Origin of the sequence: Rhodanobacter glycinis, from assembly GCF_900114325.1 — a bacterium.
Classification (GTDB): domain Bacteria; phylum Pseudomonadota; class Gammaproteobacteria; order Xanthomonadales; family Rhodanobacteraceae; genus Rhodanobacter_A; species Rhodanobacter_A glycinis.
In genome coordinates this window covers 1-205,551 of sequence record NZ_FOSR01000007.1, presented here as the reverse complement: position 1 = coordinate 205,551, position 205,551 = coordinate 1, and the positions used below count along the sequence as shown (strand labels likewise).

Below are 205,551 nucleotides of genomic sequence, written 5' to 3'. Positions count from 1 at the left end.
AGGCGTTACGGATGGCGGCCATGGGTTTACGCCGCAGCCAGACCGCGCTCGGAGCGTATCACCGGCGCATGCTGGCGCGGGTGGAGAAAGCCAAAGCCATCACCGCGACGGCGCACAAGCTGGCGCGATTGATCTACACCCTGCTGACCAAGGGCGAGGCCTACGTCGATCAGGGGCAGACCTACTACGAGGAGCGGCATCAGCAGCGCGTGGTACATCAACTCCAAAAGCGCGCTGCCATGATGGGCTACAACCTCGTACCGATTCCGTCCGCCCCATGAAACAGACAAGCAAAACAAGGGGTTATTTTTCTGTTTCTGAAGAGGGGGCAGAGGAAATCCGAGCCCAACCGGCCGCTATGGGTCGGCTGCTGCCGGTCGATTGTGCCCAACCGGTGACCCCCAGCCAGGTGGTTAGCCAGTTGGCAACACTGGTCAAGTCTTGTGCCAGCCCTGGTCAACTGTGCTAGCTCGCTGGCAATACGGCAATACGCACAACCTCGATCATTCCACGCGGAATCCATTGGGGTATGCAGAGTGATGGATCGGCGTCTGTAGGAATGATTTCTACCGTGTCCACTCCAGCGGAATCAACGCTTGCGTCGCGGTGCGAGCAGTTCCGACCGTCCCACCGACACACGGAAAGGTTCCGGCGGCTCCGGATCCGAGAACCCCGCGGCCCTGATCGCCGCATCCAGTCCGCGATACCCGGCAACACGCTTCGGACCACGCAGTGTGTTCGTCCCTTCGTTCCAAGTATGCACCATCTGCTTGGCGATGCCTCGCCACAGCGGCTCATTCTTCGCAGCTTCGATGACCTCGCGGCCCACCTCCACCGCCGACTCGCACAGCTGTTCCACCATCTGCGCGTAATCCCGCGGCGCGATGCCCAGGCGCGTGTTGAAGAAGCGCTCCAGCGACTTGCCCGGCGCCCAGGTCTGACGCCCCTCAATGGACAGGCCCGGAGGGTTGGTGGCGTAGCGCGGATAGGCCTGCGTGGTCACCACGTCATAGACCGGCGTATAGGTCACATCGGCCAGGGCGGTGTAGTACAGGGCCACGTTCTTAGCATGGCAGTCCGCGTTGCGCACAACGTAGTTGGTCAGCAGCTGCCACCCTAGCTGCAGCAGCTGCGCCCGCGTCGTACCCGCGGGCAGATAGGCCCGGGTTGCGTTGAGCACCTTTTCGGTGGTCGTGGCGTACTTCTCGTGCGGGGGCAGGCCCAGCAAGCCGCACGCATCCTCCAGCCCGTAGCGCGGCCGTCCGTGCGCGTCGACATCGAAACGATCCACGACCAGCACCCGGCCGTCCTGGGACATCCGCGCCTTGACGACCGGCACGACGCCCAGGCGTTCCAGCACCCGCAGGCTGTAGAACTCGTTAAAGCCCAGATACGGTGTGCTGTCGTCCGAGCCCTTGATGATGTGACGGCTGGTCCGCAACGTCGGCTTGCCCAGCGGCATGGCCTCGTCACCGTCCGACTCCGGTGCGATGAACTTGGGCACGGCACCGGAGATGGCTGCCCGCGCATACCGGCGCACGAGCTCGGCAAAGTGCCCGGCCGTGTTGTCCCCCGCCAGCAGTTCCTCGACGTGCAAGGGCGCCAGGTCCGTGCCGGGCGGCACGCCTTCCGGCGTCACCGTCACGCGCCCGATGCCCATGCCACCCACCACGGCCAGCAAGGACAAGTCGGTGCCGTCGAGCAAGGGACCGAAGGCCTCGCGGATGACCCCGAGCAGATACCCTTCGGGGAGATTCTGCCGAAAGAACGGATGCAGGTCGCGCGGCCAGCGCCATGCCTGTTCGCGCACCGGCATGGTCAGGCTGACGAAATCCGTCGGCGCCACACCTGCGTCGTACTGCAGGACGTATTCGTCGCGCTCGCGATAGAGCTGCGCCACCTTGCGCCCCAGCACCTGGACATCGAGCCTCATGCACCGTCTCCCCGGCGCTGCTCGGCCAGGATGTCTTCGAGCGTCCTGGCATGCCCATGCTTGACCGCCTTCAGGTCGTAACCGGCCGCCTCCAGCAGCCGTACCAGGGCGGACACGCTCATGTCCCCCTTGGCCAGGGTTTCCATGCGCGCCACGGTGGTGCGAGCCACCCCGGCCCGGCTCGCCAGTTCTTCCTGGGAGAGCCCGGCTTCCCGGCGCACCTGCTTCAGCAATTCAGCCACGTTCGCGAGCATCGTCATTTGTAGCCTCTGGGCAGCATGGACGAGAGAACATGGGTAAACTGTAGCCCAAGGGACACAATACGTCAAGTCTCCTCGTAGCCCAAAGGCTACAGGAGCCGTGTCGAGCAGCCATCCTGTAGCCCACGAGATACAAAACATGGCAATCGGATGGAACCCCAGAGGAGTCAGTTCGATGGAATCCAGTCCCTCGAAATCCTGTCCATCCGTGCTCCCTGGCATCGCCCCTCACCCGTACTGATGAAGCCATGGCACACGCTCGATCCCCCTCCATCACCACCAGTAAGCCGGCTTCTCCGGCTCCGGAGCATCCAGAATGAGATCGAAGACGGGGATCATCGGATCCAGCCAGTCGGCCTTGGCCCTGGCCCAGCCGATCCAGTCCACCAGCTCATCGGTAAGCTCGCCTTTCAATGTCGCCGCGTGTTCGACGGCATCCACGTAGGCACGAAGGCGCGTTGCCCGCTCCCACTTCGTCGCCTCGGTTTCCAGAGCTTCAAACAGCCCGCGCTCCCGTTTGCGCTGTTCCATGATCCGGGCGTAACGCTCCTTCGCCAGGCGCCGTCGCTCCTCCTCCCTCGCCTGATGCTCCTCGCGTTCGCGGATTTCCGTGGCAAGGAGAATGAGGCCGGAAACAACCTCCGGGAATCGCCGTTCGAGTGGCGTGCGTTCCGTATCGTTCCAGCTTCGGGCCGGCCATCGCCCGGCCGTTATGGTGAGGATGCCGGTCGCGAGATAGTCGTATCTCGGCGTCCCCGGATACTCACCCCGGGCGTAATGGGACAGTTTCCAGTAGCGCTCCTTGGCTTTCGTTTCCTCCGGGGTGTCCACATGTTCCTTGCGCCTGACACGCTCGGTGAGGCTCAGCTCCACCCGGGTGCCCTTGATGGTCAGCACGGTGCGCTTCTTCTCCGGATCCACTTCCACCGCGGAACCACGCTTGGCGAACTCGAGGATCAATGCATTGAACAAATCGAGCGCACGGTCCAGTGAACCGCGTGACACCTCGACATGCAGGACTTCGGCCGGCGCCGAGACCACCCCCTTCTCCAACTTGACGTCACCCTTTGCCAGCCGCTTGCCTGCCGCCACCACCAACGGGTGCCGATCGATGGGGCCGGCGGGAACCTCGATCACCTGCCTGGTTTCCCGCACACGACGCCTGACCTCATCTTTTTCCTTGACTGCTTCCGGGTCGAGGCGCGTCAGGCTGGCGGCCTGCCGATAACGGCCATGCGTCGACAACGGCGTGCGCTGCGGCTTTGCCCCGGCCCGCACCTTCGCCCAGTACCCGCGCGCCGGCAGCGGAATGCCCATCGTCCTGCAGAGCTTGGCCAGCCCGACATCCGACAGTCCGTAGCGCTTGGCCACCTCCGTCACCGGATCCGCCCACACCTCGTCATAGAGAGTCTCACGACTGACCTTCTGGCTCATGGCATCCGCTCGCTAGGGCTCTGGCACTGTTGCCGGTACACAACAGTTTCAGGAATGTCGTCGATACGGATGCCGGCAAAGGCACCAACCCGGATCGCTCGGCGCCTCGCCATCTCCTCTCGGGCCGATCCTCTCACAGGAGTTCACTGATGATTATTTCAAAATCGGTCTCAATGAAAATCCAGCGGTGCGTATCCAGTGCGCCGGACAGAGGCGTGGGACCCTTCGGCCGATGCGCGACCAGGTGACTGACGCTACCCACGGCCCCACCTTCTTTCCACCACGGACGATCGTGATCGGCCGGCGATCTACCGCAAAGTGCGCATGATGCCGTGCTGTTCGATCAGTGACCTCACGTCTTCCACACGCCATGCCGTGATTCGTGGCCCCAGCACGTGGGTGGGTTGCGGGTAACGACCGGATTTGACACCTGCCCACCAGGTGGATCGCGACACCGGGATGATCGGTGGCGTTGCCGGCCGCCCCCTCGTCGCCGGCCTCCCGATGATCTGCGCCAGACGCAGATAGCCGGTGCCAGGCAGCATGTCTGCGGTGGCAGCTTTCTCTTCCATGGTCTTCTCCCGGCAACTCATGTGTTCCCGCCACGCGTCTTGATCGCGCACGCCCGTCTGTACCCCCGATCCCGTGCCATGAACGCTTCGAGCATGTGTGGGATGAGCGTCACGGCATCAACCGGCTCGCCATAGGTCTGCCCGTGCATCGTTGCGTAGCGTTCCAGTTCCACCTTGAGCGCCGCCGCGCAGGCAAAGGTGACTTTTACGACCTCCGTCCGAGGTAACGGGCCAAGCCGCAGTTTTTTCGGGGACGTGCTCATGGCATCGGCCCTCCCTGGACAAAAAGCGGCTGGTACGGCCGCAGCACCAGATCCTTGTTCACCATCACGTTGACCGGGAACCCAGGCCGCACGGTCAGCGTCGGCTGGACACTCAGGTTGCGCCGGGTGAACTCCTGGCCGACCTGGTTGGCAGTGTCCTGCGCGCTGTCGCGCAAGGCGATCACCGCGTTGCCGTTGACGTCGCCCTCGTTCGAGACGGCCAGCTCGGAACTGACGCCGAGCAGCGTGGACAGCGCCGCGCCACCCAGGATGCGACCCCAGTGCCAGTCCACCCCGTCCTCTAGGCCGGCATAGCCGGCCGGATCGATACCGGGCAGCTTGTCCAGGGCGATCGACGAGGTGTCGGGCAGCACCAGTCGCAGCCAGACCAGCAGCACGCGCCGCTGCCCGAACGCCACCTGGCTGTCGTAACGGCCGATCAGGCGCGAGCCCTGCGGGATCAGCAGGTAGCGACCCGTCGCGGTGTCGTACACCGGTTGGGTGACCTCGGCGATGATCTGCCCCGGCAGGTCGGAATTGATGCCCGTCACCAGCGCCGCCGGGATGATCGTCCCGGCCATCACCGTGTACGGTGAAGCCGGCGCCTGCAGGGTGCCGGCATTGCGGGTCGCGGCATCGCCGCCTTTGGCCAGGAACGCTTCCTTCTGGTCCTGCCGATTCTGGATCGTCGTCGGATCGTTGGGCTGTGCAGCCGTCGACGCCGACCCGTTCCCCACCGGATTGAACGCGCCGGCCGCGGTGTTGGCCCCCGACACGGCATTCGCCGGCATCCCAGCCGCCTCGGCATTGCCGGCTGTATGACTGGTGCGGAAGAACACCGACGAGCGCGCGATTTCCTCGGCCTGGCGCTGCCGGTCCACGCTCTCGGCCGATGGACCGGGATTCGTTGCGCTACTGGGCAGCGGTGGCGCAGCCGAAGCCGCACCCCAGTCGCCTGGCAGCGGCGGCCCGAGCTGCGGCACGCTGGCGGCCGGTACCGGCTTGGCCGGCAGTTTCGAGTAGTCAGCCGGCAACTGGTCCAGGTCATCGGCCCGGGCGACCCGATCGACGTTGACCAGGTTGGTCTGATCCTCCGAACCGCGCCGCCCCTTCGATTGCAGTGCCCACATCGACGCGCCGGCAATGACCGCCGCCAGCACCGTGGCGGATATCGCCAGCGTGCGACGGTTGAGCCGCGTCACCGGACGCGGCGCGGCACGCAGCGCGACACCCTCGGGCGCGACCTTCGGCGCAGACGAGGCAGCGCGATCAGTCGTGTCCATGACCGGCTCCTGCCGCGACGCCATCGGTGCGCTCGATGCGCACCACGGCGGCCTTGTCGCCGCCCAGACGCAGCTCGGCCGCACCGAACAGGCGATCCACGATGTCGTAAGGCGCGTGGAACCGGTAGTCCACCAGCTCGCCCTTGCCGTCCGCTCCGACGACGAACAGCGGCGGCAACTCGCCCTGCGCGATGCCAGCCGGGAACTGGATATAGACGTGCCGCCCGTCGTCGAACGCGCGTACCGGCTTCCACGGCGGGCTGTCGCCCGTGATCGCGTAGCGGAAGTGCAACTGGTCGAGCGACAGTCCTTCGGCGGCGGGCGCCTGCGCCTCGGCGGCTTGCGCCTGGACCTGCAAGGCCAGCATCTGGTCCTTCGGATACTCCCACGACACGGACGCCATCCACGCCTTCGCGGTGGACGTGAGCTCCAGCAGGTAGGTGCGCCGGCTCGTGGTGATGACGAGGTTCGTCGTGATGCCCGTGCGCACCGGCTTGACCATCACGGCGACGCGCCGGCTCGCACCGCTGCCGCTCGCGGTATCGCCCACGATCCATTGCACGGTATCGCCGGCGGCGACCGTCACCAGTGCCTCGCCCGGCTGCAAGCTGATGACCGTCACGCGGCCGGGGCTCGTATAGATCTGATACAACGCGCCGTCGGAGAACGGCCAGACCTGGATCGCGTTGATGTAGCCCTCGCGCGTGGGCGACACGCTGGCCTCGGCGTTGGCCTGCTCCACACGCGACTGCGGATCGGCAGGCACCGACGGCGGCTTGGCATCCGCGGCGTCCGGCAGGGGCTTCATCTGACCCGGCAACGGCAAGGGCTTGGGCACCGCCACGACCGCGACGGGCTTCGCCGGCTCGGGCAGCGGCTCGGCTTTCACGGACTCGTCCAGTGAAATGGACGGCGGCGGCCTGCCCTGCGTGGCGCAGCCCGCAAGCGCACTCGATAAACCGACGATCGCAAGGGCGGTGATGACGTGTTTCATGACTTCTTCGCTCCTTCGGGCGCGTCCAGGTCGCGGCTCCAGGACAGCCCATTGATGTAGATGCCGAGGGGATTGCGGCGCACCTGCAGTTCGGTGCGCGGGGTCTGCATGACGAGGGTGAGCATCGCGGTCCACTGCTCGATGCCGGTGGGCGTGCCCTCGTGGTAATGCTGCTCGGTCCAGCGCACCTGGAACGACGCATCGCTGACGCGCACCACGCTGGTCACGTCTACCGAGATGGAGTCCTGACCGACGTGGGCGAACGGATCGTGGGCGCGCGCGTAGTCGTTCAAAGTGGCTGCGCCTCGGTCGGTGGTGTAACCGTAGGCTTCGAGCCAGTGCTGCCGTACCACGACCGGATCGATCGACAGCGCGCGCACGTCGGTGATGAAGCGCGCCAGGTACCAGGCGATCTGCGCGTCGGTCGGCTTGTAGGGCGTCACCGCTGCGCCCACCGCGCGTACCTCACCCGCGTGATCGACCTCGACCACGTAGGGCGTGACGCGCGACTGGCCGGATTGCCAGACGAGGCCAGCGGCCATCAGCAGCGCGAGCCCCAGGCAGCCGAAGGCCATCAACCGCCAATTCTTCGCCTGCACGCGCGCGCTGCCGATGCGTTCGTCCCACACCTGCGCTGCGGCCTGATACGGCGTAGCGGGTACGGGAGATTCGCTGTAGCGCACACCGGGTCGTTTGAAGGGCATGATTCGCCCCCTTACTCGTTCGAGGAATCGTGAAGTTCCGGCGCGGCCCCGCCGCCGCCGTGATCAGCCGAGCGCACGACGTGCGCAGCCGTCGAGGCGCCATGCGCAACGCGCTGACGGCGTTGCAGGCGCCGCGCCCAGTCGGGTGCCTGGTGATCGGTGGAAGAGGCGGTACCGCCCGGTGAGGTATCAGAGGGTCCGCTGGCAGCGGATGCCGCCGCGGGAGTCGAACCCGCCGTCGCGGCCACGCGATCGCGCATGGCGCGAGCACCGGCAGCGACACGCTCGCCAGCCGCCCGGGCGCCGCTGCGTGCGACGTTGGCCATGCCGGCCCCGAACGCACGCGTGCCCGAAGCGCCGGATGCCGTCGCACCGGCGCGATAGGCGGATGCGGCGCCGCTGGCCGCGCGCGCCGTTCCCACCGCGCCCCGCGCGGCCAGGCGTGTGCCCGCCGCTACCGCGGCACCGCCGCTCGCCACGGCCGCACCGCCCGCGACTGCGAGGCCCGCCGCACCGAGGGCCGTGCCGACCGCCGCGCCGGCACCGAGTTGCGGTGCTCCGGACACCAGGCCCGTGGCGATGCCCGGCCCGAAGACACCTAAGCCCAGCATCGTGAGCGACGCCAGCATGACGGCGAGCGCGTGATTGAGCGACGGACCGGCGCCCGTCGAGGCCTGGAACTGCCCGAAGATCGTCGAGCCGATGCCGACGATCACGGCGAGCACCAGCACCTTGATGCCCGATGCCACCACGTTGCCCAACACCTTCTCGGCGAGGAAGGCTGTCTTGTTCCACAGCGCGAACGGCACCAGCACGAAACCGGCCAGCGTGGTCAGCTTGAACTCCACCAGCGTCACGAAAAGCTGCACGGCCAGGATGAAGAAGCTGATGACCACCACGACCCAGGCGAACAACAGCACCACGATCATGTCGAGGTTGCTGAAAACGGCGGTAATGCCGTGGGACATCGTGCCGACCTGTTGCAGGATCGGCTGGCCGGCCTGGACGCCGATCTGCGCCAGCCGCCCCGGTTGCAGGAAGTTGTCGATGCCGACCGTCGAGCCGGTCGCCAGCAGCCCGAGACCCGCGAACGAGCGGAACACGATGCCGGCGAGCGTATTGAAGTTGCCGATGATGTAGGCGAAGGCGCCAACGTAAAGCGTCTTGCGGATCAGCTTGGCCAGCACCTCCTCGCCGCCCATCGCCCAGAACAGGCCCGCGAGCGTCATGTCGATGACGATCAGCGTGGCCGAGAGATAGGCGACCTCACCATGCAGCAACCCGAAGCCGGAGTCGATGTACTGCGAGAAGACTTGCAGAAACTGGTCGATGACGGAGATGTCGTTCATCGCCGTACTCCGTCGTCGGGCTCGTCGAAGCTCACCGGAATCGGCGGCAGCGAGGCCAGGGTCTGGTATTCATCCGGGCCACCGAGGCCGAGGAAGAAACGCCGCGCATACGCCGCGCCCGCGATACGGCAGGTCGCTTCACCGACCTGCGCGCGAGCCACCGCACAACGGTGATGCAATGGCCTCAACCGCTGCGGATCGCGGGCCAATGCGTCTACCGTCAACGCCGGTGCGTGCCGGCCACAAGCGGCCAGCACCACGACGACGGACAGGACGCATGCGCGATTCATCGCATCAGTTCCCGTAGAAGTTCACCGGCTGCGGCGTGTACTGCGGGCCGTTGCCGATGAAACGCGAACGCACCTGCTCGGCCTGTGCCTCGTCGGCCGCCGCGCGTGCCTGATCCAGCGCGGTCGCGCGGTCCTGCGACACAGTGAGCTGTTGCGCCTGGATCGCCTGGCGCGCGATCAGCGCGAGCAACTGGTTGGTGGCCTGGCTTGCCTGCAACGCACCGACCGCGCCCTGGCTCTGCGTCACCAGATGGCTCAATACGCCCTGATCCGACAGCAGGTTTTGCGCAGCCTGCGACTGCATCTGCGTCGCGGTCTGCAACGCCTGCACCGAGGTCTGCCAGCGCGTTTGCGCGTCCTGCATCATCTGCACGGCGCTGGTGCTGGCGTCGTAGGACGCTGGATACAGCCGGTTGAAGGTCGCCTGCGACTGCGCGACGTTGAAGGTCAATCCCTGCGCCTGCGTGATCAACTGGTTCGTGCTCGCCAGCGTGGTGAGCAACTGCGAGAGCGAGTTGTAGTTGAGGCTGGTGAGGTTGCGGCCTTGATTGGTCAACATGGTTGCTTCGTTCTGCAACTGCTGGATCTGGTTGTCGATCTGTTGCAGTTCGCGCGCGGCGGTCATCAGGTTCTGCGAGAAGTTCGCGGCGTCGAACACCGCCCACTGTGCGAAGCTCGCCGATGAGCACGTGAACAACACGGCCGCGGCGGCGGCCAGCCAGGTGGTCTTCATGGCTATCTCTCCGGGTGCGAAGGGAACGAGGGGATGAGGTCGGCGGCCCAGTCGAGACCGGCGTGGCGCAGCCAGGCGCCAGCGAAACCGGGAGCGCCCGCATCGCGCAGCACGCGGTCGATGTCGCGCTGGTCTTGCGGTGTCGAGGCACCGGCAAAGGCCAGTGCCACGGACCCGAGATCGAGGTCGAACAGGCGATGGCCCAGACGCGACTGGTAGTAGTAGTCGTGCTTGGGCTGCGCGGTGGCGACGATCTCGATCTGCCGACTGTTGAGGCCGAAACCTTCGTAGATCGTGCGGATCTGCGGCTCGGTCGCCTGCGGGTTGGGCAGGAAGATGCGGCTCGCGCAGCTCTCGATGATCGCGGGCGCAATGCTTGATTCCTTGATGTCGGCGAGCGACTGTGTGGCAAAGATCACCGAGACGTTCTTCTTGCGTAGCGTCTTCAGCCACTGCCGGATACGCGCGGCGAACACCGGGTCATCGAGGAACAGCCACGACTCATCGAGGATCAGCAGCGTCGGTGCCCCGTCGAACCGCTCGTCGAAGCGCGCGAACAGGTAGCCCAGCACGGCCAGTACGGCGGCCTTGCTGTGCATCAGCTCCTCCATCTCGAAGCCCTGCACGTCGGCACTGCCGAGACGGTCATGGTCGGCATCGAGCAGGCGACCATGTGCGCCGCCGAGTACGTAAGGGGCGAGCGCCTGGCGCAATGCGTTGGACTGCAGCAGCACCGACAGGCCGGTCAGCGTGCGTTGCTCGATGGGCGCTCCAGCGAGACTGCCGAGCGCCGACCAGATGGCCGCCTTTTCGTCGGGGCCGACCGCGATGCCTTCGTGCGTCAGGCGTCCTTCGACCCATTCGCTCGCCCAGGTGCGATAGCCCTCCTGGTCGATGCGCGCAAGCGGCTGGAAGGCGATGGCGCCGTCGGCGCCGAGATCGTAATGCTCGCCACCCAGTCCCAGGATCGTGGCGCGCATCGAGCGGCCCATGTCGAAGGCAAAGATGCGCGAACCGCGGTAGCGCCGGAACTGCATCGCCAGCACCGCGAGCAGTACGGACTTGCCCATGCCCGTCGGGCCGACCACCAGGGCATGGCCGACGTCGCCGATGTGCGTCACCAGCCGGAACGGCGTGGCGCCGTCGGTGCGCGTGACGATCAGCGGCAGGCCATCCAGATGCGTGTTGCGCTCCTGGCCGGCCCAGACCGCCGACAGCGGCATCAGGTGCGCGAGATTCAGCGTGGAAATGCTCGGCTGACGCACGTTGGCGTAGGCATGGCCCGGCACCGACGACAGCCATGCCTCTACCGCGTTGAGGGTTTCGGGGATCGTGACGAACCCCCTGCCCTGAATGGCGCGCTCCACCTGGCGCCGCTTTTCATCCGCCGCCGTGGCGTCCGCATCCATCACCGTGACGGTCGTGGTCACGTAGCCGAAGGCCACCTGGTCGCTGCCGAGTTCCTGCAGGGCCGCGTCGGCATCGGTGGCCTTGTTGGCCGCGTCGCTATCGACCAGCGGCGATTCCTGCTGGAAGATCGTTTCCCGCAAGAGCGCCACCACGTTCTTGCGCTTGGCGAACCACTGCCGGCGCAGCCGCGTCAGCTCCTTCTCCGCTTCCGCCTTGTCCAGGCACAGGAAGCGCGTGGACCAGCGGTAGGCGAAACCCAGACGGTTGAGGTCATCGAGCAATCCCGGCCAGGTCGAGGTCGGAAAACCGCGCACCGTCACGACGCGCAGGTGCTGATCGCCCAGCATCGGCGCGAGACCACCGATCAGCGCCGCGTCGGCCAGCAGCGCGTCCAGATGGAACGGCACCTCGGGTACGCCGATGCGATAACGCCGCGTGGCAATGCAGCCGTGCAGGTAGGTCAGCGTGTCGCCGTCATCCAGCCACACGATCTCCGGCATCACGCCGTCGAGCAGGTCGTAGAGACGATCGGTCTCCGCGATGAAGGCGGTCAGCCGTTCACGCCAGTCCACGCCCGCCGTGGGCGTGTTCTCGTACAGCACTTTCGCGGCGCGCGCCCTGGCTTCCTCCGGCGGCAGGTAGACCAGCGTCAGGTGATAGCGACTCTCGTAGTGACTGCCCGCCGACTCGAACGCGGCGCGGCGTTCCTCGTCCACCAACCAGGACAGCGGTTCGGGAAAGGCCGAATGCGGGTAGTCGGCCGCCGCCCGGCGCTCCGCCTCGATGAACAGTGCCCAGCCCGAACCGAGCCGGCGCAACGCGTTGTTCAGGCGCGCGGTCGTGGCCACCAGCTCGCCCTGCGTCGCGCTGTCCAGGTCCGGCCCGCGAAAGCGGGCCGTGCGCTGGAAGGAACCGTCCTTGTTGAGCACCACACCGGGCGCGACCAGTCCCGCCCACGGCAACCAGTCGGCAAGCAACGCGGGACGCTGGCGGTATTCGGCGAGGTGCAACATGGCATCGGCCTCACACGTCCAGCAGCGGTCGGTGCTTCAGGTGCCGCGCGAACACCGGCATGAACTGCGGGTCGACTTTCGCGCCCCACACGGCCAGCGAATGGCCGATCAGCCAGAGCGCGATGCCAGGAATCCACAGTTGCAGACCCAGCCCCACGGCCGCGGCGAGCGTGCCGTTGGCAATCGCCACGGTGCGTGGCGCACCGCCCATCAGGATCGGCTCGGTCAGCGACCGGTGCAGCGGCACCTCGAATCCAGGTGCGAAGCCGGCGGGAGTGACGGACTCGCTCATGCCACCACCGCGCCGCCGGAGAAGCTGAAGAACGACAGGAAGAAGCTCGATGCGGCGAAAGCGATCGAGAGTCCGAACACGATCTGGATCAACCGCCGGAAGCCGCCACTGGTGTCGCCAAAGGCGAGCGTGAGGCCCGTTACGATGATGATGATGACGGCGATGATCTTGGCGACCGGTCCCTGGATGGATTCGAGAATCGATTGCAGCGGTGCTTCCCACGGCATGTTGGAGCCCGCCGCGTGCGCTACCGTCGCCGCAAGACACATCAGCAGCAGGAACAACCACAGCCAGGCGTTACGGAAAAACGGATCGTCGTAAAGACAGATTCGTGTCATGACGGTTCTCCAGGGGTGGCGGACGGGGAAGACGACGCACCGGCCACGGGATCGAGCCGGTAGCCGCGCGTGTCGAAACCGACGACACGGGCGATGTCCCGGATGCGCCGGGCGCGGCCACGTCCGGCGATGAAGACGACGACGTTGATCGCCTCGGCGATCAGCGCCCGAGGCGGGGTCACGGCAACCTCGAGGATCAGTTGTTCCACACGCAGCAACGCGCCGTGCGCCGAGCCGGCATGGACCGTGGCGATGCCGCCGGGATGGCCGGTGCCCCAGACCTTGACCAGATCGAGCGCTTCACCGCCACGCACCTCGCCGACGATCACGCGGTCGGGGCGCAGACGCATCGTGGCGCGCACCAGTTCGGTCATCGACACGACGCCAGGGAGCGTGCGCAGGGGCACGTGGTCGCGCGCGGCGCATTGCAGCTCCACCGTGTCTTCGAGCACAAGCACGCGATCACCCGTAGCGGCGATCTCCGCGAGCAAGGCATTGGCGAGTGTGGTCTTGCCGCTGCTGGTGCCGCCAGCGATCAGGATGTTCTGGCGCTCGCCTATGGCCTGGCGCAGGAACACGGCGTGTTCCGCGCCCAGGATGCCGTCCGCGATATAGCGATCCAGGCCGATGACCCCGACCGCGCGCTTGCGCAACGCGAAAGCCGGGCCAGGCACCGCCGGCGGCAACACGCCCTCGAAGCGTTCGCCGGTCTCGGGCAACTCCGCCGACAACAACGGCTTGCCCGCATGGACCTCAGCGCGTACGTGCGCGGCGACCAACCGGATGATACGCTCGCCGTCAGCGGCTGACAGCGAGGCGCCCGTCGGCGCGCGCCCCGTGGAGAGTCGGTCGATCCACAGTGTACCGTCCGGGTTCAGCAGCACTTCCACCACGTCCGGGTCGTCCAACGCAGCGGCGATCAGCGGCCCCATCGCCGTGCGCAGCATGCGCACGCGCCGATCGAGCGCACGCGCCGCCGGGCTCAGTTCGTGCGGCTGCACCGTCATGGCGTGCCCCCCTCCATAGACTCCGCTGGCGCGGCCTCGCGCCGCGCCGTATCGGGCTGGACCTGCTCCGCCACGTCGCGCAACAAGCCATGGCCACGCAGGAGATGCCGGCCGAGCTGTTCGACGAACTGCGTGAAGCGTGCCTTGCCCTGGGCTCGCGCAGCGTCCTGGTGCGCCTCCGGTACCGGCGTCGTGACCGTGAGGTAGTAGCGCACGTACAGCGCGACGGTCTCGATCAGGATGGCCTGGTCACGCTCCAGGCGCTCGTACTGGCGGGTGAGCCGGTCCAGTCGGCGTGCGATGGCGACCTCGCGCTGGTCGCCGGCGTCGGACGACAGCCAGGATGCGAGCGCCGCGGCGACGATGGAGGACTTGGACACGCCTTTCTTGGTGGCCAACTCACCGAGCCGCCGTGCGTGCTCGGTGGAAACGAACAGGTTGAGGCGGTATTGGCTCATAGCGCGATCCCGTCGTCAGGGTCGAGGGCCGCGAACCGTGCGCCACGCTGCGGCCGTCGATCGAGCTGCACAGGCGGCGGTAACGGCAAGTCGTCGTCATCGAGCAAGGCCAGGTCGCCGGCCTGCGAGTCAGACTCAGGGACACCGATCGCCACTTCGACCAGCTCGGGCTGGCGACGCAGACCACCCTCGTCGGCTGTCCCATGGCTGCCGACGGGCGCGAGCGCAGGCGCCAAAGGCACGGAGGGAATGGCCAGGCCGCTCCAATCGTCGGAGCGCAATGGCGGTACATCGGCATAGCGACCGCCCGACAAGACCGGCGGCGGCAGCACGCGCCGCCTGAAGTTGGCATCGGTGTAGTAACGCAACTTCCTTGCCTTGATCGGCGCCATGCCCGAGACCATCACCACTGCCTCGTCGGGCGGAAGCTGCATGACCTCGCCGGGGGTCAGCAGCGGACGCGCCGTTTCCTGGCGTGACACCATCAGGTGCCCGAGCCACGGTGCAAGGCGATGTCCGGCGTAGTTGCGCTGCGCGCGCAGTTCGGTCGCGGTGCCGAGCGTTTCGGAGACACGCTTGGCGGTGCGTTCGTCGTTGGTGGCGAACGTCACCCGCACATGGCAGTTGTCGAGGATCGAGTGGTTCGGCCCGTAGGCTTTGTCGATCTGGTTGAGCGACTGCGCGATCAGGAAACTGCGGATGCCGTAGCCCGCCATGAACGCCAGCGCCGACTCGAAGAAATCCAGCCGGCCCAGCGCCGGAAACTCGTCGAGCATCAGCAGCAACGTGTGTCGCCGCACGATGCCGTCGGAGCCGTCGAGCGATTCGATCAGGCGTCGTCCGATCTGATTGAGGATCAACCGGATCAGCGGCTTGGTGCGACTGATGTCGGAGGGCGGCACCACCAGATACAGCGAGACGGGATGCTCCGCGGAAATCAGGTCGGCAATGCGCCAGTCGCAACGCGACGTGACCTCGGCCACCGTGGGGTCGCGGTAGAGGCCAAGGAACGACATGGCGGTGGACAGCACGCCCGACCGCTCGTTGTCGCTCTTGTTGAGCACTTCGCGTGCTGCCGACGCGACGACGGCATGCGGCGCATTGCCCAGGTGCCTGGTCGTCATCATCCGGTGCAGCGTCAACTCGAACGGGCACGCCGGATCGGAAAGGAAGTTGGCGACGCCGCGCAGCGTCTTGTCCTCGCCCGCATAGAGCACGTGCAGGATCGCGCCGACCAGCAGCGCGTGCGACGTCTTCTCCCAGTGGTTGCGCCGCTCCAGCGCCCCTTCGGGATCGACCAGGATGTCGGCGATGTTCTGCACGTCGCGCACTTCGTATGCGCCGCGCCGGACTTCGAGCAGCGGGTTGTACGCGGCCGAGGTCGGATCGGTCGGGTTGAACAACAGGCAGTGCGAGAAGCGCGTGCGCCAGCCGGCCGTGATCCGCCAGTTCTCGCCCTTGATGTCGTGGACGACGGCCGAGGCCGGCCAGGTCAGCAGGGTCGGAACCACCAGGCCCGCACCCTTGCCCGAGCGGGTGGGCGCGAACGCGAGGACATGCTCCGGCCCATCGTGGCGCAGGTACTGGCGGTCGTAGCGGCCAAGGACGACGCCGACCGGCTTGTCGAGCCCCGCCTTGCGGATGTCACGAGCCGCCGCCCAGCGCGCCGAGCCGTAGGTGGTGACGAGCCGCGACTGTCGCGCACGCCAGACCGACATGCCGATGGCAACGAACGCGGCAGCCACGCCACCCCCGGCGGCGATGGCACCACCCTCGAGAAACAGGCGCGGGGCATAGGCGTCGTACCAGTACCACCACTGGAACAGTTGCCACGGGCGATAGACGGGAACACCAAGGCAGTCGAACCAGGGCGAGCCGAGGCGCAGCTGGTAGCCCAGGTGTGCGGCGGTCCATTGGGTGGCACCCCAAATTCCCGCGACCACGACGCCGAACACCATCAGCACCGGGCCGAACGCCACGCTGGTCCCGTTCATGCCGGCCTCCGATTCTCACTTGCCTCATACGGCGGGGACATGCCGCATGAGCAGGAAAATTGAAGCCGTCACCAGCCCCGGTCAAAGACCGTTTCAGCCGTAGAAATGGCCAGAAATGCCACAATTCAAGAAGCGTCCGAAACGCGGGTGACGCCGCCAGCCGGGGCGTGCTGCGGCGCAATTCGCTATCCGCTGTCAAAACGGGGCCGTCTTGCCAGGAATCAGAACTTCGGCGGCTCCTTCGGAGGCGTGTACTTCGGCCCGTTACCCATGAAAAGACGGCGCCGCGCTTCGGACGCCGCTTCGCATTCGGCAGCGCTCATCGTCGTGTCGTCGTTCGCACACTGCCGTTCCACTTGGTGCAGTCGGTCGGGATGCGCCATCAGCGAGTCCACCGTATCGGTGGGCGTGGCTTTACCACACGCTGCCAACATGCACGCTGCCAGCAAGAGACAGGACTTGTTCACGGGACACCTCCTGCAACAAGCATTCGACGACGTAGTGTTCCTCAAACCTTGCCGCCCTGCGAACCCACGAATCCGGGCATAACCCGCTCAATGAAATGCCGCAGCGGTTCGGATGGCTCACTGTCGGGCCGCAGCAGATACGTCGTCAACATCACCGCGCGACCGGCCAATGGCCGGGCCACGACTTCGGGGTGGCGGAAATCCTCGATGTGGGTCGCATTGGTCAAACCGATGCCATAGCCAGCAGCCACCAACGCCAGCAGCATGTCGTGCGTGGTCACCCGATCGGCCACGATCGGTTCCGCGTCCAACTTACGCAACACCCGCTCGATCTGCCGTGCGCAGCCCTCGCATGCCTCCGGGTGACACAACACCAGCGGATAGCGCAGCATTTCCTCCAACGGAATACGCTTGTAGGCGAGCAACGGGTGCCGTGCCGGCACCGCCGCCGCCAGAGGGTCGCGCCATACGGGTTCGGCCACAAGCCCCTCCCCTACCGCGTCGGATTGCGCAAACCCGACGTCGTACAGGTCGGTGCGCAGCCCTTTGAGTTGCCGTGCCAGAGGCGTCTGGAACAGGCGGATTTCCACCTCGGGATCTTCGGCCCGACACTGCGCCAGCAAGGCCGCCAGCCGCGACGGTACGATGCTGTCGGAGACAGCCACGCGTAGCACCCCTCGGTAACCATTGGCTGCCGCCTTGACGTTGACCTTGGCTTGGTCAAGCGCTGCGCGCACACGGCGCACATCTTCCAGAAAGACCTGACCCGCCCAAGTGAGCCGGGTACTGCGGGTAGTGCGCTCGAACAACTGCACACCCAGATCAGACTCCAGCTCCTTGATCGCCCGCGACAACGGCGATTGCTCGATATGCAACCGCTCCGCAGCCCGAGCGAAATGGAGCTCCTCAGCCACAGCCACAAACGCACGTAGATGGCGGAATTCCATGCCTCAACGTCCTTGGGCGCTGCACCGGCGCACCGTTAAACTCCGAACCCGTAGCTCCACAAGCACGTGTACAGGCTTCCACGTACAACCAGCTCGATGCGCGTGCAGATCATGAAACCCTCAGCTTGGCGGATGCCTGGTCCAGCCAGCGCTCGGCGTCCAGCGCGGCCATGCAGCCGAAGCCGGCCGAGGTGATCGCCTGGCGGTAGACGTGGTCGGCCACGTCGCCGGCGGCGAACACGCCGGGCACCGAGGTCATGGTGGCCATGCCGCTCTGGCCGCTGTGGATACGGATGTAGCCGTCGTGCATGTCCAGCTGGCCTTCGAAGATGCCGGTGTTCGGGGTGTGGCCGATCGCCACGAAGAAGCCGGTGGCGGCGATGTCGCGGGTGGCGCCGGAGTTGACGTCCTTCACGCGCACGCCGGTGACGCCGGAGTCGTCGCCCAGCACCCCGTCCACGGTGTGGTTCCACACCAGCTCGATCTTGCCGGCCGCGGCCTTCTCGAACAGCTTGTCCTGCATGATCTTCTCGGCGCGCAGCTTGTCGCGGCGATGCACCAGGTAGACCTTGCTGCAGATGTTGGCGAGGTACAGCGCCTCCTCCACCGCGGTGTTGCCGCCGCCGATCACCACCACCTCCTGCTCGCGGAAGAAGAAGCCGTCGCAGGTGGCGCAGGCGGAGACGCCCTTGCCCTTGTACTTCTCCTCGCTGGCGATGCCGAGGTACTTGGCGGTGGCGCCAGTGGCGACGATTAGCGCGTCGGCGGTGTATTCGCCGGAGTCGCCCTTGAGCCGGAACGGCCGCTGTTTCAGGTCCACCGAGTGGATGTGGTCGAACACCATCTCGGTGTGGAAGCGTTCGGCGTGCTCGGCCATGCGCTGCATCAGCGCCGGCCCCTGCAGCCCCTCGACGTCGCCCGGCCAGTTGTCCACGTCGGTGGTGGTCATCAGCTGGCCGCCCTGCTGCAGGCCGGTGATCATGGTCGGCTTGAGGTTGGCGCGCGCGGCGTACACCGCGGCGGTGTAGCCGGCCGGGCCGGAGCCGAGGATGACAAGACGTCGGTGCTTCCCTGTTTCCATGCTTTGACGACCTTATGCTGCTCTTTTAGGAGGTGAGAAGTTCAATGCCGGAGCTCACGACGCTTCCGAGGCATCGATGAGGAATTGCGAGAGCAGAGACACCGGTCGCCCCGTACCTCCTTTGTGGGGACCACTCTTCCATGCAGTACCCGCAATATCGAAATGCGCCCACTTGCCTTTGACGAACCGCGCAAGGAAGCAGGCCGCCGTAACGCTCCCTGCTGGTCGACCACCAATGTTGGCGACATCGGCAACAGACGACTTGAGTTGCTCCTGATAATCATCGTCCAGCGGCATTCTCCAAGCGGTATCGCATACCTTCGATCCAGCCGCGAGCAGGCTGCTGGCCAGAACATCATCGTTGGCATACAGGCCACTGTGGACCCTCCCGAGGGCGATCACGCAAGCCCCGGTCAATGTCGCGATGTCGATGGTCATCGCAGGGGAAAAGCGTTGTTGAACGTAGGTAAGCGCATCGCACAGGATCAGCCGACCCTCGGCATCCGTATTGAGCACTTCGATGGTCTTGCCCGAAAGGCTGCGAATCACGTCCCCCGGCTTGAGCGCAGCGCCGCTTGGCATGTTTTCGCAAGCGACGATGACGCCGACCACATTGATCGGAAGCTTCAACTCTGCACATGTGCGCATGACACCGAATACGCTGGCTGCGCCGCACATGTCGTACTTCATCTCGTCCATGGCTTCCGACGGTTTGATGGAGATACCCCCCGAGTCGAACGTCACCCCCTTCCCCACCAACGCTATGGGTGCGGACGCATCCCGGCCACCCCGATAGTTCATGACAATCAACCGAGGGGGCTCCGCGGAGCCTCGGGAAACCGCCAGAAAGGACTCCATGCCCAATGCCTTGATCTCGTCGTGACCAAGAACCTCGATTTCAAGCGCCAAGTCCCGCGCCAATGCTTCCGCTGCGTTGCCAAGGTACGCGGGCGTGCAAACATTGGCGGGCGCGTTGCCAAGGTCCCGCGCGAGATCCACCCCGTTGGCAATGGCGAGGGCCTGCATCACGCGACCCTGGGTCGATTCGTCATCGGCCGCCGAAAAAAGGCAGACGGTACGCTCCAAAGGTTCTTCTTCCGCTTGCCGGTAACTGTCGCATCGGTAATGGGCATCTCGCAGTGCCAGCACCGACAACGCCAGCAATTCAGACGGGTCGCCCAACGCCCATCCGATCGACCTCGCCCGACTGGTCTCGATGGCGGCAGCCGCTGCGCGGGTCGCCCTCAGGAGTTTGGCGGGGGTGCTTGATTCGCCATCCTGAAGACCCACCAGCAGGAGCCGCCGGGCGGAAAGACCACCCACAGCATGCAGAAGCAATGTCTGTCCCACCTTGCGGGGTAGTTCGCGCTCGTCACGAAGCCGTGTAAGCAACCCGCCGCCGACCCGGTCGATCAACGTAAGCACCGTCGCCCACCGGCTATCCGCCCCAACGCCGACTCCCACGACCAGGCAGTCGCACTGATGCTGGAGGAGGAGTTCATCCGACGGCATGCGTTGCAATTCGATCTTCAAGGAGTGGCTCATGGTGTATTTCACATGTAGTTGAAAAAAAAGCCGGGGCTACTGCCAACCGGCTCGGGGAAATTGGCTGAGGCCGCTAATGCATGCTGGTCCGCGCAAGGGAAACCATCTCAATCCAGCGTGCCTTCGGACAAGATCTCGTCCTTATGGGTTGTCTGAACGACCCGCAAGGCCAAGCGCATGGCCGACAGCTGGGTTTCCAGGGACATCGCCGGAGCCTTGAGATAGCGCGTGGCCTGCTCGGGCAAGTAGGGAAGATGGATGAACCCAGCGCGCTTCAAGCTCTCGCGGCGACCAGCCTCATGCATCAATCCGTAGAAAACGTGGTTGCAGACATAGGTGCCGGCGCTGTGTGAAACCGAAACTGGAATGTGTGCCTTGCGTAGGGCTGACGCCATCGCCTTGATCGGCAGACCGCTGAAGTAGCCCGTTGGTCCGCCATGGACGACAGGAACATCGACCGGCTGCCGACCCGCGTTGTCGACCATGCAGGCATCGTCCAGGTTGATGGCCACTCGTTCCAGCCGGACACAGGGACTACCACCCGCCTGGCCCAACGCCACCGCGGTCTGCGGCCGAAGCGAATCCAGCCGTTCCTCGAGTACGCGCAAGGCGCGCTCGAACACACACGGCAACTGCATCGCGATCACACGGCTACCATCCTCCGCCAGCGTGCCATGCAATCGTCGCGCCACTTCCCATGAGGCATTCAAGGTCTCGCCCGCAAAAGGTTCGAAGCCTGTAAGCAGGATCGTCTTCATCGTATTGGAGGCCTTCGTCTAAACACCCGCTATGTTTTCATCCCCGCCGCGCCATAGCGTGGCGACGGCGGGCATCCGCTCCAGTTACCCCTCCTCCGCCACATCGAGCACGCTGACATCGCCAAGGCGTAATGAACGCACCGGCGTCTCGATCTTCGACAGATCGCCCTCGATGAGCCACGTGAAAGCCTCGGGTGAAAACAGTTCCTCTGCGACTGCCGCCACCTGCGCCACGGTGAGCCCCTCCAAACGCTGCCTCAAAGCCAAGGCATAGTCGTCCGGTCGCCCGTATAGCTTGTTGGTGCACAAGGTCTGGAGCACCGCCGCGCTCGACTCGTAGCCCCCCGGAAGCATGCGCAGGCCCTGCACCTTGACCTTGTCGATCTCACCTTGGGTTGGCGGCCGATCGCCAGCGATCGCTTCCATCTCGCGCAGCATCTCGCGCATCGATTCTGCCGTCTTGTCCGTTTGTACCGGTGCGGAAACTGTCAGAAGACGCTGCCCGATGGCATCGCCCAGGTTGCTTCGTGCACCGTAGGACCAGCGCTTGTCTTCGCGCAGGTTCATGTTCAAGCGCGAAGTGAAAGTGCCTCCGAATGTCGTATTCGCCAGTCGCACCGCCGTGTACCCTGGCGACGAAGTCGGCGGTGCGACATTGACAGCGCTGATGTGCGACTGCAGGGCATCAGGTCGATGCACCAGAAGAACGCGTGGAGCAATGCGGTTTTGCACATAGGCAAGATTCTTGTCGGGCCTCGGCACTACCGGTGCAGTCCAGTCGCCGAAAACCGCGTCGAGCAGAGGTAGAAGCACATCCAGTCGGGTATCGCCAACTACCAGGATGGTCGCATTGTCCGGCCGGATCCATACGCGGTGAAAAGCATGCAGGTCATCGGTAGTTAGCGCATTGACCGAGGCACCCGTACCGATACCCGAGAAAGGTATCCCGTACGCGTGATCCTTGCCGTACAGCAGCGGCGGCAACACACGCCCGCCGAAACTGCCAGGCTGGCTACGCTCGCGCTGAATGGCTGCCAGTGCCAGCGCCCGCTGGCGTTCGAAGTCGGCTTCCCGAAACGCCGGGTGGCGAACCATATCGGCCAAAAGCTCCAGCGCACCAGCCAGGCTGGAGCTCAATGCATTGACGCCGACGTTGCTGGTGTCCAGTCCCATGGAAACGCCGAGCTGCGCGCCCAGGCGCTGCTGTTGTTTGGCGATTTGCACCGAATCCAGATTCAGGGTGCCCTGATCGAGCATGGACCCAGTCATCCTCGAGAGGCCGAGCTGGTGCCTACGGTCTGCGGCGAATCCAGCATCGAACTGCAATTGCACTTGGACCATCGGAATCGCATGGCGCTCAGCCAGCACCACCTCGATGCCGTTCTTCAAACGACCACGCTGAACGGCTGGAAAGGTCAGCTCCGGGAACGTCTCGACTGAAGGCACACCCGCACTACGGTCGACCTTGCTTTCAGCCCTCGCGAATTCACGCACCGGTACGATGACGGTAGCGGGTTTGTCGGGCACGGCCGGCAAACCTTGCTCCGCCGTCGAGTCGATCGTCGCCTGATCGGCAATGGCGGGCAGCACGGTCAACGTATAGTCGCCCTGCGCAATCCATTGTCTAGCTGCAGTGAGGACCGATACTGTCGTCGCCGCGTCACGACGCGCAAGATCGATCCGATAGGCAGCCGGATCGCCGCGGTAAAGCTCGCCCTGCGCGAGAATCGCGGCCTTGCCGCCGAAACCACCCACCTTTTCCATCTGGCTGACAAAGCCCAGGCGCAGCACTGCCTTGGCTCGAGCCAGTTCGTCCTCGGTCGGACCATCCTTGAGGAAAATCGACCACTCATCCGCGATGGCCGCCTCGACAAGCGCAGGATCGACACTCTGCCTGACACCCACTTCCAGCATGAACATGCTGACGAGGGCCAGCGACTGCACGCCAATGCTGACGCTGTCGGCCAACCCGTCGCGATACACAAGACGCTGATACATGCGTGAGGTTGTACCTCCGCCAAGCACCCACGCCGCCAGTTCCAGCAGCGAAACGTCCTTGTGACCCATCGGCGGTACGTTCCATTCCTTCACCATCCGTACCTGGGGAACATGGTCCGCCAACGTGCCACGGGTGGATACCTGTCGTGGCGCGATCCAAGACGCCGGGCGCATCACCGAAGGGCCGGACGAGATATGGCCAAAATACCGTTCGGCCTTTTCCCTGGCCATCGCTGGCGTGATATCGCCGGCCAGCACCAAAACCGTGTTCGCCGCACCGTAATAGTCACGGAACCACTGCTTCACATCGTCGAGCGAGGCTGCGTCGAGATCAGCCATGGAACCAATGGTGGTGTGTTGATAAGGGTGGTTGGCCGGAAACGCGTGGAGCTGGATGTTCTCCATGCTCCGACCATAAGGCTGGTTTTCATTCTGGCGCTTCTCGTTCTGTACAACCCCACGTTGCGTATCGAGCTCCTGCTGGCCGATCGCGTCGAGCAAATGGCCCATGCGGTCGGACTCCATCCATAGCGCCACGTCCAGGGCGGTACTCGGCACCGTCTCGAAGTAGTTGGTCCGGTCGAACCAGGTGGTACCGTTCTGGTCGGTGGCGCCAATAAGCTCGAATGGCCTGAAGTACGAGCTCCTGTGGTGTTCGGAGCCCGAGAACATCAGGTGTTCGAACAGATGCGCGAAACCGGTCTTCCCGGGCGGCTCATTCGCAGAACCGACGTGGTACCACATCGATACCGCCACTACTGGCGACTTGTGATCTTCATGCACGATTACGGTGAGGCCGTTATCTAGATGGAACTTCGAGAAATCGATCACGGGTATGTCCACGGTCATGCCTCCTGCTGCAGTGTCTTCGCAAGAGCCTGCATCAACCCTTGGTGCCAGTATTTGCCCAAGGTGTGCTGAAGCAGTTCCAACTGTGCGGTGTCGGTGGGTCGAGCGTCCTTCAACATTGCGAAGAACGCCTTCGTCTCCTCCCAGGCGAAGATCGCGTCCCTGCCCGCGTGGGGCTCGGACTCTTTCTTCTTCTGGTAAGTTGCCGCGATTGCCTCGCGCTCGGCCCAAGCTTCTGCGGAGTACCCATGCCGGACGGCCGTCTCGCGTAGCGAGGAAAAGAGCGCATTGAGACCTTCGCGCGCGACGAAAGGCAACTCGTCCGAGGGCCAGCTCGTCGCCTCGGCACACGTGGCCACTCCCCAGGAAACGGCGTCTTCCTGGTAACTGGGGCTCGCCTTGCCTGCCGTCTCGCGCGCTGCCTTCCATTCCGCGGCCGACGGCGCGTCCCCCTTGGCCATGCGCCCATGCAGCATGGCAACATCGCGTACAGGTGCCCTGATACTGTCCGAGCTCCTCGCGCCGAACGGCAATGGCGGAGAGCCCTCGGCCAGGTCAAGCAACAGCCCATGCAGAAAATGGGAGGTGATGTATCGAAGATCCGCGCCGGGAGGGATGGCTTCAAACCATTCCAGGGGATAGTCATGCATCGCCCCCTGCAGCGTATAGCTCAGGCTACCGAGCGCATCCGCCGACACCTGCATGGGGAAGGCGTGTATGAAATCCTCCAGAATGGCTGCGCTAGCGGGAATGCCGAGAGTCGCTTCATACTGCTCCATGCTGGTGCCGTGCAAGACCGCACCAATCAACGTGTATTGCCCTTTTTCCACCTCACAGATAGGCCCCGTCGGCGGGAATGGGCCGCGCACCTGGACCTGGCCGGCCTCAATGTGCTTACGCACCTGATCGATCACCTTCCGCTTGAGCCCACCGTCACCGTGAAATGCGCGCAGGGATTTCACCGGATCCGGTGAGTTCCCGCTTGTCTGCGCAGTGACATGTGGGTCGAGCAAGTCGACCAGTGCCGACCTGCTCTGCGCGCCAAGCGTCTGTGCGACGACTTCGCCGGCTTTCAGCAACAGCAACGCAGGCACGCTACGTACCCCGAAGCGCTCAGCGAGCGCCTTGTTCCCGTCGATGTCGATCTTGGCGAACTTGACGCGCCCCTGGTACATCTGCGCCAGTTCGTCGAACCGGGGTGCGAGCTGCTTGCAGGGGCCGCACCAAGGCGCCCAGAAATCGACGAGCACGGGCAATTCGGCTTGCTCGATTTCGTCAGCAAAGGTGGCTTCTGTAACATCAACAGCGTGCTCGCTCATTGGCTCTCTCTCGGTTCGTTTCGTACACGTACCAGCCTCGTCGCAGCTTCGATACGCACAAACTTTCGTTGCGTGGGATCAACTGGTACACATCGCATCCTCGACATGGCAATCGCTTCCTATTCACGTCTTCACGGCGACGACAGCCCTAATGCACTGATTAAAATCCGCGCATTTCATGGCATCACCCGTGCCGTTGCCCGGCTTCGGGCACCGACTCCAAGCCCGTTGTACTGCCCGATGCCGTCATCACCAGTTCCTTCGCAGACATCAAGCGATAGCGCCCTTCCGGATAAAGACACAACGCTCGGTCGTGGAAATGCAGCAGCGTTTCGCGATGCCCCACGCTGACGTAGGTTGTCCCGGCTTTCCTGAGCAGTGCGTACACCGCTGCCTCGGTAGCGATGTCCATGGCGCTGGTGGCTTCGTCGAGGAAGATGTACTTCGCTCCTGATATCAGCACCCTCGCAAAGGCGATACGCTGCTGCTCGCCAAGCGAAAGCACCTTGGCCCAATCGCGCACCGCATCCAGGCCACCATGCTTTTCCAGCAGATTCGGCAAAAAGACCTGTTCGAGGATGCCTTGCAACTCTGCGTCCGAAAGATCCTTGCCCTTGCGGACCCGCCGCGGGTAGAGCAACTGAGAGCGCAGATTGGAAAGGATCATGTACGGCCGCTGTGGCAGGAACATGCTGTCCTCGCACGGCGGCATGACCATCGAGCCCGTGCCGCGTTGCCATAGACCAGCCATCGCACGGAGCAAGGAGCTTTTCCCGACCCCGGTCTGGCCGACGATGATCAGGTTCTCACCCGGACACAGGGTGAAGTCGAGTCCGTGGGCGAGCAGCTGCTCGCCGCCTGGCGTTTCCAGGTCCACGTTGTCTATGACGAGAAAGGGGCCTTCCGTAACCGTGATTCGCGGCGCATTGCTGTTCGCGCGTTCCGCATCCATGGCATCGAAGCGTTCGAGGATCTGCGCCAGACGCACCGCGCCGGGTGCCATCTGGGTCAGCATGGGGATGAAGCTGCTCAGCGTCGTCAGAGCCGAGAGCATGGTGCCCGCGGCGGTCGTCGCCATGGCGATGGCACCAAACTCGATCTTGCCGGCAAAGAACAACGGAGCTATCAAGAAGAACGGAGCTATCTGCCAGATGACCTGCATGCCCTGGGTGGCTCCCGTGAGCTTCATGGTATAGATCAGCACGGCCATCCTGGTGCGGGTGACCGCCTTCAGGCGCTCCCAGATCTGCGTGTGTTCGCTGTCCTCACCGCGATAGAACGCAACCGTTTCAGCGTTTTCGCGTACATGCAGGATGCCGTGGCGCAAGTCCGCTTCGGCCACGGTATTGTCGAACTGCAACCGGATCATCGGCGTGTACATCACCAGCGTGACGACGGTTTGCAGCACGGCATAGCCGATCACGTACAACGTCATCGTCGAGCTGATCGACGAAATGATCACCCCTCCGCTGATCAGCATCAGTGTCTGGCTTAGAAGCTGGCGCGGAATCTGGATAACCGCCTCGACGAAGGGCAGGACCTGTTCCTGGATACGTTGGTCGGGGTTGTCCAGATCCTCACGCAAAGCGATGTCGTAATACGTCTTCTTGTCCAGATATCGCTTGACCATGTAGTCGGTCAGCCACTGGCGCCAGTCCACGCTGAGCCAGGTGGAAAGAAACAACATGGCCATCACGATGACCACCGACAGCGCCCCTACGCCAGTCGTGGACCAGAACAAGACGGCATAACCCGCGCGCTCCTTGGCGACGATTGCGTTGGTCATGTCCTTTGTGAGTATCGCTATCCAGACGGCGATGCCGCTCTGGACGGGAACCAGCACCAATAGGCCGATCATGCTCAAGCGTGCTAGCCGGTTCTCCTTGGCAACCCAGTACGGCCGGGCTAACCTCCAGAGGCGTGCGAACAGCTGGCGCGATACCTTGTAATCTGCCGGATCCGAATGAAGGGTACGTGCGTCCATCTAGACTCTGATAGGGTGAATGACATGAGACGCCCAACGTCTTATCTGAATCGATACCGACGGTCAGGAAGTCAGACATAAGGGTTGCGGTCGCCAAACGCCGAAACACATGCGATGCGTCAATGCGGCACTCATGTCATAGACGCCACAGCTGGAAAATCCGGACATTCGTTTTGACGAAAGTGCAACAAGGCGGCCAGCAAATTGCACAGGCTCGCACTGGGCCATCCTTGGAACAGCCCAGTACGGGTTGCCAAATCGCTTTCATTGCCCGAGTTGCGCTGGCGTGAAGTGGCGCACTTTAGTTCCGTAGCCACAAGACAGTGGCTACGAGACCGGATCACACCGATAGGTCACAGCTGTCCCTTGATCGTCAGCATGAAGCTGCGCGGCGTGCCATACCAGTTACCCCCGTAGATTTCTCCGGTCGTCTGGTAATAGGTCCGATCAAACAGGTTGTCGATATTCAATGCCATCGACCAGTGCCTATTGATCTGATAACCGGCACGCAAGGTAGCCACCGTGTAGAACCCTTGTCGGATGGCGTAAGGAGCGAAGGTCCCCAGACAGTTGCCTAACGCATCGTAGGTTGGACAGGCCTCACCGGTAGCGTAGCTTGAGGTCTGCGCACGCAACCCGCCACCGATACTCCAACGATTGTCCATGCCCGGCAGTCGATAGTCGGTCCAGACCTTGAACATATGCTTCGGCGTGATTGAGCTCAGTACACCTTGCGTAACCCCTGGAGTATTGGCCAGGTTGGCATTTTCCCTGTTGATATCGAAGGTATACCCAGCGCTTATCTGCCAATTTGGCGTCAAGCGACCACTAAGTTCGGCTTCAACGCCTTTGCTGGTATTGTCTCCATCGACAAAACAGCAATTCGGGTTATTGTAATTTCCACCCGGGTTGAAATACGTTGGATTGTTGCGCTGGTCGATCCTGAAAAGGGCGATTGAACCGTTGAGCAGACCTCCATACCAGGCACCCTTCGCACCCACTTCGAGATTGACACCACGAACGGGAGGAACCAGTCCACCAGAAGCCGTCAACTGACCACTGTTTGGCTTGTAAATATCAGCGTAACTGGCGTAGAGCGAATAATCTTTGCTGATATCGTAGGTCAGACCCGCATAAGGGGTAACCACACCGGTGGAGACATTCCTGATTGGAGCTCCCGAAAATCCGAAGCTGCCGAGCGGCGGACCGTAGTCCAGGTTTTCCGAGAATCGCGTTTCGTTTCGGTAGTAACTGTCACGCGCCCCAATGACAGCCGACCAGCCGTCCAGAAAGCGCAGGCGAAGCGCAGCATATCCGCCAATTTGCTTTGTATAGGCATAATTGTACTCATCAATTACTGGGGTAAGGAGTCCCGGCGGAGCTGCCGTATACGCCGAAGGATCGAAGGACCATGGATTCAGCGGAGGACCTGCAAGTTCACTATCCTGTTGAGGTACTGAGTAAGTCTGTCTCGTGTAGTCCATACCGACGATAACGTCCTGCCGATGGCCACCCACCTCAAAAGATCCTGTCAGGGTGGCGTCCCCCGTGACCGCCAGGTTTGATTCGGACGCGACACCTTGGCCCAGGACACCAGGAATGGTATTCGTAACCGGATTGATGCCAGAGGAAGAGGACGCCCCAATTCTGGAACGGCTGTCTTGATCGATCATGGTTGACTCGACCTTCAGCTTCCAGTCGTCGTTGAATCGCTGCTCCAGCTGCACGAAGGCTTCACTGTTGTGCGCGGTGCTCCGATTCCACGGGAACGCCAGCGCCGTGGAGCGTGGCAGATGCGGATCGGCGCCATCGATATAACGTGGCAGCCCGACGTCAAATGGCACAGCATTAACCTGCTCGAGGGAGCCACCGACAGTCAACATCGTCATGGACGTCAGGTCATACTGCAGAATGCCATAGAGCTTATGCTGCTTGCGGCTCGCTATATCGTAAAAATAATCCTGGTCCGTATTGGATGCCACGATGCGTCCGCGAAGCGCCCCGTCAAACCCCAGTGAGCCTGTGGCATCGAGCATTTCCCGGTAATAGTTGTACGAACCTATCGTAACGGTGGCACTGGCTTCGTCATTGGCCTGCGGTTGCTTGCGTTGCAGACTGATCGTGGCGCCGGGATTGCCTGCCCCGCCGAAAAGGGCATCCGAACCGCGCAATATCTCGATGTGGTCGTACTCGGAGAGATCGTCGAGTGGTGAGCCAGCTGCAGTTGTGGTGTTTGGGCTCAGAGTGATGGGGCCACCACCATCCACATGAACTTCGTCGACACCGAAGCCTCTTGCAGAAAAGGTCGTATTCGCGGAAGTGCCGTTCTGCTGAACGGTGATACCGGTCGCCCAATCAAGCGCGTCGGCCAATCCGTTGGCATTCTGCTGCTGCAGCGTTTCTTGTGATATCACCGAGACCGATTGCGGAATTTCCCTCAATGCGGTCGCTACGCGCGTCGCCGCCAGACCCTCGACCGTGGCTTGAACCAGGACGTCGGGCAGCTCCTGGATGCCTTCGCCGGCCGTTGCAGCACCGGGTAGAATGATCACCACGCCCGATGGCGCGATCACCGCATGCAGACCGGTACCCACGAGTGCCCGCTGCAACGCGTCGATCGCCGTAAAGCGGCCGATGACGACATCAGCTTTTTTTTTAGAAACCAGATCCGCGCCAAAATCGATCCGCTGCCCGGTGGTGCGTGCAATCGCACGCAACGTGTTTGCCAGGTTCTGCGGATGGATATTGAAATCAAAGTCCTTCCCCTGTGCCGCAGCCGAAGGCGCCTTGCCCGTCGCGTCTCCCATCTCCACTAGAAACGAGCCGCCTTGCGTTGTCCGCAAGACCAACCCGGAACCTGCTAGCAGGTGATCCAGCGCCTGCCGCACGGAATAGCTGCCCTTCAGCGCGGGGGCATTGCGACCTCGCACCGTAGCTGGCTCGAATGTGACATTGACGCCACCCTGGCTACCGACGGCGCGAAGCGCGTCGGCCAGCGGCTGCGCCGGCAGGTTGAAGTTGTAACTGGCCTGCGCGTACACAGCTGGCACCGCCCCCAGGGCCAGCAACACCGCGATCGCCACAACGTTACGACGTGCAAAAAACATAGCATCCCCTCCGATCACTATGTCCCGTCGACGACGGGCTCTTTAGCAGGAGACGATGGGTTGACACGATCCGGACATGTGGTCGTCACTTTTCTTGCGCGCTCCTCAGCGGGATCCTTGGGGGAGGCGCTACCGGGCGATCACGACACCCTGGCCGGAGCGTATGACATTCAAGTTGTGCAACCGGGCAATGGCTTTGGCAGCCTCGACCGGGTCACGGGTGACGAACACACCCGACACACGCAGCTGCGCCAAGGCCGGATTGCCCAGAGAGACATGGGTGTTGCCATAACGATTGAGTTCCGACACGACCTTTCCCAAGGTGGCGTCGTCGAATATCAACTCGCCTCGCTGCCACGCGGTTATTTCTTCAAGGTTGGGGCGGTCGATTGTCTGTTCACCACCAGGACGCAAGATCACTCGCTCACCAGGGGACAATACCGTTTCGCCGTGTTGCGCGTCAGCCTGCCCAGAGGCGGCTGGGCCCACCTTGACCTTCCCATCGATGAGCGTCACCTCGAAAACATGAGGATCGTTTCGCACGTCGAAGGTCGTACCCAGCGCGGATATCGCCCTGTCGCCGGCTTGCACGATGAACGGTCGCCGGGAATCCTGTGTGTCATCGAATATCGCTTCGCCGCGATCGAGCAGAATGCGGCGCTCGGTCTTACTGTAGGCCACCGTGAGCCGGGTATCCGTGTTGAGCGTAATACGCGTTCCGTCGTCCAGTGTCACGGTCTGCTGGCCGCCAACCGCGGTTTGGTACACCGGGCTGCGCAATGCATAGAACGTGATACCGCCCCCCACCACAGCCAACAGCAGGCATGCCGCTACAGCCGCCAGCATGCGCCGTCGCTGACGCGTCCTGGCCGCAGCTGGAATTGTGACTAATTGAGCAGCGCCGGGAATGATGTCCCAAGTCTCGGTGACCCGCGCAAAGGCACGAGCGTGCGTGACGTCCTCCGCCAGCCAAGCCCTGAAGGCGGCATCGGCCGCCGCGGTACGTGAAGGGCTCTGCAACCGAACCAGCCACGCCGATGCTTCGGCCAGAACCAAATCTTCGAAGATTTCATGATTCGTGCGCATCACTGCTCATCCATCCACTTCGTGAGGAACAACACCGCCCTGGCGACGCGCTTTTCGACCGCGGCTACCGACATGTTCTCGCGTTCCGCAATCTGGGGAAACGTCAGCCCGTCCAGCCTCTGCGCCAGAAGACAGCGCCGAGTCACCGGGTCGAGCTGCGCCATGCCTGTTCTGGTACGACGCAGGCGCTCCTGTAGAAGCAGTTGTTCTTCCGGCTGCGGCGCTGCGTCAACGATCGTATCGAGGTCGAACTCGGTGGCCTGGGCAGGTGTGCGTCCCCTGCGTCTGGCAGCGTCGCGACCGATATTCACCGCGGTCGTGACCAAGAAGGCTTCCTGCGAGCGCAGCTCCTGTCGGCGCGTATAGGACTCCAGACGCGCAAACGCCTCTTGCACGATATCGTCGGCATCCTGTGGTGCTACGCCCTGTCGCAAAATGACAGCACGGACCTTACGGAACATCTGTAGAACGTCGCCCATGCGACTACCTTGCTTCAGCCGGTTTCGTTCCCGTCATAGGAGCAGACGTTTCCGCCACTCCATCCAGACACCCGAATTGTGCGACGCATCACGCAAGCACCACGGTGTCGACTTTAAACCCCCTACAGGTCTACCGACATAGCAGCCCGCGTCCATTGGGCACGCCTCGATTCACGGATACATCGGATTTTCAGCCAATGGAGAGTCCACGCTGCCGCCCAACGATCCATGACACTGCACCGCCACGTACCGTCGCCGCAAGCTGCTGCCCCAGACGCTGTTCGATCACCGGTTTCCACGGCACCAAACTGAATCCCACGCCGTCGTCGAGCACGGCGTAACGTCCACTAGCAAGCATGATGCTGCGCCGGTAGATGCCAGTCGCGCGTTGCCCATCGGTCAACGGGCGATGCTCCAGCCCGGTTTCGGCGACAATGTTCTTCGCAGCCTGCGCCAACTCACGCCCGCGCAATGTCGCCAGCAAATTCCGCGGGAGAACGACGCGCTGTCCGCGCCGTTCGGCCAGCCCCTGTTCGGCCAGGAAGTCGGCACGCTGGCGTAGCGCCTCCTTCACTTCACCGCCAAAACCCAAGTCGCCCAGCCCCGTGCCGCCACCGATCAACTGCTGGTCGAGCCAGGTGGCACCGATCACGCGGGCCTGCCGTTCGATCGGCAGGTGCGATTTCAGCTCCACCGCCACGCCGCCGCCAAGACGCCGCGCATCGTACTGGCGGCCGCGCTCGGCCAGGTCGCTCGGCACACGCCAGACGCCTTCGGCCTCGTGCTCCACGATGCCGGCGCGGCGCAGGGCTTCGAGCCGGCGCACGTGCGCGGCAACTACCTCGCGCGGATCGCGGTCGGGATTGGCCCGACCTTGGGCGACGGCCAGGTGATGATCGGTGCGGTACACGCCATCGACAGCCAGCGCGGCAATGTTTCGATCAGCGGCACGCACGTCGGCCGCGCCTTTCACCTCCACCACGGCGCCGGCCGGGTATTGCTCCAGCTCTGACCGCGACGGCAGCGGGACATAGTGCGCCTTGCCGTCGGCGCCATCGACGATCAGATAGCCCTTGTCGTACAGCTCGTCGGCCAGCCCCTTGCCGGCCACCCGGCCGATAAGCGTGCGGCCATCGTCGCTCGGTTCGAATACGGCCAGCTCGCGCGGCTTGCCGCGCATGGCCCGCTGCAGGGCACGGAGGATGTCACCGCGCTCGCCCATGGCACGCAGGGTCGGCTCGGCGCTGGCGTGCATCATCCAGATGCCAGTCTGCGGTTCGGTGGCCAGTCCCATGCGCTGCAAGCACTGCAAACGGCCGATCAACACCTGCCGCTGGTGTTGCAGCCGTGGTTCGGCGAAGCGCTCGATGTGTACCCGACCATGCTCGTCAGCCTCGCGTTGCAAGGTACGATCCAGGATCGTCCACCGCTCCTGATCGACCTCGCGCTGCATGGCGTGCTGCATCTCCCGCTCCGTGCGTGGCCCCAGCCATTCGGTCGCCAGCTCCGATGCTCGCCGGCGCATCCCTGCGGCAATGTAGTCACGGGCGATGATGAGATCCTTGCCGGTGTCGTCCTTGCCGCGCAGGACAACGTGCGTGTGCGGGTTGTCGGTATTCCAGTGGTCCACCGCCACCCATTCCAGCCGCGTCCCCAAGTCGGCCTCCATACGAGCCATCAGGTGCCGGGTATAGGTGCGCAGGTCGTCGAGCTGTTCAGCATCCTCGGCCGAAACGATGAAGCGGAACTGATGCCGGTCGTCGACACTGCGTTCCTTGAACGCATCGAGGTCGGAATGGTCCGTCGTCGATCCGTAGGCATGCCCTGCTCCCCCCTGACGATCGACGCCTTCGCGCTCGATGTAGCGCAGGTGGGCGTCGGTCGAACGTCGTCCAGCCTGCTTCAGGTTGACCAGCCGCGCCTTGATCGTGACACGCCGAGCGTTCGGCCCCAGGCCCCGGCCCGCGAAGCGCGCGGCGACATGGCCGCGCCCGAGCCGGGCACCGGGACGCTGGCCGGCTTTGCGGATGGTCTTGCTGACTTTCGCGCCGGCCTTGCTGGTCTGGCGAAGTACCTGGTTGATGAAGGCTTCGCCACGCTGCTTCGGCATACCGGGCCGGACGCGAAAACGGTCATCATCGCGCTGACTCATACGACATCTCCCTCCAAGGCCGGTGCAGTCCGGCCAACAAAGCACGCGGCTTCGCCAACGCCGATGCGGCGTTGCGCCACGTCACGGCACCCTGCCGCATCCAGGCGCGTGCTGCGCCATCCCCACGTGCAGACAGGCTTCTCGCGCCACGGAGTGCCGCGACCTTTTATCTTGCCCTCCGCCGTTGCCCTGCGCTGTCGCTCCAGGCGTCGATGTCCCGGCCGTGCTGCGCCGCCTTCGGCCTGCGCGTCAGCGAACACGCTGACGACCGCAGGCGGGGCCCGTCCGAGACAGGACGCCTTCCCGTGGAAAGGCGGCGACGGAGATCGCGCGACGTGCGGCGCGAATGCGCCCGCACGCCACGTGCGACGACACGGCGACGGCCCATGGGACGACACGTCGGATCGCACGATGAAACGCAGCGCATCGAACGTCGTCATCGGCGTGCCTCCCGCCCGACCGGATGCGCGATGCCGAGCACGGCGAACGCGCGCACCGGGCCGAAATAGCGGCTGTCGAACGACGCCGGGTTGGTCGTACTAAGCAGGAACAGCTCGCCGGGACGAAGGCGCCGGCACTGCGACCAGGCCTGCAACGGCCGGCCCAATCCGTCGGTGCGCAGCGCGGCGGCCACCGGCACCCCGCCAATGCGCACGATGCCGTCGTGCACACACACCCGCTGCGGCGCGACGGCAGCGACCGGCTTGAGCAGCGGAATGCCCCGCGGCAGGTAACCGCGGCGGGCGGCCAGTGTCGCGGCGGCCGCAGGCAACGGCACCAACACAAGGCTACCGACATGCGGTGCGGCCGGGTTGCGTGTACGCGGATCGACGCGATACCAGCCGACCGCCACGCTGTCGGACGGGTTGTAGACGAAGCGTGGCAGGGGCGACACGAAGGACGCCCAAGCCAGCGCCGTCAGGCCAAGGGCGGCCAAGCTCGCCAGAACCATGCGAGTGCTCGCCTGAGTGGAAACGTTCATGACGCAGACTCCGGGAACTCGCGTTCCAGCAAGGCACGCAACAGCTCGGCCACCGTCACGCCCTGCGTGAACGCCGAGACCTTGATGCGCGCGCGCAGCGCGGGCGTGATGTCGAGGGTCAGGCGCGCGGTATAGAGGTCGCCTTTCTGAAGGCCGTCGCCGTCGCCCTGGCGAACCCACGCTTCGGCATGGGGATTCGCCGGCGGGCGGGCGCCGATGGCGATGCGCCGGGTGCGCACGTCGGTCATGCCGGCCACCGCAGCAGTTCGTCGGTGAGCGCCGTGATCTCGCGCGCGGCGGCGCTGTCGGGCGCCGTCTCGCGGGCGAGCCGGCCGGCCGCCACGCTGTCGGCGAACACGATGCGCTGACGCACTTCCGCGCGCAGGACCGGCAGCGGTTGGTCGGCCAGCGCGCCGCGTGCCTCGCGGCCGATGACCGTGGTGCTGACGCGCCGATTGATGACGAAGGCCGCGTGCAGCGCCGGCCGGAACACCTGCGCCTCGCGGATCAACGCCACCATCTCGGCGCAGGCCCAGACGTCGTAGGGGCTGGGCTGCACCGGGACCAGCACGCGCTCGGCCGCCAGCAGCGCCGAGCGCGCCAGCGCGGCGATGCGCGGCGGCCCGTCGATGACGACGTGATCGCTGCGTCGCGCCAGTTCCGGCGCCTCCTGGTGCAGCGTCTCGCGCGCAAGGCCCACGGTGCCGAACAGGCGCGGCAGGCCCTGCTGGCTTCTCCGCTGCGTCCAGTCCAGTGCCGAGCCTTGCGGGTCGACATCGAGCAGGATGACCTGCTGGCCGCGCAACGCCAGCTCGCCGGCGACGTGCGTGGCGAGCGTCGTCTTGCCCACGCCGCCTTTCTGGTGGAGGAAGGCGACGATCACGAAGACACCCTCTGCGTCGAGAGATCGGCCCCGAGTCGGACTGCGAAACGTCGTGCTGCGCGCAGTCGTTTTCGCGTTGATCGTTGTCGCGCAGCGGTTATCCACCGCGACCCTGCGGACCTACTACGAGTTAGTGCTTTTACGTTAGGAACGTTAGGGCACGTGCAAATCCGCGCCGCGCCTCGCTTTGCCGCGAATCCGTACTCCCGATAGCACGAGGACCGTACTCCCGATAGCACGTGTCCCGGCACGCCTGATGGCACGACGCCATGCACCGCCTGTCCCCGGGTTATCCCCGTGCCGTGGACGACACGGGCCGGAACGTGAGCCATTCCGTGCCATGGTTCGGCAGGCGTTCGATGTGCAACACGTAACCCGGCAGCGACTGCCGCGCCACCAGGACGCGCAGGTCGTAGGCAAAGTCCGAATAGCGCGCAGCGCTGCCGGACTTGCGGTACAGGTGCCGGAAATCGAACTGCCAACCGTTGGGCTGGCGTCCGCCGTGCTTGCGCACCAGGCGGTACAGCCAGCGTTCGAGGCCGCCGGTGAGGCGGAAGTACGCAGGGTCGATGGTCAGCACCAGCGCGGCATCGAGCACGCCCGCGTAGAACCAGTCCGGCAGGACCAGTTCGATGCCCCGTGGCGCGCCGCACCCGTCGGCGCGCTCCTTCCATTCGTTGATCCACGAGAAGCGGTGCAGACGCCGCCCGGTCGTCTCGCGGATCGACGTGGCTACGGTGGTCGACTGCAGGCGATCCAGCGCGGCCCTGAGGCGCTGGTAGTCGCGCAGCGACGTACCGCGTCCGATGAAACGCAGGATCTCGTAGGGTGTGGCCCGCATCAGTCGCGAGGTCGGAATGCCCGCATCGCGGGCTTCGACGATCTGGCTGGCGGCCCAGATCAGGATGTCCGCATCCCAGATGGTGGCGATGCCATGCTCGGCCGTCCCTTCCACGCGGATGCTCACGCCACCGGCCTGGAAGTCGATCGGCGCCATGCGCCGCGACTTCGCCAGCGAGAAGAACGGAAAGGCCATCAGGTCCTGGCTGTCGCGCGGCGCCATGTCGCCCGGCAGCGCGCGGAACAGCGCAAGCTGTTCGCCGGCGGGTCGGGACATGGCGATGGCCGCCCGCGCACGGCCGCTCAGCGCACACGGCTGTCCGCCGCGTGGCGCTCGGCGTACTCGGGATCGGACGTGGAGCCGAAGCCGCGCTGATCGGCCCAGACATCAAGGTCCGCGACGGCGTACATGACGCGACGGCCGAACTTGCGAAAGCGCGGGCCGCCGCCCAGCACGCGCTGCTTCTCCAACGTGCGTGGCGACAGCCGCAGGTAGTCGGCGGCTTCGTCGTTGGTCAGGTAGCGCGGCAGCGCGGAGGTTGCGGCGGGTGGCGGGGTAGCGGCGTGAACGGCAAGGGGCCGCACGGGGTCGGGGCGCATGAGGTCAGCCTCCATCGGTCAAGAGCGCCGGCAACGTCAGCGCCGCCGGAGGGAGGCAGTCTCGGGAAAGATCGGCGGCTTGCTCAGGGACGTTTGGTGGGGTCATGCAAACGTCCCTGCCCGACCGATGCGTGCTGGAGCAAACGGCGATAGCCGCCGCGCATCAGCATCGCGCCGCGCCGGGTGAGCCGACGCATGCGGGCACGCAGCGCACTGTCGGCATGCCAGTCGGCCGCGACAGCGGCGGTCCCGTGCAGTGCTTCGGCCACCTCGCGCAACGTCGCACCGGCCAACATGGCATCCAGCGCCTGCAAGGTGTGGGCTTCCAGCAGCACGGCGCGGCCTGGCCGCGGCCGGCTGCAGGCCCATGCAGCCTCGTCCGCCACGGGCGGCAACCCGGCGTCGCGGTCGTGGCCAACATGCACGCAGGGCACGCCGTACTCCAGCGCGGGGGCGAGCGCGAAGCGCCGCCAGCGTCCCGGCAACCAGGCCGTCAGCACCAGATGCCGCCCCTCATGGAACAGGTGCTTGTGACCGGCGATGTGCCACACGTCGAACCGCACGGCGTCGGCAGCCGGTGCCAGATCGGGATGGATCTGCACAAGGTGCGCCGGCTCGGAACACCAGGCCGGATGCGCCTCGCGCGCATCCAGGCCGGGATTCTCCAACCCGTGCAGTCCCCAGCGTTGGGCGACGGCGCCCATGTGGCCGCGACGGCGACGCCAGTCGCGGCGGTAGTCGGGATGGCGGCGCAGGTATTCCCAGGCGAGCGCCGGCCCATCGAGGTGCAATACGTAGAGGTAGGCGGCGCAGGGATGCCAGGCCTCCGGATGCGGATCGGTCATGGCGCAGACTCCAGCAGCTTGGCAGATCACCGCTCACGCGCCATCTGCGCCGGCGTCGCGTCGTCACCGGGCCATGCGATACAGAGCTCCTTCGGCATCGCCGCGGGGCGTGGCGCACCCGTTGGCGCGTGCAGCCTGTCTTCCGCCGTCATGCAACGTTGAGGCACGATGCATCAAGCTGGCCGTGGGATTGCGACGGTTTACGTCCGATGCGTACCGCGAAACACAGGAATCCGCATTGATGCCTGGATGATCTCCCGTCAGACCTCCATGGACACAATGCACCTGACCACGCCGGTGTTGGTCAGTCCAGGATCGCGCCGTCGCGCTGGGCCAGCCGGGTGTATTCCGACAACGTGCGCGCCGCCTGAAAATAGATGTCGCGCGTGACCGGTCGATTGCGCGGGCCGACGATGGATGCCAGGGCGGAGAGGCGCACCGTGCCCAGCGCGGGCATGCCGATGCCCGCGTCGCACAGGCCGTACGCGGTATCGCCGTCGTCGGGATCGAGCGCCGCCAGCAGCCAGATGGCATGCGCGTCGGGCGTGAACAAGCGGACCACGGGCCGGAAATCGAGGTCCGGCAACGCCGTGCGGGCACGGCCGTTGGCAAGCAGTTGCGCCCGCTCGTCGTCGGTGACGAGGGTGTTCATGGCACGTTCCCCCTGTAAGGATCGCTGCTGCCCCCAAGTATCGGCATTGCCGATCCGAATACCAGCGCGACACGCCACCCAGCCGCTGCAGCACCGATCCGCTTTGGCGCGGATGCGCCGATGCGCGAAACCGGTTTTGCGGATGGGCGGCCAAGCACGGAGGCGGATACGTGGGTTTTCGTGGAAGCGCACAAGCGCAAAGACTTCATGGCGGAAAACCGGAAAAGCACAGTCATCGCGATAGGTGCAAGGTTCAGACCCACAAAGTCACAAAGGCGCCGGAACCGGCTTGGCGCCTTTGCGGAAAGCCACAGGCAACGACCAGCCCAGGTAACTACCTTTGAGTTATCTTTAACGTGGTTTTAGTTGGACTGTCAATCGACGCTTCTGTCCATGCAGAAGCGTTCGATCCAGCGCGGGCGCCCCGCCGGCGCCACCACCTACGAGGCCGAGCCGGCCAAGGCGTTCGGTGCGGCGGTGCGCGCACTACGCATGGAACACAGTGTCGCGCAGGAAGACCTTGCCAACCTGGCCGGCATCGAGCGCTCGCACCTGGGCAAGATCGAGCGTGGCACGCACATGCCGACGCTCGCGCTCATCTTGAAGATCGCCCGCGCACTGGGATGCAGCGCGGCCGATCTGATGGTGGAGACGGAAAGCCGCCTCGCGGCGTCCGTCTCCTAGCCAGGGAGGCGCCCCTTCGTTCGGGCTGTCCGCGACGGTCGGCCGGCTTGCTGCGCAGCCAGATCAGTGTGGTGCGTGCTGTCGTCCTCGGTCACCTGCCTCTGCGCTTTCCACCCACAGGTGGAACCGGTGAGTCGTGCGTCGACCAGCGCACACCTTTACTAATGGCAAACCGAAGCCGGCCCCGAAGGGCCGGCCCGGTGCCGGCGGATCATTCCGCCGGCGGCTCCTTCGGCTCGTAGAGCCGCACCACGATCACGCCGTCGAGCGGCAGCGCGTTCAGCGCGAGGCGGAAGCCCTTGCCGTCGCCGTTCGGGAACGCCACGCCGATCTTCGTCCAGTCGTGGCGGGTTTCACCGGCCACCTGGTACTCGCGCACGGTGAAGGCGTCGTAGCGGTCGGCGGCTTTAGGGGCGGGCTTGCTGTTCTTGCTCATGAGGATGTCTCCGGTTGGGTTCTGCGCGGTTGCGCGAGCCCAGGGCCGCGCGCCGGATAGGCTCGGCAGCACCGGAGTGACGAACGCGAGTGAGGAACGCAGGGCGGAACATCGTGGAGCACCCCTTGCGGGTTGCGCGGAGACGAGGCGCGCTACCGTCGCTCGCCATCAGCAATCGCACCCGACCGGAGTCCATGAACAAGCATCACAGCCCGCCCCTGCCGATCACGGCAACACCCCGTACCCAGTGACAGGTGGCATCGATACGATGGGATCAGGCATGGCGCTCCCGATGGCAAGGACTTGCGCCCATCGACTGTCCATACCGCGATGTGATCGTGGTGCACACGAAACATGCTCCGGCCGGAAGGATGCCGCACCAGCGGCACTTCGGGACGATGTCGATGCGAATCCAGCAAGCCGCGCGCGCAGGCAACCCGAGGTTGCCGAAGGCGTCAGGAAGCCAGGCCGGAACGGGCGCAACGCCGTGCGCGTGCGCAGCACCCGGTATCCGACCCGAAGGGTGACGCACCGGCCCACTTCCCTTTCGCTGGTAATCTTCAGGGCGCCACCCATCCACACCGAGGAGCTTCCATGGCTGTCAAACTCGACGGACTGTCACCGAAGGAACTGCAGGTTCTGATCGCCCAGGCCCAATCGAAAATGGAGTCCGCACGCGCTGAACATATCCAGAGCGTCAAGGCCAAAATCGACGCACTGCTCAAGGCCGAGGGCCTGCAGCTCTCCGAGGTCTACGCGGGACGCGGCGGCAAGCGCGGCAAGCGTGCCGGTGCAGGCATTCCCAAATACCGCAATCCGGCCGACCCTTCCCAGACCTGGACCGGCCACGGCAAGAAACCAACGTGGTTCCAGCTGGCCCTGAAGAAGTCCGGCGTGACAGCAGACTCGCTGCTGATCACCCGGGCGGCCACGAAAAAGGCACCAACGAAGAAAGCCGCCAAGAAGCGGACCGCCAAGAAGGTGGTCAGGAAGGCGACCAAGTAAATCAATAACCCACCTGCTGGATTGCATCGCGTGAACAATCTTTGGGATGTTCCACTCTCCTCGGTGACCGCCCTGACTCCCGAGCATGCCGTAGTCGTCATGCGCGCAATCCTTCGGTCGGAGTGCAGCTACGCCAAAATCAATCCGACCGCATTGACGATTTCCGATCGTCTCACCGTGGCGGACGGTGGCATTGATGCGGAAATCAACTCACCACCGGGACATGTCGTTCCAACAGACGGCATTTTTCGGTCCGGACTCACGGGGTTCCAGATCAAATCGGGAACAGGGTTCAAACCCTGGACGACAGGTGCGATCCGCGGCGAGCTGCTGGACAGCAAGGGGAAGCTGTATTCCGAGGTGGATCGCCTTTTTCGTCGGCAAGGGCGCTATACGCTGCTCTGCACGGGCCATGACCTGACACCGAAACAGCGCAGCGATTCACGCGAACAGATTGCTGCAGTCCTCGTCGAAGCAGGATTTGGGATAGACGAAAAACAGGTCGAGGTTCTCGGCGCAAGTCAGATCGCAGAATTTGCCGAACGTTATCCGGGAGTGGCGTCCCTGTTGATGACCGACCCCATTCAGGAGGCCTGGGTTCTCGAGGACTGGCAACGCGACGCGCACATGGCCAACCCCTTCGAGGCATCCTCGGAGCAGTCCCGGATAATCGACCGGATTCGTGCGGGACTGGCAGGTGAGAGCAAGCATATCCGTATTCTCGGAGAGCCGGGTCTCGGGAAGACGCGCATTGTGCTGGAGTCCGTCAGAGATCCCAGTCTTGCACCTTCCGTACTTTACATACCGCACGGTTCGCAGTTCGGACAGTCGAAGCTTTTTCGCCAGCTGCTTAAATCCGGTCGCGACAAGCCGCTTGTGCTGGTCATCGACGAACTTCCGGAATCCGAGCTGGCCGATATCTGGCGCCACCTGAAGTCACGTTGCGGCAGCTTGAAGATCGTGTCGCTGGATCACGGCAGGGACGAAACCCATGACGAAGACATTGATCGACTTGCCGTTCCCCGCCTGCCCGACGAAACCATAAGAAAGATACTTGCCAGTCAAGTCGGCGAATCACACGAACTCGATCGATGGGTCGCGATCTGCGAAGGTTCTCCACGAGCAGCCCAGGCGGTCGCCGACAACCTGCGCGCGAACCCGGATGACATCCTGAAGCCATCCTCGACGGTACCCATCTGGGCGAGGTTCCTGCATGGCTATGGCCGCCGCGACGAAAGCTCGGCAAGACAGGTTGATTGCGTCACCCAACATCTGGCCTTGTTCAGCCGATTCGGCTACGAGTCCCCGGTGGGTGACGAGGCGGTGTATATCGCCGAACTGGTTCGAGAGGTGGATCCGACCATTGGATGGGCGCGATTCCAGGAGATCATCCAAGCTCTTCGTGCCCGGAGAGTATTGCAAGGAAGCCGGACACTCTTCTTCGTACCCAAGGCACTCCACATCTACTTGTGGAAACAGTTCTGGAAGAACTACGGACGCGGGTTCGACTTCGTACGAACCCTCAATGCCATGCCCGAATCCTTGCACGCCTGGTTCATGGGCATGTTCAAGTTTGCCGGAGATGCCGCAACCGCTCATGTCATCGACGACATCCTCAAGCCAGATGGCATATTTGCCGAACGGGCCACACTGACGTCGGACAAGGGTTCTCGATTTCTTTCAACCCTCGCCGAGGCCAATCCGGCCGCCGTGTTGAAGCTCCTCGAAGCCACGATCGGCCAATGGACAGATCAGGAATTGCTCGATTTCACAAAGAATCGGCAGAATCTTGTCTGGGCGCTGGAAAAGATCGCAGTCTGGCCGCCCCTGACGGTACGAGCCATCCATCTGCTCGCCCGACTCGCGGTCAACGAGAATGCCGATCACTCCAACAACTCGACGGGCACCTTGATGGGGCTGTTTCGCATCGGCCCCGAAGCCGCCGTGACGGAAGCTTCACCCGAAGCCCGGCTGCCGGCCATGCTGAAGCTTCTCCGTGCTCCCAGGGACGCGGAACGCCATCTCGCGCTCAAGGCCATGGACGCTGCGCTCGATAGCCGTGGTTTGGGCATGCGCATGGTTGGGCCGGAATACCAAGGGCTGCGGGAGCGAGCCAAGCTCTGGATGCCTGAAACCTACGGTGACTGGTGGCAGGCCCAGTTCGAGTATTTCCAAACGCTCGTCGATGAAACGCAGAACTGGCCGCCCGCCCTACGCACCGGAGTTTGCCAGACCTTGCTGAACGCCGTGGAGCAGCAGGTCTGTACGCCACCCTGTACCGAGTTGGCGTTCCAGGTGCTGAACGTGCTTGTCGACGACAAGGCCATGCTGCCGGAAAAGCTGAATAACTTCTTCTCGCATTGGCAGGCGTACGAGAACGACGGCAAGCATCCCGAGATTGCAAAACGCCTTCGGGATCTCGAACGCCACTACACGAAGCAAGATCTCGCAAGCAGATTCCGTCGCTACGTCATCGATGTGAGCTGGCAGGAATGGGATGAGGATTTCCGCCAAAGTGCCGATAAACCCAAGAACCGCGCCAAGGCGCTCGTCACGGCATTGGCTCATCGCATCGCGCGGCATCCGGAGACACTGAACCAGATTCGGCATCTCCTCGCTCCTACGTCAAATGCACCTGCCCTATGGCATTTCGGAGCGCAGCTGGCATCTGCCGATACGCCGCGAACACTGCTGCCAGCTCTCGTCCAGGTGACGCTGGAGACGAGGCACCCAACGTGCCTGCTCGGCTACTTGTCAGACGTCCTGATATGCAATCCAACGCTCTATCACTCCACGGTTCGTAGCCTTCTGGATACGGAGACCACGGCGTGGCTTGGGGTCACCATCGCACTTTATGCTGCCTATGACGATGAGCTGTTCGAGCGATGCCTGGATGCGCTGCAAAAGCGATGGGTCGACCCGCTGCTTTTCGGGATACTCCGGTACGGCAAGGCGATCGAATCGGTCGCTCCGGAAAGGATTCGACGCCTGCTTTGCCTATTGGCCGAATGCGACACTCAGGAGGCGCTGTTTCTACTGGTCGAACTGCTGGACTCCATTCCGTTCAACGGTTCCTCGCCCTTCACTTCGGACTTCGTATTCCGGATCGTGTCGGAGTCCGTCCCCGGCGAGAAAGGCCGGGACGTCATGCGTGGTTACCATTGGAAGAATGTCTGCTTGAAATTGATCAAGTGGGATGTGAGTCGTGCACTCCCCTTGCTGGATGCCCTGCTCACCCAGATGGGGAAAACGTACGAGCTGAGCTATGACACTTATGCAAAACCATTGGCGGATGAACTCGTCCGAGTCGATCCGAATGGTGCATGGACTCTTGTGGAGAGGCATTTGGAAGAAACGCTTCCCAAATGGCGAGGTGACATTCTGAGCTGGCTCAAGGGTGGTCTGCACACCTTCAACGAAGGTACCCCGAGAGGGGCGCTTGCGGATCTTCCGATTTCGGAAATTCTTGCATGGATCGAACAGGACCCCGAGCCCAGAGCTGTGCTGATGGCCCATGCCGCCCTTCGAACACTTGACGATGATCAAGGCGGTCAACTGACTCGGGAATTGTTGCAGAGATATGGACAATTCAAGGGAGTTCGAAATGGCATCAGCACCACTTTTCATTCCGGGGGATGGAGTGGCCCAACAAGTGTCTACCTGAAACGGAAACGGGACAAACTTCGTCAGTGGCTGGCGGCTGGTTTCGAGCTCCAAATCACACAGTGGATCGAAAGCGAGATCGAGTACCTGGATCGACACATCGAGCAAGAGGAAATCGACGAGGAACGCTCCCGATTCGATTGACCAAAAGCTCAGCAAGCCAGCCACAAGGGCTCATAGGAGCCCCCTTGCCGCCATGCTCACGCATTCGCCCGCGCTCACCACAATGTGATCCAGTATCCTCACACCGATGTGCTGGAGGCCGTCGCCCAGTTCCTTGGTGATCGCCCGATCGGCGGCGGACGGCTCAGCCACACCCGAGGGATGGTTGTGCGCGAAGATGCACGCGGCGGCATTGTGCTGCAGCGCCGAGCGGATCACCTCGCGCGGATGCACCGACGCACCATCGATCGTGCCGCGGAAGAGCTTCTCCACCGCGAGAATGCGGTGGCGATTGTCGAGCCAGACGACGTGGAACTCCTCGTGCTTCAGGGCGCCGAGCCGCATGCGCAGGAAATCGGCGCTGTTCCTGGGATTGCCAACGCTGCCCAGCCGTTCCAGCCGGCGGCGCAGGATGTCCTCGGCCGCTTCCAAAATGTCGCTCTCCGTCTGCGGCCCATCAACTATGTAGTGCCCCAGGACGTCGCGTGTGATGCCCATGTGCCTTCTCCCCGACGCGGGATTGCGCCGTGGGCACCGGGTGGTGAAGCGGGAAAAGACCGGCAGCACCGGGAAGTGTCGGCCATGCCGACGCTGAAAGGCGGGAACGTAGGTGGACGAGGGCTTGCCCCTTGCGCTGGCCTACCGCGCAACCAACCTTGCCCAAACCAGCGCAAACCCATCAGCGTCTGGGAAGCATGGGTGACGACGTCTTGGAGTACGTCTCGAAAGACAAGCATCCTGAACGCGATCGAGCTTGTAGTGCATCGGAAAAAGCTTGGATGGGCGTGTGCGACACAACGTTCCGACGATTCATGGCCCCGATCCAAAGTCACACGCTAACGCCGCCGACTTTCGTGGTGAAGCTGGCTCACAGGCCTTGGACTTGCATCCCCCAATCTCGCCTTTACCTGGGTCTATCCACAATTCTCTCTGCGCATCGGGCCATCGAGCGCTGAAGTCGGGCGATGACCTTGTCGCCTGCATGCATCTCATGTTCCCACACCCGAAGCACCGACCAGCCCTGACGCCGGAGAGCTCTGGCTACCCGACGATCACGCTTGGCATTGCCTTGAATCTTGTCTCTCCAGAACAATTCATTGGATGTCGGTTGAACACCGTGTCGAGGACAGCCATGCCAGAAACAGCCATCGATAAATACGGCCAACCTGAGAGCGGAAAAAACGAAATCCGGTCTGACGGATTGACGCCTCCCTCGTGTGTGCGGCCTCGGTGTGATTACAAGCGTGACTGGCTTGTGTCGTCGCCAACCCGTAATTTTCTGCTGCCGAAGCAAACGCATGAAGGCGATTTCGGTGCGCTGATTGCCACGCCCCTTGATGTGCGACATCACTTCAGATCGTTTCGCCGGGGTGAATATGTCAGCCATGGCCGCGAGATCAGGTTCCGAACAGGATTGCCGCTTCTGCGGGCTCCCGCGCAATCACAAGATGGTCAAATGTATCCAAGTTGATCACATAGTCCACTCCCTCAACTCCGGCCGGCACTCCGGAAATGAAGGTTCCGGGTGTGATCTTTGGAAAGTCAGCGCGGACATCAAACAGTAGCGCCTCGACCACTCTCCACCGGGTCTTTTCATACTCTTCCCGGTGGGCTTCCACATATCCCGCGGCAATCAGTGCAGTTTCCAGCATGCCCTCTGCATCGGCATGTTCCGCCGCAAGCCGCCGAGAGACTTGGACGAGCAATGGCAGCGTGTTGCTGGCTCCCGCCTCTTCCCTAAGACGAACACCGAAAAACATCAAACGACCTGATTCCGGCGGGTCGAGTTGCTGGATGCCGTTTACACGGAATGTCCGCCCCCGGGTGGAAGAAGTTCCCTTGATCTCGATTGACAGGCCGGGATGCTCAAAATCATGGCGAGCGCCATGAGTTCCCCGCCAGCGCCGCAAGGCTTCCAAGCCACCGACGGCGGGGATCAGCCAATAGGTCAGGAACCACAGCTCGGCGAACAGGCCTGCCTGCTCCTCACGCGTCAACAGCTGCATGGACTGCTGCGACCAGAAGCGCCTCCAGCGCGCGAGTACGGCAGAGACAGCATCGGCTGGAGCTGCATCGGCGCGCAGCCTTTCCGCGATTTCTCCTCCGATGAGGTCGAACATGACGTGGGCCGCCGCATCATGACATTTGAGCTTTATGTAACGCGCGTGTTCATATCCAGGGAGGACAAGCTCATCGGTTTCCACAGTCAGTCCGCGACTGCTCACATCTCGGAAGGCGCCCTCAATGGGATCAAGGGCCACCAGAAGATGGTGATGGCCGGATGCATCGATGGCCGCCAGCAGCCGGGGCGTGATGTCAGGCAGGGCCTGGCGGCCCACCAGTTCGTCTCCCTTGGGTCGGGACGGTTCGATCTGACGCCAGACCTCCGCAGGCACCGGGTTCATTCAGGTCTCCAGCCCGCAGTCCCAATCGCATAAGTGCCGCGCACACTCTGCGCGTTCATTGACCGCGGGAATGACAACGCAATGCCCAAGACGTCGCGAGCCAGCGGATCGTTCGGATCGCCGAAAAGCGACTGCCGCGCGCCTCCCGGGACGAGCTCCTGTCCGGACCGTCGACTGATCGGATAGATCAACAAAAGTCCTTCGGATGGGTCGCGAATTTCGCGGGCGGCAGGATTGATTCCGATCCCTCTTGCTTGGCGCAGTTGTGTCACCTGATCAAGCTGCTCCGGGGTAAACCCGACCGCTTCGTCACCAGGGCTGGTGATGACGCCCAGCGAATCCGGGTCGCCCCGCAGGCGTGATCGGCTGATCATGTTGACGATGCCACCAGGGATATCCCAAGGCAGCCGTCCCAACCGAGGGTCATGTGAGGTGCGGCCCATCATCGCGACTGTCCATCGTACAAGCTCACCCTGTTCTCTCTGCCTTTCGATATAGCTGTCCAACAGGGCCAGCGAAAGGCTGCGGACCTCATCATCCACCTGGTACGTCGCCAAGTACGCCAGCACCTCGTCTGCAGACACGTTGGACCACATCGGCCCAGAATCCAGCCATGTCGGCGTACCGAGGCGACCAAGCATGTCACGTGTCGCAAGGACGTTTTCCTCGAGCAGCGCCGCGAGATCGACGGGGCGCCGGAAGGGAAACTTCACCGTCTGGACGACCTGGCTACTGTAAGACTGTTCGACGATGATCGTGGTCGCAAAACGCGATTTGAGGCGGTTTGTCACAAGCATCGCCGGATGCTCAAGTATCCGGGTGCCGAGCTGCAACGGTGTCACCTGCTCGACTTCGTAACGTCGAATGTCCTCGCGCAACGAATATTCCACGTTTGCCAGGTCGCTAAACCATCCTGCCAGTTCCGCGGGCATCCATATCCTGGTCAGATCCTCATAGCCGCCGCGAAATCCAAACCAACGTCCCATCTGCATCAATGTGTCATACATCGCACTGGGACGCACAAAGTAACTGATCAACAGACCTTCAAGAGTCAGCCCACGGGCAAGCTTGTTTCCACCAACCGCGATCGCCTTCAACCCGGGCTCCCGTTCGTAATCAAGCATCTCACCCGTTGCGCTGTTTATCTGGCGCACGAGGACCGCCTCCACGAACGGACCAATGTGCTCCTCTATTTGGTCGAAGCTGCGTTCACGGCCCACGAAGCTGGCCCGTGTAACCGGAACGAATTCCGTCTGCCAGCGCTCGCGCATCCGCTCGCGGATGCCTTGCTCACGTTGATAGCGCCATTCGTCTTTCAGTTCGCCAAAGCGCGCATCCACCTGCCTCCAGATACGATCGTGTTCATCGGTTCTCTGACTTGTATGGATGAGCATGGTCGCGGGATGCACCCCGTCACCGCGTTCGGCACGGGCAGCACCGGCCAAAATAAAATCCAACAGCGCCCGATCCAAGGATGGTGGAACAATCCCGTTCTCCAAGGTGGCCAGATCGGCATCTGGAATGTGTCGTACCGCATCGATGCCCCCAATCAGCTCCCCTGTTTCAGGATCCTGGCGTCCGAAGAGCTCCTCGGCACCGAAATAGCCGGAAGGCTTGGGGAGATCAACGATAAAATCCTTCGGGTAAAGATCGTTTCCAACCGATGGATCCACGGTGTCATGCGGGATAAGGATGTTGGCAAAGGGCGTTGCGGTGTATGCAACATAGGCACAGCGTTGGAACTTCTGCAGGAGCTGTCGGATCAGCCCATTGATGACCGCCGGCGCCTCATAGTCCTCGTCATCGGCGCTGGTCGTGCCGGTTTGGTATGAACCGCGTGTATCAACACTGGCCTGGTCCGCCTCATCATCGATGACGAGCAGCGGAAGCGTCCGCCTGACCTCTTCCGGTGCCGCATCGATCCAGGCATGCAGACGACGCAGCACCGGCCCGTTCTTCTTCACGACCAGAAGAACCGGCTGGGTGCCCTGCAAGGCGCTGTGATTCGCGTTCCCGGCGCGGAAGTCTCCGTCAAAATCCTCGGTAGTGAACTGGTGCCACTGCCTGCCCATTGGCGGCAATGGAACCGCGCCCGGCCTGCTGTCCGCATAGCCCGCCAGCTCCTTGTTCACACGGATCTGGGTCTGCCGTCGCAGCCCATTGTCGAGCCCTGACAGCACGACGAGCAGCCGGAAGCCGACGTCAGCGGCCTTGGCCATCAATGCCGTGAAGTTCGCGGTTTTACCGCTTTGAACATATCCGAGGACGAGTCCCCGGATGTCGAACCGCTCGGAGGCTGGATCCGAAACCTCAGCGAGTATGCGGTCCGTGGACTCATCAAGGGAGCGCACCGCCGGAGCTCCCCATCCCTTTACGTTGAGGAGATAATCCCGAAGCGAGGGCCAGTAATACCACCCGGAACGATCCATCCTCCGCAACCAGTCACCGCGACCACTTTCGGCCGTAATGATGCTTGCGGGGCGCAGGACGATCATCTCTTCCCTTGAGAGCAGCTCCCTGACCTGAGAGCGCAGTTGCTCCGGTATCGCCGGGTTGCCCACCGCGTCATCGCGTGGAAGTCCGTTTGCGATGAGAACCCTGACTATGCGCAGGGCGGAATCAAGCGTCAGCGGGTCAGTCATGCCTCTTCCCCTTTTCCAGCCGGTCGAAAACCGATCTGACGACCGGCAGCTCCTTTTCAGTTGCGACGCGCTCTGCTGCCTGGCGGACTTCCTCCACCGTCCACAGGCGGCCATTCGCTGGGCCGGATGCCGGCTTGGCATCTTGGAAATTCGGCGGCGATGCGGCCGGATTCGTCTGGACTGATGAAAGCCCTTGCGCAGAGCGGGACCGAGCTGTGAGGCGGCGCGAACCACCGTTTTCCGCCGAGCGACGGTACGCATTCTGCGCGATCTTTATGACGGGACCCACGGCCTTGTCGAAGTGCTCCTTTAATAGCTGGGGGAGTTGTACCCGCATCTTCGCAACGTTGATGCGGAAGGCCTCATCAAGGTGCGGATCGAAGCTCACCGCAACTCTTGCAAGTTTGGTGTGCTCGTCAAGCGTCCGGAGGTTGCTCCAACCTCCGCTCTGAATCATGCGGTTTGCACGATAAATGTAGAAACCCTGCTGGCGGTTCCACCGCAGTGGTCCGGCCGCTGCCGAGTGGGCCTGGGTGGAGTCAAAGTCATCCTGGTGTGGCAGGACATAAGGCTCGATCAGGATGTCACCACGGATGCCCTCATGGTCGTAGTGGAGCGTGACCGTCTCCAAACGTTTGGTTTTCGGCTCATGACGGACAAACGGATCCCATGGCTGCACCGCATTGCCATTGATCTGGATCCGGATCTTCCGTCGGCCGGCCTCTCCGGCGAGATAGCGGTGGAACACCATGGCAAGGTGCTGCTCCAGCTCGCGGCACATGCCGGAAAGCCGCTTTTTGGCCGCTTCACCATATGGATGCTTGTAGCCCAGGATCCGATCAAGCCGCTGCCACAGGACGACCGTTCCGGTGTGCTTCTTGAGCGGGGCGTCCAAGTGCTCCGGCCGCTCCTTGCGCCCCACCTCAAGGATCTCCCATGCGTTCACCTTCACCACATGGGCCAGATCCCAGCAATAGGCATGCACCTCCGCTCGCTCGGTGCTTGATCTGCTGGCCACCGTCAGCCGCCGGCATTGGCTCATGGACGCGGTCTTGAGACCCAGCCCGAATTTCCCCAGCGCATCTTCGTCATAGTCACGCTCTGCGCCATAGCGAAGCGCCTCGCGTATCTGCGCCGGCTTCATTCCCGTGCCGTTGTCGGTGATGCGAACCCAAGACTCATCTCCGTCAAAATGCACGTCAACGTCGATCTTTGTCGCCCGCGCCTCTATGGAATTGTCCACGACATCTGCGACCGCAGCGGCGAAGTCGTACCCCATGTCCCGCAGGGAGGTGATCAGTCTCCTGGCAGACGGTATCAGCTCGTGCCCTTTTGCCCTTCCTGCCATGTCTCCCCCTGTTGTTTCTTCCACCATGTCCATCCCATGAGCTGGGCATGTGAACAGTAATACTCGTCAAAGCGCAGCTTGCCCTGCTGGAAGCGGCGGGTGGCCTCTCTTGCTATGGGTATCAGCCTGACGGGCCAGCCGCTGGAGGCATAGATCGGCGCGGCAATTTCCGGAACGAGATCGGCGAGCATCGCAGGCTGGTGGACATCCTCATCAACGCGGCCGCCGTTCTGGCTTGCACTGTCGGGATGCAGCCAGCTGTTCAGAAACCCGATCGAGAACCAAGCCTTCTTGAAGTCATCCAATGGCAGCGTCCGAAGCCGTTGTCCATTTCCCGTTCCTTCGACGATCGCGGTCAGCCATTCCGCCGCCTGTTTCGGGGTGGTGGGCAACGGCGACAACTCCCGATCAGACAGGGGGGTGCCCAGATATCGCTTCAAGCCCCGCCCTATTGCCTTGCCCAATAGCGGCGGGACCGCATTTCCGATCAGCCGATACGCAACGGTACGCGCTTTTGGAAAGGTGAACCAATCTGGAAAGCTCTGAATTCTGGCCGCTTCGCGCACGGTGAGCGATCGGCGCTGGGTGGGATGGATGAACATCAGCCCATCTTTGCTGAGGTGGGCAACGATCGTCGAACACAAACGATTGCGGTGCTGTTTCGTGTATCGATCCTTGAAATTCTCCCGGTCATAGGGAAACTCCATCTCCACTCCCCGTTCTATTGCCTGCAGACTGGTTTCACCCTCATGTAACCGGTCAAAATCCCTGAGATCACGGGCACTATGTGAACGTGCAACATGGCCGGTGAGTTCGACCGCGCGGTCGACCTGAGCGACATCCTCAAGATAATTCCGGCCATAACGCTGCACGTGAAGATGGCGACGCCTGAAGTCGTACGGCGAAGAATCCTCCCCCTCCCCGGCTCCGAGTATCGGTAGGTCACCTATGGCGTCCCAGAGCGTCACCAGCTTTTTGAGCCCTCTCGGCCGGCCCGGTCCCTTGCGTGCACCGTCCGAATCCGTCGAGTCGCCATGGGTCGCCGCCACATACTGCTCGGCCGAAAATATTGGCAAATCGCATGTCGTGCCGATGATCAGCTGACGCTCACGCTTCTGTGGAATGCCGTAATGCCATGCGCGAACCGGGGTCGCATGCACGCGGTAGCCGAGCTTTCGCGCCTCCGCCTGCACCGCGATGAAGAATTCACCGCCGGCCGCGGTCCGTATGCCCGGAACGTTCTCCATCACAAAGATCGACGGCCTGAAGAACTCCACGTAGTGAAGGTAATTTCTGAAGAGAAGACGGCGTGGATCCTCCACCAGACGGCTGCCGTGGTTCGAACCGTCGACCATCCTTGCCTTGCTGAATCCCTGGCACGGCGGTCCGCCCACGATGATGTCGACTTTCGCTTGCCCGATGATCTCGCGAAGCGCCTCCGGCGTGAACTTCGTCAGATCACGCTCAAGAACATGCCCAACTCCTGGGAAGTTGCTTTTGAAGGCACTGATCGCGTCGGGGTCAAAGTCGATTGCCGCAACACAGTTCAACCCGGCCGCCTCAAGACCGAGGCTGAATCCGCCGCATCCGCAGAAAAGGTCGAGATAATTGAACGGAATCGCCTGTTCCGTCCTGACAGATCGTCTTTTAGCCACCGGTGGACACCGAGACTTCGAGCCGGATCTGCTCCGCCTGCTGGAGTGTTGATATCACGTTGAACAGATTCGCCGACTTCGGATTGCCTTGCGGTCCAAACATCCTGTGCAGACTCTTGGAGGGCGTACCCACCCTCACAGAAAGTCCTTCAAATCCGATCGTCGCGTTGATGTAGTCACGCAACACCGACTTGCCGACGTCAAGCTCGCCCTCCAGCAGCGCACCAAGTGCGTTGCAGAGCAGCTGTCTGCGGAATGCGGCATCGCTGCTCGCGCGACTCCGCACGGCCTCATTGAAGTCTCTTGTCAGCGCCATATACCCCTCGTCACCAAGATCGCCGCATCTGCTTCCAAAAGCTCGACCGGCCAGCATTGGCGAAATGGTAACGCAAAGGTTACCAATGGACAACTGTGCAGCAGAGCTGCGACAGCCCCACCGTTATACGGTGAAACCATCGGTGATCCAACATGCGGAGTCGATTGCGCGGGCCGCGCACGGGCAGGCCGGCCAGCGGCGACGTTCCTATGGTGTGGCTGAAGACCGCCCACCACTACCTGGCTATCATCATGACTCCACACAGTCTGAGATTTTGCCATGTCCCAGCGGGTCACACTGGATGCCATGATTCCTCGTGAGGATTTCTCTGTCGCCCAAGAGGAGTTCGTCTTGGATCTGTTTCGGGACTTCCCCATCGCCAACCTGTCCGCAGACTCGGCAATCCTGAGGCTGCTCAGGAAACCTGATTTCCAGCGAGAGACGAATCAATGGACACCGGAGCAGGTTGTGACCTTCATTGCCAGCTTTCTCGACAATGAGGTCATTCCATCATTGATTCTGTGGAAGTCACCAACCTTCATTTTTGTGATAGATGGCTGCCATCGATTGAGTGCGCTACGCGCCTGGATTGAGGATGACTATGGGGATGGACCTCTCTCGCTGGCATTCTATAAGGGGGAGATTTCGGAAGAACAGAAAAGGATATCCAAGCGGACAAGAAAGCTGGTTGAACAGCGGATAGGCCGTTTTTCCAAGCTTCGCGCACTGATCGATACGAAGGTGTCCGACGATGCCCATGCACTGAAGAGGGCCAATCGCCTGTTTACTCGCGCACTGAACCTTCAGTGGATACAAGGCAATGCCGACGTGGCGGAGACGTCATTCTTCAAGATCAACTCTCAAGGCACTCCACTTGATGATACGGAAGAGATGTTGATCAGGAACAGGAGAAAACCTATTGCCATAGGGGCTCGCGTCATTCTTCGTGCAGGCAGCGGCCATCAGTATTGGTCATCGTTCAAGCCGGAGTACAAGGAGCGCATTGAGAGCCTGGCCGGCGAGTTCTATGAGCTTCTATTCGAGCCTGAATCCACCACGCCATTGAAAACGCTGGATGTTCCCTTCGGCGGCTCTGTCTCACCTGTGGATGCGCTGTCTCTGCTGATTGAGTTCCTCACCATCTCGAGCAATCGACAACCAGTCGCCCTGCCCATTGAAAAGTATGCCGATGATGACACCGGAGAAAAAACCATTGATGTGCTGACACGCTCATTGCAGATATTGAACCGGATTACCGGCAACTCACCTGGCAGTCTGGGCCTTCATCCCGCCGTCTATTTCTACAATGAACGCGGCAAGTACAACAGGTTTCTTTTCTTGGGGATGACGGCATTGATCACGGAAAAGATCAGGAACAACGACGGCTCTTTTTTCAAGAAGTTCACCTCAGCTCGAGGTATGGCGGAGAAGTTCTTGGTCGAAAACAAATCATTGATCGCGTTCGTCTTACAGAACATGAGCAAGGCGCAGCGCATTCCGCGGATGAAGGATCTTTTCGAATTCCTTTTCCTCAATGCAACAGGTGTCGCCGCTCCGACACCGGAAGCAGCTATCGCGAACATGGGGCTGCGTGGCCGGATCTTGGATGTAAATGCGATACAGACATCCCCGCAATTCAATGACGGAACGAAGTCGATGCTTTTCATGACCACGGCACTCGCCTCAGCCATCATGTGCCCCATCTGCGGAGGCTATCTTCACCCGAGCAAGTCCGTGTCGTATGACCACATCACGCCAAGGCGGGACAAGGGAACCGGCGAAGCCGCCAACGGCAGATTGGTCCATCCCTTCTGCAATACGGGTGTGAAAGCCTAGACGCCGCCGATGAGGCGACACAGGGGGAAAATACGCGCTGAGCCGCTTCGCTCAGACACATTGCCTGATGGAGCTCCGCTTCTCTTCCTGCGTGTCCGAGGGTATGGGCCCGGCCCTGATGTAACCGCTCACTTGCGGCATCGAATACTTCGATTGGATTCATACAGCATCTGGACCGTATTGAAGGTCTGGCGAAAGGAGGGGAATGGTGTACACGGAGGAGACGTTTCAGGCCCAACGTGACTGGTCTGAAAGGGCACTCATGCTGATGCGGGAGACCCTTCCCCTGATGGCCCCTGTCGCAAGGCATGGGGCATGGGAAGGCCATGAGCAGACCACCCTTGCGATGCTGCTTTCCGCGGCGGCGCGCTCCACGGAGAGCACACTTCTGCTGTGTGCGTACGGGCAGCTCTGGGATGCGGAAGTCACGCTTCGTTCCGTATGCGAAGCATCGCTCAAGTTTGCCTTCATCATGCAGACGAAGGAGCAATTCAAGACCCGGATTGGGGAATACGGCGGCGACCATTTCAACGCCACCCTCCTAAAGGATGATCAGAAGGTGCGCGACCTTCTTGATGCACTTGGCGATCCTGACGCGAAGGAATGGAAACCGCTGCGGGAGCGGCTGCTTACCGATGAGGAGCGCACGATCTTGGGCGAACGGCATGACAAGGCCGCGCGTCGTGCGCTGGAAACAAGATGGGGGTTCACTGGAATCATCGGCGCCCTTCGACGAAGCAACGATCAACTGTTCGCGGATTTCGGCGGACTGGCCCATGGGTATTCGATTGCAAGCCATGTCCACCATGCCGATTATCAGGGCGTGTCGATTCCTTTGGACCGTGATGCACGTCAACCCGATCGCCGAGATTCATTACACATGGCCCATCTGGCCCGCCTCATATCCGACTCATTCGACTACCTTCTGATCAGACTCGGGGTCGGCTATCGGTTCATTGAACACGATACGTCCAGCCTCAGGGAAGCCCGCTTGAAGGTACAGGGATTACGGGACTCCTTTGGCGGCGCCTACAACAAATGGATTGACATCGAATACCCCGAATGATGCCGGCCTGTCACCACTTTTTTTTGAATTGTTGATGCTTGAGCAACGCCAGCACGCACTCTTGCTGCCAATTGCATCGAAGCATCAACTGCCTAGGCGAAGTGTTTGAAGACATCACACACATGGCGTCCGTATGCCCATACGACGTACTTGGCTCCATAACGCTCAGATTCAAAGGCTGCGAGTCTGCCTGATGGGAATGACCCTGCCGCCCGCTCTCAGCTCGTCAAGATAATCCGCCCACGCCTGCATCATTCGGGTGCGCTCATCCAAGTACTGCGCGGCGTGCGTGTAGGCATCGCGGACCTTGTTCGATTCGGCATGCGCCAACTGGCGCTCGATGGCGTCGGCGTTCCAACCCATCTCGTTGAGCCGCGTCGCCGCCATGCTGCGGAAGCCGTGACCGGTCATTTCATCGCCGGAATAGCCCAGCCGTCGCAGCGCGGCGTTCACGGTATTCTCGGACATGGGCCGGGACGAGGTACGTAAGCCGGGGAATACGTAGCGGCCGTCACCGGTCAACGGATATAGCTCTCGCAGGACAGCCACGGCTTGCGTGGACAGCGGGACCAAGTGCGCGGCGCCCATCTTCATTTTCTCGCCGGGGATGCGCCAGATAGCACCATCTAGATCGAGTTCCCCCCATTCGGCGTGGCGCAGCTCGCCCGGGCGCACGAACACCAGCGGCGCCAACTTCAGCGCGGCCAGTGTGACGGGCTGGCCGGCGAAGCCGTTGATTGACCGGAGCAGCTCGCCCATACGGGTCGGGTCCGTCACCGCGGCATGATGGTTGCCTTTCGGCGCCTTGAGTGCGCCCCGCAGGCTGGCCGTGGGGTCGCTCTCAGCCTTGCCCTCCAGCACGGCATAGCGGAACACTTGTCCGGCCTTGATCTTGGCCCGCTTGGCGGTCTCCAGCTTGCCGCTTTCCTCGATCTTGCGCAGGGCCGTCAGCAGCTCGCGCGGCGTAACCTCAGCAATCGGCCGGCCGCCGATTTCCGGAAACAGGAAGGTCTCCAGGATCCACCGGGTCTTGTTGGCCGTCACCTCGGCCACCTCCTGCCGAGCCATCCATTCTCGGGCGACCGCTTCAAAGGTGTCCCTGGCCGCCGTGGCTACTTCGACTTTCTGCTGTTTTGCCGCCTTGCGGGCCGCACCGGGATCAATGCCCTGGGCCAATAGCCGGTGAGCCTCCTGGCCCCCTTGCCTGGCAGCGGACAGGGAAACCGTCGGATACACCCCCAGTGCCAACCGTTTCTCCCGGCCAGCGACCCGGTACTTGAGCCGCCAGTATTTCGCTCCGCCCGGCGTCACCTCGAGATACATGCCTCCGCCATCCGCCAGCTTGTACCGCTTGGCGCGCGGAGCGGCCTTGCGAACGGCGACATCGGTCAGTTTCATGCATCACCTCGGAATGCGATCGGTCGGTAGCGTACCCAACGCTCTAGTGGCGCTCTGTTCGACATCGAATGTTATGCGCACCAATCGAGATCTGGGGGCACAAATTCGCTCTGCCTGCTGTTGTTCAGCGATATGCCCCCAAATATGCCCCCAATTTTGGCCGGATTCAATCGGACGGCCTTGCACCGAATCGGACAATCAGGCATAAAAAAACCCGCCAAGTGGCGGGTTTTCCTAAGTTTTTCGGACTGTATCGGACGTCCTGAAACTATCAAATGGTGCCCAAGAGGGGACTCGAACCCCTACGACTCTCGTCGCTACCACCTCAAGGTAGTGCGTCTACCAATTCCGCCACCTGGGCAGGTGTCTTGCTGATCCGTCAATGCTTGGCAGGCGCACTCGGTACGTCAGGCTGCGTTTTCGCAGCCGGCGCGGCCGGCACGTCGCTGTTGGCAGCGGCCGGGGTCGGCGTTTCCGCCTTGACCGGTGCCGCCTGCTTCGCGGGCTGCGCATTCTGGGACTTCGCGGGCTGATTGCCAAGCCCCGCCATCACGCCCAGATCGCTGTTCGCAGCCTGCTGCGGTGCGCCGTTGACTTTCAGGTAAATGCCCATGCCGAGGCTGAGCAGGAAAAACAACGTGGCCAGCACGCCCGTGGCACGCGACATGAAGTTCGCCGAGCCACGCGCACCGAACACGGTTGCCGAGGCACCGCCGCCGAAACCCGAGCCCGCATCGGCGCCCGCGCCGCGCTGCATCAGGATCAGCACGATCATCGCCGCAGCGATCAGGATGTAGAACACGCTGAAGATTACAAACATGTAGGTGCAGGCCCTGGCACTAGTGCGCGGCGGCGCAGATGCCCAGGAAATCGGCGGCCACCAAGGCGGCTCCACCGATCAACCCTCCATCCACATCCGGCTGCGCGAACAATTCCGCGGCATTTGCCGCCTTCACGCTGCCGCCATAAAGCAGCCGCGTCAGACCGGCAATCATAACATCCTCTTTCGCCAGTTGGCTACGGATGAAGGCGTGCACTTGCTGCGCCTGTTCCGGGCTGGCGGTACGGCCCGTACCAATGGCCCACACCGGCTCGTACGCGATCACCGCAGTATCGAAACTGGCGATGCCGTTGAGTGCCAGCACGGCCTGCATCTGCGCCGCGATCACCGCCTCGGTCTGGTCTGCCTCGCGCTGCTCCAGTGTTTCGCCGACGCAAAGGATCGGGGTAAGCTCGGCCGCACGCGCGGCGGCAAACTTGCGTGCTACCAGCTCATTGCTCTCGGCGTGATAGTGGCGCCGCTCGGAATGGCCGACCAAAGTCCACTGGGCACCGACGTCGACCAGCATGGCAGCGGATACTTCACCGGTGTAGGCGCCCTGCCCCTCGTGCTCGCTGACATCCTGGGCACCGATGCCCAGGCCGCTGTCGGCGCACTGCCGGGCCAGACCGGACAGGTAAGGGAACGGCGGGAAGACCAGCACGTCGATATCCGCCGGCTTGGCGGCGGCGATCTCGCCGACCAGCGCTTGAGCCATCGAATGGCTGCCGTGCATCTTCCAGTTGCCTGCGACGAGTTTCTTGCGCATGCCGTTGCCTTATTCCATTGCGTTCAAAGCGCGAAGGGTACCGATCGAAGCAACTTGCGGCAACGCCATGCACGCGCATGCCATCATGCACGTTCAGCCTCATCGGAAACCAGCCATGTCATCTGCTCGCCCGCTCAGCCTGATCACCGGCGCTTCGGCCGGCATCGGCGCCGCCTTTGCCCGCGCGCTCGCGGCCCGGGGCCATGACCTGGTGTTGACCGCGCGACGTACCGAACGGCTCGAAGCATTGGCCGCCGACATGCGCCAGCAACACGGCAGCACGGTGACTGTGCTGACCGCGGACCTTGCCGATCCGGCGGCCACGGCGACCCTGTGCGACGAACTGGCCAGGCGCGGGCTGGCCGTGGACTGGCTGATCAACAACGCCGGCTATGGCGTACCGGGAACATTCGTGGCCAACGCGTGGCAGACCCACGCCGATTCCCTGCAGGTGCTGCTGACCGCCCCCACCGAACTGGCCTGGCGCCTACTGCCCGACATGCGCCAGCGCGGGTACGGCCGCATCATCAACGTGGCCTCGCTGGCCGGCCATGTGCCGGGTACCGCCGGCCACACCCTGTATGCCGCCACCAAGTCATACCTGATCAAGTTCTCGCAATCGCTGGCGCTGGAAAACCGTGACCGTGACGTCCATGTCTGCGCTCTCTGCCCCGGCTTCACCCGTTCGGAATTCCATGATGTCACCGGCACCCGCGCCCTGATGGACAAGCTGCCCGGCTTCATGTGGCAATCGGCGGAGGACGTGGTGCGGGAAGGCATCGACGCCGTGGAGCGTGGCGAGGCCGTACTCGTCACCGGCCGCGTGAACCGCTTCATCAAGGGCCTGTTCAAGCTGATGCCGGATCGCCTGGCACTGCGCCTGTCCGCCCGCCAGGCCCGGCGCTACCGGCAGCAGGAATGACCGCGCCTCGCGCCATCGCACCATCACCCGTCGAATCGACCATGGCGAGGACACCATGAGCCTGTTTCCCACCCGCATGCGACCGCTGCCCTACCGCAAACCCGTCGAAGGACGCGATTACTGGGTGCTGGACGATGTGCTGGACGATCCGCAGGCAGTACGCGACCGCTGCCTGGCCAAGACTGACTGGGAATACGGCTTTCCGCACACCGGCGAGGCGTGGCCCGGGATGCGCGCCAGTCCGGCGCTGCTGGAATCGGAGCTGGCCGGCATCGAAGCCCGCGTGCGCCAGGCGACTGGCGTGAAAAAGCTCGAAGTCGGCAGTGCACCGGGGGGATTGAAACTCAACCACAACTGCGTGCAGGTGGTCGGCGCCGTCGAGGGCGCGGTCAAACCGCATACCGATTCGCGTGATCTCTGCCGCTATGCCGCCGTGCTTTACCTCAACCCGCAGGTGTCCGAGCGCTGCGGCACCAGCTTCTTCCGCCAGCGCATGGCCGGCAACCAGTTGGGCGGCAACCTGGTGATGCCGCCGCATCACAACCTGGTCGACGCGCTGGGCAACCGTTTCGTGCAGCCCGATGCCTTCGTCGAAGACGTGCGCGTGGCACATCGCTTCAACCGCCTGCTGCTGTACAAGGCCAACATCATCCACAGCGCCAGTGCCTACGGAGGCCTCGAAGACGCCGCCAGCAAGCGCATGACGGCGGTGTTCTTCTGGATGGCCTGACCGGACTGCCCGACAGGGCCGGCTCGATCAGATCAGCTTGATCTCGCGCAACCGCTGCTGCAGGTACTCGTGCGAGGTGATCGGCGTGTCGTAGCGCTTCGGGTTGTCCGGCGTGATGCACTGGGGTACCGGATCGAGTACCACGTCCGGGTTCGGATGCAGGAAGAACGGCACCGAGTAGCGCGGCTTGCGTGCATTCTCGTTCGGCGGATTCACCACGCGATGGGTGGTCGACGGGTACACGTGGTTGGTCAGCCGCTGCAGCATGTCGCCGATATTCACCACGATGGCGTCGCCCTCGGTGGTGATCGGCAGCCACTCGCCCTCGCGCGTGAGTACTTCCAGCCCTTCCGCGCTGGCCCCGACCAGCAGGGTGATGAAGTTGATGTCCTCATGCGCACCGGCGCGCACGTTGGGAACGTTTTCTTCGGTGATCGGCGGATAGTGGATCGGGCGCAGGATGGAATTGCCCTGCTCGGTCTTGTCCTCGAAATAGTTCTCGGGCAGATCGACGTGCAGGGCCAGCGCACGCAACACGCGGGTGCCGAGCTGGTCCAGCGCCTGGTACAGGCCATAGCCGTACTGGCGGAACGCCAGCACTTCCGCCGGCCAGAGGTTCGGTGGCATCACGTCGGCGAAGGTCGAGTCGCGCGGGATCTCGCGACCGATATGCCAGAACTCCTTGAGGTCAGGAAAATGGCTGTCCTTGGCGGTCTCCACCTTGAATGGCGTGTAGCCGCGCGCGCCGCCACCGCCGCGCACGTGGTACTTCATCTTGGTGTCGGCAGGCAGCGCGAAAAAGCGCTGGAACACGTCGTAGGCGCCATCAACCAGTTCGCGGGAAATGCCATGGCCGCTGATGCAGCAAAAACCGAATTCACGATAGGCGGCACCGAGCTCGGCCACGAAGGCGGCACGGTCGGTGTCGTAACGGCGGATATCCAGAGTAGGAACGTTTTTCATGAGTCGAGTCCAGGTTGACATGCGGTCGAAGGTGTTCCGCCACCGCAGGGGCGGTGCACGTCGGGCCATTCCTTGGCGACCGGGTCCTGGCTGACTTGGGAGCCTGTCGGGCTTGGGTTGGCCGGGCTGCAAATCCGGCTGTGTGTCCATCTTTCCGCCACTTCTTGCCCCATAGAACCACTATGGGACGGCGAATCGACGAAAAGCTGTCCTCACACAGCCACATTTTCGCCTCGACCACCCAAGCCCGACAGGCTCCTAAGGCAGACGTCAATGCGTCTGCTGGTTCACGAGCGTTCTGCCGCGGATTTTACGACGTCTGCCAACCGTTCCGCCATCTGCCGCACCTCGGCCTCGTCGGCGGCTTCCACGGTGACGCGCACCAGCGGCTCGGTGCCCGAGGCTCGCAACACCACGCGGCCGCGGCCGTGCAGGATACGCTCCACCTCGGCCTGTGCCTCGCGCACCGCATCGCTGGACAACGCTTCGCGGGCACCTTCGGCACGCACGTTGAGCATGATCTGGGGCATTTTACGCAGGCCCTTGCGGACGTCGGCCAGATCTTCGCCGGACAGCGTCAACGCTTCGAGCACTGCGAGCGCAGCCACGATGCCATCGCCGGTGGAGGCGCGATCCAGGCACAGGATATGGCCGGAGGTCTCGCCGCCGAGGATGCCGTCGTGTTCCTTGAGTCGCTGCAGGACGTAGCGATCGCCCACGTTGGCGCGCAACAGCGTGGCACCGAAACCTTCCAGCGCCAGTTGCAGGCCATAGTTGCTCATCAAGGTGCCGACCACCGGCCCTTGCAACAGGCCGCGGGCGTGCCAGCTGCGGGCAAGCACGAAAAGGATGTCGTCGCCGTCGGCCACGGCGCCGTGGCGATCGACCAATTGCACGCGGTCGCCATCGCCGTCGAAGGCGATGCCAAGGTCGGCGCCATGCTCCAGCACGGCCTGCTGCAAGGCCCGCGGATGGGTGGAACCTACTTCGCGATTGATGTTGAAGCCATCCGGTTCGTCACCGATGGCAATGACCTCGGCGCCCAACTCGGCGAATACCTTGGGTGCCACCTGATAAGTCGCGCCATTGGCGCAATCCAGCACCAGCTTCATGCCGGCCAGACTGAAGTCCTCGGCCAAGGTGGCCTTGCAGAACTCGGCGTAACGGGTCACCGCATCGGCAATGCGCACCACCTTGCCCAGGCAGTCCGAGTCGACGGTGGCGAAGTCCGCATCCACCTCGCGCTCGATCGCGTCCTCCACTGCATCGGACAGCTTTTCACCGCTGGCGGAGAAGAACTTGATGCCGTTGTCGTGGTGCGGATTGTGCGAGGCGCTGATCACGATGCCGGCATCGGCGCGCAGGCTGCGCGTGAGGTAGGCCACGGCCGGCGTCGGCATCGGGCCGAGCAGGCGAACGTCCGCACCGGCAGCCACCAGGCCGGCTTCCAGCGCGGATTCGAACATGTAGCCGGACACGCGGGTGTCCTTGCCGATCAGCACCAGCGGGCGCTGGCTGGTCTTTTTCTGCTGCGCTTTCTGCTGCGCGGCGAGCACCGCGCCCAACGCACGCCCCAGTTTCAGCATGAAATCGGCACTGATCGGCCACTGCCCCACCCGACCGCGAATGCCATCGGTACCGAAATACTTGCGTTGACTCATCGTGATGCCTTTCCGAAAGATTCCCTGCCCTGACGGCGAGCTCCATGCAACGCCGCCCTGCCCTGCCTGTTGTTCAATCGTCATCCGGCCAGCGCGGTGCCGCCGGCTTCGGATCGCGACGCGGCGCCTCGTCACCGGCATGCACACCATGCCAAACCGCGAGCGCATCCACCGTCGCCATCACGTCATGCACGCGCACCATGCGCGCGCCGCGCTGAACCGCGATCAACGCGGCCGCCACCGACCCGGCCGCACGTTCCGCGGGAATGTCGCGCGCGGTGAGCGTGCCAATCATCGCCTTGCGCGACAGCCCCGTATACACGCCACTGCCGAGGTCGACGAAGCGCTCCAACGCCCGCAGCAAGGCCAGATTGTGCTCCAGGTTCTTGCCGAAGCCGAAACCCGGGTCGACCATCACCTTGCGTCGATCCATCCCGGCCAGCTCGCAGGCGAACAGGCGGTCGGTAAGGAAGCGATGCACCTCGCCGACCACGTCGTCGTAGTGGGGTTCGTCCTGCATGCTGCGCGGTTCGCCCTGCATGTGCATCAGGCACACCGGCACGCCCAACTCGACCGCGGCATCCAGCGCGCCCTCGCGGCGCAAGGCGTAGACGTCATTGATCATGCCGGCGCCCGCCGCCACGGCCGCCCGCATCACTTCGGGCTTAGACGTATCGATGGCGATCGGCAACGTGGTGCGCGACACCAGTTGCTCGATCACCGGGATCACCCGGCGCAGTTCCTCGTCCGGCGACACATCGGCCGCACCGGGGCGAGTGGACTCGCCGCCGACATCGAGCATGTCGGCGCCCTGCTCCGCCATCGCCAGGCCATGCGCGACGGCCGCGTCGATGTCCGCATGGGCGCCGCCATCGGAAAACGAGTCCGGGGTGACATTGAGAATGCCCACCACGCGTGGCCGATCCAGCCGCAACGGCCGTCCGGCGCAATCGAGAACGGGCGCGAACAAGTCGCTGGACATGCTGTTTTCTCCGCTTGGTCCGGGCCCGGGTTCAGCCCAGGCCGCCGAGTTCGCCCATGTGCTGGCGGTAATGACGCAACTCCTCGATGGAATCGCGAATGTCCGACAGCGCGGTATGTGCAGACTCCTTGCTGAAGCCCTTGGCCACCGTCGGCGCCCAGCGCCGCGCCAGTTCCTTCAAGGTGGACACGTCGAGGTTGCGGTAGTGGAAATAACGCTCCAGCCGCGGCATCTGTCGATGCATGAAGCGACGGTCCTGGCAGATCGAGTTGCCGCACATCGGCGACTTGCCGCCCGGTACCCACTCGCGCAGGAAATCCACCGTGGCCTGCTCGGCCGTGGCGTGGTCCGTGGTCGATTGCAGCACCTGCTGCCACAGGCCGGACTTGCCGTGCTGGTTGCGGTTCCATGAATCCATCGCCTCCAGCCGATCCAGCTCGTGGCGGATGGCGAACACCGGCCCCTCGGCCAGCACGTTGAGGTGCTTGTCGGTGACGATGGTGGCAATTTCGAGAATCGAGTCGGCATCGGTGTCGAGGCCGGTCATTTCCAGATCGATCCAGATCAGGTTTTCGTCGTTGGCTTGGCTCATGCGCTCTCCTTGGGAGCCTGTCGGACGTGGGCGGTCAAGGCAAAAATTCGACCGCGCGAGAACAGGTTATCGCCGCGTCGCAGGCCCATGATGGTTCCATGGATCAAGAGGCGGCGGAAACATGGACCGCGCAGTCGGATTTGCAGCCCAACCGGCCAAGCCTGACTGGCCCGGCCCGGCAGGCTCGATTCGAGCAGTCTATCAGCACGCCATGCGATCATCGGGTATCTGCCCTCAGGGAACATCATGCAGACCTTCTTCTGGCACGACTACGAAACCTTCGGCGCCGACACCCGGCGCGATCGCCCGGTCCAGTTCGCCGGCATCCGCACCACCATGGAGCTGGAGATCATCGGCGAGCCGGTGATGTTCTTCGGCCAGCCGCCACGGGACAGCCTGCCTCACCCCGAAGCCTGCCTGATCACCGGCATCACGCCGCAGCAGGCCGAACGCGAGGGCGTAAGCGAAGCCGAGTTCGCGGCGCGCGTGCATGAACAACTGGCTGAACCAGGCACCTGCGGTGTGGGCTACAACTCGCTGCGCTTCGACGATGAAGTGACCCGGCAGCTGCTTTACCGCAACTTCTACGAACCTTATGGTCGCGAATGGGCCAACGGCAATTCGCGCTGGGACCTGATCGACCTGGTGCGCATGTGCGAGGCGCTGCGGCCCGAGGGCATCCACTGGCCGACGCGCGAAGACGGCTCGCCCAGCTTCAAGCTGGAGCACCTGGCCACCGCCAATCACCTGCTGCAGGAACGCGCCCACGATGCGCTGTCCGACGTGCACGCGCTGATCGACCTGGCACGGCTGATCCGCGTGCGCCAACCGCGGCTGTGGGACTGGCACTTCGCGCTGCGCCGCAAGCAGCGCGTATTCGAACTGCTCGACGTGGCGAACATGACGCCGCTGGTGCACATCTCATCGCGCTACCCGGCCAGCCGGCATTGCCTGGCCATCATCGCGCCACTGGCCTTGCACCCCAGCCGCCCGGGCGAAATCATCGTCTACGACTTGGCTACCGATCCGGCCGAACTGCTGGCGCTGGACGAAGACGAGATCGCCGATCGCGTGTTCACCTCGCGCGCCGACCTGCCCGAAGGCGTCGAGCGCATCCCGCTGCGCACCGTGCGCGCCAACCGCACGCCAGCGCTGGCGCCGCTGTCCACGCTCAAGGGCACGGACCTCGGCCGGTTGCAGCTCGACCTGGAGCGCAACCTGGCCCATCGCGATACCTTGCACGCCGCCACCGAACTGGCCGACAAGGTGCGCCGCATATTTGCCCGCGCCAGCGATCTGCCGCCACCGGAAGATCCGGAGCTGGCGCTGTACGCCGGCTTCCTGCCCGATGGCGACAAGCGCCTGCTGGCCGAAGTGCGCGCCACGCCGCCCGCGCAGCTCGGCACGCGCGCCTTTCCGTTTCGCGATCCGCGCTATCCGGAACTGCTGTTCCGCTATCGCGCCCGCAACTGGCCCGAGACACTGGATGCCGCCGAACGCGAGCGCTGGGAGCACTTCCGCCGCGAGCGCATCAGCCGCCCCACGCCACTGACCACGCTGACGCTGGACGACTACACCGCCAAACTGGCGCTGATGCGCGAAGATGCAGCGCTGGCCGATCGCCGCCCCCTGTTCGATCAGCTGCAGGCCTGGGGCGAACAACTTGCCGCCGAAACCGGCCTTTCCACCTGACCCATGCCCTGATCAACACCATGTCGAAAGCCTACTTCTCCCCTGCCAGCTTCCGCTTCCTGCGCGCGCTGGATCGCAACAACAGCCGCGACTGGTTCCAGGCGCACAAATCCGACTACGAGCGTCATGTGCGCGAACCGTTTCTTGAGCTGATCGCCGACATGCAGGCGCCACTGGCGAAAATCAGCCCGCATTACCGTGCCGATCCGCGCAAGAACGGCGGCTCGCTGTACCGCATCTACCGCGACACCCGTTATTCGAACAACAAGCTGCCGTACAAGCCCTGGCAGGGCTCGCGCTTCTTCCACGAACGACGCCGCGAAATTCCCGCGCCCAGCTTCTACCTGCACATTCAACCTGGCGACTGCTTTATCGGTGGCGGCATGTGGCATCCCGAGCCGGATGCACTCAAGCACATCCGCGCTTTCCTCGCCGACAACCCCGAAGCTTGGAAGCGCGCCACGCGCAGCAAGGCGTTCCGCGACCGCTTTACGCTATGGGGCGATTCGCTGGTCCGTCCGCCACGCGGCTACGATCCGGAGCACGAACTGATCGACGACCTCAAGCGCAAGGATTTCGCGGCCGGCGAAAGCATCGACGAAGCCCTGGCCTGCTCCGCCGAACTGCTGCCGCGAACGGTGGAAAGCTTCAAGCGCATCGCGCCGATGATCGATTACCTGTGCGCCGCGCAGGAGCTGGAGTTTTAGTGGCCGGTGTGTACCAGCTTTTTGTTCGTCATCCCAGCGGCTCTCAACGGCCGAAGGGCCGGTCAAGCTGGGATCCAGCGCCTCCAGGCTATTACGCACAAAGGCGCTGGATTCCTGCCTTCGCAGGAATGACGAGCAAAAGCTGCCATCGCCCTCTCTGATATGCGGGAGAGAGGTTCATTCAGGTGCTTTCGGACGAAGTTGCCCGAGCTCGTGCGAGCAACCAGAAACAGGTACCGACACTCACCAGGGCGGTGATCGCCACATAGTGCGCCGGCGCCATGCGGCCGGCGCGCGCGGCCAGCCAGCCGATCGCCGTGGCGGTGCCGGCGCCGAACACTGCATAGGCCACGTTGTACGCAAACGACAGCCCCGAGAAGCGTACCGCCGGCGGAAATGCGCGCACCATCACCGTAGGCACCACCCCGACCACGCCCACCAGCAGCCCATCCAGCGCATACAGCGACAGGAAATGCGCGCCGCCCGCGGCAAGATCGCCGAACAATGCATAGGTGCCCAGCACCAGGGCCAGCGAGCCCACCAGCAATACGCGCAACTCACCGAAGCGATCCGCCAGCCATCCGTAGAGCACGCAGCCCAGCGTAAGCCCCAGTGCCGCCAACGCATTGCCGAGAAAGGCCAGCCGCGGCGCGATGTGGAAACTCTTCGGCGCCAGTGACGGCAGCATCAGGATCACCACCACGACCGCCGCCGTAAGCATCCAGGTCACCAGCATCGACACCACCACACCACCGCGATGTTCGGACAACACCACGCGCAGCGGCATGCCCTGGCTGAGCTGGCGACGCTCGCGCATTTCCGTGAACACCGGCGTCTCGTCCAGCCAGCGGCGCAACCACACCGCCATGAAACCGAACACGCCACCCAGCAGGAACGGCACGCGCCAGCCCCAGCCCAGCAATTGCGCATGGTCGAGCCGGGCATTCAACGCAGCAGCCAGCAACGAGCCGATCAGGATACCCACCGTCAGCCCCGCGGTGAGGCTGCCACAGGCGAACCCGACCCGGCGCGCCGGTGCATGTTCGGCCACGAAGACCCACGCACCCGGCACCTCGCCGCCCACCGCGATGCCCTGCACCACGCGCAACAGCAAGAGCAGCAGCGGCGCCAGCACGCCGACCTGCGCATAGCCGGGCAACAGGCCAATCGCCAACGTGGGCAACGCCATCAGGAACACGCTGAGCGTGAACATGCGTTTGCGGCCGGAGCGATCGCCGAAGTGCGCCATCACGATGCCGCCCAGCGGTCGCGCCAGGTAGCCGGCGGCAAAGATGCCGTAGACCTGCACCTGCGCCAGCCACGGCGCGGTGTCCTTCGGAAAGAACAGCTCGCTCAACGGCAACGCCAGGAACACGAACACCACGAAGTCGTAGAACTCCAGCGCCCCGCCCAATGCGGACAACAGCAAGGTGCGCGCATCGCGTCGATCGAGCGGTCGTGTCTCGTGCGATCGGGCAGGCAACGGGGCGGCGCTGACAGCGGTCATCGGCAGACCTTTCCGGGGGCGGAACGAGGGAGCCGGCACCTTAGCGCAAATCGCCCGGATTGCGGATCATGCCTATGGACATCGCGCCGCCATCGCCGGATGCTGCGCCTGCCGGCGGGATTTCCGGCGGACGGCATGGCGCGGCGGGTTGGCCACGTGCATGCCTGGCGACGTTTCAAGGGGAACAACAGCGTCGCGCGATCTGGTTTTCAGCGTGTTTCGAAGCATGACGCCTGCAGTCACTTCCCGTGCTGCATTCGCCTCACCCACCTGCAACCGACAAGGAGTACCCCATGCACAATCTGGGCAAGCGTATGACGGCCGAGTTCTTCGGCACCTTCTGGCTGGTCCTGGGCGGCTGCGGCAGTGCCGTGCTGGCCGCCGGATTCCCGCAATACGGCATCGGCTTCGCCGGCGTGGCACTGGCCTTCGGCCTGACCCTGCTGACCATGTGCTATGCCATCGGCCACATTTCCGGCTGCCATATCAACCCGGCAGTAACCTGTGGCCTCGCCGCCGGCGGCCGCTTTCCGCTGAAGGACGTGGTGCCGTACATCATCGCGCAGGTGATCGGAGCCATCCTTGCCGCCGCAGTGCTCTACGTGATCGCCTCGGGCAAGCTCGGCTTCGATGCCACCGCCAGTGGCTTTGCCTCGAACGGTTATGGCGCCCATTCGCCGGGCGGCTATTCGATGGGTGCCGCCGCGGTATGCGAACTGGTGATGACCGGCTTCTTCATCTTCATCATCATGGGCGCAACGCACCAGAGCGCGCCGGTGGGCTTCGCCGGCATCGCGATCGGCCTGGCGCTGACCCTGATCCACCTGATCAGCATTCCGGTCACCAATACTTCGGTGAACCCGGCGCGCTCGACCGGCGTGGCCCTGTTCCAGGGTGGTTGGGCCGTGCACCAGTTGTGGTTCTTCTGGGTGATGCCGATCATCGGCGGCATCATCGGCGGGCTGATCTACCGCTTCCTGTGGAACGACCGGCCCACGCTGCCGGACATCAAGGGCGATCACGCCTGAACACCGCACGGCACGCGGCCCCCATCGGGCGCGTGCCGTGGCTTACGCGTCGGCGAACGGAAACGCCAGTACGTCGGCGATGGCATCGGTACCGGCCAGGCACATCAGCAGCCGCTCGACGCCAAGCGCCACGCCGGCGCAGTCCGGCATTGCGTCGAGCACGGCCAGCAGGCCTTCGTCGATCGGCACTTCGCGCAAGCCGCGCTCGCGACGCCGCGCATTGTCCCGCTCGAAGCGTGCGCGCTGTTCGGCCGCATCGTTGAGTTCGTGGTAGCCATTGGCCAGTTCGTGCGGGCCGAGGTACAGCTCGAAGCGCTCGGCCAACGGCGGATCGCCGGGGCGCACCTTCGCCAGCGCGCACTGGCTGGCCGGGTAGTCGTGGATCACCGTGATGCGATCACGCGGGAATGCCGACTGCAACTTGTGCGTAAGCAACAGGTCGAGCCAGTCGTCGCGGGTAAGTCCTGCCGGATCGATGCCGTATTCCGCCAACGGAGCGCGCAACGCGTCGATGGCTGCATGGGCCGGATCCAGCCCCAGCTCGTCGATGAACAGGGAGCGATAGCCTGTAATCATCACTTCGGCGCGACGCCCCGTCATCGCCAACGCCGACTCCACCAGCTCGATGGTCTCGCGCATCAGCCTGCGATGGTCCCAGCCGGTGCGATACCACTCCAGCATGGTGAACTCGGGATTGTGTCGGCCACCTGCCTCACCATTGCGAAACACCCGGCCCAGTTCGTAGCAATCGCCCACGCCCGCTGCGAGCAGGCGCTTCAGCGGAAACTCCGGCGAGGTTCGCAACCAGCGCTCGCGCGCACCGGCGTCGACGTGGCCGCTGAACATCGTGGTGAAGCTTTCGATGTTGGGGTCGGTATTGCCAGCCGCGGAAAGCATCGGCGTTTCCACTTCCAGCACATCGCGCGCGATGAAGAATCCGCGCACCAGTGCGTACACGTGAGCGCGCAGTTGCAAGGCCGCATGCATCGTCGCTGCACTCACGCGGATGTCCCATGGCGCTCGAACAGCGCGACAAGCTGCGCTTCGTCCCATACCTCCACGCCCAACTCACGCGCCTTGTCCAGCTTGGAGCCGGCCGCTTCGCCGGCCACCACCACACTGGTTTTCTTCGATACCGAACCGGCCACCTTGGCGCCCAGCGCCTCCAGCTTCTCCTTCGCTTCGTCGCGGCTGAGCGACGTCAGCGCGCCGGTGAGCACAAAGGTCTGCCCGGCCAGGGGCGCCTGCGTGGCAGAGGCGGATGCGGAAGCGGGGATGGCATCGAGCAGATGCTGCATGGCGGTTTCGGCTGTGCGCAGCTCGGCCAGTGATGCTGGATCGGCGAGGAACGCCTCCAGTCCGGCCACCGCCGCCTGCGGTACGCCTGCGGTGGACCAGTGTGCGGGCCCGCCTGCCAACAACGCGTCCAGCGTGGGGAAATGCTGCGCCAGCAAGGCGCTGCTCTTCGGGCCAAGCTTGGCGATGTTCGCCATGTCCAGCAGCACTGCCAGGCTCAGCCGTGCGCGCAATTGCGGCGAAGGAGCACTCTCGTCGCTGAAATGGATGCCGGCGGCGAGCAAGGCATCGACCACCTGCTGGTTGCCTTCCTGTGCGAAGAAAGCGGCGATGGAAGTGGCCACTTCGGCCCCGACATCGGGCAACACGCGCAGCACCGGTGCCGGCATGGCACGCACGATATCCAGCCGACCCAGCCAGGCCGCCAGGGTCTTTGCCGTGCTCTCGCCGACGTGCACGATGCCCAGCGCGAACAGGAAGCGGGCCAGCGTGCCGGACTTGCTCGCCTCGATGCCATCGACCAGGTTCTCGGCCCACTTGGTGGCGATCTTGCCCTGCTTCACGGTCTCCGGCGTGACGCCATCGCGCTCGTCAGCGCGACGTTTCATTTCCAGGAAATCCTCCAGCGTGAGCTGGTACAGATCGGCCGGCGTGTGCACGTAACCAAAGTCGACCAGCGCCTCGACGAAGCGCTCGCCGATGCCATCGATATCCATCGCACGGCGCGAGGCAAAGTGGATCAGCGCCTCCTTGCGTTGGGCCGCGCAGACCAACCCGCCGGAACAACGCCAGGCAGCGGCCCCGTCCTCGCGCACCAGCGCCGAACCACAGACCGGACACGCGACCGGCATCTGCCATGGCACGGCATGCAGCGGACGATGCTCGGGGATCACCCGCACCACTTCGGGAATCACGTCGCCGGCGCGGCGCACGATCACCGTATCGCCCACGCGCACGTCCAGCCGCGCGATCTGGTCGGCATTGTGCAGGGTGGCATTGGTGACGACGACACCGGCTACCTGCACCGGCGCCAGGCGCGCCACCGGCGTGGCGGCACCGGTGCGACCGATCTGGATCTCGATCGCCTCGACCGTGGTGCTCTGCTCCTGCGCCGGGAATTTGTGCGCAATGGCCCAGCGTGGTGCGCGCGCCACGAAACCCATCGTGCGCTGGCCGTCGTAATCGTCCAGCTTGTAGACCACGCCGTCGATGTCGTACGGCAAGCCGTCACGCCTGGCGCCGATGCGCTTGAAATAGGCGATCAGTCCGTCGAAGCCGCGTGCCGTGTCCACTTCGGGCGAAACCGGGAAGCCCCATTCGCGCAGCTGCTGCAACGTGGCCGAATGCGTCGGCGGCAACTCGCCGCCTTCCACGATACCCACCGCATAGGCGAAGAAGCTCAGCTTGCGCTTGGCGGTGATCGCCGGGTCCAACTGGCGCAGCGAACCGGCGGCGCCGTTGCGCGGATTGGCCAGGGTCTTCTCGTCATGCTCGCGGGCCCGCGCATTGAAGGCCTCGAAATCCCGGCGCAGCATGATGACTTCGCCGCGCACTTCCAGCACGCTCGGCCAGCCGCTGCCGCGCAGCTTCAGCGGGATCGCGCGGATGGTGCGCACGTTGGCGGTGACATCCTCGCCGGTTTCGCCATCGCCGCGCGTGGCGCCCTGGACGAACACACCGTCCTCGTAGCGCAGACTGATCGCCAGACCATCGAGCTTGGGCTCGGTGGAAAACAACGGATCACGGCGATCCAGCGTCTGTTCGATGCGCCGCACGAATTCCGCCACTTCACGGAAGCGGTTGCGATCACCGTCCGGCTCGCCGTCCGCCACCGGCTGTTCGAACGCATTGCCCAGCGACAGCATCGGCAGCGCATGGCGCACCTCGGCAAAACCGCCGGTGGCGCGCGCGCCAACCCGGCGGGTCGGTGAATCCGATGTAGCCAAGGCCGGGTGCGCGGCTTCCAGTGCTTCCAGCTCGCGCATCATGCGGTCGTAGTCGACGTCCGGAATCTCCGGATCGTCGAGGACGTGGTAGCGGTAATTGGCCTGCTCGATGCGCGTGCGCAACTCGCTTGCGCGCAGCCGGATATCCTGGGGTACGGGTTGTTCGCTCATGCGTGAAGTTTAGCGACAGCCGCACCGCCTGCGTGCCTGCAACCCTGCGTTCGGGAATCTCCAACAAGCCTGTTTTGCTCGTCATTCCTGCGAAGACAGGAATCCAGTGCCTCGGCTTTTCAAGGTATTGAAGGCACTGGCCCCCAGCCTTCGCCGGGGTGACGCAGATTTTTCGATGTTCCCCTCGGGTACGGTGCGTGCACCCACACTGGGCTCAGCGGTGATATTCCCCGGCCGACTCCGGCTGGTAATCGATGGTCAGCACGGTCAGCCGGCGCTTCTTGCCATCGGGAGTGGGCCAGTCGATGCGCTTGCCTTTCGACAGGCCCAGCAAGGCGCTGCCTACCGGCGCCAGGATCGACACCGTGCCGGGCTTGCCGGCTGCCTGCGGATACACCAGGGTCAAGGTCAGCTTCTCGTCGTTGGCGTCGTCCTTGAACGTGACCGTGGAATTCATGCTCACCACGTTCTTCGGCATGTCCTTGGGCTCCACCACCTCGGCGCGGTCCAGCTCATCGCGCAACGCCGCACAACCCGCGGCCTGCGCGGCAGGCAGACGCTCCAGCAAAGCCTCGATGCGATCGAGGTCGAGGCGGGAAACGGTGATGGCGGGCTTGCGGCTCATGGTCATTCCTGTGGTGGTCGCGCGAACACACACGCCGGGGCGAAACCGCACCGGCGCGATAGTGAGGGCTGGTTTGTTGCGGCCGGGGTGCGACCGCGTCAGATGAAACTATCCCGACTTTGCGCAGACACGGCGTGAAAAACAAGCTGTCACGGCAAGTATCAGACCGGCCGCGCCACGACATGCCGTCGGACAGTACCCGTGGCGAGCGCTGGGTTCGTGCATTCCACGCCGCGAAAAACCTCTCTGCGAACGGATGGCGCTGCCGTAGTTGCTGGCGGACTGTTACTCTTTTCCGGTGCGGTGTGCTGCACCGAAACATGTTCCAGAGGAGTTTTCATGCGAAGGCTGATCGCCCTGGCGGCGCTGTTTGGCTGCACGCCAGCGTGTGCGTCCGAAACCGGCGCCAACGTCAATTTCCACCTGACCTCGCACCCGGTCGGCTGGCTGGCGCTGGCGTTGTTCGTGCTCGCCTACGTCGCCGTGATACTGGAGGAACGCATTCATCTCGCCAAGTCCAAGCCGGTGGTGCTTGCCGCCGCGCTGATCTGGGGGCTGATCGCCTGGACGACCGGGGGTGCCGGCGGTACGCACGAAGCCCAGCAGGCTTTCGATGCGATGTTCCTCGAATACTCGGAAATCTTCTTCTTCCTGGTCGTGGCGATGACCTACGTCACCGCGATGGGCGAGCGCAACGTGTTCGAGGCCCTGCGCACGCAGTTGACCCGGCGCCGTTTCAGTTATCGCTCGTTGTTCTGGATTACCGGCTTGCTGGCATTCTCCCTGTCGCCGATGCTGGACAACCTGACCACCGCACTGGTGATGTCCGCCGTGATCCTCGCGGTCGGCGCCGGCAATGGACGCTTCACCACGCTGGCCCTGATCAACCTGGTGGTAGCCGCCAACGCTGGCGGCGCGTGGAGCGCCTTCGGCGACATCACCACGCTGATGGTGTGGCAGGCCAACAAGGCGCAGTTCTTCGATTTCTTCCATATCTTCGCGCCCGCCCTGGTCAACTGGCTGGTACCCGCACTGGCGATGAACTTTGCCCTGCCCAAGGGCAGCCCCGAGCCCGCCGAGGGCAGCAGCCCGATCAAGCACGGCGGCATCAGCATCTGCCTGACGTTCGCGCTGACCGTGGCCATCACCGTGATCGGCCGCCAATGGCTGGGCATGCCGGCCACCTACGGCATGCTGACCGGACTGGCGCTGTTGAACCTGCTGGCTACCCGCATCGATTACCGGCAGCGGCACTACGCGCTGGCCCAGGGCATGGAGCCGCAGACCTATTCGATCTTCCGCATCATCGCCAACGCCGAATGGGACACCTTGCTGTTTTTCTATGGCGTGTTCGCCTGCGTCGGCGGCCTGGCCGCGCTCGGCTACCTGGAACTGGCGTCGACGCACCTGTACGGCAACCTGGGTTTCACCGCGGCCAACTCGATCATGGGCCTGCTGTCGGCGATCGTGGACAACATCCCGATCATGTTCGCCGTGCTGAAAATGAACCCGCCGATGGACCAGGGCCAATGGTTGCTGATCACGCTGACCGCCGGCGTCGGTGGCAGCCTGTTGTCGGTCGGCTCGGCTGCCGGCGTGGCCCTGATGGGTGCCTCGCGCGGCCAGTACACGTTCATGCGACACCTGCGCTGGAGCTGGGCGATCGCACTCGGCTACGTTGCCAGCATCGCCCTGCACTTGTGGATGAACGCCCATCTGTTCGGCGGCCATTGACGCCGCCCTGCCCCGCACGGAAACCGGAGCCACCGTCCCATGCATCATGCCAGTGACATCCTGCTGACCATCTTCATCATCTTCATCGCCGCACAGATCGGCGCGGAGATCGCGCAACGGCTGAAGCTGCCTGGTGTGGTCGGGGAAATCGCCGCCGGTTGCGTCGTCGGCCCGTCGATCCTTGGCTGGCTGCAGCCCGCGCAAATCATCCCGGGGTCGCCGCTGGACGTGCTGGCCGAGCTTGGCGTGGTGCTGCTGCTGTTTTCGGTGGGCCTGGAAACCCGCCTCGACGACCTGAAGAAAGTCGGCAAGAGCGCGGTGCTGGTCGGCGTCCTCGGCGTATTGCTGCCCTTCGGCGCCGGCGCACTGTGGGCGCACGGCGAAGGCTTCGCCTGGGTGAAGTCGCTGTTTGTCGCGGCCGCCTTCGTGGCCACCTCGGCCGGCATCACGGCTCGCGTGCTGCAAGAGCTTGGCGTGCTTCAGCGCACCGAGAGCCGGGTCATCCTGGGGGCCGCCGTGATCGACGACATCCTCGCCATGCTGCTGCTCGGCGTGGTCTCCTCGCTGCAGGGCGGCGGCTCGCTGGACGTGTATTCGCTGTTGTTGACCCTGGGCGGCGCCATCGGCTTCGTCGCCGTCATCGGCTGGGGCGGAACCAAGGTGATGCGGCGCCAGTCGGGCTGGCTGGAAGCGCCGATCAGCCCGCATTCGGCGCTGACCCTGGTGCTGGCCCTCTGCCTGGGCCTGGCCTGGTTGTCGACCCGCTTCGGCCTGGCGGCGATCATCGGCGCTTTCCTCGCCGGCATGATCGCTTCGGAAACACGCCAGCGCGACGAGCTCGAACACAAGACGCTGCCGTTGCTGGCGTTCCTCACCCCGTTCTTCTTCGTCATCACCGGCGCCAAGATCAACCTGGCCGAACTGGCCAGCGGCCAAGCCTTGTTGATGCTGCTGGTGGTCACCCTTGTCGCGATCGCCTCCAAGCTGGCCGGCGGCTTCCTCGGCGCACTCTCGCTGGGCAAGCGCAGCGCCACCATCGTCGGCTTCGGCATGGTGCCGCGTGGCGAAGTGGGCGTGGTGATCGCCAGCCTCGGCCTGGCCGCCGGTGTCTTCAGCGACCGCATCTACGCGATCATCGTGGCGATGTCCCTGCTCACCGCGATGGTGACGCCGCCGATACTGGCGTGGCTGCTGCGCCACGCCGCGCCGGCCGATGCCTCTGCGGACTCCGCACGAGAATCCGGCCAGTAACCGAAAAGGGGGGGGAGCCTCGGCGCTCCGTTTGCGCAAGACAAAAAAACAGCCGGACAAGGCCGGCTGTTCGATGTGCAATGGAGGCCAGGGTCGGAATCGAACCGGCGTACGCGGATTTGCAGTCCGCTGCATGACCACTCTGCCACCTGGCCATTGCGTGCGAGCCATCATCAGGACGATGACAGTCGCCGATAAAACAAAACCCCGGGAAGCCGAGGTTTTGCGAAAAACTGGAGCGGGAAACGAGACTCGAACTCGCGACCCCGACCTTGGCAAGGTCGTGCTCTACCAACTGAGCTATTCCCGCATCGGAGCCCGTTATCTTAGCAGAAGAATGCCGGATGGGAAGCCCCCGCGGCGAGATCTTTCGCCACTGTCTTCCGGCTCGCATCGGCACTCCGGCACCCTCGCGAGAAGTCTCCCCAGCGGCTCGGCAAAAGCAAAAAGACACTCTCCACCATGCAAACTCGCGCACATCAAACGGCGAAGCCCCGACACAAGGCCGGGGCTTCAATCCGAAATCTGGAGCGGGAAACGAGACTCGAACTCGCGACCCCGACCTTGGCAAGGTCGTGCTCTACCAACTGAGCTATTCCCGCATCGGAGGCGCGCATTCTAATACGTGGAACCGGATCGTCAAGCCCACGCGTCGCGCATCATTCATTCGGAGGGATCGTTCGTCCCGCGATCCTGCAGGCTGGGCCACGCTGCACGCAGGTAGGTCAGGCCCGACCAGATCGTCAGCACGCCGGCGATCACCAGCAGCCATTCGCCGATGTTGTACAGGCTGAGCAGCTTGGCTTCCTTTTCGTGCTGCACGATCAGCACCACCAGCGCCACCATCTGCATCACCGTCTTCAGCTTGCCGATGAAGGCCACCTTGACCGTGGCACGCATGCCGATCTCGGCCATCCACTCGCGCAACGCCGATACGCTGATCTCGCGACCGACGATGATCGCCGCAGTCACTGCCATCAGGATGCTTGACCAACCGGGGCGATGCGCCTCCACCAGCAGGAACAGCGTCACCGCCACCATCAGCTTGTCGGCCACCGGGTCCAGGAAGGCACCGAAGGCTGAAGTGAGATTCATGCGGCGAGCCAGATAGCCGTCCAGCCAATCGGTGACGGCGGCCAGCACGAACACGATCGCCGCGGTGATGTTGTGCCCCCGGAACGGCAGGTAGAAAACGACCACCATCACCGGCAGCAGCGCCACGCGGAACAGGGTCAACCAGGTGGGTAAATTGATGCGCATGGCTCGCTTCCGGATTTCTGGGCCCAGTGTCGCATGGTTTGCAAGTGGGCTGCCCGCGCAATATGCCGCTCAGCCGTGCAACGCCGCGTAAATGCGTTCGGCCAGGCCGCGGTCGATGCCTTTCACCCGCATCAACTCTTCCACGCCTGCCGCCTCCACGCCAGCCAGGCCACCGAAGGTTCGCAGCAACGCGGAACGGCGGCGCGCGCCGACGCCGGGCACGTCTTCCAGCACGCTGCGTTCGCGCGCCTTCTCGCGTCGTTTGCGATGACCACTGATGGCGAAGCGGTGCGACTCGTCGCGCACGGCCGCCACCAGATGCAGCGCGGGCGACGCCGGCCCGGGATGGATCTCGCGGCCGGGGCTGCCCGGCGGCCGGTCGGCCAGGATCAGGGTCTCTTCGCCGGCGCGTCGGGCCGGCCCCTTGGCCACGCCGACCACATGGATCCTTTCGACACCCAGGCCCTTCAGCACGTCCAGCGCCTGCGCCACCTGCCCATCGCCGCCGTCGATCAGCAGCACGTCGGGGCGCGCGCCCTCGCCTTCAGCCACTTTGCGGAAGCGCCGCGTCAGCGCCTGGTGCATGGCGGCATAATCGTCGCCGGGCGTGATGCCGTCGATGTTGAATCGACGGTAATGGGATTTTTCCGGGCCTTCCGGACCGAACACCACGCACGAGGCCACAGTCAGTTCGCCACGCGTGTGGCTGATGTCGAAACATTCCAGCCGTCGCGGCGGCTCGGGCAACCCGAGCAGTTTCTGCAAATCCTCGAAACGCGTTCCCAGCGTCTGCCGGCTGGCCAGTCGCTGGGTCAGCGAGGCCTGCGCGTTGCGCTCGGCCATCTGCAGGAAACGCGCGCGTTCGCCACGCACGCGGGTCTTCAGCTCCACCGCGTGCCCGGCATGCTGCGCCAGCAGCTCGGCGAGAATCTCCTGATCGGCGAGGGCCTCGCCAAGAATCAGCTCGCGTGGCACCGGACGCTCCAGGTAGTACTGCGCGATGAACTGCGTCAGCACATCGCCCGGCTCGGCATCCAGCGGCAGGCGCGGGAAGAAATCGCGCGTGCCAAGACTGATGCCGTCGCGGAAGAACAGCACGCTGACGCAAGCCATGCCCGACTCGATGCGGCAGGCGATCACGTCCATGTCGGCACTGGCACCCTGCACGTGGTGCTGCGCCTGCAACTGGCGCAAGGCCGCCACCTGGTCGCGCAACGCGGCCGCGCGTTCGAACTGCAATGCCCGACTGGCCTGCTCCATCCCGGCAGCCAGCTCGTCGATCACCGCACTGCTGCGCCCTTCCAGAAACATCTCGGCATGGCGCACGTCGCGGCGGTAATCCTCCACCGAAATCAGCGCAACGCATGGCGCGGTACAGCGGCCGATCTGATGCTGCAGGCATGGCCGTGAGCGGTTGCGGAAATAGCTGTCCTCGCACTGGCGCACCTTGAACAGCTTCTGCATCAGGCTGAGGCTTTCACGCACCGCGAACGTGCTCGGGTAAGGCCCGAAATAGCGCCCGGGAAGATTCTTCGCGCCACGATGGAAGGCCAGCCGCGGATAGTCCTCGCCACCGGACAGGTAGATGTAGGGATAGCTCTTGTCGTCGCGCAGCAGGATGTTGTAACGCGGCTTGAGCGACTTGATCAGCTGCGATTCCAGCAGCAGCGCCTCGCCCTCGGTGCGCGTCACGGTGATCTCGGCGCGCGCGATCTGCGCCACCATCGCGGCAATGCGCGGCTCCATCCGTGGTTTCAGGAAGTAGCTGCCGACACGCTTCTTCAGGTTGCCGGCCTTGCCCACGTACAGCAGCTCGTCCTCCGCATCGAAGTAACGGTAGACGCCGGGCGAGGTAGTCAGGGTGTGGACGAAGGCCTTGCCATCGAAGGCCTGCGGCGATGTAGGCTGCATGCGTGGATTCTATCTGGTCCCGGCCTGCGATTCGTGCGTCCGGCACCGTTATCATGCCCTGCCTGACCACCGCCGGAGACCGCCGCATGGGTTGCCTGCCCATTCCCATCCTGTTCGTGCTCGGTGTCGTGATCGGCTCCGTGTTCTGGGGCGATCGCGGCGCACTCTGGGGCGCGGGCATCGGCCTGGCCATGGGGCTGGGGCTGGCCAGCGCCTTTATCGCGCTGCTGCGCCGGCGCCGCTGAGGCTCTCAGCCCGCGGACTGCAACCAGCGCTCGGCGCGTTCCAGATCGGATTCGGTATCGATACCTGGCGGAAACGGTTCCGGCGTCAACCGCACGGCGATCGCGTGTCCGTGTTCGAGCACGCGCAATTGCTCCAGCGATTCCGCCTGTTCCAGTGGCGTGCGCGGCAACTGCGCGTACTGGCCGAGGAAACCTGCGCGATAGGCATAGATGCCGATATGGCGCAGAAACGGCATACCGATCGGCAAGGCATCTCGGTCTGCGGCAAACGCATCGCGCGCCCACGGCAACGGTGCCCGGCTGAAATACAGCGCCCGACCATTGCCCCCGCGCACCAGCTTCACCACGTTCGGATCGAACAACTCGTGCGCATCGGTGATTGGCGTGGCCAGCGTGGCCATCGGCGCATCGTCCTCGGCCAGGGCCCGCGCCACCTCACGAATCCCGGCGGCCGGCGCAAACGGCTCATCGCCTTGCAGGTTCACCACGATAGCGTCGTCGGGCCAGCCACATTGAGCTGCGCATTCGGCCAGACGATCACTGCCTGAGGCATGGTCGGCCCGGGTCATGCACACCTGCACGCCCTGTCCGTCCAGTGCCTCGGCGATGCGCGCGTCGTCGACCGCCACCACCACCTGCATGGCACCGGCCTGCAAGGCACGCTGCGCCACGCGAACCACCATCGGCACACCACCGATCTCGCGCAACGGCTTGGCCGGCAGCCGGGTGGAACCGTAACGGGCGGGAATGGCGACGATGAACGGCGGAACGGTAGACATGATGGGCTCGGGCAGAAACTGGCTGCGACTTTAACCCAATTGCCACTGCCGGCCGCAGGAGCGCAAACCATCGCAAGCCCGAAGCCTCACCCATCTCCCGGCGGGAAAGAGGCTCAAGCGTCGCATGGTGCAACCCGCCGCATGCCAGCCGCACCGATTGTCAGTCCGCGACGCCCAGCGCAAATCCGCAGCCGTTGGCCAGATCCATGAAGCCGGGAAATGAAGTGGCCACATGGCGGCACTCATTGATTCGCACCGCCCCGCCAGCCACCAGCCCGGCCACCGCGAAGCTCATCGCGATACGGTGATCGGTGAGGCTTTCCACCGTGCCCCCGGTCAGCGCACCGCCTTCGATGATCGCGCCATCGGGTGTTTCCTCGATCTGCGCGCCCAAGGTTCGCAAACCCGTCGCCATGGTGGCGAGCCGATCGGATTCCTTCACGCGCAGCTCGGCGGCACCGCGGATCACGCTGCGGCCGTTGGCCACGGACGCGGCCACGAACAGTGCAGGGAATTCGTCGATCATGTCCGGCACCAGCGACTCGGGGAACTCGGCGCCATGCAATGCGGCATGACGCACCAGCAGATCGCCCACCGGCTCGCCGCCGCTTTCGCGCTCGTTCTCGACGCGGATGTCCGCCCCCATCAGGCGCAAGGCCTGCAGCAGGCCGGTGCGCCGCGGATTCAGGCCTACGGCGGAAAGTCGCAGTTCGGAGCCTGGCACGATGCTGGCCGCAACCAGGAAGAATGCCGCCGAGGAAAAATCCGCCGGCACGTCGACGTCGACGGCATGCAAGGCATGTCCGCCCGAAAGCTTTGCGCGACCCGGCTCGAAGACAATCGGCCAGCCAAAGGCGGCTAGCATGCGCTCGGTGTAGTCGCGCGTGGGATGCGGCTCGACCACTTCGGTTTCGCCTTCGGCATACAGGCCAGCCAGCAACAACGCCGACTTCACCTGCGCGCTGGCCACCGGCAATTCGTAACGGATGCCACGCAGGGAGTGGCCACCGCGCACGACCAGCGGCGGCAAACCCTCGCGGGTATCGATACGTGCACCCATGGCCGCCAACGGATCGGTTACGCGCCGCATCGGTCGCTTCGACAACGAGGCATCGCCCACCAGCGTGCTGTCGAACGCCTGCCCGGCGAGCAAGCCCGCGAGCAGGCGCATGCCGGTGCCGGCATTGCCGCAATCCAGCGCCTGCACACTCGCACGCAGGCCGTGCAAGCCCACGCCGTGTACCACGCGCTCACCATCGGCCGGCGTCTCGATGCGCACGCCCAACTGGGCCAGTACCGCAGCGGTGGCGCGGGTATCCTCGCCTTCCAGGAAACCGCGGATACGCGTGCGGCCGTCGGCCAGCGCCGAAAGCATCAGCGCACGATGCGACACGGATTTGTCGCCAGGTACGCGAACAGTTCCCCGCAGCGGCCCGGCGGGGCCACTGCGCCAGTCCAGCCGAGCGCTCACGGCAAGGCTACCGGGTAGGAGCCGAGCACGCGCAATTGCGCCACGGATTGCTCGATGTCCTTCACCGCACCCTGCAGTGCTTCATCGTTGATATGTCCCGAGACATCGATGAAGAACGCGTACTGCCACTTGCCCGAGTGCGCCGGGCGCGACTCGATGCGGTTGAGGCTGACGTCATGCCTGGCGAACGGGCTGAGCACGTCGTAGAGCGCGCCTGGCTTGTCGTTCACCGTGATCAGCAGCGAGGTGCGATCGTTGCCGGACGGCGGAAACAGCGAGCGACCGATCACCAGGAAGCGCGTGGTGTTGTCGGCACGATCCTCGATGCCGGTGGCCAGCGTCTTCAGCCCGTAAACCTTGCCAGCCGTTTCGCCGGCGATCGCACCGACGTCGTCGGCATGCCGGGCCAGCCGCGCCGCCTCGGCATTGCTGCTGACCGCCTCGCATTCCACGCCAGGCAGGTTCATGCGCAGCCACGTTTTGCACTGTTGCAACGACTGCGCGTGCGCGTAGACGCGCTTGATGTTTTCCAGCTTGCCGGCCATGGAATGCAGGCACTGGTGCACGCGCAGTTCCACTTCGCCGCAGATCCGCGCGTCGGAGGTGAGGAACATGTCCAGGGTCACCTGGATCATGCCCTGACCGGAATTCTCCACCGGCACCACGCCGAAATCGGCATGACCGGCGGCCACTTCCTGGAACACCTCTTCGATGCTGCCCAGCGGCAGGCCATAGGCGGCATGGCCGAAATGCTTGCGCACCGCCTGCTCGCTGAAGGTGCCCTCGGGGCCGAGGTAACCGATCTTCAGCGGATCCTCCTGCGCCAGGCACGAGGACATGATCTCGCGGAACAGGCGCACCATTTCGGCATCCGGCAATGGCCCCTTGTTGCGGTCCACCACCATGCGCAGCACGTGGGCTTCGCGTTCCGGACGGTAATAGTCGATGGCCGAGAGGCCTTCGCCCTTCACCTTCGCCACTTCCTGCGCCCAGTTCGCGCGTTCGGAGATCAATTCCTGGATCTGCCGGTCGATGCTGTCGATGCGCTCGCGCACCTCGGGCAGGGAGGTTTTCGTATCGGTCATTTCGGCAGTCTTGGCGTAAAGAAGTCCAAACGGTGAACGGGCATGATGCCTGAAAAGTTTCAGCCGTGCCGGCGCGCGAAGTCACCCATGAACGCCACCAGTGCATCCACCGCGGCCAGCGGCACTGCGTTGTACAGCGAGGCACGCATGCCACCGAGCGCCTTGTGGCCCTTCAATGCCATCAGGCCGGCCGCCTCGGATTCCTTCAGGAAATCGGCATCGAGCGCACTGTCGTGCAGGGTGAATGGCACATTCATGCGCGAGCGCGCGGCCGGATCGACCGGGTTGCGGTAATAGCCACCGGAGCCGTCGATCGCCGCATACAGCTTTTCGGCCTTGGCCCGGTTGCGCTCACCCATGGCCGCCACGCCGCCCTGCTCTTTCAGCCACTCGAAGGTGAGCCCGGCCAGATACCAGCCCCAGGTGTTGGGGGTGTTGAGCATGGATGCCGCGGCGGCGTGCTCGGCATAGCGGAAGATCCGCGCCATCGGCCGCGAGCTGCGTTCCAGCAGATCGCGACGCACGATCATCAACACCAGCCCGGAGGGCCCGATGTTCTTCTGCGCACCGGCATAGATCAGCCCGAAGCGCGACACGTCGAGCGGTTCGGACAGGATGTTCGAGGACATGTCCGCCACCAGCGGCACGTCGCCCACCACAGGTACGTCATGGTATTCCACGCCGTGGATGGTCTCGTTCGGCGTGTAGTGCACGTAGGCTGCGCGCGGATCGAGCTGCCAGCTTTCGCGTGGCGGCAGCCGCAGATAATTGTCGGCCTGGCTGCTGGCCGCCACGTTGACGCGAACATAAGGCGCGGCCTCACCGGCCGCCTTCGCGCCCCAATGGCCGTTGACGACGTAGTCGGCGCTGTCGCCCTCGCCCGCCAGGTTCATCGGAATCTGGGCGAAATGCTGGGTGGCACCGCCTTGCAGGAACAGCACGGCATAGTCGGCAGGAATGGCCAGCAGTTCGCGCAGATCGGCCTCGACCCGTTCGGCCATCGCGATGAAGCGCTTGCCGCGATGCGACTGCTCCATCACCGATGCGCCACTGCCGTTCCAGTCCAGCAACTCGCGCTGCGCGCGCTCGAGTACCGGAGGCGGCAGGGCCGCCGGGCCCGCACTGAAATTCCAGACCTGACTCACCGTTCGACTTCCCGTGGCTGCGTTCAGCGCATTATGCCGCGCCGCAGCAACCGGTCGTCAATGGCCATTCGGCACAAGCCCGATAGCGGCCCAGGAGCGTGGGCGGCAGAAATCTTCCGGGCTGCAAAAGCGCCTGCGTGGTCCATATTTCCATCGCTTCTTGGCCCATAGAACCACTATGGGCCGGCGAATCGTCGAAAATCTGTCCTCACGCAGCCACTTTTTCGCCTCGAAAGTTTCTACCGCCCACGCTCCTAGAAACGAACCAGCAACACCAGGGCAATGCCCAGGGCAATCACCGCGGCGGTGGCGATCAGCCACCACACCTCGCCACGCGGGCCAGCCTCGTCTTCGGGCAAACGCTTCGGCGCAGGCGGTTCCGGCATCACGATCTCGGGCTCCGGGCGCATGCCGGGGGCATCGATCACGAAGCGATGCATGGCCACGCCGATCTGGTCACCGGGCGACAACCGCGCCGTTTGCACGACCCTGCCATTGAGACGCAGCGGGTAACGCGTTGAAGCTTGCGCCCCACCTTCCAGCAACAAATGGCCATCGCGCCAGGAAATGTACAGCGCGGTGGATTCGTCCTGCGGCAACTCCAGCGGCAAGTGGCCTCCCGGCCCCAACTCCAGCCGGTCGCGCAACGGCAGCACGCGACCGGACAGCGGACCTGCGACCGCCCGCAGCGCCACCGTGCAGCGCTGCCGCTCGGATACGGGCGGAAGGTCGTGGACGACTTCGTCATCGGCGCTCAACAGCATGCGACACGTTCCCACGCTGAGCATGTCGCCCGCCCGCAGGATGGCTCGCTCACGTACCGGTCGCGCGTTCACATAGATGCGGCCAGCCGACGGCAACACCTGCAGCACCAGCCCCCGATGATCCTGCTGGATGTGCAGATGGTGCGGATTGGCCTGATCGGCAGCCAGCACCAGATCGTTGTCCGGTGCGCTGCCGATACGCAATTGTGGCTGCGTCCACGGGAACGATTCACGGGCGGAGTGGGGAAACTGGATGCGCATGGACGGGCCGATACCTGATCAGCGAACTTTAGCAGCCTGCCGGGCTTTGGTGGTCGAGGCGCGAGGCCGGACTGTCGACGATTCGCCGAGCCATCGTGGTTCCCTGGCGAGCAAAACGACGGAAACACGCACCGCACTACCGCCACGGCAAACCGGTCGGCCCAAACCCGACAGATAACGGCCAGAAAGCCGGCACCTCGCCATGCCGGCTCCCGTATCATGTCGACACTTTTCGCATCGAAGCCCCGCCATGCCCAGTATCGACATCCGCCGCCCCCATGCCCTGCCCCTGGCCGAAGCCCGCGCCATCGTCGACAAGGTGGGCAGCCGCATGCAGGAAAAATTCGGCATGACCAGCCAGTGGCAAGGCGATACGCTGAATTTTTCACGCTCCGGCGTGAAGGGCAGCATCGCGGTGGCCGCCAACGAGATTCGCGTCAACGCCGAGCTCGGCCTGATGCTGGCACCGCTCAAGGGCATGGTGGAACAGGAGATCCAGCGCAAGCTGGACGAGCATTTCGCCTGAAAGCCCGTCTTGCGCCCTGGAAACGGGTCTTCTGACGAATCTTTAACCAGACGCCGGAACGTGGCATAATCGACGGCTTACGCAGCCACGACGGCTGTGCGCGAACCCTTGGGAACACATGGCCAAAGACGACGTCATCGAAATGGAAGGCACGGTCCTTGAGACCCTGCCCAATACCATGTTCCGTGTGCAACTGGAAAACGGGCACGTGGTCATTGCCCATATTTCCGGCCGCATGCGCAAGCATTACATCCGCATCCTGACCGGCGACAAGGTCAAGATCGAGATGACTCCATACGACCTGACCAAGGGCCGCATCACCTACCGCATGAAGTAACGGCGGGTACGCATCGAAACAAAAGGGCCGCGCATCGCGCGGCCCTTTTGTGTTGCCCGGCGTTTGGGAGCGCCACCGCTCCCGCCGGCTATTCCACCACCGCCGGCAGTTTTTCCGCCGCCTCGGTGCGCACCTGCAGTTCGCCGTCCTTCACGCCAAGCATCACCTTGCCGCCTTCGGACAGCTTGCCGAACAGCAGCTCGTCGGCCAGTGCGCGTTTCACCTTTTCCTGGATCACCCGCGCCATCGGGCGCGCGCCCATCTGCGGGTCGAAGCCGTGCTCGGCGAGCCAGTGGCGGGCATCGGCGTCCACGTCCAGCGCGACGTGCTTGTCCGCCAGTTGTGCCTCCAGCTCGATCAGGAACTTGTCCACCACACGCAGGATGTGCTCGAAGTCCAGCGCGCCGAACTGGATGATCGCATCCAGCCGGTTGCGGAACTCCGGCGTGAAGGTGCGGCGGATCACTTCCATGGCGTCGGTGACGTGGCTCTGCTCCACGAAGCCGATACTGCGCCGCGAGGCCTGGACCGCACCGGCATTGGTGGTCATCACCACGATCACGTTCTTGAAATTCGCCTCGCGACCGTTGGTGTCGGTGAGCACGCCGCGATCCATGATCTGCAGCAGCACGTTGAAGACATCCGGATGCGCCTTCTCGATCTCGTCCAGCAGCAGCACCGCATGCGGATGCTTGGTGACGGCCTCGGTCAGCAGGCCGCCCTGGTCGAATCCGACGTAACCCGGAGGGGCGCCGACCAGCCGCGAGACCGAATGCGCCTCCATGTATTCGGACATGTCGAAGCGGATCATCTCGATGCCCAGCTGCATCGCCAGTTGCTTGGTGACTTCGGTCTTGCCCACGCCGGTGGGACCTGCGAGCAGGAAGCTGCCGATCGGCTTGGACGGATCGGCCAGGCCGGAGCGCGCCATCTTGATCGAGGCAGCCAGCGCCTCGATCGCCGGGTCCTGTCCGAACACCACCATTTTCAGGTTGCGCTCCAGGTTCTTCAGCACATCGCGATCCGAAGCCGACACCTGCTTGGCCGGAATGCGTGCCATCTTGGCGACGATGTACTCCACCTCGGGCACGTCGACCCGGCCAGTGCGCTCGTCTTCCGGCAGCAGCCGCTGGCGCGCACCTGCCTCGTCGATGACGTCGATGGCCTTGTCCGGCAGCAGGCGGTCGGGGATGTGCTTCACCGAAAGATCCACTGCCGCCCTCAACGCCTCGTTGGTATAGACCACGTTGTGGTGTTCCTCGAAGCGCGAACGCAGGCCCTTGAGGATCTCGATACTGTCCATCACGGTGGGTTCCACTACGTCGATCTTCTGGAAGCGCCGCGCCAGCGCGCGGTCCTTCTCGAAGATGCCGCGGAATTCCTGGAACGTGGTCGAACCGATGCAGCGCAGCTCGCCCGACGCCAGCATCGGCTTGATCAGGTTCGACGCATCCATGGTGCCGCCCGACGCGGAACCCGCGCCGATGATGGTATGAATCTCGTCGATGAACAGGATCGCGCCCGGCTGCTTCTTCAACTGGGCGATGACGGCCTTCAGCCGCTTCTCGAAGTCGCCGCGATACTTGGTGCCGGCCACCAGCGCGCCCAGGTCCAGCGACCAGATCGTGGCGCTTTCCAGCACCTCGGGCACCTCGCCGTCGACGATGCGCTTGGCCAGCCCTTCGGCCAGCGCGGTCTTGCCCACGCCGGCCTCGCCGACATACAGCGGATTGTTCTTGCGCCGGCGGCACAACACCTGGATGGTGCGTTCGATCTCGTCGGCACGGCCGATCAGCGGATCGATCTTGCCTTCCAGCGCCAACTCGTTGAGGTTGCTGGCGTATTCGACCAGGGGATTGCCCTTGGACTCGCCGCCTTCCTCGCCCTCGCGCTCGCCACCGGCGACACCGGCGGCCGGCTCGTCGCCGATCTTGGCGATGCCGTGCGAGATGTAATTGACCACGTCGAGCCGGGTGATCTCCTGCTGGTGCAGGAAATACACCGCATGCGAATCCTTTTCGCCGAAGATCGCCACCAGCACGTTCGCCCCGGTGACCTCCTTCCGCCCGGAGGATTGCACGTGATAGACCGCCCGCTGCAGCACGCGCTGGAAACCCAGCGTGGGCTGCGTATCGCGCTCGTCACCGTGCGGCAATACCGGCACGGTCTCGGCGATGATCTTCTCGAGCTCGGCCGACAGCCGCGGCAGGTCGGCGCCGCAGGCGCGCAATGCGCCAAGCGCGGATTGATTCTCGGTAAGCGCCAACAGCAGGTGCTCCACGGTCATGAATTCGTGGCGCTGTTCGCGTGCCTGCTTGTAGCACTGACCGATGGTGACTTCGAGATCCTTGCTGAACATTCGGACCTTCTCCGTTGCAAATGGCGAGGGCGTTGCCCGTTGTCCCCGAAATGGGGTCGATCAGAGCTTTTCCATAGTGCACAACAAAGGGTGCTGATGGGAGCGTGAATATTCGTTGACCTGGGTCACCTTGGTCTCGGCCACCTCGCGGGTAAACACGCCGCACACCCCCTTGCCGCGGGTATGCACGTGCAGCATCACCTGGACCGCCTGTTCCTGGTCCAGCGCGAAAAACCCGCGCAATACCTCGACCACGAAGTCCATCGGGGTGAAATCGTCATTGAGCAGCACCACCTGGAACAACGGCGGGCGCATGACCTCGGGGCGCGAGGTTTCGACAGCCAGGCCGCGCTCGTGGTCATGCTCGTGGTCGGGTTCGTGAGCCATGTTGCCTCTGGAAGATATTTCGATGTCGATTATACGCCGCGCCGGATTCGCTCCCGCGCCGGCAACGGCTTGAAGGTGATGGCACAATGACGTCTTTTCCAGCCCCCCTCCCCACCGTGTCCAGCCCACTTTCCCCTGCCAGCGAACGCTGGCGCCCGCATGTCACCGTCGCCTGCATCGTCGCGGACGGCGCACGCTACCTGATGGTCGAAGAGGAAGTGAACGGCCGCCTCGCCTACAACCAACCCGCAGGGCACCTGGACGATGGCGAAAGCCTGGCCCGGGCGGCCGTGCGTGAAACCCTGGAAGAGACCGGTTGGACGGTACAACTGCAGCACCTGGTCGGCGTGCACCAGTGGCGCAGTACCGAACACGGCGACGCGGTGCTGCGTTTCAGCTTCGCCGCCCGTGCGATCAGCCATGATCCGGCGCAACCGCTGGACACTGGCATTCGCCGCGCGCTCTGGCTGAGCCGCGATGAAATCGCCGCACTGGGCGATCGCCTGCGCAGTCCGCTGGTATTGCAGAGCATCGACGCCTGGCTGGCCGGTTCGCGCCTGCCGCTGGACACCCTGCACTGGCTGCCCGATCCGGCCTCGCCATGAAGGTGATGCTGGGCATTTCCGGCGGCGTCGACTCCTCCGTCGCGGCGCTGCTGCTGCAACAGGCCGGGCATGAGGTCGAAGGCCTGTTCATGCAGAACTGGGAGGAGGACGACCGCAACGGCCCCTGTACCACCGATGTCGACCGCAAGGATGCCGTGGCGGTATGCGGCCGGCTGGGCATTCCGTTCCATGCGCGCAACTTTGCCGCCGAGTACTGGGATGGTGTGTTCACCCATTTCCTCGACGAATACCGCGCCGGCCGCACGCCCAATCCCGACGTGCTGTGCAATCGCGAGATCAAGTTCAAGACCTTCCTCGACGAGGCACGCGCGCTGGGTGCGGAAAAGATCGCCACCGGCCATTACGCCCGCGTCGATTGCCGCCGTGGCGAATACCGCCTGCTGCGCGCAGTGGACGCATCCAAGGACCAGACTTATTTCCTGCACGCACTGGGCCAGCCGCAACTGGCGGCCACGCTGTTCCCGGTCGGCGAAATCGAGAAATCCCGGGTGCGCGAACTGGCTCGCGAAGCGGCGCTGCCCACCCATGCCAAGAAAGACTCCACCGGTATCTGCTTCATCGGCGAGCGCGACTTTCGCAGCTTCCTGGCGCAGTACATCCCCTCCCGGCCCGGCGACATGCGCACGCCAGACGGACTGCGGGTGGGCGAGCACCAGGGCGTGATGTATTACACCCTGGGCCAGCGCAACGGCCTGGGCATCGGCGGCCGCACGAACGCCGGTGGCGAACCCTGGTACGTGGTCGGCAAGGATGTCGCCGCCAATGTGCTGTACGTGGCCCAGGGTGGCGAGAACCACTGGCTGAATTCGCAGCGCCTGCGCTCCGAAGCGCCCAGCTGGGTGGCCGGCCACGCTCCGGCGGACCGCTTTCGCTGCACAGCGAAGACCCGCTATCGCCAGGCCGATCAGCCGTGCGAGGTGCAACTGTGCGATGGTGGCCTCGAGGTCCGCTTCGATACGCCGCAACGTGCCGTGACCCCGGGTCAATCGGTAGTCTTCTATGATGGCGAGGCCTGCCTGGGTGGCGCCGTGATTGCCGCCACCGATGCCGCCTACGGCGGCCTGTCCCCACACGAACGAGAGCAGCACAACGGTGTTTGAAGCCTTTGCCATGAATGAAGAGCGCGTGCTCGCGGTTGCCGGCCTGTTCCAGGCCACAGCGCTGGCGCAGCAACTGGCCAACGAAGGCCGCTGCGACGAGCAAGCGCTGGAAGCCAGCCTGAAGAGTGTGTTCCGCATCGACGCGCCGTCGGTCGTGGGCGTCTACGGCAACGTCTCCGGCGTGCGGCTGGGCCTGCGTACGCTGATTGCGCAACTCGACGAAAACGGCCGCGACATGGCGGTGACGCGCATGGCAGTCACGGTGATGCGACTTGAACGCAGCCTGTCATCCCGTCACGAACTGCTGGATCAACTGCAACAAGGCATCGTCGCCGCGCAAAGGCAGGTGGACCACTTCGGCCAAGACTCGCCCCAGGTGATCAGCCGGCTGGCCGCAGTGTATTCGTCGACTTTGTCCACGCTGAAACCGCGCGTGATGGTCACCGGCAACCCGCAGCTGCTGCAACAGGAGACCGTGGTGGAAAAAGTCCGCGCCAGCCTGCTGGCCGCGGTGCGGTCGGCAGTGTTGTGGCGCCAGGTCGGCGGTCGCCAGTGGCAGTTTCTGCTGAACCGTCGCCAGTGCAGCATGCTGGCTCGCGGCCTGCTCACCGGCACCACGCTGGACAACGGCTGAGCCTTTTCGATTCGGCACGATTCCCGCTCCTGCGGGCTCGGCCGGCGCGCCGTCAACGCCGCCAGTTGGTCTGGGCCAGCTCGACCACCTCGTCGCCACGCCCGTTCATGATCGCCTTGAGCATGTACAGGCTGAAGCCACGCGCCTGCTCCAACTGGATCTTCGGCGGCAGCACCAATTCCTGCTTCGCCGTCACCACGTCGACCAGCACCGGACCATCGTGATTGAAGGCACGGCGCAGTGCCGGCTCCAGGTCTTCCGAGGCCTCGACGCGGATGCCCAGCACGCCCATCGCGTTGGCCATCGCGGCAAAATCCGGATTCGCCAGATCGGTATTGGTATCCAGGTAACCGTTGGCTTTCATCTCCATTGCCACGAAGCCCAGCGAGCTGTTGTCGTAGACGATCACCTTCACCGGCAACTTCAGTTGAGCCAGCGTGATGAAGTCGCCCATCAACATGGCGAAACCGCCATCGCCTGACAGCGAAATCACCTGCCGCTGCGGGAAGGCCGCCTGCGCGCCGATCGCCTGCGGCATCGCGTTGGCCATCGAGCCGTGGTTGAACGACCCCAGCAAGCGACGCCGGCCATTCATCTGCAGGTAGCGCGCAGCCCATACCGTCGGCGTGCCTACATCGGCGGTGAAGATGGCATCCTCGGACGCCATCTCGTTGACCAGCCGGGTCAGGTATTGCGGATGGATGGCCCGCCCCGCCGGCGACGGCACGGCCAGATCGTCCAACCCTTTGCGCGCGGCGACGTAATGCTTGCGGGCGGTTTCGAGGAAGCGACGATCGGTCCGCTTCTGCAGCCGCGGCAGCAGGGCCCGCACGGTTTCGCCCACATCGGCGACCACGCCCAGATCCAGCCGCGCGCGACGCCCCAACGCCGAGGGATCGCAATCGACCTGCACCACCTTCGCCTTGCCCGGATAGAAATGCCGGTATGGAAAATCGGTGCCGAGCATCAGCAAGGTGTCGCAATTCAGCATCGCGTGATAGCCCGAGCTGAAACCGATGAAGCCGGTCATGCCCACGCTGAAGGGGTTGTCCCATTCAACGTATTCCTTGCCGCGCAGGGCGTGCACCACGGGCGCGCCAAGCGCATCGGCCAACGCCACCACTTCGTCATGTGCATCGGCACAGCCGCTGCCGCAAAGAATGGTGACCGCGCCGCCGTCGTTCAGCACGCCGGCCAGATGATCCAGATCGGCATCGTTCGGCAGCATCCTTGGCGGCGTCAGCGCGGGCCAGTTGCCCAGCGGCGCCACGGCTTCCTGCAAGGCCACGTCACCGGGAATCACCACCACGGCCACGCCGCGCTGCAGGATCGCCGCGCGCATGGCCCGGTGCAGCACCTGCGGCATCTGTGCCGGGTTGGTCACCAGCTCGACGTAGTGGCTGCATTCCTTGAACAGTTCCTGCGGATGGGTTTCCTGGAAATACTCCAGGCCGATCTCGGAGGACGGGATGTGCGCGGCGATCGCCAGCACCGGCACGTGGTTGCGGTGACAGTCGAACAGCCCGTTGATGAGATGCAGGTTGCCCGGACCGCAACTGCCGGCGCACACCGCCAGCTCGCCAGTCACGGCGGCTTCGGCACCGGCAGCGAAAGCCGCCACTTCTTCGTGCCGCACATGCATCCACTCGATGCTTTTCAGGCGGCGCAGGCTGTCGTTGAGGCCATTGAGGCTGTCGCCGGTGACGCCCCAGATGCGTTTGACGCCAGCCTGGGCGAGCGTGGCGGCCATCTGGTCGGCGAGCGTGATCTTGGGCATGACGGTTCTCCGCGGGGAATGGAAAAACTATGCGCCCGACCAGCCATCGTCGTCTAATATATGGAATTATCGAATTCGATATATTTTCGAGAATAACAAAGGCCAGACAACGTGGAATTGCGGCATCTGCGCTACTTCGTCGCCGTGGCGACCGAACGTCACTTCACCCGCGCCGCCGCCCGCCTGGGGATCGGCCAACCACCGCTGAGCATGCAGATCCGCCAGCTGGAACGGGAACTGGGCGTGCGCCTGTTCCGCCGGCTGTCGCGCGGGGTCGAGCTGACCGAGGCCGGCCAGTTGCTGCTGGAACGGGCCGAATCGATCATGGCGCAAGTCGAGCAGGCCAAGACCGACGTATTGCGACTGGCACGCGGCGAGTCGGGACGCTTGCGACTGGGTTTCGCCGGCGCCACCTATTTCCAGCCACGGGTGCCGGCGCTGATCCAGAGCTATCGCGAACAGCACCCCGATGTGCAACTGCTGCCCGAGCAGAGCAATACGCCGGCGCTGATCGAAGGCCTGCACGCCAACACCATCGACCTGGCCTTCATCCGCCCACCCATCGAAGCCGATGACGCACTGGTGGTCGAAACCCTGGTGGAAGAGGACATGCTGGTCGTGCTGCCACACCGGCATCCGCTCGCGGTCAAGGCCGAGGCGATTTCGCTGGAGGCACTGGCCGGGGAAACCTTCATCCTGTTTCCGCGCGAGATCGGGCACGGGCTTTATGACGCCGTGGTCGGCGCCTGCCATCGTGCGGGCTTCAGTCCGAAACTGGGACTGGCGGCGCCGCAGATATCCTCGATCATCCCGATGGTCGAGGCCGGCTTCGGCGTCTCCGTGGTACCGCGCTCGGTGAACCGGATCAACGGCCCCGAGGTGACCTACCTGCCGATTGTCGGCGACATGCCGCGTGCACCGATCGCCCTCGCCTACCGACGCGATGACCGTTCGGCGGCCGTGCAGCATTTCGTCACGCTGGCCCGGCTGGGGATGCGCGAAATATCCCGGTGAACGACAGACGGCAAGCTACTTGCCGACCGATTTCCTGGCTGCGGATTTCTTGCCGACGGTCTTCTTCTCGACGGCCTTCGCCGGTGCCAGCTTGCGCAGTACCGGCAGCTGACCCGCCAAGGTCAGCAGCAGATGGCCGAAGGCGGCAATGTCCTCGCGCCACGGCATGGCTTCGCGCCAGTACAGGTCGATCTCACGACCCTGCCCCGGCCCCTTGAGCTTGGCCAGGGTGATGTCGGGAATCGATGCCAGCCGCTCCCGTGCCAGCGCCGGCACCAGTGCATAACCACCACGCAACACCACCAGCGCGGCCAGGCTTTCCAGGCTGACATCCTGCACATGACCATGCTCGGTGCCATCGCCGGGCATGCCGTCGGCATGGTTTTCGGCCATCAGCGTGGCATCGCCGGCATCGAGCTGCTCCAGTGCCACGTGGCGGCGACCGGCCAGCGCGTGGTCGGCCCGCAACATCAGGTCCCACGGCTCGAAGAACAACGGCCGCACCGCGATGCCGCTGGCCGCTTGCATCGGTGGCGCCAGCACCGCATCCAGCTCGCCCTCGTGCAAACGCCGCAGCAGGCCACGCGGCTTGCCTTCGGAAAGGCTCAGGCGCGCGCCTGGAAAATGCTGCGGAAACGGGCCGATCAGATGCGGCAACAGATACGGCCCCAGCGACGCCGGCACGCCCAGCCGCAATTCCCCGCCAAACGCCACCGCACCACTGCGTGCGGTCTGCTGCAGGAGTTCGGCCGCGCCCAGCACGGCATCGATCTGCAGCAGCAGTCGCTTTCCGCCGGCCGTGGGCACGATCTTGCGCCCGCCGCGCTCGAACAACGGCGTGCCCAACGCCTGCTCCACCTTCTGCACCTGGTGCGACAAGCCGGAGGGACTGATGTGCATGGCGCGTGCCGCACTGTTGAAGCTGCCGTGACGATGCACGGCCTGCACCAACGCCAGGTCACGCAGCGAGACGGCCGCAAGGGTCAACGAAATCATCGAATGCTGCATGTCATGAAATGCGTTTGTGCGTGATGGCCCGGGGCGCCATGCTATGCGGTGTACCCACCGCATGCCCGCCGATGATGCAGTCTACCGGTCGGCATTGGTGTTGCCGCAAGGCCCGCGCATGAACCGACACCTCTCTACCGACTGACGGCGGCGCGGCGTTTGCGCGATAATTGCGGTCTTTTCCGGCTCGGACGGCGTTTGTCAGCCGCCGACCTTCCCCATCCCAGCCGCAGGATTCAGCCAGGAGCACGTCCCCATGAAAGACACCTTTTCCGTACGCGACACCCTCGAGGTCAACGGCAAGAAGTACGCCTTTGCCAGTCTGGCCAAGCTGGGCGAACGCTTCGACCTGAAGCGCCTGCCGTATTCGATGAAGATCCTGCTGGAAAACCTGCTGCGCCATGAAGACGGCAGCGAGGTCACCTCGAAGGAAATCGAGGCCGTGGCCCAGTGGGACGCGAAGAAGGAGCCGGATACCGAGATTTCCTTCATGCCCGCGCGCGTGCTGCTGCAGGACTTCACCGGCGTGCCGTGCGTGGTCGACCTGGCGGCGATGCGTGACGCGATGAAGTCGCTGGGCGGCGACCCGACCCTGATCAACCCGCTGTCGCCGGCCGAGCTGGTGATCGATCACTCCGTGCAGGTCGATGTGTTCGGCAGCGAAGACGCGCTGGAAAAGAACGTCGCCATCGAGTTCGATCGCAACCAGGCCCGCTACAGCTTCCTGCGCTGGGGCCAGAAAGCCCTGACCGATTTCAAGGTGGTGCCGCCGCGTACCGGCATCGTGCACCAGGTCAACCTGGAGCATCTTGGCCGTGTGGTCATGGCCAATGACGTCGACGGCCAGCAGTGGGCCTACCCGGATACCGTGTTCGGTACCGACTCGCACACCACCATGATCAACGGCCTGGGCGTGCTGGGCTGGGGCGTGGGCGGCATCGAGGCCGAAGCCGCCATGCTGGGCCAGCCGTCCTCCATGCTGATTCCGCAGGTGGTCGGCTTCAAGCTGTCCGGCCGTCTGCCGGAAGGCGCCACCGCCACCGATCTGGTGCTGACCGTGACGCAGATGCTGCGCAAGCAGGGCGTGGTCGGCAAGTTCGTGGAGTTCTTCGGCCCGGGCCTGCAGCATCTGGCACTGGCCGATCGCGCCACCATCGGCAACATGGCTCCGGAATACGGCGCGACCTGCGGCATCTTCCCGGTCGACGCCGAGTCGCTGAAGTACCTGCGCCTGTCCGGCCGCAGCGACGAACAGGTCGCGCTGGTCGAAGCCTATGCCAAGGCCCAGGGTCTGTGGCACGACGAGAACAGCCCGCACGCCGAATTCAGCGCCACGCTGGAGCTGGACCTGGCCGACGTCAAGCCGTCGATGGCCGGCCCGAAGCGCCCGCAGGATCGCGTGCTGCTGACCGACGTCAAGAAGAACTACAACGAGAACGTGGGCGCTACCACCGCCAACCGCAACGGCGCCGAAGCCCGCTTCGCCAACGAGGGTGGCGACACTGCCGTCGGCCATGACCAGAGCCAGAGCGCTCCGGGCCAGCATGTTTCGATGAACGGCAAGGATTTCAACGTCAATGATGGCTCCGTGGTCATCGCCGCGATCACCTCGTGCACCAACACTTCCAACCCCGCCGTGATGCTGGCTGCCGGTCTGGTCGCCAAGAAGGCGGCGGCACGCGGTCTGAAGGCCAAGCCGTGGGTGAAGACCTCGCTGGCGCCGGGTTCCAAGGTGGTCACCGATTATCTGGAAAAGACCGGCCTGCTGACCGAGCTGGAAAAGACCGGCTTCTTCCTGGTCGGCTACGGCTGCACCACCTGCATCGGCAACTCCGGTCCGCTGCCGCAGGAAATCAGCAAGGCGATCACTGCCGGTGATCTCACCGTGGGCGCCGTGATCTCCGGCAACCGCAACTTCGAAGGCCGCGTGCACGCCGAAGTGAAGATGAACTACCTGGCCTCGCCGCCGCTGGTGGTGGCCTACGCCCTCGCCGGCTCGCTCAACCTGAACCTGACCACCGAGCCGCTGGGCCAGGACAAGGACGGCAAGGACGTGTTCCTCAAGGACGTCTGGCCGAGCAACCAGGAAATCAGCGACCTGATGGCCAGCGCGGTCACCTCGGACATGTTCAAGAAGAACTACGCCGACGTGTTCAAGGGCGACGAGCGCTGGAATGCCATCGCCTCGCCGGACGGCGCGCTGTACGCGTGGGACGAGAAGTCCACCTACATCAAGAACCCGCCCTACTTCGACGGCATGACGATGGAAGTGGGCAAGGTCGAGGACATCCACACCGCCCGCTGCCTGGGCCTGTTCGGTGACTCGATCACCACCGACCACATCTCGCCGGCCGGCTCGATCAAGAAGGACTCGCCCGCGGGCAAGTTCCTGATCGGTCGTGGCGTGGAGCCGAAGGACTTCAACTCCTACGGTTCGCGTCGCGGCAACGACGACGTGATGGTGCGCGGCACCTTCGCCAACATCCGCATCAAGAACCAGATGCTGGACGGCGTCGAAGGCGGCTTCACCCGCCACGTGCCCAGCGGCGAGCAGATGGCAATCTATGACGCCGCCATGAAGTACAAGGAAGCGGGCACCCCGCTGGTGGTCCTCGCCGGCAAGGAATACGGCACCGGCTCGTCGCGTGACTGGGCCGCCAAGGGCACCCTGCTGCTGGGCGTGAAGGCGGTCATCGCCGAAAGCTTCGAGCGCATCCATCGTTCGAACCTGGTCGGCATGGGCGTGCTGCCGCTGTGCTTCAAGGACGGCGAGAACGCCAAGTCGCTGGGCCTGACCGGCAACGAGAGCTTCGACGTCACCGGTCTGGACGACGGCAATGCGAAGCAGGCCAAGGTGGTGGCCACCGCCGAAGACGGCAGCAAGAAGGAGTTCACCGTCAAGGTGATGCTGCTGACCCCGAAGGAGCGCGACTTCTTCCGTCACGGTGGCATTCTGCAGTACGTGCTGCGTCAGCTCGCCGGCAAGAAAGCCGCCTGAGCCAAGCCGCATGTCGCGTTGAAATGAAAAGCCGCCTCGACTTCAGTCGGGGCGGCTTTTTTCATGCGGGAAAATACCCGGCCGACATGCGTCCGAACCATCCGCCATCCCTGCCCGCGGCTTGCCGCTGTACGCGCGCGTATGCTCCAATGCCAGCAGGGGATATCGCCACCATCACATGCCTTGGCGATCAAGATCAGGAGTCGACATCCATCATGAGCAACGAGCGTCCGTGGCTTGACCACTACCCGGCTGGCGTACCCACGCAAATCGACCTGGATACCTATTCCTCGATCGTGGCGGTGCTGGACGAAGTCTTCGAACGCTTCCGCGACCGCCCTGCCTTCAGCAACTTCGGCAAGCAGCTGGATTATGGCCAGATCGACGCGCTGAGCCGCCAGTTCGCCGGCTATCTCACCGGCGTGCTGAAACTCGGCAAGGGCGACCGCATCGCGATCATGATGCCGAACGTCCTGCAATACCCGATCGCCCTGTTCGGTGCGTTGCGCGCCGGGTTGATCGTGGTCAATACCAATCCGATGTACACCGCCCGCGAACTGAAGCACCAACTCGAGGACTCCGGTGCCAAGGCCATCGTGGTGCTGGACAATTTCGCCTCCACGCTGCAGCAGGTGGTCGCCGACACCGAGGTGAAGCACATCATCACCACCGGCATCGGCGACCTGCTCGGCTTCCCCAAGGGCGCACTGATCAACTTCGCGCTCAAGCACGTGAAAAAAATGGTACCGGCTTACCACCTGCCGTCGGCAGTGCGTTTCCGTGATGCGTTGGCGCAGGGCAGCGCGCATTCGCTGTCGAAGGTGGAACTGGGCCACGACGACATCGCTTTCCTGCAGTACACCGGCGGCACCACCGGCGTGGCCAAGGGCGCCATGCTCAGCCACGGCAATATGGTCGCCAACATGTTGCAGGCCGGCTCGTGGATCGGCAAGAACGCGAAGGAAGGCGAGGAAGTCATCATCACCGCGCTGCCGCTGTATCACATCTTTTCGTTGTGCGCCAACGGCCTGGTGTTCATGCGTCTGGGCGGCCTGAACTGGCTGATCACCAATCCGCGCGACATGCCCGGCTTCGTCAAGGAACTGAAGAAATCGCGCTTCACCGCACTGACCGGCGTCAACACGCTGTTCAACGGCCTGCTCAACACCCCGGGTTTCAGCGAGGTGGATTTTTCGCGCCTGCACCTGACGCTCGGCGGCGGCATGGCCGTGCAACGCGCGGTGGCCGAGCGCTGGAAAAAGGCTACCGGCTGCACGTTGGCCGAGGCCTACGGCCTCACCGAGACCTCGCCCGCCGCATGCATCAATCCGCTCGACCTGAAGGCATACAACGGCTCGATCGGCCTGCCGATTCCCTCCACCGACGTGGCGATCTGGTCCGAGGACAACCAGCCGCTGCCGGTCGGTGAAGTGGGCGAACTGATGGTGCGCGGCCCGCAGGTAATGAAGGGTTACTGGAAGCGCCCCGAGGAAACCGCCAAGGTGCTTGGCGCCGATGGCTGGTTGCACACCGGCGATATCGCGAAGATGGACGCCAACGGCTACTTCTATATCGTCGACCGCAAGAAGGACATGATCCTGGTGTCCGGCTTCAACGTGTACCCGAACGAAGTCGAGGACGTGGTGATGCAGCATCCCGGCGTGCTGGAGGTGGCGGCCGTCGGTGCGCCGGACGAACATTCCGGCGAAGTGGTGAAGCTGTTCGTGGTACGCAAGGACCCGGCCCTCACCGCCGATGCGCTCAAGCAGTTCTGCCACGACAATCTCACCGGCTACAAGCGTCCGAAGATCATCGAGTTCCGCGACTCGCTGCCGAAGAGCAACGTGGGCAAGATCCTGCGTCGTGAATTGCGCGACGAGAAGAAAGCTGCACCCGCGACCTGAGTTTCAGCGCACCCGCACATGAAAACGCCCGCGAAAGCGGGCGTTTTCATGTATTCCGTCGAGGAGCGCCATCACTCGTCCTGCCACAACTCCAGGATATCGGCGTAGCCACCCAGCAGGTTCCACAACGGCACCTGCTTGTCTTCCGGGATATGCGTGTAAGCAAAACCGATATGGCGGGCGGACACCCGCGCCACCTGCGCCTCCAGATGGATGTGCAGGTCGTGTCCGAAGATCATGTCCAGCACCCAGCTCTGGCCGGATTCACCATTCCAGCCCAGTGGTCGACGCAACAACACGCCCGTCGCCGAAATGTCCACCAACTCGGTGGGGTGCGATTCGTCGCCGTGGCTCATCAGCACCGTGGTCTGGATGCGCATGCGCGCTGGGCGCAGTTGCTCCTTGCTGGAACCATCCCTGGCTTCGTCATCGGTCATGGTCATGCACTTCATCTCCGTTCGCGCCGCGAATCCTGCGACACGCCTGGTATTTTCCCGGCTTCATCATGCCGGGCAGGATGCAATGCGCGGGGCTGACGTCCCATTCGCACCGATTCCCGCCGGCCCCTCCCCTGGGCGCAAACAACATACAGACAACACCCGTTGAACCGAAGCAAGCAAAGCGTGTGCCACATCACGGAATCCCGATTCCATCGCTCGCCTCGACGTCGCAGGCACGCGGGCAGGCCGGAATCGACGCAACGTGTCACATGCTGCCCTTGCCCATCGCCCCGCCCGTCAACAACCGGCCATCCGCCCACTGGACTTGCCGCCGCGCAACCATTACCCTGTGACCCACGCGTAGGTTCGTGGGCAACCGCTGTTCGACATATCCGGCAGCCGCCGCGACCACCGATTCCGTAGTCGACCGCTTGAACCGCTCGCGACGCCCGCGCGTCGCGCTGCCTCGTGCCCGTACCGTGGCTTGCCGGCCCGGCCCGTGCACAGGGCGACCGCAGCAAGACCGCCTGACCGAAGTCGCGCCATGCGCCTTCATCTCGCCGGCCCGCCGCGATACCGCCCTTGCGCTGCGACAGGTATCGAACAGGCCTTTCCATCCGGGGACGGATGCCTTTCGGGGTTCCCGCCCACCAGTGGGAAGGCTCCGGGTGTACTGAAAGCACTGCCCAGCCGCACCGAGCGGCCCGACGACATGCATTGATGAGTACTGAGCCAGAGTCTCAGCCGGTTGAACCAGTCCAAGGCGCCTTCGCGCCGGTCCCGCAGCAGCAGGAAATGCCGCTGGCGATCGTGCGTGGCGAACCGATCCTGCAGATGCCGCAGGACCTGTACATTCCGCCGGATGCCCTGGAAGTCATCCTGGAAGCGTTCGAGGGACCGCTGGATCTTTTGCTTTACCTGATTCGCCGGCAGAATCTGGACATCCTGGACATCCCGGTTGCCGAGATCACCCGGCAGTACATGACCTACATCGAGCTGATGCGCGATGTGATGCGATTGGAGCTGGCGGCGGAATACCTGCTGATGGCCGCGATCCTGGCCGAGATCAAGTCGCGCCTGTTGCTGCCGCGACCGCCTGCCGAGGAAGGTGTCGAAGAGGATCCGCGTGCCGAACTGGTACGCCGCCTGCAGGAGTACGAACGCTTCAAGAAGGCGGCCGAGGACATCGAGGCCCTGCCCCGGCTGGAGCGCGACACGGCCGTAGCCCAGGCCGACACCGGCGAGCGCAACGTCATCAAGGTGCCGCCGCCGCTGGATCTGAAGGAAATGCTGCTGGCGCTGAAGGATGTATTGCGCCGCGCCGAATTGTTCGGGCACCACGCCATCAAGCGCGAGGTGCTCAGCGTACGCCAGCGCATGAGTGAGCTGCTGAGCCGGCTGGACCATGTCGGGTTCAGCCGTTTCGAGACGCTGTTCGACGTCAGCGAAGGCCGCCTCGGCGTGGTGGTCACGTTCCTGGCCATGCTGGAGCTGGCCAAGGAAATGCTGATCGAGATCGTCCAGGAGGAACCGCTTGCGCCGATCTACGTGAAGGCCAAGGCCGACTCCCACGAGACAGCCGCCGAGCCCATCGACGAAGACACGGCCGACATTCCGGCATCCGCCGCCGAGTAACACCGGCTTTCGACCAACCGCACCATCGGACATCCGCATCCAGACCAGGCCATGCAGATCGAGCAAATCAAACCGATTATCGAGGCAGCCCTGCTTGCCGCCACCCAGCCGCTGACGGTGATGCATCTGGGTGACCTGTTCGTCGAAGACGACGAGGTCGCCCGCGACGACATCGCCCGCGCACTGGAGCTGCTGGCAGAAGACTGCCAGGGCCGCGGCGTCGAGCTGAAGGAAGTCGCTTCCGGCTTCCGCTACCAGGTCCGCCAGGATGTGCATCCGTGGGTCTCGCGGATGTGGACCGAGCGTCCCAGCCGCTATTCGCGCGCCCTGCTCGAAACGCTGGCGCTGATCGCCTACCGCCAGCCGATCACCCGCCCGGAGATCGAACAGATTCGTGGCGTGGTGGTCTCCTCCAACATCATCAAGACGATGGAAGAACGCGAATGGATCCGCGTGGTCGGCCATCGCGACGTACCCGGCAAACCGGCGCTGTTCGGCACCACCCGCGCCTTTCTCGACTACTTCAACCTGAAATCACTGGACGAACTGCCGCCACTGTCCGAAATCCGCGACATGGAAGATCCCCAGCTCCGCTTCAACGACGAGCCGTTGCCCGCTCGCGTGGTGAAGGACCTGCCGATCGACCCGGACGAGGAAATCGCCGACGGGGAAGCCACTGACGGCGAGGCGGCCACCCCGGCTTCCATCGACGAGAGCACGGCTATCGCCAGCGCCATCGATATGGACGAAGCCAGCTCCGAAAACACGCTCGACGCCACGCCCGACACCGGCGTCGACCATCCCGATTCCACGGCCGAAACCACCCTGGCCGCTCCCGACACCGACGTTTCCGCCGCCCACGAAGCGGATGCCACGGACGCCGATCCATCCATCGCCACTGCCGCCGAGGCAGCGGACCGCGCGGACGCCGACGACGGCGACGCCGAGCAAGACACCAAGGAGTACCGCGCATGACTGCGCCGCAAAAATCCGTTCTGACCCTGAAGCGCGAACCGCGCACCGAAGAAATCGCCGCACTGGAAGAGCGCCTGCACAAGGTGCTGGCCAATGCCGGCCTCGGCTCGCGCCGCATGCTGGAACAGCGCATCCTGGCCGGTGAAGTCGAGCTCAACGGCAGCCCTGCCGGCACCGGTGCCAGCGTGCATGCCGGCGACCGCGTAGTGCTGGACGGCAAGCAATTCGTCGTTTCCACCGACAGCCGCGACAACGCCGAAGTGCTGATCTATCACAAGCCCGAAGGCGTGATGAGCACCCGCGACGATCCCGAAGGCCGCCCCACCGTCTTCGAACAGCTGCCGCGCCTGAAGGGTGCGCGCTGGGTCGCCGTCGGCCGTCTCGACATCAATACCACCGGCCTGCTGCTGCTCACCACCGACGGTGAACTGGCCAACGCACTGATGCACCCCAAGAGCGGGCTGGAGCGCGAATACCTGTGCCGCGTGCACGGCGAAGTGCCCGACGAGATCATCGAGAAGCTCAAGGCCGGCGTGGAACTGGAAGACGGCCCTGCCCGCTTCGACGAAATCGCCGTGATCAGCCGTGGCGGCAGCCACAGCTGGTTCCGCGTGGTGATTCGCGAGGGCCGCAACCGCGAAGTGCGCCGCCTGTGGGATTCGCAGGGTTACCTGGTCAGTCGACTCAAGCGCATCCGCTACGGCGGCATCGAATTGCCGCGCTTGCTGCGTCGTGGCGACTGCGAAACCCTCGGCGAAGACGCCGTGAAGCAGTTGCGCGAAGCCGGCGGCCTGGGCGCGCCGCAGCCGGTGCTCACGCTGAGCCCGGTGCTGCACCAGCGCCGTGCCAACCGCAACATCACCGAATACCGTCCCGAAGGCAGCGCACCCGCGGCCTGGAGTGGCGCCTATCACGACGAAGCCCGCGAGCTGCGTGCATTCGACCGGATTCGCGAAGAGCCCACCCGTGGCCGCCAGAAACCGCGCAAACCGGGCAAGGAAGTGAACGGCAACGTCGCTCGCCCCGAACGGGCGCCAAGCGCCGGCCGTGGCCGCGGCAAGCGCGGCGTGGCACCAGGCCAGGAGCTGCCGTCGGTGCGCACCTGGTTTGCCGGCGAAAGCCGTGAGGGTGCCGGCCGACCAGGCGCCAACCGTGGCAACGCAGGCGGCCGGCCGGCTGGCGCCGGCAACCGCGGCAACGCAGGTGGCAAACCGGCCGGCGCCGGCAACCGCAGCGCGGGCAACAGCCCGTACGCCGGTTTCGGCGGTACCAGCGGCAAGCCTCGCGCCCACGGCGGCGGCAACCGCCCCGGCCAGAATGCCGGCGGCCGCCCGCAGAACCGTGGTGGCAAGCGCCCGTCGAGCCCTGGCGGTCGTCCGCAAGGCGGCGGTGGCGGCGGTCGTGGCGGCAACCGCTCCGGCAACCGTTAAGCCGAGGCCGCGATGATCCGCATCTACCACAACAACCGCTGCTCCAAGTCGCGCGCCACGCTGGCGTTGCTGGAGCAGCGGGGTGAGCCGCTCGAGGTCGTCAACTACCTCGACACCCCACCCAGCGCCGCCGAGCTGAAAACCCTGCTCGGCCTGCTGGGGATGCCCGCACGGAAGCTGCTGCGCACTGGCGAGGACGACTACAAGACGCTCGGACTGGATAATCCCGAGCTCGACGACGACGCCCTCGTCCAGGCCATGACCACGCATCCAAAGCTGATTGAGCGCCCCATCGTGGTCGCCCACGGCAAGGCCGCGATCGGCCGTCCACCCGAGGCCGTGCTGGCGATCCTCTGAGCCATGCGTCAACGGCTGATGGAAGCCCACCGCGCCTGACAGCCCAAGCGATGCCAACACCGAAAAGCCGAAGGGCCGCTCTCGCAAGCGGCCCTTCGGCTTTTTTGATGCCCCCGATCAAGTCGCCGGGAATGGCGACTCAGAGGTGGCTTTGCGTCGCCGGATCACCCACCTTCGCGCTGGCATCGCCGCGCGGCGGCGGCGGGGGCGGCGGCGTGTTGCCGGTCGGTGTCGCCTTGTCCCAATCCGCCGGCGGACCGGGAACGCGCCCGTCCATGATGTCGTCGATCTGGCGCGCGTCGATGGTTTCGTACTCCAGCAACGCGCCGGCCATCACATGCAGCTTGTCGATATTCTCGGTAAGCAGGCGCTTGGTGCGGGCATATGCCGTATCGAGGATCTCGCGCACCACTTCGTCGATCTTGCGCGCGGTTTCATCGGAAACACTCTTGTGCTGCGTCACCGAACGGCCGAGGAACACCTCGTCCTCGTCTTCGCCGTAGGTTACCGGACCGAGCTTGTCGGACAGGCCCCACTTGGTGACCATGTTGCGCGCCATCTTGGTGGCCCGCTCGATGTCGTTGGAGGCACCGGTGGTGACCTTGTCCTCGCCGAAGATCAGCTCTTCGGCCACGCGCCCGCCATACAGCGAGCACAACTGCGACTGGATCGCCACGCGGTTGATGCTGTACTTGTCGTTTTCCGGCAGGTACATGGTGACACCCAGCGCCCGGCCACGCGGAATGATGGTGACCTTGTAGACCGGATCATGCTCGGGCACCAGGCGGCCGACGATGGCGTGGCCGGACTCGTGGTAAGCGGTGAGCTTCTTCTCGTCCTCGCTCATCACCATCGAGCGACGCTCCGAGCCCATCAGGATCTTGTCGCGCGCCTTGTCGAGATGGCTCATGCGCACTTCGCGCGCATTCTCGCGGGCGGCGAACAACGCGGCCTCGTTGACCAGGTTGGCCAGGTCGGCGCCGGAAAAGCCCGGCGTACCGCGTGCGATCACCATCGGCACCACGTCACTGGCGGTGGGCACCTTGCGCAGGTGCACCTTGAGGATCTGCTCGCGCCCCTTCACGTCCGGCAAGCCGACCACCACCTGCCGATCGAAACGGCCCGGGCGCAGCAGCGCCGGATCGAGCACGTCCGCGCGGTTGGTGGCCGCGATGACGATGACGCCTTCGGTACCCTCGAAACCGTCCATTTCGACCAGCAACTGGTTCAGGGTCTGCTCGCGCTCATCGTGACCACCGCCGAGGCCGGCGCCGCGATGGCGACCCACCGCGTCGATCTCGTCGATGAAGATGATGCACGGCGCGTGCTTCTTGGCCTGCTCAAACATGTCGCGCACGCGGCTGGCGCCGACGCCGACGAACATCTCCACGAAGTCCGAACCGGAGATCGAGAAGAACGGCACCTTGGCCTCGCCCGCAATGGCCTTGGCCAGCAGGGTCTTGCCGGTACCGGGCGGGCCGACCATCAACACGCCGCGCGGAATCTTGCCACCCAGTTTCTGGAACTTGCCCGGGTCGCGCAGGAACTCGACCAGCTCGCCAACCTCTTCCTTGGCCTCGTCGCAACCGGCCACATCGGTGAAATTGACCTTGATCTGGTCCTCGCCCTGCAACTTGGCGCGCGAACGGCCGAAGCTCATCGCCCCGCGGCCGCCACCGCCGCCTTGCTGCATCTGGCGCATGAACCAGATGAACACGCCGATGATCAGGATCACCGGCAGCCAGCTCACCAGCAAGCTGATCAGCGAGAAGCTGCTCGCCGAATCCTGGCTCACCGTGACGCCCTTGTCCTGCATCTGCTTGACCACGCCATTGGTGGAGAAGCCGAGCACCGGGGCGATGGTGCGATAGGCACTGCCGTCTTTCAGCTTGCCGCTGATCGTGGCGGGATTCTCGGCGCTGATCGAGGCCGTGGCCACGTTGCCGTTGTCCACGCTCTGCACGAAGCTGCTGTAGGGCAGGTCGGACGAGCCGCTGCCGTGCGGGTTGAAGCTCTGGAACACCGTGATCAGAACGATCGCGATGACCACCCAGAGCAACAAGGTTTTGACTGTTTCGTTCATGCGCGGTTCTCGCCGTTTTGCCCGCCCGTGGCCTTTCGCCCCGTGGCAAGCGCATATACCTCACGCGAACGTGCGCGCGAGGCCTTGGGTTTACGCATGGTCACGCGCGTGAAGTCCGCGCGCAAGCTGCGCAAGTAATCATCGAAGCCGGCGCCCTGGAAAAGCTTGATCAGGAACGCGCCGCCCGGCTTCAGCCAGTGCCGGGAAAAATCGAGCGCCAGCTCGGCCAGGTCCATCGCCCGGATCTGGTCGGCCAGGGCCACACCACTCATATTGGGGGCCATGTCCGACAGCACAAGATCCAGCTTCTGGCCGTCCAGCCGGGCTTCCAGCTCGTGCAGCACGCTTTCTTCACGGAAATCGCCCTGCAGGAAGTCCACCCCGCCAATCCCCTGCATCGGCAGGATATCCAGCGCCACCACGGTACCGGTGTCGCCCAGCCGCTGGCGCACCAGCTGCGACCAGCCACCGGGAGCCGCGCCGAGGTCCACCACGCGCATGCCGGGCTTGAGCAGGCGATCGCGCTCGATCAGCTCCTCCAGCTTGAATACGGCGCGCGAACGCAGGCCGTCGGCCTGCGCCTTCTTTACGTAGACATCATCGAAGTGCTCCCGCAGCCAGCGGGAACTGCTTTTGCTGCGAGACATGGTCGGCAACGGCCACAGATAGGGGGAATGAGGTCTGCATGATACCCTTTGCCGTCCCCTGACCGCGAATCCGAGACTGAACGCATGGCCCTTTCCCCCTCGCAGCGCCGTTACCTGCGCAGCCTCGCCCACGACCTGAACCCGGTCATCCTGCTGGGTGCCAAGGGCGCCACGGACGCCGTGCTCAAGGAGCTGGACGGTGCGCTGAGCCATCACGAACTGGTCAAGGTGAAGCTGTCCGGCGGCGACAAGGCCGAACGCGACGCCCAGATCGACTTCCTTGCCGGCGGCACCGGCGCCGAGAACGTGCAGCAGATCGGCCACGTGGTGGTGCTGTTCCGCCGCAACGAGGACGAGCCGAAGCTCGCCCTGCCACGCTGAAGGCCGCGCCATGGATCTCTCGCTCGAACACAACGGCGACTATCTCCATGTGCGCCGCGTGAGCGAGCGCAGCGTCACCGTGGTCGACCGCGAACTGGAACGCAGCTTTCTGCTGACGCCGGATCGCGCGATCGAGGGCTGGCCGGTCACCGACGCCAGCACACTCGACGCCGCGCACATCGATGTCATCCTTGAACTGCAGCCGGAGCTGGTACTGTTGGGCACCGGAACCCGCCAGGTATTTCCGGCGCCAGCGTTCATGGCCGGCTTCCTGCGCAAGGGCATCGGCATCGAAGTGATGGACAACGCGGCCGCCGCGCGCACCTACGACCTGCTTGCCGGCGAAGGGCGGCACGTCGTGGCCGCCTTCATCCTGCCGGCAGCCTGATCGGCGCAATCAACCGCAGGCCAGTTCGCAATGGACTGGCCTGACCGCGGATCGCATCAGCGCGACGGCAGGTAATCCAGCGGATCGACCGGATTGCCATCCTTGCGGATCTGGAATTCCAGCTCGTCGCGCGAAGCACCGGTGGAACCCATCTCGGCAATCTCCTGCCCCGCCTTCACGTGCTGTCCTTCGGTCACCAGCCGCTTGCGGTTGTGCCCGTAAGCCGACAGGAAGCTGTCGTTGTGCTTGATGATGACCAGCTCGCCATAGCCGACCAGGCCATTGCCGCTGTAGACCACCACGCCGTCGGCGGCCGCACGGACCGGATCACCCGCCTTGCCGGCAATCTCGATACCGGGAATGGCATCGCTGCTCTGGAAACGCTTCAGCAGCGCTCCCGAGACGGGCCAATGCCAGACCACGCCGCCGGCCGAACGACTGCCGCCGGTGGACACGACCGGCGCGGTCGATGCCGGCGGCGGCACGGCATGCACCGGCTCGCCCGCCACCGGAACCGTGGTGGAGGCGACGTGTGCAGGCGCTGGCAGCTTTGTTGGCGCGGGTGGCGTCACGACATGGGCTGGCGCGGTTGAACCCACCGGCTCGAACACCGGCGCAGCCGCATGTGGTGCCACTGCAACCGCATGCGTCGGTTCCGGATGCGTCGCTGCCACCGCCGCCGAAGATGCAACGGCATGCCCCGGCGACAGGTGCAGTACTTGCCCCGGCCAGATCGTGTAAGGCGCGGCTATGCCGTTCCAGCTGGCCAGGCTGCGGAAATCCACGCCATTGCGGAAGGCGATGGAATAGAGCGTATCGCCCTTCTTCACCCGATACGTGCCGTCGTGGGCACGCGCCTGTGCCGTCGGCGCAGACGTGTGTGCCCCGGGTGCGGGCTCGACCACCACCGTACTGCACGCCGCCAGTGCCGAGATCAGGCCGGCAGCCATCAGCCATCGCGTCATTCCATTCATGCGTATCAGCATAGCGGGGGTCGTTCCTGTTTTCATCGCAAGCCGAACCACCAGATGGCCAACCCAGCCAGGATCGCCAGCGCGGCCCAGCCGATCGTCTCGATATGTTTGTGCAGCATGCGCTCGGCGCGCTCGCCAAACCAGCGGATCAGCAAGGCCAGCAGCCATACCCGCTTGCCGCGCCCCAGCGCCACGCAGACCAGGAACGGCAGGATCGGCACGCCGACGATGCCCGATGCCCAGGTCACGAACTTCATCGGCACCACGGGCTGCAAGGCGGCAAGGAACAACACCAGCAGCAGGCCCAGCCAGTGCTGGTTCATTTGCGTGCGCAGTTGTTCCACGCCCTGCTCGATCGGTGCCAGCACATGCAGCGCCTCAAGCACCGGACTCAGCGCATGGAACGCCCAGTGCCCCAGTGCGTATCCGACCAGTGAACCGAGCAGCGAAAACAGCAGGCTGATGTTGGCGTAGAAGAACGCCCGGTGCCGCTTGCCCAGCATCATCGGCGCCAGCATCACTTCCGGCATGATCGGGAAAATGAAGGCTTCGACGAAGCTCAGGCCGCACAGGTAATAGACCGCACGCGGGTCGCGCGCCCAATTCAATGCGCGCGCATACAGGTTGCCGAACAGCCGCATCAGCCGATGCCGCCAAGCAGCGGCACGAAACTCACCGCCCCGAGTTCTTCCTGCACGAAATCGCCCTGCCCGTCGCCGCGCATGCGCAACAGCACCTGGCTGCTGGGCGAACCGACCGGCGCCACCAGCACGCCGGTGGGGCTGAGCTGGTCCAGCAAGGCCGCGGGGATCGCATCGCCCGCCGCGGTGAGGATGATCGCATCGAATGGCGCCTCATCGGCCCAGCCCAGCTTGCCATCGTCATAACGCGAGCGGATGTTGGTCAGGCCTAGCTGGCGGAAGCGCCGGCGCGCCTGGCGCAGCAGTTCCTCGATGCGTTCGACCGTGTAGAGCTGCCCGACCAGTGCGGCCAGCACCACCGCCTGGTAACCCGAGCCGGTACCGATCTCCAGCACCTTCTGCGGCGGCGCCTCGCCGCGCAGGTCGAAGTGTTCGAGCAGCGCCTCGGTCATCCGCGCGACCACCCACGGCTGCGAAATGGTCTGGCCGTGGCCGATCGGCAGCGCGGTGTTCTCGTAGGCGCGCGCGTGCAAGGCCTGGTCGATGAAATGGTGTCGCGGCGTGTTGCGGATCACGTCGATCACGCGCGCATCGCGGATACCGCTTTCCTTGAGCTGCGCGGCCAACCGGTCGCGTGCGCGCTGCGAGGTCATGCCCTCGCCTTTCAGGGCCGATGCGGGCAATGGATGGACATTCATCGCTCAAGCCGCCTTGTGGCCGGCATCGGCCATGTTGTCGGTGAGCGATTCCATCCAGCTGCTGACCTTGTCCAGCGCCTGGAAGCGGGTGAGATCGACATGGATCGGCGTGACCGATACGAAACCCCGTCGCACGGCATTGAAGTCCGTGCCGGGACCGGCGTCGTCGATATCCCCGGCCGGCCCGATCCACCAGACCTGTCGCCCGCGGGGATCGGTCTGCTCGATGCAGGGCGCGGAACGATGCCGGCGTCCCAGCCGGGTCACTTCGAAACCGTGGATTTCGCTCCACGGGAGGTCGGGCACATTGACGTTGAGAATGGTGTCGGCCGGCAGCGGGTCGACCAGCAGTCGCCGCATCAGCAGCAACACCGCCTGTGCCGCCGAGTCGTAATGTTCGCCCTTGTGATCATGGCTGACCAGCGACACCGCGATGGCCGGCAGGCCGAGGAAACGGCCTTCCATCGCCGCCGAGACGGTGCCCGAATAGATCACGTCATCGCCGAGGTTGGCGGAATTGTTGATGCCGGAGACCACGATCTCCGGCTCCTCGTCGAGCAATCCGGACAGCGCCAGGTGCACGCAGTCGGTCGGGGTGCCGGCGACGCGGTAGCGGCCGTCGTCCATGCGCGTTGCCCGGATCGGCACGTCCAGCGTCAGGGAATTGCTGGCGCCGGAACGATCCCGGTCGGGTGCCACTACCGTTACCTTGCCAACCGCACCGAGGCGATCGGCGAGCACGCGGATGCCGATCGCATCCACGCCGTCGTCGTTGCTTACGAGAACTCGCATGATCATCCGTAAAGAGCTTCAACAGCATGCAGCCGGCATGGCGGCGCACGCACCTTCGATATCCCCCGAGTCTACCGGAGCGGTCAAGCGGTTTCACGACATCCGCCCGCGCATGCCACGCCCCGGCAACCGCCATCCAGCGATTTTCGCGTGGCCGGATACTGCCCGAGTCCATGATTTGCCGCGCCGGGCCGCCCCGCGTCGGGTCGCCCGCGGCAATCGCACCACGGCCCGCGACTTTGGTTAGCATGGCTGCATGAAACGCCGAGCTCCCGCCACGATCAGCGACGACGACGCGCGCCTGTTCCGCGAAGCGATCGGCGAGGTGCGCCGGATCGATCCGGTACCGCTGCCGCCGAGCCTGCCGAAACCGCTGCCGCACCCGCGCATGTTCGAGGCGGACGAGGCCGCCGTGTCCGGCGAGCTGCTGGACATGGCTTTCGACCCCGCCTCGATGGAAGTGGGCGAAGAGCTCAGCTATCTGCGCGACGGCTATCCACCCCACCTGCTGCGCCGACTCAAACGCGGCCAGTTCAGCGTGCAGGACGAACTGGACCTGCACCACATGAATGCCGCCGCAGCCCAAGCCAGCATCGTCGCCTTCCTGGCCGAGGCACGCCAGCACGACCTGCATTGCGTGCGCATCGTGCACGGCAAGGGATTGCGCTCGAAAGCCGCCGGCCCGGTACTCAAAGCCCTCACCGACCGCCTGCTGCGCCGACGCGACGACATCGTGGCATTTGCCTCGGCCCGGCCGGCACAAGGCGGAACGGGGGCGGTGATCGTGCTGCTCAGGCACTGAGCAGCACGATTGGGCCATGGATGGCCCAACGTCTGGCAGGCGCTTCGTGCCTGCCAGACGGAGCCCGGAACGGGCGAGTCGCCAAAGTGCAGGACGCACTTTGGCGACCATCAAAAGCGGCGCTCTTGATTGATGAGTCGTCTATAAAGTTGCCGCCAACTCCCGCATCACCACCGTCGCATAAGCCCCGGCCGGCAACTCGAATGCCAGTTCCAGCGCATCGTCGGCCAGCCAGCGCCATGTGAGGTTCTGCGGCAGCAGACGCAATGCCCGACGCTCCTGGTCCATGCGTGCGGCGACCAGGCCATCGGCCAGGTCGGTATTGGCCGCAGCCAACTCGCGCTCCAGTTCAGCCACTTCGCCACTGCTCGGCGGTTCGCCCTGTCCCCACAGCGGGCCGGACGGATGGATGTCGCCGCGCGCCAGGCGCTCGGCCAGCGCATCGGTAAACGGCTCCGGGCCGAACCAAGAACGTGAACCGGCCAGCGACCAGATTTCGCCATCCAGCGGCGCATCCCACGCGCCACGCTCGACCCGCGCGGCCAGCACGGCGTTGAATATGTGTGAACGCGCAGCGGACAACAGGATGGAGCGCTTGGCACGGTCCATCCTGCGCCCCGCGAACATCGCCCGCGCCTGGGCCAGGTTGCCGCCCTCGCGCCCGAAGCGCTGCTCGCCGAAATAGTTCGGCACGCCGCGCGCGGAGATCTCGGCCAGCACCTCCTCGGCACGCGCACGGTCGCCCTGCACTTCACGCAGCACCAGCACGAAGCGGTTGCCGCGCAAGGCGCCACGCTTGAGCTTGCGCGAATGGCGTGTGGCTGCCAGCACCTTCACTTCGGCGTGCGGGAACGTCGACCAGTCCGGGTCCGGCTTGCCCGCCAATTGCACGGTGAAGGCCTGTCGCGTCACTGCATGGCGATCCTTCAGGCCGGCATAACCGACGTTGAGCGGTGGCACGCCGGCGAACTTTGCCAGTTCGCGCGCCACCCAGTCGGTATTGGCTTCGCGCTTTTCCACCCACAGCAAGGCGTGTTCGCCGCTGCCGTCGGCGTCGTAACCGAGGATTTCCTCGACCCGGAAATCCTCGGGGGTGCTGCGCAGACGCGCAGTGAGGGGTGGGGTTTCGGCGTGGGCGCGGGGGAGCTCGTAATCGGACATCGTTGCCTCGAAATGCAGGGTTGCCATCCAGCGTGCAGGCCCGGATCAAGCGCTGAAAACGGTTCGGCTTTCGCGACAACCCGATCTGTTCGCTGCCGGATGACCCACCCTTCGGTTGTTGAAAAGCGCCTCCGCGCCTGTACCGGGATGCCGAGAAAAGGTCAGCGGCGTTCCAGCAGCACGCAGGCCTGGGCGGCGATGCCTTCGCCGCGACCAGTGAAGCCGAGTTTCTCGGTGGTGGTGGCCTTGATGCTGACGCGGCCGATGTCGCACTCGAGGTCAGCCGCCAAGTTTTCGCGCATCGCCTGCGCGTGCGGACCGACCTTCGGGGCCTCGCTGATCACGGTGACATCGGCATTGCCCAGCGCGTAGCCGTGTTGCGCCATCAGCATCGCCGCGTGACGCAGGAACTGGCGGCTGTCGGCATGGCGCCAGCGTTCGTCGCTCGGCGGGAAATGCTGGCCGATGTCACCTAGCGCCAGCGCACCGAAGATCGCGTCGCACAGCGCGTGGATCACCACGTCGCCATCGGAATGCGCCACCACGCCACGATGATGCGGCACGCGCACGCCACCCAGCGTGACGTGGTCGCCCTCGCCAAACGCATGCACGTCGAAACCCTGGCCAATGCGCATCGTCATGTGGTCCTCGCCAGCAGGAATTCGGCCAGCGCGAAATCGGCCGCCGTGGTCACCTTGATATTGTCCTCGGCGCCTTCGACGAGCAAGGGCGCAAAGCCGGCGAGCTCCATCGCCATCGCCTCGTCGCTGACCTGTACGCCCTGTCGCGAGGCTTCGCGCAATGCGGCACAAAGCGCAGCACGACGAAACATCTGCGGAGTAAACGCGCGCCAGCGCCGGTCGCGCGATTCGGTGCGCTCGCTATGTCCCGCTTCGTTGGCATGTTTCAGCGTGTCGCGCAGCGGCGCGCCGAGCAGGCCACCTTCCGTGGCACCGGCTCGCTCGATCAACCGCTCGATATCGGCCAGCCGCACGCACGGACGCGCGGCATCGTGCACCAGCACGAAGTCCTCGCCGGCCACGTCGGTGGGCAGGGCATCGAGCCCGGCCAGCACGGAATCACAGCGCTCGGCACCACCGATCGCCGTGTGCACCGGCTTGCCATTGAGCGCGAACGTGCCCGGCCAGTGTTCATCGTGCGCGCCCAGCACCACCATCAAGCCGGCAATGCGCGGATGCACAGCCAACCGCTTCAGCGTGTGCTCGATCAGCGGGCGACCGGCCAGCGGCAGGTACTGCTTCGGGCAGTCGCCGCCGACCCGCGTGCCACGGCCAGCTGCCGGCACCACGCACCACAACCTGGCCACGGTCAATGCCCGACCGTGCCGTCGTCCACCGGCGGCGCCACGGCGCTGGCGGCCGACTTCGGCACCACCTGGTAGAACGTTTCGCCCGGCTTGATCAGGCCCAGTTCGGCGCGCGCACGTGCCTCGATGGCCTCGTCACCATGCTTGAGGTCATGCACGTCCGCTTCCAGTGCCTGGTTGCGCTGGGTCAGCTTGCTGTTCTCGTCGGTCTGTTTCTGCACGGCGACGCGCAGGCTCCTGACCTCGGGCATGCCGCCGTGCGGCGACCACAGCTTGATCTGCAGCCCGATCAGCAGCAGCAGCAACAGCAGGGCGATCCAGCGCAACATGGGCGCGACTTGTTCCGTCTCAGCCCGGCAGGCGGGTCAGGTTCGGGAAGGCATTGCGGCCGGCGTAGCGTGCCGCCGAACCCAACGCTTCCTCGATGCGCAGCAACTGGTTGTACTTGGCGATGCGATCGCTGCGGCACAGCGAGCCGGTCTTGATCTGCGTCGCCGTGGTGGCCACCGCGATATCGGCGATGGTGCTGTCCTCGGTTTCGCCCGAACGGTGCGAGATCACCGCCGAATACTTCGCCGCATCGGCCATGGCGATGGCTTCCAGCGTCTCGGACAGCGTGCCGATCTGGTTCACCTTGATCAGGATCGAGTTGGCGATGTGCTTTTCGATGCCTTCGCGGAAGATCGCCGGATTGGTGACGAACAGGTCGTCACCGACCACCTGGATGCGCTCGCCGATAGCGTCGGTGAGCAGCTTCCAGCCGTCCCAGTCGCCCTCGGCCATGCCGTCCTCGATGGTGACGATGGGGTACTGCTTCGTCCAGCCGGCCAGCAGTTCGACGAACTGTTCCGAGGTGTACTGCTTGCCCTCGCCCGCCAGGTCGTACTTGCCATCGCGATAGAACTCGGAGCTGGCCGCATCCAGGCCCAGCAGGATCTCGCTGCCGACCTTGTAGCCGGTCTTGTTGACCGCCTCGAGGATGGTGTCCATGGCCTCGATGTTCGAGCGCAGGTTCGGCGCGAAGCCGCCTTCATCGCCCACCGCCGTGTTCAGGCCCTTGGCCTTCAACACGCCCTTCAGCGCGTGGAAGATCTCGGCGCCGGCACGCAGTGCCTCGCTGAAGCTGGGCAGACCCACCGGCAGCACCATGAACTCCTGCACGTCGATGTTGTTGTCGGCATGTTCGCCGCCGTTGATGATGTTCATCATCGGCACCGGCAGCGCGCCCGGCTTGCCAGACGACAGATAAGCCCACAGCGGCTCATGCCGCGAGGCAGCCATCGCGTGGGCCGCGGCCATCGACACGCCGAGGATGGCGTTGGCGCCCAGCTTGCCCTTGTTCGGCGTGCCGTCGAGTGCGATCAGCTTCGCATCCAGCCCATTCTGGTCGGCCGCATCGAAGCCGTCCAGCGTCTTGGCGATGGCACCGTTGACGTTGCCCACCGCATTCTTCACGCCCTTGCCGCCGTAGCGGGACTTGTCGCCATCGCGCAGCTCCACCGCTTCGCGCGAACCGGTGGATGCGCCGCTCGGCACCGCCGCACGGCCAAAGCTGCCATCGGCCAGGGTGACTTCGGCTTCCAGCGTGGGATTACCGCGCGAGTCGAGGATTTCACGGGCGTGGATGCGGCTGATGGCTGTGCTCATGGCGGTCCTGTGGGTCGGATTGGGGGAAGAGACTAAAGATACGCAAAAAAACGGCGCGGGGGAGAACCCCCGCGCCGATATCAGATCGATTGTTCGAGGAAGCCGTGGCGCTTGGTCACGGCGTCCAGTTCCATCAGGGTTTCCAGCAGGGCCTCCATCTTGCCCAGCGGCCACGCGTTTGGCCCATCGCTGAGCGCCTTGCTCGGATCCGGATGCGTCTCGGCGAACAGGCCCGACACGCCGGCAGCCACGGCGGCACGCGCCAGTACCGGCACGAACTCGCGCTGGCCACCCGAACTGGCGCCCTGCCCGCCGGGCAACTGCACCGAATGGGTGGCGTCGAACACCACCGGGCAACCGGTCTCGCGCATCGCGCTCAGCGAGCGCATGTCCGACACGAGGTTGTTGTAGCCGAAGCTGGCGCCGCGCTCGCAGACCATGATCTGCTCGTTGCCGACGGCCTTGGCCTTGGCTACCACGTGCGTCATGTCCCACGGCGCGAGGAACTGGCCTTTCTTGATGTTCACCGGCTTGCCGGCCCGGGCCACCTTCTGGATAAAGTCGGTCTGCCGGCAAAGGAAGGCCGGCGTCTGCAACACGTCCACCACCGAGGCGACTTCGTCGAACGGTGTGTACTCGTGCACATCGGTGAGCACCGACACGCCGACCTGGCGCCTCACTTCGCCCAGGATGCGCAGGCCTTCTTCCATGCCTAGCCCGCGAAAGCTGGTGCCGGAGGAACGGTTGGCCTTGTCGAAGCTGGACTTGAAGATGAAGTTCACCCCGAGCCTGCCGGTGATTTCCTTCAAGGTGCCGGCGGTATCCACCTGCAGTTGTTCGGACTCGATCACGCAGGGGCCGGCGATCAGGAACAGCGGCTGGTCGAGACCGGCCTCGAAATGGCAGAGCTTCATGCCGTCGCCTCCTTCGCCAGTTTCTCGCCGTCATGCACGGCCTTGTATTCGCGCGCCGCGCGCACGAAACCGATGAACAGCGGATGGCCGTCGCGCGGGGTAGAGGTGAATTCCGGATGCGCCTGGCAGCCGAGGAACCACGGATGCTGCTGTTGCGGCAGTTCGACGATCTCCACCAGCAGGTCGTCCATCGACTTGCCGGAGATCACCAGGCCCTGATCTTCGAACGACTGACGATAGCGGTTGTTGAATTCATAGCGGTGACGATGGCGCTCGCGCACCACATCCTGGCCGTACATCTCGCGCGCCAGCGTGCCGGTTTTCAGGCGACATTCCTGCGAACCCAGGCGCATGGTGCCGCCGAGGTCGGAACGCTCGCTGCGCTGCTCGACTTCACCGCTGGCGGTAGTCCATTCGGTGATCAGGCCGATCACCGGGTTCGGCGTGTTGCGATCATTCTCGCTGGAATCGGCATCGGCCAGTCCGGCCACGTGGCGGGCGAAATCCACCACTGCCGCGTGCATGCCGTAGCAGATGCCGAAGTACGGCACGCCATGCTCGCGGGCATATTTCGCCGCCAGCACCTTGCCTTCGAAACCGCGCTTGCCGAAGCCGCCCGGCACCAGGATCGCGTCGACGCCACCCAGCACCTTGGCCGCACCTTCGGCCTCGATCCGCTCCGAATCGATCCAGTCCAGGTTGACCCGGGTCAGCTGCTTGATGCCACCGTGGCGCAACGCCTCGCCCAGCGACTTGTAGGCGTCCTTGTGCTCGACATACTTGCCGACGACGGCGACGGTCACCTCGTCCTTGGGATGGATCACCGCGTCCACCGTGCGCTGCCAGGCCGAAAGGTCGGCCGGCTTGGCGTCCAGCCCGAGCTTTTTCACCACGATCTCGTCCAGCCCCTGCTCGTGCAACCACAGCGGCATCTTGTAGATCACGTCCACGTCGGCTGCGCTGATGACGGCGGACTCGGGCACGTTGGTGAACAGCGCGATCTTGCGGCGCTCGCCCTCGGGCAGCGGCTCCTCGCAGCGGCACAGCAGGATGTCCGGCTGGATACCGATCGAACGCAGTTCCTTCACCGAATGCTGGGTCGGCTTGGTCTTGATCTCACCGGCGGCCTTGATATACGGCACCAGCGTGAGATGCATGAACACCACCTTCTCCGGGCCATGCTCGATGCGCAACTGGCGGATCGCCTCCAGGAACGGCAGTGACTCGATGTCGCCCACGGTGCCGCCGATCTCCACCAGCGCCACGTCGAAACCACGCGTCGCCTCGTGGACACGGTGCTTGATCTCGTCGGTGATGTGCGGAATCACCTGCACGGTGGCGCCGAGATAGTCGCCGCGGCGCTCCTTGCGGATCACCGACTCGTAGATCTTGCCGGTGGTGATGGAGTTCTTGCCGGTCAGGCGGGTATGCACGAAGCGCTCGTAATGCCCCAGGTCGAGATCGGTCTCCGCGCCGTCGTCGGTCACGTAGACCTCGCCGTGCTGGAAGGGACTCATGGTGCCCGGATCCACATTGATGTAGGGATCGAGCTTCATCATGGTGACCGAGAGTCCGCGCGCTTCCAGGATGGAAGCCAGCGACGCCGCGGCGATGCCCTTGCCAAGAGAGGACACCACACCGCCGGTGACGAAAATCAGGGGGGTCATGGGATGTAGCCGTGCTGGAAATGTCCATTTTAGCGGCAGAACGGCTTCTTCGCGAGATACTTCGACGATCGCGATTCAGGCGAGGCCCGTGCCACGGCCCGCAAAGCCCCGCGGAGTCCGGGAAAACCCGCCCGCCCGGCCAAAACAAAACCGGCGGCTCCCTCGCGGGGGCCGCCGGTGGTGGCGCGGGAATACCGAGGTGGCGTCAGCCGCCGTGCGACATCCCGGGCATCATGTAGGCGTTCATGTTGTGCAGCACCCACAGCGAGCCGACGACCACGATGCCGATGAAGATCAGCGCGCAGACCATCACCATCAGGTTCTCGCGCTGCTCCGGGGCGATGCCCATGTGCAGGAAGAAGCCCAGTTGCACCAGTACCTGCGCGATGCAGAACACCATCAGCGCCGGCATGATCAGGTGGTGCGGCACCAGCCCGGCCATCACGCAGCCGAACGACAGCAGGGTCAGCGCGATCGACAGACCGAAACCGACCATGTAGGACTTCAGCGAGCCGTGCTGGCCGCCGCTGGCGGCATGTTGTTCGTGAGCGTTCGACATCAGAGCACCCCGTGCAGATAGACAAAAGTGAACACGCAGATCCAGATCACGTCCAGGAAGTGCCAGAACAGGCTCAGGCAGGACAAGCGGCGCTTGACGATGCCGTCCAGGCCGTAGCGATGCACCATGTGCATCATCACGCCCATCCAGATCAGGCCGCAGGTCACGTGCAGGCCGTGCGTACCGACCAGGAAGAAGTAGGCCGACAGGAACGCACTGCGATCCGGACCCGCGCCTTCGTGGATGAGGCCGACGAACTCGTGGATTTCCATGCCCACGAAAGCGGCGCCGAACAGGAAGGTGATCACCATCCAGCCCAGCAGCTTGTTGCGCTTGTCGGCATGCATGTTGAGCATGGCCATGCCGAAGGTGAAGCTGCTGACCAGCAGCAGCATGGTCTCGCCCAGCACGTACTTGAGATCGAAGATGTCCTTGCCGGTGGGGCCGCCCGCATAGGCGTGCGACAGCACGGCAAAGGTCGCGAACAATGCCGAGAAGATCAGGCAGTCGCTCATCAGGTAGATCCAGAACCCCAGCAGGGTCTTGGAGCTGTCGTCGTGGTGCTCTTCGTGGACGGCGATGCCGTCGGCGGTAATGACGGAACTGTTCATGGCTCAGGCAACCCTCTGTTCGGACGCAGCCACGTCGACGCGGTCGATCAGGCCGTTGAGCGGCACCATGCGGGCACGCTCGATCTTCTCGACCTCGGCGGCCGGCACGTAGTAATCGACATCACGGTCGTAGGCGCGGGTCAGGAACGAACCGATCATGCCGACCAGGCCCAGGATGGCCAGCCACCAGATGTGCCAGATCAGGCCAAAACCGAGCAGCACGCCGAAGGCACCCATGAAGACACCGACGCCGGTGTTGCGCGGCATGTGGATGTCCTCGTACTTCGCCGGCTGGCGATAGGCCACACCCGCCTCCTTGTCGTGCCAGAACTGGTCCAGCTCCTCGCCCTTGGGCAGCACGGCAAAGTTGTAGAACGGCGGCGGCGAGCTGGTCGCCCATTCCAGGGTGCGGCCGCCCCACGGGTCGCCGGTCAGGTCGCGGTTGGCCTCGCGGTTGCGAATGCTCACCACGATCTGCAGCAAGGTGAAGCCGATACCGGCAAAGATGATCGCCGCGCCGATGAAGGCCACCACGAAATACGGCTGCCAGGCGGGGTTGTCGTAGTGCTGCATGCGACGGGTGGCGCCCATCAGGCCGAGCATGTACAGCGGCACGAAGGCCACGTAGAAGCCCACCAGCCAGCACCAGAACGACCACTTGCCCCAGCGCTCCTCCAGCTTGAAGCCCATCGCCTTCGGGAACCAGAAGTTCAGCGCGGCCAGGCAGCCGAACACCACGCCACCGATGATCATGTTGTGGAAGTGCGCGATCAGGAACAGGCTGTTGTGCAGCACGAAGTCCGCGCCTGGTACCGCCAGCAGCACGCCGGTCATGCCGCCGATCACGAAGGTCACCATGAAGCCGATCGTCCACAGCACCGGCACCGTGAAGCGGATGCGGCCGCGGTACATGGTGAACAGCCAGTTGAATACCTTCACGCCGGTGGGGATCGAGATGATCATCGTGGCAATGCCGAAGAAGGCATTCACGTTGGCGCCCGAGCCCATGGTGAAGAAGTGGTGCAGCCACACCAGGAACGACATCACGCCGATCGCCACGGTGGCGTAGACCATCGACTTGTAGCCGAACAGCGGCTTGCCGGAGAACGTGGAGATGATCTCCGAGTACACGCCGAAGCACGGCACCATCAGGATGTAGACCTCGGGGTGGCCCCAGATCCAGATCAGGTTGATATACATCATGGCGTTGCCGCCAAGATCGTTGGTGAAGAAATGCATGCCCAGGTAGCGGTCGGCACCGAGCAGCGCCAGCGCCACGGTCAGCGCCGGGAACGCAGCCACGATCAGGATGTTGGTGACCAGCGCCGTCCAGGTGAACACCGGCATCTTCATCAGCGCCATGCCGGGCGTGCGCATGCGCAGGATCGTCACCACGAAGTTGATGCCGCTCAGCGTCGTGCCGAGACCGGCCAGCTGCAATGCCCAGATGTAGTAGTCCACGCCCACGGTCGGACTGAACTTCAACTCCGACAGCGGCGGGTACGCCAGCCAGCCGGTGGCCGAGAAGTCACCGATGAACAGCGACAGCATGATCAGCACCACGCCGCACGCGGTCAGCCAGAAGCTGAGCGAGTTCAGGAACGGATAGGCCACGTCGCGCGCACCGATCTGCAACGGCACGATCATGTTCATCAGGCCCACCACGAACGGCATCGCCATGAAGAAGATCATGATGGTGCCGTGGGCGGAGAAGATCTGGTCGAAGTGGTGCGGCGGCAGGTAGCCCTGGGCGCCGGCCGCGGCCATCGCCTGCTGGCCGCGCATCATGATCGCGTCGGCGAAGCCGCGCAGCAGCATCACCAGCGCCAGGATGATGTACATGATGCCGATGCGCTTGTGGTCCACCGTGGTGAACCACTCTTTCCAGAGGTAGGTCCACTTGCGGTAATAGGTCACCGCGCCGAGCACGAACGCACCCATGATGACCACGCCGGCAAGGGTCCACATGACGATCGGCTGGTCGAACGGAATCGACGATAGGGAAAGTTTTCCGAACATGACTTACTCCGCAGCCTTGGACTGGGTGGGATGCGCCGGAACAACGGCCATGCCTGCCGCCGCGGACATGCCGTCCATCGGCTTGCCGGCGCGGGCCATGCCCTTCATACCCGGTTGGAGAATGTGGCCGAACATGCCAGGCGTGACCGAGCCGTAATACGACACCGGCACCTTCTGGCTCGGCACCAGCAGCGATTGGTACGCGCTCGCGTCAAGCGTGGCCGGCGCCGCCTTGGCCTGCTTGATCCAGTCCTGGAAACCCTGCTGCGACGTGGCGATGGCGTTGAAGCGCATGTCCGAGAAGCCGGCGCCGCTGTAGTTCGACGACAGGCCGTCGTAGGTACCCTGCTCGCGGGCGATCAGGTGGAGCTGGGTTTCCATGCCCGCCATCGCGTAGATCTGGCTGCCGAGCTGCGGGATGAAGAATGCGTTCATCACCGTGCCCGAGGTGATCTCGAAATGCACCGGAACGTCCACCGGGAAAGCGATCTGGTTGACGCTGGCCACACCGTAATCCGGATAGATAAAGAGCCACTTCCAGTCCAGCGATACCGCCTGGATGGTGATCGGCCTCACCTTCGACTGCAGCGGGCGATACGGATCGAGCCGTTGCGTCGACGTCCAGGTGATGTAGGCCAGGATCGCGATGATGACGCACGGGATCGCCCACATCGCCGCCTCGATGGCGGTGGAGTGCGACCACTTCGGCGCGTAGGTGGCCTTGGTGTTGGAGGCACGGTATTTCCACGCAAACACCAGGGTCAGCACGATCACCGGAATCACCACCAGGGACATCAGTCCCAGCGCGATGAAGATGAGCGACCGCTCATCCATGCCGATGTCGCCCTTCGGCGAAAGGACTTCCATGTGGCAACCGCTGAGCAACACGGCGACGCCTGCGCACATCCAGCGCAGGGAGGTAACGATAGATCGCTTGTTCACGTACAGCCCTTGAACAGACAAACGGAGGGGGTGTGCCGGGGGAACGGCGGCGCATAGGCTAACGATGCAATGCACCAAATGACATCACCCGAGACACAATGTCGCAGTTGCGTATCCCCATGCATCTGTGCAACGAAAAGCTTGTGGGCGCGGCCGAACCGGCCTTCGCTTCCTTTCGCCAAGCACATTGGCGTCGCTGGCCGGGGCTGATCCGGGCCGTGCGAAGCGGTCACGCACGCTCTACCATGCGCGGATGAATACACTCATCCCCGCCCGCCTCGCCGCCTTGCGCCAGGCCATGCAGCAGCATGGTGTGGCCGCATGCATCGTCCCCAGTGCCGACCCGCACCTGTCCGAATACCTGCCCGAACACTGGCAGGCGCGGGCATGGCTGTCCGGCTTCACCGGCTCGGCCGGCACCCTGGTGGTGACCGCACGCCACGCCGGCCTGTGGACTGACTCGCGCTACTTCTCGCAGGCCGAACGCCAACTCGACGGCACCGGCTTCACGCTGATGAAACTGCGCGTGCCGCATACGCCGGAACACCTGCAATGGCTGGCGGAACAACTGCATGGCGGCGACACGGTAGCCGTGGCCGGCGACAGCGTGCCGCTGGCGGCGCAACGCCAGATGGAAAACCTGCTGGGCGAGGCCGGTGCACGCCTGCGCACGGATCTCGACCTGCCCGGCGAGATCTGGACGGATCGCCCGGCCCTGCCCCATGCGCCGATCACCGAGCACGTGCTCGCCTACGCCTGCACCTCGCGCGCCGACAAGTTCGCGCGCCTGCACAGCGCCATGCGCAAGCGCAAGGCCACGCACCATCTGGTGTCCAGCGTTGACGACATTGCCTGGCTCACCAACCTGCGCGGCAGCGACGTGGAGTGCAATCCGGTCTTCCTCGCCCACCTGCTGGTGTCCGCCGATGCCGGCGCCACCCTGTTCACCGGGCGCACCAAGCTGGACGACCGCACCGTCGCGGCACTCGCCGCCGACGGCATTACCGTCGCCGATTACGCCACCGTCACCGATGCCCTCGCCAGCCTGCCCGCCGGCAGCGCGCTGTTGCTCGATCCCGGCCGCGTGGTCAGTGCCATTGCCGCGGCCATCCCGGTGACCGTGCAGCGCATCGAGGCAGCCAACCCGTCCACCGCATTCAAGGCGGTAAAGAATGCCGACGAGCTGGATCACATTCGCGAAGTGATGCGCCGCGACGGCGCTGCGCTGGCCCACGCCTTCCATGAAATCGAGCACCAGCTCGGCGAAGGCAAAGCACTGACCGAACTGGACGTGCACCGCCTGGTGCATGCGGCTCGTGCCGCGCAGCCGGATTTCGTCGGCGAAAGCTTCGCCACCATCGCCGGTTACCAGGCCAACGGCGCCATGCCGCACTACCGCGCCACGCAGGAATCGCACAGCGCGCTGAAGGCCGAAGGCCTGCTGCTGATCGATTCCGGCGGCCAATACCTTGGCGGTACCACCGACATCACCCGCGTGCTGGCGCTCGGCCCGGTCACCGCCGAGCAGAAGCGCGATGCCACGCTGGTGCTCAAGGGCATGATCGGCCTCAGCCGCGCCCGCTTCCCGAAAGGTGCCAGCGGCCCGCAGCTGGATGCGCTGGCGCGTGCCCCGCTATGGGCAGATGGCATGGACTATGGCCACGGCACCGGCCATGGCGTGGGCTATTTCCTGAATGTGCACGAAGGCCCGCAGTCGATCCGCCCGCCGGTTACCGGCGGCGCGCTGGTACCGCTGGAACCGGGCATGATCAGCTCGATCGAACCGGGCCTGTACAAGCCGGGTCGCCACGGCATCCGCCACGAGAACCTGGCCGTGGTGGTGGAAGCGGAACAGACCGAATTCGGCGACTACTACGCCTTCGAGACACTGACGCTGTGCCCGTTCGATCGTCGGGCGCTCGACATCAGCCTGCTCAACCCGGACGAACGCGCCTGGCTCGACGATTACCACGCCGGCGTGCGCGCCGCGCTGAGCCCGCTGCTCGACGGCGCCGACCTGGCATGGCTGACCCGGCACTGCGCGCCGCTGGCCAGCTGAAAAAAATCGGCGCCGAGGTTCCCGCACCGTCGGCGCCGATCTGTCCACGAGGTTTTCCGGGCGGCAAGGCTCAGGGGGTGAGGACATACCGACCGTCGACGTAAACTCATCGACCCGTACCGATCCTTCGGCACGTGGAAAAGCATTGACGCGGCAATCCCCCAATAAACGAACCGGCGAATGCCGGTGGAGGCCTGCTCGCGTCACTGTTCCATGATGCCGATGATGGCCGCCAATTGAGATCAGACAATTCCTAAAAATCGGAATTTCCGGCTTTCACGCACAGGCTGAGTACAGCAATCGGCCATCGCCGGTTCAGGCAGGCAAGTTCAGGTAAGCAAACCCCATAACCGCGCATATTCGTAAAGCTGGCTGTTGCTGGTAAAGCCCAGCTTGCGCATGGCGCTGTTCTTCTGCTGGCTAATCGTCTTCACGCTGCGATGCACGCGCTCGGCGATCTGGGTGATGGAAAGGCCGGAGGCATACAGGCGCACAATCTCGGCTTCGCGCCGCGACAGCGTGGATGGATCATCACCGGTGACGGCGAACTCCACCCCGGATTCCGGCACGGCGTTGCCGGCCACCGCCTCGCGCACATGCTCACTCACATAGGGCCGCCCACTCGTCACGGCCTGGATCGCCAGCAGCAACTCGCTGGTCATGGCGGCCTTGCCGACCACGCCATTGACGCCGACTCTCAGCATGCCGCGCACCAGCGCCGGGTTATGGATCATGGTCATCACGATCACCGGCAGATCGGGATATTCGCGGCGCAGGCGCTTGAGCCAGGCCAATCCGTCCTCGGCACCGGCCGCGTCAGGCATCGAGTAATCCGTAATAAGCAAATCGCATTCGCATTCGGGCAGCAATTCCAGCAACTCCCGACTGCCGCCCGCCTCACCGACCACCTGCATGCCACTGCCATGCCCTTGCAGGAGCGTCTTGATGCCCAGCAAAACCACGGGATGGTCGTCGGCAATGACAATGCGCAGCGGCCCCCTGATATTCGACATCGTCACTTTCGTTGAAATCCTTCTGCCACTACTTGAAGTAGCATCCTTTCACCAAGCTTAATTTTGCCGAAATACACAAACCGCTGCGTGAAGACGCCGAATTTGATGAAAGCGGCACCGCCATGATGACGCTGCAAAGGACAAGCAACCCGGCATGACCCTTACGGCGACCATCGAGATCCTCGCTGCCCTGCTCAGCCTGAGCGGCGTACTGGCCTTGATTCTGCTCCGGGCGATCTGGCTGCAACAGCGCCGGCTGAAACAGGCCGAAAAGCGGCTCCGGCAGCTGGCCCTGGACATGGAGGCGCACCGCGAGAACGAACGACGCACGCGCGCCACCGAACAGAGCCTGCGCGAAATCACCTGGCATGTGCCGGTGGTGGTGTTTGTCGTGCGCCGTGGCAGGGATCGACGCCCCCGCCTGTCGTTCCTGGCGGGAAACCTGCGCGCGCTGCTCGGCCTCAATCCGCAGGACATGCTGGAAAGTGACGACGTGCTGCGCGAATGGCCGTTCCAGGACCGCATCCACCCCGAGGACCGGGAGCGTCTGCGCCAGCACCTGCGCCAGGCCATGCGCCATGCGCAGGCCACCTCGTTCGACTTTCGCGCCTGTGGCCCGGAAAGCCTGCGCTGGCTCCACCTGGCCATGGTCGCGCACCGCCAGGGCACCGGTGAAACCCGTTGGGTCGGCTACCTCATCGACACCACCCCCATCCATACGCACAACCAGACCCTGCGGGCGGCACGCGACGCGGCCGAACGCGCCTCACGCGCCAAGGCAGATTTCCTGGCCACGATGAGCCACGAGATCCGCACCCCGATGAACGGCGTGATCGGCATGCTCGAACTGCTGGGCCGTACCTCGCTCGATGCCGACCAGCACGAACTGCTGCACGCTGTGGAAGATTCGGCCAGCGTGCTGCTGCAGATCCTCGACGACGTACTGGATTTCTCCAAGCTGGAAGCCGGCAACCTGCGCCTCGACCCCGTACCGTTCGACCCGCGCACCCTGGTCGACAACGTGGTCAGCCTCAGCGCCGGCCCCCTGCATCGCAAGGGGCTCGACGTTGCCGTATCGATGGATTCGATGCTTGCAGGCCGCCTGCTTGGCGACGACGTGCGGCTGCGCCAGATCCTGCTCAACCTGCTGAACAACGCGGGGAAGTTCACCGAACAAGGCCGCATCAGCGTGACCATGCGCGTCCTTGGTGATGACGATCAGCACCAGCGCTTCCGCCTCAGCGTGACCGATACCGGCATCGGCATTCCGCCCGACAAGCAGATCGGCCTGTTCACCCCGTTCACGCAGGCCGAAGCGTGGACGGCTCGCCGACACGGCGGCACCGGTCTGGGCCTGGCCATCTGCCGGCACCTGGTGCAACTGATGGGGGGCCGCATCGAGCTGACCAGCGATGTCGGCGTCGGCACCACCGTGACCGTGGAGTTGCGCCTGCCGATCGTCCAGCGCGAGGTCGACGGTCCCGCCGGGCTGCGCGGTCGACACGCCGTAGTCCGGCTGGCATCCGCCGAACTGACCCATGCGTTGGACGGATACCTGGCCGCGCTCGGCCTCAGCGTCGAGGTGATGCCGCCGTCGCATCCCTTGCGTCCGGGCGTCGCCGCCGATTTCCTGTTTGTCGACGCCCACGATCACGATAGCGCGAAGCTGATCGCCGCACGGGTCATTGCCGTCGACGCCACACCCCAGGCACTCGCCTCTCCCGATGCTGACAGGGAGCGCATCCTGCTCGGCGCCCATCCGCTGAAATGGCAGGCGGTCGTACGCGCCTGCACGTTGGCGCTGCAACCACAAGAAAGCATCGCACCGCGCGTCGCGCGCGACAACTTTTCCGCCCCGGCCACTCCCGCCCGGTCACCACGCAGCGGCCGCATCCTGGTGGCCGAGGATCACCCGGTGAATCAATCGCTGGTGCGCCGCCAGCTCGACCTGCTCGGCTGGAGCTGCGACGTGGTCGACGATGGCCAGGCCGCCTACGAAGCGTTGTGTCGCACCGGTTATGCCCTGCTGCTCACCGACTGCCAGATGCCGGTGATGGATGGTTGCGCGCTGGCCATGGCATGGCGCGAGCACGAAACGCGGGAGGGGCATACGCAACACCTGCCGATCATTGCGATGACCGCGCACATGCTTGGCAACGACGTGGCCCGTTTCCACCAGGCCGGCATGGATGACTGCCTCGGCAAGCCCGTGCAACTGCATGCACTGGAAGAAAAACTGCTCGCCTGGACGGCCCGTGCTGCCCCGCTCGATGCCCGCGCCACGACCGGCGAGCCACCGGCCTTGCATGGCGACATGCTGCGCCTGCTGCTGGAAACCAGCCGCGACGACCTTTCCGCCATCGAACAGGCGCTTGCGCAAGGCAATGCATCGATAGCCGCCCAACGCCTGCACCGCTTGCTGGGTGGCCTGCAGATCTTTACCGGCGAAGCCGCACTCGCCCAAGCCCTGCAGCGAGTCGACGAACTGCACGGCGATCGGGCTGGTGAGGCCCTCCGGCAACTTCCGGCCGATCTTGCCGATCTGCGCAAACTGCTCGACCGCCTCGAACACCCCGTCTCCAACGGGGCCGATTGAAGCGGGTCAACATGCGCTGGCGTTGGCGTTTTTCGAGCCACTCCCCCAGAATTCCCGGCAGAGACGCTGTGCCGTGCTGCACGATTCGAGGATGCGGATCGCGCATGTCGGCCAGCTCGGAGCGCGGGGGGCGCCCGTCGTCCCGGTCAAACGCCGTGGGCGAGCTGAAGGGGTTTCAAGACATGCAAATCACCCGTCGATGGCACAGCCACTTTCTGCGCTGCGTGGCCGCCGCGACCCTGGTCCTGCTGGCCCTGCCCGCAGCCCGCGCCGGCGACTGGTTCTACAGCGTGCGTCCGCATGACAACATCTGGACGCTCAGCGGGCATTACCTGAAACCCGGCATTTCCTGGCAAAAACTGCAGGCCTACAACAAGATCGCCGACCCGCACCACCTGCCGCCGGGCTCGCGCCTGCGCATCCCGGTGGCATGGTTGCGCGTGCAACCGGCCAAGGCCACCGTGGCGGCCGTGAACGGCGATGCCAAGGCCTGGCTGCCCGGACAGCCGACTGCCGTAGCCGTCACCGCAGGCATGCAGCTCGGCTACGGCGCGCGTATCGATACCGGCGCCCACGCCAGCCTCACGCTCGAATTCGCCGACGGCTCGCACGTGCTGATGCAAGGCGACAGCGAACTCCAGCTTGATCGCATGAGTGCCTATGGCAACACCGGCATGGCCGATACCCACCTGCGCCTGCAGCGCGGACGGATCTTCAACGCCGTGACACCGATGCCGGGCAACGACGCGCATTTCACCGTGCAGACCCCAAGTGCCATTTCGAGTGTTCGGGGCACGCATTTTCGCGTAGCCGCCGGCGCCAGCCAGTCACAGACCGAGGTACTGAAAGGGCGCGTGGATGTAGGCGGCAGCCATCGTCACGTCCAGGTCAACCATGGTTCCGGCGTGGCCGTGGCCAACGGCAAACGGCCCGGACGCGTGCAGCGCCTGCTGCCGGCACCCGCACTGGACTGCCCCGCGCAGGCCATCACGCGAATCGGCTATGCGCTGGGCTGGCCAGCCCTGTCCGGCGCCCGGCATTACCGCCTGCAGATCGCCCCGGATACCCGCTTCGAGACACTGCTGCTCAATCGCGTCACCGGCGCCCTGCCGCACGCCAGCCTGCCCGACCTGCCGAATGGCCATTATGCGTTGCGCGTCCGCGGTATCGATGCCGATGGCCTTGAAGGCCTCGACGCGACCTGCCCCGTGCATGCGGCCATGCATCCGCAGCCACCGCTGGTGCAGGCACCCCAGGCGAACGGCAAGGCACGCCACCCGCGCCCGGATTTCCGCTGGAGCGAAAGTTCCGAAGCGGCGTCCTATTCATGGCAGCTGGCCAGCGACGCACAATTCACCCATCTGCTGGCCGAACGTCCGCAGCTCACCGGCGATCACTTGCGGGCTCCGCAAGCGCTGCCGCTGGGTCGCTACTACTGGCGCATTGCCAGCCGCGACCGCCACGGCCAATTGGGGCCGTATACCGATGCATTGCCCTTCGACCGCGTGGCGCCACCGCCGGCACCGAGCGTGGGTGCGCCCACGCGTTCGGGCAACGAGCTGACCCTGGGCTGGCCGGCCGGCTCGCCGGGCCAGCGCTATCACGTGCAGATGGCCCGCAGCAGCACATTCGCCAAGCCGAAGATCGACCAGACCCTGGACCAGCCCCGGCTGCACATCCACAAGCCCGCCTCGGGCACCTGGTATGTGCGCGTGCAGACCATCGACACCGACGGCTATGTCGGCGACTGGGGGCCGGCACAGAAGATCAGGTTGCCGTGCATGCCCTGTCGCATCGCTGCAGGCGTCGGTGGCGGCGCGCTGCTCTGGCTGCTGCTGTGAAGCGAGCATGACGCGCACGCTTCGCCAACGCCGGGCACCCTGATGTCGCCACGCATCTTCGCCTGGCTGGTGCGCGGCGCGGTATGGCTCACCGCCACCGGACTGCTTGCCCTGTTGCTGATCACCCACGTGTCCCGGCCGATCGATGAATCACTGTACGACCTGAACATGCGGCACTGGACCTATGTGCCCGGTGACGACACGGTCATCGTGGCGATCGACCCCAAGAGCCTGGCCGAACTCGGTCGCTGGCCGTGGCCGCGGTCACTGCATGCGCGGTTGATCGACCGCCTCACGGACGCCGGCGTCCGCGCCATCGGCATGGACATCACCATGTCGACCCCGGATACCGCGCACCCGCGCGACGATCATGCCCTGGCCGCGGCCCTGCATCTCAATGGGCACGTGGTGATGCCGGTCTTCGCCGAGGCCGACGACCTGGGTGGAACGCTGGAGGAAGCCCAGCCCATCCCCGTCCTGGCCCGGGACGCGAGAGCCCTCGGCCAGGTGGATGTCACCCTGGGCGCGGATGGCATCACGCGCGGTATCTACCTGAAAGCCGGGCTCGGCAGCGCGTACTGGCCCGCCCTGGCACTGGCGCTTTACCGCCTCGATCATCCGGGCACGGCCCATTTGCCGGGCCTGCGCAACCCCGCTCCCGCCGGCACGTCGCCCTACCTGTGGGTGCGTGACTACTATGCGCTGATGCGCTTCGCCGGGCCGGCCGGCACGTTTGGCCGGGTGTCCTACGCCGACGTGCTGGATGGTCGCGTACCCGCCTCGCTGCTCAAGGGTCGCGTGGTGCTGGTCGGCGCCACCGCTGAAGGCATGGGCGACATCATCCGCACGCCGGACGGCCTGATGCCCGGCGTGGAATACCAGGCCAACATGCTCGAATCGCTGCGTCGTGGCAGCTTGGTCACGCCGCTGGACTTCACCACTCAATTCGCGACCGGTGCCCTGCTGCTGGCCTTGCCGTGCCTGCTCTACGGGTTGCCCGGCTTGCGCCGCATCCGGGGAGCCGCGCTGCTTGGCGTTCTGCTGTCGCTGCTGACCAGCCTGTTCCTGCTGCGCGTGGCCGACTGCTGGTGGCCGCCAGCAGCCTGCGTGCTGAGTATCGCCATCGTGTCGATCCTCTGGACACTGCTGTCCCGCCTCTCGCCACGTGACCCGACCGACACGACCAGCGCTTGACCCTCAGGGCGGCCGACGCCATCCTGCATTGTTCCGTCTACGCCGATCACACGCATGAGCAGTCGCTACAACGCCGCCGACATTGAAGTCCTTTCCGGTCTGGACCCGGTCAAACGCCGGCCGGGCATGTACACCGACACCACCCGCCCCAACCACATGGCGCAGGAGGTGGTGGACAACTCGGTGGACGAAGCGCTGGCCGGCCACGCGAAAAACATCGATGTCGTCGTCTACGGCGACGGCTCGGTCGAAGTCAGCGACGACGGCCGCGGCATGCCGGTGGACATCCATCCCGAGGAAGGCGTCCCCGGCGTCGAGCTGATCCTCACCCGGCTGCATGCCGGCGGCAAGTTCAGCGGCAAGAACTACAACTTCTCCGGCGGCCTGCACGGCGTGGGCGTGTCGGTGGTGAATGCGCTGTCGACCCGCGTCGAAGTCACCATCCGTCGCGACGGCAACGAATACCGCATGGCGTTCGAGAACGGCGATCGCGTCAGCGAGCTCGAAATCATCGGCAGCGTGGCGAAGAAGAAGACCGGCACCACCGTGCACTTCTGGCCCGACCCGAAATACTTCGACTCGCCGAAGATCTCGCTGGGCAAGCTCAAGCACCTGCTGCGCGCCAAGGCCGTGCTGTGTGCGGGCCTGCGCGTGAAATTGCTCGACGAGGCCAGCGGCGAAACCAGCGAATGGTTCTACGAGGACGGCCTGCACGACTACCTGCGCGGCGAGCTGGGCCAGGCCGAGACCTTGCCGCAGGAACTGTTCGTGCACCATGTGGCACGCGACACGGAAGGCATGGACGTGGCCCTGACCTGGTTGCCCGAAGGCGAGCTGGTGCAGGAAAGCTACGTCAACCTGATTCCCACCGCGCAGGGTGGCACCCATGTCAACGGCCTGCGCTCGGGCCTGACCAATGCCATCCGCGAATTCTGCGACATCCGCAACCTGCTGCCGCGCGGCGTCAAGCTGGCGCCGGAAGACGTGTGGGAACGGCTGTCGTTCGTGCTCAGCGCCAAGTTGCTCGACCCACAATTCGCCGGCCAGACCAAGGAGCGGCTGTCCTCGCGCCAGGCCGCCGCACTGGTCGAGAACGTGATCCACGACGCCTTCAGCCTGTGGCTGAACCAGAACGTGGACACCGGCGAACGCATCGCCCAGCTCGCCATCGAACACGCCAGCGCACGGCTCAAGGCCGCCAAGCAGGTGGTGCGCAAGAAGATCACCCAGGGCCCGGCGCTGCCCGGCAAGCTGGCCGACTGCACCGCCACCGACCTCAGCCGTACCGAGCTGTTCCTGGTCGAAGGCGACTCGGCCGGCGGCAGCGCCAAGCAGGCGCGCGACAAGGAATTCCAGGCGATCCTGCCATTGCGCGGCAAGATCCTCAACACCTGGGAAGTGGAATCCACGTCGGTGCTGGCTTCCGAGGAAGTGCACAACCTCGCCGTGGCGATCGGCTGCGACCCCGGCAAGGACGACCTCACCGGCCTGCGCTACGGCAAGGTGATCATCCTCGCCGACGCCGATTCCGACGGCCTGCACATCGCCACCCTGCTTTCCGCGCTGTTCCTCAAGCACTTCCCGCACCTGGTCAGCGAAGGCCACGTGTTCGTGGCAATGCCGCCGCTGTTCCGCGTGGACGTGGGCAAGCAGGTGTTCTACTGCCTCGACGAAGGCGAGAAGCAGGCCATGCTCGATCGCATCGAGCGCGAGAAGATGAAGGGCGCCGTCAGCACCACCCGCTTCAAGGGCCTGGGCGAGATGAATCCCCCGCAGCTGCGCGAATCCACCATCCACCCCGATACGCGACGACTGGTGCAGTTGACCGTGGGCGATGACGATGGCACCGCGAAACTGATGGACATGCTGCTGGCGAAAAAGCGCGCCAGCGACCGCAAGGCGTGGCTTGAGGAAAAGGGCGACCTGGCCACGCTGGAAGTGTGAATGCCGCCGGCGGCGATTGAACCTTCGCCGCAACGCCATTGCATCCGCCGGCCCATGGGCCACGTATCTCCCTGTGCTTCCAGTCCGGAAGTCATTCCCTCAGGGAGATACCCCATGAAACTGCTCAATCGCCATGTCCGCGTGTTGTCCACCGCCCTCGCCTTTGCCCTGATCGGGCTGCCGCTCGCGGCCAGCGCGACGCCAAACAACATGGACAAGACCGTGATGGTGGGTGGCGCCGCGATGTATCCGTCGCGCAACATCATCCAGAACGCGTTGAACTCGAAGGATCACACCACCCTCGTCGCCGCGGTGAAAGCTGCCGGTCTGGTCGGTACGCTGGAAGGCAAGGGCCCGTTCACCGTGTTCGCGCCCACCAATGAGGCGTTCGCGGCGCTGCCCGCCGGTACCGTGCAAACCCTGCTGAAGCCCGCGAACAAGGCCACGCTGGTGAAGATCCTCACCTACCACGTAGTGCCCGGTCGCTACACCGCGCAGGACCTGGCCGCGAAAGCCGCTGCCCACGGCGGCAAGGCCGAGCTGAAGACGGTCGAGGGCGAAAACCTCACCGTGAGCAAGGACGGCAGTGGCTGGGACGTCACCGACGCCAAGGGCAACACCGCCCACATCACCATTGCCAACGTGATGCAATCCAACGGCGTGATCTTCGTGATCGACAAGGTGTTGATGCCGTAAGCGGAAAGTCGCGGGCATTCGTCCAGAGGCGGCAAGACCCAAGGCACGCAAACCGCCCCGCCCGCCGGGGCGGTTTGCGTGGGGCAGCAGCGGCGCTAAGGTAGGCGGATCTTCCATGGATCGCCGGACATGGCCCTCACGCCTCCGTTCAACCTGCAGCGCTGGATCGACGAACACCGCCACCTGCTCAAGCCGCCGGTGGGCAACAAGTGCATCGTCGATGGCGATTTCATCGTGATGATCGTCGGTGGCCCGAATGCGCGCACCGATTACCACTGGGACGAAGGCCCGGAATTCTTCTACCAGATCGAGGGCGAAATGGTGCTGAAGGTGCAGGACGATGGCGTGGCGCGCGACCTGCCGATTCGTGCCGGCGAAATGTTCTACCTGCCGCCACGCGTGCCGCATTCACCGCAGCGCATGCCCGAATCAATCGGCCTGGTGGTCGAGCGTCGCCGCCTGCCGCACGAGAAGGACGGCTTGCTGTGGTTCTGCGAGCGCTGCAACCACAAGCTGTTCGAAGCGTATTTCGTGCTGGAAAGCATCGAGCACGATTTCCCGCCAGTATTCGACCGCTTTTACGGTTCGCGCGAAGCCCGCACTTGCGAAAGCTGCGGGCACCTCAATCCGGCACCGGCGAAATACGCGTAGGCGCAGCGCCAGCCGCGGCCACGGCCGCCCAGGCTATGCGCGCGCCAGCCATTTGCGCGCCATCCGCCGCAACGACTCGTCCGCCTGCTCGTCCTGCGCGATCTCGTCGATCGGCCGCCACGCCAGCTCCAGCGATTCCTCGTTCGCCGCAAACGCTTCGGTCACCGTGGTGGTGACCACATAGCGCACGTCGTAATGCCAATGCTCCGGCTCGTGGGCACGCGCCGGGATGCGATGCCGGTCGATGTCGAAAATGTTGTCCTTCACGCGCAACCCGGCAATGCCGGTCTCCTCCTGCGCCTCGCGCAGCGCCACCCGTGCCAGGTCGGCATCGCCATCGGCATGCCCGCCGGGCTGCAACCAGCGGTCGAGTTTGCGGTGATGCATCAGCATGGCTCGCTGCCCATCCGCGCTCACCAGCCAGGCCGATCCGGTGAAATGTCCCTCGCCATGGCTGCGCCGGAAAACATCCGCATGCGAATGCAGAAATTCGACGAACTGCGCGATGGGCTCGCCCTCCCCCTGCCATTGGTCATGGTAGTGCCGCAGGGCAGCGTCCAGCGATTGGCTTGGCATCGTCATGTGCGCTCTTTTTGTGTTGCAAAACAGCGCCCAGCATACCTCCTTGAGACACCGGCCAACGCTTGTATGGCGGGGCCGCGCTGGGCTATGGTGGCTCGCTGATGCGTCGCAGACGCAGGGACAACGCACCGCAGCGGATACAGCCGCGGGCGTCATCGTTTGTCATGAGGGGAGCCTGATGTTCAAGAACCTGTTCGCCACCCACCCGATCGACGCCATGCCGGAGGTGGAAGCTGGCGAAGTCGTCCTTGGCGATGCCCATGGCGTGCACGGCGATCCCACGCTGAAACGCGCACTGACCGCGAAGCACCTGGTCATGCTGGGCGTCGGCGCCGTGATCGGCGCGGGCATCTTCGTGCTGACCGGCACCGCCGCCGCGCAGTTCGCCGGCCCGGCGCTGGTGATCAGTTTCATGATGGCGGGTTTCACCTGCGCGCTGGCCGGCCTGTGCTATGCCGAGTTCGCCGCCATGCTGCCGGTCTCGGGCAGCGCCTACTCCTATTCGTATGCCACGCTGGGCGAGGTGGTGGCCTGGTTCGTCGGCTGGAACCTGGTGCTGGAATACCTGTTCGCGGCCTCGACCGTGGCGGTGGGCTGGTCAGGTTATTTCAACGAGTTGCTGCGCATGCTCAGCGACTGGACCGGCCTCACCCTCACGCTGCCGCCATCGCTGGCCTCGGCGCCGTTCACCTTCAACGCGGCCGGCCACCTGGTGGCTACCGGCACCCTGATCAACCTGCCGGCGCTGCTGATCGTCGCAGCGATCAGCTGGCTGTGCTACCGCGGCATCACCCAGTCGGCCACGGTCAACGCGATCATCGTGGCAATCAAGGTCATCGTGATCCTGCTGTTCCTGGTGGTGACCTTCCACTTCCTCAATCCGTCGCTGTGGCACCCGTTCATTCCCGCCAACGAGGGTGGCGCCACGTATGGCTGGAGCGGCGTGATCCGCGCAGCCACCCTGGTGTTCTTCGCCTACATCGGATTCGACGCGGTATCGACGGCGGCCGGCGAAGCCAAGAATCCGCAACGCGACATGCCGATCGGCATCCTCGGCTCGCTGGTGATCTGCACGGTGCTGTACATCGCCATGTCTGCCGCCTTGACCGGCCTGGCGCCGTTCCGTGATCTGAATACGCCCGAGCCGGTGGCTACCGCACTGAACTATGTGCTGGGCACAGTGGCGGCCGGCAGCATGGCCAGCCATATCCTGGGCGTACTGAAGATCCTGGTGGTGTTCGCTGCGCTGGCGGGCCTGAGCTCGGTGGTGCTGGTGATGCTGATGGGCCAGCCGCGCATCTTCTACGCGATGTCCGGCGACGGCCTGCTGCCGAAGGTGCTGGGCAAGGTGCATCCCAAGCACCGCACGCCCTACATCGGCACCATCATCGTGGGCGTGATCGCCGCCGTGCTGGCCAGCCTGTTCCCGGTCGACGTGCTTGGCGACTTGGTCTCGATGGGCACCTTGCTGGCATTCACCACCGTCTGCATCGGCGTGCTGGTACTGCGCTATACCCGCCCCGAATTGCCGCGCTCGTTCCGCGTGCCGTGGCCGTGGGTGGTCTGCCCGCTGGGTGCGGCCGCGTGCCTGTTCCTGTTCTGGCAGGTGTTCACGCAGCGCTGGTGGCTGATCCTTGGCTGGACCGCCATCGGTTTCCTGATCTACGGCTTCTACGGCTACCGCAACAGCAAGCTGCGTCGTTCCGCCGCCTGACCCGATCCAACGAGCCGATGCCCTTGTGCATCGGCTCGTTCGTTTTTGCACCCGGCCGCTATCGCCCCTACGGAAGAAACCGATACCGATGCTCAAGCAGCTTCTTGCCCGCAAGACCGACTTCACCAACGACGATGACCTGCACGGCAACGGCCTGCGCCGTACGCTGGGCCCTTGGGGCGTCACTGCCCTGGGCATTGGCGCGGTCATCGGCACCGGCATCTTCGTGGTCACCGGCCAGGCCGCTGCCGAGCACGCCGGTCCGGCAGTGCTCATCTCGTTCCTGCTGGCTGCAATCTGCAGCGGTTTCACCGCGCTGTGCTATGCCGAATTCGCCACCCTGATCCCGATCTCGGGCAGCTCGTATTCCTACGCCTACGCCACCCTGGGCGAACTGCTGGCCTGGTTCATCGGCTGGAACATGGTGCTGGAATACGGCATCTCGGCTTCGGCCGTGGCCGCCAGTTGGACCGGTTACTTCACCAGCCTGCTCGACCATTTCGGCATGCATCTGCCGTCGACGCTGAGTTCCGCGCCACTGGCATTCACCAACGGCCACCTGGTCACCACCGGCGCGCTGATCAACCTGCCGGCCGTGGCCATCGTGCTGGCGCTGACCTGGCTGTGCTACGTCGGCATCAAGGAGTCGGCCGGCATCAACCTGATGATGGTCGCGCTCAAGGTGGGCCTGATCATCATCGTGGTGGTGGCCGGCTATCGCTATATCGACACCGCCAACTGGCACCCGTTCATCCCTGCGCAACAGGGGCCGGACAAATACGGCTGGTCAGGCATCTTCCGCGGCGCGGCGATGGTGTTCTTCGCCTACATCGGCTTCGAGGCCACGTCCACGGCCGCACAGGAGTGCAAGAATCCGCAGCGCGACCTGCCCTTCGGCATGCTGGTGTCGCTGGCCATCTGCACCATTCTGTACCTGGCCATGGCCGCCGTGCTCACCGGCCTGATTCCCTACTCGATGCTGGATACCGTCGAGCCCGTCGTCACCGCCGTCAGGGCGCATCCGCAACTCGACTGGCTGCGCCTGGTGGTGGAAGTGGGCGCGCTGATCGGCCTGTCGTCGGTGATTCTGGTGATGATCATCGCGCAGCCGCGCATCTTCATGATCATGTCGCGCGACGGCCTGCTGCCGAAGGTGTTGGGTCGCATCCATCCGCGTCATCGCACGCCGCACATCAACACGGTGATCACTGGCCTGTGCATCGCCGTGCTGGCGGCCATCTTCCCGCTCGACCTGCTCGCCAACCTCACCTCGATGGGAACGCTGATCGCCTTCGTCGCCGTGTGCGCCGGCGTGCTGATCCTGCGCTACACCTCGCCCGAATTGCCGCGCACTTTCCGCGTGCCATGGGCCTGGGTGATCTGCCCGGCTGGCGTGCTCAGCTGCCTGGCCTTGCTGCTGACTTTCGAGTGGTTCAACTGGGCGTTGATGCTCGGCTGGACCGCGGTCGGGCTGCTTATCTACTTTGGTTACGGCTACCGTCACAGCCACCTTCGGCGGCAAAAAAACGCCTCTCAGGCAATTGTCGTCGAAAAGCCGTGATCGTCTTTTAAAACACCACAAAATTCACGAAAAACGCTTAAATAGCGCGAAACTCAATTCGTAAGAGCATTCTTCCCGGAAGTGAGAAGAGTTCTTTATACCATTGATTTAAATGTAAAAATTTTGCATAGGCCATGAAACGGTGCTCATGGTTCGCCCACGCCGATCAACCGGAGTATGATCCTCAGTCCGTGGGTTGATCACTTGGCAGTGGGCCCCGGATCGCCGCCCGGCGCGTCAGGCGAGTCAGCTCCTCAGTCTGATGCGTCGGGCAGCATTTTTCGAAGCCCTCCGCTTCCAGCCTCCTCCGTCTCCATTCGATCCGTGTCGGCATGCCCTCTCTGCCGGCCGGCAAGTCATGCCCCATGCGCAGCATGCGCCTCGCGCATCCGTTGCCCGTGCTGCCGGCCACGCTGCAGCCATGAAAAAGGCCGGCGCAAAGGCCGGCCTTTCAAGCGAATCATGGCGAATGAAAAGGCGGTCAGGCCTTTTTCGGCGAGTGAGACACGCACCAGCCCTTCGCGCTGACCGACTTGCCCGGGAACAACTGGCACGGGCCATAACCCGTGGGACCGCCGGAATAGAACTGGCAGTTCGAGCAATCGTCACCCGCCTTGTGCTTGGGATTCTTGGTCGTGGTGTTGTCCTCTACGTAACCCAGCGCCTTGGCGGTGGGATCGGCATCGGTGACATGCGGCAGATCGGCTGCGCGAGCCATCCGCGGCAACCCGCCGGCGACAACCGCCACCGCTGCGGTGCCGGCGGCAATCTTGAGGAAACGGCGACGCGACTCGTTGCTTTCTTCGTTCGACATTGGGAACCTCCGTCGTGGACACAACTTGCACTGCGCAAAGGCAGTGAAACCGTCGTTATGCTACGCCTACCACCGCGGGTGCGGCGAGAATGGATCGCATTTCCACCCAAGAAGCCCTGCGGGCATGATGTATAGTTCCACTCATTTGGACGTCCATTTGCATGAGCCAGGCCTTGCCAGAAACCATCCCGACCACGCTGTTCGCCGAACGCGCCGATGCCGTGGCCGCTGCCGCGCGTGAACTGTCGGCGCTCGGCTGGACACCGGCCACCAGCAGCAACTTCTCGATGCGCGTGGATGCCGACCACGCGGCCATCACCATCTCCGGTCGCGACAAGGGCCGGCTGGGTCGCGACGACATCATGCTGGTGGACATGCAGGGCAAGGCCGTGGGCACCGACGCACGCCCCAGTGCCGAGACCGAGCTGCACACGCAGGTTTATCGCCGCTGGCCGCAAATGAACGCCGTGCTGCATACCCACTCGCGCACGCAGAGCGTGGCCTCGCGATTGTTCGCCAAGGCCGGCATGGTGCGACTGCAAGGCTGGGAGCTGCAAAAAGCCATCACCGGCTACACCACGCACGAAAGCGTGCTGCAAATCCCGGTCTTCCCCAACACCCAGCACATGCCGGAACTGGTGGCCCGAGTGGACGCATGGCTGGATGCCGGCAAACCGCTGCACGCCTACCTGATCGACGGCCACGGCATCTACACCTGGGGCCGCGACATGGCCGAAACCCGCCGCCACCTCGAAGCCCTGGAATTCCTGCTTGGCTGCGAACTTGATTTGAGGAGACTGTCCGCATGAGCCGCTTGCGCATCTTCGACGAAACCCGGCCCCAGACACCACTGGCCGAATACGCCAGCCATCCCGACATCACCCGCGAGCTGGGCCGCGTCGGCGTGCGTTTCGAGCAATGGGCTGCCAACCAGCCCGTCGCCCCCGGCGCCAGCCAGGACGAAGTGATCGCCGCCTACCACGGCGACATTGATCGCCTGATGCGTGAGGAAGGCTACCAGTCGGTCGACGTGATCAGCCTGAAGCCCGACCACCCGGAGCGCGCCACGCTGCGGCGCAAGTTCCTCAGCGAGCACACCCACAGCGAGGACGAGGTGCGCTTCTTCGTGGCCGGCGCGGGCCAGTTCACCCTGCATATCGACGGCAAGGTCTACGACGTGCTGTGCGAAGCCGGCGACCTGATCGGCGTGCCCGATGGCACCCGCCACTGGTTCGACATGAGCGAATCGCCGTACTTCGTGGCCATCCGCCTGTTCACCAACAAGGATGGCTGGGTGGCGAACTTCACCGGCGAGGATATCGCCGACCGGTTCCCGCGCATGACGCCACATCCGGCGGCCGCTTCCGCCAGCTGATCGCGGAACCCTGACACGCACATGCGCCGCCCGGCCTTCGCCGGAGCGGCGCTTTGTTGTTACGCTGCATGCACCCTGCACACCGATATCCGGCGGTAACCACCATGTCCGAAATCCGCGCCATCGTCACCGACATCGAAGGCACTACCAGCTCGATCAGCTTCGTCAGGGACGTGCTGTTTCCCTACGCCCGCAAGCGACTGCCGGCCTTCATCGAAACCCATGGCGATCGCTCCGAAGTACAGCATTGGCTGCACGAGGCTGCGAAAGAAGCCGGTTACGTCGAGGCCACCCGGCAGGAAGTGGTGGAACTGCTGCTGCGCTGGATCGACGAGGATCGCAAGTCGACCGCGCTGAAAGCGCTGCAGGGGATGATCTGGCAGGAAGGTTACGAGGCGGGCGACTATCAGGCCCACATGTATCCCGAAGTCGCTGCGCGGCTTCGCGCATGGCGCGCGGACGGGTTGCGCCTGTATGTCTATTCCTCCGGCTCGGTGCCCGCACAGAAACTGTTCTTCGGTTACAGCGAGGCAGGCGACCTGACCCCGCTGTTTGCCGGCTACTTCGACACCGAAACCGGCCCCAAACGCGAACGCGCCTCTTACGAACGCATCGCCGACGCCATCGGCGAACAACCGGAACACCTGCTGTTCCTGTCCGACATCGTCGAAGAGCTGGACGCAGCCCGCGCCGCCGGTTTCCGCACGGCATGGCTGGTGCGTCCGCCCCATCCGTTGCCGGCCCAGTCACAACACCCCGCCTTCGCCGACTTCGACGCCATCGCACCCTGACAAGCATGCGCAACCGCCCGTTGCTCGTACTGATACTCGGCTGCCTGATAGGTGGGGGCATCGTACTGGGCACCGAATATCTGCTGTACGCCATCCATCGTCACGCCGGCCCCGTGACAAGTTCAACGATGGATGCCCACATGTTCGTCGAGCCTCCCGCCGGTCTAGTGGCAGCGGCTACGGGTCCGGCCAGCTCAACCGCCTGGCCGGACAGCGCCCCCACACCGGAACAGGTGATATACGCCCAACCAGCCATGGTGCAGGCCGCAGTGGGCCGTCTCGGCCCGCATGTCGCCGGCAAACCCAACCTCTACCTGATCGCCTTTGCCGGCGATGGCAGCGAAGACGTGTTCCGCAACGAAGCCGAGTACGCTGCCAGACTGTTCACCCATCGCTTCGGCCCTACCGCTCACGCACTGGTGCTGGAGAACAATCCTGCGACGCTGCAGACGGCACCGCTGGCCGACTGGAGCAATCTGGAAATCGCGCTGGATGGGCTTGCCCGGGTGATGAAACCCGACGACATCCTGATGCTCTATTTCACCAGCCACGGTAGCGAGGACCACCAGCTGCTGGTGGACATGGACCCGTTGCCGCTGGACGCGATCGGCGCCACCGACCTGCCCGGCATCCTCGCCGAGCATCCGTTCAAATGGAAAGTGATCGTGGTGAACGCCTGCTATTCCGGCGGTTTCATTCCACCGCTGCGTGGAAGCGACACGCTGGTGATGACGGCCGCGCGCAGCGACCGCAGCTCATTCGGCTGCGGCACCGAATCGGACATCACCTACTTCGGCCACGCCTGGCTGGTCGACGCGCTGAACCACACCGACAACTTCGTCGATGCGTTCCACCAGGCCAGCCACGAGATTGCCGATTGGGAAAAGCACGACAAGCTCACCCCATCGAAACCGCAGATATCCATCGGTAGCGGCATCGCCGCGCAACTGGCACGCTGGCGCAAAGGAATCACGCCGGGGCCGACCGTTCCATTCCGACCGGCACCGCCCGCTCCGGCGACAACCAGCGCAGCGCCCTGATGCCACAAACTCACGACGGGATGTCGTTGAGCGTCTTCTCCACGCTAGCCAGCCGCGCCTCAATGCTTTCCAGCTTTGCCAACACCTGCCTGTTGGCGGCAACGGTGTCGTTGCTTGTATCGCCCCGGGCCGCCTCGGCCACCCTCGCCTTGCCCTTGTAGATTTCCCTGACCACGCCGTGCGCGCCCCAGGCTAGGATGGCGACAATCGGAATGAGAAAAACCGCGTAGCTGCTGAACATGACCCTCTCCCTTGTTTATTCGGACGCCACAGCCGCGACAATCGTCTTCTGATCGATCGTCAGACTGAATGGATGAATCGTGAAGCACTTCAACGCCTTGCCATCGTCGGACAATTCCAGGTGCCCGGTGACGAAACCGGCCTCTTCCAGCTTGGTCAAGTGCATGTACAACAACGGTCGCGACATGCCCAGCCGCCGCGCCAGTTCACTGACATGCATGGGTTCCCCCACCAGCATCGCCAGAATGCGCATCCGCTGAGGACTGGCGATCGCCGCCAACCGACTACTGAGTTCCTGCGCGCTGGGCGATATTTCTTTCAAAATATTTCTTCACATGTCATAAAAACATTACACGTGGAACGATAGTGCATTGATGCCCAAACCCTGTCAAGAGACAGGGGCTCGGGCTGAACATGGCTGAAGCGATGAAAGCTTGCCGCCGGGCTGGCCCGGATCACGGCGTGAATCAACCGCCGGCTGCTCGTCTCTTTCGGACTTCTTTCAGATAGCCGCAAAGACCGGCGCGGGACATGCTCATGCGCTCGACCACGACGGCAGCGGCATTGCGCACGCTCAACAGCCCATCAGCCTCGGCTTCGGAGTTTCCCATCATTTTTCACTAAGATGCCGCGAGCGCCGTGACCCATCGGCGTTTGAATTCCAAATACGCATATAGCGGTCTTGTGGCGCACAAGGGGGAACATCGTGATCAGGACGTTGCGTCTGGGCTTGACGGGTCTCTTCCTTTTGCTCACGAGCCCGGCTTGGGCGGGCACCTGCCACTTGATGTCCTACGGCACATTGCCGGTGGCCATGGTCGGTGAAAGTGCCACAACCATCGTGAAAGTCGATGGAAAAGACACGCGCTTCACCCTCGATACCGGCGCGTTCTTCAATACGATGTCGCGCGCCAAGGCACTGTCGCTGGGACTATGGCTGCGGCCTGCCCCCTTTGGTTTTCGTTTGGGAGGCGTGGGCGGCTCTACCTCCGTTGATCTTGCGCAGGTGAAGAATTTCGGCATCCTCGGCACGACGATCAAACGTGTCGAGTTCATCGTCGGTGGCACAGATACCGGCCGCGGATTGCTCGGCGCCAATCTGCTCGACCTTGCCGACCTGGAAATCGATCTGGCAAACGGAAAAATGACTCTATTTCGGCCCCAGGGCTGCAAAAAAAGCGCATTGGCGTATTGGACAAAAGGCGGCAACTACGACGTAGTCGACACCGAACCAGCCGAGAACAACAATGATCGGCGCACCTTTCTCAAGGTGACCATAGATGGCAAACAGGTGCGGGCGGTGCTTGATTCGGGCGCCTACGCCACCTTGCTCAGCCTTGACGCCGCCAAGCGGATCGGTATCCATCTTGACGGATCGAACGCCAAGGTGGGCAGACTCGGCTTCGGCATTGGCTCCAAGCCGGTCAAGACCTGGACGGTGCCGATTGATTCGTTTTCAGTCGGTACGGAAACCATCCATCACAGCCAGATGGAGGTCATTGACGGCCGCATCGGCGACGACACCGACATGCTGCTCGGCGTGGACTTTCTGCTCGCCCATCATGTGTACATCGCCAACAGCCAGCGAAAAATGTACTTCACCTACAACGGCGGACGCGTATTCACTTTCGCCAAAGCCACTGATGGAAACCATCCAGCCACTGCTGCCAATCTCGGCGAAGCCGCGCTCACCACCGCCAGCGGCTATGCGTTACGGGGAGAGGCGCACCTGTCGCGTGGCGAACTCGACGCTGCCGTGGCCGATTTGAGCAAGGCCATCCAGATGGCTCCGGCTGAAGCCCCCTACTACGCAGCTCGGGCGCGGGCTTACGCAACCGGGAAGCAGATTGATGCGGCCCGCGCCGACCTGGACAAGTCGTTGAGCCTTGACCCGAAAGACATCGATGCCTTGCTTTTGCGCGCCGAATTTCGCCTCAAACAGCATGACCTAACCGGTGCGACAGCCGACGTGACGGCAGCGAGCGCGCTGGCAACGGCCGGTTCACCGCAGGCCCGGCAGATCGCCTCCCTGGATATAGCACTGGGTCAACCGGCCGCTGCACTGCCGCTGCTCGACCAGTGGATCCAGATGCACGACGACGACGCCAGGCTCGGCATGGCACTCAACGCACGCTGCTGGGCGCGCAGCCTGAGCAACCAGATGCTCGACAAAGCCCTGCGCGATTGCCGCAAGGCGATCCGGCGCGACGGTAAAAAGCCCGCGTATCTCGACAGCCTAGGCTTGGTGCAGCTGCGGCTGGGCCATTACGCAAAATCGATCGAGGCCTACGACCAGGCCGTCACGCTGATGCCAAAGTCGGCTTGGTCCTGGTACGGCCTCGGTCTGGCGGAACTCCGCAGCAGCCAAGCCGCCACGGGCAAAGCCTACTTGTCGGCGGCACGCTCGCTGGAACCGGGAATCGATGCGCGTGCTGCGAAGTTTGGCTTGCACCCGTAGGGCACGGATCGCCCTGAGCCTGCTCAATGCCATTACCGGCCGCGGTGCTCTCCGGTCTTTTAATCCCTGGGAGCGTGGGCGGTAGAAACTTTCGAGGCGAAAAAGTGGCTGCGTGAGGACAGATTTTCGACGATTCGCCGGCCCATAGTGGTTCTATGGGCCAAGAAGCGACGGACATATGGACCACGCAGCCACTTCTGCAGCCCGGAAGATTTCTGCCGCCCACGCTCCTACCTGGCGCGATGCCGATTTGCCAGCACCTTCGCCACATCTTCCAGCGACAGCCCGCGCGCCCGCAATGCCACGGTGAGATGAAATACCAGGTCCGCTGCCTCACCCAGCAATTCCTCATCGCCCTGCGCCACTGCCGCCAGCGCGGTTTCGACGCCTTCCTCGCCCACTTTCTGCGCGATGCGGCGAATGCCGCCTTCGAACAGCTGGGTGGTATAGCTGCCTTCGGGCCGCTTGGCGTGGCGTTGTTCGACCAGCGCATCGAGTTCGGCGAGAAAGCCCAGTGGCGGGCGCACTTCGGCGCTGTCGCCAAAGCAGCTGGAGGTACCGATGTGGCAAGTCGGGCCGTGCGGATCAGCCAGGATCAGCAAGGTGTCGGCGTCGCAGTCGATGCGGATACTCTTCAGTGCAAGGACGTGGCCTGAACTTTCGCCCTTGGTCCACAGGCGCTGCTTGCTGCGGCTGTAGAAGGTGACATGGCCGCTGGACTGCGTCTCGGCCAATGCTTCAGCGTTCATGTAGCCGAGCATCAGCACTTCGCCGCTGCGCCAGTGCTGCACGATGGCAGGAAGCAGGCCGTCGCCCTTGGCCCAGTCGAGGCGGGAAAGATCGTTGGGATTGCTGACGGTCATGAGGACACCTGTTGCCGACGAATACTGAAGCTGGCGGGAAAATCCATGGCCTCGTCATTCCAGCGAAAGCTGGAACCCAGCGCCTTTACTCCTGCAACAAGGCTTGAGAGACACCGGATCCCAGCTCTCGCTGGGATGACGAGCAAAATCAGGCCTTTCCTAGGAAACACGCATGCTCACGCCTTGCTCATGCAGGTAACGCTTGAGCGCAGGAATGGCGATGCTGCCTGAGTGAAACACGCTGGCGGCCAGTGCGCCATCCACGTCAGCCTCGACGAAGGCATCGCGGAAATGCTCCGGCTCACCGGCACCGCCGGAGGCGATCAGCGGCACGTGGCAGATCGCGCGAGCCACCGAGAGTTGTTCCAGATCATAGCCGCGGCGCACGCCGTCGCTGCCCATGCAGTTGAGCACGATTTCTCCAGCGCCGCGCTGCTGTGCCTCGATCATCCAGTCCAGCGTGCGGCGCGGCAGCGCCTGCGTTTTGGACGGATCGCCGGTGTACTGGCGTACGCGCCATTCGCCATCGGCATCGCGCAGCGAGTCGATGCCGACCACCACGCACTGCACGCCAAAGGCAGCAGCCAACGCATCGATCAACTCCGGTCGTTCCAATGCCGGCGAGTTCACCGAGATCTTGTCGGCTCCGGCATGCAGCACGGCGCGCGCCTCGTCGACCGAGCGGATGCCACCGGCGACACAGAACGGGATGTCGATCACGCGGGCGACTTTCTCCACCCACGTGCGGTCCACGCTGCGGCCTTCGGGACTGGCGGTGATGTCGTAGAACACCAGTTCGTCGGCGCCTTCATCGCGATAGCGCAGCGCCAGCTCGACGATCTCGCCCATCACCACGTGGTCGCGAAAACGCACGCCCTTGACCACCTGGCCATCGCGCACATCGAGGCAGGGAATGATGCGGCGGCTCAGCATGCGAGAGCTTCCTCTACCGTGAAACGCCCTTCCAGCAGGGCGCGTCCGAGGATCACACCCTTCGCGCCAGCCTCGCGTGCCGCGCGGATGTCGTCCAGCGAGCGCACGCCGCCGGATGCCTGCACGGCCAGTTGCGGCACGCTGTCGGCCAGGTGGCGATAGAGGTCGAGATTGAAGCCCGCGAGCATGCCGTCGCGATCGATGTCAGTGCACAGCAGATGCCGCGCGCCGCGCTCGGCGTACCACGGCGCCAACTCGTCCAGGGTGCGCGCCTCGACCTCGGTCCAACCGGCACTGGGCAAGGCCCAGCGACCGTCGATGCGACGCGTATCCAGTGCCAGCGTGAGGCGTTCCGCGCCGTAGGCGTCGAGCCATGCGGCCACGCGTTCGGGATCACGGATGGCCACGCTACCCAGCACCACGCGCTGCACGCCGGCGTCGAACAGCCGTTGCAGGTCGGCTTCCTCGCGCACGCCGCCGCCCGCCTGGATCGCCATGCCGTCAGCAGCGATGGACTGGATCACCGCGAGATTGTCGAGATTGCCGGAACGCGCGCCGTCCAGATCGACCAGATGCAACCAGCGTGCGCCGGCGGCCGCGTAGCGCTGGGCCAGTTCGCGCGGATCGGCCGCATAAGTCGTCTGCTGCGCATAGTCGCCCTGCTTCAGACGCACCACCTGGCCGCCGCGCAAGTCGATGGCGGGAATCACTGCAAAAGTCATGAGTCGAGGAAATTCTTCAGGAGCTTCGCGCCAACGGCGGCGGAACGCTCGGGGTGGAATTGCATGCCGTGGAAGTTGTCGCGCGCGATCACCGCGGAGAACGGTTGGCCATAATCGCTGCTGGCCAGCGTCCAGTCGCCTGTCGGTACGGCATAGCTGTGCACGAAATAGGCCTGGTCATCCTCACCCAGACCCGCCAGCAACGGATGTTCGCGCCGGGCAACCACCCGGTTCCAGCCCATGTGCGGCACGCGCACACCGGGCGCCTCGACGAAACGACGCACCGGCGCGGGAATCAATCCCAGGCATTCGGTATCGCCCTCTTCCGAATGCGCGCACAGCAACTGCATGCCAAGGCAGACACCAAGCACCGGCTGCGTCAGCGAGCGCAACAGCTCGATCAAACCGAGTTCGCGCAGCCGCGCCATGCCCGGACCGGCCGCACCCACGCCAGGCAGGATCACCTTGTCCGCGGTGCGAATCGTTGCCGCATCGGAGGTCAGCGCCGCATCCACGCCGAGCCGCTGCAGGGCATAGCGCACCGAACCGATATTGGTGCCACCGGCATCGACCAGAACCACGCTCATTACAGCGATCCCTTGGTGCTGGGCAGTTCGCTGCCTTCGCGGCGGAGCGCCTGACGCAAGGTCCGCGCCACCACCTTGAAGCAGGCTTCAACCATGTGGTGCGCGTTGTCGCCGCGTACGCTCAGGTGCAGATTGGCACCCAGGGTTTCGCACAGCGAGCGGAAGAAATGCGGCACCAGTTCGGTCGGCACCTCGCCCACGCGCTCACGCGGGAAGCTGCCCTCGAACACGAAGTACGGTCGGCCGGACAGATCCAACCGCGCATCCGCCGCACTCTCGTCCATCGGCAGTGAGAAGCCATAGCGGCCGATGCCGCGCTTGTCGCCCAGCGCCTGCTTCAACGCCTGGCCGAGTGCCAGCGCGCAATCCTCGATAGTGTGGTGTTCGTCGATGTGGGTATCGCCATCGCAGTTCAGCTTCAACGCGAAACCGCCGTGCTTGCCGATCTGCTCCAGCATGTGGTCGAAGAAACCCAGACCCGTGTGCACCTGCGGCTCGGCGACCCGATCCAGGTCCACCTCCACCGTGATGCGGGTTTCCCTGGTGTTGCGCGTCACCGTCGCCGTGCGCGGCGCGTCCAGCAGCTGATGCGCGATCGCACCCCAATCGTGACCTTGCGGACCCACGCGAAAACCGCGCACGCCGAGGTTGGCTGCGAATTGCAGATCACTTTCCCGATCGCCCACCATCGCCGACGCCGCGCGACTCCAGCTGTCGTCGGCGAGAAAATGCCGTGCCATGCCAATACCGGGTTTGCGCGTGTCCTTGCCTTCATGCGGCAGGCTGCGATCGATCAGCACTTCGCGAAAGCCGATGCCCTGCGAGGACAGGATGCGCATCAGCAGCTGGTGTGGACCGGTGAAATCCGCCTCGGGAAAACTGTCCGTACCCAGGCCATCCTGGTTGGTGACCATCACCAGTTCGTAACCCGCCGCCACGAAGCGCTGCAACGCGGCAATCACGCCAGGCAGCAGCGCCAGCTTGTCATAGCTGTCGATCTGCTGATCAGCCGGCTCCTCGATCAGGCAACCGTCGCGGTCGACAAAGAGCAGCTTCCGACTCATGCACACTTGCCCGGGATGGCGCCGTCGGCCGTGCGACGGCCACGCAGCAATGGGCGCTTCAGCGCACCGATCACCCGCGCATTTTCCTCGGGTGTGCCGAGCGTGATGCGCAACGCATCGCCCAGGCGCGGATGACGACGCACATCGCGCACCACGATGCCTGCCGCTTCCAGCCGCCGACCGGCATCGTCGGCATCCTCGAAGCGCACGGTAAGGAAGTTCGCCTGCGAAGGGAGCACTTCGCGCACACCCGGCAAGCGCGAGAGCTGTTCACCGATCAACTTGCGCTGCTTGCGCACGATGGCCAGACGTTGACGCACATTGGCCTGGCCCCAACCGGACAGCGCAATCAGCGCCGCATCCACGCAGGGCTGCGGCAATGGGTACGGAGGCATGATCCGGCGCAGCAAGGCGACCACTTCGGCACTCGCCAGCAGGCTGCCAATGCGCGCGCCGGCCAGCGCCCAGGCCTTGGACAGGGTGCGCAGCACGGCCAGGTTGTCGTACTGGTCGATCAGGTCGGCCACGCTGCCTTCGTCGGCGAACTCCACATAGGCTTCGTCCACCACCACCAGTGCACGACCGGACAAGGTCTGCGCCAGGCGCTCGATGTCGGCGCGCGACACATCCTGGCCCGCCGGGTTGTTCGGCCGGCAGACGAATACCAGTTTCACCGCCGGAGTGACGGCTGCCAGCACCGCGTCCACGTCCAGCGCAAAATCGTCGCCCAGCGGCACCTCGACCACGCCCGCGTTCTGGATCCGCGCGCAGACCGCGTACATGCCGAAGGTGGGCGGCTGGATCAGGATCGCATCCTCGCCGGCACGGCAGAACGCACGCACCAGCAAATCGATGGCTTCGTCACTGCCGCGCCCCACCAGCAATTGCTCGCGGCGGACGCCGTACAGCAGCGCCAGTGCGTCGAGCAATGCAACCGGCTGCGGGTCCGGATAACGGTTGCAGCCCTGCCCGGTGTCGCCCACCGGCGCCCAGGCCGATTCGTTGGCGTTGAGCATGAGCTGGCCACCGGCCGATTCCATCCGGGCCGAGGAATAAGCTTGCATGACGCGGATTTCCGGTCGCGCCAGGTCGAGCACGTTCATGCCACATTCTCCGTTGAGGGGGGGACCAACACATCGTCGCCCAGCGCTGCAAGACGCAAGGTCACCGCACGGCGGTGCGCTTCAAGCTGCTCCGCTGCGGCCAGGATTGCCGTGCACGGGCCAATGGCACGCAGGCCTTCGGCACTGAGTTGCTGCACGGTGATCTGTTTCTGGAAACTGGCCACCGACACGCCGCTGTAGCTGCGCGCGTAGCCATAGGTGGGCAGCACATGGTTGCTGCCACTGCAGTAGTCGCCCACCGATTCGGGCGTCCACGCGCCGAGGAAAACCGAGCCGGCGCTGTCGATGCCATTGAGCAACGCACGCGGATCAGCCACCTGCAGGATCAGATGCTCAGGCGCGTACCGGTTGCTCACCTGCACCGCTTGGTCCAGTGATGCGACCCGGATCAGCCGGCTGCGCGACAACGCCTGCACGGCAATCTCGGCCCGCGGCAACTCGGCGCACTGGCGCTGCACCTCGCGCTCGACGCTGTCGAGCAAGGCATCCGAATCGCTGAGCAGGATCACCTGCGAATCCGGGCCGTGCTCGGCCTGCGACAACAAGTCGGCCGCAACGAACACCGGGTTGGCCTGTGCGTCGGCGATCACCAGTACCTCGGACGGCCCGGCCGGCATGTCGATGGCGGCACCTTCCGGATCGGACGACACCTGCAACTTCGCCTCGGTCACCCAGGCATTGCCCGGACCGAACAGCTTGTCGCACCCGGGCACGCTGGCGGTACCATAAGCCATCGCCGCAATCGCCTGTGCGCCGCCAAGCTTGAACACTTTGTGCACGCCAGTCACCCGCGCGGCATAAAGCACGGCAGCATCGCACTGACCATCGGCCCGTGCCGGCGAGCACAGCACCACTTCGCGGCAACCGGCGATACGTGCGGGCACGCCCAGCATCAATGCGGTGGACGGCAACGGCGCGGTGCCGGCTGGCACATACAGGCCAACCCGCGTGATCGGGCGCAACATGCGTTCCACGCGCACACCCGGCGCGGTATCCACGCCGGCGGGTTGCGGTGCCGTAGCACGATGAAAGGTTTCGATACGTGCAGCCGCCTCGTGGATGGCTGCCTTCAATGCCGGAGCCAGCGTGGCTTCGGCCGCATCGAATTCCGCCGCACCTACCTCGATGGCATCGAGTGTGCAGTGATCGTAGGTCGCGCTGAGCTCGCGCAGCGCGGCGTCACCGCCCTTGCGCACGGCCTCGATGATGCGTTCCACGCCGACACGCAATTCATCGTTGCGTGACTGCGCGGGACGCGCCAACGCCTCGCGACGTGCCGCCTCGTCCAACTGCGCCCATGCCAGGCGCTGCACGGTGATCTCTTTGGTGTTCATGCCAGCATCTTCTCCACCGGCAACACGAACATCTCGCGGGCACCGGCGCGCTTGATCTCTTCCAGTTGCCGCCAGCTCACTTCGCCGGCGCACAACGCCTGCAACATCAGCTGATCGGGCTGCCCTTCCACCGGCAACAAGGTAGGCTGCGGACCACCGGGCAACAGCCGGGTAATCGACTCCAGCGTGCTGCGCGAGGTTTGCAACAGCAGCAAGCGCGACTCACGCACCTGGATCACCCCGTCGAGCCGCTTGAGCAGCAGTTCCAGCATGTCGCCACGCTCGTCGGCCGGCAGGATTTCCGGACCAGCCAGCACCGCCTCGCTTTCAAGCAGCACGTCGGCTTCGCGCAACTGGTTGGCCACCAGGGTGCCGCCGCTCTGCACCAGGTCGCAGATGGCATCGGCCGTACCCAGCCGCGGTGCGATTTCCACCGACCCCGCCAAGGTCACCACGCCTGCCTCCACGCCCTGCGTGCGCAACCATTCGCCCAGCAGGCCGGGATACGACGTGGCGATACTCAGGCCCGACAGTTGCTGCGGCGACTGGTAATCGAGTTCCTGCGGCACCGCGATCGACAAGCGGCAACGGCCGAAGCCCAGCGGCCGCAACTCGCTCAACGCCGCCGTCTCGCGACCCGCCGTGAGCTGGAACTCGGCCAGCACGTTGCGGCCGACGATGCCCAGATCACACACCCCCTGCGCAATCAGGCCGGGAATGTCGTCGTCGCGGACCAGCAGCAGGTCCACCGGCTCGCCTTCGCCGAAGCAGAACAACTTGTCGCGGCTTTGCCGGAAGGTGAGCCCGCAACGCTTGAGCAGATCCAGACCCGGCTCGGTAAGCCGGCCGGATTTCTGCATGGCGATGCGCAAACGATCGCGCGGTTTCATGCCTTGGTCCCGTTTTTCAATATGGGTTTCGCGGGTGATTTTTTGGCCGTGGCACGACTGCGCGTGGCCCGCGACGCGGCAGCGAGGTAGCCGCCGTCACCCTGGTTGAGATAGCGCGCCACGCGACCGATGGTGGTGATGCTCACTGCGGTGCGCTCATGGATCTGCCGATACGGCATGCCATCGAGCAACAGCGGCACCACGCGCCAGCGATCCACCAGCACTTCCAGCTCGGCCGGCGTGCACAAATCATGCAGGAACGCAGCCATCTCCGCCGCGTTCTTCAGCGACAGCAAAGCCTTGCACAGACTGGTTTCGGCGGACTCGATGGATGTTTCCGGATCGAGCGATCGGCGCTTCATAATGTACTAACGCGTTATTACAATGGATCAAAGCATACGCGATTTTTCGCAGTGCAGCAAGCGCCTCTTCCGCAATGGCCATCGCTGGAAGCCATGATCGAGCCCGTCGGCGGGACTGTCATACCATCCATGCGCCGGCAGACAGCCCACTTGCCCGCCCGCGAACCTTGGTGCATCGCCCCCAGACACAAGAAAGGCGGCCATCGGCCGCCTTTCTTGTGTTCGCCGATCACCGGCCCGATCACTCCGGCTGGAGTGCCCGCTGCCGCACCAGTTCGCACACGACGCGGACATCGCCATCCATCGCACGGTCGCGATGCATGAAGCCCACCTGTTGACGAAGACCGTCATGCGCCTTGCGCACGGCAACGCCGGCGTGGAAATCGCCCACGTGCGCCAGTGCCGCCATCAGCTTCTGCACTTCGTCGACGAATTGCGCATAGCTTGGATGATCCTCGCGCGGTGCGTTGGCGACTTTGGCGGCCAGCGCACGCCAATCACCACGCGCCGCCAGACGACGGGCCGCATTGAGCATCTCCTGGCGGAAATCCAGCGCCTGCGCGGCGGTGTACAGCTCCAGCGCCAGCACGTGGCCCAGGTCGTCCACCATCTCCAGCACGTGACGTGCTTCGTTGGCACCCATCGAGACATGGTCCTCGGCGTTTGCGCTGGTCGGCACCGAATACACGCTGGCCGGATGCGCCCGCGTGGCCAGGTCGTTGACCAGCGCCGCGGCGGTGTACTGCACGATCATGAAACCGGAATCGGTACCGTCCTCGTTACCGGTGAGGAAAGCCGGCAGGCCGTCATTGTTGGCCGGGTCGACCAATTTGTTGAGGCGACGTTCGGAAATCGACGCCAGCACCGGGATCGCTGCTTTCACGTAGCTCATCGCCAGTGCCAGCGGCATGCCGTGGAAGTGGCCGGCCGAGATCACCTGGTCCTCGATGAACTGCGCGTCTTCCGCGTCCGGGAAGATCAGCGGGTTGTCGGTGACCGCATTCAACTCGATGTCGAACACGCGGCAGGCCTGGGCCCACGCGTCGCGCACCGCGCCGTGCACCTGCGGCATGCAACGCAGGCAGTAGGCGTCCTGCGGCTGGTGCTTCTTGCCGCCCTTGAACGGCAGGAAGCGCGCATAGAACGCTTCGCGACCATGGCGCTGGTTGGCCGGCACCCAGTCCCAGCTGATGTCGAAGGACAGTGCCTGGTCTTCCGGCGTTCCCCACGCCTCGGCGCTCCACGACTTGAAGCGCGGCACCAGATGGTAAGGAATGTCGACCAGGGTGGAACCCTGCAGCAACTCGCGCACATGTGCGGCCGCCACCACCTGCCCGGGATGCGGGCGCAACGCATGCACCTCCGGCCGCAACGCGCCGCTGCGGCCGGCAAAGGCGTCCAGCGTCATCGAGGCCGCCGTGTCGGCGAGGTCGAGCAGGTATTCCAGCGTATCCAACGCCAGGGCGCCGGTGGCAAGCATCTGCGCGGTGCCGTTGTTGAGCGCCAGGCCCTCCTTGAACGACAGGCGCACGGGCTGCAGGCCAGCGCGCTTCAATGCCTCCGCGCCGGGCATGCGCTCGCCCTGATAGAACGCTTCGCCACCACCCAGCAGCACGATCGCCAGATGCGACAACGGCGCCAGATCGCCACTGGCACCGACCGAGCCTTTCGCCGGTACCACCGGCACCACGTCGGCGTTGAGCATGGCCGTCAACGCTTCCAGCGTGCTGACGCGAATGCCGGAATGGCCACGCAGCAAGGTGTTGATGCGGATTGCCAGCATGGCGCGCACCACGTCCGGCGCAAACGGCTCGCCCACGCACACCGCATGGGTGATGATCAGGTTGTGCTGCAGCTCTTCCATCAGCGTGCCCTGCGGCACCTGCTCGCGGCTGCCCGGCAGCTCGTCGCGCACGCGGTGCGCGCCTAGCAGCTTGTCGGCGTTGCTGCCGAAACCGGTGGTGACGCCGTAGGTCGGCTCGCCGCAATTCACCTTTTCGGCGAGGAAATCGGCAGCACGCTGCACATGCTTGAGTTGCGCGCCGTCCAGTTGCACCCTGGCGCCATGGCGAGCCACGGCCACGAGCTGGGCACGGGTGAAATGGCTGCCGTCGAGAAGAATGGTTTCGCTCACTACAGAATGCTCCAATCGGTTCACCCGGCCGCCTTCGTCACCGAAGACGGCGATTCCTGGTCACTACGACGCCTGACGCCATAGACAGCGAAACAGCTGCCCTAACCCATCGCGGCGGCTTGTTCCAACTCCACCCGCAGGGTCTTGATCAGTTCCTCGCGCGGCACTTCGAACTGGTCTTCGCGACGCAAGTCCTTCACCGTGACCACGCCCTTGGCGATCTCGTCCTCGCCCAGCACGATCACGAAACGGATGCCCGCGCGGTCGGCGTACTTGAACTGCTTGCCGAGCTTGCCGCCCTCCAGCACCACCTCGGTGGCGATGCCAGCGCTGCGCAACTCGCTGGCCAGCGCCAGATAAGCCGGCATCTGCGCCTCGTCCATCTGCGTTACCAGCACGTCGACGGTGCTGCGTGCGGTGTCGATCAGGCCGGCATCGCGCAACTGCCAGTACAGCCGCGTCAAGCCGATCGAGATGCCTACGCCGGGCAGCTTCGACTTGGTGTACTGGCTGGCCAGGTTTTCGTAACGACCGCCGGAGCAGATCGAGCCGATCTGCGGGTGATCGTTGAGCGTGGTCTCGTACACCGTGCCGGTGTAGTAATCGAGGCCGCGCATGATCGACAGGTTGAGCGCGTAGTGCGACTCCGGCACGCCAAAGTCACGCAGCAGGCCAAGCACCTCTTTCAGCTCCGAGCGGCCCTGCTCCATGGTGTCCGAGCCACTGCCCAACGCATCCAGCTTGTCGAAGGCATCCTGCAGCGAGGTGGAACGCACCTGCACCACGTCCAGGATCTTCGCGGCCACGTCGGCAGACAGGCCGAAAGCTTCGCCGGTCAGCGTGTCGCGCACGTAGTCGGCGCCGCGCTTGTCCAGCTTGTCCACCTCACGCAGCACCAGGGTCTGCTGCTCGCCATCGGCAATGCCCAGGCTCTCGAAAAAGCCGCGCATCATCTTGCGGTTGTTGAGCTGGATGGTGAACGCGCCGATGTCCAGCTCGCGGAACACGCTGTAGATCACCGCCGGAATCTCGGCGTCGTAACGCACCGACAACGCGTCCTTGCCGATCACGTCGATGTCGCACTGGTAGAACTCGCGGAAACGCCCACGCTGCGCACGCTCGCCGCGATACACCTTCTGCATCTGGTAGCGGCGGAACGGAAAGCTCAAGTCGCGCTCGTGCTCGGCCACGTAACGGGCCAGCGGCACGGTCAGGTCGAAACGCAGCGCCAGCTCGGGCGTGCCTTCCTTGCCCAGCGCACCGGTGGACTGCACGAAATACACCTGGCGCTCGGTCTCGCCACCGGTCTTGGTCAGCAACACATCGGAATGTTCGATCACCGGTGTTTCCACCGGCAGGAAGCCGAAGCGCTCGTAATTGCGGCGAATCGTGTCGAGCATGCGCTGGAACGCGATCTGGTCGAGCGGCAACAGCTCGAGTACGCCTGGCATGGTGCGGGCCGGGGTAAGCGCCATGGAATCCTCTACTGACGGTAACGGGGAACGCCGTGCGACGGCAGCCTCATAAGATAGCAGATGGCTGACCTTCACCGACCCGGCGCCTGCAGGACGAATTCACACGAACCTGTTGCCAAGCTCCGATCCGGACATTAAGATACGCGGCTCCCACGGGGTGTAGCTCAGCCTGGTAGAGCGCTACGTTCGGGACGTAGAAGTCGCAGGTTCAAATCCTGTCTCCCCGACCAATGTTTTCGCGAAAAAGCCGGCCCTGCGCCGGCTTTTTCGTGTCTTGGGTACAAGGCTGCTACCGGATGAACCCGTCAGCCCTTCAGGAAGATCCGGTCAGGCAACGCTTGCCGCGACCAGACGATCCAGCTCGGCCTCGATGAAACCGGCCTCCAGCCGGGCCGGGCGATTGAACGGGCCGCGCAGGCTGACGCCCATGTAATCACGCAGCAGCTCGAAGAAGGTGTCGAACGGGTCGCTGCCGTCGCGTTCGCAGCACCAGCGGAACCAGCGCGTGCCCGCGGCCACGTGGGCTACTTCCTCGCGCAGGATCACTTCCAGCACGGCGATGGTGCGCTCGTCGCCCACGCTGCGCAGGCGCTCGATCATGCCGGGCGTCACGTCCAGCCCGCGCGCTTCCAGTACGCGTGGCACCAGCGCCATGCGAGCGGTGTCGTGACTCGCGGTTTTCTCGGCCATCTCCCACAGGCCGTTATGGGCATCAAAATCGCCATAGGCGTGGCCCAGCTCGGCCAGCCGGGCGGACAGCAGCGCGAAATGGCGTGCCTCGTCGTGCGCACAGCTGGCCCAGTCGCGGTAGTACGTGTCGGGCATGCCGCGGAAGCGATAGACGGCGTCCCAGGCGAGGTCGATCGCGTTCAGCTCGATATGCGCCACCGCATGCACCAGCGCGGCCCGGCCCTCGTCCGTGCCCAGACCGCGGTGCGGCACCTTGCGAGCGCTGACCAGCCGTGGTTTCGCAGGACGCCCCGGCGCACTGATCGGCTCGGGTGGGGGTGATGCCGGGTCAGGGCACAGCTCACCTGCCTGCACGGCCGCCCATGCGGCGTGCGTCAGGCGCAGCTTTTCGGCCGGGTCAACGGCATCTAGGCAAGCCTTGGCGGTGGCATGGAGATCGGTCATGGGGTTTGTGTAGGAGCGCACCCTGTGCGCGAAAGCTCTTCGCCACGCGACGAAAAGCCTTCGCGCACAGGGTGCGCTCCTACATGCAGCTTCGGCCCTACACGTCGCGCCGGGCGGCCTTGGCGTCGTCGGAGCGCAGCAGCTCGATCTGTTTCAGGTAATGCTCGTCGAGCCCGGTAACGTATTCGCCGTTGAAGCAGGAGGAATCGAACTGCGTCAGTTCTTCGTTGCCGTCCTGCACTGCCCACACCAGATCGTCCAGGTCCTGGTAGATCAGCCAGTCGGCGCCGAGTACCTGCTCCACTTCCTTGTCGGTACGACCGGCGGCGACCAGTTCGGTGACGGACGGCATGTCGATGCCGTACACGTTGGGGTAGCGCACCGGCGGCGCAGCGGAGGCGAAGTAGACTTTCTTCGCACCCGCATCGCGCGCCATCTGGATGATCTGCCGCGAGGTGGTACCGCGCACGATGGAGTCGTCCACCAGCAGCACGGTCTTGTTGCGGAATTCCAGATCGATGGCGTTGAGCTTGCGGCGCACCGATTTCACCCGGTCGCCCTGCCCCGGCATGATGAAGGTGCGGCCCACGTAGCGGTTTTTGACGAAACCCTCGCGGAACGGCACGCCCAGCGCTTCGGCCAGCGAGCTGGCGGCCGTGCGCGCGGTATCCGGAATCGGAATCACCGCATCGATGCCGTGGTCTGGGCACTCGCGCATGATCTTCTCGGCCAGTCGCTGGCCCATGCGCAGGCGTGCCTTGTACACAGACACGTTCTCGATCATCGAGTCGGGTCGCGCCAGGTACACGTATTCGAAAATGCACGGCGCATGCACCGCGCCGTCGGCGCAATGGCGCGTATGCAGCTGGCCATCATTGGTGATGAACACCGCCTCGCCCGGCGCCACGTCGCGCATGCGCTTGAAGCCAAGCACATCCAGCGCCACCGACTCGGAGGCCACCGCGTATTCGTGGCCCTCGTCGGTAACCCGCTCGCCCAGCACCAGCGGGCGGATGCCGTTCGGATCGCGGAACGCCAGCACGCCGTAGCCGAGCAGCAGCGAGACGCACGCATAACCGCCGCGGGCACGCGCATGCACCGCAGCCACCGCCTTGAAGATATGGTCCGGCGTCAGCGCCATCCGCTCCTGGATCTGCAGCTCGTGCGCCAGCACGTTGAGCAGGATTTCCGAATCGGAATCGGTGTTGATGTGGCGGCGATCGTCCTCGAACATCTGGCGCCGCAATTCCTCGGTGTTCACCAGGTTTCCGTTGTGCGCGATCGCAATGCCGTAGGGCGAGTTCACGTAGAACGGCTGCGCCTCCTCCGCCCCCTCCGAACCGGCCGTGGGGTAGCGGCAGTGGCCGATGCCGATGCGTCCGTGCAACTGGCTCATCGCCTTCTGATTGAACACGTCGCGAACCAGGCCGTTGCCACGGTGCAGGCGCAGGCGCGCGCCATCCACGGTGGCAATGCCGGCCGCGTCCTGGCCGCGGTGTTGCAGGACGGTCAGGCCGTCATAAAGAGCCGATGCCACTTCGGTGGTACCGACGATGCCGATGATTCCGCACATGGAACTGCTACCTGCTGCTGTTGATCGTGGCCGAATGCGAGGGAATCGCTGCGGTCGCGGGAGATGGAACCGGCAATGGAGCCGTGCTGCCGGGCGCGGGCTGGAGGCTTCCCGGCAAGGGGACCGGAAGCGCGCGCAAGCGATCCTGCAACGCGTCCGGGTGAAGGTGTTCGCGCACGCCGGCGGGCAGGCGTTCGCCCAACCATGCCGCCGCCGCCTGGAACTGTGGCAACAGCACCGACTGTTTCCACCAAGGGTCGCGGGTAAATGCGGTGAAGCTCACCAGGAACACCATCAGGGTTACCAGCAGCACCCCGCGCGCAAAGCCGAAGATCATGCCCAGCAACCGATCCGTGCCGCTGAGTCCGGTACTTTCCACCAGCCGATGGATCACGAAGCGCAGCAGCGCACCGAGCACCAGCACGGTGATGAAACACAAACCGTAACCGACCACCAGACGGATCGACGGCACGTCGATGCTGTGCTCGAAATGCGCCGACACCGCCGGCCCGAATGTCCATGCGACCCAGAACGCGGCAACCCACGTGGCCAGCGCCAACACCTCGGAGATAAGGCCGCGCCACAGGCCAATCAAGACCGACAGCCCCAGCACGCCGACAATGATGTAGTCGATCCAGCTCACCCGGTCCGTTACCTCGAAGTGGAAGAAGCCATGCCCAAGCCCCGTTCAAACGCTCAAGGAACGCTGACGATATTGCCCGGCAGGCCGAGTTTTGCCTTGATCTGGTCGCGCACGCGGGACGCATCATCGCGCTGGGTCTGCGGCCCCGCGCGCACGCGCCACAGGCGCTTGCCGTTCACGTTGACCGAATCCACGAAACCGTCGAAACCCGCCGCGCGCAACTTGTCGCGCAGGGCGTTGGCATCGGACTGGCTGCCCATCGCGGCTACCTGTACCGCCCAGCCACCCGCTCGCGCATGGCTGCCGGCGGGAGCTGCCGGCGCATCGCCGCTGGGCGTGCTGGCCCCACTTTCCAGGTGGGCAGGGGCGCCTGGAATCGACTGCACGATCTTCAGCCGGGCCGCCTCGGCCGCCGCGCGCGTCTCGAACGGGCCGGCGTTGACCAGGGTCAGCGACTTGCCCGCGCGCTGGATCACGTGGCCGCTGGCCGGATAGCCCAGCGCACGGACCCGCTGGATCAGGTGCGCGGCACCACTGGCCGAATAGGCGCTGAGGTTGAGTGTGTAATGGCCGCGAGCCGCAGTGGCCGGCGGCAACGCCGGTGCAGGCGTTGGCGCGGGCGCCTTCGTCACCGGCGTGCTCGGCCGCGACGGCGCAGGCCTCGATACCGGCTGCTGCGCCGGCGTCGTGGTAGTCGGCTGTGGCGTCTGCACCGGACGCGCATCCGCCGGAGCGGCGGCATCGGTGCCCACGTCGTGCGGACGCCGCGAACCGATGTTCACCGTGGCCAGCTGGCTGCCCGAGCCGGGCGTGGTGGTGGTCATCGGAATCACCGGGTTCCCCGGCTGCCCCACCGTGGAAGCCGGCGCCACCGCGGAACTGGCGCCGCCCGGCACCAGGCTCATGGTCTTGGTCTGCAGGTCGCTGTCCGGCGCCGGCGGAATCGCCAGGCTCACCGGCTGGTCAGCACCCGCCGCCGGCGGTTTGCTGGAGAAGAACATCGGCACGAACAGCACCGCCAATGCGATCAGGACGGCGGCTCCAAGCAGACGTGTGTTCAAGGTTCACTCCAAGGACGGCGGAACAACGCGTAACGGCGCGATTATACCTGCCCGCACCCGCCTTCATGGCATAAGCGGCGGTTTGCGATTCAGGCGGAGGGCGCGCCCACCACCGCGGCGGCCACGAAAAACGAGCCGAACGCGAGGATGCGCTCCCCGGGCTGCGCCGAAGCACGCGCCGCAGCCAGGGCGGCGGCGACGCTGTCATGTTGATCGAAGCTTGCGTGCGGCAGCACGTGCCGCAGGTGTTCGGCCAGGGCCGTCACCGGCATGCCGCGCGGCGAGTCACGCTCCAAGCCGGCCAGATGCCAGTGCGCGACATGCGGCCCAAGCACGCCGATCACCCCGGCCACGTCCTTGTCGGCCAGCGCACCGTAAACCGCATGCACACGGGCCGGCGGCTGCACAGCGAGCCACGCGGCCAACGCACGCGCGGCCTGCGGGTTGTGGCCTACGTCGACAAACAGTTCCGGATCGCCCCCCAGCGATTGCAGGCGTGCCGGCACGCGGACACGCTGCAGTCCGGAGGCGGCCACGTCAGCTAGGCTGTCCACGGCCAACAGTGGAGTACCGGCGGCATCCGTGGCATGCAAGGCCGCGATCGCCGCCGCCGCGTTGGCGTATTGCACCGGCGCGGCCAGGGCGGGATCGGGCAACTCCAGCACCGTGCCGTCGCGATGACGCCAGCGCCAACCGCCCGGATGCCGCTCCGTGAAGAAATCCGCACCCGCGCGCACCACCCGTGCGCCACGCGCGTCCAGCGCATCAAGCAGCCCCGCGGGTGGATCCAGTTCGCCCACGATGGCCGGCCGCCCCGCGCGCGCGATGCCCGCCTTCTCGCGGCCAATGCTGTCGCGATCCGGACCCAGCCAATCCATGTGGTCGAGGTCGATCGTGGTGATCACCGCCACATCGGCGTCGACGATGTTCACCGCGTCCAGCCGGCCACCCAGACCCACTTCGAGAACGGCCACGTCGAGCTCGGCTCGGGCGAACAGGTCCAGCGCCGCCAGCGTGCCGAATTCGAAATAGGTCAGCGGGATCTCGGCGCGCGCCGCCTCGATGCGCTCGAAGCTGGCAACCAGCGCCTCGTCAGCGGCATCGATGCCACCAATGCGAATGCGCTCGTTGTAATGCAGCAGATGCGGCGAGGTGTAGGCACCCGTCCGCCGTCCCGCCGCCTCCAGCATGCTTTCCAGCAACGCTACCGTGGAGCCCTTGCCGTTGGTGCCGCCCACGGTGATGACGTGCCGCGCGGGCGGCCTCGCCCCCATGCGTTGCCACACGTGGCGCACGCGTTCCAGACCGAGTTCGATGCTGCGCGGATTCACGCGCTCCTGATACGCCAGCCATTCGGCGAGGTTGCGGCTCATGCGATTGCTTTGATGGGGAGGGGCGGACTCGGGCATGCACCCGGCCCGCAAAGCTTAAAGCATCCATCCGGAACCGGCGCACGCCCTCCCCGTGTGGCCAGGCATCACAACGGATGGGCAAACGCGTACAACGACCAGCCGCAGGCAAAGACGGTCCAGACGGTCGCGCTGGCGGCAATCAGCAGCGGCATGTGGCGATGCAGGTGACGGTGCAGGTTTTCGATGGCGTTCATGCGGTATCTCCCGTGACTTGATGATGTGGGAGATATCTTCGCGATGCAGCCTGTTCGTCGACAGAAGCGGTCGTCAGCCATCGCCGATGACAAGCGTCACGCCATGCCTTGTCAAAGCCGTACCTTGCGCAGCCGCAACGCATTGCTCACCACCGAGATCGAACTCAGGCTCATCGCCAGCGCCGCGATCATCGGCGACAGCACGATGCCGAACCACGGGTACAGCACGCCGGCCGCCAACGGTATGCCGACGGCGTTGTAGACGAAGGCGAAGAACAGGTTCTGATGGATGTTGCGCACGGTGGCGTGCGACAGCTTGCGTGCCCGCACGATGGCACCGAGATCACTCTTGACCAGGGTGAGTTGCGCGCTTTCCATCGCCACGTCGGTACCGCTGCCCATGGCGATGCCGATGTCGGCCGCCGCCAGTGCCGGCGCATCGTTGATGCCATCGCCCGCCATCGCCACGCGTCGCCCTTCGGCTTTCAGGCGCTCCACCACCGCGGCCTTGTCTGTCGGCGAGACATCGGCATGGACTTCGTCGATACCCAGTTCACCAGCCACCGCCTGCGCGGTGATGGCGCTGTCGCCGGTCAGCATCACGATGCGCAAGCCGTCCGCATGCAGGGCCTTGATGGCGGCGGGCGTGGTCGACTTGATCCTGTCGGCCACGGCCAGCACGGCGGCCAGGTGGCCATCGATGGCCAGGAACATCGCCGTGGTGCCCTGCCCGCGCATCTGTTCGGCGCGGGCACTCGCATCGTCATCGACAGGAACGGATGACTCCGCCATCAACCTGGTGTTGCCCAGCAACACGGCGTCGCCCTCAACGGTGGCGGCGACGCCGCGACCGGTCAGCGCGCGGAAGTCGGTCGCCGACGGCAAGCGCAGATGCTCGGCTTTCGCCGCGTGGAGAATGGCCCGGGCCAGCGGGTGCTCGCTGGAACGCTCCAGCGCAGCAGCCAGCGCCAGCAGCCGCTCGCGCGGCCATTCACCGAGAACCACCAGATCGGCCAGGGTCGGCTTGCCTTCCGTCAGCGTGCCGGTCTTGTCCAGCACCAGGGTGTCGATCCCGCGCAGGCTTTCGATCACGCCGGCATCCTTGAACAACACGCCTTGCTGCGCACCACGACCGCTGGCCACCATGATCGAGATCGGCGTGGCCAGGCCCAGCGCACAGGGGCAGGCAATCACCAGTACCGAGACCGCCGCGATCAGGGCATGCGCCAGCTGCGGCTGCGGGCCGAGCAGCGCCCACACGGCAAACGCCAGCAACGCCACCGCAACCACCGTGGGAACGAACCAGGCCGCCACCCGGTCGGCCACGCGTTGCAGCGGTGCCTTGCTGCGCTGCGCCTTGGCCACCAGCGCCACGATCTGCGCCAGCATGGTTTCGCCACCGACTTTCTCGGCGCGCATGGTCAACGCACCATCCTGATTCACGGTGCCGCCTGTGAGCACATCGTCAACCTGTTTGGACACCGGCATCGGCTCGCCGGTGAGCATGGATTCGTCGACATGGCTTGCGCCGTCGATCACCACACCATCGACCGGCAGCTTTTCGCCCGGCCGCACGCGCAGCACATCACCCGTGCGCACTTCGTCCAATGGCACATCGGTTTCGCTGCCATCGTCCGCGATGCGTCGCGCCGTCTTCGGCGCCAACCCAAGCAGCGCCTTCAATGCCGCACCGGTGCGTCGGCGTGCACGCATGTCGAGGAAATCCCCCAGCGTGACCAGGGTGACGATGACTGCGGCCGACTCGAAATACACGCCAACGCGACCGTGCGCATCGCGGAAGCCCGCCGGGAAAATTCCGGGCCAGATGAACGCCACCGCGCTGTACAGCCATGCCACGCCGGCTCCCAATCCGATCAGCGTGTACATGTTCGGTTGCCACGGCTTCAGCGAACGCCAGCCGCGCCGGAAGAACGGCGCACCGCCCCACAACACCACCACGCTGGCCAGAAACGCCTCGATCCAGCCGGACAGGCGATCCCACGGCGGCGGCAGATGCCAGCCAAACAGGTGCGGCCCCATCGCCAGCACGAACACCGGCGCCGTCAACGCCAGCAGCGTCCAGAACCGCCGGGTCATGGCCGCCAGCTCGCCGCCATCATCGGCATCCGCGTCGGGCAACATCGGCTCCAGCGCCATGCCGCACTTCGGGCAATCGCCGGGCCCGACCTGCTCCACCTCCGGATGCATCGGACAGGTGTAGAGCGTGCCCGCTGGAGCCTCCAGCGATGGCTTGCGTTCGCCCGTCCAGGCTGAGGGATCGGCCACGAATTTTTCGCGGCATCGGGCACTGCAGAAATACCAGGTCCGACCGTCGTGCTCGGCACGATGTTGCGCACTGTCCGGGTCCACGCTCATGCCGCAGACCAGGTCCGTGGAAGTCGCGCCGGGCCGTTTGGCGGACGCGCCGGAATTCGCGGCATGGTTTCCGTGACAGCACGAGGAAGCGGATGTTGTTGTCGCCCGCCTGGCCGGCGACGGTTCCGCGGACCGGATATATCGCTGCGGCTCGGCCTCGAATTTTTCCCGACAGCCGGCACAGCAGAAATGAAAGGTCTGGCCGGCATGCACGCTGGCGTGCTTCGTCGCGGCCGGATCCACCGTCATGCCACAGACGGGATCGATGGCCATTCCGCCCGGTGCCGCACCCTCGCCATGGCAGCAGGAATCGACCGGGCTCATGCTTCGTCCCGATCTTCGACCAGCGCACGCAGGATCGGACATTCCTCCGGCTTGCCGTGGCCCGGGCACGAGTCCACCAACTGGGCCAGTCCGTCGCGCACCTTGTGCAATTCGGCGATGCGCTGATCGATCGCCGCCAGCCGCTGCTGCGCGCGCTGCTTCACCGCCTTCACGCCGCGCTGCCGGTCGGTGGACAGGCTCAGCAGCTCGCGGATCTCCTCCAGCGTGAAGCCCAGGTTCTTGGCGCGACGGATGAAGCGCAACTGCGCAATCGCGTCATCGCCATAGCTGCGATAGCCGGAAGCGCGCCGCTGCGGTTCCGGCAACAGGCCTTCGCGCTCGTAATAGCGGATGGTGTCGATGGCCACGCCGACGCGCTTGGCGACGGCACCGATGGTGAGGGAAACGGTTTGCGTGTTCATGGCTCAAGTCTAGACCCATGATCAAGGTCCAGAGTCAAGCGCCTGTTTTCACCTACACCGGCAACGCGCTGGTCTTTTTCACGGTGCGCAGCGCCAGCGTGGAGTGCACGCGCACCACGCCGGGCAATTGGGTCAGCACGTCGGTGTGGATGCGCTCGAAGTCGGCCGAGTTGGCATAGGCCACGCGCACCATGTAGTCGGCACCGCCGGCCAGCAGGCAGCATTCAGTCACTTCCGGATGGTGCTGGATGGCCGCCTCGAACGCATCGAGCGCGGCGCGGCCCTGCTGGTCCAGCGTGACCAGCACGAAGGCGGTTCCGGACAGGCCTACGGCCTTTTCGTCGACCAGCATCACGTAGCGCGAGATCAGGCCGCGCTCCTCCAGCAACTTCACCCGCCGCAGGCAGGCCGAGGGCGACAGGTTGATCCGCTGGGCCAGCTCCACATTGGTCAGGCGACCGTCTTCCTGCAGCAATTGCAGGATGCTGCGATCACGCTCATCGAGCTGCGTGGAAGAATATGACATTAAATTTTACTCTCATCGTTATTTCGTAGAATTAAATTCTACATTTATCGACAAAAAGCCAACAAATCCGCGCAAAATTGCTCGTAATCCGGATCATACTTCTGCACTTTCAGGCCAGTGGCCGGCCGCCCCTTACATCCACCCACCAGCAAGAGACTTACTGCCATGCGCATCGGTGTGCCCAAAGAAATCAAGAACCACGAATACCGCGTGGGCCTCATCCCCTCCTCGGTGCAGGAACTGGTGCATCACGGCCACCAGGTGCTGGTGGAAACCGGTGCCGGCCTGGGTGCGGGCATCAACGACGCCGACTACGTGGCGGCGGGTGCCAGCATCGCCCAGGGCGCGGACCAGGTGTTCGCCGAAGCCGACATGATCGTGAAGGTGAAGGAGCCGCTGGCAGCCGAGCGCAAGAAGCTCCGCAAGGGCCAGATCCTGTTCACCTACCTGCACCTGGCACCCGATGCCGTGCAGACCCAGGACCTGATCGACTCCGGCGCCATCTGCATCGCCTACGAAACCGTCACCGCCGCGAACGGCTCGCTGCCGCTGCTGACTCCGATGTCCGAAGTCGCCGGCCGGCTCGCCCCGCAGGTGGGCGCGCATTCGCTGGAGAAGGCCCAGGGTGGCCGCGGCGTGCTGCTGGGTGGCGTGCCGGGCGTGCCGGCGGCTGAAGTGGTGATTCTGGGTGGCGGCGTGTCCGGCAGCCATGCGGCCACCATCGCCGTGGGCATGGGCGCCAAGGTCACCGTGGTCGACCGTTCCGCCGATGCGCTGAAGCGCCTGTCGGCCCAGTTCGGCACCGCCATCTCCACCGTGTTCTCCACCCGCGCCGCGATCGAGGAACTGGTGCGTCGCGCCGACCTGCTGATCGGCACCGTGCTGATCCCGGGTGCTGCCGCGCCGAAGCTGGTTACCCGCGACATGTTGAAGACGATGAAGCCGGGTTCGGTAATCGTCGACGTGGCCATCGACCAGGGCGGCTGCGTGGAAACCTCGCACGCCACCACCCATGCCGATCCCACCTACGTGATCGACGACGTGGTGCACTACTGTGTGGCCAACATGCCGGGCGCCGTGGCACGCACCTCCACCTTCGCGTTGAACAACGTCACCCTGCCATTCGCGCTGGCGCTGGCCGACAAGGGCTGGAAGCAGGCGCTGGCGCAGGACGCGCACCTGCGCAACGGCCTGAACGTGTGCGAAGGCAAGGTCACCTGCGAGCCAGTGGCCCAGGCGCACTCGCTGGAGTACGTGAAGGCGGAAAGCCTGCTCGGACTGTAAGCGGCATGCAATACCGGGGGCTGGCGACAGCCCCCACTCTCGTCATTCCAGCGAAAGCTGGAATCCAGTGCCTTGCGTACACCAGAACCGAAAGTCACTGGATCCCAGCTTTCGCTGGGATGACGCTTAGGGCGACCGGGGGGATTCTGGGTGCGGCGAAGCCGCAATCAACTATCAAGGCCACCCGCCTCCGCGCCCGGCCTTTTCTTCAGGCCGTTTCATCCTCGGCTGCCACGAAACCACCGGTCTGGCGCCGCCACAACCGCGCATACAAGCCCCCGTGCGCAATCAGTTCGGCATGCGTGCCGGTTTCCACGATCACGCCCTTGTCCAGCACCACCAGCCGATCCATCCGGGCGATGGTGGACAAGCGATGGGCGATGGCGATCACCGTCTTGCCCTGCATCAGGATGTCGAGACTTTCCTGGATCGCTGCCTCGGCTTCGGAATCGAGCGCGGAGGTGGCCTCGTCGAGCACCAGGATCGGTGCATCCTTCAACAGCACGCGAGCAATCGCAATGCGCTGGCGCTGGCCACCGCTGAGCTTTACGCCGCGCTCGCCGACCAGCGCGTCGTAACCCGCACGGCCCTCACCATCGGAAAGCGTGGGGATGAACTCATCGGCGCGCGCCTTGCGCACCGCCTCGACCACCTGTGCCTCGCTCGCATCGGGCCGGCCGTACAGGATGTTGTCGCGAATCGACCGATGCAGCAGCGAGGTGTCCTGTGTCACCACGCCGACTTGCGAGCGCAAGCTTTCCTGCGTGACCTGCGCAATGTCCTGGCCATCGATGGTGATGTGCCCGTCTTCCAGGTCATACAGCCGCAGCAGCACGTTGACCAGGGTGGACTTGCCTGCGCCCGACGGCCCGACCACGCCGATCTTCTCGCCTGCACGCACCTGCAGCGACAATCCGGCGATCACCCCACCCTGCTTGCCGTAGTGAAAATGGATGTCGTGGAAATGCACGGCGCCACGGGTCACTTCCAGCGGCATGGCGCCCGCGCGATCCTGCACCAGGCGCGGCTGCGAAATCGTGGTGATGCCGTCCTGCACCGTGCCCACGTCCTCGAAGATGCCGTTGACCACCCACATGATCCAGCCGGACATGTTGGAAATACGGATCACCAGCCCCGTGGACAACGCGATCGCGCCCACCGTCACCCGGCCCTCGCTCCACAGCCACAACGCCAGCGCCGAGGTGCCGGCGATCAGCAGGCCGTTCAACGCAGTGATGCTGGCATCCATCACGGTGGTGACGCGGGTCATGCGCTGGGTTTTTTCGTTCTGTTCGGCCATCGCCTCGGCCACGTAGGCCTCTTCGCGCCGACCGTGCGCGAACAGTTTCAGCGTAAGCACGTTGCCGTAACCGTCCACGATGCGGCCCATCAGCTTTGAACGCGCCGCCGAGGCCAGCCACGAGCGCTGCTTGATGCGCGGAATGAACAGCGCCAAGGCACCGATGTAGAACACCACCCAGGCCAGCAGCGGCAAGGCCAGCCAGACATTGGCATGCGCGAACAGCGCCGCCGCACTGCCGGTATAGACCACCACGTACCAGATCGCATCCACGACCTGCACGGTGGACTGCCGCAACGCGCCGCCGGTCTGCATGATGCGGTTGGCGATGCGCCCGGCGTAGTCGTTCTGGAAGAAACCCAGGCTCTGGCGGATCACGTAACGATGGTTCTGCCAGCGGATGCGCGTGGTGAGATTGGGCACGATGGCCTGGTTCACCAGAAGATCGTGCAGCGCGTTGAAGATCGGTCGCGCCACCACGATGACCACCGCCATCCACAGCAACTCGCGCCCGTGGCGATGGAAGAAGCCGGGCTGCGGCACCTCCTTGGCCAGGTCCACGACCCGGCCAATGAAACCGAACAGCGCCACCTCGATGCCCGCCACGCACAAACCCACCAGCACCACGGCGGCGAACAATGGCCACACCTGGCGCAGGTAGAACAGGTAAAAACGCCCGACCGACGTCGGTGGCATCTCGTCGGCCGGTTCCTTGAACGCATCGATGAGGGATTCGAACCAGCGGAAGATCATGAGCGATGTGCGCAGGGAAGAAGGCCCAAGCGTGGATGCACAACCGCGAGGGCGCAAGGGCCGCGCGTCGTGCGACACGCGGCGAACCTGCGGATCAGCGAGGCGGTCGTCGCCTGCGCGCGGAGGCGCTGGCCACGATGATCGCGATGAGGATCACAACGAGTGAAGCGGTCATGCGCGTTCTCCTGATGAAAATGCCCAGACCACCGGCCGATCGCCTGTGGTCATGGCGTGCGCGGCGCGCGGCGGGACTGCCCGTTCTGGTGCAGCACCAGCGCCACGACCCGGCCGCGCGCATCACGCTGGAAATCCAGCGCCGCCTGCACGGCGGTGTAGGAGAACCGGTCACTGGCCGAGGCAAATACAGGAAGCGCCGGCTGCCCGGTCAACTGCGCATAGAGCTGCCGCCCGCGCCGGCTCACGGTGAACACCATGCCTGGCGCCAGCACGTAACGCCCCACGTACTGCTCCAGCGTCGCTTCCGGCAAGACCTGCAATGGCGGCATCGGCAATGCAGATGACAAGCTCGCCAGGCCCACGCCGGTAAGCAGGTCCGAGGCGTAGCCGTTGGCCAGCAGCACCACCCCGTACTGGTGCCTGGCGTTGAAGCCGATGAAGCTGCTGTAGCCGCCGGTGGCACCGTTGTGCCAGACCACGTCACCATCGGCGCTGGGCGTGGTCATCCAGGCCAGGCCGATGCGCCCCAGCGGGCCGGCGTCACGGCGCGGCTGCTGTGCCAGCCGGATCGCCGCGGCCAGTGGCGTGGACTTCGTGCCCATGCTGGCCTGCAGATAGATCGCCATGTCGTGGCCATCGCTGAGCATCGCGCCCGCACCGGCCAGCGCATCGCGCCAATGCCATGCCGGCGCGGGCGCTCCGTCGGGGCCGTGTCCCGGTGCCAGCCGCGCGCCCTTCGTCGGCGCCGTCACGCCGGTATGCGGCATGCCCAGCGGCTGCAACACATCGCGTTGCAGCAGTGCGCCATAGCCCAAGCTGGCATGGCGAGCCAACGCATAGCCGAGCAGGCCGAAGCCCAGATTGGAATATTCGTAATGCGCACCCGGCTCGCGCGGCAAGGTATAACCAGCCAGAAAGCGCTTCAGCTTGTCCGCGCCGTAATCGGCGTACGGATCGGTCGGCGCCGGCGGGGCCAGGTTGCCCGGCACTCGCGGCAAGCCGGAATACTGCTCGGCCAGCAGGCCCAGGGTGATCGCCTTGCCGTGCAGCGAGGGTATCGACCAGCCCGGCAGCCACTGACCCACCGGGGTATCAAGCGAGGCCTTGCCCTGTTCCAGCTCGCGCGCCAGCAGCAGCGCAGTGAAGGTCTTGCTGAGCGAGCCCAGCTCGAACACGGTATCGGCATCGGGCGCGCGGCCATCGGGCAACTTGCCGTAGCCGTGGATGCTCACGTGGCCGTGGTCGACCACCACCGCGACCAAGGCCGGCGCCACGCCTGCGTCGACCATCGTCGTGGCCATGCGATCGAGACGTGGCGGGACAGACTGCTGGGGGCGCGCATGAACGGGAAGTACCGCGGTTGCCAACGCGGCCATCAGGGTCAGGGACAGACGATGCATCAGGATTTCCTCGTGGCGGGAGTATCGGGAAGCTCCTGCATCACGGCAGCCAGCCGTTGCCGGTAATCGGCCAGCGCCTTGCGGCCGGCCGTAGTGATGCGCAGCTCGGTGAGCGGACGTTTACCGCGGAAACTTTTCTTCACCTCGATCAGGCCACCTGCCTCCAGCTTGCTCATGTGGCTTGAAAGATTGCCCTTGCTGAGCCCGCTGACCTGTTCGAGGAAACCGAACTCCACTTCCTTTGCGTTGGCCAGCACGGCCAGGATCAGCAGCCGCGCCGGCTCGTGCACCAACCGGTCCAGCGCCATCACCTCGCCGATGCGTGACGGTGCACTCATGCCGTCGCGCCATCGCGAAGGCGAGCCATGCGCTCGCGCAAGGCCAGAAAGTGTCGATGCTCGACGACACCGGCAACGATGAATACCACCGCGACCAACGGGAACATCACCGTCATCAACGCCATCGGCGGGTTCGCGGCCGCCGCACTGGTGCCAAGCACCGGATAGGTGAAACCCGCGCACGTCACCGCGGCCTGGCAGAACAGGAACGTACCCACGATGAAGTCCAGTGGACTGCGCAACCAGAACCAGACGACCGGCGCCAGCAGCCAGACCAGTGCGAGATAGCCGTAGTCCCCGGCGTTCAGCGGTCGGGGCTGCGAGGTCACCGCGTAGGTCACCCATATCGCCACGCCAACCACCGTCACCACGCACAAGCGATGCGTGACCCGCACCGACAGCGGTGCCTGCTCTTCCACCCGGCCATAGCGCTGGTAATAGCGCCGCATCAACCACTGCCGTGCCAGCACCCACGCCAGCGGCAGCATCACCAGCACGATACGCAGTGCAGGCGTCAGCGGAAGCAAACCGCCCGCCAGGTACGCCAACAGAGCGAACGCCCCGCCCAGCACCGAGGCTAGGCCGCCAGCGCTGCGCGAGTAGCGCGCGTAGTCGCGGGTCAGGCGCTCCAGTTCGTCCAGCCGGGATGACATGGGGTCGTGCATGAGTCTTGCTCCGAAGTGGCGCGTCAGTAAGTTTGCAACGCAAACTAATTTGCGTCAACTGCATTTCGACACGCTTTACGCTGACACCATCCCGGCAATCCGCCCCAACCGGCTGAACGCAAGCCTAGGCGCGCCGCACGGGCCGATTGACCGCCGCGCAGGCCACGCCGATCATGCGCGCCATGCCATCCCCATCCCCGCGCCTGTCGGTGTTTCAGGCTTTCTTGCTGACCTTTCTGCTGGTGCTCGGCTCGGGCGCGGCATGGGCGCGCCCGGACACAGACCACACTCCGCCGGCGCCCACGCCCGCCCAGACACTGCAGCAACTGGGCGACCAGCTCGACAGCGTGAAAGACGCATTGAAGGATGCGCAGAAAACGCCGGCCGGCGACACGGCACTCGGCGACCTGCGCACGCGTGCCATGCAGGTGCAGGATCAGGCGCGCCAGCTGGCCGACAGCCTGGCGCCGCAGATGACGGCACTGCAGGCCCAGGTCACCGTGCTCGGCCCGCCCCCGGCCAAAGGCGCGCCCGCCGAGGCGCCGGAAGTGGCGGCGCAGCGGCGCCAGTTGGACAAGGCCGAAACCAGCCTCAACGCGCAACTGGTGCAGGCCAGGTCGCTGAACCTGGATGCGTTGCAACTGGTGAGCCAGATCACCGGTCTGCGCAACGACCAGTTCCAGGCGCGCCTGGCCGCGCGCACGGACACGCCGCTGGGCCACGCCTTCTGGAGCGACCAGGCCGACTCGCTACCGAACGACATGGCCCGGTTCCGGCGCCTGGCCAGCCGCTGGAGCGACGCCTGGCACGACGCCTGGCAACCGCCGAACCGGACACCGTTGCAGGCTTTCATGCTGGCCGCGCTGCTGCTGCTTGCCGCCGGCCGCTGGGCGCTGCATCGGCTCTGGCAGCACGTCGCCGCGCACTGGCTACCCGATGGGCACTTGCGGCGCAGTGCCATGGCCACCGTGATGGCCCTGTCCACCACCCTGGTGATCGGACTGGCGGCGCAATGCCTGCACATGGGCATCAATTGGAATGACACCCTGGACAGCGATCTCGATGCCCTGGCTGCTGCGGCAGTCCGCATCGTCTGCTTCGCTGCGCTGATCGCCGGACTGGGCAGCGCCATGCTGTCCGCTCGGCACACCTCGTGGCGATTGCTGCCATTGTCCGACCTCGCCACGCAACGGCTGCGCGCCTACCCCTGGCTGCTCGGCGGCGCGGCGCTGCTCACCGGCCTCACCGAACGCATCATTCGCAGCATAGGCTCCAGCCTTTCAGCGACGGTGCTACTTCACGCCTTGCTGGCATTGATGGTCAGCGCATTGATCGGGCTGGTGCTGCTGCATCTGCGCCACGCGCGGCGCGAAGCTGATGCCAGCGGCGACACGCCGACCCGGCGGCCATTGTGGGTGGGCCTGTTGAGCTTCGCCGCCGCGCTGGGCGTGGTTACGTGCTGGCTGGCGGTGTGCACGGGCTTCATCGCGCTGGCCTTCTTCGTGGCGGTACAGATGCTGTGGACTGGCTTGGTGGCAGCCAGCCTGTACCTGCTGCTGCAGCTGGTAGCCGACCTTTTCGAGGCGCTGCTGTCACCGCGCGGACGCAGCGGCCAGCGCCTGCAGGCAGGTTTCGACCTTGCTCCGGAAACGCTGGAACAAGCATCCACCCTGCTCACCGGCATCAGCCGCGTGCTGCTTGCCTTGTTGGCGCTGACGCTGGTGCTGGTGCCTTTCGACGCCGGTCCGGCCGAGCTGGCGCAGCGCGCGCAACTGCTGTTCGGCGGGCTCAAGCTGGGCCAGCTCAAGATCGAACCGGGTACCGTACTGGGCGCGATCGCGGTGTTCGTGCTGGGGTTGGTGGCACTGCGCGTGCTCAAGCGCTGGCTGGGCGAACAACTGCTGCCCAAGACCACGATGGAACCGGGCATGCGCGACTCCATCGTCACCCTGCTCGGCTACCTGGGCGGCGTGCTGGTCTTCGCGCTGGCGCTGGTGGCGCTGAATGTGAACCTGCAGAGCATCGCCTGGATCGCCAGCGCGCTGTCCGTGGGCATCGGCTTCGGCCTGCAGGCGGTGGTGCAGAACTTCATTTCCGGCTTGATCCTCCTGGTGGAGCGGCCGGTGAAGGTGGGTGACTGGGTCAGTCTGGCCGACGTGGAGGGCGACATCCGCCGCATCAATGTGCGCGCCACCGAAATCCAGTTGGGCGACCGCTCGACCATGATCGTGCCCAACTCGCAACTGATCACGCAGAACGTGCGCAACGTGACGCACAGCAGCGCGCAGGGACGCGTACGCATCCTGCTGCCGATGCCGTTGAGTACCGATGCCGATGCGGCACGCCAGCACATGCTCGAAGCGTTGCACACGCATCCATCAACGCTGGAAACACCGGCTCCGGTGGTCCGGCTGGACGACATCAGCGTCAGTGCGATGACTTTCAGCATCGTCGCCTACGTGCGCAGTCCGCGCGAGGTATCGGGCGTGAAAAGCGACCTGCTGTTCGACATCCTCAAGCGGCTGGGGGCTGCCAACCTGCCGTTGTCCACGCCACAGAGCATGCTGGTGCGCAGGTTGCGCGACGACGACGGGAACACGGACGCAGCGTCCCCCACCACCTGAAGCCGGCATCGCCACTGTTTCGAGCGCACGTCGTGCACGAATAGCTCTTGGCCGGGTATCGCGAAAACCTTTCGCGCACAGGGCGCGCTCCTGCACGGCTTCAACCTGACCCAGAGTGGGGGCGACTTCCCGTGGGAGCAGCTTCAGCCACGACGCCCTCGGCGCGGTCCCCGGAAAAGCGAAAAGCATCGCGACTGAGGCCGTTCCCACCTCGGGAACGCATCCCGGCGATCAATGCCCGAAATGGATCTCTTCGCCTTCGTGGCCGCGATCCCAGCCACGCAATTCGTCGCGGATATAGGCAATGCGCTGGCGGCCGAGCGCATTGCGCTCCTCGTCGAGCACCTGGCCATCCAGCAATTCGGCCAGGCGTTGCGCGATGGGCAGCATGGCATCCCATGCATCCAGTGCCGGCACCGGCGCCGGCAGCGTCATGAAGAAGCTCACGCCGGGCGTGCGCAAGGCGTCAAGTCGCCCCAGGTCGAAGCTGCCGGGCTTGAGCATGTTGGCCACGCTGAAGATCGGTCCCAGCTCGCGCTTGCCGTCGACCAGGCGGTGATAGATGCCCATGTCGCCGAATTCAAGGCCGGCCTTTTCGGCTGCCACGACCAGGTCTGGCCCGTTGAAGTGGGCGCCTTCGCGCGCCATCACGAACAGGGTGACGATGCGTTCCACCTGCATCTGTGCCGGCCGACGACCCAGATCGGAACGCGGTGGCGTGGCAACAGGCGCGGGCGCCGGCGCAGGTGCTGGAGCCGGTACGGGCGCAGGCACAGGAGCCGGTGCCGCGGCAGCGGACGGCAGCGGCGCGGCGCCCTCGCCCGGGCTGCACAGCGTGTTCACGATGGAAGCAGCCGTGCTGCTCATCGGCGGCCGGCTCTTCGGGCTGCCGCCACCGCGTTCGCCGGCCAGCGTGGCGCCGAGCCGTTCGAGCTCTTCGCGCAAGCCCATGTCCAGCTCGCCTTGCTGCGGCGCCGGCTCGGCCGCGCCGCCGGCTGGCTTGCCGAAATCATCGAAAGCCGGATCGTCGGCCAGGCTGTTGCCACCAAGGGTCGGCTCGCGCCGCTCGCCCGTCCCGTGCTCGACCGGGGCAGCCGGGCGCCGACGCCCCTGTTCCTGCTTCGGTTTGCCGAACAACCAGATCAACGCCAGCACGATCACGCCGACGATCAGCAGCGGAATGCCGACGGCGGGGTTCCAGGCAAAGGCGGACACGAGGGGCAGCGTCATCATGGTTTCCTCAAGACTTCTTCACGAGCTCAGGCGGCGCCGGCCAGTTTAGCCGCTTCGGCCAGATCCACCTGCACCAATCGCGACACGCCCGGCTCGCGCATGGTCACGCCGCACAACTGGTGGGCCGCTTCCATGGCGGCCTTGTTGTGGCTGATGAAGATGAACTGCACCTTCTCGCTCATCTCGCGCACCACGTTGGAGAAGCGCCCCACGTTGGCTTCATCCAGCGGCGCGTCCACCTCATCGAGCAGGCAGAACGGCGCCGGGTTGAGGCCGAAGATGGCGAACACCAGCGCGACCGCGGTCAGCGCCTTTTCGCCGCCGGACAGCAACGAAATGTTGGACGGTCGCTTGCCTGGCGGCCGCGCCATGATCGACACGCCGGTGCTGAGCAGGTCGTCGCCGGTGAGTTCCAGGTAGGCGTGGCCGCCGCCGAACAGGCGCGGGAACAGTTCCTGCACGCCGGCGTTGACCTTCTCGAAGGTTTCCTTGAAAAGCATGCGGGTCTCGCGATCGATCTTCTTGATCGCACCCTCCAGCGTTTCCATTGCATCGGTCAGGTCGGTGAGCTGGTTGTCGAGATAGGTCTTGCGCTCGCTCTGCTCGGCATGTTCCTGGATCGCGGCCAGGTTGACCGGCTCCAGCCGCACGATCTTCTGGCCGATATCGACCAGCTGCTGACGCCACTGCGCGGCGTCGACGTCTTCGGGCAACTCGGCCAACAGCGGTTCGAGCTCGAGCCCGGAACCGGTGATCGCCTCGGCCAGTTGCTCGGCGCGCAATTGCAGCGCTTGGGCTGCGAGGCGCTTTTGCGACAAGCCTTCGCGCAGCGCGGACAGCCCCTGCTCGGCCAACTGGCGCTGTTGTTCGAGCTTGCGGAACTCGATGTCGCAATCTTCCAGTGCGCGGCGTGCCTCGACCAGTTGCTTGTCGACCAGCAGGCGCTGGTCGAGGTAAGTCTGCCGCTCGGCTTCCAGTTCGGCGATGGGATCGGAACCGGCCGCGAGCTGCTCGGCAATCTCGCCACGACGCGCTTCGATCTGGCGCAACTGGGTGTCCATGCGCGCCAGCGACTGTTCCAGCGACGCCAGCGAGGAACGCTTGGACTCCAGCGAAAGCGCCAACGCGTGTGATTGGTCGGCCGCCTCGCGCGCGTTCATGCGTGCTTCCTCGCGCGCCTCCAGCAAGGCGCGGCGCTCGTTCTCCAGCTCGCGGCGCTGGTCCTCCAGATCGCCCATGTGGTTGACCGACTCGTCCAGCCGCGCACGCGCTTCGCGGGTCTGGCCCTGCATCTCGTCGATCTGCTCGATCAGGGCCGACAATTCGCCAGCCACTTTCTCTGCGCGGGCGCGAGCCGTTTCCACCTTGCCGCGGTGGCTTTGCAACTGGCCGGCCAACTCGGACTGACGGCGATGTGCGTTGTACAGCTCGCGCTGCGCATCGTCACGAGCGCGCTCGGCCTCGAACTTGCTCGTGCGCAGCAGCTCCAGTTGTTCGCCGGCTTCTTCCAGTTGCGCTTCCAGCGTGGCGACCTGTTCGGTCAGCGTACGCAGCTCGCGTTCGCGCGCCAGCACGCCGACCTGGTTGCCCTGCGCCCGACGCACGCGCGCCCAGTGCGAGGCCAGCCATTCGCCACCACGGGTGATGACGGACTGCCCGGCGTCGAGCGAGCCGACCCGTTGGCGTGCTTCATCCAGCGTGTCGGCGGTCTGCACGCGAGCCAGCAGCTGCAGCGCCGAGACCGGACCACGCACACGCGCCGCCAGCGTGCCGGCAGCACCGGGCTCGCCCGGCTCGGCATGCAGCAAGGCGATATCGGCCTCGCCGAGATCGTTGAATTCGGCGGCCAGCGCCACCGGGTCGTCGACCAGCACCCCGTCGAGCAGGCCGGCCAGCACGGTTTCCACTGCCGCTTCCCAACCGGCATCCACCTGCAGCGAAGCACCGAGGCGGCGCGCCTTGTCCAGGCCGAGCTTGCCCAGCCATTCGCTGGCGGCACTTTCTTCCTGACCCAGCGCCGCGGTCTGCAGCGCTTCCAGCGAGGCCTGTCGACCCCGGGCTGTCTGCAGTTGCTGGCGCGCTTCGTTCAACGAGGACTGCAGCTGGCGTTCTTCATCGAGGATCTTCTCGTGATTGCCCTTGTGCTGATCGAGCAGGCTGCCCAGCGACTCGACGCGCTCGCGCTGGGTCTCGTGCTCCTGGCCGAGCTGTTCGGCGGCGGCATCGAGGGCAGCGACATCGGTAGCTTTCTGTTCCGTCTCCAGCGCTTCGCGTCGGCGGCCGAGATCGAGCGCCTGGCGATCGAGATAGTTGAGCTTGGTGCGCTCCACTTCCGCAGCGCGGTTGGATTCGCCAGCCGTGCGTGTATGCGTGTCCCAGCGCTGCTGCCAATCGGCCAGCTTCGCTTCGGTGCTGCGCTGGGCCTCGGCGGTGTCGTCCTGCATCTGCTGCAGGGCTTCCAGCTTCGGCTCGCCCTCGGCCAGCGCCATGCGCAGCGCCTCGGTCTGTTGTCGATCCGCACCGATGTGCTCGGCCAGCTCGGCGTGCTCACGCTCGACCTCGGTCTGCGCACGCACCAGGCGCTCGGCATTTTCCTTGTTGTGGCGCACCTGCTGCTCGACACGGGCGATCTCGGCACCGACCTTGTATACGTCGGCCTGCACGGCGTTCAGGTGCTCACTGGCGCCATTGTGACGCTCGCGCACACTTTCCAGTTGCGCCTCGATCTGGCGCTGGCCGGCAAGCTGTTTCTCGATCTCGATCTCGGCGGCGGACAGGCCTTCGCCCTCGCCGTCGTGCTGGCTCTTCAGCGCCCGGTATTCCAGCGCACGCAGTTCGGCTTCCTTGCGCGTCTGCTCTTCCTTCAGCGCCTTCCAGCGCTCGGCCGCACGGGCCTGGCGGTTCAGATGCTCAAGCTGTTTGTCCACCTCGTCGCGCACGTCCTTCACGCGGTCGAGATTCTCGCGGGTCGACTTGATGCGGCTCTCGGTTTCCTTGCGGCGCTCCTTGTACTTGGAGATGCCGGCCGCCTCTTCCAGATGCGTGCGCAGCTCTTCCGGATGCGCCTCGATGATCTGCGAGATCATGCCCTGCTCGATGATCGAGTAGCTGCGCGGGCCCAGGCCAGTGCCGAGAAACAGGTCGGTGATGTCGCGACGACGGCAACGTGCACCGTTGAGGTAGTACGACGACTGTCCGTCGCGGGTGACCTGGCGCTTCACCGAGATTTCGGCGTACTGGCCGTATTCGCCCTGGATCGAGCCGTCGGCGTTGTCGAAGATCAGCTCCACCGTGGCCTGGCCCACCGGCTTGCGCGAGGTGGAGCCGGAGAAGATCACGTCGGTCAGCGAATCGCCACGCAAGCGGCTGGCCGCGCTCTCGCCCATCACCCAGCGCACCGCGTCGATGATGTTGGACTTGCCGCAACCGTTCGGCCCCACCACGCCCGTCATGTTGGCGGTCAGGTGCAGCGTGGTCGGATCGACGAAGGACTTGAATCCGGCAAGTTTGATGGTGGTGAGACGCATGAAATGTCCGTGGAAAGAATCAGATACGGCTGGCGTGCAGGACAGCCAGCCAAGTGTCCCGGATCAGGCCCGTATCGGCAAATGGTCGTGCCTGCGCACGGCCACCACGACACCCGCCAAGTTACTGAACATGAACGATCTGTCCATTTTGCAGCACCCTGTAACGAGCTTGCGCGGCACTATCGAAACGGACCGATGGAACAAACAGGGGAAGCAGGGTACGCAGGTCCGGCGTGCCCCGGAAAATCGACAGGTAACCGGGCACGGCGGCGTTTTCGAAGACCGGGCGCGGATTTCGGATCACCGCAAGCCCTTGCCGCAAGTGCGCCAGATAGGCATGCGATTCAGCCATCAGCCACAGGTTGCTCCAGGTCGCATGACGGCTCGTCCGAATATCGGAGGCATTCAGCCCGGCAAAAGCCAGCACCGCGAGGAATCCCGCCGACCAGGCCACCTTTCTGCCCGTTGCGGAGGTCGGAACAAATGCTGTGCGCGCCCACCAGATCCCGATGAACAGCACCGCCAAATGGAGTTCCTCGTATCCGAACCGATATTGGTGCGGAGACATCAGTCCGAACAAGGCGATGCGATTGGACATGACGATCGGCAGGTTGTCGAGCATCAGTACCAGCAGCAAGGCCGGCAACACCTTCCAGCCTCCACGCCGCCGGCCAACGCCCCACAACAGCATTGCCAAGCCTGCCGCGAGCATCGTGGCCAGCTGCCACGACCAACCGTGCGCGGGGACGTCGCGAGCCGTTTCCACACCGATGCCGGATGCCCCGGCGAACAGCACCTTCACGAACTCCAGGTCCGCCCTGAGAGCCGGCATCAGGGACGCTTGGGCGCTGCCGGGGTGAAGCAGGAGATAGACAAGCACATAGATACCGGATCCCACCACCAGCAATAGCGGCGGCCGCGCATGATGCAGCAGACGTTCGCGGAAGCGCTGTTCCCCGGCCAGATACCCTGCGACAAGCATGTGCAGGGGAATCATCACTGCCTTTTCGTAAAACCCGAAAGCCAGCACGAATGCCAATGCGGCCATCCACAAGTGGCGCGAACGTCCGCCCTTCAACCACGCCAGGTAATGGTAGATGGCGCACATGTCGAAAAAGACATAGGGCACCCGATGTTCGGCATGCGCCCACCAGGCCAGACCGTAGATCACCAGCCCCGACGCGGCATAACCACACACCAGCAGGCCGCCCGACTTGTCCAGGCCAAGCAAGCGCAGGCTGGCGGCAAGATAGACCAGCGTCCCCACATGGAATGCCAGCATCACCGCAACCGCCACCCCGAACGCCATCGGGTCGACGTGGTACACCAGCCAGCTGAGCAGGCGATGCAACGGCACGTAGTGCACATCGGTGGGCATCAGCACGAACTGCCAGAAACCCGTGTGCTGCATCAGGACCAGGTTGTCCAGATCGTCATTGCTGAAATCGCTGTAACGCAACAGATACCAGGCGGTATAGACAACCAGCAGGACCAGCAAGCCGAGGGTTGCTGCCCGGGCGGCACGTTCCCAGGCGAATCCGTCGCGGGGCCGGTCCGGCATCGTTCACTCCTCGATTGGCGAATCAGACTGCAACAGGCGACTCACTCCGGCCATGCCGCGCTCAGGGCGCCTTGGCATCGATGGACAGGGCGTGAATGCCATCGTTCATCAGGTCATCCAGGGCAGCGTAGACCATGCGATGCCGTTTCACCGGCAGCATGCCCGTGAAGGCTGCGCTGACCATGCGCACATGGAAATGCCCCTTGCCGGCATTAGCGTGCCCGGCGTGTTTGTGGCCCTCGTCCAGCACGTCCAGTTCGACGGGCGCCAGCGCCGCGATCAGGCGCTGGCGGATCTCGTCGACCATAGGCTCGCTCACGGCAGGACCTTGCGGAACGGCTTGATCTCCACGTCCGCATACACGTCAGCGGCCACGTAGGGGTCGGCCTTGGCCCAGGTTTCGGCGTCGGCCTGGCTGGCGAACTCGGCAATGATCAGGCTGCCGGTGAAGCCGGCCGGACCGGGATTTTCCGATTCGATCGCAGGAAACGGACCCGCCAGCAGCATGCGCCCTTCGTTCTGCAAGGCATTCAGTCGCTCCAGATGCGCGGGCCGCGCCGCCATGCGCTTGTCGAGGGAACCGGGATGATCCTTGGCGATGATGGCAAACCACATGATGCAGACTCCGTAGCTGGGGCGATTCACCATTTTACCCGACTGCGCCCTGTCGCACGGGATTCCGGAAAATCATCACCCGGAGGCTTTCGGACCAAGGCGTCCGGTCGGCGCCCGACGGCCTTCCGCCGGAGTGGCATCCTGAAACGCCGAAGGCCCGCACGCGGCGGGCCTTCGGGGCTTGCGTCATCCGCAAATTCAGCCTTCCGGCCGCATGTACGGGAACAGCAGCACGTCGCGGATCGAGGCCGAGCCGGTAAGCAGCATCACCAGCCGGTCGATGCCGATGCCGAGGCCGCCGGTGGGCGGCAGGCCCACCTCCAGCGCGCGGATGTAGTCGGCGTCGAAGTGCATCGCCTCGTCGTCGCCGGCGTCCTTGGCTTCCACCTGGGCCTTGAAACGGGCGGCCTGGTCTTCCGGATCGTTCAATTCGGAGAAGCCGTTGGCCAGTTCCTTGCCGTTGACGAACAACTCGAAGCGGTCGGTGATGCCCTTGTCGCTGTCGTTCTCGCGCGCCAGCGGCGAAACCTCGACCGGATGCTGGGTGATGAAGGTGGGCTGGATCAGGGTGTGCTCCACCGTCTTCTCGAAGATTTCCAGCAGCAGTTTGCCCCAGCCGTAACCGTCCTTGACCTGCACGCCGAGACGTTTCGCATGCGCAGCCATCGCCGCGCGGTCGCGCAATTCCTCGCGCTTGATGTCGGGGTTCAGCTCCAGCACCGCATCTTCCATCGTCCAGCGGCGGAAAGCCGGGCCCACGTCGACCTGCGCGCCATCCCAGGTCAATTCGGTGCTGCCGATCACCGCCTTGGCCGTCTCGCGGATCACGCTCTCGGTAAGGTCCATGATCTCGTTGTAGGTGGCGTACGCCTGGTACAACTCGAGCATGGTGAACTCGGGGTTGTGCCGGGTCGACACGCCCTCGTTGCGGAAGTTGCGGTTGATCTCGTAGACGCGGTCGAAGCCGCCGACCACCAGGCGCTTGAGGTACAGCTCCGGCGCCACGCGCAGGTAGAGATCCATGTCCAGCGCGTTGTGGTGGGTGATGAAGGGCTTGGCCGTGGCACCGCCGGGGATGACGTGCATCATCGGCGTTTCCACCTCCATGAAGCGGCGCGGCGCGGCCTCCAGCCACTGGCGGATGAAGCCGATGATGCGCGAGCGCTTCTGGAAGGTGTCGCGCGCTTCCTCGGTGACGATCAGGTCGACATAGCGCTGGCGATAGCGCTGCTCGACGTCGGCCATGCCGTGATGCTTGTCCGGCAGCGGGCGCAGGCTCTTGGTCAGCAGGCGCAGCTGATCCGTCTTGATCGACAATTCGCCGGTCTTGGTACGCATCAGCACGCCTTCGGCGCCCACGATGTCGCCCATGTCCCAACCCTTGAAGGCGTCGTAGACCTCGCCCACGGTGCCGGCATGCACGAACAGCTGGATGCGCCCGGTCATGTCCTGCAACTGCACGAAACTGACCTTGCCCTGCACGCGCTTGAGCACGATGCGACCAGCCACCTTGACCCGACGCGCCGAGGCCTCGATCGCTTCGGCCGTATGCACCTCACGGTCGGCGAACTCGTCCTGCAGGTCACCGGCAAAGCTGTCGACCTTGAAGTCGTTGGGGAAGGCGATGCCCTGCCCGCGCAACGCTTTCAGTTTCTCGCGACGCTCGGCGATCAGCTTGTTCTCGTCGATGATCGGGGTATCGGTGGCTTCGCTCATGGGGCTTCCGTGGTGGCCGGCGCGCTCACGTCGGCTGATGCTGATTTTCTTGTGGAGTGACTCGATATTTCCGTTCGTGCCGAGCGTAGCTTGCGACAACGGGCGGGGTCGAAGCGCCAGGCGGCGCGGCCCTTCGACTCCACCCCTGCGGGCCTGCGCTCGGGGCGAACGGGATCATGCTGAAAACCCGGGCGATCAACCGCCCTTGCCAAACACCTTCTTTGTTGCGTCCTTGGTGGCTTCCCAGCCTTCTTTCGCGCCGTGACCAATGGCGATGCCGGCCTTTTTCGCACCATGGCCGATGCCTACGCCGGCCTCCTTGGCGCCGTGTCCGACCTTTTTCGCCACGCGGCGGGTCGCATGACCCACGTCGCGGGCACCATCGGCCACACCATGGCCTACGGTTTTCGCATCCTGCTTGACGTCCTGGCCGAAGCCTCCCGGGCTGGCCTGCGCCACCACGCCGTACGTCGCGAGTAGCGCGCCGGCGATCAGGATGCCGCAGATCTTCTTGCTGTTCATGGCATGACTCCCGTTCGGTAAGAGCTAAGGAAAACGGATCAACACTTACGCATCCGCACGTTTGGAACCGGCCTCCAGGCCGGACTTCAAGCTGGCCTCGATGAATTCGTCCAGGTCGCCGTCCAGCACCTTCTGCGTATCGGTGCGCTCGACGCCCGTACGCAGGTCCTTGATGCGGCTCTGGTCCAGCACATAGTTGCGGATCTGACTGCCCCAGCCGATGTCGGACTTGGTCGCTTCCAGCGCGTCCCGCTCGGCATTGCGCTTCTGCATCTCCAGCTCGTACAGCTTGGCGGCCAGCATCTTCATCGCGGTGTCGCGGTTCTGGTGCTGGCTGCGGCCAGTCTGGCAGGCCACCACGGTATTGGTCGGGATATGCGTGATGCGCACCGCCGACTCGGTCTTGTTGACGTGCTGGCCGCCGGCGCCGGATGAACGATACACGTCGGTGCGCAGATCGGCCGGGTTGATGTCGATCTCGATGCTGTCATCGACTTCCGGCGACACGAACACCGAGGTGAAGCTGGTATGCCGGCGGTTGTCCGAATCGAACGGCGACTTGCGCACCAGCCGGTGCACGCCGATCTCGGTCTTCAGCCAGCCGTAGGCGTAGTCGCCCTCGACGCGGATGGTGGCGGACTTGATGCCGGCCACGTCGCCGCCGCTGGCTTCCATCAGCTCGGCCTTCCAGCCGCGCGACTCGCACCAGCGCAGGTACATGCGCAGCAGCATTTCGGCCCAGTCCTGCGCCTCGGTGCCGCCGGCGCCGGCCTGGATGTCGACGAAGGCGTTGCAGGCATCCATCTTGCCCGAGAACATGCGCTGGAATTCCAGCTTGTCGACCTTCGATTCAAGCTTGGCCAGGTCGTCGATCACCGATTGGGCGGTTTCGTCATCGCTGTCCGCGACGGCCATGTCCAGCAGCTCGTCGGCATCGGTGAGGCCGGCAGTGAGCGTGTCGATGCCATCGACCACGGTATGCAGGCGGGCGCGTTCGCGGCCCAGTTCCTGCGCGCGCGGCGGATCGTCCCAGACAGTGGGACTCTCCAGTTCGCGGGTTACTTCCTCAAGGCGTTCGCTCTTGGAAGCGTAGTCAAAGATACCCCCTAAGCGACTCGACGCGGCCCCGAAGGTCCGCAATCTGCGCATGGATGGGATTGGTCTCGATCATGGTCGGAATCATGGGGAAAACGGCCGTCCATGGTAGCAGAGCGCATGCCGGCGAGGCATGCGCCCGGATAAACGGACCGCCGTGCGAGCGGACCCGTTTCAGCCCACGGCGTGCTCGTGCACCCCCTTCACCGCCCGGCCGGACGGATCGGCCGCATTGGCGAACGCGGGATCCCACGCCAGCGCGGCCGGCGACGAACAGGCAATCGACTTGCCACTCGGCACCGTGGCGGCGCAAGCCTCACCCGGGTAGTGCTGTTCGAAGATGCGGCGATAGAAATACGCCTCCTTGGTGGCCGGCGTGTTGAACGGATAACGCGCCGCGGCCGCGGCGAATTCACGATCGCTCACCGATTGCTCGGCATGCGCCTTCAAGCCATCGATCCAGCCATAGCCGACGCCGTCGCTGAACTGCTCCTTCTGCCGCCACAGAATCTCCTTCGGCAACGCGCCCTCGAAGGCTTCGCGCAACACGGCTTTCTCGATCCTGCCCTGCCCGGCCATCTTGTATTTCGCATCCATGCCCATCGCCACGTCGATGAACTCCAGGTCGAGGAACGGCACCCGCGCCTCGACGCCCCAGGCCATCATCGACTTGTTGGCACGCAGGCAATCGTAGCTGTGCAAGGCATCCAGCTTGCGCACGGTTTCCTCGTGGAAAGCTTCGGCGGACGGTGCCTTGTGGAAGTACAGGTAGCCGCCGAAGATCTCGTCCGAGCCCTCACCGGACAGCACCATCTTCACGCCCATCGCCTTGATCCGCCGCGCCAGCAGGTACATCGGCGTGGCCGCGCGGATGGTGGTGACGTCGTAGGTCTCGATATGGCGGATCACCTCCGGCAGCGCGTCCAGCCCTTCCCAGAAGGTGTAGACGAAACCGTGATGCACGGTGCCCAGCGCATCGGCGGCCACCTGCGCGGCGGCCAGGTCGGGCGAGCCTTCCAGCCCGATCGCGAAGGAATGCAGGCGCGGCCACCAGGCCTCGCTGCGATCGTTGTCTTCGACCCGCTCGCGCGCGAAATGCGCGGCACAGGCGGCGACCAGCGAGGAATCCAGGCCGCCGGACAACAACACGCCGTACGGCACGTCGGTCATCAACTGGCGATGCACAGCCTGCTCGAACGCCTGGCGCAATTCGGCTGGCGTCGGCGTATGGCCCTGCGTCGCCGCGTACTCGCGCCATGGCTTGCTGTAGTAGCGGCGCAGTTCGCCGCTGGCGCTGTCGTAAACGTGGCCCGGCGGGAAAGCCGACACATCCGCGCACACGCCTGCCAATGCCTTCATTTCCGAGGCCACGCACAGCCGCCCCTGCGCGTCGTGGCCCCAGTACAGCGGACACACCCCGATCGGGTCACGCGCGATCAGGTAACGCTTCGCCTCGCCATCCCACAGAGCGAAGGCGAAGATGCCGTTGAGTTGTTCCACGAAGTCGGCGCCCACATCGCGATACAGCGCGTTGATCACTTCGCAGTCCGACCCGGTGGTGAAGTCGTAATCACTGGCTTCACGCAACTCGCGGTGGTTGTAGATTTCGCCGTTCACCGCCAGCGCCAGCGCGCCGTCGCGTGAACGCAACGGCTGCGCGCCACTGGCCGGGTCGACGATGGCCAGGCGCTCGTGCACCAGGATCACCCCGGCATCGACAAACACGCCACTCCAGTCCGGCCCTCGATGACGCTGGCGCTGCGACAGTTCCAGCGCCTGCCGGCGCAACGCGGACAGGTCGTCGCCTGGCTGCAAGTCGAACATCCCGAAGATCGAACACATGATTGAAACCCCTCCGTTGTTTTTGAAAGTCGGCCATGGATGGCCGGTTTGTCTTTGCGCGGATGGATTCGCGCCATAGTTACCGCAAGTCGGCCATGGATGGCCGGGGTTGCTCTTGCGTGGATGGATCCACGCACGGGTAAGGCGCGCAGAAAAAGAGAAGGCCCGCACTGGGCGGGCCTTCGTCGCGTATGTTTCGTGGAAACTTGAAGCTACGCGCGGGCCCGCCAACGATTGGCGTTATTGTTCGCGCGATTATTGTTGACGGCCGGCACGAAGCTCTGCGCGGAAAGCGCAGTGACGTTCGGGAAGCAGGCAGTCAACGTGGTCATGCGTCGACTAGAACAGATTGGACGTCCATCTGCAAGTGACCATCCGGACTAACCTCCATCATCCACCCGCGGCTCACTGATCCAGCGCCGGGCCGTTTCCAGCTCGGCGTTGGCGAACAGGCGGAAATCCGCCGGCATGGCAAACCCCATGGCGGTGGCGGTCATGCGCAGCCACGCCACGTCGGTGACCAGCGCCACCCGGTCCCAGCCGCTGAAATGGCGCAAACCCAGCTTCGCGTCGTCCCACATCGCCCCCGGGTCGAAACCGGTGAAATCATCGCCGGCGTGGTACAGCAGGCGCAGCTTGCGGTTGAGCGAGAAAGCGGCCTCGATATCGGGCACGATCACGCGCTCGTAATCGTCGGCCGTCACCTGTCCGCGCGCCCGGAATCCCAACGCACCGGCCGGCAGGTTTTCCAGTTGTTCGATCATGGCTTGCTCCGCTTGGCGACTACCTGCAGCGAAGCATAATCCCCGTCACTGAAAGCGTGTGCGAAATCGCCATGGAGGCTCACGCGTGCTTAACGCCCAGCCGCGTTGGCTGCGATATTCAATCCGCAACCGGCTCCATGTGCCGCAGCAACAAACGTGCGCTTTCGCGCCCTTGCCAGTCGTTGATGCCCAGCTCGTAGACGGCGCGCATGCGCTGCGGCGGTGGCTGACCGTGATAGGCATTGAACATCACAGCCTCCTGCAGTGCGCCGTCGCGGGGATCGCGCAATTGCAGTCGCAAGTGGGTTTCGCCCATCACCTTCCAACTGGCGCACTCGAACACGTTGTCGAACAGCGGCTCGGGGAAGGCTTGTCCCCACGGCCCGGCATCACGCAATTGGCGCGCCAGTTCCAGCGTGAACCCGCCGGAGGGCAATTCGCCATCGGTATGCAATACGGCTTGCAAGTGTTCCGGCTCGATCATTTCGCGGGCCACCTCATCGAACGCAGCGGCAAAACGCGGGTAATTGGCCGCCTTCATGCTCAGTCCGGCAGCCATCGCATGACCGCCGAAGCGCTCGATCAACCCGGGATGACGGGCGTCGATCATGGCCAGCGCGTCACGCAGGTGGAAACCGGGAATGGAGCGACCCGAGCCGCGCAGGTGCTCTACATCGTCCTCGCTGGCTGAGGCGAACGCGATCACCGGACGATGCAGTCGCTCCTTCAGCTTCGATGCCACCAGCCCTACTACCCCGGCATGCCAGGAAGCCTCGTACAACGCCACGCCGACCGCCTCGATGCTCGCCACACCCACCACCATCAACTCGGCCTCGGCCACCATCGAGGCCTGCAATTCGCGGCGCTCGCGGTTGATGGCATCAAGCCGTTCCGCGTGGCGGCGCGCTTGTGCCGGGTCATCGGCAAGCAGGCATTCGACCCCAAGGCGCATGTCTTCCAGGCGGCCTGCCGCATTCAACCTTGGACCGACGCTGAAACCCAGGTCGCTGGAACACAAGGTGGCACGGCTGCGCTTGCCCACTTCGATCAGCGCATGGATCCCGGCACAGGCACGCCCTTGCCGAATGCGCTGCAGCCCTGCCTCGACCAGCACCCGGTTGTTGAAATCCAGCGGCACCAGATCGGCCACCGTGCCCAGCGCAACCAGGTCAAGCAAGGCCGAGAGATCGGGTTCGCCCTGCCCGAAAGCGCCCTGCTCGCGCAACTTCGCGCGCAAGCCCAGCAGCAGATAGAACATCACGCCGACGCCGGCCAGCATCTTGCTCGGGAACGGGTCGCCGACCAGGTTCGGATTGACGATGGCATCGCAGGCCGGCAGCTGCTCGCCGGGCAAGTGGTGATCGGTGACGATGACACGAATGCCACGCTCGCTTGCGGCCGCCACCCCAGCCACGCTGGCCACGCCGTTGTCGACGGTCACCAGCAATTGCGGCGTCGGTTGCAGTGACGCCACCAATGCGGGGGTAAGCCCGTAGCCGTGGATGAAACGGTTCGGCACCACGTAATCGACCTTGCGCGCGCCGAGCATGCGCAGGCCGCGCACGGCCACGGCCACGCCGGTGGCACCATCGCAATCGTAGTCGCCGGCAATCAGGATCGACCAATCGTCGCGGATCGCCTCGGCCAGCAAACCCACCGCCGCGGCCATGCCACCGAGCTCATGCGGCGACAGCAGGCGCTTGAGTCGATGCTCGACCTGTGCGGGCCCCAACACGCCGCGTGCGGCGTATACACGTTGCAGCACCGGATGCACTCCCATGCCCCAACCGACCGGTTCGCCCTGCGTGGCGCGGCGACGCAGTTCGAGGCGCATGACCGTGGCGTCGCTCAACGCCGGCTACCGCGCCAGAAGCGCCAGCGATGCCACGGCAGGTGCAGCCAGCGTTCGCCGCTGGCGAAGCTGATGCGCACGGTTTGTCGCTGCGCCAATGCCTGCAATCGCGGCCACCAGTCATGCTCGATGTCGGCCACCGGCAGATCCTGCAGGTCGACCAGCCAGCCTTCGCGCGCGGCGGCCACGCTGTCCGGCGTGCGCGGCTGATGCAATATCTTCGCGCGCTCGGCCAGCGCCGTCAGCAACACGTCGTCGCCGACCACGCCACCGAAACGGCTGCGCACCCGTGCCGGCAACGTCCCCGCGCCCCACAGCCACACACTGTTGACCGGCGGCTGGCCTGCCGCGCTGCGCGCCGCATTGCGCGGATGCTGATGCAACAGCACCTGCACCTCGTTGATCAGCACGCGCCAGCGACGCCCTTCGGCACCTTGCGGCAAGTGTTGATACAAGTCTTCGCCCAACGCCTGCTCCGGAGCGGCAAAATCGGGCAGTTCCAAGCCTGGAGAAAGCCGCAGGTGCCAGTGATCGGCCGCCGAGATTTCAAGCCGGACGCCGGCCTCGTCGAAGACCGGGCGCAAGGTATCGGCGAACTCGCGCGCCTCGTCCATCAGCAGCTGCATCTGTCCGCAAGCCAGCAGGCGCACGCCGGTCATGTCCGGCTGCACCCAGGACGGGTCGGCGCACAACCACGTCGCCTCACCCGCATCGCCGGCCAGCAACTCGCGGGTCAACGCGGCCACCGGCATCGGCGCTGCACCGCTGTCGAAATAACCGGCCAGTCCATCCAGGTAACCCTGCGGGCCCGCCTCCAGGCGATCCGACTGTGCCAGCCACCGGTGCAGCGGATGCGTCGGGTCGAAACGCCCCAAGGCGGGCAACCACAGCTCCAGCGGATGGATCACGGCAGCGCTCATCGACGATCCTCTTCAGGCTTCCAGCGACTCGTACAACTCCAGCCATTCCGCTTCCAGCGTTTCCTTCTCGCCGCGCAGCCGACCCTGCTGCTGACTCAGTTTCATCAGCTCGGCGGTTGAGCCGTTGTAGATGTCGGGATCGGCCAGCTTCGCCTCCAACGCCGTCAATTCGGCATCGATGGCGGCGACGCGCGTCTCGACCTTCTTCACGCGTTGGCGCGAGGCCTTGTCGTTCTCGCGCTGGAGCGCGGCCACCTTGCGCTCGTCAGCGGCATTCGCCTTCGTCTCAGGTGCGGAAACCTCGGCGGATGAGTTTTCCTGCCCCGCCTTGGCGGCCTTGGCCTTTTTCTTCGCCTTGCCGCCACGCGAACGCAGCCAGCGCGCATAGTCGTCCAAGTCGCCATCGAACGGCTCGACCACGCCGTCGGCCACGCGCCAGAAACTGTCGCAGACCATGCCAAGCAGGTGGCGGTCATGCGACACCAGCACCAGCGCGCCGTCGAAACCGGCCAAGGCGTCGGCCAACGCTTCGCGCATGTCCAGATCGAGATGGTTGGTCGGTTCGTCGAGCAGCAGCAGGTTCGGTTTGTCCCACGCGATCAGCGCCAGCGCGAGGCGCGCACGCTCGCCGCCGGAAAAGCCGTCCACCGATTCGAACGCCCGCTCGCCGGCAAAATTCCAACCGCCCAGAAAATCACGCAAGACTTGCGCGGCCACGCCGGGGGCCTTGTCCTGCAGGTGGTTGAACGGGCTGGAACCCGCGTGCAGGCTTTCCACCGTGTGCTGGGCGAAATAACCGATTTTGAGATCCTTGTGCGCCTTGCGCTCACCCGCCAGCGGCTCCAGTTCGCCGACCAGGGTCTTGACCAGGGTGGACTTGCCCGCGCCGTTGGGCCCGAGCAGGCCGATGCGTTCGCCGGCCTCAAGGCGGAAGCGGACATCCCCCAGCACCACCTTGGCCTCCGTGGATGCCGCGCCCTGCCCCTCGTCACCCACGGAACCGGCCGGGTATCCGGCCACGACGTCCTCGATCTGCAACATCGAATCGGGCACGCGATCGGGCTGCGCGAACTGGAAGTGGAACGAGCGCTCGGCACGCACCGCCTCGGTGCCGGCCATCTTTTCCAGCCGCTTCATGCGCGACTGCGCCTGCTTGGCCTTGCTCGCCTTGGCCTTGAAGCGATCGATGAAAGACTGCAGGTGCGCGCGTTCGGCCTGCTCGCGTTCGTGGGCGATCTGCTGCTGGCGCAGTTGCTCGGCACGCAGGCGTTCGAACGCGCTGTAATTGCCGGCATAGAGCTTGGCACCGCCACCATCGAGATGCAGCGTGTGGTCGATCACGCCGTCCAGGAATTCGCGATCGTGCGAAATGATCAGCAAGGTGCCCTGGTAGCGGCGCAGCCATTCCTCCAGCCACAGCACGGCGTCGAGGTCGAGATGGTTGGTCGGTTCGTCCAGCAGCAGCAACTCGGACGGCGCCATCAGCGCGCGGGCCAGGTTGAGGCGCACGCGCCAGCCACCGGAGAACTCCTTCACCGCGTATTCGTGCGTTTCCGGCGCAAAGCCCAGGCCGTGCAACAAGCGACCGGCCCGCGCCCGCGCGTCGTAGCCATGCAGTTCCTCGATGCGGTGATGCGCCCGGGCCATTGCCTCGGTGTCGCCGCGCTCCTGCGCATCGGCCTCATCGCGCAAGGCAGCGGCAAGTTCCTCGTCGCCACCCAGCACATATTCGATGGCCGGATCGGGCAGCATCGGGGTTTCCTGGGCCACCGAGGCCAGGCGCAGCTTCGCCGGCAGGTCGAGGTCGCCCGCGTCAGCCTCCACCTGCCCTTGCAGGGCGGCAAACAGGCTGGACTTGCCGCAACCGTTGCGGCCGATGACACCCAGTCGCCAGCCACTCTGGATCACCAGGTCGATATCGGAAAGCAGCAGGCGACTGCCGCGGCGCAGGGCAAAATGGCGGAACGCAATCATCTCAAGGGCACTTCAATCGACAGGCTGGCCGCACATGATAACGGTTGCGGGCGTCACATCTGTCGCAACTGCCCGTGGATCGCCACAATCACTTCTGCTACAACGATTGCCGCATCGCCTTGCGCGGAGAGGGGACCATGTTCAAGCACCGTTTCAGCCTGCCCTTGCTGGCAGCACTCGCTTTTGGCGCCGGCAGCCTTGCCGTGCCGCAGACGGCTCACGCCGACAACCTGCTGATCCATCGGGTCCAGCAGGAAAAGGGGCTGCACCTGCCCGAACGCGGCCTGACCATGGGCCAGGTCGAAAAGCGCTATGGCACGCCCTTGCGCAAGCTGCAGCCGCGCGGCGGCGATACCCGGCGGCACCCGGTCATCAAGCGCTGGGAGTACGCCCACTACATCGTCTATTTCGAGCACGACCACGTGATCCACTCCGTGCTCAACACGCCGGCCGGCAACAACCTGCATCCGGCTTCGGCGAAGTAAGCCCCGCCAGAGTCAGCGTCACGGCACGCACAAAGCCCCGGACTTCGGCCGGGGCTTTGTGCTGTTGCGCGCCGACATTGCTATTCAGCGCAAGCGCCTGCCCATAAACTGTCGTGCCCTGCCCCGATGTCGATGCGAGCACGATCATGACCCCATCCACGAACCTGCGCCTGCCTGCCGAGTGGGAGCCGCAATCCGGCGTGCTCATCGCATGGCCCCACGCCGGTACCGATTGGGCCGAGCGGCTGGCCGAGGTGGAAACCACCTACGTGGCGCTGGCTGCCGCGGTGACGCGCTTCGAACCGCTGGTCATCGTGGTGGCCGATGCCGCGGTGCACGCACAGGCCGAAACCCTGTTGCGCGAGGCCCGCGTCGAGCTCGCACGAGTGCGTTTCGTCGAGTTGCCCTATGACGACACCTGGCTGCGCGACTCCGGCCCGATCACCCTGAAGGGTGGCGACACTACTGATTCCCGGCCCGATTTCCAGCTCACCGACTTCCGCTTCACCGGCTGGGGCGGCAAGTTCGGCGCCGAACAGGACGACGCGCTGGTGGCCGGACTGGTCGACGCCGGCGTGTTCGGCCATGCCGCGCACAAACGCATCGACTGGGCGCTGGAAGGCGGCGGCATCGAAAGCGATGGCGCCGGCACCATCCTCACCACTTGGCGCTGCCTGGTACAGCGCCACCCGGAACAGTCACGCAAGGAGATGAGCGCGATCCTGCGCGACGGCCTGCACGCCGAGCGCGTGCTGTGGCTGGATTACGGCTACCTCGAAGGCGACGACACCGACGCCCATATCGACACCCTCGCCCGCTTCGCGCCGGGCGAGGGCATCGTGTTCCAGGCCTGCGCCAACGCCAGCGATCCACACCACGACGAACTGCAGCGCATGGCCGCCGAGCTGGCCGCGCTGCGGACCGCCGACGGCCGTCCCTACCAGTTGCACCCGTTGCCGTGGGCGCAACCGATCCTCGACAACGGGCGCCGGCTCGCCGCGTCCTACGCGAACTACCTGATCGTCAATGGTGCCGTCCTGGTGCCGGCTTACGGCGACACGGCCGATGACGAGGCCGCGCGCATCATCGGCACCGCGCATCCCGGCCGCGAGATCGTGCAGGTGCCGTGCCGCCCGCTGATCTGGCAGAACGGCAGCCTGCATTGCATCACCATGCAACTGCCCGGCGGGCTGAACCCGGCCGGCATCGGCTAAACTCGCACCACTGGAATGCCCCCGAGACCGGAATGCCGATGACCCGCAAGACCCTCAAGGTCGCGCTGCTGCAGGAAACCGACCGCGGCAGCCGCGACGCCAACCTCGATGCCATCGAAGCCGGCCTGCGCGAAGCGGCCAAGGCAGGGGTCGAGCTGGTATTGCTGCAGGAACTGCACAACGGACCGTATTTCTGCCAGCACGAGTCGGTGGACGAATTCGACCGGGCCGAATCGATTCCCGGTCCGAGCACCGAGCGCATCGGCAAGCTGGCCGCGGAGCTGAAACTGGTGGTGGTCGCCTCGCTGTTCGAGAAGCGCGCCGCAGGCCTGTATCACAACACCGCCGTGGTGTTCGACCGCTCGGCCGCCATCGCCGGCAAGTACCGCAAGATGCATATCCCGGACGATCCGGCGTTCTACGAGAAGTTCTACTTCACGCCCGGCGACCTCGGCTTCGATCCGATCGACACCTCGGTGGGCCGCCTCGGCGTACTGGTGTGCTGGGACCAGTGGTATCCGGAAGCGGCACGGCTGATGGCGCTGGCCGGCGCCGAGCTGCTGCTGTATCCGACCGCCATCGGCTGGGACCCGAACGACGCGCAGGACGAGAAAGACCGCCAGCGCGAGGCGTGGATCACAGTGCAACGCGGCCACGCCGTAGCCAACGGCTTGCCGCTGCTGGCCTGCAACCGCACCGGCCACGAACCCGATGTGTCCGGCGTGGGCGATGGCATCCGTTTCTGGGGTTCCAGCTTCGTCGCCGGACCGCAGGGCGAATTCCTTGCGCAAGCCGGCACCGATCAGCGCGAACTGCTGGTCGTCGAGATCGACATGCAGCGCAGCGAACACGTGCGGCGGATCTGGCCGTTCCTGCGCGACCGCCGCATCGATGCCTACCACGACTTGCTCAAGCGCTTCCGCGACTGATTTTGAGTTGATCATTGCTACGACCATCCCTGGTCGGGGGAGTCAAACGGCTGGCCGCCCCTGGCCGCGCGCCTCAACACGCGATGATCACCGTCCCGTCGCGAGAATCAAACGAGTGATCCACCCGGGCCACGCGCCTCACTTGCTTCGTGCGAAGCGCGTCCCCATGCTTGGAAAATCCCCATGACCGGCACGTCTTCCGCATGAGTGTTCCCGAAACCGCCCTGCCACTGCCCACCGCACTTGCCGACCAACCGATCGAGCGCGTGCAACGCGACGGCGTCGAATACGTGGTGCTGGGCACGGCGCATGTCTCGCGCAGCAGCATGGAAGCGGTGGAGGCACTGCTCGAACACGAACATTTCGATGCGGTGGCGGTGGAGCTGTGCGACAGCCGCGCGCAGGGCATGCGCAATCCCGAAGCGTTCAAGCAGATGGACCTGTTCCAGGTCATTCGCCAGGGCAAGACCGGTATGGTCGCCGCCAGCCTGGTGCTGTCCTCGTTCCAGAAGCGGCTGGCCGACCAGTACGGCATCGAACCCGGCGCCGAGATGAAGGCGGCGATGGACGGCGCCGATCAACGCGACCTGCCACTGTGGCTGGTCGATCGCGAAGTCGGCACCACCCTGAAGCGCGCGTGGCACAGCGTCGGATTCTGGCAACGTTTCGGCCTGCTCGGCGGCATGCTCGCCAGCGTGTTCGAGCGCGAGAACATCGACGAGGGCGAGATCGAGAAGCTCAAGCAAGGCGACATGCTGGAGAGCGCCTTCAGCGAATTCGCCAGCGAGTCGGAACCGCTCTACCGCAGCCTGATCGCCGAACGCGATGCCTACATGGCCGCACGTCTGCGCGAAGAAGCCACGCTTTCGGCCACCACCGAACCGCGCCGCGTGCTGGTGGTCATCGGTGCCGGCCACCTCAAGGGCCTGTGCGAAAAGCTGCGCACGCAACAAGGCGATCCGGCCACCGAGGCGGCGGCACTCGCGCAAACCCCGCCCAAGGCGCGTTGGCCGAAATGGCTGGCGGTGGGCCTGGTACTGCTGGTATTCGTGGCGATCGGCTGGGCCTTCCATCGCAATACCGCACTGGGCGCACAGGTGCTGCGTGACTGGATTCTTTTCACCGGTGGCTTCGCGGCACTGGGCGCCGTGCTTGCCGGCGCGCACCCGATCAGCGTCGTTGCCGCCTTCATCGCCGCGCCAATCAAGCCGTTCCGCCCCGGCATTCCGGCCGGCGGCATCAGCGCGATGGCCGAGGCCTGGGTGCGCCGCCCGCGCGTGGCCGACTTCGAGTCACTGCGCGACGACGTCACCCACTGGAGCGGCTGGTGGAAGAATCGCGTGGCGCGCACGCTGCTGAATTTCTTCCTGGTCAGCCTGGGCACCCTCGTCGGCGAATACAGCGCCGGCTTCCACATCGTCCGCAGCCTGTTCTGACGGGTTCGCTCGGCGACGCGCATCGTGTTCGGCCCATTGCCGCCCGGGCTCGCCGGGGTCGGCACGCAGCGTTGCGACACGCGCCACACGCATCCATGCCCTCCGGCGCGGCGTCATGTTGTTCCGGCTCTCGCGCTGCGTCTATACTCGTCCGATGTACCCGTCGGAACCGTGGGAATCCTCTCGATGACTCGATTGCATTGGCTCGGCCTCGCTGCAGTTTCCGCTTTCCTCGTTGTTGGTGCCGCACAGGCCACCGGCAACAAGGCCAACGGTCGCACGCTCGTCTACACCTGCGCCGGCTGTCACGGCGTTCCCGGATATTCCAACGCCTATCCGGACTATCCGGTGCCGAAGATCGCTGGCCAGAACGAGCAGTACATCATCAATGCGTTGCACGAATACCAGAGCGGCGACCGGACCTATCCCACCATGGTGGCGCAGGCGCAGAGCCTGTCCGAACAGAACATCGAGGACATCGCCGCCTACCTGTCCAGCCTCAAGCCGATCAAGTAATTCCGGACATCAAGGAATCTGCATGAAACGTGCGCTTACTCTGCTTTCCCTTGGCGCTGTCATGGCGTTTGCCTCCGCTCCGCTGCTGGCCAGCGGCAATGCTGCGAACGGCAAGACCAAGGCCGCTGCCTGTTTCGCCTGCCACGGGGCCGACGGCAACGGGGTCGATCCGCAATACCCGCGCCTGGCCGGCCAGTACAACGAGTACATCCAGCAGGTGCTGCACGAATACAAGGATGGCCGCCGCAACAACCCGATCATGAAGGGCATGGTGGCCACGCTGTCCGACCAGGACATCGAGGACGTCGCCGCCTATTTCTCCAGCCTGCCGACCAAGCTCGACACGCTGAAGGGCCACGTCCAGGGCGACTGATCCCGGCGGGTCAGGCGCATGAAAAAGCCCGCCGAGATGGCGGGCTTTTTCATGCGCGGCGTAGCATCGGCACCATCAACCCAGTGCCGACTTGCCTTCGTGCTTGCTGTAATACGGATTGCTGCCGTCCGAGTGGTCGGTGGCGTCACGTACCGCCGTGATCTCGGGCACGCGTTCGCACAGGGTTTTCTCGACGCCCTGTTTCAGCGTCACGTCGACCATGCCGCAGCCGTGGCAACCACCGCCGAACTGCAGCAGGACGACGCCGTCGGCGTCCACTTCCAGCAAGGTCACCCGACCGCCATGCGACGCCAGTCGCGGATTGATCTCCGATTCCAGCACATAGCGCACGCGTTCGATCACCCCCGCTTCCACACCGGGAACGTCACCCTTGATCTTCGGCGCGCGGATATTCAGCTGGCCGCCGGTCTTGTTCGGCTCGTAATCGATGCTGGCGCCGTCCAGCCAACTGGCGCTGTCGCCCGCGATATGGAACTCGAAACCGGTGCATTCCACCGTCCACTCCGAACCCGTCAACTCGACCGGCTCGCAAAATTCCAGCTCGCAGTTGGCCGCCGGGGTGCCGGGCGAGGTCACGCGCAGGCGAATGCCCAATCCGTCGATGTCCTGCTGGGCGAGAAGGCGCTGAAAGTGTTGCTGCGCGCGCTCGGAAATATCGATCATGCCGGTTCCGTCAAAGTCTCAAAGTCCACCCGAAGCGAACCCGGGCGAATACAGCACCATTTTAGTCCAGTTTCATCATGAAGGGCGACTTTGACTTTTCCGCGCGCAGCTTCGACGCTTTGCGGCCTCATCCATCATCCGGAGCCTTCATGAACAACCAGCAGCCGCTTGCCACCCAGCACTGCCAGCCGCGCAAGGGCAAGGAACACGCGCTTGACCAAGCCGCCATCGCCACCTTGCTGCCACAGTTGCCCGGCTGGAAGGTCGCCACGGATGGCAAGTCGCTGGTGAAGGATTTCCGTTTCGACGACTTCCACCGCACCCTGGGTTTCATCAACGCGGTCGGTTTCATGGCCAACCACGAAGACCATCACCCGGATATCGAAGCCGGCTACGGCCACTGCCAGCTGCTGTGGTCCACCCACGACGTGGGCGGGCTGTCGCTGAACGATTTCATCTGCGCGGCGCGCGTCGAGGCCCTGCTCGAGCGCTGAACCGAGCCGGTTCCGGCCCGGTGTGACCAAAACTCCGCCGGGCCGGCCAGGGCTACAGCGTCGACTTCTGGCGCGTATAGACCAGCCTTTTCCCTTTCACGGCCAGCGTGTCCAGGAACACCTTCAGGTCATCCGGCAAGGGCGCGGAGAACCCGTAACTGCGACCGTCCAGCTCGAAACCCATGTGCGCCGCATGCAGGAACAGGCGGTTCAGGCCGTACTCGCGCAAGCGCTTGTTCATCTCCTTGTCGCCGTACTTCGGGTCGCCGGCGATGGGATGACCGATATGCGCCGCGTGCACGCGAATCTGGTGGGTCCGTCCGGTACCCAGCGTCGCCTGCATCAGCCGGGCGCCCGGGTATTGCTCCATCTCGCGGAAAAAAGTGAGCGATGGCTTGCCGTTATCAGACACCTTCACCATGCGCTCGCCCCCCTGGAGGATGGATTTCTGCAGCGGCGCATTGACGTCGAACTTGGCCTTGGATGGGTGTCCGACCATCAGGCACAGGTACTGCTTGGTCACTTCGCCGGCACGAATCGCCGCCTGCAGGCCAATCAAGCCGGCGCGGGTCCGCGCAAACACCAGTACGCCGCTGGTATCGCGATCCAGCCGATGGACCAGCTCCAGCGACTCGTTCGGCCGCGCCGCGCGCAGCAGCTCGATGGCCCCATGACTGACCCCGCTGCCACCGTGGCTGGCGATGCCGGAGGGCTTGTCGATGACCAGGAAGTGCTTGTCCTCGAACAGGATCGCGTCCGTCACCTGGGCCACTAGTTCGGCGGCCGGGCCGCGCCCGACCGGGCGCTCGGCCACCCGCACGGGTGGAATGCGCAGCGTATCACCCTCGGCGAGACGCGTGTCCGGCTTGGCCCGCTTGCCGTTCACGCGTACCTGCCCGGTGCGCAACAGGCGGTAGATCATGCTCTTGGGAACCCCCTTGAGCATGGTCATCAGCGCATTGTCGATACGCTGACCGTCCCGCTCGGGGCCGATCTCGACTTGACGTACACCGTGAGGTGCGTCGGGGGAAGTTGCCGTCTGCATTGAAAAAAACCTGGCGAAATAGGATACTCGGCCGGCGCTATGCCCTACCCGCCGGAGTATCGGCGGCGAGGGGTGCCCACCCGTGACGTCGGCGAGGATTGCGCCGGTCGCCTTCCCCGGCAGCCGGTCGCTGCTCCCTTTCATCGTAACGGTTTGGGTTGCCATTTGTCCGCTGTTGTATGACACGGACGGCCCTGCGTGAGCCACGAATCATCCCGGAGCCGGTAACGGCGCCGTTTATTTGCCGCTTTACCGCAGCGGCGCGATCCCCGGCAGGCCGCCCTTTTCGGCGCCACCGAGGCACGCGACGCGCGGCAAGCCAAGGAAAACCTACAATGAAACGCATGTTGATCAACGCAACTCAGCGTGAAGAGTTGCGCGTGGCCATCGTCGATGGCCAGAATCTGTACGATCTCGACATCGAAATCCCGTCCCGCGAGCAGAAAAAGTCCAACATCTACAAGGGCCGCATCACTCGCGTCGAACAATCCCTCGAAGCCTGCTTCATCGACTATGGCGCCGAGCGCCATGGCTTCCTGCCGCTGAAGGAAATCTCCCGCAGCTACTTCACGCCCGGCCTCGACCCGCACAAGGCGAACATCCGCGAGCTGCTGAAGGAAGGCCAGGAAGTCGTCGTCCAGGTCGAAAAGGAAGAGCGCGGCAACAAGGGCGCGGCGCTGACCACCTACATCAGCCTGGCCGGTCGCTACATGGTGCTGATGCCGAACAACCCGAAGGCCGGCGGCGTCTCGCGTCGGATCGAGGGCGAGGATCGCCAGGCCCTGAAGGAAGCGCTTGACCACCTGAGCGTGCCCGACGACATGGGCCTGATCGTGCGCACCGCCGGCATGGGCCGCGACGCCGAAGAGCTGCAGTGGGACCTGGATTACCTGCTGCAACTGTGGAAGGCGATTTCCGGCGCCGCCGAGGCGAAGAAGGCACCGTTCCTGATCTATCAGGAATCGAAGCTGTTCATCCGCGCCTTGCGTGACTACCTGCGCAACGATATCGGCGAAATCCTGATCGACGAGGAATCGCTGTACAACGACGCACGCGACTTCATGCAGCAGGTGATGCCCAACGCCCTGCGCAAGCTCAAGCTGTACACCGACGATACGCCGCTGTTCTCGCGCTACCAGATCGAGACGCAGATCGAGAGCGCGTTCGACCGCCAGGTGCGCCTGCCGTCCGGTGGTTCGATCGTGATCGACCAGACTGAAGCGCTGACCGCCATCGACGTCAATTCGGCCAAGGCCACCAAGGGCAGCGACATCGAGGACACCGCCTTCAACATCAACTGCGAGGCGGCAGTGGAGATCGCGCGTCAGGCTCGCATCCGCGACACCGGCGGCCTGATCGTGATCGACTTCATCGACATGGACAGCCCGCGCCACCAGCGCGAGGTCGAGGAAAAGCTGCGTGATGCGCTGAAGCTCGACCGCGCCCGCGTGCAGGTCGGCCGCATCAGCCGCTTCGGCCTGATGGAAATGTCGCGCCAGCGCCTGCGCCCGAGCCTGGGCGAAGCCACCCAGATCGTCTGCCCGCGGTGCGAAGGCCACGGCCAGATCCGCAGCGTCGAATCGCTGGCGCTGTCCACCCTGCGCCTGATCGAAGAACACGCGATGAAGGACAACACCGGGCAGGTGCTGGTGCAGGCGCCGCCGACGGTCGCCAACTTCATGCTCAACGAAAAGCGCGCTGGCGTGGTCGAAGTCGAGCTGCGCAACAAGGTGCATGTCGTCATCGTCTCCGACGAGAAGCTGGAAACGCCGCACATCCATATCCAGCGCATCAAGGAAGCGGACATGGGCGAGCACAGCAAGCCCAGCTACGAGCGGCTCACCGCCGTCGAGGAAGCGCCGATCCCGAAGATGGGCCAGGCGCTGGGCAGCAGCGAGCAGCCCGCCGTCTCCGGCGTGGTGCCGGCTACGCCGGCTCCCGTGCGCGAGGAACCCGTTGCTGCCCCGGTGGCCGCGGCCCCGGCTCGGCCGGCGCCACGTCGCGCGACCGCAGCCGCGCCGGCTGCCGCCAGTGGCGGCGTGATCGCGCGCCTGTTCGGCTGGTTCCGCGGTGGTGCCGCTGCCCCGGAAGCTCCCGCCCCGGCACCGAGCAAGCCGGCTGAAAAGCGCGAGAACCGCGACCGCAACAACCAGCGGGACGAGCGTCGCCAAGGCAATGCCGGCAATTCGCAGCGCTCGTCGCGCCGCGGTGGTGGCGAAGGCCAGCAGAACACCAAGGGCAATGCGCAACAGGGACGCAATCCGCGCCAGCGCAATGGCGAACAGGGCCAGCAACCGACACGCCAGTCCACGCCAAAGTCCGAACGCAAACCCAAGGCTGCCAACGTGGCCTCCAGCGACTCGGCTGGCAACGAACGCAAGCCGCAGGCACAGGCTGCCGCCAAACCGGAACGCACCCCGCGTCCGGCCGCCGCCCCTGCCCCGGACACCGCCGTGCAGGAAGAACGCCTGACAGCCACCGTGCCAACCGAAGAGGCCAAGGTCGCCGCCGTGGCCAAGCCCGCTGTCGAGACAGCCCAGGACGCCGCAGAAGGCGCCGCCGACACCACCGAGAGCGGCCAGCGCCGTCGTCGTGGTCGCCGCGGTGGCCGTCGCCGTCGCCGCCATGACGAGACGAACACCACGGAGACGTCAGCCAACGCCGAGCAGGCCACGGCAGAGAACGACCAGGAGCATAACGACACGTCCGCTCGCGTAAGCAAGGCTCCGGCCAGCCCATCCAAGGCCCCGGCGGAAGCCCAGCCAGCGGAAGCGCCGCGCCCGCGTGACGTCGCCAGCAGCTCGAACGCTCCGGCTCCGACCGCTGCTCCCGTCAGCAGCCCGGCGGCAGCCAGCCCGGCGCCGCGTCCCACGGTGGCCGTGGAAGCCAGCAAATCGACTCCGAGCGAAACCGCTGCCGCGGAGGCCCCGAAGCCTGTCGCCGCCAAACCGGCCGCTGCACCCGCCAGCTTCCAATTGCCTACGCTGCCACCGATCCCGGTGACGTCCGGGGACGAGTCGGCGAAGCCTGCGGTGGAAACCGCCGAAGCGGCCAAACCCGCGACAGTCGCAGCGTCAGTGCCTGCCGCACGTGAGCCAGCCAGCGAACCGGCCAAAGCTGCCGATGCCGCCGCTGACCGACCGGTCAGCTCGCCGGCACCCGTTGCTCCGGCTCCGGCTCCGGCAGCACCAAAGCCGGTCCATGCAGAACCTGCGCCCCAGCCGATCGTCAGCCCTGCTGAAAAGCCTGCCGTGACGACGGCCGCCACCCCGGTTCCGCAACCCACGCAGGGTGACTTGCTGGCATCGCCCGCAGCCCGCCCGGCCGCAACGGAAACGGCCAAGCCCGTGCCGGCCCCTGCCCCGTCTTCGCATGCCGGGACGGAACCGGGTGCGAACGACAAGCCCGGGCATTCGGATGCCACAGGCTCCTGATCGCAAATCATCGCGTTCCTGAAAAAGAAAAGGCCGGACTCAGTCCGGCCTTTTCTTTTGTTCCCCGATGAATGTTTTCGTCAGTTGCCGACCTGGTGGTTATGCGTATCCAGCAGGCCGTGAATGGTCATCAGGTGCGCCAGGCTGATCACGTGATCCACCTGCAATTTCTCCATCAAGCGCTGCTTGTAAGTGGATACCGTCTTCGGACTCAGGCTGAGTTGCTCGCCGATCGACGTCAGCGCCTTGCCGCGCACCAGCATCATGGCCACTTCCAGCTCGCGGGTGGACAGCGCATCGAAGGGGGAGCTGTCGCCATCCAGCGTTGCCAACGCCAGTTGTTGCGCCACCGCCGGAGCCAGGTAACGGCGCCCGCCAGCCACCTGGCGCACTGCGCCCAGCAGCTCGTCGGCCGAACAACCTTTGGTCAGGTAGCCAAGTGCACCGGCATCGAGCAGGCGCTTGGGAAAACGCGCGTCGTCGACCACGGTGACCACCACGATATGCGTGGGCAGATTCGCCCGCGACACCCGCTCGGTCAACTCGATGCCGCTCATCCCGGGCATATGGACGTCGACCAGGGCAATGGCCGGCTTCAGCGAGCGAATGAGGGAAAGGCCTTCCTCTGCCGTGCCCGCTTCACCACAAATGCGGATATCGGGCTGTTGCTCAAGAATCATCCTGAAACCGGTGCGGACCAGTTCGTGGTCATCCACCAGTACAACATCGATCATCGCATGAGCCCTCCCTGAATAGGCCAAGGCAAGTTAGGCGGGACACCGCGTTAATGCAAGCCTTTCCATCCACACATGCGCAGAAACCGAAGGCGCTGACACAACATGTAGGAAACCACCGACAGCACACTCACCCGTTGGATGGCAACATGCCGCAATGGGTCGATCAGAGGGGCGACCCGAAGCCATTGGCGTACTCCGCCCTCTCGAGGTCGCAAAGGAGCACACGGAAATGCTGATGGTGATCTACTCGCTTAGCCAGGCGTCCGACGACACCTGGAGCATTCGCCGCGCCGGCACCACCCTGTTCAGCCAGCTTCGTCTGGGCCCAGCCATCCAGTTGGCGCGTGAAACTGCCCGCGACGAGCACATGCGCTCCGGCCGCAGCATCAGCGTGGAAATGCCCGGGCCCGTCTCCAACATTCGCCTGGCCCAGTACGCCCGACAGGCACCGATGCCGCAAAGCGCGGTCGCCTGAGCCGGCAGGATCGCCATTTCGTCAAAGGATGCGACTGGTGCCCGGACCCGGGGTCGAACCGGGATGGGGTTGCCCCCGAGAGATTTTAAGTCTCTTGCGTCTACCTGTTTCGCCATCCGGGCCGGAATGGCGGAGAGAGTGGGATTCGAACCCACGGTAGGCTTGCACCTACGGCAGTTTTCAAGACTGCTGCCTTAAACCACTCGGCCATCTCTCCGTTTGTCTGCGCGAACAGGCGTACTGCGTACGCC

182 protein-coding genes, 7 tRNA genes and 1 pseudogene are annotated in these 205,551 nt (G+C 64.6%); 55 read left to right on the top strand and 135 right to left on the bottom strand.

The features are described from left to right. Positions 1 to 281: pseudogene (locus BMY90_RS09855) on the top strand (IS110 family transposase); the annotation flags it as partial. Positions 282 to 589: 308 nt separating this feature from the next. Here the strand turns inward: BMY90_RS09855 and BMY90_RS09850 are convergent. From BMY90_RS09850 to BMY90_RS09665, 36 genes are all read right to left on the bottom strand, one after another. Next, entirely contained in the window at positions 590 to 1,915 is a 1,326-nt protein-coding gene (locus BMY90_RS09850; protein ID WP_217638569.1) for a type II toxin-antitoxin system HipA family toxin, read from the bottom strand. 14 nt (positions 1,916 to 1,929) lie between these two features. After that, positions 1,930 to 2,193, bottom strand: coding sequence for a helix-turn-helix transcriptional regulator (locus BMY90_RS09845; protein WP_092703617.1), 264 nt, complete (start codon positions 2,191 to 2,193; stop codon positions 1,930 to 1,932). A 273-nt stretch (positions 2,194 to 2,466) separates the two neighbouring features. Further along, entirely contained in the window at positions 2,467 to 3,627 is a 1,161-nt protein-coding gene (locus BMY90_RS09840) for a hypothetical protein (RefSeq protein ID WP_092703615.1), read from the bottom strand. A gap of 308 nt (positions 3,628 to 3,935) precedes the next feature. Continuing rightward, a complete protein-coding gene (locus tag BMY90_RS09835) occupies positions 3,936 to 4,199 on the bottom strand; it encodes a helix-turn-helix transcriptional regulator (RefSeq protein WP_245735001.1) in 264 nt (87 codons plus the stop codon). A 17-nt stretch (positions 4,200 to 4,216) separates the two neighbouring features. Beyond that, entirely contained in the window at positions 4,217 to 4,462 is a 246-nt protein-coding gene (locus BMY90_RS09830) for a DUF2274 domain-containing protein (protein WP_092703613.1), read from the bottom strand. Continuing rightward, a complete protein-coding gene (locus BMY90_RS09825; RefSeq protein ID WP_217638568.1) occupies positions 4,459 to 5,745 on the bottom strand; it encodes a TraB/TrbI/VirB10 family type IV secretion system protein in 1,287 nt (428 codons plus the stop codon). Before BMY90_RS09825 ends, BMY90_RS09830 begins: the two co-directional genes overlap by 4 nt. After that, complete coding sequence (gene trbG, locus BMY90_RS09820; RefSeq protein WP_092703609.1) at positions 5,732 to 6,739, bottom strand: P-type conjugative transfer protein TrbG; 1,008 nt, start codon at positions 6,737 to 6,739, stop codon at positions 5,732 to 5,734. Before trbG ends, BMY90_RS09825 begins: the two co-directional genes overlap by 14 nt. Next, complete coding sequence (gene trbF / locus BMY90_RS09815) at positions 6,736 to 7,443, bottom strand: conjugal transfer protein TrbF (RefSeq protein ID WP_092703607.1); 708 nt, start codon at positions 7,441 to 7,443, stop codon at positions 6,736 to 6,738. The genes trbG and trbF overlap by 4 nt, the downstream gene beginning before the upstream one ends. A gap of 11 nt (positions 7,444 to 7,454) precedes the next feature. Next, positions 7,455 to 8,792: a P-type conjugative transfer protein TrbL gene (gene trbL, locus BMY90_RS09810; protein WP_092703605.1), complete on the bottom strand. Its 1,338-nt coding sequence runs from the start codon at positions 8,790 to 8,792 to the stop codon at positions 7,455 to 7,457. Continuing rightward, positions 8,789 to 9,082 (bottom strand): hypothetical protein, encoded by a 294-nt coding sequence (locus BMY90_RS09805; protein ID WP_092703603.1) that lies wholly within the window; start codon positions 9,080 to 9,082, stop codon positions 8,789 to 8,791. Before BMY90_RS09805 ends, trbL begins: the two co-directional genes overlap by 4 nt. A gap of 4 nt (positions 9,083 to 9,086) precedes the next feature. Beyond that, positions 9,087 to 9,815, bottom strand: a complete 729-nt coding sequence (gene trbJ, locus BMY90_RS09800; protein ID WP_092703602.1) for a P-type conjugative transfer protein TrbJ — start codon at positions 9,813 to 9,815, stop codon at positions 9,087 to 9,089. A gap of 2 nt (positions 9,816 to 9,817) precedes the next feature. Continuing rightward, positions 9,818 to 12,238 (bottom strand): conjugal transfer protein TrbE, encoded by a 2,421-nt coding sequence (trbE, locus tag BMY90_RS09795; RefSeq protein WP_092703600.1) that lies wholly within the window; start codon positions 12,236 to 12,238, stop codon positions 9,818 to 9,820. 10 nt (positions 12,239 to 12,248) lie between these two features. Continuing rightward, positions 12,249 to 12,530, bottom strand: coding sequence for a VirB3 family type IV secretion system protein (locus tag BMY90_RS09790; protein WP_092703598.1), 282 nt, complete (start codon positions 12,528 to 12,530; stop codon positions 12,249 to 12,251). Further along, the gene (locus BMY90_RS09785; protein WP_092703596.1) at positions 12,527 to 12,868 is read right to left on the bottom strand and encodes a TrbC/VirB2 family type IV secretion system protein; all 342 of its coding nucleotides are present in this window, start codon (positions 12,866 to 12,868) and stop codon (positions 12,527 to 12,529) included. The genes BMY90_RS09790 and BMY90_RS09785 overlap by 4 nt, the downstream gene beginning before the upstream one ends. Continuing rightward, entirely contained in the window at positions 12,865 to 13,815 is a 951-nt protein-coding gene (trbB, locus tag BMY90_RS09780; protein WP_425438654.1) for a P-type conjugative transfer ATPase TrbB, read from the bottom strand. The genes BMY90_RS09785 and trbB overlap by 4 nt, the downstream gene beginning before the upstream one ends. A gap of 56 nt (positions 13,816 to 13,871) precedes the next feature. Continuing rightward, positions 13,872 to 14,333: a CopG family transcriptional regulator gene (locus tag BMY90_RS09775; protein WP_092703592.1), complete on the bottom strand. Its 462-nt coding sequence runs from the start codon at positions 14,331 to 14,333 to the stop codon at positions 13,872 to 13,874. Next, positions 14,330 to 16,327 (bottom strand): conjugal transfer protein TraG, encoded by a 1,998-nt coding sequence (locus BMY90_RS09770; RefSeq protein WP_092703590.1) that lies wholly within the window; start codon positions 16,325 to 16,327, stop codon positions 14,330 to 14,332. Before BMY90_RS09770 ends, BMY90_RS09775 begins: the two co-directional genes overlap by 4 nt. Before the next feature lie 221 nt (positions 16,328 to 16,548). Further along, positions 16,549 to 16,794 carry an EexN family lipoprotein gene (locus BMY90_RS09765; protein ID WP_092703589.1) on the bottom strand — a complete coding sequence of 82 codons (246 nt, stop codon included), beginning with the start codon at positions 16,792 to 16,794 and terminating at the stop codon, positions 16,549 to 16,551. 41 nt (positions 16,795 to 16,835) lie between these two features. Beyond that, positions 16,836 to 17,741: a LysR family transcriptional regulator gene (locus BMY90_RS09760; RefSeq protein WP_092703587.1), complete on the bottom strand. Its 906-nt coding sequence runs from the start codon at positions 17,739 to 17,741 to the stop codon at positions 16,836 to 16,838. 109 nt (positions 17,742 to 17,850) lie between these two features. Further along, positions 17,851 to 18,822: a thioredoxin-disulfide reductase gene (trxB, locus tag BMY90_RS09755; RefSeq protein WP_092703585.1), complete on the bottom strand. Its 972-nt coding sequence runs from the start codon at positions 18,820 to 18,822 to the stop codon at positions 17,851 to 17,853. Between the two features lie 54 nt (positions 18,823 to 18,876). Next, on the bottom strand, positions 18,877 to 20,355 hold the full coding sequence (locus tag BMY90_RS09750) for a leucyl aminopeptidase (protein WP_217638567.1): 1,479 nt from the start codon (positions 20,353 to 20,355) through the stop codon (positions 18,877 to 18,879). A 119-nt stretch (positions 20,356 to 20,474) separates the two neighbouring features. After that, on the bottom strand, positions 20,475 to 21,125 hold the full coding sequence (gene pcp / locus BMY90_RS09745; protein ID WP_092703581.1) for a pyroglutamyl-peptidase I: 651 nt from the start codon (positions 21,123 to 21,125) through the stop codon (positions 20,475 to 20,477). A gap of 84 nt (positions 21,126 to 21,209) precedes the next feature. Continuing rightward, positions 21,210 to 23,972 carry a M16 family metallopeptidase gene (locus BMY90_RS09740; protein WP_092703580.1) on the bottom strand — a complete coding sequence of 921 codons (2,763 nt, stop codon included), beginning with the start codon at positions 23,970 to 23,972 and terminating at the stop codon, positions 21,210 to 21,212. Continuing rightward, a complete protein-coding gene (gene trxA / locus BMY90_RS17570; RefSeq protein WP_092703578.1) occupies positions 23,969 to 25,291 on the bottom strand; it encodes a thioredoxin in 1,323 nt (440 codons plus the stop codon). Before trxA ends, BMY90_RS09740 begins: the two co-directional genes overlap by 4 nt. A gap of 184 nt (positions 25,292 to 25,475) precedes the next feature. Beyond that, positions 25,476 to 27,275 (bottom strand): ABC transporter ATP-binding protein/permease, encoded by a 1,800-nt coding sequence (locus BMY90_RS09730; RefSeq protein WP_092703576.1) that lies wholly within the window; start codon positions 27,273 to 27,275, stop codon positions 25,476 to 25,478. 353 nt (positions 27,276 to 27,628) lie between these two features. Further along, complete coding sequence (locus BMY90_RS09725; RefSeq protein WP_092703574.1) at positions 27,629 to 30,382, bottom strand: TonB-dependent receptor; 2,754 nt, start codon at positions 30,380 to 30,382, stop codon at positions 27,629 to 27,631. A 129-nt stretch (positions 30,383 to 30,511) separates the two neighbouring features. After that, positions 30,512 to 31,468, bottom strand: coding sequence for a FecR family protein (locus BMY90_RS09720; protein WP_092703572.1), 957 nt, complete (start codon positions 31,466 to 31,468; stop codon positions 30,512 to 30,514). Further along, on the bottom strand, positions 31,468 to 31,947 hold the full coding sequence (locus BMY90_RS09715) for an RNA polymerase sigma factor (protein WP_092703570.1): 480 nt from the start codon (positions 31,945 to 31,947) through the stop codon (positions 31,468 to 31,470). The genes BMY90_RS09720 and BMY90_RS09715 overlap by 1 nt, the downstream gene beginning before the upstream one ends. Before the next feature lie 190 nt (positions 31,948 to 32,137). Continuing rightward, complete coding sequence (locus BMY90_RS09710; RefSeq protein ID WP_092703568.1) at positions 32,138 to 34,099, bottom strand: relaxase/mobilization nuclease and DUF3363 domain-containing protein; 1,962 nt, start codon at positions 34,097 to 34,099, stop codon at positions 32,138 to 32,140. A gap of 436 nt (positions 34,100 to 34,535) precedes the next feature. After that, complete coding sequence (locus BMY90_RS09700) at positions 34,536 to 35,081, bottom strand: S26 family signal peptidase (protein ID WP_092703564.1); 546 nt, start codon at positions 35,079 to 35,081, stop codon at positions 34,536 to 34,538. Further along, positions 35,078 to 35,329, bottom strand: a complete 252-nt coding sequence (locus BMY90_RS09695) for a chromosome partitioning protein ParB (RefSeq protein WP_092703640.1) — start codon at positions 35,327 to 35,329, stop codon at positions 35,078 to 35,080. Before BMY90_RS09695 ends, BMY90_RS09700 begins: the two co-directional genes overlap by 4 nt. Next, positions 35,326 to 35,964 carry a ParA family partition ATPase gene (gene parA, locus BMY90_RS09690; protein WP_092703562.1) on the bottom strand — a complete coding sequence of 213 codons (639 nt, stop codon included), beginning with the start codon at positions 35,962 to 35,964 and terminating at the stop codon, positions 35,326 to 35,328. The genes BMY90_RS09695 and parA overlap by 4 nt, the downstream gene beginning before the upstream one ends. A 289-nt stretch (positions 35,965 to 36,253) precedes the next feature. Beyond that, positions 36,254 to 37,081: a replication initiator protein A gene (locus tag BMY90_RS09680; protein WP_092703560.1), complete on the bottom strand. Its 828-nt coding sequence runs from the start codon at positions 37,079 to 37,081 to the stop codon at positions 36,254 to 36,256. A 26-nt stretch (positions 37,082 to 37,107) separates the two neighbouring features. Further along, the gene (locus BMY90_RS09675) at positions 37,108 to 37,404 is read right to left on the bottom strand and encodes a helix-turn-helix domain-containing protein (RefSeq protein ID WP_092703638.1); all 297 of its coding nucleotides are present in this window, start codon (positions 37,402 to 37,404) and stop codon (positions 37,108 to 37,110) included. A gap of 83 nt (positions 37,405 to 37,487) precedes the next feature. Then, positions 37,488 to 38,249 (bottom strand): DUF2285 domain-containing protein, encoded by a 762-nt coding sequence (locus BMY90_RS09670; RefSeq protein ID WP_092703558.1) that lies wholly within the window; start codon positions 38,247 to 38,249, stop codon positions 37,488 to 37,490. Positions 38,250 to 38,553: 304 nt separating this feature from the next. After that, a complete protein-coding gene (locus BMY90_RS09665; RefSeq protein ID WP_092703556.1) occupies positions 38,554 to 38,901 on the bottom strand; it encodes a DUF2958 domain-containing protein in 348 nt (115 codons plus the stop codon). 393 nt (positions 38,902 to 39,294) lie between these two features. Between BMY90_RS09665 and BMY90_RS09660 the strand changes: the two genes are divergently transcribed. After that, positions 39,295 to 39,585 (top strand): helix-turn-helix domain-containing protein, encoded by a 291-nt coding sequence (locus tag BMY90_RS09660; RefSeq protein ID WP_092703554.1) that lies wholly within the window; start codon positions 39,295 to 39,297, stop codon positions 39,583 to 39,585. A gap of 211 nt (positions 39,586 to 39,796) precedes the next feature. Here the strand turns inward: BMY90_RS09660 and BMY90_RS09655 are convergent, their stop codons facing one another. Then, complete coding sequence (locus BMY90_RS09655; protein ID WP_092703552.1) at positions 39,797 to 40,021, bottom strand: hypothetical protein; 225 nt, start codon at positions 40,019 to 40,021, stop codon at positions 39,797 to 39,799. A 594-nt stretch (positions 40,022 to 40,615) separates the two neighbouring features. On the opposite strand from BMY90_RS09655, the gene BMY90_RS09650 reads away from it, so the two are divergent. Continuing rightward, entirely contained in the window at positions 40,616 to 41,026 is a 411-nt protein-coding gene (locus BMY90_RS09650) for an H-NS histone family protein (RefSeq protein WP_092703550.1), read from the top strand. Positions 41,027 to 41,056: 30 nt separating this feature from the next. Further along, positions 41,057 to 44,833, top strand: coding sequence for an ATP-binding protein (locus BMY90_RS09645; RefSeq protein WP_139201729.1), 3,777 nt, complete (start codon positions 41,057 to 41,059; stop codon positions 44,831 to 44,833). 30 nt (positions 44,834 to 44,863) lie between these two features. On the opposite strand, the gene BMY90_RS09640 is transcribed toward BMY90_RS09645, so the two are convergent. The 7 genes from BMY90_RS09640 to BMY90_RS09610 form a co-directional block, all read right to left on the bottom strand. Beyond that, on the bottom strand, positions 44,864 to 45,349 hold the full coding sequence (locus tag BMY90_RS09640; protein ID WP_092703547.1) for a JAB domain-containing protein: 486 nt from the start codon (positions 45,347 to 45,349) through the stop codon (positions 44,864 to 44,866). A 406-nt stretch (positions 45,350 to 45,755) separates the two neighbouring features. Next, complete coding sequence (locus BMY90_RS17565) at positions 45,756 to 46,238, bottom strand: very short patch repair endonuclease (RefSeq protein WP_092703545.1); 483 nt, start codon at positions 46,236 to 46,238, stop codon at positions 45,756 to 45,758. Between the two features lie 10 nt (positions 46,239 to 46,248). Further along, a complete protein-coding gene (locus BMY90_RS09630) occupies positions 46,249 to 47,256 on the bottom strand; it encodes a PD-(D/E)XK motif protein (RefSeq protein ID WP_092703543.1) in 1,008 nt (335 codons plus the stop codon). Next, complete coding sequence (locus BMY90_RS09625) at positions 47,253 to 49,898, bottom strand: Z1 domain-containing protein (protein WP_175481548.1); 2,646 nt, start codon at positions 49,896 to 49,898, stop codon at positions 47,253 to 47,255. The genes BMY90_RS09630 and BMY90_RS09625 overlap by 4 nt, the downstream gene beginning before the upstream one ends. Next, on the bottom strand, positions 49,891 to 51,273 hold the full coding sequence (locus BMY90_RS09620; RefSeq protein WP_175481547.1) for an ATP-binding protein: 1,383 nt from the start codon (positions 51,271 to 51,273) through the stop codon (positions 49,891 to 49,893). The genes BMY90_RS09625 and BMY90_RS09620 overlap by 8 nt, the downstream gene beginning before the upstream one ends. After that, positions 51,216 to 52,901: a DNA cytosine methyltransferase gene (locus tag BMY90_RS09615; protein ID WP_217638566.1), complete on the bottom strand. Its 1,686-nt coding sequence runs from the start codon at positions 52,899 to 52,901 to the stop codon at positions 51,216 to 51,218. Before BMY90_RS09615 ends, BMY90_RS09620 begins: the two co-directional genes overlap by 58 nt. Further along, positions 52,894 to 53,217, bottom strand: coding sequence for a transcriptional regulator (locus tag BMY90_RS09610; RefSeq protein ID WP_092703634.1), 324 nt, complete (start codon positions 53,215 to 53,217; stop codon positions 52,894 to 52,896). The genes BMY90_RS09615 and BMY90_RS09610 overlap by 8 nt, the downstream gene beginning before the upstream one ends. A 279-nt stretch (positions 53,218 to 53,496) precedes the next feature. On the opposite strand from BMY90_RS09610, the gene BMY90_RS09605 reads away from it, so the two are divergent. Together BMY90_RS09605 and BMY90_RS09600 are read left to right on the top strand one after the other, a co-directional pair. Beyond that, on the top strand, positions 53,497 to 55,053 hold the full coding sequence (locus tag BMY90_RS09605) for a GmrSD restriction endonuclease domain-containing protein (protein WP_092703536.1): 1,557 nt from the start codon (positions 53,497 to 53,499) through the stop codon (positions 55,051 to 55,053). Positions 55,054 to 55,258: 205 nt separating this feature from the next. Then, a complete protein-coding gene (locus tag BMY90_RS09600; RefSeq protein ID WP_092703534.1) occupies positions 55,259 to 56,119 on the top strand; it encodes a DUF5677 domain-containing protein in 861 nt (286 codons plus the stop codon). A gap of 171 nt (positions 56,120 to 56,290) precedes the next feature. Here BMY90_RS09600 and BMY90_RS09595 read toward each other — a convergent pair whose 3' ends face one another. The 4 genes from BMY90_RS09595 to tpiA all read right to left on the bottom strand — a co-directional run bounded on the left by BMY90_RS09595 (position 56,291) and on the right by tpiA (position 59,106). Then, positions 56,291 to 57,517: a tyrosine-type recombinase/integrase gene (locus BMY90_RS09595; protein WP_092703532.1), complete on the bottom strand. Its 1,227-nt coding sequence runs from the start codon at positions 57,515 to 57,517 to the stop codon at positions 56,291 to 56,293. A 276-nt stretch (positions 57,518 to 57,793) separates the two neighbouring features. Next, positions 57,794 to 57,878: transfer RNA gene (locus BMY90_RS09590), tRNA-Leu, on the bottom strand. Positions 57,879 to 57,896: 18 nt separating this feature from the next. Beyond that, positions 57,897 to 58,337 carry a preprotein translocase subunit SecG gene (secG, locus tag BMY90_RS09585; RefSeq protein WP_092703530.1) on the bottom strand — a complete coding sequence of 147 codons (441 nt, stop codon included), beginning with the start codon at positions 58,335 to 58,337 and terminating at the stop codon, positions 57,897 to 57,899. Between the two features lie 19 nt (positions 58,338 to 58,356). Then, complete coding sequence (gene tpiA / locus BMY90_RS09580) at positions 58,357 to 59,106, bottom strand: triose-phosphate isomerase (protein WP_092703528.1); 750 nt, start codon at positions 59,104 to 59,106, stop codon at positions 58,357 to 58,359. Between the two features lie 115 nt (positions 59,107 to 59,221). Here tpiA and BMY90_RS09575 point away from each other — a divergent pair, with 115 nt between their 5' ends. Together BMY90_RS09575 and BMY90_RS09570 are read left to right on the top strand one after the other, a co-directional pair. Further along, the gene (locus BMY90_RS09575; protein WP_092703526.1) at positions 59,222 to 60,028 is read left to right on the top strand and encodes an SDR family NAD(P)-dependent oxidoreductase; all 807 of its coding nucleotides are present in this window, start codon (positions 59,222 to 59,224) and stop codon (positions 60,026 to 60,028) included. A gap of 55 nt (positions 60,029 to 60,083) precedes the next feature. Then, entirely contained in the window at positions 60,084 to 60,758 is a 675-nt protein-coding gene (locus BMY90_RS09570) for a DUF6445 family protein (RefSeq protein WP_092703524.1), read from the top strand. A gap of 27 nt (positions 60,759 to 60,785) precedes the next feature. Here BMY90_RS09570 and BMY90_RS09565 read toward each other — a convergent pair whose 3' ends face one another. From BMY90_RS09565 to orn, 4 genes are all read right to left on the bottom strand, one after another. Continuing rightward, complete coding sequence (locus BMY90_RS09565) at positions 60,786 to 61,721, bottom strand: isopenicillin N synthase family dioxygenase (protein WP_092703522.1); 936 nt, start codon at positions 61,719 to 61,721, stop codon at positions 60,786 to 60,788. Between the two features lie 287 nt (positions 61,722 to 62,008). After that, the gene (gene glmM / locus BMY90_RS09560) at positions 62,009 to 63,382 is read right to left on the bottom strand and encodes a phosphoglucosamine mutase (protein WP_092703520.1); all 1,374 of its coding nucleotides are present in this window, start codon (positions 63,380 to 63,382) and stop codon (positions 62,009 to 62,011) included. 73 nt (positions 63,383 to 63,455) lie between these two features. Further along, positions 63,456 to 64,364 carry a dihydropteroate synthase gene (folP, locus tag BMY90_RS09555; protein WP_092703518.1) on the bottom strand — a complete coding sequence of 303 codons (909 nt, stop codon included), beginning with the start codon at positions 64,362 to 64,364 and terminating at the stop codon, positions 63,456 to 63,458. Between the two features lie 31 nt (positions 64,365 to 64,395). Continuing rightward, a complete protein-coding gene (gene orn, locus BMY90_RS09550) occupies positions 64,396 to 64,956 on the bottom strand; it encodes an oligoribonuclease (protein ID WP_008215429.1) in 561 nt (186 codons plus the stop codon). 246 nt (positions 64,957 to 65,202) lie between these two features. On the opposite strand from orn, the gene sbcB reads away from it, so the two are divergent. Further along, complete coding sequence (gene sbcB, locus BMY90_RS09545; protein WP_092703516.1) at positions 65,203 to 66,648, top strand: exodeoxyribonuclease I; 1,446 nt, start codon at positions 65,203 to 65,205, stop codon at positions 66,646 to 66,648. A 20-nt stretch (positions 66,649 to 66,668) separates the two neighbouring features. Further along, positions 66,669 to 67,355: a DUF2461 domain-containing protein gene (locus tag BMY90_RS09540; protein ID WP_092703514.1), complete on the top strand. Its 687-nt coding sequence runs from the start codon at positions 66,669 to 66,671 to the stop codon at positions 67,353 to 67,355. A gap of 181 nt (positions 67,356 to 67,536) precedes the next feature. Here the strand turns inward: BMY90_RS09540 and BMY90_RS09535 are convergent, their stop codons facing one another. Beyond that, a complete protein-coding gene (locus BMY90_RS09535; RefSeq protein ID WP_092703512.1) occupies positions 67,537 to 68,862 on the bottom strand; it encodes an MFS transporter in 1,326 nt (441 codons plus the stop codon). A 293-nt stretch (positions 68,863 to 69,155) separates the two neighbouring features. Between BMY90_RS09535 and aqpZ the strand changes: the two genes are divergently transcribed. Beyond that, the gene (aqpZ, locus tag BMY90_RS09530; RefSeq protein WP_008216623.1) at positions 69,156 to 69,890 is read left to right on the top strand and encodes an aquaporin Z; all 735 of its coding nucleotides are present in this window, start codon (positions 69,156 to 69,158) and stop codon (positions 69,888 to 69,890) included. Between the two features lie 42 nt (positions 69,891 to 69,932). Here aqpZ and epmA read toward each other — a convergent pair whose 3' ends face one another. The 3 genes from epmA to rnk form a co-directional block, all read right to left on the bottom strand. Continuing rightward, entirely contained in the window at positions 69,933 to 70,877 is a 945-nt protein-coding gene (gene epmA / locus BMY90_RS09525) for an EF-P lysine aminoacylase EpmA (RefSeq protein ID WP_245735003.1), read from the bottom strand. An 11-nt stretch (positions 70,878 to 70,888) separates the two neighbouring features. Further along, positions 70,889 to 73,303: an NAD-dependent DNA ligase LigA gene (gene ligA / locus BMY90_RS09520; protein ID WP_092703508.1), complete on the bottom strand. Its 2,415-nt coding sequence runs from the start codon at positions 73,301 to 73,303 to the stop codon at positions 70,889 to 70,891. A gap of 214 nt (positions 73,304 to 73,517) precedes the next feature. After that, complete coding sequence (gene rnk / locus BMY90_RS09515; protein WP_092703633.1) at positions 73,518 to 73,928, bottom strand: nucleoside diphosphate kinase regulator; 411 nt, start codon at positions 73,926 to 73,928, stop codon at positions 73,518 to 73,520. A gap of 339 nt (positions 73,929 to 74,267) precedes the next feature. On the opposite strand from rnk, the gene nhaD reads away from it, so the two are divergent. Further along, the gene (nhaD, locus tag BMY90_RS09510) at positions 74,268 to 75,662 is read left to right on the top strand and encodes a sodium:proton antiporter NhaD (RefSeq protein WP_092703506.1); all 1,395 of its coding nucleotides are present in this window, start codon (positions 74,268 to 74,270) and stop codon (positions 75,660 to 75,662) included. A gap of 39 nt (positions 75,663 to 75,701) precedes the next feature. Further along, the gene (locus BMY90_RS09505) at positions 75,702 to 76,913 is read left to right on the top strand and encodes a cation:proton antiporter (RefSeq protein WP_092703504.1); all 1,212 of its coding nucleotides are present in this window, start codon (positions 75,702 to 75,704) and stop codon (positions 76,911 to 76,913) included. A gap of 81 nt (positions 76,914 to 76,994) precedes the next feature. Here BMY90_RS09505 and BMY90_RS09500 read toward each other — a convergent pair. The 5 genes from BMY90_RS09500 to uvrC all read right to left on the bottom strand — a co-directional run bounded on the left by BMY90_RS09500 (position 76,995) and on the right by uvrC (position 80,084). After that, positions 76,995 to 77,068: transfer RNA gene (locus BMY90_RS09500), tRNA-Cys, on the bottom strand. Positions 77,069 to 77,147: 79 nt separating this feature from the next. After that, positions 77,148 to 77,223 (bottom strand) — tRNA-Gly (locus BMY90_RS09495). A gap of 216 nt (positions 77,224 to 77,439) precedes the next feature. After that, positions 77,440 to 77,515, bottom strand: a tRNA-Gly gene (locus tag BMY90_RS09490). 61 nt (positions 77,516 to 77,576) lie between these two features. Further along, positions 77,577 to 78,173 (bottom strand): CDP-diacylglycerol--glycerol-3-phosphate 3-phosphatidyltransferase, encoded by a 597-nt coding sequence (pgsA, locus tag BMY90_RS09485; protein ID WP_008214708.1) that lies wholly within the window; start codon positions 78,171 to 78,173, stop codon positions 77,577 to 77,579. 69 nt (positions 78,174 to 78,242) lie between these two features. Continuing rightward, a complete protein-coding gene (gene uvrC, locus BMY90_RS09480) occupies positions 78,243 to 80,084 on the bottom strand; it encodes an excinuclease ABC subunit UvrC (protein WP_092703502.1) in 1,842 nt (613 codons plus the stop codon). Between the two features lie 86 nt (positions 80,085 to 80,170). Here uvrC and BMY90_RS17225 point away from each other — a divergent pair, with 86 nt between their 5' ends. Further along, positions 80,171 to 80,329 (top strand): hypothetical protein, encoded by a 159-nt coding sequence (locus BMY90_RS17225; RefSeq protein WP_008213872.1) that lies wholly within the window; start codon positions 80,171 to 80,173, stop codon positions 80,327 to 80,329. A gap of 5 nt (positions 80,330 to 80,334) precedes the next feature. Here the strand turns inward: BMY90_RS17225 and kdsB are convergent, their stop codons facing one another. The 5 genes from kdsB to BMY90_RS09455 form a co-directional block, all read right to left on the bottom strand. Further along, entirely contained in the window at positions 80,335 to 81,108 is a 774-nt protein-coding gene (gene kdsB / locus BMY90_RS09475) for a 3-deoxy-manno-octulosonate cytidylyltransferase (protein ID WP_175481546.1), read from the bottom strand. Positions 81,109 to 81,268: 160 nt separating this feature from the next. Then, the gene (gene aroA, locus BMY90_RS09470) at positions 81,269 to 82,579 is read right to left on the bottom strand and encodes a 3-phosphoshikimate 1-carboxyvinyltransferase (RefSeq protein WP_092703498.1); all 1,311 of its coding nucleotides are present in this window, start codon (positions 82,577 to 82,579) and stop codon (positions 81,269 to 81,271) included. After that, positions 82,576 to 83,664, bottom strand: a complete 1,089-nt coding sequence (pheA, locus tag BMY90_RS09465) for a prephenate dehydratase (RefSeq protein ID WP_092703496.1) — start codon at positions 83,662 to 83,664, stop codon at positions 82,576 to 82,578. Before pheA ends, aroA begins: the two co-directional genes overlap by 4 nt. A gap of 59 nt (positions 83,665 to 83,723) precedes the next feature. Beyond that, complete coding sequence (serC, locus tag BMY90_RS09460) at positions 83,724 to 84,809, bottom strand: 3-phosphoserine/phosphohydroxythreonine transaminase (protein WP_092703494.1); 1,086 nt, start codon at positions 84,807 to 84,809, stop codon at positions 83,724 to 83,726. A gap of 254 nt (positions 84,810 to 85,063) precedes the next feature. Further along, positions 85,064 to 85,834: an FHA domain-containing protein gene (locus BMY90_RS09455; protein ID WP_092703492.1), complete on the bottom strand. Its 771-nt coding sequence runs from the start codon at positions 85,832 to 85,834 to the stop codon at positions 85,064 to 85,066. Between the two features lie 250 nt (positions 85,835 to 86,084). Between BMY90_RS09455 and BMY90_RS09450 the strand changes: the two genes are divergently transcribed. Both BMY90_RS09450 and infA read left to right on the top strand, forming a co-directional pair. Continuing rightward, complete coding sequence (locus BMY90_RS09450) at positions 86,085 to 86,360, top strand: polyhydroxyalkanoic acid system family protein (RefSeq protein ID WP_092703490.1); 276 nt, start codon at positions 86,085 to 86,087, stop codon at positions 86,358 to 86,360. Positions 86,361 to 86,478: 118 nt separating this feature from the next. Beyond that, the gene (infA, locus tag BMY90_RS09445; protein ID WP_008209748.1) at positions 86,479 to 86,697 is read left to right on the top strand and encodes a translation initiation factor IF-1; all 219 of its coding nucleotides are present in this window, start codon (positions 86,479 to 86,481) and stop codon (positions 86,695 to 86,697) included. Positions 86,698 to 86,785: 88 nt separating this feature from the next. On the opposite strand, the gene clpA is transcribed toward infA, so the two are convergent. Further along, positions 86,786 to 89,056, bottom strand: a complete 2,271-nt coding sequence (gene clpA, locus BMY90_RS09440; protein WP_092703488.1) for an ATP-dependent Clp protease ATP-binding subunit ClpA — start codon at positions 89,054 to 89,056, stop codon at positions 86,786 to 86,788. Positions 89,057 to 89,116: 60 nt separating this feature from the next. Continuing rightward, positions 89,117 to 89,443: an ATP-dependent Clp protease adapter ClpS gene (clpS, locus tag BMY90_RS09435; RefSeq protein ID WP_008209752.1), complete on the bottom strand. Its 327-nt coding sequence runs from the start codon at positions 89,441 to 89,443 to the stop codon at positions 89,117 to 89,119. An 86-nt stretch (positions 89,444 to 89,529) separates the two neighbouring features. Here clpS and BMY90_RS09430 point away from each other — a divergent pair, with 86 nt between their 5' ends. Genes BMY90_RS09430 through hflD form a run of 3 tightly spaced genes read left to right on the top strand, consistent with a single transcriptional unit; the run spans position 89,530 to position 91,803 of the window. Continuing rightward, positions 89,530 to 90,048, top strand: a complete 519-nt coding sequence (locus BMY90_RS09430; RefSeq protein ID WP_092703486.1) for an NUDIX hydrolase — start codon at positions 89,530 to 89,532, stop codon at positions 90,046 to 90,048. Continuing rightward, positions 90,045 to 91,169, top strand: a complete 1,125-nt coding sequence (gene mnmA / locus BMY90_RS09425; protein ID WP_092703484.1) for a tRNA 2-thiouridine(34) synthase MnmA — start codon at positions 90,045 to 90,047, stop codon at positions 91,167 to 91,169. The genes BMY90_RS09430 and mnmA overlap by 4 nt, the downstream gene beginning before the upstream one ends. Positions 91,170 to 91,179: 10 nt before the next feature. Beyond that, a complete protein-coding gene (gene hflD, locus BMY90_RS09420; RefSeq protein WP_008209756.1) occupies positions 91,180 to 91,803 on the top strand; it encodes a high frequency lysogenization protein HflD in 624 nt (207 codons plus the stop codon). A 52-nt stretch (positions 91,804 to 91,855) separates the two neighbouring features. On the opposite strand, the gene poxB is transcribed toward hflD, so the two are convergent. Then, positions 91,856 to 93,580 carry a ubiquinone-dependent pyruvate dehydrogenase gene (poxB, locus tag BMY90_RS09415; RefSeq protein WP_092703482.1) on the bottom strand — a complete coding sequence of 575 codons (1,725 nt, stop codon included), beginning with the start codon at positions 93,578 to 93,580 and terminating at the stop codon, positions 91,856 to 91,858. Between the two features lie 111 nt (positions 93,581 to 93,691). On the opposite strand from poxB, the gene BMY90_RS09410 reads away from it, so the two are divergent. After that, a complete protein-coding gene (locus tag BMY90_RS09410; protein ID WP_008209759.1) occupies positions 93,692 to 94,594 on the top strand; it encodes a LysR family transcriptional regulator in 903 nt (300 codons plus the stop codon). 15 nt (positions 94,595 to 94,609) lie between these two features. Here BMY90_RS09410 and BMY90_RS09405 read toward each other — a convergent pair whose 3' ends face one another. Continuing rightward, positions 94,610 to 95,602, bottom strand: a complete 993-nt coding sequence (locus tag BMY90_RS09405; RefSeq protein ID WP_008209762.1) for a LysR family transcriptional regulator — start codon at positions 95,600 to 95,602, stop codon at positions 94,610 to 94,612. A 256-nt stretch (positions 95,603 to 95,858) separates the two neighbouring features. Here BMY90_RS09405 and acnA point away from each other — a divergent pair, with 256 nt between their 5' ends. Further along, positions 95,859 to 98,600, top strand: coding sequence for an aconitate hydratase AcnA (acnA, locus tag BMY90_RS09400; protein WP_092703480.1), 2,742 nt, complete (start codon positions 95,859 to 95,861; stop codon positions 98,598 to 98,600). Positions 98,601 to 98,815: 215 nt separating this feature from the next. Then, positions 98,816 to 100,504 carry an AMP-binding protein gene (locus BMY90_RS09395; RefSeq protein WP_092703478.1) on the top strand — a complete coding sequence of 563 codons (1,689 nt, stop codon included), beginning with the start codon at positions 98,816 to 98,818 and terminating at the stop codon, positions 100,502 to 100,504. Positions 100,505 to 100,575: 71 nt separating this feature from the next. Here the strand turns inward: BMY90_RS09395 and BMY90_RS09390 are convergent, their stop codons facing one another. Next, on the bottom strand, positions 100,576 to 100,947 hold the full coding sequence (locus tag BMY90_RS09390; protein WP_008209768.1) for a PilZ domain-containing protein: 372 nt from the start codon (positions 100,945 to 100,947) through the stop codon (positions 100,576 to 100,578). A gap of 717 nt (positions 100,948 to 101,664) precedes the next feature. Here BMY90_RS09390 and BMY90_RS09385 point away from each other — a divergent pair. From BMY90_RS09385 to arsC, 4 genes are read left to right on the top strand one after another with little or no spacing between them, the layout of a single operon-like run. Further along, a complete protein-coding gene (locus tag BMY90_RS09385) occupies positions 101,665 to 102,579 on the top strand; it encodes a segregation and condensation protein A (protein WP_425438653.1) in 915 nt (304 codons plus the stop codon). Between the two features lie 51 nt (positions 102,580 to 102,630). Next, positions 102,631 to 103,554: an SMC-Scp complex subunit ScpB gene (gene scpB / locus BMY90_RS09380; protein WP_092703474.1), complete on the top strand. Its 924-nt coding sequence runs from the start codon at positions 102,631 to 102,633 to the stop codon at positions 103,552 to 103,554. After that, positions 103,551 to 104,984, top strand: a complete 1,434-nt coding sequence (locus BMY90_RS09375; RefSeq protein WP_092703472.1) for a pseudouridine synthase — start codon at positions 103,551 to 103,553, stop codon at positions 104,982 to 104,984. The genes scpB and BMY90_RS09375 overlap by 4 nt, the downstream gene beginning before the upstream one ends. Before the next feature lie 12 nt (positions 104,985 to 104,996). Beyond that, positions 104,997 to 105,341 carry an arsenate reductase (glutaredoxin) gene (gene arsC / locus BMY90_RS09370; protein WP_092703470.1) on the top strand — a complete coding sequence of 115 codons (345 nt, stop codon included), beginning with the start codon at positions 104,997 to 104,999 and terminating at the stop codon, positions 105,339 to 105,341. Positions 105,342 to 105,480: 139 nt separating this feature from the next. Here arsC and ftsH read toward each other — a convergent pair whose 3' ends face one another. Further along, positions 105,481 to 107,424 carry an ATP-dependent zinc metalloprotease FtsH gene (ftsH, locus tag BMY90_RS09365; RefSeq protein ID WP_175481545.1) on the bottom strand — a complete coding sequence of 648 codons (1,944 nt, stop codon included), beginning with the start codon at positions 107,422 to 107,424 and terminating at the stop codon, positions 105,481 to 105,483. Next, a complete protein-coding gene (gene rlmE / locus BMY90_RS09360; protein WP_008216188.1) occupies positions 107,421 to 108,071 on the bottom strand; it encodes a 23S rRNA (uridine(2552)-2'-O)-methyltransferase RlmE in 651 nt (216 codons plus the stop codon). Before rlmE ends, ftsH begins: the two co-directional genes overlap by 4 nt. 84 nt (positions 108,072 to 108,155) lie before the next feature. Here rlmE and yhbY point away from each other — a divergent pair, with 84 nt between their 5' ends. Further along, on the top strand, positions 108,156 to 108,452 hold the full coding sequence (yhbY, locus tag BMY90_RS09355; RefSeq protein WP_008216190.1) for a ribosome assembly RNA-binding protein YhbY: 297 nt from the start codon (positions 108,156 to 108,158) through the stop codon (positions 108,450 to 108,452). A 10-nt stretch (positions 108,453 to 108,462) separates the two neighbouring features. Then, positions 108,463 to 108,840 carry an Mth938-like domain-containing protein gene (locus tag BMY90_RS09350; RefSeq protein ID WP_092703468.1) on the top strand — a complete coding sequence of 126 codons (378 nt, stop codon included), beginning with the start codon at positions 108,463 to 108,465 and terminating at the stop codon, positions 108,838 to 108,840. Positions 108,841 to 108,896: 56 nt separating this feature from the next. Here the strand turns inward: BMY90_RS09350 and BMY90_RS09345 are convergent, their stop codons facing one another. The 4 genes from BMY90_RS09345 to surE are packed head-to-tail and all read right to left on the bottom strand — an operon-like array spanning position 108,897 to position 111,945. Further along, the gene (locus BMY90_RS09345) at positions 108,897 to 109,805 is read right to left on the bottom strand and encodes a peptidoglycan DD-metalloendopeptidase family protein (protein ID WP_092703466.1); all 909 of its coding nucleotides are present in this window, start codon (positions 109,803 to 109,805) and stop codon (positions 108,897 to 108,899) included. Between the two features lie 41 nt (positions 109,806 to 109,846). Then, a complete protein-coding gene (locus BMY90_RS09340; RefSeq protein ID WP_008216196.1) occupies positions 109,847 to 110,455 on the bottom strand; it encodes a YqaA family protein in 609 nt (202 codons plus the stop codon). Continuing rightward, entirely contained in the window at positions 110,455 to 111,153 is a 699-nt protein-coding gene (locus BMY90_RS09335; protein WP_092703464.1) for a protein-L-isoaspartate(D-aspartate) O-methyltransferase, read from the bottom strand. Before BMY90_RS09335 ends, BMY90_RS09340 begins: the two co-directional genes overlap by 1 nt. 3 nt (positions 111,154 to 111,156) lie before the next feature. Next, on the bottom strand, positions 111,157 to 111,945 hold the full coding sequence (gene surE, locus BMY90_RS09330) for a 5'/3'-nucleotidase SurE (RefSeq protein WP_037102272.1): 789 nt from the start codon (positions 111,943 to 111,945) through the stop codon (positions 111,157 to 111,159). Between the two features lie 256 nt (positions 111,946 to 112,201). Between surE and BMY90_RS09325 the strand changes: the two genes are divergently transcribed. Further along, entirely contained in the window at positions 112,202 to 112,747 is a 546-nt protein-coding gene (locus BMY90_RS09325; RefSeq protein WP_092703462.1) for a Smr/MutS family protein, read from the top strand. 141 nt (positions 112,748 to 112,888) lie between these two features. On the opposite strand, the gene truD is transcribed toward BMY90_RS09325, so the two are convergent. The 11 genes from truD to cyoA form a co-directional block, all read right to left on the bottom strand. Further along, positions 112,889 to 113,908 (bottom strand): tRNA pseudouridine(13) synthase TruD, encoded by a 1,020-nt coding sequence (truD, locus tag BMY90_RS09320; protein WP_092703629.1) that lies wholly within the window; start codon positions 113,906 to 113,908, stop codon positions 112,889 to 112,891. Between the two features lie 161 nt (positions 113,909 to 114,069). Continuing rightward, complete coding sequence (gene ispF, locus BMY90_RS09315) at positions 114,070 to 114,543, bottom strand: 2-C-methyl-D-erythritol 2,4-cyclodiphosphate synthase (RefSeq protein ID WP_092703627.1); 474 nt, start codon at positions 114,541 to 114,543, stop codon at positions 114,070 to 114,072. A gap of 2 nt (positions 114,544 to 114,545) precedes the next feature. Further along, positions 114,546 to 115,235, bottom strand: coding sequence for a 2-C-methyl-D-erythritol 4-phosphate cytidylyltransferase (gene ispD / locus BMY90_RS09310; protein ID WP_425438652.1), 690 nt, complete (start codon positions 115,233 to 115,235; stop codon positions 114,546 to 114,548). 2 nt (positions 115,236 to 115,237) lie between these two features. After that, the gene (gene ftsB, locus BMY90_RS09305) at positions 115,238 to 115,564 is read right to left on the bottom strand and encodes a cell division protein FtsB (RefSeq protein WP_008216210.1); all 327 of its coding nucleotides are present in this window, start codon (positions 115,562 to 115,564) and stop codon (positions 115,238 to 115,240) included. 19 nt (positions 115,565 to 115,583) lie between these two features. Beyond that, positions 115,584 to 116,882: a phosphopyruvate hydratase gene (gene eno / locus BMY90_RS09300; protein WP_092703459.1), complete on the bottom strand. Its 1,299-nt coding sequence runs from the start codon at positions 116,880 to 116,882 to the stop codon at positions 115,584 to 115,586. Positions 116,883 to 116,962: 80 nt separating this feature from the next. Beyond that, on the bottom strand, positions 116,963 to 117,796 hold the full coding sequence (kdsA, locus tag BMY90_RS09295) for a 3-deoxy-8-phosphooctulonate synthase (protein WP_092703457.1): 834 nt from the start codon (positions 117,794 to 117,796) through the stop codon (positions 116,963 to 116,965). Then, positions 117,793 to 119,463, bottom strand: coding sequence for a CTP synthase (locus BMY90_RS09290; RefSeq protein WP_008216216.1), 1,671 nt, complete (start codon positions 119,461 to 119,463; stop codon positions 117,793 to 117,795). Before BMY90_RS09290 ends, kdsA begins: the two co-directional genes overlap by 4 nt. Before the next feature lie 205 nt (positions 119,464 to 119,668). Then, positions 119,669 to 120,022, bottom strand: coding sequence for a cytochrome o ubiquinol oxidase subunit IV (cyoD, locus tag BMY90_RS09285; RefSeq protein WP_092703455.1), 354 nt, complete (start codon positions 120,020 to 120,022; stop codon positions 119,669 to 119,671). Further along, positions 120,022 to 120,633: a cytochrome o ubiquinol oxidase subunit III gene (gene cyoC, locus BMY90_RS09280; RefSeq protein ID WP_008216220.1), complete on the bottom strand. Its 612-nt coding sequence runs from the start codon at positions 120,631 to 120,633 to the stop codon at positions 120,022 to 120,024. Before cyoC ends, cyoD begins: the two co-directional genes overlap by 1 nt. Before the next feature lie 3 nt (positions 120,634 to 120,636). Then, a complete protein-coding gene (gene cyoB / locus BMY90_RS09275; protein ID WP_092703453.1) occupies positions 120,637 to 122,652 on the bottom strand; it encodes a cytochrome o ubiquinol oxidase subunit I in 2,016 nt (671 codons plus the stop codon). A gap of 3 nt (positions 122,653 to 122,655) precedes the next feature. Then, complete coding sequence (cyoA, locus tag BMY90_RS09270) at positions 122,656 to 123,558, bottom strand: ubiquinol oxidase subunit II (RefSeq protein ID WP_092703451.1); 903 nt, start codon at positions 123,556 to 123,558, stop codon at positions 122,656 to 122,658. Between the two features lie 289 nt (positions 123,559 to 123,847). Here cyoA and BMY90_RS09265 point away from each other — a divergent pair, with 289 nt between their 5' ends. Continuing rightward, on the top strand, positions 123,848 to 125,653 hold the full coding sequence (locus BMY90_RS09265; protein ID WP_092703449.1) for an aminopeptidase P family protein: 1,806 nt from the start codon (positions 123,848 to 123,850) through the stop codon (positions 125,651 to 125,653). 329 nt (positions 125,654 to 125,982) lie between these two features. Here BMY90_RS09265 and BMY90_RS09260 read toward each other — a convergent pair whose 3' ends face one another. Continuing rightward, positions 125,983 to 126,666, bottom strand: a complete 684-nt coding sequence (locus tag BMY90_RS09260; RefSeq protein ID WP_008209600.1) for a response regulator — start codon at positions 126,664 to 126,666, stop codon at positions 125,983 to 125,985. A gap of 154 nt (positions 126,667 to 126,820) precedes the next feature. Here BMY90_RS09260 and BMY90_RS09255 point away from each other — a divergent pair, with 154 nt between their 5' ends. The 6 genes from BMY90_RS09255 to BMY90_RS09230 all read left to right on the top strand — a co-directional run bounded on the left by BMY90_RS09255 (position 126,821) and on the right by BMY90_RS09230 (position 135,588). After that, complete coding sequence (locus tag BMY90_RS09255; protein ID WP_092703448.1) at positions 126,821 to 129,262, top strand: ATP-binding protein; 2,442 nt, start codon at positions 126,821 to 126,823, stop codon at positions 129,260 to 129,262. Positions 129,263 to 129,444: 182 nt separating this feature from the next. Beyond that, on the top strand, positions 129,445 to 131,103 hold the full coding sequence (locus tag BMY90_RS09250; RefSeq protein WP_175481544.1) for a FecR family protein: 1,659 nt from the start codon (positions 129,445 to 129,447) through the stop codon (positions 131,101 to 131,103). Positions 131,104 to 131,145: 42 nt separating this feature from the next. Next, positions 131,146 to 132,297 carry a CHASE2 domain-containing protein gene (locus BMY90_RS09245; protein ID WP_245735000.1) on the top strand — a complete coding sequence of 384 codons (1,152 nt, stop codon included), beginning with the start codon at positions 131,146 to 131,148 and terminating at the stop codon, positions 132,295 to 132,297. A 54-nt stretch (positions 132,298 to 132,351) separates the two neighbouring features. Next, complete coding sequence (gene parE / locus BMY90_RS09240) at positions 132,352 to 134,241, top strand: DNA topoisomerase IV subunit B (RefSeq protein ID WP_008208253.1); 1,890 nt, start codon at positions 132,352 to 132,354, stop codon at positions 134,239 to 134,241. 114 nt (positions 134,242 to 134,355) lie between these two features. Then, the gene (locus BMY90_RS09235) at positions 134,356 to 134,937 is read left to right on the top strand and encodes a fasciclin domain-containing protein (RefSeq protein WP_092703444.1); all 582 of its coding nucleotides are present in this window, start codon (positions 134,356 to 134,358) and stop codon (positions 134,935 to 134,937) included. Positions 134,938 to 135,066: 129 nt separating this feature from the next. After that, entirely contained in the window at positions 135,067 to 135,588 is a 522-nt protein-coding gene (locus BMY90_RS09230) for a 3-hydroxyanthranilate 3,4-dioxygenase (protein ID WP_092703442.1), read from the top strand. A gap of 33 nt (positions 135,589 to 135,621) precedes the next feature. Here BMY90_RS09230 and BMY90_RS09225 read toward each other — a convergent pair whose 3' ends face one another. Further along, positions 135,622 to 136,164: an NUDIX hydrolase gene (locus BMY90_RS09225; protein WP_175481550.1), complete on the bottom strand. Its 543-nt coding sequence runs from the start codon at positions 136,162 to 136,164 to the stop codon at positions 135,622 to 135,624. Between the two features lie 184 nt (positions 136,165 to 136,348). Here BMY90_RS09225 and BMY90_RS09220 point away from each other — a divergent pair, with 184 nt between their 5' ends. Together BMY90_RS09220 and BMY90_RS09215 are read left to right on the top strand one after the other, a co-directional pair. Continuing rightward, complete coding sequence (locus BMY90_RS09220) at positions 136,349 to 137,884, top strand: amino acid permease (RefSeq protein WP_008208245.1); 1,536 nt, start codon at positions 136,349 to 136,351, stop codon at positions 137,882 to 137,884. Positions 137,885 to 137,972: 88 nt separating this feature from the next. After that, positions 137,973 to 139,445 carry an amino acid permease gene (locus BMY90_RS09215; RefSeq protein WP_008208243.1) on the top strand — a complete coding sequence of 491 codons (1,473 nt, stop codon included), beginning with the start codon at positions 137,973 to 137,975 and terminating at the stop codon, positions 139,443 to 139,445. Positions 139,446 to 139,926: 481 nt separating this feature from the next. Here the strand turns inward: BMY90_RS09215 and BMY90_RS09210 are convergent, their stop codons facing one another. Beyond that, entirely contained in the window at positions 139,927 to 140,259 is a 333-nt protein-coding gene (locus tag BMY90_RS09210) for a high-potential iron-sulfur protein (RefSeq protein ID WP_008208242.1), read from the bottom strand. A 161-nt stretch (positions 140,260 to 140,420) separates the two neighbouring features. Here BMY90_RS09210 and BMY90_RS09205 point away from each other — a divergent pair, with 161 nt between their 5' ends. From BMY90_RS09205 to BMY90_RS09190, 4 genes are all read left to right on the top strand, one after another. Continuing rightward, entirely contained in the window at positions 140,421 to 141,068 is a 648-nt protein-coding gene (locus BMY90_RS09205; protein ID WP_008208240.1) for a methylthioribulose 1-phosphate dehydratase, read from the top strand. Beyond that, the gene (locus BMY90_RS09200; protein ID WP_092703438.1) at positions 141,065 to 141,634 is read left to right on the top strand and encodes a 1,2-dihydroxy-3-keto-5-methylthiopentene dioxygenase; all 570 of its coding nucleotides are present in this window, start codon (positions 141,065 to 141,067) and stop codon (positions 141,632 to 141,634) included. Before BMY90_RS09205 ends, BMY90_RS09200 begins: the two co-directional genes overlap by 4 nt. Positions 141,635 to 141,738: 104 nt before the next feature. Further along, positions 141,739 to 142,425 (top strand): acireductone synthase, encoded by a 687-nt coding sequence (mtnC, locus tag BMY90_RS09195; protein ID WP_092703436.1) that lies wholly within the window; start codon positions 141,739 to 141,741, stop codon positions 142,423 to 142,425. Between the two features lie 140 nt (positions 142,426 to 142,565). Next, on the top strand, positions 142,566 to 143,465 hold the full coding sequence (locus BMY90_RS09190; RefSeq protein WP_245734999.1) for a C13 family peptidase: 900 nt from the start codon (positions 142,566 to 142,568) through the stop codon (positions 143,463 to 143,465). Positions 143,466 to 143,475: 10 nt separating this feature from the next. Here BMY90_RS09190 and BMY90_RS09185 read toward each other — a convergent pair whose 3' ends face one another. Together BMY90_RS09185 and BMY90_RS09180 are read right to left on the bottom strand one after the other, a co-directional pair. Further along, the gene (locus BMY90_RS09185) at positions 143,476 to 143,706 is read right to left on the bottom strand and encodes a hypothetical protein (RefSeq protein ID WP_008208234.1); all 231 of its coding nucleotides are present in this window, start codon (positions 143,704 to 143,706) and stop codon (positions 143,476 to 143,478) included. A gap of 15 nt (positions 143,707 to 143,721) precedes the next feature. After that, entirely contained in the window at positions 143,722 to 143,985 is a 264-nt protein-coding gene (locus tag BMY90_RS09180; protein ID WP_202799608.1) for an ArsR/SmtB family transcription factor, read from the bottom strand. Positions 143,986 to 144,411: 426 nt separating this feature from the next. Here BMY90_RS09180 and BMY90_RS09175 point away from each other — a divergent pair, with 426 nt between their 5' ends. Then, complete coding sequence (locus tag BMY90_RS09175) at positions 144,412 to 146,163, top strand: retropepsin-like aspartic protease (protein WP_245734998.1); 1,752 nt, start codon at positions 144,412 to 144,414, stop codon at positions 146,161 to 146,163. Between the two features lie 230 nt (positions 146,164 to 146,393). Here the strand turns inward: BMY90_RS09175 and hisIE are convergent, their stop codons facing one another. The 11 genes from hisIE to hisS form a co-directional block, all read right to left on the bottom strand. After that, positions 146,394 to 147,026, bottom strand: a complete 633-nt coding sequence (gene hisIE / locus BMY90_RS09170; protein ID WP_092703432.1) for a bifunctional phosphoribosyl-AMP cyclohydrolase/phosphoribosyl-ATP diphosphatase HisIE — start codon at positions 147,024 to 147,026, stop codon at positions 146,394 to 146,396. 159 nt (positions 147,027 to 147,185) lie between these two features. After that, complete coding sequence (gene hisF / locus BMY90_RS09165; protein ID WP_008212373.1) at positions 147,186 to 147,959, bottom strand: imidazole glycerol phosphate synthase subunit HisF; 774 nt, start codon at positions 147,957 to 147,959, stop codon at positions 147,186 to 147,188. Beyond that, complete coding sequence (hisA, locus tag BMY90_RS09160) at positions 147,953 to 148,681, bottom strand: 1-(5-phosphoribosyl)-5-[(5-phosphoribosylamino)methylideneamino]imidazole-4-carboxamide isomerase (RefSeq protein ID WP_092703430.1); 729 nt, start codon at positions 148,679 to 148,681, stop codon at positions 147,953 to 147,955. Before hisA ends, hisF begins: the two co-directional genes overlap by 7 nt. Further along, positions 148,678 to 149,268, bottom strand: coding sequence for an imidazole glycerol phosphate synthase subunit HisH (gene hisH, locus BMY90_RS09155; protein WP_092703428.1), 591 nt, complete (start codon positions 149,266 to 149,268; stop codon positions 148,678 to 148,680). The genes hisA and hisH overlap by 4 nt, the downstream gene beginning before the upstream one ends. Then, complete coding sequence (gene hisB, locus BMY90_RS09150) at positions 149,268 to 150,332, bottom strand: bifunctional histidinol-phosphatase/imidazoleglycerol-phosphate dehydratase HisB (protein ID WP_008212368.1); 1,065 nt, start codon at positions 150,330 to 150,332, stop codon at positions 149,268 to 149,270. The genes hisH and hisB overlap by 1 nt, the downstream gene beginning before the upstream one ends. Further along, a complete protein-coding gene (gene hisC, locus BMY90_RS09145; protein WP_092703426.1) occupies positions 150,329 to 151,435 on the bottom strand; it encodes a histidinol-phosphate transaminase in 1,107 nt (368 codons plus the stop codon). The genes hisB and hisC overlap by 4 nt, the downstream gene beginning before the upstream one ends. After that, positions 151,432 to 152,769, bottom strand: coding sequence for a histidinol dehydrogenase (hisD, locus tag BMY90_RS09140; protein ID WP_092703622.1), 1,338 nt, complete (start codon positions 152,767 to 152,769; stop codon positions 151,432 to 151,434). The genes hisC and hisD overlap by 4 nt, the downstream gene beginning before the upstream one ends. Before the next feature lie 17 nt (positions 152,770 to 152,786). Next, positions 152,787 to 153,680, bottom strand: a complete 894-nt coding sequence (hisG, locus tag BMY90_RS09135) for an ATP phosphoribosyltransferase (RefSeq protein WP_008212362.1) — start codon at positions 153,678 to 153,680, stop codon at positions 152,787 to 152,789. Then, positions 153,677 to 154,042 carry a YerC/YecD family TrpR-related protein gene (locus tag BMY90_RS09130; protein ID WP_092703424.1) on the bottom strand — a complete coding sequence of 122 codons (366 nt, stop codon included), beginning with the start codon at positions 154,040 to 154,042 and terminating at the stop codon, positions 153,677 to 153,679. The genes hisG and BMY90_RS09130 overlap by 4 nt, the downstream gene beginning before the upstream one ends. 241 nt (positions 154,043 to 154,283) lie before the next feature. After that, entirely contained in the window at positions 154,284 to 156,176 is a 1,893-nt protein-coding gene (locus tag BMY90_RS09125) for an HAL/PAL/TAL family ammonia-lyase (RefSeq protein WP_092703422.1), read from the bottom strand. 101 nt (positions 156,177 to 156,277) lie between these two features. Next, positions 156,278 to 157,651 carry a histidine--tRNA ligase gene (gene hisS / locus BMY90_RS09120; protein ID WP_092703420.1) on the bottom strand — a complete coding sequence of 458 codons (1,374 nt, stop codon included), beginning with the start codon at positions 157,649 to 157,651 and terminating at the stop codon, positions 156,278 to 156,280. 153 nt (positions 157,652 to 157,804) lie between these two features. Between hisS and BMY90_RS09115 the strand changes: the two genes are divergently transcribed. Continuing rightward, positions 157,805 to 157,881 (top strand) — tRNA-Pro (locus BMY90_RS09115). Between the two features lie 97 nt (positions 157,882 to 157,978). Here BMY90_RS09115 and BMY90_RS09110 read toward each other — a convergent pair. The 9 genes from BMY90_RS09110 to BMY90_RS09075 form a co-directional block, all read right to left on the bottom strand. Beyond that, positions 157,979 to 158,785: a ferritin-like domain-containing protein gene (locus BMY90_RS09110; protein WP_092703418.1), complete on the bottom strand. Its 807-nt coding sequence runs from the start codon at positions 158,783 to 158,785 to the stop codon at positions 157,979 to 157,981. 97 nt (positions 158,786 to 158,882) lie between these two features. Then, on the bottom strand, positions 158,883 to 160,358 hold the full coding sequence (gene purF, locus BMY90_RS09105) for an amidophosphoribosyltransferase (RefSeq protein ID WP_092703416.1): 1,476 nt from the start codon (positions 160,356 to 160,358) through the stop codon (positions 158,883 to 158,885). A gap of 7 nt (positions 160,359 to 160,365) precedes the next feature. After that, positions 160,366 to 161,001: a CvpA family protein gene (locus BMY90_RS09100; protein ID WP_092703414.1), complete on the bottom strand. Its 636-nt coding sequence runs from the start codon at positions 160,999 to 161,001 to the stop codon at positions 160,366 to 160,368. Positions 161,002 to 161,054: 53 nt separating this feature from the next. After that, a complete protein-coding gene (locus BMY90_RS09095; RefSeq protein WP_092703412.1) occupies positions 161,055 to 162,062 on the bottom strand; it encodes an SPOR domain-containing protein in 1,008 nt (335 codons plus the stop codon). An 89-nt stretch (positions 162,063 to 162,151) separates the two neighbouring features. Next, on the bottom strand, positions 162,152 to 163,435 hold the full coding sequence (folC, locus tag BMY90_RS09090; protein WP_092703410.1) for a bifunctional tetrahydrofolate synthase/dihydrofolate synthase: 1,284 nt from the start codon (positions 163,433 to 163,435) through the stop codon (positions 162,152 to 162,154). A 104-nt stretch (positions 163,436 to 163,539) separates the two neighbouring features. Further along, a complete protein-coding gene (locus BMY90_RS17495) occupies positions 163,540 to 163,668 on the bottom strand; it encodes a hypothetical protein (RefSeq protein ID WP_256364910.1) in 129 nt (42 codons plus the stop codon). Positions 163,669 to 163,779: 111 nt separating this feature from the next. After that, positions 163,780 to 166,368 carry a heavy metal translocating P-type ATPase gene (locus BMY90_RS09085; RefSeq protein ID WP_092703408.1) on the bottom strand — a complete coding sequence of 863 codons (2,589 nt, stop codon included), beginning with the start codon at positions 166,366 to 166,368 and terminating at the stop codon, positions 163,780 to 163,782. Further along, positions 166,365 to 166,790, bottom strand: coding sequence for a heavy metal-responsive transcriptional regulator (locus tag BMY90_RS09080; RefSeq protein ID WP_008212335.1), 426 nt, complete (start codon positions 166,788 to 166,790; stop codon positions 166,365 to 166,367). Before BMY90_RS09080 ends, BMY90_RS09085 begins: the two co-directional genes overlap by 4 nt. Before the next feature lie 52 nt (positions 166,791 to 166,842). Beyond that, the gene (locus BMY90_RS09075) at positions 166,843 to 167,316 is read right to left on the bottom strand and encodes an Lrp/AsnC family transcriptional regulator (protein WP_008212334.1); all 474 of its coding nucleotides are present in this window, start codon (positions 167,314 to 167,316) and stop codon (positions 166,843 to 166,845) included. A gap of 165 nt (positions 167,317 to 167,481) precedes the next feature. On the opposite strand from BMY90_RS09075, the gene ald reads away from it, so the two are divergent. After that, positions 167,482 to 168,600 (top strand): alanine dehydrogenase, encoded by a 1,119-nt coding sequence (gene ald / locus BMY90_RS09070; protein ID WP_092703406.1) that lies wholly within the window; start codon positions 167,482 to 167,484, stop codon positions 168,598 to 168,600. A 208-nt stretch (positions 168,601 to 168,808) separates the two neighbouring features. Here ald and BMY90_RS09065 read toward each other — a convergent pair whose 3' ends face one another. The 4 genes from BMY90_RS09065 to BMY90_RS09050 form a co-directional block, all read right to left on the bottom strand. Continuing rightward, positions 168,809 to 170,650, bottom strand: a complete 1,842-nt coding sequence (locus BMY90_RS09065) for an ABC transporter ATP-binding protein (RefSeq protein ID WP_175481549.1) — start codon at positions 170,648 to 170,650, stop codon at positions 168,809 to 168,811. A 227-nt stretch (positions 170,651 to 170,877) separates the two neighbouring features. Then, entirely contained in the window at positions 170,878 to 172,230 is a 1,353-nt protein-coding gene (locus BMY90_RS09060; RefSeq protein ID WP_092703402.1) for a serine hydrolase, read from the bottom strand. Further along, positions 172,230 to 172,568 (bottom strand): transcriptional regulator, encoded by a 339-nt coding sequence (locus tag BMY90_RS09055; protein WP_008217170.1) that lies wholly within the window; start codon positions 172,566 to 172,568, stop codon positions 172,230 to 172,232. The genes BMY90_RS09060 and BMY90_RS09055 overlap by 1 nt, the downstream gene beginning before the upstream one ends. Beyond that, positions 172,565 to 173,233 (bottom strand): hypothetical protein, encoded by a 669-nt coding sequence (locus tag BMY90_RS09050; RefSeq protein WP_139201728.1) that lies wholly within the window; start codon positions 173,231 to 173,233, stop codon positions 172,565 to 172,567. Before BMY90_RS09050 ends, BMY90_RS09055 begins: the two co-directional genes overlap by 4 nt. Before the next feature lie 182 nt (positions 173,234 to 173,415). Here BMY90_RS09050 and BMY90_RS09045 point away from each other — a divergent pair, with 182 nt between their 5' ends. Continuing rightward, positions 173,416 to 175,857: a DUF3772 domain-containing protein gene (locus BMY90_RS09045; protein WP_245734997.1), complete on the top strand. Its 2,442-nt coding sequence runs from the start codon at positions 173,416 to 173,418 to the stop codon at positions 175,855 to 175,857. Between the two features lie 231 nt (positions 175,858 to 176,088). Here BMY90_RS09045 and zipA read toward each other — a convergent pair whose 3' ends face one another. From zipA to abc-f, 13 genes are all read right to left on the bottom strand, one after another. After that, the gene (zipA, locus tag BMY90_RS09040) at positions 176,089 to 177,087 is read right to left on the bottom strand and encodes a cell division protein ZipA (RefSeq protein WP_092703396.1); all 999 of its coding nucleotides are present in this window, start codon (positions 177,085 to 177,087) and stop codon (positions 176,089 to 176,091) included. Positions 177,088 to 177,116: 29 nt separating this feature from the next. After that, on the bottom strand, positions 177,117 to 180,617 hold the full coding sequence (gene smc / locus BMY90_RS09035; RefSeq protein WP_092703395.1) for a chromosome segregation protein SMC: 3,501 nt from the start codon (positions 180,615 to 180,617) through the stop codon (positions 177,117 to 177,119). 121 nt (positions 180,618 to 180,738) lie between these two features. Then, on the bottom strand, positions 180,739 to 182,178 hold the full coding sequence (locus BMY90_RS09030; RefSeq protein WP_092703393.1) for a hypothetical protein: 1,440 nt from the start codon (positions 182,176 to 182,178) through the stop codon (positions 180,739 to 180,741). Positions 182,179 to 182,239: 61 nt separating this feature from the next. Continuing rightward, the gene (locus BMY90_RS09025) at positions 182,240 to 182,485 is read right to left on the bottom strand and encodes a BolA family protein (protein WP_092703391.1); all 246 of its coding nucleotides are present in this window, start codon (positions 182,483 to 182,485) and stop codon (positions 182,240 to 182,242) included. Positions 182,486 to 182,493: 8 nt separating this feature from the next. Continuing rightward, the gene (locus BMY90_RS09020; RefSeq protein ID WP_008211999.1) at positions 182,494 to 182,793 is read right to left on the bottom strand and encodes a YciI family protein; all 300 of its coding nucleotides are present in this window, start codon (positions 182,791 to 182,793) and stop codon (positions 182,494 to 182,496) included. A 198-nt stretch (positions 182,794 to 182,991) separates the two neighbouring features. Next, the gene (gene lysS / locus BMY90_RS09015; protein ID WP_092703389.1) at positions 182,992 to 184,509 is read right to left on the bottom strand and encodes a lysine--tRNA ligase; all 1,518 of its coding nucleotides are present in this window, start codon (positions 184,507 to 184,509) and stop codon (positions 182,992 to 182,994) included. A 195-nt stretch (positions 184,510 to 184,704) separates the two neighbouring features. Further along, on the bottom strand, positions 184,705 to 185,031 hold the full coding sequence (locus BMY90_RS09010; RefSeq protein WP_037100049.1) for a hypothetical protein: 327 nt from the start codon (positions 185,029 to 185,031) through the stop codon (positions 184,705 to 184,707). A gap of 45 nt (positions 185,032 to 185,076) precedes the next feature. Beyond that, positions 185,077 to 186,202, bottom strand: a protein-coding gene (prfB, locus tag BMY90_RS09005; protein ID WP_139201727.1) for a peptide chain release factor 2 whose coding sequence is annotated in 2 segments (ribosomal slippage) — positions 185,077 to 186,126 and positions 186,128 to 186,202 — 1,125 coding nt in all. Because the reading frame shifts where the segments join, the coding sequence is not laid out codon by codon here. A 98-nt stretch (positions 186,203 to 186,300) separates the two neighbouring features. Further along, a complete protein-coding gene (asnB, locus tag BMY90_RS09000) occupies positions 186,301 to 187,968 on the bottom strand; it encodes an asparagine synthase B (RefSeq protein WP_092703388.1) in 1,668 nt (555 codons plus the stop codon). A 380-nt stretch (positions 187,969 to 188,348) separates the two neighbouring features. Next, positions 188,349 to 188,732 carry a SpoIIAA family protein gene (locus tag BMY90_RS08995; RefSeq protein ID WP_008212012.1) on the bottom strand — a complete coding sequence of 128 codons (384 nt, stop codon included), beginning with the start codon at positions 188,730 to 188,732 and terminating at the stop codon, positions 188,349 to 188,351. Positions 188,733 to 188,850: 118 nt separating this feature from the next. Then, the gene (gene recJ / locus BMY90_RS08990) at positions 188,851 to 190,566 is read right to left on the bottom strand and encodes a single-stranded-DNA-specific exonuclease RecJ (protein ID WP_092703620.1); all 1,716 of its coding nucleotides are present in this window, start codon (positions 190,564 to 190,566) and stop codon (positions 188,851 to 188,853) included. Positions 190,567 to 190,580: 14 nt separating this feature from the next. Beyond that, positions 190,581 to 191,504: a phosphoglycerate mutase gene (locus tag BMY90_RS08985; protein WP_092703386.1), complete on the bottom strand. Its 924-nt coding sequence runs from the start codon at positions 191,502 to 191,504 to the stop codon at positions 190,581 to 190,583. Between the two features lie 12 nt (positions 191,505 to 191,516). After that, the gene (gene abc-f / locus BMY90_RS08980; protein WP_008212018.1) at positions 191,517 to 193,478 is read right to left on the bottom strand and encodes a ribosomal protection-like ABC-F family protein; all 1,962 of its coding nucleotides are present in this window, start codon (positions 193,476 to 193,478) and stop codon (positions 191,517 to 191,519) included. Between the two features lie 137 nt (positions 193,479 to 193,615). Here abc-f and BMY90_RS08975 point away from each other — a divergent pair, with 137 nt between their 5' ends. The 6 genes from BMY90_RS08975 to BMY90_RS08950 all read left to right on the top strand — a co-directional run bounded on the left by BMY90_RS08975 (position 193,616) and on the right by BMY90_RS08950 (position 198,431). Beyond that, the gene (locus BMY90_RS08975) at positions 193,616 to 193,963 is read left to right on the top strand and encodes a hypothetical protein (protein WP_008212020.1); all 348 of its coding nucleotides are present in this window, start codon (positions 193,616 to 193,618) and stop codon (positions 193,961 to 193,963) included. Between the two features lie 146 nt (positions 193,964 to 194,109). Further along, complete coding sequence (locus BMY90_RS08970; RefSeq protein WP_092703384.1) at positions 194,110 to 195,177, top strand: agmatine deiminase family protein; 1,068 nt, start codon at positions 194,110 to 194,112, stop codon at positions 195,175 to 195,177. A gap of 38 nt (positions 195,178 to 195,215) precedes the next feature. After that, positions 195,216 to 196,106: a carbon-nitrogen hydrolase gene (locus BMY90_RS08965; protein WP_008212023.1), complete on the top strand. Its 891-nt coding sequence runs from the start codon at positions 195,216 to 195,218 to the stop codon at positions 196,104 to 196,106. A gap of 203 nt (positions 196,107 to 196,309) precedes the next feature. Further along, positions 196,310 to 197,542, top strand: coding sequence for a TraB/GumN family protein (locus tag BMY90_RS08960; protein WP_092703382.1), 1,233 nt, complete (start codon positions 196,310 to 196,312; stop codon positions 197,540 to 197,542). 186 nt (positions 197,543 to 197,728) lie between these two features. Next, positions 197,729 to 198,058, top strand: a complete 330-nt coding sequence (locus BMY90_RS08955; RefSeq protein ID WP_092703380.1) for a c-type cytochrome — start codon at positions 197,729 to 197,731, stop codon at positions 198,056 to 198,058. A gap of 22 nt (positions 198,059 to 198,080) precedes the next feature. Beyond that, positions 198,081 to 198,431 (top strand): c-type cytochrome, encoded by a 351-nt coding sequence (locus BMY90_RS08950; RefSeq protein WP_008212029.1) that lies wholly within the window; start codon positions 198,081 to 198,083, stop codon positions 198,429 to 198,431. 75 nt (positions 198,432 to 198,506) lie between these two features. On the opposite strand, the gene BMY90_RS08945 is transcribed toward BMY90_RS08950, so the two are convergent. Continuing rightward, complete coding sequence (locus tag BMY90_RS08945) at positions 198,507 to 199,115, bottom strand: NfuA family Fe-S biogenesis protein (protein ID WP_008212031.1); 609 nt, start codon at positions 199,113 to 199,115, stop codon at positions 198,507 to 198,509. A 149-nt stretch (positions 199,116 to 199,264) separates the two neighbouring features. On the opposite strand from BMY90_RS08945, the gene BMY90_RS08940 reads away from it, so the two are divergent. Continuing rightward, a complete protein-coding gene (locus BMY90_RS08940) occupies positions 199,265 to 199,609 on the top strand; it encodes a 4a-hydroxytetrahydrobiopterin dehydratase (RefSeq protein ID WP_092703378.1) in 345 nt (114 codons plus the stop codon). Between the two features lie 52 nt (positions 199,610 to 199,661). Here the strand turns inward: BMY90_RS08940 and BMY90_RS08935 are convergent, their stop codons facing one another. Further along, entirely contained in the window at positions 199,662 to 200,654 is a 993-nt protein-coding gene (locus BMY90_RS08935) for an RluA family pseudouridine synthase (RefSeq protein WP_092703376.1), read from the bottom strand. A 335-nt stretch (positions 200,655 to 200,989) separates the two neighbouring features. On the opposite strand from BMY90_RS08935, the gene BMY90_RS08930 reads away from it, so the two are divergent. After that, positions 200,990 to 204,088, top strand: coding sequence for an Rne/Rng family ribonuclease (locus tag BMY90_RS08930; protein WP_092703374.1), 3,099 nt, complete (start codon positions 200,990 to 200,992; stop codon positions 204,086 to 204,088). Between the two features lie 80 nt (positions 204,089 to 204,168). Here BMY90_RS08930 and BMY90_RS08925 read toward each other — a convergent pair whose 3' ends face one another. Then, complete coding sequence (locus BMY90_RS08925) at positions 204,169 to 204,822, bottom strand: response regulator (RefSeq protein WP_008216427.1); 654 nt, start codon at positions 204,820 to 204,822, stop codon at positions 204,169 to 204,171. A 232-nt stretch (positions 204,823 to 205,054) separates the two neighbouring features. Here BMY90_RS08925 and BMY90_RS08920 point away from each other — a divergent pair, with 232 nt between their 5' ends. Further along, positions 205,055 to 205,300 (top strand): hypothetical protein, encoded by a 246-nt coding sequence (locus BMY90_RS08920; RefSeq protein WP_008216425.1) that lies wholly within the window; start codon positions 205,055 to 205,057, stop codon positions 205,298 to 205,300. A 35-nt stretch (positions 205,301 to 205,335) separates the two neighbouring features. Here BMY90_RS08920 and BMY90_RS08915 read toward each other — a convergent pair. Both BMY90_RS08915 and BMY90_RS08910 read right to left on the bottom strand, forming a co-directional pair. Beyond that, a tRNA-Leu gene (locus BMY90_RS08915) sits at positions 205,336 to 205,422 on the bottom strand. 5 nt (positions 205,423 to 205,427) lie between these two features. Continuing rightward, a tRNA-Ser gene (locus BMY90_RS08910) sits at positions 205,428 to 205,517 on the bottom strand. Positions 205,518 to 205,551: the final 34 nt, after the last annotated feature.

What these genes read in the sequence shown, in the direction of transcription:
- BMY90_RS08930 (WP_092703374.1), top strand. Translation starts at nt 200,990, where the DNA reads ATGAAACGCATGTTGATCAACGCAACTCAGCGTGAAGAGTTGCGCGTG.
- folC (WP_092703410.1), bottom strand. Translation starts at nt 163,435, where the DNA reads ATGAGCCGCAACCTCGCCGAATGGCTGGCGTATCAGGAGCGCGTGAAT.
- BMY90_RS09030 (WP_092703393.1), bottom strand. Translation starts at nt 182,178, where the DNA reads ATGCCGGACCGGCCCCGCGACGGATTCGCCTGGGAACGTGCCGCCCGG.
- BMY90_RS09700 (WP_092703564.1), bottom strand. Translation starts at nt 35,081, where the DNA reads ATGAACGTTTCCACTCAGGCGAGCACTCGCATGGTTCTGGCGAGCTTG.
- BMY90_RS08970 (WP_092703384.1), top strand. Translation starts at nt 194,110, where the DNA reads ATGACCCCATCCACGAACCTGCGCCTGCCTGCCGAGTGGGAGCCGCAA.
- trxA (WP_092703578.1), bottom strand. Translation starts at nt 25,291, where the DNA reads ATGAGCGAGCACGCTGTTGATGTTACAGAAGCCACCTTTGCTGACGAA.
- BMY90_RS09010 (WP_037100049.1), bottom strand. Translation starts at nt 185,031, where the DNA reads ATGAACAGCAAGAAGATCTGCGGCATCCTGATCGCCGGCGCGCTACTC.
- BMY90_RS09215 (WP_008208243.1), top strand. Translation starts at nt 137,973, where the DNA reads ATGCTCAAGCAGCTTCTTGCCCGCAAGACCGACTTCACCAACGACGAT.
- hisA (WP_092703430.1), bottom strand. Translation starts at nt 148,681, where the DNA reads ATGACTTTTGCAGTGATTCCCGCCATCGACTTGCGCGGCGGCCAGGTG.
- BMY90_RS09630 (WP_092703543.1), bottom strand. Translation starts at nt 47,256, where the DNA reads ATGAACCCGGTGCCTGCGGAGGTCTGGCGTCAGATCGAACCGTCCCGA.
- BMY90_RS09720 (WP_092703572.1), bottom strand. Translation starts at nt 31,468, where the DNA reads ATGCGCACGAATCATGAAATCTTCGAAGATTTGGTTCTGGCCGAAGCA.
- BMY90_RS09225 (WP_175481550.1), bottom strand. Translation starts at nt 136,164, where the DNA reads ATGCCAAGCCAATCGCTGGACGCTGCCCTGCGGCACTACCATGACCAA.
- BMY90_RS09220 (WP_008208245.1), top strand. Translation starts at nt 136,349, where the DNA reads ATGTTCAAGAACCTGTTCGCCACCCACCCGATCGACGCCATGCCGGAG.
- BMY90_RS09825 (WP_217638568.1), bottom strand. Translation starts at nt 5,745, where the DNA reads ATGGACACGACTGATCGCGCTGCCTCGTCTGCGCCGAAGGTCGCGCCC.
- BMY90_RS09395 (WP_092703478.1), top strand. Translation starts at nt 98,816, where the DNA reads ATGAGCAACGAGCGTCCGTGGCTTGACCACTACCCGGCTGGCGTACCC.
- trbB (WP_425438654.1), bottom strand. Translation starts at nt 13,815, where the DNA reads ATGCTGCGCACGGCGATGGGGCCGCTGATCGCCGCTGCGTTGGACGAC.
- BMY90_RS09385 (WP_425438653.1), top strand. Translation starts at nt 101,665, where the DNA reads ATGAGTACTGAGCCAGAGTCTCAGCCGGTTGAACCAGTCCAAGGCGCC.
- hisS (WP_092703420.1), bottom strand. Translation starts at nt 157,651, where the DNA reads ATGGCGCTTACCCCGGCCCGCACCATGCCAGGCGTACTCGAGCTGTTG.
- trxB (WP_092703585.1), bottom strand. Translation starts at nt 18,822, where the DNA reads ATGGAAACAGGGAAGCACCGACGTCTTGTCATCCTCGGCTCCGGCCCG.
- smc (WP_092703395.1), bottom strand. Translation starts at nt 180,617, where the DNA reads ATGCGTCTCACCACCATCAAACTTGCCGGATTCAAGTCCTTCGTCGAT.
- BMY90_RS08995 (WP_008212012.1), bottom strand. Translation starts at nt 188,732, where the DNA reads ATGATCGAACAACTGGAAAACCTGCCGGCCGGTGCGTTGGGATTCCGG.
- BMY90_RS08935 (WP_092703376.1), bottom strand. Translation starts at nt 200,654, where the DNA reads ATGCAGACGGCAACTTCCCCCGACGCACCTCACGGTGTACGTCAAGTC.
- eno (WP_092703459.1), bottom strand. Translation starts at nt 116,882, where the DNA reads ATGAGCACAGCCATCAGCCGCATCCACGCCCGTGAAATCCTCGACTCG.
- surE (WP_037102272.1), bottom strand. Translation starts at nt 111,945, where the DNA reads ATGCGAGTTCTCGTAAGCAACGACGACGGCGTGGATGCGATCGGCATC.
- BMY90_RS09335 (WP_092703464.1), bottom strand. Translation starts at nt 111,153, where the DNA reads ATGAATGTCCATCCATTGCCCGCATCGGCCCTGAAAGGCGAGGGCATG.
- hflD (WP_008209756.1), top strand. Translation starts at nt 91,180, where the DNA reads ATGAATGAAGAGCGCGTGCTCGCGGTTGCCGGCCTGTTCCAGGCCACA.
- cyoD (WP_092703455.1), bottom strand. Translation starts at nt 120,022, where the DNA reads ATGTCGAACGCTCACGAACAACATGCCGCCAGCGGCGGCCAGCACGGC.
- uvrC (WP_092703502.1), bottom strand. Translation starts at nt 80,084, where the DNA reads ATGCAGCCTACATCGCCGCAGGCCTTCGATGGCAAGGCCTTCGTCCAC.
- BMY90_RS09695 (WP_092703640.1), bottom strand. Translation starts at nt 35,329, where the DNA reads ATGACCGACGTGCGCACCCGGCGCATCGCCATCGGCGCCCGCCCGCCG.
- trbG (WP_092703609.1), bottom strand. Translation starts at nt 6,739, where the DNA reads ATGAAACACGTCATCACCGCCCTTGCGATCGTCGGTTTATCGAGTGCG.
- rlmE (WP_008216188.1), bottom strand. Translation starts at nt 108,071, where the DNA reads ATGTCTCGCAGCAAAAGCAGTTCCCGCTGGCTGCGGGAGCACTTCGAT.
- cyoA (WP_092703451.1), bottom strand. Translation starts at nt 123,558, where the DNA reads ATGTGCGCAGGCGTCGCCGTGTTGCTCAGCGGTTGCCACATGGAAGTC.
- recJ (WP_092703620.1), bottom strand. Translation starts at nt 190,566, where the DNA reads ATGCGCCTCGAACTGCGTCGCCGCGCCACGCAGGGCGAACCGGTCGGT.
- rnk (WP_092703633.1), bottom strand. Translation starts at nt 73,928, where the DNA reads ATGAGCCGCAAGCCCGCCATCACCGTTTCCCGCCTCGACCTCGATCGC.
- BMY90_RS09455 (WP_092703492.1), bottom strand. Translation starts at nt 85,834, where the DNA reads ATGCGCATCCAGTTTCCCCACTCCGCCCGTGAATCGTTCCCGTGGACG.
- BMY90_RS09045 (WP_245734997.1), top strand. Translation starts at nt 173,416, where the DNA reads ATGCCATCCCCATCCCCGCGCCTGTCGGTGTTTCAGGCTTTCTTGCTG.
- BMY90_RS17225 (WP_008213872.1), top strand. Translation starts at nt 80,171, where the DNA reads ATGGGTTGCCTGCCCATTCCCATCCTGTTCGTGCTCGGTGTCGTGATC.
- BMY90_RS08975 (WP_008212020.1), top strand. Translation starts at nt 193,616, where the DNA reads ATGTTCAAGCACCGTTTCAGCCTGCCCTTGCTGGCAGCACTCGCTTTT.
- aqpZ (WP_008216623.1), top strand. Translation starts at nt 69,156, where the DNA reads ATGCACAATCTGGGCAAGCGTATGACGGCCGAGTTCTTCGGCACCTTC.
- cyoB (WP_092703453.1), bottom strand. Translation starts at nt 122,652, where the DNA reads ATGTTCGGAAAACTTTCCCTATCGTCGATTCCGTTCGACCAGCCGATC.
- mtnC (WP_092703436.1), top strand. Translation starts at nt 141,739, where the DNA reads ATGTCCGAAATCCGCGCCATCGTCACCGACATCGAAGGCACTACCAGC.
- pcp (WP_092703581.1), bottom strand. Translation starts at nt 21,125, where the DNA reads ATGAAGACGATCCTGCTTACAGGCTTCGAACCTTTTGCGGGCGAGACC.
- trbL (WP_092703605.1), bottom strand. Translation starts at nt 8,792, where the DNA reads ATGAACGACATCTCCGTCATCGACCAGTTTCTGCAAGTCTTCTCGCAG.
- BMY90_RS09325 (WP_092703462.1), top strand. Translation starts at nt 112,202, where the DNA reads ATGAAACGCCGAGCTCCCGCCACGATCAGCGACGACGACGCGCGCCTG.
- BMY90_RS08945 (WP_008212031.1), bottom strand. Translation starts at nt 199,115, where the DNA reads ATGATCGATATTTCCGAGCGCGCGCAGCAACACTTTCAGCGCCTTCTC.
- BMY90_RS09575 (WP_092703526.1), top strand. Translation starts at nt 59,222, where the DNA reads ATGTCATCTGCTCGCCCGCTCAGCCTGATCACCGGCGCTTCGGCCGGC.
- hisC (WP_092703426.1), bottom strand. Translation starts at nt 151,435, where the DNA reads ATGAACGTGCTCGACCTGGCGCGACCGGAAATCCGCGTCATGCAAGCT.
- acnA (WP_092703480.1), top strand. Translation starts at nt 95,859, where the DNA reads ATGAAAGACACCTTTTCCGTACGCGACACCCTCGAGGTCAACGGCAAG.
- BMY90_RS09740 (WP_092703580.1), bottom strand. Translation starts at nt 23,972, where the DNA reads ATGACCGTGGACATACCCGTGATCGATTTCTCGAAGTTCCATCTAGAT.
- BMY90_RS17565 (WP_092703545.1), bottom strand. Translation starts at nt 46,238, where the DNA reads ATGGCTGACATATTCACCCCGGCGAAACGATCTGAAGTGATGTCGCAC.
- BMY90_RS09570 (WP_092703524.1), top strand. Translation starts at nt 60,084, where the DNA reads ATGAGCCTGTTTCCCACCCGCATGCGACCGCTGCCCTACCGCAAACCC.
- BMY90_RS09080 (WP_008212335.1), bottom strand. Translation starts at nt 166,790, where the DNA reads ATGAACACGCAAACCGTTTCCCTCACCATCGGTGCCGTCGCCAAGCGC.
- BMY90_RS09805 (WP_092703603.1), bottom strand. Translation starts at nt 9,082, where the DNA reads ATGAATCGCGCATGCGTCCTGTCCGTCGTCGTGGTGCTGGCCGCTTGT.
- BMY90_RS09640 (WP_092703547.1), bottom strand. Translation starts at nt 45,349, where the DNA reads ATGGGCATCACACGCGACGTCCTGGGGCACTACATAGTTGATGGGCCG.
- BMY90_RS09840 (WP_092703615.1), bottom strand. Translation starts at nt 3,627, where the DNA reads ATGAGCCAGAAGGTCAGTCGTGAGACTCTCTATGACGAGGTGTGGGCG.
- ftsH (WP_175481545.1), bottom strand. Translation starts at nt 107,424, where the DNA reads ATGAACGAAACAGTCAAAACCTTGTTGCTCTGGGTGGTCATCGCGATC.
- orn (WP_008215429.1), bottom strand. Translation starts at nt 64,956, where the DNA reads ATGAGCCAAGCCAACGACGAAAACCTGATCTGGATCGATCTGGAAATG.
- clpA (WP_092703488.1), bottom strand. Translation starts at nt 89,056, where the DNA reads ATGTTCAGCAAGGATCTCGAAGTCACCATCGGTCAGTGCTACAAGCAG.
- BMY90_RS09210 (WP_008208242.1), bottom strand. Translation starts at nt 140,259, where the DNA reads ATGTCGAACGAAGAAAGCAACGAGTCGCGTCGCCGTTTCCTCAAGATT.
- zipA (WP_092703396.1), bottom strand. Translation starts at nt 177,087, where the DNA reads ATGACGCTGCCCCTCGTGTCCGCCTTTGCCTGGAACCCCGCCGTCGGC.
- scpB (WP_092703474.1), top strand. Translation starts at nt 102,631, where the DNA reads ATGCAGATCGAGCAAATCAAACCGATTATCGAGGCAGCCCTGCTTGCC.
- BMY90_RS09505 (WP_092703504.1), top strand. Translation starts at nt 75,702, where the DNA reads ATGCATCATGCCAGTGACATCCTGCTGACCATCTTCATCATCTTCATC.
- BMY90_RS09670 (WP_092703558.1), bottom strand. Translation starts at nt 38,249, where the DNA reads ATGACCGATCCGCATCCGGAGGCCTGGCATCCCTGCGCCGCCTACCTC.
- hisF (WP_008212373.1), bottom strand. Translation starts at nt 147,959, where the DNA reads ATGCTGAGCCGCCGCATCATTCCCTGCCTCGATGTGCGCGATGGCCAG.
- asnB (WP_092703388.1), bottom strand. Translation starts at nt 187,968, where the DNA reads ATGTGTTCGATCTTCGGGATGTTCGACTTGCAGCCAGGCGACGACCTG.
- poxB (WP_092703482.1), bottom strand. Translation starts at nt 93,580, where the DNA reads ATGCCCAAGATCACGCTCGCCGACCAGATGGCCGCCACGCTCGCCCAG.
- BMY90_RS09265 (WP_092703449.1), top strand. Translation starts at nt 123,848, where the DNA reads ATGAATACACTCATCCCCGCCCGCCTCGCCGCCTTGCGCCAGGCCATG.
- BMY90_RS09600 (WP_092703534.1), top strand. Translation starts at nt 55,259, where the DNA reads ATGGTGTACACGGAGGAGACGTTTCAGGCCCAACGTGACTGGTCTGAA.
- hisH (WP_092703428.1), bottom strand. Translation starts at nt 149,268, where the DNA reads ATGAGCGTGGTTCTGGTCGATGCCGGTGGCACCAATATCGGTTCGGTG.
- BMY90_RS09605 (WP_092703536.1), top strand. Translation starts at nt 53,497, where the DNA reads ATGTCCCAGCGGGTCACACTGGATGCCATGATTCCTCGTGAGGATTTC.
- BMY90_RS09390 (WP_008209768.1), bottom strand. Translation starts at nt 100,947, where the DNA reads ATGACCATGACCGATGACGAAGCCAGGGATGGTTCCAGCAAGGAGCAA.
- BMY90_RS09715 (WP_092703570.1), bottom strand. Translation starts at nt 31,947, where the DNA reads ATGGGCGACGTTCTACAGATGTTCCGTAAGGTCCGTGCTGTCATTTTG.
- ald (WP_092703406.1), top strand. Translation starts at nt 167,482, where the DNA reads ATGCGCATCGGTGTGCCCAAAGAAATCAAGAACCACGAATACCGCGTG.
- purF (WP_092703416.1), bottom strand. Translation starts at nt 160,358, where the DNA reads ATGTGCGGAATCATCGGCATCGTCGGTACCACCGAAGTGGCATCGGCT.
- parE (WP_008208253.1), top strand. Translation starts at nt 132,352, where the DNA reads ATGAGCAGTCGCTACAACGCCGCCGACATTGAAGTCCTTTCCGGTCTG.
- BMY90_RS09200 (WP_092703438.1), top strand. Translation starts at nt 141,065, where the DNA reads ATGAGCCGCTTGCGCATCTTCGACGAAACCCGGCCCCAGACACCACTG.
- BMY90_RS09075 (WP_008212334.1), bottom strand. Translation starts at nt 167,316, where the DNA reads ATGTCATATTCTTCCACGCAGCTCGATGAGCGTGATCGCAGCATCCTG.
- BMY90_RS09130 (WP_092703424.1), bottom strand. Translation starts at nt 154,042, where the DNA reads ATGAAGCGCCGATCGCTCGATCCGGAAACATCCATCGAGTCCGCCGAA.
- BMY90_RS09540 (WP_092703514.1), top strand. Translation starts at nt 66,669, where the DNA reads ATGTCGAAAGCCTACTTCTCCCCTGCCAGCTTCCGCTTCCTGCGCGCG.
- BMY90_RS09535 (WP_092703512.1), bottom strand. Translation starts at nt 68,862, where the DNA reads ATGACCGCTGTCAGCGCCGCCCCGTTGCCTGCCCGATCGCACGAGACA.
- BMY90_RS08960 (WP_092703382.1), top strand. Translation starts at nt 196,310, where the DNA reads ATGAGTGTTCCCGAAACCGCCCTGCCACTGCCCACCGCACTTGCCGAC.
- BMY90_RS08985 (WP_092703386.1), bottom strand. Translation starts at nt 191,504, where the DNA reads ATGAGCGCTGCCGTGATCCATCCGCTGGAGCTGTGGTTGCCCGCCTTG.
- BMY90_RS09610 (WP_092703634.1), bottom strand. Translation starts at nt 53,217, where the DNA reads ATGGCGCTGACAAGAGACTTCAATGAGGCCGTGCGGAGTCGCGCGAGC.
- infA (WP_008209748.1), top strand. Translation starts at nt 86,479, where the DNA reads ATGGCCAAAGACGACGTCATCGAAATGGAAGGCACGGTCCTTGAGACC.
- BMY90_RS09245 (WP_245735000.1), top strand. Translation starts at nt 131,146, where the DNA reads ATGTCGCCACGCATCTTCGCCTGGCTGGTGCGCGGCGCGGTATGGCTC.
- BMY90_RS09405 (WP_008209762.1), bottom strand. Translation starts at nt 95,602, where the DNA reads ATGCAGCATTCGATGATTTCGTTGACCCTTGCGGCCGTCTCGCTGCGT.
- abc-f (WP_008212018.1), bottom strand. Translation starts at nt 193,478, where the DNA reads ATGATTGCGTTCCGCCATTTTGCCCTGCGCCGCGGCAGTCGCCTGCTG.
- BMY90_RS09350 (WP_092703468.1), top strand. Translation starts at nt 108,463, where the DNA reads ATGGATCTCTCGCTCGAACACAACGGCGACTATCTCCATGTGCGCCGC.
- BMY90_RS09770 (WP_092703590.1), bottom strand. Translation starts at nt 16,327, where the DNA reads ATGAACGGGACCAGCGTGGCGTTCGGCCCGGTGCTGATGGTGTTCGGC.
- BMY90_RS09185 (WP_008208234.1), bottom strand. Translation starts at nt 143,706, where the DNA reads ATGTTCAGCAGCTACGCGGTTTTTCTCATTCCGATTGTCGCCATCCTA.
- BMY90_RS09205 (WP_008208240.1), top strand. Translation starts at nt 140,421, where the DNA reads ATGAGCCAGGCCTTGCCAGAAACCATCCCGACCACGCTGTTCGCCGAA.
- BMY90_RS08925 (WP_008216427.1), bottom strand. Translation starts at nt 204,822, where the DNA reads ATGATCGATGTTGTACTGGTGGATGACCACGAACTGGTCCGCACCGGT.
- BMY90_RS09340 (WP_008216196.1), bottom strand. Translation starts at nt 110,455, where the DNA reads ATGCGGCTGTTCGGCAACCTGTATGCGCGCGCATTGAATTGGGCGCGC.
- pheA (WP_092703496.1), bottom strand. Translation starts at nt 83,664, where the DNA reads ATGACCGATACGAAAACCTCCCTGCCCGAGGTGCGCGAGCGCATCGAC.
- BMY90_RS09710 (WP_092703568.1), bottom strand. Translation starts at nt 34,099, where the DNA reads ATGAGTCAGCGCGATGATGACCGTTTTCGCGTCCGGCCCGGTATGCCG.
- BMY90_RS09565 (WP_092703522.1), bottom strand. Translation starts at nt 61,721, where the DNA reads ATGAAAAACGTTCCTACTCTGGATATCCGCCGTTACGACACCGACCGT.
- BMY90_RS08965 (WP_008212023.1), top strand. Translation starts at nt 195,216, where the DNA reads ATGACCCGCAAGACCCTCAAGGTCGCGCTGCTGCAGGAAACCGACCGC.
- BMY90_RS09050 (WP_139201728.1), bottom strand. Translation starts at nt 173,233, where the DNA reads ATGCACGACCCCATGTCATCCCGGCTGGACGAACTGGAGCGCCTGACC.
- BMY90_RS09830 (WP_092703613.1), bottom strand. Translation starts at nt 4,462, where the DNA reads ATGAGCACGTCCCCGAAAAAACTGCGGCTTGGCCCGTTACCTCGGACG.
- ftsB (WP_008216210.1), bottom strand. Translation starts at nt 115,564, where the DNA reads ATGTTGCGCTGGATCGCCCTGCTGTTGCTGCTGCTGCTGATCGGGCTG.
- BMY90_RS09255 (WP_092703448.1), top strand. Translation starts at nt 126,821, where the DNA reads ATGACCCTTACGGCGACCATCGAGATCCTCGCTGCCCTGCTCAGCCTG.
- nhaD (WP_092703506.1), top strand. Translation starts at nt 74,268, where the DNA reads ATGCGAAGGCTGATCGCCCTGGCGGCGCTGTTTGGCTGCACGCCAGCG.
- BMY90_RS09250 (WP_175481544.1), top strand. Translation starts at nt 129,445, where the DNA reads ATGCAAATCACCCGTCGATGGCACAGCCACTTTCTGCGCTGCGTGGCC.
- BMY90_RS09260 (WP_008209600.1), bottom strand. Translation starts at nt 126,666, where the DNA reads ATGTCGAATATCAGGGGGCCGCTGCGCATTGTCATTGCCGACGACCAT.
- BMY90_RS09775 (WP_092703592.1), bottom strand. Translation starts at nt 14,333, where the DNA reads ATGAGCCAATACCGCCTCAACCTGTTCGTTTCCACCGAGCACGCACGG.
- trbE (WP_092703600.1), bottom strand. Translation starts at nt 12,238, where the DNA reads ATGTTGCACCTCGCCGAATACCGCCAGCGTCCCGCGTTGCTTGCCGAC.
- yhbY (WP_008216190.1), top strand. Translation starts at nt 108,156, where the DNA reads ATGGCCCTTTCCCCCTCGCAGCGCCGTTACCTGCGCAGCCTCGCCCAC.
- BMY90_RS09760 (WP_092703587.1), bottom strand. Translation starts at nt 17,741, where the DNA reads ATGGAATTCCGCCATCTACGTGCGTTTGTGGCTGTGGCTGAGGAGCTC.
- cyoC (WP_008216220.1), bottom strand. Translation starts at nt 120,633, where the DNA reads ATGAACAGTTCCGTCATTACCGCCGACGGCATCGCCGTCCACGAAGAG.
- BMY90_RS09665 (WP_092703556.1), bottom strand. Translation starts at nt 38,901, where the DNA reads ATGAACACCCTCGTCACCGACGACGAGCGGGCGCAACTGCTTGCCAAC.
- BMY90_RS08920 (WP_008216425.1), top strand. Translation starts at nt 205,055, where the DNA reads ATGCTGATGGTGATCTACTCGCTTAGCCAGGCGTCCGACGACACCTGG.
- BMY90_RS09790 (WP_092703598.1), bottom strand. Translation starts at nt 12,530, where the DNA reads ATGAGCGAGTCCGTCACTCCCGCCGGCTTCGCACCTGGATTCGAGGTG.
- BMY90_RS09290 (WP_008216216.1), bottom strand. Translation starts at nt 119,463, where the DNA reads ATGACCCCCCTGATTTTCGTCACCGGCGGTGTGGTGTCCTCTCTTGGC.
- tpiA (WP_092703528.1), bottom strand. Translation starts at nt 59,106, where the DNA reads ATGCGCAAGAAACTCGTCGCAGGCAACTGGAAGATGCACGGCAGCCAT.
- BMY90_RS08950 (WP_008212029.1), top strand. Translation starts at nt 198,081, where the DNA reads ATGAAACGTGCGCTTACTCTGCTTTCCCTTGGCGCTGTCATGGCGTTT.
- kdsA (WP_092703457.1), bottom strand. Translation starts at nt 117,796, where the DNA reads ATGAAGCTCTGCCATTTCGAGGCCGGTCTCGACCAGCCGCTGTTCCTG.
- BMY90_RS09025 (WP_092703391.1), bottom strand. Translation starts at nt 182,485, where the DNA reads ATGGTCGACGAGATCCGCCAGCGCCTGATCGCGGCGCTGGCGCCCGTC.
- BMY90_RS09680 (WP_092703560.1), bottom strand. Translation starts at nt 37,081, where the DNA reads ATGTCCCGACCCGCCGGCGAACAGCTTGCGCTGTTCCGCGCGCTGCCG.
- ligA (WP_092703508.1), bottom strand. Translation starts at nt 73,303, where the DNA reads ATGAGCGAACAACCCGTACCCCAGGATATCCGGCTGCGCGCAAGCGAG.
- BMY90_RS08940 (WP_092703378.1), top strand. Translation starts at nt 199,265, where the DNA reads ATGAACAACCAGCAGCCGCTTGCCACCCAGCACTGCCAGCCGCGCAAG.
- BMY90_RS09430 (WP_092703486.1), top strand. Translation starts at nt 89,530, where the DNA reads ATGACGTCTTTTCCAGCCCCCCTCCCCACCGTGTCCAGCCCACTTTCC.
- BMY90_RS09730 (WP_092703576.1), bottom strand. Translation starts at nt 27,275, where the DNA reads ATGGACGCACGTACCCTTCATTCGGATCCGGCAGATTACAAGGTATCG.
- hisB (WP_008212368.1), bottom strand. Translation starts at nt 150,332, where the DNA reads ATGAGTCGGAAGCTGCTCTTTGTCGACCGCGACGGTTGCCTGATCGAG.
- BMY90_RS09845 (WP_092703617.1), bottom strand. Translation starts at nt 2,193, where the DNA reads ATGACGATGCTCGCGAACGTGGCTGAATTGCTGAAGCAGGTGCGCCGG.
- BMY90_RS17495 (WP_256364910.1), bottom strand. Translation starts at nt 163,668, where the DNA reads ATGAACGCCATCGAAAACCTGCACCGTCACCTGCATCGCCACATGCCG.
- pgsA (WP_008214708.1), bottom strand. Translation starts at nt 78,173, where the DNA reads ATGCGCATCAATTTACCCACCTGGTTGACCCTGTTCCGCGTGGCGCTG.
- BMY90_RS09620 (WP_175481547.1), bottom strand. Translation starts at nt 51,273, where the DNA reads ATGGTGGAAGAAACAACAGGGGGAGACATGGCAGGAAGGGCAAAAGGG.
- BMY90_RS09660 (WP_092703554.1), top strand. Translation starts at nt 39,295, where the DNA reads ATGCAGAAGCGTTCGATCCAGCGCGGGCGCCCCGCCGGCGCCACCACC.
- BMY90_RS09725 (WP_092703574.1), bottom strand. Translation starts at nt 30,382, where the DNA reads ATGTTTTTTGCACGTCGTAACGTTGTGGCGATCGCGGTGTTGCTGGCC.
- trbJ (WP_092703602.1), bottom strand. Translation starts at nt 9,815, where the DNA reads ATGAAGACCACCTGGCTGGCCGCCGCCGCGGCCGTGTTGTTCACGTGC.
- hisG (WP_008212362.1), bottom strand. Translation starts at nt 153,680, where the DNA reads ATGAAACCGCGCGATCGTTTGCGCATCGCCATGCAGAAATCCGGCCGG.
- BMY90_RS09190 (WP_245734999.1), top strand. Translation starts at nt 142,566, where the DNA reads ATGTTCGTCGAGCCTCCCGCCGGTCTAGTGGCAGCGGCTACGGGTCCG.
- BMY90_RS09835 (WP_245735001.1), bottom strand. Translation starts at nt 4,199, where the DNA reads ATGGAAGAGAAAGCTGCCACCGCAGACATGCTGCCTGGCACCGGCTAT.
- hisIE (WP_092703432.1), bottom strand. Translation starts at nt 147,026, where the DNA reads ATGACCGTCAGCAATCCCAACGATCTTTCCCGCCTCGACTGGGCCAAG.
- glmM (WP_092703520.1), bottom strand. Translation starts at nt 63,382, where the DNA reads ATGAGTCAACGCAAGTATTTCGGTACCGATGGCATTCGCGGTCGGGTG.
- folP (WP_092703518.1), bottom strand. Translation starts at nt 64,364, where the DNA reads ATGTCCAGCGACTTGTTCGCGCCCGTTCTCGATTGCGCCGGACGGCCG.
- BMY90_RS09060 (WP_092703402.1), bottom strand. Translation starts at nt 172,230, where the DNA reads ATGCATCGTCTGTCCCTGACCCTGATGGCCGCGTTGGCAACCGCGGTA.
- BMY90_RS09450 (WP_092703490.1), top strand. Translation starts at nt 86,085, where the DNA reads ATGCCCAGTATCGACATCCGCCGCCCCCATGCCCTGCCCCTGGCCGAA.
- BMY90_RS09655 (WP_092703552.1), bottom strand. Translation starts at nt 40,021, where the DNA reads ATGAGCAAGAACAGCAAGCCCGCCCCTAAAGCCGCCGACCGCTACGAC.
- BMY90_RS09230 (WP_092703442.1), top strand. Translation starts at nt 135,067, where the DNA reads ATGGCCCTCACGCCTCCGTTCAACCTGCAGCGCTGGATCGACGAACAC.
- BMY90_RS09110 (WP_092703418.1), bottom strand. Translation starts at nt 158,785, where the DNA reads ATGACCGATCTCCATGCCACCGCCAAGGCTTGCCTAGATGCCGTTGAC.
- BMY90_RS09235 (WP_092703444.1), top strand. Translation starts at nt 134,356, where the DNA reads ATGAAACTGCTCAATCGCCATGTCCGCGTGTTGTCCACCGCCCTCGCC.
- BMY90_RS09375 (WP_092703472.1), top strand. Translation starts at nt 103,551, where the DNA reads ATGACTGCGCCGCAAAAATCCGTTCTGACCCTGAAGCGCGAACCGCGC.
- epmA (WP_245735003.1), bottom strand. Translation starts at nt 70,877, where the DNA reads ATGCATGCGGCCTTGCAACTGCGCGCTCACGTGTACGCACTGGTGCGC.
- BMY90_RS09020 (WP_008211999.1), bottom strand. Translation starts at nt 182,793, where the DNA reads ATGTGGTTTGCCATCATCGCCAAGGATCATCCCGGTTCCCTCGACAAG.
- BMY90_RS09650 (WP_092703550.1), top strand. Translation starts at nt 40,616, where the DNA reads ATGGCTGTCAAACTCGACGGACTGTCACCGAAGGAACTGCAGGTTCTG.
- kdsB (WP_175481546.1), bottom strand. Translation starts at nt 81,108, where the DNA reads ATGTCTACCGTTCCGCCGTTCATCGTCGCCATTCCCGCCCGTTACGGT.
- BMY90_RS09625 (WP_175481548.1), bottom strand. Translation starts at nt 49,898, where the DNA reads ATGACTGACCCGCTGACGCTTGATTCCGCCCTGCGCATAGTCAGGGTT.
- trbF (WP_092703607.1), bottom strand. Translation starts at nt 7,443, where the DNA reads ATGCCCTTCAAACGACCCGGTGTGCGCTACAGCGAATCTCCCGTACCC.
- lysS (WP_092703389.1), bottom strand. Translation starts at nt 184,509, where the DNA reads ATGAGCGAAGCCACCGATACCCCGATCATCGACGAGAACAAGCTGATC.
- arsC (WP_092703470.1), top strand. Translation starts at nt 104,997, where the DNA reads ATGATCCGCATCTACCACAACAACCGCTGCTCCAAGTCGCGCGCCACG.
- BMY90_RS09085 (WP_092703408.1), bottom strand. Translation starts at nt 166,368, where the DNA reads ATGAGCCCGGTCGATTCCTGCTGCCATGGCGAGGGTGCGGCACCGGGC.
- mnmA (WP_092703484.1), top strand. Translation starts at nt 90,045, where the DNA reads ATGAAGGTGATGCTGGGCATTTCCGGCGGCGTCGACTCCTCCGTCGCG.
- truD (WP_092703629.1), bottom strand. Translation starts at nt 113,908, where the DNA reads ATGTCCGATTACGAGCTCCCCCGCGCCCACGCCGAAACCCCACCCCTC.
- BMY90_RS09345 (WP_092703466.1), bottom strand. Translation starts at nt 109,805, where the DNA reads ATGACGCGATGGCTGATGGCTGCCGGCCTGATCTCGGCACTGGCGGCG.
- BMY90_RS09595 (WP_092703532.1), bottom strand. Translation starts at nt 57,517, where the DNA reads ATGAAACTGACCGATGTCGCCGTTCGCAAGGCCGCTCCGCGCGCCAAG.
- BMY90_RS09675 (WP_092703638.1), bottom strand. Translation starts at nt 37,404, where the DNA reads ATGCGCCCCGACCCCGTGCGGCCCCTTGCCGTTCACGCCGCTACCCCG.
- BMY90_RS09055 (WP_008217170.1), bottom strand. Translation starts at nt 172,568, where the DNA reads ATGAGTGCACCGTCACGCATCGGCGAGGTGATGGCGCTGGACCGGTTG.
- ispF (WP_092703627.1), bottom strand. Translation starts at nt 114,543, where the DNA reads ATGCGCATTGGCCAGGGTTTCGACGTGCATGCGTTTGGCGAGGGCGAC.
- BMY90_RS08955 (WP_092703380.1), top strand. Translation starts at nt 197,729, where the DNA reads ATGACTCGATTGCATTGGCTCGGCCTCGCTGCAGTTTCCGCTTTCCTC.
- secG (WP_092703530.1), bottom strand. Translation starts at nt 58,337, where the DNA reads ATGTTTGTAATCTTCAGCGTGTTCTACATCCTGATCGCTGCGGCGATG.
- clpS (WP_008209752.1), bottom strand. Translation starts at nt 89,443, where the DNA reads ATGGCTCACGAACCCGACCACGAGCATGACCACGAGCGCGGCCTGGCT.
- BMY90_RS09785 (WP_092703596.1), bottom strand. Translation starts at nt 12,868, where the DNA reads ATGACACGAATCTGTCTTTACGACGATCCGTTTTTCCGTAACGCCTGG.
- sbcB (WP_092703516.1), top strand. Translation starts at nt 65,203, where the DNA reads ATGCAGACCTTCTTCTGGCACGACTACGAAACCTTCGGCGCCGACACC.